Raw genomic sequence first — 230,686 nt, 5'->3', positions numbered from 1 at the left:
TCCAGCAGTGCGCGCTGCAGCGTCCGCTTGGACAGGTCCAGTCCCAACGGTTGCAGCCGGTCGAGCGCATCACGGGCCAGCGGCGGCAGTGCCGCGTATCCGACCTGGCCGATGCGGTCGCCGCCGAGCAGGATTTCGCACAGCCGCCGCACATCGCGCCGCCCCGGCACCCGGTCCTTCTCGAGGCAGGTGACGGCCGCGTCCTGGAAGTCGTACGGCGTCGGACGGGCCCGATTGCGCAAGCCCGCCAGCAGGATCGAGGTCTCGAAGATGGCGATGGCGTCGGCGGTGCTGGCCAGGTAGCCATTGCGCCGGGCCAGCCGGACGATATCCACCGACCATTCCAGCAGTTCGGCCTCATCGAGTGGGTCCAGCACCGGCGGCCGGGACAGGAAGCCCGAAAGGTGGTCCGTCACTTCGGCTTCCGGTTCCGCTGGCAGCAGCGGCGGCTTCCTGGAGCGCTTCTTCGTTCCCTGCTGGCCCTCCAGCTGGAACGACTGCAATCTGCCGCGCCGCAATCCCTTCGCCCAGGTGGCCGCCGCGATCGACACCGCGCCGCCGGCCAGCCCGAACTGCACCTCGATGGCGGAATGGCTGGACGGGATGAGCCCGTAGTGCCACTTGGTGGCCGAGCGCGACGAGATCTCGAACGCCGCGTCCGACTCCAGCCCGAACTGTTCGACCGGGCTGGCCGCATGGGCCGCGCCGCACACATACAACACCTGTGCCGGATCGATGTCGTTAGCGGCCAGGTGTTCCCGCATGCGGGTCCACATGTACCGCTCGCGGTGCTCGTCCTCGATGGTGCTGCCGCGCCGTAGCCGCCGGAACAGGCTGCCGATCATCACCATGACCTGGCGGTAGGTGTCGTAATCGGCGTCCACGAGGGGCTGCTCCACGTACTGGTCCCACCATTCCGACCAGTGCCGGACCTTGCCGTGGTGCAGTAGGTGTTCTTCGAGTTCGGCGAAACGCGGTCGCAGATCACCGATTTCGATGCCCACCGCAGCGCCGTGTAGGCCCTCGTCCTCGGGCGGCTCGTCGTCGGCAGGTGTTTCCGACTCCGCCCTTTTGGGAGCCCACTGGAAGACGTGATCGGTGGACCGATCCACCAGTACCAGTTCGACACCAGGCGTTTCGAGCGCATAGGCGATGGCCTGGTACTCGGCCGACGATTCGGTGATCGGCGCGACCACCGACAGCGGTGCCCATTCCGCCGGGAAACCCTCGATATCGGTGGCGAAGGCCTGCAAGGCGACCGGCAACCGGCAGTTGCGCAGTTCGTCCAGCAGCGGCCGCAAGTCTTCGCACAGTTCCAGGTAGATGACGCTCGGCTGCTTTTCGCGCAGCCGCCGCACCATGGCCAGACCAGAGGCGGGTGAGTGGTGACAGACCGGGAAGATCTCCAACCGCTCCGACAGCGCCCGGTCGACATCGTCGACCATGCCCGTCAGGATGTCGCCCGCCGCCCCAGGCATCCCGGCGAACGCGACGGCCGCGTCCGCCAACTGATCCCGCAGCGCGGCAAAGGTATTCGGCGTGGACCGGGTATCGGAGACGATCACGACAGCCTCGCGATCGCCGCCCGGCCGCCCTCCAGGAATTCACCCCAGGCGGCATTGCCCTTCTTGTCCTTGGTACGCGGCTCGACCACGCCGTGCAGGTACTTGTTGAGAATGGCCAGGTCCTCGGGCGTGCGCCGGGCCAGGGACCCGACCAGCGAACCGGCGAGGGTCTCGGCGCGCAATTCCTTCGCACCGAAGAACTGGCTGTGCAGGATGGCGTCCTCGAGCACACCGATCTGCTCGGCGGTGGACAGCGCCGATTCCAGCTTGCCGTCGTCGCTGGTGGCGGCGGCCGCGGCGGCGCGCAGATCGGCGAAGCTCTCCAGCAGGATGTCCAGCAGCGTGGGTGGCAGTTCCAGTTCAAGGGAATGGCGGCGCAGCAGTTCCGCGGTGCGGAAACGCACGATCTCCGCCTCGCTCTTCTTGTTGGACACCACCGGAATGCGCACGAAGTTGAAGCGCCGCTTGAGCGCCGAGGACAGGTCGTTCACACCCCGGTCGCGGCTGTTGGCGGTGGCGATGATGGAGAAGCCCGGCTGCGCGAACACCACATTGTCGTCGTCGAGCTCGGGGATGGAGACGTACTTCTCCGACAGGATGGAGATCAGCGCGTCCTGCACGTCGCTGGTGGAGCGGGTGAGCTCCTCGAAGCGGCCGATCACGCCCTGCTCCATGGCGGTCATGATCGGGGACGGGATCATCGACTCCCTCGACTGCCCCTTGGCGATGACCATGGAGATGTTCCACGAGTACTTGATGTGGTCCTCGGTGGTGCCGGCGGTGCCCTGCACCACCAGTGTGGAATTGCGGCTGATGGCCGCGGCCAGCAGCTCGGCCAGCCAGCTCTTGCCGGTACCCGGATCACCGATGAGCAGCAGACCCCGGTCCGAGGCCAGGGTGACAATGCTGCGCTCGACGAAACTGCGGTCACCGAACCACTTCTGCTCCACCTGGCGGTCCAGTCCGTCGGCGCGTTCGGAGCCGAGAATGAACAGCCGCACCATCTTCGGGCTCAGCCGCCACGCGAACGGCTTGGGGCCGTCGTCGACGGACTCCAGCCAATCCAGTTCCTCGGCGTACTTGACCTCGGCGGGGGCGCGCAAAACGTCGTTCATGATGGCTGGTCTCCTAGTCGAGAAAGTTCTTGAGTTCGTGCACGAGCTTCTGGATGCGTCCGGAAATAACCGGGGTGCCAAGGTTTTTGAACCGTTCACGGAACCACGGGTTGACGCTCTGGTGGCCGGAGCTGTTCACCGAGCCGACCGGGATGAGCTTCACCCCGGAGCGGTGCACCGCCTCCATGGCCTCGAACAACGGCTGGGAGCGGTCGAACTCGTAGAAGTCCGAAATCCACACCAGCACGGTGTTCTTCGGGTCGGTGATCTTGGGCTGGGCCATGGCCATGGCGACCGGGCCGTCGTTGCCGCCACCGAGATTGGTCCGCAACAGCACCTCGAACGGGTCGTGCACCCACGGGGTGAGATCCAGGGCGCGGGTGTCGTAGGCGATGAGATGCACATCCACCTTGGGCAGGCCCGCGAAGATCGACGCCAGAATGGTGCAGTTCACCATGGAGTCGACCATGGAACCGGACTGGTCCACCACCACGATCATGCGGGCGGGGACGGTGCGCTTGGCGGTCTGGCGGTAGTAGAGCCGGTCGACGTAGAGACGCTCGTCCTGGGGGTTCCAGTTGGGCAGGTTCTTCCAGATGGTCCGGTCCACGTCCAGGTTGCGCAGGATGCGCTTGGGCGGGACCGAGCGGTCGACGGTGCCGACGCTGGTCTGCTGCACCTGGGTGCGCAGGACTGCGGCGACCTCGTCGATGTAGCGGCGGATGAGGCTTTTGGCATTGGCCAGGGCCACGCCGGACAGATTGTGCTTGTCGCGCAACAGCTGTTCGATGAGCGACATGCTCGGGGTGAGCTGGGCGGCCAGGTGCGGATCGGCCAGCACTTCGCGCAGCCGCATGCGGGACACCAGTTCGCCTTCCAGACCGGTGAGTACGCCTTGCACGGCGCCGGCCTGCTCCTCACCCAGGCAGCGGCGCAGCCAAGTGGCATCGGACTGCCAGCCCGCCAGCTGGGCGGCGCTGACCTGGCCGGAGCCGGTGGCGAAAACGTTCAGCAGCAGCTTGGAAACCAGTGCGGCGGTGTGGACATCGGCCGCGCCGATGGGCCGGGGCGAATCGACCGCGGCCTCGTTCTCGGCTCCGGAATCCACGGTCTCGGCTGTGGAGTCGACGGTCTCGGAGAAGTCGAGGCTTTCGAACTGCGCCTTCATCTCCGGATAGCGTTGCACCACATTGTCGATGGAAATGCCCGGATCGAGCACGGCCAGCGGCAACCCCAGATCGTCGACGATGCCCGCGCTCGCCTGTTCCAGTGTCGGTTGCTGATCCCCGGTGAAGACACCGGCCAGGAGACGCCAGTACAGGATCTGGCGTCGCGTCTCGTGATTCGGCCCACCCGTCACCCGACCGCCACCCCCATGGAATCGCTTCGCGATGCTGTAGTCATTTGCGCAGCAACCGTCCCGCGCGTTCACGCAACACCGCCACGGCATCGCCCGACTTGGCCTGTGCCTTGGCGACTTTCGGATCGGTCGGGCCGAGCGCCCAGTCACCGTTGTGGAAGGCGGTGAGTGCGCTCTTGACCTTGCGCCGGACGGCCAGCGGTCGCACCGACCAGCCGCCGGCATCCCAGCGCAGCAGTCCGATCATAGTGTTGGAGGCGCTCACCCCGGCCGGAGTGAGTGGACCGGCGGATGGCAGCGCGTCCAGTTCCACCCGAATTCGCTGCTCGCCCAATTCCATTGCACCGTCGCGGAACCGGTACCCCTCGAGCAGAACCGGCTCGGCGATGTGCACCGGATCGCTATCCAGCGGCGCGAGGGCCGGGGCCTGCGCCTGCGGCAGCTGCACGGTGGCGGTGACGAACGGATCGGCGGCCTCCCCGGCCTTCGCCTGATCGTCATCCCACAGCAGGTCACCGGTCGCCGTCAGCGGCATGTCGGTGAGCTCCAGCGCGCGTTGCTCGGCCAGCGCGGTGAGCAACTGCCGATGCGCGCCCAGCAATTGCCAAACCGCCGGTCCCACAATGGTGTCCACCTTGGCCGCGGCCACCGATACCCGCACCCGACGGGTCGGTGCGCCCGCGACCTCCAGCACGCCGTGCACCTGGGCCTGTACCGCGGTCCCATGCTCGTGTAGGTCCACTCCCAGCGGCAGCAGCCGACCCGAAACCGACTCGGTCACAGCGAATTCCGCGCCGCGCCAGGACAGCAGCAGGGCGCGCGTCCACAGATCGGCCCAGCGTCGCGCGGGCACCCGGTCCATGGTGGCGATCGGCGCGGAGGCGCCCAGTTCGGCGGTGAAGCCGTCCAGCAGCATCGCCAGCCGTCGCAGCGCGGGGTCCGCCAGGAGCGACTCCACGGTTTGATCGGCGGCCGCCACCAGGTCGTGGTCCACGCCGCGCCATCCGGCGATGGCCAGTTCGCCCAGCCAGGCGCGGGAACCCGCCGCGAGCGGGCTTGGGGCGGCGGCATTCGGCGTGGCCGTCCACTCAGATCGATTGCGGCCCAGTGCCGTATCGGCCTGCTCGACCAGTGCGTCGTGCACCGCGCCCAGCAGGGCGGCACGGGCGGCGGCTAGCGCCGACAGCTCATCCGTGCCGATCGCCCCCGTGCTCACCTTCGACACCGCCGTCGCCACCGCCTCGGCCAGTGGCGAACCCGCCACGGCTCCGGCCAGCGCCGCCAGTGCCGCGCTCTGCGGTTCGGAAACCCGGGCGAGGCCGTTGACCAGCGCGGTATCGAAGTGGCCCACCGCGTCCAGGGCCGCCGCGACGCCGTCGGGCGTAACCGCCAGCGCGGCCAGTTGTACAGCCTGCATCAGCGACCCACCCCCGCCGGGAACCAGTGCAGTTCCGGGATCGGCGTCGCGCTACCCGGCAGTTCCAGGTAGGTCAGATGCCGCAGGAACCGGCTGAACACCACGGCGGCCGGAGCCGGGTCGCGAGTTCCATTGAGGCAGTTAGCGAGTGGGGTGCCCTCGGGGACCTCGACACGCAGGAACCGCGCCACCCGGTCCTGCCCGTACTGGAGCACCGCTTCTGCGATGAGTGCGTCCAGATGCTTGCAGACCCACCCCTGGCTCAACCCGCCGCACGGCCGGTTGTTATTGGTGCTACAGCTCAGCCCATGCGTCCCCGCGGTCACCGACGCCACATACACGCGTGAAATATCGGAGCCACTCGACACCACGCCCTGGAGGCGTCCGTCGGCCAGCTCCACGAACGGCACCTTGTTCAGTTTACGCGGTGCGACGGCGGGTAAAACCCGCACGACAGAAGCGCTTTCCCATGCCGGTTCATCCGGCGTGGCACTCGGATTCGAGGCCATCGTTCTCCCTCCCGGTCGATCACGATGCGCCCAAGATATGTGACGGCACCGACAAAGTGCCGTCCCAGCCTCGAATCGGCTGGTGAAGAACACTTCCGCGCCAGCAGCTATCTACTGCTCTTGCAGGCGCATTCGCATCTGGTGCAGCTACTCGGCGCTGCGCGCACGTTGCGCCCGCGCGCCTTTCGTGCGTGAGGTGTTTCCGAGCACCGAGCACCGAGCACCGAGCACCGAGCACCGAGCACCGAGCACCGAGCACCGAGCACCGAGCACCGAGGATCGAGCACCGAGGATCGAGGATCGAGGATCGAGGATCGAGGATCGAGGATCGAGGATCGAGGATCGAGGATCGAGGATCGTCAGACCTCGGTCGCGCATCGCCGCTCACATGACGTAAGGTTGTGGCACTATTCAGTAGTTTGGTCCTCCCGAGACATCTTGTAGCCGCATATCGCGCTGTCGGAAGACGACGCGGTCTGGCGCAGGCCATCCCGTGATGTTGGTCGCTGTGCGGATCGGAATAGCGCACATAGGGCCCTTGATTGGGGAGGACTATGTCCGCACCGCCCGGGGCGCGCACCCGAATGTGACTGTGGATAAGAAAGTCTCGAATCTGCAGGATGCTGCGATCGTGGTCGGCACCGCAGCCAAACGGGTGCACGTCGCCGAGAGGCCCTGGCCGTGGGCGATCGTCGATGAGGCATATCAGATGCGGTCGGACATGCTGCTGCGCGTCGCACCGCGCTTCGACCAGGCGTTGATGGTCGGGGATCCGGGCCACCTCGAAGTCGCCGCTGGCACTGGATGGGCGCTGCACGAACTCCCCGCCCGGCACACGATGCGCACCGATAGCCAAGCCGTAGAGGCGATCACCGAGATCGCGGTCCGCCTCCTGGAACGGGGCGCGGACCTGGCACGCCGAGCTGGTCGGGGCGCGGCTCATATCTGCCCAAAATTCGGCGAGTTCTACGGGACCCGGAGATGTGTCATGGGGAAACGGTTGTTGGTGACCGGCTCTCGGTCTTGGGAGGACCGGCAGGTCATCCAGGATGCACTGGCCGAGGTTTGGTCGCAATCGTTGGTGGCCGCCAGCGGGTGATCAGCAGCTTCGTGCCCAGATTGCCGGCCCGGATGGCCAGTCGGTTCGGCACCAGGGCGGCTGTAGCGTCCCTGGCGACGTCCACGAACCTGGACGTGGGTTCGGTGACCAGGGTCGCACGCCCCGACAGCCAGCTGATGAGGGCGACCCGGCACCGCCGGGCCTTGGAATAGGCGGCTAGATCAGGTGCATAGGCGGCGAGGGTGACGGCGTCCTCGATCGTCATCCCGGCACCTTGCCCGAGCGTGGGATGCATCCCGTGCGCGGCGTCGCCGATGAGCGCCACCCGACCACGTGCCAGCGACTTGGGGACGCGGATCTCGAGTAGCTCGTTCTCGAGAACCCGCTTCGGGTCCGCTGCCGCCACCATGGCCGGCACGGGTTCGGGCCAGTCCTTGAAATGGTCGAGACCGTCGACACCGGAGTGAGTGCCCGCGAAGGCGTAGATCCGGTTGCCCGCCATCGGCAGGATGCCGAACTCGGCCCTATACCCCAACACCAGGCCCACCCACTCCGGCGGCGGAGCGTCGACGATCCATCGCCAGCCGGTGATCCCCGTGTGCCGGACCGCGCCCGCCTCCGGCCAGACTTGGCAGCGGGTGAGACTGTGGATTCCGTCGGCCGCGACCACGAGGTCGAATTGCGTAGTGCCCTCTGTGGTTTCGATGTCTCCGGACGCGTCGACGCGGATAACCCTGGAACCGGGACGCAGGCACTCCGACGGGAGCGCGTCGACCAGGACAGCGATGAGATCGGCGCGATGGACCACCACGAGATCGTCGCCACCGATTACGTCATTCACGCGGCCGCACACCAGTTCGCGCCCGCGCCGGCTACGGAGCCCGCCGATGTGGTCCGCCATGGCCTCAGCCCGGATGGGTTCGCCCACCCCGATCAGATCGAGGGCGGCTAGCACGTTCGAGGTCAGCATGATCCCGGCTTCGACCTCGGTGAACTCGGCGGCTCGCTCGTAGACCGTCACCTCCCAGCCCGCCGCTCGCAACGCGATCGCCGCGGTGAGCCCGCCGATTCCGCCGCCGACTATCCCTGCGCGCCTAGAATTTTCAACCAATTTCCCCACCTACGACGATGACATGACCGTGGATGCCGGCACCCACCATATTCGACGCTAGCTCGAGAGTCGGGGGTCGAGGAGCTGGATAGACGGGTCATCTGTGACGCCGCTTGCAGACGAACTTCAACACCGCCTGTCATCTGAGGATGTTGGTGCAGACGAATTCTGACACCACGGCGGCTCGATGGTGACAGGTTGCGGCGCAACGTTCTGTGTGCTTGGTCCAAGGCCCAGAACCTGCTTCGGACGCAAGGTGGACGGAGTGCGACCTGTTTCGTGGCGGAAAACTCGGTAGAACTGGGCGTAGCTGCCGAAGCCGGCTGCGAGGGCGGCCGTCAATGCTGTGGTGCGTTCGCCGTTGCCGTAGCCGAGCAGGAATCGATGCAGCCGTTGCTGGATGCGATAGCGGCTGAGCGAGATGCCGATCTGGGCTTTGAACAGGCGGCTCAGGTGCGTGGCACTGAGGCCCGCACTGCGGGCCAGCTCGGCCAGATCGCCCGCATTAGGGTCGGTCTGCAATACCCGGACAACCGTGCGGATGCCGGGATGGACATCCTCGCTGTCGACGACATCGTTGCTGTCGAGAAACGCCCGCCAGGCCACCATCAGCAAGTAGGCCAAACCGGTGTTGGCCAGGGCGCGATCGCGAGGCTCGGCCGCGCGCACCTCACTGAACAAGGTTTGCAGGCGACGGGTATATGCCGTGCTGAGGTGGCGTGAGTACGGCTCGACCGGATCGTCTTGCACCAGTGGTTGTATGTGTGGTGCGGTCGCGATGCGGGCGACCAGTTGAGGTCTGAAGACCGCCCACCACAGCTCGTGGTCGGCCGATTGATCGACCAGAATGTGTTCCTGGCCCGGGAACAGCCAGGTCAGCGTGCCTGGGGTGAGTGCGTAGCGACGCTCACCCAGCAGGTAGGTGGCAGTGCCGCGTACGACCAGGTTAACCTCCAACTCGGCGTGGCGATGGGCACGAACACGAACATCGCCGGCGACGTGACGCACCGCTCGACCGTCTAGGCCGACCGGCAACTTCAGATCCTCGATCACGCAAAAAATGATAAATCCTTGCCGAGCCGCGAGAAGACCAGCGTGGCTGTAGTCGCCGACACTGTGATGACGCCGATTTCGCCGACAACGAGAGAACACCAGTGAACGCCTCGAACAACGCATCTTCACCGGTCACAGCAGAGCACACCCGTCGATTCCGTGATGACGGATTCTTCGTCCTTGAGAACGCCGTTGGTCCGCACGATCTGCAAGCTCTTCGCGATGAATGCCAACGCTTGGTCGATGAACGCGACGCAGAAATGGATCGGTTCGGCGTCGACAGGCTGGACCTCGATCATCGTGGTCGCCGCTACTTCGTCCACGCCTACGACCGCAGCGCCGCCATCCGACAGTTTCTGGTCTGCGACCTCATGGTCCAGATCGCGCAAGCGACACTGGGCGAGACCGCGTACCTGTTCAACGAGCAATACGTTATCAAGGCTGCCGAGCGGGGCATGAAGTTCGGTTGGCACCAGGACTCTGGCTTCATCGACTACCGCCACACTCCCTATCTCACATGTTGGATCCCCCTCGATGACGTCACCGAAGCCAACGGCACCGTATATCTGCTGCCCTACTCCCGGGCAGGAACACATGACGTCGTTCCACACGTGCAGGACATGGAAACTGGGGACAGGATCGGTTACTTCGGCGATGACCGAGGTGACCCTGTGATCGCGCCGGCAGGCAGCATCGTCTGCTTCTCTAGTACCGTCCTGCATCGCAGCGGCCCCAACACAGCCGATCGGATGCGCCGCGTATACCTGGCCCAATACTCGCCCGAGCCGATCCTCACCGCCGACGGGACCGGACCGCGACACTTGGCCCAACCCCTTCCGATCGGATCGACAGCCGCCGCACCACCTGACCGGCGGCTCGCCCTTCGCGACGATCCCACGTCCGACTGCTGATTTCTACAATCGGAAGCATCCCAACCGGCACTCGTCGACGACGATGAATCCGTATCTGTCGGTCAGTTCCTCGATGTTGGTTCTGCGGGCGAGTGTGGGGAGTAAGGCTACATCGATGACGCCGGTGGTTTTGGACCTGCCGCCGCCGATCTGCCCGCATTTCACGCCGAGGTGTTCGGAGATCCGGGCGCGCCATTGATCGGCGGGTGCTTTGCGGTCGACAATGATCAGAGTCGAGGTGGACTTGGCCTGGATGGCTGCGCAGGCGATGCCGGTCTTGCCGGTCCCAGGTGGTGCGACGATGATCGAGGCGTCAGCGGTGACGATGGCACGCAGCGCGTGTTGTTGTTCCGGGCGAAGTTCGGCTGAGCAGTTGAACGTCTGGGCTGTGCCGTCGATGCGGGTGTCGTCGATATGCAGGGTGCTGCTGGCGGATTCGATCAGTATGGTCAGCAGTGGCAGCAGTCCACGAGGCAGGATCAGGTCTCCGTCGAGTGTTTCGTCGTAGCTTCGCAGGAATCGTGGTGTGTCCCAGGTGCTTCGGCGTGCCCGCTGGCGGGCGAAGAACTCCGGGTTCGCGATGGAGGCCGCGTGCTTGACCGCGGAGATCATCGCCGGACCCAAATCGGTGGCCGTCAACTGGATGCGGGCACCGAACGACGCTCGCACGACCGCTGCTGGTCTGGGCATGGTCTTCGACGAGGTCGGCAGGTGCAGGCGGCGCACGTCGTAGCCGAGTTCGGGTTGCGGCAGCGAGTTGGCCAGCGCACCGACTTGTTTCGGGGACAGTCGCGGGATGCTGGACAGGTATGCGCACTGGTCCTCGAACGGTTCGAGGGTTGCGGGGTCCAGGAACACGGTTGTGCCATGCTGGCGGCGGGCTCCGGCCAGTGGCGCGGCAATGAGGTTGCCAACTCCGCGTCCAGTATGGGTGTCCTGAGACGGGAACAGCCGGTCGTAGCTGGAAAGGCTCATGCGGCCGCGCAACCCGATTGCCTCGGCGAGCAAGGCTGTGGCGATGTGTCGGGCCGACGCCGCGGGTGTGGCTTGGGCGAAGAAGATCCACACGTGGGCGCCTCGGCCGGACTGGGATATTTCGAGCGCGGCCGGAATGTCTCTGGCGCGCGCGGCTTTTCAGGTACGCCAATGCGTCCAGCATGGCGGTGTCTTTGTCGCCTCAGGAGTCGCCTGCATGTCGACAGGCGTCTCCGCGGCGGTCTGGTCGGGCGTCGCGGCACGTGCCTGTTCCTCGGTCAGCCGGAGCAGATGCCGCAGCCGGGCGTTCCATGCACGCAAGGAATCCAGTTCCTCGGGGAATCTCTCCACAGGCATACAGTGTGCACGGCGACACGGCTTCGATGGCGCGTGTAACCAGATGGCAGGAGCCGGCTCGGACCAGTGACGATTTTCTGCCGCGTCGCGACCGGTTCAGCTCACGCCGGCTGTAGCACTTACATGTGTTCTGGAGACAGGAGTTGGAGGCGCAGCAGCACAGTGTGTCCCGTGGGCTTCGCGCGCCGTCGCCACTTCCTGGGCAGTTGCGAATATGACGGGTCCGGGGGTCGCTGATGCGCCACATCGTGTTCGGGAGGGTGCCGGATCGCCGACTGATGACGGCATGACCATGACTATCCTCGCCGGGATGCTGAACACATATGGATGGGGATGTCGATGACACTTGCGGGCCGCTGGGGCATCGTGGCGATGGATCTGTGGGATCGCGAGGCCATCGATCTTGTCGAGCCTGGATTCCTGGAGTTCCACTCCGACGGGACGGGTGAGTTCGGATTCATCGCGGTGCGGGGGTGGATGGATTGCCGCATCGGGACCCGTGACGGTCGTGAGTGCGTGGAGTTCAGTTGGGAAGGTAACGACGAGGGGGATCCGGTCAGTGGTCGCGGCTGGGCGGTCCTGGCCGAACCCGACATGCTGCGCGGGCACCTGTTCTTCCATCTCGGTGATGACTCCGGTTTCGCCGCACGGCGATTCGAGGCGCAGTCGTGAGTGAGTACCAGTACTACGAGTTCGTTGCCGTCGATCGGCCGTTGGACGACCGCCAGCAGGCGGAGGTGCGAGCCCTGTCCACCCGGGCGCGGATCACCGCGACGAGTTTCGTCAACGAATACCACTGGGGGAGTTTCCGGGGTAGTACACGTCGGATGGTCGAACGCTACTATGACGCCCACTTGTACCTGGCCAACTGGGGGACTCGCCAGGTGATGTTCCGGCTGCCGCGCACACTGCTCGATCTCGAGGTAGCAGAACAGTACTGCGTGGGCGACGGTGTCACCGCCGAAACATCCGGCAGGAACATCATTCTCAGCTTCTCGAGCGAGGACGAGTCCGGCGACTGGGCCGATGACGTGGAGACTTCGTTGTCGGCCATTGTCGGGGTACGCGCCGACCTTGCCGCCGGAGACCTCCGCCCCTTGTATTTGGCTTGGTTGGCCGGGTACGGGACGTGGGAACGTGACGAATGGGCATTCGACCGCGATCACGACGATGAACTCGAGCCGCCGGTGCCGCCGGGACTACACACACTCACCGCTCCCCAGCAGGCGATGGCCGACTTTCTGCGCCTCGACCGCGACCTGCTGTGCGTCGCGGCGTCGGCGAGCCCCGATCTCGATGCGGTGGCCGATGATCCGCGTGCGCTCGCCGCATGGATCGCCGACCTTGGTGTGGCCGAGAAGAATCGGCTGCTGTTGCGCGTCGCCCGTGACGATGCGGCGGGTGTCCACCTGGAACTTCTGCGGCGGTTCCGTGACTCCGCGGCGACTGCACCCGGCGAGGTGCCGCAGCGTACTGTCGCTGATCTGCTCGACGGAGCGGCCCGGCATCGGAGCGAGCGGGAACGCCGCGCAGCTGCCGTCCGGGCCGAACAGCACGCTCGGCTCGAGGCACAGCGGGCACGCCAACGCGAACAGCGACTCGACGAACTCGCCCGCGACCAGGACGGTGCCTGGCAACGAATGGAAGCAATGGTCGCGACCAAGAAACCCGGCCAGTACGACGCGGCGATCGAACTGCTCACCGACTTGCGCGCCATCGCCGAACGGGAAGGCCGAACAGATGCCTTCGCACGACAAGCGAGAGCATTGCGCGAACGACACACCAGCAAGCCGGCCTTCATCAGACGTCTGTCCACCGTCGGCATCGGGGTGGGTCCGGGCTGACACGCGCGGTGGGGTCGAATATCGAGGCGCTCGAACTCAAACGCGGTCGCCCGCCCCATCCGATGGAGCACAGCCGAGGTCGACGCCGCAACGACAGTCCTTGTCAGCACCTATTGCCTATGCGACCTGGATCATCGACCATCGGCAGTCCGACAACGATCGACATACTTCGACTCCGCGAGGTTCGAGTGTTGGACAGACGGCCATCGCGGCAACGAGCCTTCCTGCGAATGCGGTCCCTCGGATTCGTGCTCGAAACCGGAACCTTCTCGAGAATTCAGCAGCGGTACTTGGCCATCGCCGCGCCTCTTCGCGCCGATGATGCGACAAAGCCCCGTCCGGTGCCGGTGCGTCCTGCGATGCTGCGCCCGGGATCGGCAAGGAGGGTGGTCCGGGGATCGGTTGTGACCTGGTGTTTTTCTTTGCCGTCATCAGATTGTGTCGTTTCTGGTGTCGCCTGCCAGGGTCCCCCTAGCAGCCGTCATTACCGAGGGCAGTGCCATCGCGAGTTCCCCCCGTCGGGCAGCCCGCCACCACCGCTGTCCGGAGTCGATGGCACGCCGGATGTTGCGCACAGTGGGTACCTGTGTGAGCAGGTGTAGCTGATATCGCCACGGCATCTGTAGCCCGTGCCGAGCCGCCATCGCATAGGCGAACTGCACGGCGCTGCGGTCGAGATACCGGTCGGCGTGTTCGAACCAGACCATGCTGGTACGGGCGGCGGCCTGTATCGGGCGCAGTGCAGCGCGCCGCTGCGCATCGTAGTTCTCCAGCGCGTTGTCGACGCCGTCGTCCTCGTACAGGTTCTGTGCGAGCACGACGGCGTCGACGATTGCCAACCGGGTGCCCGAACCGATGGTGAAGTGCGTCGTGTGCGCTGCATCGCCGAGCAGCACCACGTTGTCGTGATACCAGGTCTTGTTGGTTACCTCAGGAAAGCGGCTCCACCTTGCGAACTCGCCTCGTGACTTGCTGATCAACGAGTGACCGTCGAGAAGGCGCGTGAATATGTTCTCCAGAACACGCAAGTTCTCCAGGTTGTCTAGGGAATCGAATCCCAGTCCATGCCAAGTCAGCGGTTGGCACTCAACGATGCAGGTGCTGATTTTTTCGGCAACCGACGGGTAGGCGTGGAACCAGATCCAACCGGCCGAGGTGTGTTCGAAGGCGAAGGTAAATCGGGTGAAGACCTTGTCCGTACCGAGCCAGATATATCGATTCTCGCCGAGTGTGACGGACGTGCCGAAATGATGATTGCCCAGCTGCCGTACCCGGCTGTTCGCGCCGTCGGAGGCGACGATGAGATCGGTGTCGTCGAAGCCGGACAGATCGTGGACCTCTCGCCCGTGCTGGACATCGACGCCCAGGTCGCTCGCCCGTCGGGAAAGTACGTCGAGCAATGCCGCGCGCCCCATGCTGAAACCGTAGCCCCCGAAATGTGCGGTCTGGTCGTCGCGCACATGGATTGCCTGTTCACGCCATAGGACCGACCCGGCACGCACCGCCTGGGCGCTGTCGGGGTCATTTCGATACAGAATGTCGAGCAGGTCGTCCCAATACACGACGCCCCAGCCATAGGTGGACCCGGGGGGATCGCGGTCGATCACCGTGATGTCATGGCCCGGGTCGCGCCGTTTCATCGAAATAGCGAAGTACAACCCGGCCGGCCCGCCACCGATACACACAATCTTCATCTGGTCACCAGCTCCAGCCCGGTTGGTCGAACCTGGCTTCGCATGATCGGTACTCGATGCAACCGAGCCCGGCACGCTGTGCGTGTCCGGGCTCGGTCACCGGCGCTAGAAGCTGCCCCAGCCACCCCAGCCGGGTGGGTTCCACCAATTCCACCAGCCGGGATTCCATCCCCAGCCGCCGCCGTGACCCCAGCCGCCGCCGTGACCCCAGCCGCCGCCGTGACCCCAGCCGCCGCCGTGACCCCAGCCGCCGCCGTGACCCCAGCCGCCGCCGTGACCCCAGCCGCCGCCGTGACCCCCACCAGGTTTGTCGACGAGTTGGGTTGCAGACATGGGCGTCGTTGCGTGCGCGGTAGGGGCTTGCGCCGCGGCTGCGACAACCGGAATCGCAGCAACTGCGGCTATACCGGCGGCGGCCGCCAACCGGGCGAACTTCGTGCGTGAATTCTTTCTCTCGATCATGATAGGGCTCCAGATACTGTCCCGACCTGCTCGAATTCTACGCGGTTCCGCCGAACTCTGGAAGTCGCCGCGATGACCCATCTATAATCCCGCCACATTCCCCACCGTTGCCTCGATGAGGGCTTGGACCGATAGCGAAGACCCCCGCCCGGGGTGAGGAGACCGGGCGGGTCGGGTGTCCCCAACGAACGCCGTTGGGTTCTTCTTCGCTCGTCGAGGGCGAGCCCTACCGGCAACGGCAGAAGCCGCGCCGCGGCAAACCGGCCCATCCCAGCGGCTCGGATTGACCAACCACCCGATTGTCGGCCACCATCAGCACACGGCCCGCGACCGGACGCAACCCGGTCCCATGCTGGCAGGCGACACCCGGTGGATGACCAGCCGGGGCACGCGGTGCCACCCCTCGTGGCCGACATCGAGCAGCCAGGGGTCATCGACGGGTACGCGGCCACGTTCTGGGAATGGTTGCCCGGTGCAGGCGGAAGCTGGACTACTGCGGACCTAGTTCATGATTGTGGCTGGTCCGCGATTGCGCTTACGGCATTGCGCATCTGCGCGTCGGCGCGGTCTGCGGTGGTGGCGGGGTCGATCACCAACAGTCGAAGGCGCCGATCGTGCGGGCCGAAGACATACATCACCTGGGGTGGCTGGTCCGGAAGCGGGCCGGCGACCTCGATCCCATCGGGAGGGTCGATGCCACGTTGGGACAGGCTCAGCGAATTCCAATCGAAGGTGATCCGGGCGGTCGCGCCCAATCGCGTGGTGAGGGCGGTGATCAGGTCGTGCAGTTCGGTGGTGAGATTGTCGGTTCTGGGCCACCAGGCGCCGTCGACGCCGCCGGAGTGTTCGTCACGGTCGCGCAGCAGCAGCCGCGGTGTGCGGGTCGGCCGGTCGAATGGTTGCCCACCACCGGCAGTGGCCTGGAATCGGCCCAGGCCGCGGTCGGCGGCGGCACCGCCCCTGTCCTGCGGCGGGTTCTGTGTCATATCAGACCTCCAGCGGGGCGGGTGCGGTCAAGGCCCAGGACACAGAGTGTGGTGGGCAGATGCCGGTATCCGTCCAGGCGAACCGAACGCCCGCCGATCATCGTGCGCCTCGGCGCCGGCTGCCAGGCGTCAACGTTGTACATGACTCGGTCGACGCTGCCTGCCCGCCGGGCCAGCATCGCCTCCAGATCGGCCAGTTCGGCGACCAAGTCGGTCGCGCGGGGCCACCAGGCGCCGTCCACCGCCCCGCGGCGGGGTGCTTGCGGTGTCGGTAACCGACGTGATGCCGGTGGGGCGCCGCTACGGAGGGCGAAGCGTGAAGAGCGGTCCAGCTCGTGTTGTAGCGTCATCACGACGCTCCTGACCGGGACCGCATGGCGGCCCTTGTGCATTCGCCGGTGACGACGAGACCACGGATGGTCTCGTACGAAAAGCCCCCGACACCCTCATCCTACCCGCCGGGTACACACCGGCCCGCTGTGCGCGCATGCACAGTGACCTGCGGCATTGCATGAGACCGCCCCAGGTGATGAATGTCTTCTGCCCGCACGATCGGCGCAGTCGAGTCTCGACACCGGGGAAGACCCGGTGTTGACTGGAGAAGGTACGCACTCCCAGGCCTTACGCCGCGGCCGCCTCGCCCGCCGCGAACTGAAACAATCCCGCCGCGAGACCACCAGACATGACGACATCCGGCCTGTCGCACCTACCTGGTTCCGGCTCTTCGCTGGTGTTGCGACTGGAGAAATGGATGCCGAATGTAGCGATTCGGCGGACTCGCGCGCAGCCGAGCCTGCGGCAGGTGAACACGACATCTGGATCAGTTCGGCCGTTGGCGCGCCTTTGGCGGACTGTTTGAAATGCTTGTCAGCCGCAAGGATCTGCCCGTAGGTCTGTCCGTTGACTCGCATGGGCACCCATCTGCTCCATTTCGTGAACGGGATCTTCTTCTTGACCTGAACGTAGTAGGCGTTCTCGTCGGCGTGCGCCCGCGCGAATACCGTCTCTCCACCCCAAGGGGCCGGGAACATTCTTCCCCGCTCCGGCTCCTGTGGCCCTCGGCCCCTTGTGAACTGGCTGTACTCGTGGCTCGCGGATCCGAGTCCGGCACGAGTGAAAATCCATGGGTTCTTTACGTCTATGAGCTGCGACGGAAATGCACTCCAACAACTTTCTTGTCGGGGCCGAGGATCGGCAGGCTGCGGACTTGGTCGGATGTGAAGGTACCCAGCACTGGCCACCACCCCTCCACCTCGACCTGGTGTTTGTGTATTGCGGCCGTGGCAACCGCGACGCACGGTGCTCCGTGCGGAGCACGTCCCATCAGGGGTTCATTCTGGATGTCGCACCCGATCTCCACCGTGGAAAAGAGCGGGAAGACTAGCGGCTACCCACACCCGATACGGCCCTGTCCGCGCGCCGAAGGCGCGCGGACAGGGTCTAAATCCTTTCGGTGGATCGGGGCTCAGGGTGCCGTGATGGTGTTGGTGTCCAGGGTGACCGCGCCGTTGAGGGCCAGGACGTCCCCGTTTGCGGTGGTGCCGGTTGTCACCGTGACCGAGGTGAAAGCAAGTATGTTCCCGGCGAAGTTGGTGTTCGCGCCCAGTGTGGCCGAGCTACCGACTTGCCAGAACACGTTGCTTGCGGTGGCACCGTTGATGAGGTTCACCACACTGTTCGCCCCGGTGATCAGTGTCGTCCCGGCCTGGAAGATGAACACCGCGTTCGGGTTGCCTTGCCCGTCCAGGGTGACGGTGCCGTTGAGGCCGATCCCGCCAACTGCCTTGTACACCCCGGAGGTCAGGGTTTGTCCCGCCAGATCGGCGACCACGAAAGCGGTGGGCGTCCGGCCCACCGCGTCGATGTAGGCAGCCTGCAAATCGGTGTGTGCCTGCGCCGCGACCGCGTCCCCGGCATGGATCGCTCCGTTGGTCACCGTTCCCGGCGGGAATCCTGTCACTGCGGTGCCAGGGCTGACACCCAGGTCACCGGAGATGGCCGTGGCTCCGGTATTGGTGACTGTCGCGGCACCCAGCACCGCGAACGACGAGGCCGTGCCTAAATTGACCGGCGCCAGACCCGAAACGTAGGTGTAGGCGACACCGTTGCTGGTTCCGCCGGGGGTGGTGACGGTGACCAGTACCGTCCCAGCTGCATGAGCTGGGGTGAGGACGGTGATCTGGGTGTCGGAGTTGACGGTGAACAGGGTTGCCGGTGTCCCACCGAAACTCACTGCGGTGGCTCCGGTCAGGCCGGTCCCAGTGAGCACAACCACTGCCCCACCGGTCACCGGTCCCACGTTCGGCACCACTGTGAGCAGGATGGGCACCGCGATGTAGGTGAACGCGACACCGTTACTCGTTCCGCCGGGGGTGGTGACGGTGACCAGTACCGTCCCAGCTGCATGGGCTGGGGTGAGGACGGTGATCTGGGTGTCGGAGTTGACGGTGAACAGGGTCGCCGGTGTCCCACCGAAACTCACTGCGGTGGCTCCGGTCAGGCCTGTCCCGGTGAGCACAACCACTGTCCCACCGCTTGGCGGCCCTGAGCTCGGAGCGATGCCAGTGAGGGTGGGCACCGCGATGTAGGTGAACGCGACACCGTTACTCGTTCCGCCGGGGGTGGTGACGGTGACCAGTACCGTCCCAGCTGCATGGGCTGGGGTGAGGACGGTGATCTGGGTGTCGGAGTTGACGGTGAACAGGGTCGCCGGTGTCCCACCGAAACTCACTGCGGTGGCTCCGGTCAGGCCTGTCCCGGTGAGCACAACCACTGTCCCACCGCTTGGCGGCCCTGAGCTCGGAGCGATGCCAGTGAGGGTGGGCGCCGCGATGTAGGTGAACGCGACACCGTTACTGGTGCCACCCGCAGTGGTGACCGTGACCGACACCGTCCCAGCTGAATGGGCAGGCGTCACCGCCGTGATCTGCGTCGACGAGTTGACCGTGAACGAGGTTGCTGGTGTCCCACCGAAACTCACTGCGGTGGCTCCGGTCAAGTTCGTCCCGGTGAGTACGACCGTCGTCCCACCGGCCGCCGGCCCCGAAGCCGGACTGATGCTGGTCAAGGTAGGAACAATCGCACCATAGGTGTAGGGCAGCGGGTTGCTCGTGCCGTCCAGCAGTGCCTGTACGGTGACGTTCACCGTGCCGGTTCCAGGCGGGACGATGGCCGTGATCTGGGTATTGGAGTCGATGGTGAATGTCGTTGCCGTCGTACCGAACCGGACAGCCAAGGGACCGACATTGGCGAACCCGGAGCCGGTGATGACTACAGAGTTGAAACCCGCTGGAGGGCCGAAAGAGGGTGTCAGCGAGGTGATAACAGGTGCCATTTTTTTGCCTTCTGATCAGTGAACGTGAGAAGGGTTCTCCCGCAGCGGCACAGGCCTGGCTGTTTGTTACGCCGCCTATACCCAGTAATCCTCCAGCGGCGGCACTTTGGCAATGAATCCCTGATCCGTTTCCATATAGTCGTTGTCCGTTTTCGGGTTCGGCCGATAGCTATTGGGACGCTGGACACCGGGCGTGACCTTGTCGCCCGGTTTCGATAGGCGCCGCAGTCCAGTTCGGGTGCCTGGGACTTGTTCGCGAATTCCGGTGCCGGTTGTTCGCGAATTCCGGCGTCAGTTGTTCGCGAATTACGGTGTCGTTGTTCGCAAATTCTGGTGTCGGATGATCGCGGATTTAGGCATCGGTTGGGCTAGGTGCTTTCCGATCCCGGTCGCGAAAATTGACATCACCTGAGCGAGGACCTGCCACCACAACGGTGTCGAAATTTGCGATCACAAAAATCCCGAAGTGATGTCGAGATTCACGACAAACTGCTGCCCAGATTCGAGATCAGAACCAGGTCCGGTAAGAACCGTGTCATCTGGTACATGAAGCGCAAACTGCCTGGTAGCGGTGGTGGCGGGTGTAGCTTGCCGCGTGATTAGAGGGCTTGACAAGGATGAGCTGATCGATCGCTGGACGCTTGTCGGTGAGGAGTACGCGCTCATGCCGATTACCGGATGTTGCTCCGGGAGGCACGGTGTCGGCTCTCGCCGACCATCGGGGTGAGGCCGAGGTCGGCGAGCGCGGCGGCCCCGCGGGAGGCATGCTCGCCGCCTGCGAGCACCCTGGTCCGCGCCGACTGGTAGCGGCAGCCGGCGGTGTCGAACGCAGCGACCGTGGCGAGCAGTCGCTGTTGATCGCCTGCGAGCAGTGCTTCGGCTCGATCCACGATGGCGCCGGCGAGGGGGTTGCCGGCCACGATTGTCCGGGCTTCGGCAAGGCGGTCGCCGGCGTCCGAGCCTCCGGCGATCACACCGGCTTCGGCGCGTAGCGCCACGTACCAGTGGAGCCAGGTCCAGGTGACCCATCGCCACACCTCGCCGGGCTCCGGCGCCATCCGCTGCAGCGCCTGTCCCGCCTGCCCATGGTGGAGCATGGTCAGCGCGTCGAAGACCGCGCCGTAGCCATGAGTACGCCACGGGGAGGTGTCGATTCTGTCCAGGACGGCCCTCCATTCGCTGCGAGCGACGTGGCGGTCGCGGAGGTTGTGGATCATCGCCACCCCGGCGACCGCAGGACCGAGGGTGGTGCGGGCGGGGCTGCCGGCCCGTTGCCACGCGTCGAGGAACCGGACGCTGTGGGTGAGTACCTCGTCGACGTTGCCCGCCAGTGCGTCGGTCACCAGCAGCCAGCTGGTGGCACGGTGCCCGACCTCGGCCAGTAACGGATGGTTCGCCAGTTGCCTGGCCCAGCGGCGGGCGCTCGGCAGGTCCCCCGTGCCGAGGCCGGCCTCGGTGGCTTCGCCGAGCGCTTCGATCAGCTCGTGGGTGTCGGCCGGGGTGTCGGGTGTGGTCGCCAGCAGTGCCATCCGGCGTTGCGCTGTGGCCGCGGCGGCGAACGTGTCACCGGCCCAGCTGTGGGCGCCGGCGAGCGTGTCGAGTGCGGCGGACTCGGCCAGCGGGTCGCCCGTGCGGTGAGCGAGTTCGACCGCCCGTTCGGCACACGCGATTGTCTCCGGTACGGCGTTGCCGGATGCGTGCTGGGCGGTGAGGGCATCGGTGAGCGCCCGTCCGGCGTCGGCCAGCGCCACGGCGGCCAGGGCGGCCGGGTCGTCTCCGGCCAGTTGCCGGGCCTCGGTGACGAGTTCGACCGCCTCCGCGGGTGGCAGGGGTCGCGCGAACTTGCTCGAGAACCGGTAGGCGTTGGCGGCGGCGGTGGCCAGGTCGCGGGCGGCCCCTGCGGTGTCGCCGGACCGGTCGGCGGCCACTGCGGCCGCGCGGTGGAGGCGGTACATGTCGTCGCCCCGCATCCGGCATCCGGCCGTGGCAGCGGCGTGCCGCAGCATCGTGGCGGTGGCGGCCGGGTCGTCCGTGAGCGCAGCCGCCTGCTCGTAGCGCATCTGGGACTCACCGATCAGGTTTCGGGTGAAGCACATGTCCGCCAGGTTCCGGGCGAGATGGTAGGCCTCCGCACTCTGCTCCGGCCGGTCGGCCGCCCACGCCATCGCGGCACGCAAGTCGTCGGCAACCGCGGCGAATCGTGCCCGCCAGTCCGCTCGCACCACCGCCAGGTCGGCAGCCTCCGCCAGGCACCAACGCAAGTGCCGGGCCTGGACGTCGTCCAGCTCACCGGCCTGGGCGAGCCGCTCCGCCCCGTATTGACGGATGGTTTCCAGCGCCCGGTATTCCGTCCCGCTCGGACGCGCCGTCACCACTAGCAGGCTCTGCTCGGCCAGCCGGGCCAATCCATCGGCGACAACGCCTTTCTCGAACGCGGCCACCTGTGCGGCCGCCTCGATGGTGAACGACCTCATGAACACCGACACCCGGCGCAGCAGCACCCGATCGTCCGGCTCCAGCAGATCGTGGCTCCAGTCCAGCGCAGCCCGCACCGAACGGTGCCGATCCTCGGCGCGCGAGCCGCCGGCGAGCATCCGGAGCTGGTCGGACAGGCCGGCGGTGAGGCCGTCCAGCCCGAGTGTGGTCCAGCGGGCGGCGGCCAGCTCGATCGCCAGCGCCACTCCATCCAGCCGATCGCAGAACGCGGCGACTTGGTCACGCAGTGCATGATTCGGCGGCCATCCGCCGGCCGCTGCGCGATCCATGAACAACGCGACCGCCTCCGATGCGCCATCACCGGTCAACGACATCGGTGGGACGGTGTACACCCGTTCGAACGGCACCATCAGCCGGGCTCGGCTGGTCGCCAGCACCGTCACGCCAGGGCATGCCGCGAGCAGCCGTTCGATGAAAGGCGCCACCCCATCCCGCACGTGCTCGCAGTTGTCCAGCACCAGCAAGGCACGCCGGTCGGCCAGCGCAGCCAGCACCGCCTCGTCCATGCCACGGCCGGGCAGCTCGCCGAGGCCGAGTGCGAGGGCGACCGTGCCGGCGACCATGCATCTGTCCGGACTGGTGATCGGCACCAGGTCGACGAACCACACCCCGTCTGGGTGCTTGACTGCAATCTCCACGGCGACGGCCAATGAGAGCCGGGTCTTGCCCACTCCGCCCGGGCCGACCGCGGTCACCTGCCGATGCTTCTCGAGCATCTCGGTCAGTTCCGCTCGCTCCCGCGTACGGCCGATGAACGAGGTCAGCGGAGTCGGCAGGACCGGCACCGGGTGCGACCGATCGGCGTGACCCGAATTCGACGCGCGCTGGGCAAGTGCCCGCCGATCCGGAACCTCCAGCTTGCGCAGCAGCGAGGAGACGTGACTTTCCACCGTGCGCACTGAGATGAACAGCCGCGTACCGATCTCGGCGTTGCTCAGATGCTCCCCCACCAGCGCCAGCACCTCGGCTTCCCGCGCCGAGATCTCCACTGTCGCCGCCATGGTGCCCATTCTGCCGTATTCGCCTCGTAATCCAACTCCGCGGTCTGTTCCGTAGCGGGCCGTAGGCGATCCGTGCCCACGATCAGTGGACGCTTCCGTGGTCGGCACGGATGTGAGTCGGGCCGCCGGAGGAGAAGCTGTAAACATCCGGTTCGTCCCAGAAAACGGACGCCGGGGCCGACATTATCCACGACCTCTGGAGTGATTATGAAAAGCTCTCCCGCTTTCGAGTCAGTCATCCTCGAAATGCCCGATCCCGCAGCCGGCGAGGCCTTCTACGCCGCCGCATTCGGGCTCGGCGACAAGGTGCGCATGCGCGCCTCGGCGGCGCCGACGACCGGATTCCGTGGCTTCATCCTGTCGCTCGTCGTATCGCAGCCGAGCGCCGTCGACAGCCTCATCGGCACAGCTGTCGACGCAGGCGCGACGACGTTGAAGCAGGCCAAGAAGAGCTTTTGGGGATACGGCGGCGTCGTCCAGGCTCCGGACGGGGCGATCTGGAAGATCGCGACATCGAACAAGAAGGACACCGGCCCCGCCACCCGTGAGGTCGACGATTTCGTGGTGCTCCTCGGAGTCGGCAACGTCAAGACGACCAAGCAGTTCTACCTCGACCACGGCCTGACCGTGGCGAAGAGCTTCGGCAGCAAGTACGTCGAGTTCGACGCCGCGTCGTCATCGGTCAAGCTCGCGCTCTATAGCCGCCGTGCCGCCGCCAAGGACGCTGGCGTCCCAGCCGAGGGCACCGGATCGCATCGGATCACCTTCGGCGGCGGTATCGAACCCTGCGCCGACCCGGACGGGTTCGTGTGGGAAAACGTCCCCAGCCTGAGCCGGTCGGTCTGACGCCTCGACCGCTACCGCCGACCTCCGGTCCGTCCCAGCAGACGCACACACCGGGCCGATTCGGCCAACAACTTCAGGAGTAACCATGACCAGCTCTTCCATCCACGGAATCAAAACCGTGCTGCACCCGGTGACCGACCTGGCGGCAGCCAAGGCGGTGTACGCCGCCCTGCTCGGCGTCCCGCCCCGGACCGACTCGCCGTACTACGTCGGATTCGAGGCCGAGGGCCAGCACATCGGACTGGTGCCCGACGGTGGGCCACAGAAGATGACCGCACCGGTGGCCTACTGGCACGTGCCGGACATCGAGGCCAAGCTGGCCGAGTTGGTCGCCGCGGGAGCCGCCGTGAAAGAACTCGCGCACGACGTCGGCGGCGGACGCCTGGTAGCCACCGTCACCGACACCGACGGCAACATCCTCGGGCTAATTCAGGACCGATGAGACGGCGAGCGACCGCGCTACCGTGACAGCCCATCGGCAGCTACCCGTCTCCATCGAACTCGCGCAAAGGAACCGGCTGATGAATTCACAGAAGTCCACCCGCACCACCACGAAGAACAACACCGCAGTGGCATTTACCGACGAAGAACGTGCCGCGATGAAAGAGCACGCCCGAGAACTGAAAACCGCCGCGCACCGCGGCTCGCGCACGACCAAGGCCGACGGGGAGAAAGACGTGCTCGCGAAGATCGCCGAAATGGCGGAATCCGACCGCGCCCTGGCCGAACGAATCCACGCCGTCATCACAGCCAACGCACCGGAACTCGCACCGAAACTCTGGTACGGCATGCCCGCCTACGCCAAGGACGGCAAGGTTGTGTGCTTCTTCCGTAGCGCGGAGAAGTTCAAGTCGCGGCACGCCACACTCGGTTTCGAAGACAAGGCAAACCTCGACGACGGCACCATGTGGCCGACCTCCTTCGCGCTGACAGGGTTGACCCCCGCCGACGAAACCAGAATCGGCGAACTCGTGCGGAAAGCGGCAAGCTGACGATGTGCGCGCTACAGCGCCCCCGGTGGCAGGCCCACGATGGAAGCCGCCCCAGTGATCTGCCGACAGGCGTCCAGTAGCGGGGTGGCAACTCTGCAGAGTGCCGCGTTCTCGATCTCGGACCAGCAGGTGCAGTACAAATTCCGGAGCCACACCCCTCATGGCCCCATCGGGGGTGTTGGGGCGGATGAGCACGATGCGGTTGTAGGGGTTGGTGTCGTTACTTCCGCGATCGTGGTAGCCCCATCGGCGCCACCGCTCCAGTGCGGCTGTCGCGTTGCGCGAGGCGTTGCGGGGCCAACGCCGATTACGCGTTGACGCCCAGCGAACACTGATGGCCGAGTGGCTCGACCGTTTGGCGGATCGGGCAGACACCTAGTTCATCGGCGGCTCCTCGTACCGTCTTCCCTTGCGCACCAACGGGTCTGCTCGCGTTTTCAGCCACAAGGCGCGGGCCGATACAACGGTGATCGGCGCGAATGCGGCGTATCCCGACCGACTCGGGGTTGCCGGCCGAGACGGTGGGCAAGCTGGCCCGCAGGGTGCGGCCGGGGGCTGCCTGCTCGATACTCAACAACGCGGTCCGGGTAATCGAGGGCTGAACGCGGTGCGCGTACGCATCAGGTAGTTCAGATGCCGGAGAGCGCAATTCGGCCACGGGGACGTTGAGCGGCGGCGATGATGAGAAGGATGGGAACCGGTGGCGGGAGGAGACGGTAAGCCCTATGCGTGATGTCGCGTTGTTGATGATCGATATGCAGAACGGTTACATCGCCGACGACGGTGTCCGCGACGCTCTGGGATGGCCGCCGATCTGGCGGCTCGACGAGGTCGTCGCCGAATGCGCACAGTTGCTCGACGCCGCGCGGGTGGCGGGCATACCGGTGCTGTACTCACGGCAGGTGACCAGTCCGGCCGGGATACTCGCGGCCAACCCGCGAGCGGCCCGCCATCAACGATTGCGTCGATCTCGCCTGCCGGTCCTCTCGCCGGACAAACAACGATGGCGTACCGAGCTGATGGACGCCGTCGCACCGCGCCCGGGCGACATCGTCTTGGAAAAGACCCGGCATAGTTTCTTCGCCTACACCGAGCTCGACCCGATCGTGAGAAGACTTGGCGCACAGCGGCTCGTTGTGGCGGGGCTGCAAACCAATGTCTGCGTCGAGGCGACTGTCCGAGCCGGGCTGGAACGCAACTACGAGGTCGGGGTCGCCGAGGACGCCGTCTCCACCGACGGCCCCGACCTGCATTATGGTGCGCTCAACTCGATGCGTGTCGTGTATGTCGAAGTCGCGCCATGGCGAGAGCTGATCGCTGACAACGCATCTTGGGATCGTGCTTACACCACACCGAACTATGGCCGCAATCCGGACTACTGGAGCGAGCCCCTGAACAACCCAGGTTGAGCATTCGTTATCTCGCCGCAGGCGAATGACATTGTAGGCCGTAGGTTTTCCAGCGCCCGGTGGCTTCGTCCGTCATCGGTGACGGCGATTGCGGGAGGCGGTGTTCGCGAATTCTGCCCCGTCGGGTTCGGCGGTGGCTGCGCCCACAGTGGTGATGTCAGGAGGGCCGATCGACGGTGGGCACTGTCGTTTTCACGGGTGTGCCGCGGCGGATGTCGGCGCCGAGTTCGTGGGCGCGTTCGTCGAGCAGACACCCGAGTTGTGGTTGCGGGAGGGAAGCCCCCGCAGCGGAGGATCGGTCAGGTGTGAGAAGTCCAGGTGCACACTGCTGAACGGAAACTGGGGAGCCGGGTGGCTGATGCCCGTACCTGCTCAAACCAGGGCGGCACGGCCTCGTGCGTACGCGATGACGCTCTCTGCGTAGGCCGACTCGTCCCGCTCCGCGAGGCCTGCTCGGAATTGCATGAATGCGTCATCCAGTTGCGGTCCTGGTCCGCGGTCGGCGAGCAGGACGACAATCGCCTCCCAGGTCCCGATCTGCGGGTCCGGGTCGGCCAACAGTTCGTCCAGGTACTGGTCCGGTTCCAGCAACCGCAGCGCCCGACGTGCGTAGGCGTGCACGCGCCGGGGCAGCTCGGCGCGGATGGCGTCGACGTCTGCCTGCAGTGCGTTCCGGCCCGGTTGTGTCGGATCGACATGCAGGCACCACAACTCGGTCAGGTCATTCGGCATGCCGTGATCGTTGATGAGGCCGGGGCCGGTCGCCTGCTCGAGCGGCGTGAGCGGGAGACCCAGCTGTGCGTTGCGCCAGTTACGGAATTCCCACCAGGCGGTCGGTGTAGCGCTCAGACCGAGGCCGAATCTGAGTACCTGCTGCCCGCCGGTCCAGGTGCGCAGTGTCCGGGCGCGCCGGACCGACGCCACACCACCCGGCACGACTCGCACCCACATAGCTTCCGAGCCGTGAAAGCCATACGGCTGCAGCAGCTTCCCTGCCTCACGCATCAGTCGGCGCAGCGCCGAGTCCGGTCCGACCATGTCAGCAGACTAGCGGCATCCACCGACACGAGCGGATCTGCAAGCGTCCCAATATATTTCGCCCATGGGCCTGGCGGTGACAGCCGTTCAACCGTTGAAGGAGTAGGGGCCGAAGCGGCCCCACGCCACGAAGCCGGCCAGCACGAGATAGACCAGGTCGACCATCATGAGCCCGACCTCATGACGCCGGATGCGTGTGATCGCCGCACCGACCATGATCAGCACCAGACCGAGGGCAGCGAACGGCACCAGAACCGGCGCGATGTCGAACGCGGCGGGCAGGATCAGGCCCATCGCACCCAGGACCTCGAGGGCTCCGATGGCCTTCACACTGCCGGCGCTGAAGTCGTGGAGCCACCCCGCACTGGCCCCGACGGAGGCTATCTTCTCCTTCGGCAGAACCACTTTGCCGCCGCCGCCGAACAGGTAGGCAGTGGCGAGTAGTCCTGCGACAATCCACAGAGCGATGTTCATGAGGTTTCTCCGTACTGTCCGAGGTAGTCGTGCGAACACCAGACACCGACGAGGCGATTCTCGTGACAACGCAGCGGTGTGACGTGCGTCATGGGCTAGTGCGCCATCGGTATTCATCGGTATTCATCGGTATTCATCGGAGGGTGAGTGGAATCTCGGATTCGACGCGGGTCAGCTTCTCCGGGTTGCGGACGTAGTAGAGACCGGTGATGCGGGCGTCCTCGACACGGATCGCCATCACGCCGTCGATCTCGCCGTCCAGGCGTAGGACGAGTGCCGGGTTGCCGTTGACCACGGTGGGTTCACAGGTGAGTGCGGCATCGACCTTGCCGGTGCCGCGGAGGATGAAGCGGAGCACCTTCTCGGAGCACCCGGCGCTCGGCTGTGATATGCCGAGCTGCCGACGGTCCGTTGCTCAGAGGACCGCGGATGAACGCATGCGTGCGACGGTGCCCCGCAATCAGGGCGCGCACGACATGGGAGTCCAGGTCCGCGCACAGTCGACCGACGTGGCCCAGGCTGCCCGTTCAGCGGGTGGCCAGCGCCTCGCCGCGCTCGGCCTCGAGCAGCTGCCGGCGCTTGGCACCTCCCGAGACGCGGTGCAAGCTGTACGAACCCGGCCGGCGTGCCTCGGAGGCCAGGTGCTTGACGATGCTCTTGCACACGAACTCCTTGTGGCGATCGGGTAGGCGAACTCGGCGGCTCCTGGCACGTGCGGGTCGGCGGCGCCACTGCCCACCGCGTAAACCAGATAGTCGTAGCCGACCGTGCCGCCGGTCGCCAAGGTCACGCTGCGCTCGGCCGCGTCGATGCGTGTCACGGTGTCGACCACCAGCCGGATGTCTTCGCCCAGGACTTCTCTGTAGTCGACGACCGCGTCGTCGGACCCGCCCACCAGTTGGTGCAGGCGGATCCGCTCGACGAAGCTCGGGCGCGGGTTGATCAGAGTCACCCTCACGTCGTCGCGCTGCGTCAGACGATTGGCGGCCATGACGCCGGCGTATCCGCCGCCGATCACGACCACATCGGTGTTCTCGGTCATGGTGTCCTTCGTTTCCCAGGGGGTTTGGGCACAAGACACCGCGTGATCGATAGTTGTGACAGCGCGTGAGGCAGATCACTTCACAGGCGTGGGCTCGGCACGCAGAGTCCGCACGGTCGGAGCTGATGCTCCGGGGACTCGCGGCGCGGCATGGATGTGGATCAGCGCACGATCCTGTCATCCGGTGATGATCGGCACCAGATACGTTCGCGCGAATGCCCCGAGGGCATCGTCGGAATCGAGCGTGACCGTTCCGTGCGGCTGCAGGATGAACGAGTGAACGACGCGGCAGACGATCTCGGCGCGGGTGTCCAGGTCGGAGGAATCGGTCAGGAGCCCGTTTCGAACAGCGCTTCGAAGTGCGGTGGCCGTCGCTGCCACCGACATCGTGAACATGGGGCCGCCATCGGTGGTGAGTTGGGGTAGGACGCGGTCGGGTTCCAGGGCCAGCATCCGGTTGACGAGCGGATGCGTGCGCCACCGGGTGATCACCGTGACGAAGATGTCGGCGACGAGGTCCTCAGCAGTGTTGTTGCGCGCCGATATCGAGCCGAGTTCGGCGAGCAACGACTCGACTTCGCGGGTCATGACCGCCCGCACCACATCGTCGCGGGAGCCGATCCGCCGATAGACGGTGACTCGGTCGACGTCGGCTTGTCGAGCAATGTCCTCGATCGTCGTCTTTTTGACGCCCACCTTTTCGAACTGGATCAGCGCGGCATCCAGGATGCGGGCCTCCACCGAATCATCGATCTCGGGCTTGTTTGTCGAGGTCGCGGCTGTGGGTGTCACGCGACGACAGTACCAAGAAATGGACTTCCTGCAACAGATCGTGCCGACCTGTTGCTGTTACATTGCAATGGCAAATGTTGCGATGTACAGTCGCCGCATGGCTGAGACCGCCGGTGCGGCTGAACTGATCACCCGTGCGGAGGCCGGTGCGGCGGTACGTCGGTGCTACACGGAAGGACCCGCTGACCCATGGCCATCGATATCGACCACACGCACATCGCGATTGTCGGGGCCGGGTTCGCCGGAATAGGTCTGGCGATCAAGCTTCGCGAAGCAGGGTTCGACGATCTCGTGATTCTGGAACGTGCCGACGACCTCGGCGGCACCTGGCAGGCGAACACCTATCCCGGCTGCGCGTGCGATGTTCCATCGCACCTGTACAGCTACTCCTTCGCCCCGAATCCGGACTGGTCGCGCACCTACGGCCGGCAAGAAGAGATTCTGGAGTACATCCGTTCGGTGGCGGTGACGCACGATGTGGTGCGCCACATCCGTTACAACGCCGAGATGCTCGATGCCAGGTGGGACGATGCGGAATCACGCTGGCGCGTCAGCACTGTGACCGGAGATTTCACCGCGGACTTCGTGATCTCCGCGACCGGGGTTTTCAGTGCGGCGAAGTATCCGTCGTTGCGCGGGTTGGAGACGTTCCAGGGCAAGGCATTTCATTCGTTGTATTGGGATCATGGGCACGATCTGACGGGGGAGCGGGTCGCGGTGATCGGCACGGGTGCCTCGGCGGTGCAATTCGTGCCGGAGATCCAGCCCGAGGTCGGTGCGCTCACCCTTTTCCAGCGATCGGCGCCGTGGATCGTGCCGCGAATGGACCGCGGGACAATCGGACTGGAGCGAGAGCTGCTGCGCCGGATGCCGCTGGCGGGCAAGGTAATTCGGGGTGGCTGCTATGCGTTGATCGAAGGCTTCGGGCTGATCGGGTTCGTGGACAAACGGTTCCGTCATCCGTATGAGCTGCTCGGCAAGTGGCAGCTTCGCCGTCAGGTCCGCGATCCGCGTCTGCGCAAGGTGCTGACTCCGGATTACATGATCGGCTGCAAACGCGCGATCTTCTCCGATACGTATCTGCCTGCTCTCGATCGAGACAATGTCGAGGTCGTCACCGACGGCATCGCTGAAGTGCGCGCGCACTCGATCGTGACACGCGGCGGCGTCGAGATTCCGGTCGACACCATTATCTACGGCACCGGATTCGAGCCCGTCTCCGAGGCTTTCGGGCGATTCACCGGGCGCGGTGGCGTCACCATCGCCGAGCTGTACGAGAAGCGTCCGCAAAGCTATCTCGGCAGTGCTCTGTCGGGGTTTCCGAACTTCTTCTTCACTCTGGGGCCCTTCGGGGCGGCCGGAAACCAATCGGCGATCTACATGATCGAGTCGCAGATCGCTTACATCGTGGACGCGTTGAAGACGATGCGAGCCGAGGGCGCACGCCGCGTCGAGGTACGGCCCGAAGCGCAGGAGGTGTTTCTCGACGAGATGCGGGAACGAAGCCGTTCGACGGTGTGGCTCACCGGTGGATGTCATAGCTACTACCAGACCCCGGACGGCCAGAATGCCGGCCTGTACCCGAACTGGAGTTTCGAATACCGCCGCCGCACAAGCCGATTCGATGCCAGTTCCTATGAGGTGAGTGCATGATGGACGTAGGACAGCTCAACCCGCTCCGCTGGATCGGCAGTTCGCCGTATGAGGTGCGTGGCAAGACGGTGCTGATCACGGGCGCCGGCCAGGGAATCGGCCTGGAACTGGCAAAGAACCTCTACGCCCGCGGGGCTTCGGTCGCATTGATCGACATCGATGAAGGCGCCGTCCGCAGCGCGGCGCATGCACTCGGAGATCGCGCCTGCGCGGTCGTTGCCGACGTCGCGGATCGTGAGTCGATGGACAAGGCGATCGCAGAGGCGGTGGCCAGGTTCTGCCGCCTCGACGTCGTAGTCGCGAACGCGGGCGTGGTCCCGCGTCCGGCGACGTTGCGAACTATGGACGGCAGCGATTTCGACCGCGTCGTCGGCATCAATCTCACCGGTGTGTTCAATACGGTTCATCCGGCTCTCGACCACGTCGTCGCCGTGAAAGGTCATGTGGTCGTGGTCTCGTCGGCGGCCGCATTCGCACCCGGTATGGGTGGTGCGCCGTACATGATCAGCAAGGCGGGCGTCGAGCAAATCGGGCGTGCGCTGCGGGTCGAATTGGCCGCGGTGGGTGCTACGGCCGGCGTCGCCTACTTCGGCGTTGTGGAGACGGCCATGACACGCGACACCCTCGACCAGGACGAGCTGGGCCGCGCACTCGGTGACATGCTGCCCTGGCCGCTCGATGTGCGAATCACCGCCGCTGAGGCCGCCGAGACGATGGCCGACGGCATCGCTCGGCGCGCCGCGCGGACCATCACCCCCAGTGGCTGGGAGTTGTACGCCCTATTGCGTGGAGCGGTAAACGTGGTGCTGGACAACCGGCTCGCCCGCGATACCGGAGTGCGGGCGCTGGTCCGCGAGATCGAGCAGCGCCACGGTCGGGCTTCGTCATGATCACCGTTCGAGGATCGGTGCGGTCCCGGATATCTCGTCAGCTGGCGGGTATGACGGTTCGCCCTGGTCCCCGAGTCGCGGTCCGCATACCTCCGCGTGGCATCAGCCGCCGCGTCCGGGACAGCCCAGTCTTTGCGCGGAGCCAGGAAGTAAGGAAGTAGATATGTATCTCACGCAAGGCCTGCATCGAGCTGTCCGCCAGCACCCGGACGATGTCATGCTCATCTGTGGCGAGCGGACCACAACGTTCCAGCAGGTCCACGATCGGGTGGCGCGATTGGCCGGTGCACTCCGCAGTCTCGATGTGGCAGCCGGGGATCGAGTGGCGATCCTGGGACTGAACTCCGACCGGTACGGCGAATACCTGCTCGCGGTGCCGTGGTCGAACGCCGTGCTGAATCCGGTCAACATCCGCTGGAGCCCCGCCGAGATCATCTACTCGTTGGCGGACTCGCAGTCTTCGGTCCTGTTCATCGACGATGCGTTCGCGCCGATGCTGCCGGCTCTGATCGCGGGTTACCCGGATCTGAAGACGGTGATCCATTACGGCGACGGACCGACACCTGAGGGCGCCCTGTCCTACGAGGAACTCGTGGCAGCGACCGACCCTGTCGAGGACGCCCGCCGCGGCGGTGACGAACTGGCTGGGTTGTTCTACACCGGCGGAACCACAGGCTTCCCCAAGGGAGTGATGCTCAGTCACGCGAATCTGATCAATTCGACACTCGGCGCCCTCGCGACCGGATATCTGCCGCACCCGGGCGCGCGGTTCCTGCACGCCGCCCCGATGTTCCATCTCGCCGATCTGGCGGGCTGGACGGCTCAGGTGGTACTCGGTGGCTCGCACATCATCATTCCGATGTTCGAGCCGGTCGCGGTGCTGAAGGCCATCTCCGACCACCGGGCGACCGACACACTGCTGGTTCCGGTGATGATCCAGCTCGTTGTGGACCACCCTGCGTGCGCCGACTACGACTTGACCAGCATGGAGCATGTCCTCTATGGCGCCTCCCCGGTCTCCGAGGCGGTGCTCGAACGTGCGTTGAAGGCCTTCCCGGGCGCCGGTTTCACCCAGTGCTACGGCATGACCGAGCTGGCTCCGGTGGCGACCCTGCTGGGACCGGAGGACCACGCGAAGGGCCTGCTGCGTTCGGCCGGGCGCGCGGCACCGCACGTCGAGGTCCGCATCGTCGATGACCTCGGCAACGAGGTACCGCGCGGCACGGTCGGCGAGATCGTCGCCAGCGGCGCGAACGTGATGCTCGGCTACTGGAACCGTCCCGACGACACCGCAGCGGCGATTCGCGACGGCTGGATGCATACCGGCGACGGCGGATACATGGACGAGAACGGCTACGTCTTCGTCGTCGACCGGATCAAGGACATGATCGTCAGCGGCGGCGAGAACGTGTATTCCGCCGAGGTGGAGAACGCGATCGCGACACACCCCGCGGTCGCGTCCTGCGCGGTGGTCGGTGTGCCCGACCCGCAATGGGGTGAGCGCGTCCACGCAGTCGTCGTTTGCCAACCCGGCATCGAGGTCACCTTCGACGAGATCCGTGACCACACAAAGAACCTCATCGCGGGCTACAAAGCCCCACGCAGTCTCGAGATCGTCACCGAGTTGCCGATCTCCGGTGCGGGCAAGATCCTCAAGCGCGAACTGCGCAAGAAGTATTGGGGCGAGGATGCCCGCCAAGTGAACTGACCTCCGACCACGACGTCGACCGGGCCGCCTCGGCGAGACAGCAGCCCGATCGGCGCCCGCTCATCCCGGATCGGAAGCGGCGAGTGACCGAGATCGTTGAGGTCGCGGGCTCGACCGCCCGGCCGCCGATGAGATCGACCATTAGAGTCGGGAGTGATCATCATATGAGCGAGAATCAGGGCCTTACGCCACTGCGCTACGACCAGACGGGCCTACGAGGAAGGCTCGCCTGGGTCCTCGTCGAGGAGCCCACCGATGAGATCGATTGGCCCGCCGACCTACCGGCCGGGATCGATACCGTTGTGATCGTTGACGATGAACAAAATCCGCATCACACATTGCGGGTGCACCCGCCGGACGACCCGATGCGGATAGCTTTGGTCGTGTTCGACCAGTTGGCGCTCTGCGAGGATTGGAGGCAGGTGGACCCGCGACGGATCGAGCTCAACCGCAGGCACAGCCGGGAGATGGGTTTACTGTTCGATCGGTTCCTCGACGCCCATCCGGATGTCGAATCCGAAGTCGTCGGAGCACAGATGACCGCGGCCCAGGAGGCCGCATGGACTGCCTACAGCGCTGAGCCGCTTGCTCGACATCAGGCCGAGCGATCTGCCCTTGCGGCTGAGATCGAAGCCGAGCAGCGACAGCACGACGGCCGGTAGACGGGGTCGCCGGCCGGACGGCCCTGAGACGAGAGTGCAGGCGGTGGTGACGGTCTCGTCGAACCGGCGCTATAGCGATTCCGGCGGGCGTTCGGCAGGCGCGCCAACGGGGAGGACATGTCCACGTCGTCCGCGCGGGCGCTCACTGTAGGCCCCCGTCCACGTCGATGACTTGTCCGGTGATCCATCCTGCGTCGTCGGAGGCGAGGAATGCGACGACTGTGGCGATGTCGCGGGGCTGTCCGACCCGGCCGAGCGCGGTGACGGAGACCAGCGCCGCTCGCTCCGGCGGGGTGAGGTTGCCGGCCAACTGTGCGGTGTCGACGATTCCGGGCGCGATGGCGTTGACCGTGATCCGGCGTTGACCGAATTCGGCTGCTTGACAGCGGGCTGCGGCCTCGATGGCGGCCTTGGTGGCGGCGTAGACCGAGCTGGTTGCGGCGATGCGCCTGGCCAGCCCGGAGGAGATATAGACGATGCGGCCGCCGTCGTTCAGATATTTCGACGCCGCGACAGTGGTGAGTAGGCCACCCCGGACATTGATGTCGAGGTGCTCGGCAAGGTAGTCCTCATCGATGTCTTCGGTGCGCCGTCGGCGGTAGACCCCCGCGTTGTTGACCAGAATGTCCAGCTTGCCTCCGAGTGACACCGCGCTGTCGACGAGATGTCGGCGCTGCTCGGCTTCCCGCAGATCGGCTTGGACGAGATGCGCATGGCCGCCGTTGTCTTCGATCGACGCCGCGACCACTTCGGCCTCGGCCCTGTACTGTTCGTTCTGGTAGTTGAGGATTACGGTCGCGCCGTGGGAGGCCAGTTCCACCGCGGTAGCCGCCCCGATACCACGCGAGGCGCCGGTCACGACCGCTGTCTTGTCATCGAGTTTCATCGTCGGCCTCCGGGACGATATTGCTGTTGAACCGGAACATATTGGTCGGGTCGTAGCGCCGCTTCAGCGACCGAAGTTTCGGATAGCCCGCGCCGTACGCTTCGGGTATCCGATGGTCTTCGTCGTAGTCGAGGTAATTGACGTAGGCGCCTTCGGTCGCGTGCGGCGCAACGGCTTCGCCGAACGCTCGGGTCCACGCCACTCGTTCGGAATCCTCGGCCGGATTTTTCCAGCCGTTGATCACGAGGAAAGAAAATTGGGCATGGCGTCCACGAAATGCTGTGGCATCGTGCGGTATTCGGCCGACAGCACCGCCGAGATGCTCCACGAATACCTGTGTGAAGGGCGCACTGATGCTTCGGCAATGCGCCAGGATCGCATAGGCGGCGTCGTCGCTGAACTCGGACAAATAATGAGCACGCAGATGGTATCGGGCGCCGAACGGAGTACTGGCGTCGTGCACCATCTGAAGCTCGTCGATTCCTTTCTCCCGCACCGAGTCCTGCGTCGGCTGCCCGAGAGACTCCAAGGGAGCCAGAGCTGCTGCTGCTGTGGCCGCTGGGCCGTTGAAGCACAGGCCGATTCCGACGCTGTGTGTTCCGTCCGGATTGCCGTTGTAGTAGAAGTGTGTGACCAGTTCGTCACCGGCGTCGGCGGTGATCCGCCGATACGCGTCGAACACGTCGCGGGCCTTGGCCGCGGGATAGAGCTTGACTCCGGCGACAACCCGGCTCACCGGGTGCAGGCGCAGCGTCAGCGAAGTGATGGCTCCGAAATTCGACCCTGCCCCACGCATGGCCCAGAAGAGGTCGGGATCGCTGCGCGCGTCGACGGTTCGCAGCTGCCCGTCGGCGGTGACCACGTCCAACGCCTGGATGTTGTCGCAGGCCGTTCCGAAACTACGCATCAGCCAACCGAGTCCGCCGTGCAGCGCGAACCCGGCGACTCCGACGGTCGCCACGGAGGCGCCGGTGGTGGCCAGTCCGTGGCGCGCAGCCGCTGCCACCAGGCTGCCCCAGCGCACTCCTGCTTGGACTCGGGCGAGGCGTCGGACGGGATCTATCTCGATTCCGTCCAACGCCAGGGTGGACGCGACCAACGCGCCATCGGGCATGGACCTGGCGGCGATGTCGTGGCCTGCTCCGCTGACGGCGAGCGGAATATCTTCGCTCGCAGCGTGTTCGATGACGCGTTGGACGTCCGATACGTCGGCGCACCTTGCGATCAGGGCGGGGCGGCGATCCAGCCCTTTCCATATCTGCCGAGCCCGGTCGTAGCCGGGGTGCGCGGGCTCGATGATTTCCCCGCCGAAGGAGGCGGGAAGTTGTTCCGGACGGACTGTCATGGCAACTCCGAAGGCGCGGGGGAGCGGTGGTGCACCACGGCCACCCAGCTGTCGGGTCGATCGCGGCGCCAGAGAGTCGAACAGTGCAGTGAGCCTTGTCGGTAGGTCACCAGCAGCGTGGCATCGGCCGGTCTCAGCACGGAAAAGCCGGCCGGTCGATCAGGGGTGCAGGTCGGCTCGACAGCCTTCTGCCAGTTGTCTCGGGAATGGCAGCCGTCCTCGGTGACCAGAATTCCGTCGGACGCGACGAACGGATGCAGGGCGCGGATGTCATCGCCGGCGAGCGCGTCCAGTAGCTGTCGCTCCCGATCGACGACCGTGTGGTCCGGAGCCTCGGCGACGAGATCCGAAGTGACCCGGCGCATGAACGCCGTCGCTCGCCGCGGAGTGGCCAGGGAATTCCACATCGCTTTCGGAGCGTCGAAGTTGTCCAGGAACGCGTCGGCGAGGTCTTGGCTCTGCCCGGCCGCTCGGAGCAGGGCGACGACATGATCCGGCGGAGGGCCGAGCGCGGATGCCGTCCACTCGGTGACGTCCGCGGCCAGATTCCACAATGTCGATTCCCATGTGCGGCAGAACCGCTCGTCGAATACCGGATCGGCGAGGATGGTTTGCCCGAGTTCCCACGCGGCGGCTGAGGCGAGGTTGCCTCCTTGGCCGGTGACCGGGTCGTTGAGCACCGCTGCGTCGCCGACGGCGACGGCATAGGTGTTCGGGCCCAACCGAGCCCACGGCCTGCGTACGGTGGGGGTGATCGAACCTTGCAGCAGGTCCAGTGGGCGGGTGAGGGCGAACCGACGAACATCGATGCGGCCGAGGATCTCCGAGTCTATGTCCCGCAGCAGTTCCAGCACGACTCGCGCGCATGCGTCCGGGTCGTCGTAGTACCGGTCGCGCAACCGGGACGCCCACGGTCCGTCCGGGACGGCCTCGAACGTTATGCCCGCTACTCGTCCGGTCACGGAATGGACCGGAGTCTGGAAGATCTCGCCCGCGTCGGGGACGATCTCGAGGTGCATTCCCATCGGCTCGGTGTGCGCCACCCCGTGGAACAACCCGGCGAGCAGAATCCGGGCCGGGCGCTCGGCGGAGCGGGACTCGACGCGGGGGAACAGGGCATCGATGCCAACGCCACCCGCGGCCACCACTATCAGGTCGTGGTCGTCCCGGTACCGGGCGACGGCGGCGCCCACATCCGGTATCGCGACGACAGCGCCGCCACGGTCACGGTAGTCGGCCACCAACCGCGGCAGGTAGATCCGGAAGTCGACGAAGCTGGCCTCGTGGGTCAGGTTCCCGCAGAACGCGATCGGGGGATCGGTGCGTACCCGGACATGCGCGCAGCTCATGCCGAAGTCGGTGAAGTCCCAGTGATCGATGCCGAGCGCACGCTCGCGGGCCCTGGTGCGGCCGAACCGGCATACGTTGTTGGGGATCCGGCCGGCACGGATCTGCTCAGGAGTCTTGTCGGTGTACAGCGTGGTTCGGATACCCTGCTGCTGCAGAAACAGCGCCAGATGCAGTGCCGATATCCCGGTGCCGACTATGCCGATGGTACGCGTGGCCACTCCTTTTCCCGGTGGGCGATGACGAGGCGGGAGTACGCGTCCGCCAAGGTCTGGGTGATCGGACGATCGTCGAGGTATTCGGTGTCCAGGAAATGCCCGACGGGCTGCACCCCGACCGCGGTTCCGGTGAGGAACACTTCGTCCGCTGCGGAGACGTCGTCCAGCGCCAGACGGGTCACCCGCGTCGGGATGCCGGCGTGCCCGGCCAGTTCGAGGACGGTCTGCCGCGTGATGCCGTCCAGGAAAGTGTCTGCCACCGGCGTAGCCAGCTCGCCGGCGCGGACGACGAAAATGTTGGCGCCGGTCGCCTCGGCGATCCTGCCATGATGGTCGAGCAGCACCGCGTCGTCGAAACCGTGCTGCTTCGCCTCGGCCAGCGCTAGCGATCCGACGAGGTAACTGGCGGAGGTTTTCGCCCCGACCGGCGCCATGTTCGGGGCAGGCCTGGCCCATCGGGACAGGCCCAGTCGCAGCGGTCGCCTTGGTGCCTGCGGTTGCCGCGGCCAGCGCAGCACCGCGATGGCGAGATGAACGGTGGTTCCGGTCGGATCGATGCCGATCACCTCGTCCCCTCGCCAGGCGACCGGCCGGATATAGGCGTCGGAGTAACCAGCGGCGGTCACGGTCTCGTCGATCGCGGCGGCGATCTGTGCCGCGCTCCACGGCAGGGACATTCCGATCATGGCGGACGAAGCGCACAACCGATCCACGTGTGCCGCTGTCGCGAACGGCTTGCCGTCATATGCCCGGATACCTTCGAACACGCAGAGCGCGTTGTGCAGGCCGAGGCTCAGCACCGGCAGATTCGCCTGGTCGGGTGGCACGTGCCTGCCGTCCAACCACACCGCGCCGACCCGTCCGGCGGTGCCGAGCCCACTCACGCGATCACCGCTGGGCATGCGATCCTCCGTGGCAGCATGACGTTTCTGCCGCCGTCCCTGCGATCGGCTGCCGTCGCCAGCGCGGCCAGGGCCTTGTCGATCGACGCACGCGCGGCGGCCTGCAGCGCGCCGAAATCTCCGGGGCGGGTGTCGTCGACCGGTGCGATGTGGTTGCTGACGACATGGAATCGGTTCGCGCCCAGGTTGAGCTTCGCCAGTTGGGCACCGCGGCCGAGGTTGAACCGGTGGATGTCCCGGGCCAGCCCCCACCGGTAGATCCGGTACAGCGCAACGGCATACAGGTTATGGGACCGGGCCACCGCGGCGTGGTCTATGCCTTGCACCAGGACTTCCAACGCATTCGACTCCGGATAGTGCATCCCCAGCACGGCCTGCACCAGTGTGCCATCGGAATGTCGGCGGTGCAGGAACACGCACACCCGTTCCCGCAGTGCGGATATCGCGACGTCGCGCAGGATGGAGAGGGAGAAATGATTTCGGGAGTGCCCGTACTTCGCAAGATTCAGCTGGTGCAGTCGGTCGAAGGCCACCAGGGTTTCGTCATCGACCCGGGCTCCGGTCGCCACCTCCCATCCGAAATGCTCGTCGGCGCGGCGGACCAGTCGGCTCAGCTCCCGCAACCGGGATCCCCCGAGCAACCCCCGCAGGTCACGATCGAGGCCGTCGCGCACGACGAACTCGGCCTCCACGAACCAGGGCAACTCCACGAAGCCGCGAAAAGCGGGCACGTCGGCGCCATCGCGACGCACCACCGGATGCAGCAGCCACTGTGCTCCGCCTACCGCGCCTTCGTGACGGTGCGCGTCCAGTTCGGCCGAGGTCGGAGCAGCTGAGTGCGGTCGATAGAAGTAGTCGTCGGTGACGAGCGCCCGGTCTCGGGCTGTCGGGGATTCCACGCCGAGCGCGTCGACCACTGCACGCCAGTGCATGATCTTTCCCAGCGGCACGATGGGTACCTGGGTCTCGTAGAGTCGACAGAATGCCTGCCGCCAGAAGTACGTCTCGCTGAGCACGGCACTACCCGGTCGATTGCGTCGGTGTTTCGTGGTGGAAGATCGCTTGCCAGCCGCCGTGGCCGAGCCGCCATACACTGCTGCAGTAGACGACTTCCGGCAACGGCGTGCCGTTGAAGTCGCCCCATTGCCGCAGCCGGTATGTCAGCGCGGTGACCTTCGGCCCCGCGGGCACCACTCGTATCTCATCGGCCTCGAAACCGGCGTTCTGGGCGAGTGCGTCGATGCCGTCGATGAGTTCACGTTGGCTCACCAAGCCCATCGTGGCATCGAATCCGTAACCATCCGGGTGCATCAGCTCAGCCATGACGGCCTTGTCCCTGCCGAACACCGCGGCCAGGACCCTGCGCTCGCGCTCTTCGAATAGCGCCTGATCGCTAGACATGGTTTGCGGGTGCGGTCCGCAGCGCGCATTCCGCGATGCGGTCGGACAGCAGGTGCATCATCTTCCAGCCTTTCGTCAGCACCTCTCCTACCTCCGCCGGTGTCCAGTCCCGGCGCTGCGCCAGGGCCCGGTACCCCATCTCGAGATGCTCCGCGTCCGCGCTGTCGTGCAGCTGGAAATACCGGCTCGCCGAGAACGACGACAGCCCTGCGGCATGGAACACCAATCCGCTGCCCTCGAGCACAAGATGCGACAGGACCGTGCGCTCCATGGTGGACGAGGATGCCATGCGATCCACGAACCAGGACGAGGCGGCGGCGATCACCGGATCCCACTGCGCCGGTCTGTTGTCGCGGATCTCGGCCAACAGCACGTTGTGCCCGAGCTCCTCGGCGAGATGCTCGTCGGCAAGCGGACGCGCGGAACTGTCGTTCTCCCCGACGACCCGCGCGGCGATCACTCGCTGAAATGCGTCCGACCATCCCTGAAGGTGGTCCAACAGCCCGCTGCGTACCTCGGGCGGTTGCGAATCGATGTCACCGATCAGCCGGACCAGGGCGTTGTTCCGATACTCGTGCAGGTGCCGGTCGTTTTCCGCGCGGATAGCCGCGACGTCGGGACGGTCGTCGACGAAGGCGACGCGCGGGGTGTCCGGATTCTCGTACAGGCCGTCGCCCTCGAACTGGATCGACAAAGCCCAGAAGCCCGACGGCGCGGCGCCCACGAATCCATGCTTCGAGCCCGGCGGAACCACGACGATGTCACCGGAGCGGATGTCTCGGGTGATGTCGCCGATGGCCCGTCCGGTGCCTTCCGCGACGATGATCATGCTTTTCGTCGGATGCTCGTGCACCGACAGTTCTTCGCCAGGCAACAGCCGCACCCAGCTCAGCGAGAGCCGAGCCAACTCGGGCACGAAATCCTTGAGCGTCGGATTCTGATGAAAGTCTTTGAGGAGGCCTATGTTGTGGACCGCCTCATCCACTACCACCGAGGTGATTTCGGTCAACGAGTCGCGCTCTATCACTTGCATGACATTCCTCAGTTCTGGTACTGCCGTACCGCAGCGGAGTGCGGCACGGCACATCGTAAACCGGCTCGCTGCTTTTGTCCGGGTTAGCTCGTTGACCTGCTGATATCGCAGTAGCTGTGGCGCTAGGCCCAGTGCAGCGAGCGCCATCCGATGCAGCGCGATCGGGCGGTCGAGGTGGGGCGGCGTTGTGCGGTGTCGAGGACCGAACCGGTGTGCCTGTCGTGCCGCGTGCGGATCTGTCGGTGCCGCTGCCACCGGATGCTCAGGTCGTCGCGGCCGGTTCGCTGATGGTGGTGGCGAGCTGATGGGTTCGGCGTGTCCGGTGAATGGGCGATCCACGGTGACGGGCCGTTGCGGTGGACTGCGGGCACGTCGGTGTGGGTTGCGTGCCGACTGCGGGTCGGCCCGATTCGCGCGCAAGCGGGATCTGTAACCGAACGACCAGTTCGGCAACCGACGATGATCGACCGCCACTCGGAGCTGACCAAAACCTGCGACAGTAGCACTGCCGGACCGATTCTGCGCGAACGCCGCTTACAACCGCAGGCTCCGCCGTACCCTGATTCTTCAGGAGGAAGAGCAGGGTGACCAGCCGACACCGACCATCGCCGCCCGCCAACGACCAGGTCATCTTCCACGCTTCGGCATACCTGCCTGGCGAAAAACGCACCCCCGAAACGCATCTGGGCCAACACCGACGCCGACTCCGTCGACGTCCACCCCTGCATGCCGAGTGACGGCAGTCCGGTGCGGATATCTCGTAGTGGGGTACTCGCTTATCTTCAGTTACCCACATTGCGGTAAGTCATGAGATCCCAAATTCGTTCTTGTACTTGAGGTTTCAACATTCGTTGCTACACTAAACATCGTGCGCAGTTTCGTTCTAGCTAACCAGCGGCAATATTCATCCGGGTTCATCCCACGGCCGTGGGTCCCGGGTCGGTCAGGCCGCCGGTGCGGGCGCACTATCCGTTGTCAGCAGTTCCAGGGAGTTTGCTATGGGGAACAATCCGCATGTTCTGGTAGTAGGTGGCGGCCCAGCCGGTTCGACCACCGCAGCCCTGCTCGCTCGATCGGGGATCCGGGTGACCCTCCTGGAACGAGAGAAGTTCCCGCGGTATCACATCGGGGAGTCGCTGCTGGCGTCGTGCTTGTCGACACTGCGCCTGTCCGGTGCCTACGACCAGGTTGCCGCTCACGGTTTTCAGGTGAAACGGGGCGGGTTCTTTCAGTGGCAGGACGATACTTGGCTGTTGGACTGGTCCAAACTCGTGGACGCGGAAGCTTGGTCGTGGCAGGTCGACCGAGCCGCGTTCGACAACATTCTGCTCCGCAACGCGTCCGAACAGGGTGCCGAGGTGATCGAGCAGGCCACTGTCAAGAATGTGCTGTTCGACGGCGATCGCCCGACAGCCGTCGAATGGACCGGGCCCGTTGACGATCGAATCCGGACCACCGAGTTCGATTTCCTCGTCGACGCGTCGGGAAGGGACGGCCTGTTGTCCAAACGGCATTTCGGTATGCGCCACCAGCACCCGGCATTCCGGAACATCGCGATCTGGTCGTATTGGAAAGGCGCCCACCTGCATCCGGATAGTCCGGAAGGCGCGATCAACGTCGCGTCGACCGCCGAAGGCGGCTGGTTCTGGCACATTCCACTGTCCGACGGCCGCTTCAGTGTCGGCTATGTGATTTCCGCACGCCAGGCCGCCGAGAAACTACGTGAGCACGATTCACAGACGTACTACCTCGATGCCATCCGCGACAGTAAGGCGATGAGTGCGCTGCTCGATGGAGCGCAGCAGGTCGCCGAGGTCCGGGCCGAGCAGGACTACTCCTACACCTCGGATCGGTTCTGCGGTCCTGGCTATGCCATCGTCGGTGACTCGGCGTGCTTCCTCGATCCGTTGTTGTCCACCGGCGTGCATTTGGCGACGTACTCAGGATTGGTCGCATCGGCGGCGATTGCGACCACCTTACGGGGCGAGATGAGCGAGACCGACGCACTGGCCTTTTACGAGTACACCTATCGACGGGCGTACACGCGATTCCTGTCCTTGGTTTCGCGAATGTACGAACAGTATGTCGGCTCCACCGAATACTTTTCGCACGCCAGCAGCCTCACCGCGGTGCACAGTGGCGACACCCCGCAGGAGTCGTTCACCAGGATTATGGCGGGGCTGACCGATGTGGACGAGTCCTCGGGAGAGCAAGAACGCGCCGGGACCGACACCATCCTCTCCGAGGCCGAGCGTCTCCACCCGGAGTCGGACGGGGTGAATATCAAATACATGGGTGGCCTGGATATGTCCCCGGTGTGGGACCACTGGCGCGACCCGTTGTCGGACACGGTGATGGGCGATGTGCGAATTACGACCGAACCGATACTCGGCCTGACCAATCGACCCCGCACCGCCGCGGAGATAGAGGCGGTGGCTCGCCCGGTCATTCCACCGACGGGTGCCGAAGTCACCACACATTAGCCCGACATTAGCCCCGGCTTTTCGCACGGATTTCCTCGTGAGAACAATTGCACGGAGCTGGCGGCTGTGACGATCACACGATCCGTCCCCGAACCACCGGGCGATTCCCCGGCCGGTGGTTCGGGCTTCCGGACGAACATAGACGAGATCAGGCGATTCGGCCATCCGCTCACCAGGATGCTGGCCGGCGACGGGTTCACAATGCCGACACTCGAGGCGATACTCGGCACCGAGCTCCAGGTGCGGGTGCTTCGCCAAGACGCGGTCGAGGCCGGGCGGCTATCCATCACCATGCTGCGGGCCGCCTGATCTATTTCTTTCGTGTCACATGCCAGCCTGCTCGACGGAGGGGAGCTGCGATGCCATCGCTCCTGGAAATCACCACTCACCTGTTCCTACAACTGGCGGTCATTCTGCTGACATATCGATTGTTCTGGCCGCTGCTGCGGCGATTGGGGCAGGTTCAGGTGGTGGCCGTCATGGTCGCCGGATTCCTGCTCGGGCCATCGGTGTTCGGCTGGGCGTGGCCGCACGCCCAGCAGTGGCTGTTCCCGCTCGAGCTGGAGGTGGGCGGTGAGCCCATCATGCATCCGAACCTGACAGCGATCTATGTGGTCGGGCAGCTGGGGCTGATCCTGTACATGTTCCTGGTCGGTTCGTCGTTCAAGCTGGATATTCTCGGCTCGCATCTGCGGCAGGCCGGTGCGACCTCGGCGGTCGGTGTCGTGGTGCCGATGGTGCTCGGCGCATGTGTCGGCTGGTGGATGGTAGGCCAGGGCCGGTACTTCACCGATAAGATGACGAATTGGCAAGGGGCGCTGTTCCTTGCGGCCGCGGTGGCGGTGACCGCGTTCCCGATTCTGGCGTGGATCGTCTACGACTCCGGGCTGCTGAAGACGCGGTTGGGCACCATGTCGCTGGCGTGCGCGGCCGTCGACGACGCGTGCGCGTGGATTCTGCTGGCCGTTGTCGTGGCCACCGCGAAGGACAGCATGGGCGGTGCGTTCCTCGCTGCCGGTGGCGGATCGGCCTACGTGCTGTTCATGACGCTGATCGGACGGCGGCTGCTGGCCAGGCTCACCACCTGGCGGCCACACAGCGGTGACAACGAACGCACGGGCGGACTCGCGGTCGGGCCGCTGGTCGTTGTGCTGGTGGTCGTGCTGCTGGCCGCGAGTTTCACCGATTTCGTCGGTATCCACTCGGTGCTGGGTGCGTTCATCGCGGGTCTGTGCATGCCGCGCGGTGCGTTGCTGGAGCAGATCCGGGAACGTTTGGATCCGTTGGTCGCCTACCTCCTGCTGCCCGCGTACTTCATCTACACCGGTCTCAACACCCAACTGAGCCTCGTCTTCGATCCCGCCGTGCTCGCGGTGACCGCGCTCGTGCTGCTGGTGTCGTTCGCGAGCAAGTTCGGCGCCGTCGGCCTGGTCGCCCGGTCGCAGGGTATGGGCTGGCGGGAAGCGGGTGCGATGGGCGCGCTCGCCAACGCGCGCGGGCTGATGGAGTTGGTGCTGTTGAACATTGGTTTGTCCGCCGGATTGATCACCGCCGAGCTGTACACGATCCTCGCGATCATGACACTGGTGACCACCTTTGTGGCCACGCCGCTGCAGCGAATGTTCGAACGCAGCGCATGGAAGAACGGGATGGTGTTCGGGCCGAACGGGGAGGAGCCCAAGGAAACAGGCACGCTGTTCCGGCCCGGCGGCGGACCCCACCGCAGCGGCGACCCGACGCAGTCCGCCACGGCCTGAACCGGTGGATTCGGACCCGAATGCGTCCGCCTCCAGCGGAAAGGTCGTGGCCGAGACAGCCCGGTCGACGATCGCGGTGAACGACCGCCCGGCCAGTGTGGCCGCTACCGCTATCGCCAGCACTAGTCAACGTCGTCGCATTGTTGCTAGCGTGGGGCCCAGCCGCCAGGTTCTGGACGACAGGCCATGGGAGGCTGCAGTTTTCAAACCCGGTCAACGACGAGGGAGCTGATGAATCAAGATGCCGCCATGGTGTTTTCATGGTTCTGGCCCCTCACAACGCTGATCGCCATGGCGGTCTCGGTCTGCGGTGCACCACGCGAAACAGCAACGGGCGCGCACCGACGCGCCGGAACACGAGCGTGGGGCCTACGAGGAACCTCTTGAGCCGTTCGAGGGAGCGCTGCCGTCGATGCCGAGGCGATCATGCTTCGCGGCGCCGGTGAACGTGGGGCGATGCCTTGGGTTCTCGGACCGCAGTGTGTTGTATTCGTTTGCTGTCAACCAGTTCGAGGATGCCAAGCGTTTTGCGCCATTCGGAGCACGTGAATTGTTCGATCCGGCACCCGGCACGCCAATGGCCTCACTCGACGCACGTGATCGAGGCGCATGTTTGCGCCCACTGAAAACGCTCATCGAATCCATCGTCTGGAGTCATGTCTTTGACCACACCACAGTTCCCAATGTCCTTGCCGCACACCACCGCGACCGGAATTCGCCCCGTGCCGCACGGATCATCCATCGAGACCGATGACCCCCGAGTCTTGCTGTATACGCCGGAGTTCGTCGCTGACCCGCATCACGCCTACCGCGAGATGCGGCGCAGGTACGGCTCGCTGGTTCCGATCGAGTTGGCACCGGGTGTGCCGGCCACGCTGGTGATCAGCCACGCGACCGCGGTGCGAATCCTCAACGACCCCACCCACTTTCCGGCTGATCCACGAATCTGGCAGAAGACCGTTCCTGAGGACTGTCCCGTTCGGCCGATGATGGCGTGGTTTCCGGCCGCGCGGTACAACGACGGACGTGTGCATGCTCGCTATCGGCAGGCATCCGTCGCGAGCATCGACGGGATCGATGTGCATGCCCTGCATCCCACCGTCGAGGCAATCGCCGTCCCGCTGATCAATACTTTCTGCGAGGCCGGTTCCGCCGACTTGGTCACCCAGTACGCGTTTCCGCTCGTCCTCGAAGTCCTCAACCGGATGGTCGGCTGCCCCGCCGAACTCGGGCAGCGGGTCGCGAACGGAATGGCCGCGCGCTTCGATACGGTCAAGAGCGCCCAGGGCATGCAGATGCTCAAAGAGGCTCTGATGGAGCTGATTCGGCTCAAGCGCGCCCAGCCCGGCGACGACGCCACCTCGCGACTGGCGCATCACCCGGTCGAGCTCGACGACATGGAAATATTCGCCCAACTGATGAGCTTTTACGGTGCCGGCTTCGAAGCACAGCGCAATCTGATCACGAATGCACTGCTGCTGATGATCACCGACGACCGGTTCCGGTTCGGCGATGTACTCGGTAGGAACCTGTCGACCGTCTCCGCGCTCGACGAGGTTTTGTTCAACGACCCGCCCATGGCGAACTTCTGCACGACATACCCGCGGCAGCCGATAATGATCGACGGTATCTGGTTGCCCGCGGACCAGCCGGTCCTCATCAGTCTTGCCGCCTGCAACAACGACCCCCAGATCCGCGGGAACGACGGCCCCGTCGGGAGCAGCCTCGGCAATCGCTCGCATCTGGCGTGGAGCTCTGGGCCGCACTCCTGCCCGGCCAAATCCGTCGCGTACCTGACTGTGCAGTACGCCATCGATCAACTGCTCGATGCCCTCCCCGAGATACAGCTTGCCGTGCCTGCGGACCAGGTGGTCTGGCGGCCGGGTCCTTTCCACCGGGCTATGGCGGCATTGCCGGTCGTCTTCCCCGAGACCCCACCGTTGATCATCGCGTAGGGAGGCTGCCGGTGGGTGCGCACATTGTGCACTGCTGTTCGGCCGGTCATAGATGTGTCGTGCATCACGGCAGTTTCGGGAACTGTCGCGAGCGCATCCGCGACCTGTTGTCGGCGGTGAATTCACGCTGCCCACAACGAAATCGGGAGTAGAGACAACAATGATGTTCCGTAAAGGTGCCGCGGTCGCGGCGATGGTTATCTCGGCTTTGAGTATCTCGGCGGGAACCGCGGCGGCGGATCCCGTCCAAGACACTCCGGATGTCCATTTCCAGGCGAATGTCGTCGACCGTTCGGTTGTCCTCACCATGGATGCCGGCGCTTTGACCGTCAGCGACAACCATCTGCGGTTTCTCGACCGGAACGGAGCGTCCGTCGCGACACTGCCGCTGACCTACGTCCGCAGCGGTAACGCGATGCCGATCGCAGCACAACTCGACGGCGACACCGTCACTCTCACCCCGAGCACCGACCCCGCAGACGCGAGTCCCGTCAGCGGATCGACAGCCCAAGAGATCGACGCGCTGTCCCACCCGAACTACAACGCGGCCCTCGGCAACTTCAGCATGTCGATGATGGCGGCCGCGACCGTTGGCAGCTTGCTCGGCAGCGCGATCGGAGGCGGCATCGGCTGCGTAGCCGGGGGCGTCGTCGGCGGAGCCACCGGCGGGGTGGTGTCGATCGGCCTGCTCGCGATTCCCGCCGCGATCGGAGGCTGCCTCGTCACCGGTGCGGCACTGGCCGCCATCGGCGCTGTCGCAGGCACCGTCATTGTCGGCATCCCTGCACTGATCGCCGCAGGTACGCAATTCTGGAACGACACCCACTGAGCACCAGATAGGCCTCGAGGTCGTGGCCGGCGACCCGAGCTACCGAATATGCACGGTTCAGGGTTTGTGGTGGCATATCGTCGTCGGCGAGCATCTGTTGCGTTCGTTTTCTCACCGCGAAGGAGAGGTCTCGGCGATGAACAGTTCTTGGATCGCGCGTACCGCATCGGCGTGCGCCGCCGCGGCCATTGCGGCGACTGTGGTGGCTGTGGCGGCTGCGCCAGCATTCGGGCACGTCACCGTCTCAGGGCTGAATGCCTCTCGCGGAGGGTCGGCCGTCCTGGTGTTCCGGGTACCGAACGAATCGGCGACCGGAAGTCCCACTGTCGAAGTTGCGGTGCAGATTTCTGGTGTTACTGCCGCGGACACGGAGGCGGTGCCGGGCTGGAAAGCGGTGGTACGGAAAGACTCCGGACGAAATGTCACCGATATCACCTGGACGGCGAATTCCGGCGGCGGAATCGGGCCGAGCCAGTTCGGGCAGTTCTCCGTGCTCGCCAACGGGCTGCCCGATATCGAGAAGCTGACGATGCCCGCGGTGCAGACTTACGCTGACGGTCAGGTTGTGCGCTGGGACCAGGAGCCGGCCGGCGATGAATCCGAGCCGGAGCGCCCTGCTCCGTCTTTGGTCTTGGCGGCAAAACAATCCGGTGGAGTCAACAATCACGGCGACATCCAACCGGCGGCGTCGAATTCCGGCTCGTCGAGCGATACCACCGCTCGCTGGCTCGGCGCCATCGGCATTGTGTTGGGCGGGCTGGGCCTGATCGCCGCACTCGGCCTGCGGGCAGTTCGTCGCAAGTCGTAACCGCGTGGCGCTTCGGGCGTCTAGGGAGCCCGCCATCCGGTGACGAATCCGTGGTCGTGACCGAAACCCGGCGGGACGGTGTCGACGTGTGAGTGTCATGATGGACGGCGCTATGAACAGTGTGCCCGTGCCCCGAAACGCGCGGACGGCACGTGCACTCTTGTTCGCGGGGATCGGAGTGTCCCTTTCGGCGCTGGGCCACGCGGCGACGGCGGGGCACAGCGTGCCGTTGTCGGCGCTGGTTCTGGCGTTCGCCGCCACCGGTTCGGTGGCGTGGGCGCTGGCCGACCGTCAGCGCGGCTTCTCGGCCATCGGCGGTGGGCTGGCGGTGATGCAAGCCGTCCTCCACCTCTGGTTCGGTGTCGCGTCGATATCGAGTGAACACGATTCCTCGCATGGGGCTGCGGCCGAATCGCCTGTCGTGCACGGCGGACCGGGCACGATGGTTGCCGCGCATGCCGCGGCTGCGATGGTGTGCGCGGTGTGGTTGTGGCGCGGGGAGGTTGTCCTGTTCGCGCTTCTGGCGGCGCTGTACGCACGGACTTTGGCGCCTCTGCTTCTGGTTCTCGTCCATTCGTCGGTGGACAGCAATCCGCGAATCCCGGTGCAGATCGACCATCGGACAGCGATTCCTCGTGCAGGCGTGCTGCGTCATGTGATGGCGCGGCGTGGGCCGCCGGTGGCCGCAGTTCGGTTCTGAGAGTTCGCCACCGGAGGCAGACACGCCTGTGCTGCCGTGGCGCGGACGCTGCCTGCCCGATCGTCTGTCGGCGTCACCCAGCGACCCGTATGCCAGTGGCGGACGTAGCCGCTCTTCTTTTCGATGCTCGCGAGCGAGCCGATAAAGACAGCCGGCGGCTTTTCTTGTCCAGCGGTTGTCGGGCCCGCACTGCGCTGGTATGCGCACTGCGCACGTCCGACTGCCGGTCTATTCGACACCGCCGCGCTGTGGTGTCGCGAGCCGAGATTGTGCGAAATGTATTCTCTATCCCCTTTTCCTCGAATGCTTCGAAGCGCCGGGCGCTTTTCGGTATGTCGGATGTGTCGATGTGGAGGTCGCTCATGTCCGACGAACAATTGACCGCGCTGGCATTGTCGGCCGGTGCAGGTGACCGAAATGCGTTGGAAGACTTCATTCGATCGACCCAGCGTGATGTGTGGCGTTTCGTCGCTCACCTCACCGATGTCCAGTCCGCCGACGACCTGACCCAGGAGACGTTCCTGCGGGCCATGGGTAGTCTGCCGCGTTTCGCCGGGAGATCGACGGCGCGCACTTGGCTGTTGTCGATCGCTCGTCGCGTTGTCGTCGACCGGTTCCGCAACGTGGCCGCACGTCCGAAGAGCGCGCACGTGCCCGATTGGTCGCAGACCCTCGACCAGCGTCCCGATCGGCGCGCACCGGACTTCTCCGAGGAGGTCGCACTGAATGACCTGCTGTGCGGCCTGCCGCAGGATCGACGGGAGGCGTTCGTCCTGACCCAGGTACTGGGCATGTCCTATGCGGAGGCGGCGCAGACAGTGGGTTGTCCGGTCGGCACGATCCGCTCGCGGGTGGCCCGCGCCCGCGAAACCCTTGTCGCGGTGGTGAAAGGGATCGAGGTATCGGGACGGGAGGGTGACTATTCCGGGGAACCGATCGAGGCGGCTGTGCGACTACTCCCCGGGACACCGCTCGGCGCGCGCGTGGCGACCCATAAGGAGGTGGGGTGATGGTGGGGCTGGATCTGCGGTTGACGGAGGTGTCGTGCCGGCACGGGCGCGTGGACGTGGTCAGCGAAGTCGACCTCGAGGTTACCTGCGGCCAGCGAGTCGCATTGACCGGCACGAACGGTTCCGGCAAGACAACTCTGCTGCGCGCGGTGATCGGTCTGCACACGGCCGTGCACGGCGAGATCGCCATCGGCGGCCGTGGTGGCCGCGCGACGGCGGACTATTCGTGGCGTCGTCGGGTATGCGCGTGGATTCCGCAGCGACCTGCGGCGGGCCGTTTTCCGCTGCTGGCCGGTGAGCTCTTGGCCAGCAGTGGCGACGCTCGGCACGCGCAAGCGATGGCGACGCGGTTGGGTGTCGGCGGGTTGCTGACGCGACCACTCGACACGCTCTCGGGAGGGCAGCTGCAGCGCATGCATCTCGCCCGTGCGGTCGGGTGTGTCGCGGCAGGCGCAGGGATCGTCCTGGCCGACGAACCCACGGCCGCACTCGATTTCGCGGGCCAGGAGGAAGCCGCCGAGGTGCTCGCGGAGTTGCCTGTCACCCTCATCGTGGTTACCCATGACCGGGCGCTGGCACGTCGCTGTGACCGCGTGTTGGAGATGGCCGCAGGCCGGTTGCGGGAGGTGTCGTGAACGGGCCTGCGCAAGTGGCCGATCTGCTCGGGATGGCGTCGGTGCAGCGCGCCGGGGTGGCGTTGCTGTTCGGCTCGGTCGGGCTGCCGGTGATCGGTGTCGCGATCGTGGGGCTGGACATCATTCCGGTCCGGTTCGCGATGATGCACGTCGCGCTGCTCGGTGCCGCGGTCGGGATGTTGACCGGTGTGGATCCGGCGCTGTGCGGGCTGATCGCGTGCGCGGTCGCGGGGGCTGCGATCAGCCCACTGGCACGGACACCGGAGACCTTGTCCGGCGCGATGGGTTTGCTGATGAGTTCGGCCGTTGCCGCAGCACTTCTGGTGTTGGCGGTGGCGGGAGTGAACGCCTCGGCGGCCTTTTCGCTGCTCTGGGGTTCCATTCTCGCGGTCCGTGTTCAGGACGTGGTTGTGTTGGCTGTGTTGGCGGTGGCGGTGCCCGCGCTGTTCTGGTGGCGGAGGCGGGATCTCGCGCTGCTGCTGCATGATCGCGAACTGGCGTTGGTCGCCGGTGTGGCGGTGCGGCGGCTCACCCTGGTCCTGCTCGTTTTGATCGCGGTAGCGGTGGCCGGAGCGATTCGGCTCACCGGTGCGCTTCTGGTCGATGCGCTCACGCTGCTGCCCGCCTTGACTGCTCGCCGACTGGGGAACTCGCTGACCCCGATCCTCTTCTGGGCCATCGGTATCGGCATTGCCGTGAATCTCGTCGGATTTCTGCTGGCGCTGGCCTTCGACCTTCCCCCCGGGCCGGTTCTGGTCCTCACCGCGGGGGCAGTCGCCTTCGCGGCTCATCTGATCCCTGAACGGAGAAACATCCCATGGCGCGCTTCCGACCATTGACCGCCGGTATCACGGTGACGACGAGCGTGGTCGTGGCAGCAAGTGTCCTGCTCGGCGGATGTTCGAGTTCCGCGAGCGAGCACACCCACGACCACGGACACGCCCATCCGAGGGTCGTGGCCACCACCACCTGGGAGGCCGCGTTCGCCAAAGCCGCAGGCGCCGAAGAGGTGAAAGTCATCGTGCCACCGTCGGTACATCATGCCCCCGACTACGATCCCAAGCCCTCCGACCTGACCGCCGTGGCAGAGGCGGACTTCGTGCTCTACGCGCCGTTCGAACCGTTCGCAGCCAAGATCGAGGAAGCCGCGGGATCGAAGGCCGAACTGATCGAAGTCGACCTCGACAATTCCGCGGAGAAAGTGAAAGCCCAGGTGCAGGCGCTCGGCCAGCGTTTCGGCACCAGTGCGGCGGCGCAGGCATGGACCGCGACGTTCAGCACCGAGTACGAGAAACTCAGCGGCGACGTCCGGTCGGCGTGGCCCGGTGGCACGCAGCCGACCGCTGTCGCCCAGGTCTTTTCGACCTGGGCTGCCGACCTGGCCGGTGCGCGGATTCTGGGCACGTACGGCCCCGAAGCGGTCACTCCCGGTCAGTTGGTCGAGCTCGCGGCGAAGAAACCGCAGTTCGTGCTCGACAACGCGCACATGTCCACCGGAACTGTCCTTCCGGACGCCGACGTCAAGCAGGTGCCGATCGTGAACTATCCCAGCCAGGATGAGGATCTTCTGTCCGTCTACCGGGACGCCGCGACCACGCTGAAGAAGGCGTTGTCCGGAGCCTGACCGCCAAGGATGGTAGCGGGGCAGTTGGGAAAACAGCTGCCCCGCGGCATCTTCAGCGCACGGACGCAGTCAGCTTTGCTTGCAGAACCGCTCGGTCTGGTTTACCGGCTGGTGTCAACGGTAGGGCGTCGAGCAGCAGGAGCGACTCGGGATGTTTGCCACGCTCCATGCCGTTGGCCGCCAAGTGAGCACACAGCCGCTCGAGGTCGGGCACGCTGCCCGGCCGTGGAACGACACAGGCGGCCAGACGTTCACCAAGCACCTCGTGCGGGACACCGATACACGTCACATCGCGGACATCGGGATGCGTGGCGAGCACGCGCTCCACCTCGGCGGGGCTGATGTTCGCGCCACCGCGGATGACGATCTCCTTGAGCCGCCCGACCACATGCAAGCGGCCTGCGGGGTCGAGAACGCCGAGATCGCCGGTGCGTACCCATCCGTCGCTGGTGCGGTAGCGCGCGTCCAGCTGTGGGTCCCCGACGTAGCACAGTGGCGTCATCGGACCACGGGCGACTATTTCTCCGGTTTGGCCCGGCGCCGCGATCTGTCCGGTGTCGACCCGATCGATTCGGATCTGCGCGACGTGCGGGTCCGGTCGCCCGACCAGAACTCCGGAAGTGGTTGTCTCCGTGTCGATATCGGCGATGTCGGTGTGGCAGTTCACGCCGTCGGCCGAACCGTAGAGGTTCACCACCGAGCATCCGAAAGCTCGCTGTGCCTCCTGGGCGGTGGTGGCGTCGAGTTGCGAACCACCCAGGATCAGCGCCGTCAGCGACGAGGTGTCCGTCTGCGCCGCGCCATGCTCCAGCATCATCCGAACCATGGTCGGGACTCCGAGCACGTGGGTCGGACGATGTCGTTCGATGGCTGCCAACGCTTCCAGCGGCGCGAAATGGTCGAGCAGAATCAGCGCGCCCCCATGCCTGGCCAGCGTGACGGCCGTGCCGTTGCTGCCGAATGCCGTGGCGAGGGGCACGAGGAACAGGCTGTATGGCGGGCGGCCGTTGGTCAAGAGCGAGGCCATGAAGTTGCCGCGGCCGCCGGCGAGCGCGTTGTGGGAGTAGGCGACCATTTTCGGCTCCGACTCCGACCCGGAGGAGACCAGAATGCGAGCCGCCGCGTCCGGATCGGGGCGAGCGGGCACGAAGTCCTGCCCTTCACCACGGAACAGTCCGGCGAACGACACACAGCGATCCGGTACCGGATCGGCGCCGACCGCGGCGACGAAACGCAACATCGGCAGCCGGCCGAGCAACTGCGCGAGATCGGCGGCATGGGTGTGTCCGCGGAACTCTGCGGCGGCCAGCACACCCACGGCCTGGGCGCGCCGCAGCAGCGACTCTGCCTCCCGCATGCCACGACCGGCTGGGAATGGCAATGCGACTGCGCCCAATGCCGCCACAGCGAGGTCCGTGATCACGGCCGCGCGACAGTTGGCGAGCTGAACGCCGACGACATCGCCGGCACCGATCCCTTGGGCAGCGAGCCCCGCGGCCAGCTGCCGTGCCATGGTGTCCAGTTGCGCATAGGACACCGCGCCTTCGCTGTCCGACAACGCCGTCCGGTGCGGGTCCTGACAGCGGCGTGCCCGGAACAGCGAATACAGGTCCAAGTCGGGGTAGCTGCCGTCGGCAGCCCAGGATCTGCGCAGCCTGCGGGGGACCAGATCGTGTAACGCGACGCTCATCGGAACCTCCACGGTGACGCCACCGCGACGGCGCCGTGCTCGTCGCGGGTCATGGCACCCGCGAAGCGGGGATCGGTGGGCAGGGCGGTGAGATCGGTTGTCACCGCGGTGGTGACGATGCCCCGATCACGAAGCATCGCGACGGCGTCGTCGGTGGACAGTGCACGAACCTGTGCGGCGTGCTCGGCAGCGGCTGCGGCATGGTCATCGACCGGTGTGAGTAGTCCGTCGGCGGTCGGCAATGGGTGACGGAACCCGGCGGGGCGGCGCGGAGCGCGACCATCGCGGGCCTGGTTCAGAGCTGGTGCGGTGAGCAGCTGCGCGGCGGCAAGTAGCGAGGATTCGACACGGACACCCCGGCCGCTGCGCTCGCGTGCCAGCAGTCCCGCGAGAATCGCCTCCGCGCCCAGCATGCCGCCGAGCACATCCAGCAGCGTCATCAGCGACGGTACCGGCGGTTCGTCGACCGGGCGGGCCGCCTCCCCGACCGCGGTCCTGGCCTGCACCATGAAGTCGGTGCCCATCGGCGCACCGGTGACCCGGCCCGCCCAGCCGCTGGTGTAGGCGTACACCAGGCCGGGATTGGCCGCCGACAGCGTATCTGCGTCGAGTCCGAGTTGCTCAGCCTTGCCCGGCGCCCAGTTGTGCAAGAACACGTCAGCGTCGGTGGCCAACTCGCACAGCCGTTTTCGGTCAGCGGGGGACTTGATGTCGATTTCCACCGCGTCCTTGCCCCGGTTGAGGGCCAGCCAGCGTGCGGAGATGTCCGAGCAGGTGGGCGGCATGCCTCGCAGTGGATCGCCACCCGGGGGCTCGATACGCACGACGGTCGCGCCGAGCAACCCTAATAGATGCGCGGCCAGCGGAGCCTGCACTCGACGCCCGGCTTCCAACACGGTGAATCCGGCGAGCGGGTGTTCGGTGCTACATCGTCCGCGTCTCGTCGCGGTCGCGGGATTCGCCGAACCCAGGGTCAACCCCCACGGCAGCGTGGATTCCGCGCCGTGGTGCAGTTCCTCGGCTCGCTCGGTGAGCGTATGCAACCGGCAGACGTCAGCGCCGGACTCGACCGCAGCTGCCTGCACCTGCGCCCACGTGCGGGTCATGGCGGTGTGGTGCAACTCGCCGGGAATCGGGGCACACGCGGTGGCGTAGCGGAACTGAAAGGGCCGCCAGCCTTTTCCCACTGCGTCCATCGGCGCTCGCATGACACGCCAGAAGTCTGCCCACACCGCGACGTCGAGCGCTTCGAGCTCGAATCGAATGCCGTCGGCTGTGGTGAACGGTGGGCCACCGGGCGCGAGCGGGCCGGCTTCGTCGTCGTCCGCGCATGCCGCGGCGAGATACTGCGAGATGCTCAACAGCGCCACGCGATCGAGCGAGACATCCGCCGAGGCAACTGAATTGCCCCGCGCACGGCCGATGAGTGCGGCCAGCACGCCCTGAGCGCCGAGCACACCGGCTGCGGTCGAGATGTAGTCGACGGCCAGTCCCCGTGGCGCCGCGTCACGGCGTCCATGCACGAACATCAGCCCCGCTGCCGCCTGCGTGGTCGCCTCGTCACACACCTCGCTGTCGGCGCCGCTCCAAGACAGGTGAGTCTCCACCGTCGCGCCGTCGGTGCCGGTGCGGTTTACCACGCCGAGATCGCCCTCGGAAGGTTCAGCGCCGAGCAGCCGCAGATGCTGCGTCGCAATCGAGACCGGTCCCGGTGGGCCGCCGGTGCGAAACCGCACCCCCTGTAATGGTTTCGTCGTCAGTTGATTGTCGGAGGTCCGTGTAGTGCCGAGTGTCATGGCTCCCCTTTTCGAACAGAGTGACCGCCGCGGGAACTCAGTGGCGATCGCCTCCGACCACTCCCACGGACAACAGCAGTCGGAGCGCGGGGACATCGAGTTCCCGGCAGACGAGGAGAAGCCATGGGCTCGTTCGCATCTCACACCCGCGTGCCGGCCGCTGCCGCGGCTTCCGTGTCGCTGCGGGAGCGGGTGGAATCCTTTGTGGCTGAACGAGTGATACCTGACGAAGCCCGCCTCGACGCAGGAGGCGCCGCCGCCGAGACCGCACGGTCCGGGTTGGCCGCGGCCGCGCGCACGGCGGGGCTGTGGGCATTGCCGCTGCCGGTCGAGCTGGGCGGTCGAGGACTGCCTTTCGCCGAGTATGTGTGTTTGGCCGAAGCGGAAGGTGCCAGTGATCACGGCCCAACGGCGCTCGGATCGGCGTCACTGTTGGATGTCCGGATGCTGCAGCGCCATGCCGGCGAGCGGATTCGGGAGACTTACCTCGAGCGGCTGGTCTCCGGAGAACTCCATGCCGCCTACGCGATGACCGAACCCGACACACCGGGCACCGACCCGACCCTGACGGCGACTCGAGCGACTTCTGCTCCGGACGGGACGTGGACGGTGTCCGGCCGCAAGTGGTTCGTCAGCGGAGCCATGGACGCCGACCTGATCACTGTCCTGGCCCGAACCGACGGAGCGGCGCCCGACCGAGAAGGGCTCTCGTTGCTGCTGGTGCCCACCGACACTCCCGGCTTCCGGCTCGTGCGTGAGCTGCCGGTTCTCGGTGTCGGCGGCCAGTGGGAGATCGCTATGGACGAGGTCAGGCTGCCACAAGACCATCTCATCGGCGAGCGCGGGCGAGCGTTGCCGATCGCGAGGCAGCGACTGCAGCTCGGCCGGACGCTGCGCTGCCTACGCTGGCTCGGGCAGGCGCAGCGCGCCTATGAACTGATGTGCGCGCGAGCCAGGACGCGGACCCGGTCATCGGGAACGCTGGCCGAGCGGCAACTGGTTCAGCAGCATGTTTTCGAGTCGCTGCTGGCCATCCGAACCACCCGGCCCCTTGTGCACAAGGCGGCCGCACTCATCGACGCAGGCCATGACGCTCGCGTGGAATCCGGTTTGGCCAAGGTGGCCGCGGCTCGGACACTGCAGCAGGTGGCCGATTCCGCTGTGCAGGTGTACGGGGCTGCTGGGCTGGGTCCGGACACCGCGCTGCCCGGGCTGCTGCGGATGGGGCGGATGGCGCGCCTGCTCGATGGTCCGGATGAACTGCACATCGAGTCGGTGGCCAGGTCGGTGTTGCGCTGAGATCGCCTCAGGAATCGAAAGGAGTCACCAGCCCGGTCTGTATGGCCAGGGCCAAGGCGAAGAAGAAATCGCCCCAGATCAGTTCGTGTGTGGTGGCCAGCCCGCGATCGTAGTCGTAGCAGCCGCCCATCAACCTGCCTGTTGGTTCGGGCTCGCCGGGGCCGCTCAGATACCTCGTCGCAAGAAGCCGGATAATCTTGGTGGCCCTACTCCGAAATGCCGAGGAGAAGCGCGGAATTTGTTGCGCTGCGGCAAGTTTGAGCAAAGCCACCGCCTCGATCGCCGCGGCTGAGGTGTCCGCGGGCGCGTCGGCGTTGTCCTCGGCAGGCGGCACCAATGGCTGATCGGCCCCTGTCAGTGCCGCTGCGTCGAGCAGGTACCCGGGATCCAGATACCAAGACGCGTCGGCCAGTGCGAGCAGGAGCCAAGCTCGTCCGCGGCTCCACCCTGGCCGCGGTTGTGCGCAGGGAACCCAAGCGTCATCGGCCCAGGCCCACGCCGGAGTGCCGGCTTCTGCCGTGCGCCACCGGGTGAGGTGGGTGTTCAGATGCCGCTGGGCGGCGGACGAACTTGCCGGTTCCCTGCCTGTGGCCAGCAAGGGCACGACGCCGGGAACTCCGTCCACGCGGGCAACGAGGCGCGGGCCACCGAACGCTGAACCCCATGGCAGCAATCCGAGTTCATGATCGAAGTCTGCCAGGCACGCCCGTGCGGCCGTCTCGCGAAGCGCTGCCGCGGCGGTGTCGTTACCCGGGCCGGACGCCAGTGCCGTTCCATACCAAAGGATCAGACCTCGTGTGGAGGTGTCCGTATTCACCCAGGAAGCCAGTCGTGCCGTTGTTTCCGTAGCAGCCGACCGATCTGCGCGCTCGCCGCTACGTAAAGCGCGCAGCCACAGCAAACCGGCCCAGAAGCCGCCGGTCCAGGATCCCCGCGAAGTGGTCACCCATTCGCCCGACGTGCTGTCGGCATACAGCGGAAATCGTGTACCGACCGCGGCATGGGTGCCTGCTGCGCGCTCCAGGACGGTATCGAGCGCAGCGTGCGCCCAATCCTTCACGCTGCTGGACCACCGTGGATTTCGCACGGTCGCACGGACCGGCTCGGCGTCGCTGGTGTCGAGCGATGACAAAGCCGGCTCGCGCCGTAGAAGCCGCGGATTCGGTGCATCGTTGTCATGTAGGCGACGTCATGCAGGCGACCGATCTCCGGAGGCCCGATCGCGGAGTGCCCACAGCGCCGCGACCGTGGCCGCGACGACGAATTCCGCCGCGACGACCAGCCAGCCGCTGCTGTATCCGATCGACGGTACCGTGGCGCCGAAAAGCGGTGGCCCTGCCGCGAATCCAGCGAAAAACCCCGCGGAAACCAGCGCCGAGTTTCGTCCGGCGCGACCGGGAGCGGAGCGCTGGATCACCAGCACCATGGACACGGCGTTGCCCGCCATCCCGAAGATTCCCACCGCGATCACCGCGACCCACACCAATCCGTCGACCAGTGGGGCGGCAGCCAGCAGAAGAGCGGCAACTGCGGACCCGGCCGCCAACCCCGCGGGCAGTACCACTGCCGCACTTGGGTTTCCAGCGATACGGGCCCAGCCGATGCGTCCCGCGATGCCCGCTACGCCGAGCACGGCGACAAGTGTTCCGGCGGCAGCGGCGCCGAGCCCGAGCCTTCGTTCTCCGAACAGCGCGAGGTAGGTGTTGATCGACGCCATGGCTGCGCCGAGGAACACTGAGTACAGTGCCAGCCAGCGCACCACGCTGTCGGTACCTCGTTGCTGCTGCCCATCGTCGACGCCCGAGCCCTGAGGGCTTTGTCGCGGTGGGTCGGCGGGCAGCGTGCGCCACACCCACAGTGCGATCAGCAGCGCGATGCCCGCGGCCACCCACACTGCCGGACGCCAGCCCGCCGAAGCCGCCAGCGCGGTCAGCGGCAATCCGGCCGCGATGGCGCCGAGTTGAACACCGGACTGCTTCGTGCCGGTTACCCCTGCCCGGTCGGTCGGAGCGATCACCGCCACGATCGCTTTGTTCGTAGCGGGATTGGCCAATGCCTGCGGAATGCCACCCAGCGCCACAGCCAACAGCAGAATCGCATATCCGGGTGCTGCGGCGATCAGCCCGAGGGCGACCGCGACAATCTGCAGTAACGCAATCAGGCATCGTCGTGGACCCAGCAGATCCACCGCCCGACCGGCCAGCGGCGACAGCAGCGCCGCTGTCCCGAATCCCATCGTTGTCGTCAATCCCAATCTCGTAGTCGACATCCCGAGATCCGGCACAATCCGCGGGCCGAGGGCACCGAGCACGAACAACTGCAGCATCGAGAAAGCCATGGCCGCTGTCAGCACCCCGGTCACCGATACTGTTGTCAGCCGGTCCATCCGAACCGTCGGGCGTGTCTGCACTGCCGTCCTCCCAACCACGCCGCCCCGCAGCGGCCCTGAGTTCACGTAGTCGCGTGGCAGGCCGCTTCAGTTCCGCCTCCGCACCCGCATGGCCCGGTAGATCGCTCGTCCTCGACGTCGCTGCGAGCGGGAACTATTCGCTCGCCCGATCCGACAAATGCGCGGGAGCTATTTTCCCATTGGAGAGCAAGACTTTCTGTTCGAAGGTTGGGTGGAGCCACGGTGTACGCGAATCGCTGGGACGTCGGCTTCGTTCGGGTGGTCGCGGCGGTGGTGTCGTTCGTGCTCGTCGTCGGGGCGGTCCTCGCGATGGGTGAGTTTCCATATCACGCGGCCGGCACCGCCTATCCCGGGCTCGCGGACGCGCTGGGCTATGTGCTGTTGCGGACGGTGGCAGCACTCACAGGTGCGGTGACGCTCGGCGCCCTCGTCTACGCGGTGTGCTGCACGCAGGTCACCGCACCCGGGCGGATGACGGTCGACGGGTACGCGGGCCTGCGACTCGCCGAGCGCGCGGGCCTGGTCTGGCTGGTATCGGCGCTGGCGTTGATACCGGTGACGGCGGCGAATGTGGGCGGGCTGACCGTTTCCGCTCTGGTCCGTACCGGTGCGCTCGGTGCGCTGATCGATGCGAGCGAGAAACCGGACGCGTGGATCGTCGTCGCGGCGCTGGCCGCCGTGGTGAGCCTCGGCGCGCGGCTGACGTTGTCTTGGACGGGGGCCGCCGTGCTGACCATGCTCGCGGCGGTGGCCGTGCTGCCGCCCGCGATGGTCGGCAATGCGGGCGAAGGGCCGAACCACGACTACGGCACCGGCGCGATGATCCTCTTCCAGGTCGCCGTCTCGGTACTGCCAGGGCTGACCTGGTGCGTGGCAGATCACGTGCGGCGCGATGGATCGCACGTGCTCGTCGCGGTCCGGCGTGCGGCCGTCATCGGGGCGCTGTGCCTGGTGACCGCAGTACTCAGCGGGTTGGTGCTCACGATGGTGCTATTGCCGTGGTCCGCTGTGTTCACCACCGGGTACGGCAGGGCCGGTCTGGGCGCGGCGGCGGCGCTCGCCTCGACCGGGTGCACGCTGTGGTCGGCGTACCGAACGCGCGTGCCGCAAGCGCGGTCGGCTTTCGTAATCGCCTGTGGTGGGGCATTTTCCGCGGTAGCGCTCAGCGCGCTGGTAGTGATGGCCGTGCAACCCGCGCCCGCGTTCGTCGACCGGTCGTGCACAGCGCAAGAGGTGCTTCTCGGCTTCGATCTGCCCGATCGGCCCACCTTGTGGCGACTGATGACGCTGTGGCGCTTCGATCTCGTGCTCGGCACGGCGGCGCTCGCCGGAATCGTGGTGTATATCCTCGGCGTGCTGCGGCTGCGTCGCCGCGGCGACCACTGGTCACGGTGGCGGACCGCATCCTGGGTGGGCGGCTGTCTGGCTCTGCTGATCGCCACCTCCTCGGGCATCGGCACCTACGGCTTCGCGATGTTCAGCATGCACATGATCACGCACATGGCGCTCAATATGTTCGTTCCGGTGCTGCTCGTACTCGGCGCCCCGGTGACGCTGCTGCTGCGAGCCGTCCCGGCGGCCGGGCGCGGCGCGATGCACGGGCCACGTGAATGGGTGCTCGCGCTGTTGCACGCCAAGCCGACCGCCGTGCTGGCCTACCCGGGCACCGCGATCGCGCTGTTCGTGATCTCGCTGTACGGACTGTATTTCAGCCCGCTGTTCGAGAACCTGATCCGCTACCACTGGGGGCATGTGCTGATGAACGTGCACTTCCTGATCGTCGGCTACCTGTTCTACTGGGGCATCATCGGCATCGATCCCGGCCCGCGCAGACTGCCGCACCTGGGGCGGCTGGGCATGTTGTTCGTGGTAATGCCGTTCCACGCGTTCTTCGGCGTCGCCGTGATGTCGATGAATACTGTTGTCGGCCTGCGTTTCTACCGCAATCTGCAGTTGGAGTGGCCGATCGACCTTCTGGCCGACCAGCGCGTCGGCGGTGGCATCGCCTGGGTTTCCGGTGAGATCCCGATCCTGCTCGTAGTGGGCGCTCTGCTCACGCAGTGGGTGGCCCAGGATCGGCGCACCGCGACGCGCACCGACCGCAAGGACGACGAGTACGGCGACTCCGATCTGGCCGCCTACAACGCTATGCTCGACCAGCTGGCCCGTACCCGGCGCTGAGCTGCTACGAGTCATGCTGCGTCACAGCGGCTTTCGTGTCGCGGCGCAGGTCGATGCGACCACGCGGGTCAGCAGTCCGAACGAACGCGGCGCAGGCGCAGACTGTTGGAGACCACGAAGAACGACGAGAACGCCATCGCAGCGCCCGCGATCAGGGGATTCAGTAGGCCGAGCGCCGCCACCGGGATAGCGACGACGTTGTAGCCGAACGCCCACACCAGGTTTCCCTTGATGGTGCGCAGCGTCGCGTGCGCCAGCTCGATCGCGTCGGTAGCCGCGCCGAGGTCCTCGCGCACCAGGATGACATCGGCGGCGGCGATCGCGACGTCGGTGCCCGCGCCGATCGCCATGCCCAGGTCGGCCGTGGCCAGCGCCGCGCCGTCGTTGATGCCGTCGCCGACCATGACGACCCGATGCCCCTGTTCCTGCATGCGCGCGATCAGCTCGACCTTGCCCTCGGGCAGCAGTCCGGCGACAACCTCGTCGATGCCGATCTCGTCGGCGACCGACTGTGCGGCATAAGCGTTGTCGCCGGTGAACATGAGCACGCGCAGGCCGAGCCGATGCAACCGCGCCACAGCGGCGGCCGCGGTGTCCTTCACAGTGTCGGCCACCGCGACGACCGCGACCGCGACCTCGTCCACTGAGACCAGCACGACCGTACGGCCCGCCCGTTCCTGACGGCGCACCGCACGCGCCAGCGCCTGCGGCACATCCACCCGCTGCTGCTGGAACAGCCGCAGCCTGCCCACCTGCACTCGTACGCCGTCCACGGTCCCGCGCGCGCCTAATCCCGTTAGCGCCTCGAAGGATTCGACCGGTGGCAGGGTGTCGAGCAGCTGCCGCGCGTGCCGCGTGATCGCCGCCGCGACCGCGTGCTCGGAGGCCGATTCCACCGCACCGGCCAAGCGCAGCACCTCCGCGCCGCTCCGTGTGCCCTCGACGGTCACCGTGACAACACTCATCGCCCCGTTGGTGACCGTGCCGGTCTTGTCCAGTACCACAGTGTCGATGTCCCGGGTGGCCTCCAGCGCTTGGTGACCCTTGATGAAGATGCCCAGCTGTGCACCGCGTCCCGATGCCACCAGCAGTGCGGTCGGGATGGCCAGGCCCAGCGCGCACGGACAGGCAACGACCAGCACCGCCAGTGCCGCCGCGGCCGCACGGGCGCCCCCGTTTTCGGCTATCCACCATGCGCTGAAGGTCATGCCCGCCACCAGGAACACGAACGGCACGAACACCGAAGACACCCGGTCGGCGACGCGCTGCATGCGCGCCTTGCCGGTCTGTGCCTGCTCGACGAGCCGGATCATGCCCGAGAGTCTGGTGTCCGCCCCCACCGCGGCGGCCTCGACGATCAGCCGTCCGGTCAGTGCGGTGGTGCCGCCGATCACCGCCATACCCGGCATGACGTCGACCGGAAGAGATTCCCCTGTCATGGCCGAGGCGTCGACGCTGGATTCGCCCGCTGTCACCAGTCCGTCGGTGGCGATGGTCTCCCCGGGCCGCACCATGAATCGCTGCCCCTCCACGAGTTCGCCGATGGGAACCCGCATCTCGCGGTCGTCGCGGGTCAGCACGGTGACCTCGCGGGCGCCGAGTGCGGCCAGTGCCCGCAACGCGCTGCCCGCCGACCGCTTCGCCTTCGCCTCGAAATATCGCCCCGCCAGCACAAACGCGGTGACACCCGCGGCGACTTCGAGATAGATGGCGTCACTGGCCCAGATCGCCGCCCAGACACCGTCCGGCGCGGGTCCGGTCCGGGTCGGGTGCAGGTACATCGTGTCCAGCGACCACAGTGTGGCGGTGAGCACGCCCACCGAGACGAGGGTGTCCATGCTCGCCGCACCGGCCCTGGCGCCCGCGAGCGCGCGGCGGTGGAACGGCGCCGCGGACCACAGCACCACCGGAAGAGCCAGCACGGTGAGAATCAACTGCCAGCCGGGAATCCTCGTGGACGGCAGGCTGGCGAACATCACCGAAAGGTCGGACAGCGGGAAGAACACCATCAGCGCGACGACCAAGCGCCGCAACAGATCTCTGACCTCGACGTCATCGGAGGTGGAGCTGGGCGCCCCTGCGTGGTCGGTGCTGGGCGACGCTCCGTAGCCCGCCGCGTCCACCTCCGCGCACAGTTGCTCGGCGGTGACACCCTCGGCCGCGTCGATCGTTGCCACGCCGGTCGCGTAGTTCACCGACGCGGTGACGCCGTCGACCTTGTTGAGCCTGCGCTCCACCCGGGTCGCGCACGCGGCACAGCTCATTCCGGTGACCGCGAGCGAGATCCGGGCGGGCGCTTCGGTTGTCGAGGCGAGCTCGATGGTCATGCGAGTCCGTTCACTATGCCGCGGGATCCTGGGTGGAGTGGAGATGGCTGGTGCGCTTGCCCAACTGGGCGCTCGCGGGCAGGACGAGTTCGGTGGGCGCGCGGTCGCCGACCGGCGGAGATGTCTCAGGTCGTCGGGTGCGGTGGACCACGGCGACCAACGCGAGCGCGACGACCAACACACCGTGCGACGCGACGCGCGACAGCGGCACCACGCCGGAATGCAGATCGGCGACCACGAACGCGCTCAGCGCGGCGACGAGCGCCGATAGCACGGGCAGCACGCCCGCGGCAGCATGCGGCCGGACCGCGCAGTAGAGCAGTCCGATCCCGACGGCCAGATTCCACGCTGTGCTCTCGTTGACCAGGTGGCGAGTCGCCTCGGTGCCGTGCTGGCTCATCCCGAAGTCGAGGCTGGCGAGCTGAGCCGGCGCCAGCCCGACCTGGAGGACGCCGAGCAACCCGAGCAGCAGACGCGTCAGCCCGGCACGCGAGCTGGGCACGAGCGCGCGCAACGACGACGCGACCGTGCGCCGCGGGCGTTGCAGCTCGGCGGCGGCGAAGATCGCGTCGGTGCGGTCGGGCGCATTCGATCGGCTGCCACGCACCAGTTTCGAGATCTCCGCGGCCGCGACGTACCAGGAGCAACACTCCGGGCACCGCGCCAGGTGTTCGTCCACCCGAGCTGTGGGAACGGTTTCGCGCTCGCCGTCGATCCGGGCCGACAGCGCCGTCCGGCACACTTTGCACTCCACGTGCAGATTGTCGTCCATTCCGACACCGAAGTTCCCGAGGGCGTCAGGCATTCGATCTCGACGTCATCGCGGTTGCCGACCAAGCCTTCTATGAGCCGGCCGCATGACCGAACTACGAGGCGACCGAACAAGGAGGATCGGTGACTCCACGTGGACTGACTGAGCGGGACGTAATGCACCATCAGCCGACCAGGCCTAGCATCGCGAATGGGAACGGCGAAGAGGTCGCCACCACCCTCTCCCCGCTCAGTGCCGAAGCGTCCGCCATCCATGACCGGCACCGAACTCGCAGTCGACGGCGGCTACACCGCTGGTGCCCCCTCCCGCCGCGTAAGTCGGCGACAACCTGAGAGAAAGGGGAGCTGGATGAACGGCACGGCACGGCCCGCGGAGCGCGTCGGATTGCTTGACGAACCGTCGTGGGAGGGGCGAATCCTGCTCGGGGACTGGGTGCGGGGACGAGGCGGGGTGGCGCCCGTCATCGAACCGGCGACCGGCTCCACGCTCGGCCGCGTCGGCCATGCGACGGCCGAGGACGTCCGGGCGGCTGCCCAGATCGCCGTGCGCGCTCAGCGCGACTGGGCTGAGCGGCCGTACCATGAGCGCGCAGCGATCTTGCGCCGTGCCGGGGATCTGTGGCATCGGCATGCCGAAGAGATCTCGCCATGGCTGATCCGGGAATCCGGGTCGGTGCCGGCCAAGGCCGAGTTCGAGATCGCGCTGGCGGCGCAGGAGTGCTACGAGGCCGCCGCGCTGGCCGCCGCCCCGCACGGCGAGGTGTTGCGCAGCCGGCAGCCGCGGCTGAGCTTCTCCCGACGGATTCCCGTGGGAGTTGTCGGGGTGATCGCCCCCTACAACTTCCCCGTCGTGCTTTCCAGTCGCGTGGTGGCGCCCGCACTCGCGTTGGGTAACGCCGTCATCCTCAAGCCCGATCCGCGGACCTCGGTGTCCGGAGGTGTGACGATCGGTCGGATCTTCACCGAGGCCGGTTTGCCGCCCGGTCTGCTCAGCGTGTTGCCAGGCGGTACCGGCGCGGGCGCCGCGCTGGTCGCCGATCCGGACGTCGCGGTCATCGCCTTCACCGGCTCGACCCGGGGTGGTCGCGAGGTAGCCGTGGCGGCGGCGCGCCAGCTCAAACGCACCCACTTGGAACTCGGCGGGAACTCCGCGTTGATAGTGCTCGACGACGCGGACGTCGAGGTCGCCGCCGCGGCGGGCGCGTTCGGTTCCTGGTTCCATGCCGGGCAGATCTGCATGGCGACCAGTCGCCATCTGGTGCACGCCTCGATCGGTGACGAGTATGTGGCGAAGTTGGCAGCCCGCGCGGAGAAACTCACCGTCGGCGACCCTGCCGCCGGGCCGGTCGACCTCGGGCCGCTCATCGACGCGACGCACTGCGACACCGTGCACCGTATCGTCACCGACACCGTGGCCGCAGGTGCCAGGCTCGTCACCGGAGGCGTCCACGACGGCTTGTTCTACCGACCGACCGTGCTGGCCGACGTGCCACCCGATTCCCCAGCGGCGACCTCGGAAATCTTCGGCCCGGTCGCCCCGGTGCTCACCTTCTCCACACTGGACGAAGCTGTGGAGCTGGCCGGTGACACCGGCTACGGGCTCTCGCTCGGCGTGATCACCCGCGATGTCATGCGTGGACTCGCGCTGAGCGACCGGATCCCCGCTGGTCTGGTGCACATCAACGATCAGACGGTCAATGACGAGGCCGTGGCTCCGTTCGGCGGCGTCGGCGACTCGGGCACAGGCTCTCGTCACGGCGGCGCCCAGGCCAATCTCGACGCCTTCACCGAAGTGCGATGGACGACCATGCGTGCGGATCCGCCGCCCTATCCGTCCTGAACCCGAATAGACGATCTCTCAGGCCACGGTCGCGGTTTCGTGTTCCATCACTTCGATCGCTGCTCGTTCACCTGAGCGAATGGCGCCATCGACCCAACCACACATGGCGGCCGAGCTCTCGGTTCCGGCCCAGTGAATTCGGCCGCAGGGTTTGCGCAGGGCATGACCGAACTCGGTCAGCACACCGGTTGGTGCGTGACTGAGCATCCCGCCACCGGAGTAGCGCTCGACACTCCAGTTCTGCTCGATGTAGTCGACGGGGGATCCGGCCTTGTCGCCGAACCGCTCGACGAGTTCACCGAGTATCGCCTTCCTCCGCTCGGCCTCATCGAGCTGTCCGATCTCCCGCGCGATCGGCCCCTCGGTGATGACACACAGAACCCCGGGGCGCGCGGTGTTCGTGCAGGCATCGATGGTGACGGTCGCAGGAGATCCCGGCTTGGCGGACTGTCCCGACAATCCGTCGCGACGCCAGAACGGCTCGTCGTACACGACGGAAATCTTGAAGATCGAGCCGCTCGGCATCCGCTGATGCAGGAACGACCGATCGACCGGCAGCATCGGGTCGTACCGGATCTGGCTGGCGATCGCCAGGGGAACCGCCACGATCACCCGGCGTGCGTGGACGGTCATCCCGTCGGAGCGTACCGTCACCCCGTTGGCGTCCTGATCGATGTGCCGGACCGGCTGCGACAGGCGGATCGAGTCGCCGATCTGGGCCGCCATCGGCCGGTAGATGGCCCCCATGCCCCCGACTGGTCGAGCATCCTGGGCCGCGTCCTTGACTCCCAGAACGAAGCCCGGCCCGCCCCCCGACGCCATCTGATACAGCACGAAGAGTAACGAGACCTCCGAGGCAGCCGAGGTGTAACAGCCCGCGATGGCGGTGTCGAGGAGTTCATAGGCGGGCTTGGACAGGACGTTGCTGTCCAGCCAATCCGCCAGGGTGATCTTGTCCCACTCGTCGGCGTCTTTCGCCGCCCACGGAGCTTCGATCGGAACCGACTTGCACATCTGTCCCAGCTCGACGAATACCGCACCGAGGTTCATCGCCGCCCAGGGGCTCATGGTCCACGGAATCGTGCCCGTGTAGCGGTGCTGCTTGCCGTCGACCACCATCATGGCCTCGCCGTCGGTGTACTGCTTGTAACTCGGTACCCCGAACTCGTCCATCAATGCGTAGATCCGGTCCTGCCCCGGCCCTATCCAGGCGCCACCACGATCGATCCAGGTCCCGTCGTCGCGCACTTCGGTGAATGTGCGCCCGCCGAGCCGGTCGCGGGCTTCCAGCAGCGCCACCGATCGGCCCGCCTGTTTCAGCCGCAGGGCGGCAGTCAATCCCGCGAATCCCCCACCCACCACACAGTAATCGACGTCTGTCATGGAGTGCCGCCCTCGTGTTGAAGTTCTGCGCGAGGCCAGGGCGGCCGGGCGCACTGCTGACCGCACCCTCGAGGCAACAGGTGCGAATCGCCTTCGATCAGGCCTACTCACCGAATATTCAGCAATTCTATAGCAAACTTCGGGGTCGGGTCTGCGGATCATGGGGAGCCATCGGTTCGGTGAAAGGCCGAGTCAGCGTGGGCGTTCGGACCAGAATCCGCAGTTGTGCCTGGCGCTGAAGTCTTGGGACATGGTGCTGCCGCTTGCCCGCGTGATCAGTACCGGCCCTTCGGGGCTCGTTCCCGGCCAGGCCGACCATTGGGGTGAGTCGGGGCCGTTCGGGTCCCCGGTGTGGGCGAAGGTGCTCCACCATCGCTGCATTTGTCGGGAAAAGGCGTCGGATGGTCCGATCCATAGGATCGGCACGCTCATCATGCTGCTGAACAGGTAGGGCAGTTCAGCGGCGTGGAAGGCGCCGGGCAGCACGGGGTTGGCTTCGCCGAGTGGTGCTTCGTCGAATTCGTACTGCCACACGGGATGTCCGGTGTCGCGGGCGGCGCGGCTGATGAACCGCTGGGGGCATGCGAACAAACCGTCGGTGATGACCGCGGATTGGGCGGCCGCGGGTGAGGGGTATCGGTCGAGCGGGTATCGGTCGAGTACTTGGTCGGCGTAGGTGGCGAAATATTGGCGGACATAGCGTTCGTAGCTTGCGGCATCCGGGATGTGACCGAGGGCGTAGTCGGATCCGGCGACGAACAGTGCGCCTTCGTTGCTGTTGCTTCCGACGATGAGGGGCTTTCTTCGACCGGCTCCTCGGGCGAGTGCGGTGTCGAGGGTCTGGGCGACGACAACGCCGTCGATGCTGGGTGCCCACATCTGTGGTAATCCGTCGAACTGGGCAACCGGTGACTCCAAAAGTTTCCCGGCGGGCAGTGCGCGCAGGCATGCCAATTGCGTCCCGGGATCCCCGCATCCGACGCTTCCGGCGTAGTGCTGTGAGCGTGCGAAGGCGTTGTCGCGGTTGCTGGGCGCGAAGGGGGATTGTGCGCAGGATCCGCTTTCGATGATGGCTTTGTCGAAAAGACCATCGGAGGCGGGTGCGGCGAAGTGTGCGCAGACGCTTGCGGCGCCGGCCGAATTACCGAAGATCGTGACGTTGGACGGATCGCCACCGAACGCGCGGGCGTTGTCGTGCACCCAGCGTAAGGCGGCTTGCTGATCCTGAATGCCGACCGTTCCGGTGGCGCCACCGGACTCGGCGGCCAGTCCGGGTAGGGACATGAATCCGAATGGTCCGAGACGGTAGTTGGGGATGGCCACGATGACATTGCCTCCGGCGACCATCCGCGCGGGCGCGTCGTATTGGCTGTTGGAGCCGTTGGTGAAGCCGCCGCCGTAGAAGAACACCATGACCGGCAGGTTTCTGTCGCGCGGCCCGCCGGGCACGTATAGGTCGATGGACAGGCAGTCTTCGCTGGTGGCGCCGATCGGTGGGATGCCGGGCAGGAATCCGGTCTGTGGACACTGCGGTCCGTGACCGAGGGCCTGCCGGACGCCGGGCCACGGTGGTACGGGCTGTGGTGGGCGGAATCGCGCTTCACCGCCGGTGCCTGCGGCAAACGGGATTCCCAGGTATTTGGTGATTCCGTCGGCGGCGAAGCCGGAGATCTCGCCGCCGGTCACGACCACGTCGGGTGGGGTTGCCGCGACCCCGGGCGCCGGAGCACTCGCGAACGAGAGACTGGTTGCTACTGCCACGTAGATAGCGGATCGCATGATCGAACGAATCATTGCTGCCCAATGCCTTCGATGTTGTCGCTGCGGTCGGCGGCGAAAGGTTTCCGGCGTCGGGACGCCGCGGTAGCGGGCGCTGATCGGATGGGGTGCCGCTCAGTGGCCACCACACACGCACGTCAACACCGTGGACTATCGGCTCAAACGTATGGGTCGACGCACCGGTATCGACCCGTCTGAACCCAATAGGCAGTGGTACTGCGACCCGCCCTCATCGGCCCGCGGTCACCAGCAGCCCCATGCTCGAAGTACGGCCTGACCGACAGCGCATCGACCAGCCAGACCAGCAGCATCGCATCTCGGACAGACGTTACAGCGGTCTCCGGCGCGTGGACGTGCACGGCGCGGAATGCGAGGATGGCGTGGCGAAGACGGCCTTTCATCCGCCGACGTTCGTTCAAGAGCAACTCGGGGGCACGTGTCGTGCGAGGCCGGCCGTGCAGAGAGATTCGAACCGGCGCCATGCCGCCGCGGGCAGGGTGGGGTCGGTGCGGTCGATGACTGAACCGAGTAGTCCGACCAGACCCCAGGACAGGAAGGTTATGGTGTCGGCCAACTCGTCGGCGGGCATGTCCAGTCGGCGGTCCATGTGCTCGTGCAGGATGCCTGCGACGGTCTTCTGATAGCTCCGCAACACGACAGCGGTGCTCTTCGGGCCGATCAAGGGCTGGTAGACATCGGGATAGGCGGCGGCCAAGCCGATCATGACCCGCACAGGCGCCCAGGGGGTGTCGCGGTCGGTGCGCGCCTGAGCGATCTCGCGGCGCAGGAATTCGGTGCAGCTGACGATCAGCAGGTCGTCCTTGTCGCGGTAGTGGGCGTAGAAGGTGGAGCGACCGACGTCGGCGCGGTCGATGATGTCGCTGACGGTCACACGCTCGTACCCGCGCTCCATCATCAGCTCGATCAGGGCCCGGTGCAGCGCGTCCCGGGTCCGGCGCACCCTGCGGTCGGTGGTCGTGGCCATAGTGGTCTCTCGTCGCATGGACAGTTTCGGCGGATCCGTCCGGAAACGAACGGATCCCGCCTATCTGATTCTGGTCGCCGCCACGCACGCGGCAGACGATGAGCGCATGTCCCGTACTGAACAAGTGCTCACCCCCATGTTCGTCGACGACGCAGGCACCGGCATCGTTATCGCCGGCCTGCGGCGCTACAACCTGTTCACCGCCGCGTTCTTCCTCGGACGCCACGCCAGGCTCATCGCCGAACTCGCACACGTCAGTGGCGCAGGCACGGGTCATGACGTGCTTGACATCGGTTGTGGCCCAGGAAAACTCGTTCGTGCACTCGGTGCCCTCGTCGGCCGGGAGGGCACCGCGGTCGGCGTCGACCCCGCATCTTCGGCCGTCGACTACAACCGGCGGCGCGACCACTTCCCGAATCACCGGTACGAGCAGGCCACGGCGCAGGCCCTGACGGTCCCCGACACCTCGTTCGACGTCGTCACCTGCACCTTCGTCATGCACCACATACCCGAACAGCACCGCTCCACCGCCATCGAGGAGATGTGGAGGGTGCTGCGCCCGGGTGGACGCCTACTGCTCGCAGACGCCGACCCGTCCGACCGGATGCGGTCGGCGCTGACCCGAATCAGGCGACTCACTCGCCGCGGCGAGGAACCGGTCGATCCATTCGCCGACGTCGATATCCGCCGCTACGCCGAGACTGTGCGCGCGGTCGGGTTCGACGAGCCGGAGTTCGTGCGGAGCAAGTACTCGACGGGAATTCTCCTCGCGGTGAAGCCCGCGGACTCGGCCGTCTGAACGACCGGTCATCTCGGAAGGACGTCCCGGTCGCAATTCGGAACATGCTGCTCGCGGGATATCACGACGAACCTGGTGATCCGACCGGTATCCGGTGTTTCACGCACCGAGCGCGCGGGCCAGGTGCGGCCAGGAATCGTGCAGGTCGGTTTCGAACTGCCCCCAGGTGTGCGAGCCTTCCGGGCGGTTGACATGGATTGCGGGCAGCCCGAGTTCGGTGAGCCTGCTTGCGAAGGCGCCGGTGCACGAGCTTGCGATCGCTTCGATCGGCGGGAAGGGTAGTCCGCCTTGGTCGATCGCGCCCGGAGTGCCGGAGGCGGCTGAGAGGTAGATGGTTTTCCCGGCGAGTGCGGTCGCGTTGGCGAACGCGTCGTGCGCCTGCCAGATCGCTGCGCCCGGCTCGCCCCACATGTTCGCAGGGTTGGCTCCGCCGCGGATCACCTGGGCGCTGACCATGGCCATACCGACAGGGTCCGACGCCCAGGGGCATCCGCTGTAGGCAGCTACGGCGTTGTATACGTCGGGCGCCTGGATGGCGAGGTCGACCGCGGAGGCCGCGCTCATCGATACTCCTGCGATGGCGTTGCGTCGGGTGGTGCCGAGGTGCGTATCGAGGACCGCCGGGAGTTCCTGCGTGAGATAGGTTTGCCAACGATTGCGGCCGACGGCCGGGTCGTCGGCGAGCCAGTCGGTGTAGAGGCTGTAGGCGCCTCCGATCGGCATCACCACGTTGACATGTTTGTCGGCGAAGAACTCCCGGACGTCCGTGTCGTCCCACCAGGAGATCCCGTCCACCCCGCCACCGATTCCGGTGAGCAGATACAGCGTGGGCGCCCGGCCACCGCCCGCGGCCCGAATCACCCTGTTGGGCACCACACGGTCCATCGAGGGCGAGTAGACATCCATCCGTGATACGGAGCCGCCCAACGGCGCTTCCTCGACCACATGCGGCCCCGCCGGGGTGGCCGCGGCAGGCCGAACGGACAGGACGAACACCGCCACCGAAACCATCAGTGCGCTGCCGAACACGGCCAAATACCTTGAAGCGCTCACGATTCCGTTGTACCCCGCGAAGATCACCTGCACGCTGTATTCCGAAAAAACCTGCGGCGGTAGGCGATCCGGAATTCCTCGCCACCCCCACCCCGGCTGCCGCCGAGCGACTCAGCGACCGGCGCTGACACCACCTGGCCAATCAGCGCACAACGCCACCGCCTCGGCCGGAACGTTCTCCGCGGACAGCGGGGAATTACCAAGTCGCCCTCGTCGTCCAAGCGGACCGGCCCGTCGTCGGCGGCGAGGGTCTGCTCCCTCTCGCCCAGTGCTGTGTGCAGCTCGTCCTCCGCCGGGTTGCGTGCCGGGGCTGTCTGTCTTACGGTACATTTGTTGAATGAACGTTTAGTCAATCGAGGTGAGATGGCTACAAGACGCGAGCAGGCCGAGCGGCGGCGGGAGGATTTGATGGACACCGCGTTGGCGGTATTCGCCGACAAAGGGGTGGATGGGGCCTCGATCAAGGACATCGCGGTCCGAGCGGGAGTCACGCCGGGGCTTGTGTACCACTACTTCGAGTCGAAGACCGATCTGATCACCACAGTGCTGCGGGAGCGCGGTTTCGTCCCGCGGTTGCGAGAGCTGCTCGCGGGAACCGCCGATCAGCCCGCCGCCGAGGTGCTCCGGCGGGTTGTCGCGGGATTCCAGCAGGTTCTGTCGGAGAACGCGCAGCTGGTGGATCTGTTCTTCACGGCGAGCCGTGCGCATGACGAAATCCGCACCGCCATGAACGATTTCGTCCAGGAGGGACAGTCGATGCTGACCGACTACCTTCGATCCAGAGTCGAAGCGGGGGAGCTGCGGCCGCACGACTGCGGCGCGGCGGCGAATGCGTTGTTCGCGGCGGTGGCGGTCGGCGCGCGGAGCACATCGGCGACCGATGTCGACGAGCTCGTCGACATCGTCTTGTTCGGTGTTGTCGCACAGGGGGCCGAGATCAATGGGTGAGGACACGACCACGTGCTGTGTGGTGGGCGGTGGGCCCGCGGGAATAATGCTGGGACTGCTACTCGCAAGGCGGGGCGTGCGGATCACCGTGCTGGAGAAGCACGCCGACTTCCTGCGCGACTTTCGGGGCGACACCATCCATCCGTCGACGCAAGAGCTGATCAATGAGCTGGGTTGGCTTGAGGAATTCCACCGCCTCCCGCATTCCAGGATGGACCAGGTCACCGCGTCGGTAGGCCACGACGTGGTCAGCATCGCGGATTTCCGCCGACTGCAGGTGAGCAGCCCGTACATCGCTTTCATGCCGCAGTGGGAATTTCTCGATTTTCTCGCCGCGAAAGCCACGTCCTACGAGACGTTCCGGCTCGTTCGCCGCGCCGAGGTCACCGATCTGATCATCGAGAACGATCGAGTGTGCGGAGTGCGCGCCGACACCCACGAAGGCCCGCTCATAATCAGAGCCGATCTGGTGGTCGGTGCGGACGGCAGGCACTCCGCCGTGCGGCGGTCGAGTGGGCTGCGGCTCGCGACGAGTTCCCCACCCATGGACGTGCTGTGGTTCCGGCTTTCCCGCACACCGAGTGACCGTGTGGAGTTCTTCCAGAGCGGCAAGGGGGCGATGGTTGCCATCGACCGCGGAGACTACTGGCAGATCGCGTACACCATTCCGGCCGGAGCGTACGCCGCGCTACGTGAACGCGGAATCGCCGAACTACACCGCAGGATCGTCGCGCTGGCACCCGCCCTACGCGACCGGATGCACGAGCTGCGGGACTGGAACGACGTACACGAACTCTCCGTTCGCGTCGACAGATTGACGACCTGGTACCGCGACGGCCTGCTGTGTATCGGCGACGCCGCGCATGCCATGTCACCCGCAGGTGGTGTCGGCATCAACCTCGCCATCCAAGACGCCGTCGCGGCCGCGAATCTCCTCGGCCCACCACTGTCGGCAGGCGGTGTGACGACCCGCCACCTTCGCGCGGTCCAGGCGCGCCGCGAACTACCGGTCAAACTGACCCAGGCATTCCAGGTGGCGATTCTTCGCGACCTCTACCCGAAACGCCTCGATGACGATACGCCGCCGCGCACGCCGTGGATCTTCCGCGCATTCAACGCACTGCCGCCCCTGCGCTACGCCATGGGCCGATTCATCGGACTGGGCATCCGCCCGGAGCACATCGACGCCGCAGACAGGTGAGGGCGCCGAAAGGGCGAGTGCTGCACTCGCCCTTCGCGCTGTCAGACAACTCCGTCGGTGCGGACCACGGCCTGCGTGAATTCGGCGGCACCGCCGCCTCGTCGCCCGAACCGAAGCGCTCCGGCCGCCCACAGCGCGACGCCGATGTACAGCACCTGCTCCGGGATCCGCGCCCACAGGGGTGTCGCGGGTGCGCCGTTGAACGGGACGTCGGACACGGCGACGTAGATGTTGGCGGGCAGCATCACGAGGAACAGCGCGACAAGCCCGAGCCCGGCCGGTCGGCGGGTGTTCGCGACGAACAGGCCGACCGCGCCGAGCAGTTCCAGCGCTCCGGTCAGGTAGATCAGGCTGGGAAACGGCACGAACGGCGGCACAAGGGCTCCCGGGCCTGCTGCGGCAACGTCGATTACGCCGAAAGCGAGCGGCGTCGCCCCGTCCGGATTGACCGACTGCCCGCGCAGCGCCTGCCAGGTCAGCGCTGGGACAGATGGTGTGGAAGTTGATCGCAGATCCGTGGCAGACAGAATGGTTGGGTGCGGGTTCTTGTTCTCGGCGGATCTCGGTTCCTGGGTCGTGCTGTCGTCGCGGCAGCTGTTGCCCAAGGGATCGACATCACCTGTTTCCGAAGAGGATCGACGGGTGAAGCGCTACTAGGTGCCCGGCTGATCCGAGGTGATCGGACACGTCCGGACGACGTTGCTCGTCTCGCCGAGGCCGGTCCCTGGGACGCCGTCATAGACACCTCGGCCTACATTCCTCGTGAGACGCTCGGCATTGCTCAGATGCTCGAACGCGTGGTCGGCCAGTACGTGCTGGTCTCGACCGTCTCCGCTTATCGTGGTTGGCCCGTCGAGCCGATCACCGAGGAGTCGCGGGTATTCGATTGCGCGTCGGATGCCGAGCATGGGTCGGCCAGCTATGGCGCGCTGAAGGCCGGGTGTGAGGCTGCAGTACTCGAAGCGATCGGGCCGGATCGGACCGTCATTCTGCGCCCGGGCGTCATCCTCGGGCCACACGATTACCTCGGGCGACTCCCGTGGTGGCTACGTCGCATTGCAAGAGGGGGCCGTGTGCTGGCGCCCGGTAATCCCGATCGGCGTATCCAGCCGATCGACGTGCGCGACGCTGCCGATTTCGCCATTCACGCGGCAGGCCTTCCGGCCAACATTTACAACCTCACGTCGCCTGGCGCCGAAACAATGGGTGATCTACTCGATGCCTGCCGGCTCGTCACCGGCGCACATGCCGAACTCGACTGGGCCACCGACGAGATATGGTTAGCGGCACAAGGGCTCACACCGTGGACTGATCTGCCATTGTGGCGCATTGACCGCGGCGTCTGGCAAGTCGACTCGACTCGCGCGAGAGACACCGGACTAGTTGCTCGCCCGATCGCGATGACAGTCGCCGATACCTGGGAATGGTTGAGCAGCGACGCATCGGATACCGAATCTGATGGCGAGAACGGCATCTCGGCTGAGCGAGAGCAGGAGTTGCTGTCGCTCTGGGACAAGAAGCGTTAGGACCCGGCGGGCAGCGCCGGGCGCGGGATCGCGCGTGGCAAGCTGGTAGCGGTGAAATCTTCGACCGCTTCCCCAAGGGACCGCGCCTCATGCGCGCCATGGAATCGCTCGGCACCGATAAGGCGGCTCAGCGAGTGCGCTCGCTGAGCCAGTCGGTCCGTACGCCGTGCGGCGTCAACTGCCAGGACAGGTGTGATCGCGTTTTGGGCTCCGGCGAGGTCCCCGAGCAATACTCGGGCGGTGGCGAGATCGGTTCGCGCTGCCAGCACGCCAAAGCGTTTCTCTTCAGACCCCCGAACAAACAGGTCCAGGGCCGCCATGCTTTCGGCTTCTGCTCGGTTACCGTCGCCGAGTGCGATGTATGCCGATGCGGCGCACACCGAGTAGCGCAATCGGTCGAACTGCATCTCACCGCCCACTTCGTCGAACAGCGGATCGTTGCCTGCGCGGTCTAGTTCGTCGCCCGCGGCGTTCAAATGTTGCCCGACCTCATCTCGTGCGCCGATCGTTGCCAGTGCGCGAGCATTCAACGAGTGCAGTTGAGCCCGGACGGTGCTCGCAGTCGCGAGTAGGAGCCCGTCACTGGCGTAATTGACGGCCTTGCGGGACCGGCCGGACCAATACGCGACCGTGGCCAGTAAGGCATGGGCCCAGCCTTGTAGTGATGGGTGGTCGATGTACCGCCCGTACGTCAACGCCGAGCGCGCTTGTTCCTCGGCGGAGTCCGCGAAACCCAGATCGAGGCTGGCGGCGGCGATTAGTCCGCAGATTTGGCCTGCAATGAGATACAGCTCCGCCATCTGGCGCGGCTTTTTCGTGCGATCGAGCTGTTCGTAGACACGATTTCGCATCGCAACGAGGTCGGGCAGCATGGCGAGGGTCGGTGTCGTGTTGAAGCGCCGAGCGGCTTGCTCGACCTCACCCTGGAGATGTTCCAGCGCTGAAGGGTCGATGGCGGTCGCTGCAGTGTCGAAAGCGTGGTCGGCGGACTCGCGTCCAGCAGTCACAATCAGTTCCTCCGCAGTAGGTTTGGCAGGGGGCGTGGTGCGGCGTGGTGGACCGAGTAGCGATTTGGCCGGTTCCTGAAACCAATGCTCGAGTACCCGCCGTGACGCCTGTCTGGGCTTCTCGGCGCCGCTGACCCACCGGTGAAGCGTGGATGGGCTCACCGCTGTGTCCTCGCCGAGCTCGGCGGCAACGCGATTGAACTCGCGCTCGAAGGCCGTCGGCCCAAGGTCCCTGGATCGCATGATCTGTTCCAGGCGTGTGCGTGCAGGTTGCTCAGTCATTGCCATACCTCCTAGACCTCGACCCTCAGATTAGGACGCTCTCGGTGCGGCGCGCCATGGGCGAGACATTCCGGGAAGAAAACGGGGCCAACCGGGATGGTTCCGGGATGGCACCGGGCTTGTGTCTGCGGTCACAGTTTGTACAGCACCCGGCGCCGCCTCGATGCCGATGCCTCTGAGCGGCACACCGATAACAGTGAGCTGCCTATCGGTGGCGCAAGCTCCTCGGCGTCGGGTGCACCTCACACGACGAGTAGGGAGATGCGGGGATGGGGTTGGACGACACACGGGTTTCGCCGCTGGCGCAGGCTGATACGCCGACGACGCGGTGCCGCTTCTATCGGCAGAGTTGTGGGCTACCGGCCATTGTTCAGCCGGAGCTGGGCGGGCGCATCATCGTGCCTGCGGGCAGTGTCGGCGCGATCACCATGCCGATGCGGCTCGGCGGTGCGGTGAAGAGCCGTATGCAGAGTCAGGGGGTGCGGTTGGGGCCGATTGTCTCGCATCCGCGTTCGAAACGGTGGACGTTCATCGTGGTGCCGGACGTACCCGACGAGACGACGTTGTTCGCCGAGTTGTTTCGGCTCAATGTCTCCGTCTCCCGCGTGGGCGCGCAGATCGCGTTGCCGTCGCCGGTCGCCCGCAGCGCCGGATTCCGGGTCTGGGTAACGCCACCTCGCGACGAGTTCCGCCCGTCGGGAATGGCGGTGGTCGAAGCGATTCGCAACTGCGACGGACCGGCATCCCGGAGAGCGGCAGTGCATGCCTGAGGCAGCGCCTGGGCCGTCGATTCGGTTGTCGGCCTGTGTGGGTGCGGTTTTCGACGCTGACGTCCTCGTCTTCGTTGGGTGCTCACGCTGCGTCGGTGTGGCTCCCGTAGCCGATGGCGTAATCGGCGAGCACACCGGACTGGCGGGCAACGGCTGCTCCTACACCGGCGCCCGTGTCATCGATGACCTGTTCAATCCGGGGCTGGCGACCGACGAGATCGGATGCGGTGATCGGTGATGGATGCCGATCCGGTGCTGGCATCTCTCGATGACTCACGGCGAGCGCAGGACGACCGACAGCGCCATGACAATCCGCATTGGCCGGTGCGGAGCCGACACGATGCCGTGGCCGCGATACACCAGCATCGGGAGTGCGCCGACAAGCGCGGCGAACAGATCGCATGCGCGACATTCGTGGCCGCTGTCATCGTGACGCGCAACGACTTCGAGTTCTTTCGAGATCGTGGCCGGTGAAAGATCGTGAACACCAATGTATCTCCGCTACCAGATGATGCTGACGTGCACCTGAGTGTGTCTTTGCACGGCGTGCGATTCGACTACATCGCGTGTGTCACTGCCGCGATCGTGTTCGTGCAGGAATGGCGTTACAAGCACTTCGAGGATGCCGTGGAAATTCTTCTGGGTGGCGCAAGCGGGTTGCCACGTCTTCCGAACGAACGCCTTTATCTGGATCTCTGAATTGTGAGGTAGCGAAAATGTGAACTACGGCCGTAAGCGTTACGCATTCCGAACGTTATTGCAGGCCAACCTATTTAAGGTTCAGCTCGCCAGCTGAGACCACCATTACCCCCGGGGGAGGCAACGCATGGAAAAGGTATTGGTTACGGGCGGTGCAGGCTTCATCGGAAGCCATTTCGTCAAGCGGCTGCTGAGATCGGATGACACGGCTGAGGTGACGGTTCTCGATGCTCTCACCTACGCCGGTCACCAAGCGAATCTGGGCGCAGCGATGCTGTCTCCTCGGCTGAGCCTGGTGGAAGGCAATATTCTGGACGTGAGGCTGGTCGATGACCTCGTGCAGGCGCACACCGCGATCGTGCATCTGGCGGCCGAGTCGCACGTCGACCGGTCCTTCTTCGAGGCGGGCAATTTTCTGAGCACGAATGTGCTGGGCACGCATATCTTGCTCGACGCTGCCATGCGGTGGGGCATCAGCAAGATCGTGCACGTGTCCACCGATGAGGTGTACGGCCCGCTGGAAGAGGGGGCGGCATCCGAGGACTGGCCGCTGGCCCCGACCGTCCCCTACGCCGCGTCGAAAGCCGCATCGGATTTGGTCGCACGGTCGTATCACCGCACCTATGGCGTCCCCGTCTGCATCACTCGCTCGAGCAACAACTACGGCCCGAATCAGCATCCGGAGAAGATCATTCCGGCGTTCATCACCTCGCTGCTCAAGGGCGAGCAGGTAACCCTGCACGGCGACGGCGGCCATATCCGCAACTGGCTCCATGTGGAGGACAACTGCGCTGGACTGGAGCTGGTGCTGCGACACGGGGAACCCGGTGAGATCTACAACCTGGGTGGTGGCACCGACCTGACGAACTCCCAACTCACCGGCCACGTCCTCGCCGAGCTCGGCGCTGGCTGGGATCAGGTGCGGTATGTGGCCGACCGTCGCTCGAACGACCGCAGGTACGCGATGACCTGGGACAAGGTCGCGCAGTTGGGTTACCGACCGGAGCAGGTATTCGCCGACGGGCTGGCCGACACAGTGCGCTGGTACCGCGACAATCCCGACCGGTGGGCGCCATTGCTCCGTAACCCGGCTGCGCCCGTGCCGTCGATCCGTCTCGACACGCTGTCAGGTGAGTGAGATGCCCACCGAAGGCTTGCACCGGTTGCTCGTCACCGGCGTCGGTGGTCAACCGGGATTCGACCTGGCCCGTACGCTGATCGCCCGCGGTTTCGATGTCATCGGAACTGATGCAAACCCACTCGCCACCGGGTTGCGGCTGCCGGGCATCATCGCCCGCCAATCACGACCGGCTCTCGGTCCCGAATTCGCGGCCGACCTGCTGGAGTTGTGCCGGAACCTACGGCCTGACGCGATGCTGTCTGCGGTTGAATCGGAGTTGCCGCAACTGCTTTCGCTTCAACCAGAGCTGGAGAAGATGGGAGTTCGGACATGGTTTCCGCCGCACCGTACCGTCCGAGCCTGCCTGGACAAGGCGGAGTTCCACCGGATCTTGACCGCGTCCGGCATCCCGACCCCGCGCACGTGGTTGCCGCACCAGGTTGACGACATTCCCGACGGGTGCGCGCTGGTCGTCAAGCCACGCAACGGGCAAGGCTCGCAGAACATCGTCTTCTGTGAAACTCCAGCGCAGGCTCGAGTGTTGTGCGAAGTGGTTCCCGATCCCATCATTCAGGCCCGAGCCGACGGCCGTGAGTTCACCGCCGATTGCCTGGTGGACCGAGACGGACATGCGTCTGTGATCCTTCGCTATCGCCTACTCACCAAAGGCGGCCTCTCGATGGTCAGCGTCACCTTCCACGATCCCCAGGTAGCCGACCAAGTCGCCGCAGTACTGGCAGCGGTCGGCGCGAGCGGACTGTCCTGTGTGCAGGGCTTCCTGCGTGAGGCCATAGGCCCGGAGCGGATCGTCGTAACCGAGATGAACGCCCGCGCGGCGGGCGCATTTCTACTTGCCGAGGCGGCGGGCGCCGACCTCGTGGGACAAACCCTTGCCGGGCTGTGCGGCCACCTCGTCGACCACTCTCGCTTGCGATACAGGCCAGGTATTCAGCTGACCAAGTACGTCGAAACCCTCACTGCGGAAGGACCTTCCGATGCACACCTTTGAGCCCGCGAGCAGAAACGCCACACCATTCCTGCACGGACCCGAGTATGAAGCGATGACTGAGGCGCTGAGGGCTGGGCAGTATGTCCACAACACCGCCACCGAGCAATTCGAGACTGAGCTCGCCGAGTTCCTCGGTGTTCCGGACGTGGTCGCGGTATCCCGCTGCACCGCGGCGCTGCACCTGGCTCTGCTCGTGGCCGGGGTCGGCCCCGGAGATGAGGTGGTGGTGCCATCGCAGACATTCTGCGCGACCATCCATGCGATTGTGATGGCCGGAGCGCGGCCACGGTTCGCCGACATCGACCCGGACACGCTGTGCGTGACCGCGGCGACAGTGGCCGAGGCGATCACGCCACGTACCCGGGCCGTGCTGCCGGTGCTCTACGGCGGCCGTGCGATCGACTTGAACGGCGTCCACGACACGGTGATCGAGGACGCCGCACACGCCTTCGGATCCCACCAGGCAGCCACACGAGTCGGCGCCACAGGGGCGCTGACGTGTTTCTCGTTCGGCCCCATCAAGAATCTGACGTGCATCGAAGGTGGCGCGTTGATTCCCCGCACCCGCGAGGAAGCCGACACAGCCCGCGCCTTGCGGCTGCTCGGTGTCACCCAGTCCCAGGCCGCGCGAATCCGATCAAGCGCGTGCCAGGTCGACGGCCCGGGATGGCCCTACCACCTGTCAGCGGTCCACGCTGCGGTCGGCCGGGTGCAACTCGCCCGATTCGGCGCCGTCGCCACGATGCGCAAGCAGCTGTGGCGCGCATATGCTCGAGAGCTGGCCCCACTCGGCACGGTCAGCTTGGTCGACGTCGATGTCGAGCTCAGCGTCCCGTTCAATTGCGTGATCCGCGTGCCCGAACGTGACCGAGTGTTCGCGGCCATGCGGAACCAGGGCATCGGAGTCGGAGTGCACTACCCGCCCAACCACCTGCAACCGGCGTTCGCGCGCTGGCGACGACGACTGCCCGTCACTGAGGCAACCGCTCAGGAAATCCTGAGCCTGCCATTTCATCCGGGCATGTCCAAGCAGGACGTGAAGCGCGTGGTGTCGACGTTGCAGGTCGCAGTCGAGGAAGCTGCGGCCTAGCGCGCTGCCGACCGCACAACCTGCGCGAGCCGTTCGGCCGCGTCCGGACGACCACGCAACCGGGCCTGCTCGGCAATGCTGGCGCGGTGCTCGGAGTTGGCCAGCAGAGGCTCAACCGCCCCGCGAAGAGTCTGTGCTGATACCTCCCCGAGCAGAGCGACTGCGGCGCCCGCCTCGGCGAGGACCAGCGCGTTGTGGGCCTGTTCGTTGCCCGCAGACGACGCCAACGGGATCAACACCGCAGCTTTGCCCAGCGCGGTGAGCTCGGCCAGGGTTCCCGCCCCGCTACGCGAGATGACCACATCCGTCAACGCGAGCACGTCCGCCAACTCAGGCCCGATGAACTCGGTGACCAGATAGCGGGCGGCTTGGTCGGGGGCGAGGGTCGCGGCGTGATGCCGCAGATGATCGATCGATGAGGAGCCGCACTGGTGAATCACGTTGGCGCGGGCCAGTAACCACGGTAGTAGATCACGCACGACGGTGTTGATCTGTACCGATCCCTGCGCACCACCGGTGACGTATACGGTTGGCAGATCACGGTTGAACCCGCGCACGCCGAGTGCGTCGATCGCCTTATCCGCGTGGCCGTGCAGGATCTCCGGGCGCACAGGATTACCCGTGACGACCGCGCGCGCAGCGCGAGGCAGTAATGCCACGCTCGAGTCGGAGGAGACCGCAACCTTGGCCGCTACTCGGGCCAGAACACGATTGGCCAGACCCAAACGGACGGTCTGCTCATGGACGACTAACGGAACCCGCCGCACCCGCGCCCCTACACCCACTGGCACCGATACGTAGCCGCCCGTTGTGAGCACGACATTCGGTCGGAAACGGCTCACCAATCGCACCGCCTGGGCGACACCGACCGGCACCCGCCCCATGTCCGTGATATTGGCGCGGTTGATCATCTTCAGCAAATGGCGGTCACGGCGTAGCTTGCCGGTCGCGACCGCGGCGAACTCGATACCTTCCGCCCGCGCCACCCCTTCTTCCAGGCCACCCGCCTGCCCGACCCACAGCACCTCCAATGCCGCACTGTCAGCGAACTGGGCGCGCAGGGCGCGGACAGTGGTCAAAGCGGGAAAGACATGGCCGCCCGTGCCTCCCCCAGCGACAATCAAACGGAATACCACCCGCTTCTGACCGAACGGGACTGCTTCTGTCATATCGGGCAGCCTAGCGTCGAGTCCCGCCAGTCCGCACAGGGCGCGGATCCGCGCCGTTCGGTAGGTCAGACCCACCGAACGGCGGCTCCAATATGTCGTCGAGTTCCTTGGCCGCGGCGAACACTCGCCCTTCGCGCTGTCAGGCAACTCCGTCGGTGCGGACCACGGCCCGTGTGGACGGTTCGGCGGTACCGCCGCCTCGTCGCCCGAACCGAAGCGCTCCGGCCGCCCCCAGCGCGACGCCGATGTACAGCACCTGCTCCGGGATCCGCGCCCACAGTGGTGTCGCGGGTGCGCCGTTGAACGGGACGTCGGACACGGCGACGTAGATGTTGGCGGGCAGCATCACGAGGAACAGTGCGATAAGCCCGAGCCCGGCCGGTCGGCGGGTGTTCGTGAGGAACAGGCCGGCCGCGCCGAGCAGTTCCAGCGCGCCGGTCAGGTAGATCATCAGGCTGGGAAACGGTACGAACGGCGGCACCATCGGAATGAAGTCCGTATGGGTCGGCGCGGGAGAGTCCGCGAACGCCTCAGGAAGGAAATGCGTTGTGCCGGTCATGATCAGCATCACGCCGAGGGCGTAGGCGGCGCAGGTCGACCACGCGCCGAATCGGCGGGCGCCGAGCGCCGCCGCCGCGCGCAGGACGAGCAGGGTGGTGAGCAGAACGATCAGGGTTTCCATCATGCCTCCAGGGAGATGGGCCGGTCGGACACCGGCAGCGGTGTGCGGGTCAGTCGGATGAGCAGGTAGAGCAGGACGCCGATCGGCGCGAACAGGATCGTGAGCACCAGCAGCGGGCTGATCAGCAGCGGCGGAAGACCACGGGCGCGGCTGTCGAGGAAGATCCAGCGCCCGAGAAACAGGTCGAGCGCGACGAAATGCGCCCACGCGGCCGCAGCGCCTGTCCCCTCGCCGAGAACCGACTGCAGCCCGGCCAGATGCGGGTCGATCAACGTGCCAGCGAACGCGCCGAACTTCGGCACGATCAGCGCCGTGTAGATCACCAGTGGCGGCACACAGATGAGCGGTGATGCGACAACGGCACTCGTCTGTCGCCACCTCGGCGCCAGGACCATCAGCGCCCAGAACGGTGCCGCGAACCAGAAGGTGATGTCGAAGAGCAGGTTCGTCATCGGGCCGCACCTAGGGAGACATGCTGCAAGTCAGCACGTTTCGGACGTACCGCCAGGGCTCCCGAGATTGTTGTGGCAATGCCGATCGCGCCGAAAGCGAGCAGCGTCGCCGGGTCCGGATGGACCACCGACTGCCCGCGCAGCGCCTGCCAGGTCAGCACGGCGAGCAGGGCGCCGTAGGTCGCCGAGGCAATCACCACGAGCGTTCGCCTGGTCTCCATCGACCGCAGTACCGGAATCCGCCGCGCTCCCAACTCCAAGACGATCAGCACCAGGGGCATCGCTTGTAACGCGTGCATTCCGATGAAGTGCGGAATGCGCAGATCACCTCCGACGGTGCTCCAACCGAGGATCGGCAAGCCGGGTCCGCCATCGGCCGGACCGACGGTGTGCGCCCCGCTGATCGAGCCGCCCGTCGCGCGCTGCGCAGGCGTTTCCCGCACCATCAGAATCCCGAGTGCCGCGCCGGCCAGCGACAGCAGGGTGCCGTATCGGATCGCTGCATCGCGGGCGAGATCCGCCGTCGGGTTGGCGAAAAGCACCACGGACACGACCAGCGTGGCGAGCCAGACTCCCACGATCGATGAGCCCATGGTCTCCCACAGCGCGGCGTTCAACGGTGTCGTGAAATTGAAGTGGCTGGTGGTCCCGCGCACGATCTGGGTGACGATGACGACCAGCTCCAGCGCGAGCCCGAGCGCCGCGACCGTTCCGGCCCACCACGCGACCCGGCGCCAGCGGGTGAGCTGGGCGATCAGCCACGACCACGTGACGGCGTAGATCAGCACAGACAGTGCGAATTTCACGGATTTGGCCCAGATCGGCAGTCCGGTGAGGGTGCGGTCGTCGATGGCCATGGCCGCGATCGATGCGACGGTGAGGATCGCCATCGCGACGGCGAGCAGCATCAGCGGGCGATGCCAATGCAATGCGGGGTGAGGCAGAGTCATACTGTTCAACTTTCCGGAACTATAGCTATCGATAGTTGTACTATCGACTCTAATTATGGATAGCTGTACTTCCCACTGTCAATACGTGGACCGAGACCGAGGAGTCCGATGCGGATCGCCGAACTCAGCCGCGCCAGCGGTGTCCCTGCCGCGACGATCAAGTACTACGTGCGCGAGGGCCTGCTGCCTTCCGGCGTGCGAACCCACCGCAACCAGGCTGAATACAGCGACGACCACGTCAGCCGCCTGCGGCTGATCCGGGCGCTGGTGGATATCGGCGGTGTGTCCGTCGGAGCGGCCAAGGAGCTGCTCGCCGTGCTCGACAGCGGCAGCCTGTCCGCGCGGGACTCGCTCGGCCATGTGCAGTACGCGCTGGGTGGGCGCAGATCGCCGGTTGGCGACGAGCAACGCGAGGCCGCCGCGGGGGACGTCGCGGCACTGCTCGACCGCCGTGGCTGGCACATCGACGACGAGAGCCCCGCCCGGGGCACCCTCGTCGACGTCTGCGCCGCGCTACGGCTGCTCGGCCACGCCGACGTGGTCGCCGCGATCGATGACTACGCCACCGCCAGCGAAGCCATCGCCGCCACCGACCTCGACCTGGTCCACGATGAACCCGACCTGGAGCGGATGACCGAAACCGCCATCGTCGGAACCATCCTCGGCGACACCCTTCTCTCGGCCCTGCGCCGCCTGGCCCAGGAACACCTCTCCGCCACGCTCCTGCCGCCGCGGGGCCGCGAGGTTTAGCCGGGCCCACCCGCGGCATGACCGAGGTAGGAGGCCATCTCGATCACAAAGGAGTTGCTCATGCCCGATCAGTTGAACGATGTGCGGGTCCTGATCATCACGTCGAATACGGGGGTGGAGCGGGACGAACTGCTCGTCCCGCGCGACGAACTCCGCCAACGGGGCGCGCAGGTCACGCATGCCGCGCCGAAGCGGGAACAAGTGCAGACGTTCCACCATGATGTGAACAAAGATGTTGCCGTGCAACCTGATTCGTCGCTCGACGAGGTCTCGGGGAAAGATTTCGACGTGCTGGTGGTGCCTGGCGGCACGGTGAACGCCGACAAACTGCGGGTTACCCAGCGGGCCGTCGAACTGGCCGGAGAGTTCGCGAACGCGGGCAAGCCGATCGCCGCGATCTGCCACGGCCCCTGGCTGCTCGTCGACGCCGGTTTGCTGCCCGGAAAGACACTGACCTCGTACTTCTCGCTACGTACCGACATCACCAATGCCGGGGGGACGTGGGTCGACGAACCGAGCGTGCAGTCACCGGAGGACGGGTGGACGCTGATCACGTCGCGTAACCCGGGCGATCTCGCCGACTTCGTCGGTGCCATCACCCAGGAACTGGTCCCCACCTCCTGATGCGGCGGCGTCAGGGTGCGGCGGCCGGGTCGAAGCTGCGAGGGCGCCGCCGGAACGCGAAAGGCCCCCTCCAAGGATTCGTGGGAGGAGGCCTTCTCGTGGTGGTCAGAGCCAGAGTTCAGGAGGCTCGTCGAAGTCGAGACCTGCCTGCCGGGCCTTGAGTACCATCTTCTTGTCCCATTCCCGATGTACCCGGAGCGCCTGGCGTAGTTCACCGATCTGCCCGGCCATCTGCTGGCTTTGTGCGATGGCGGTATCGGACAAGGTCTTCGCCGCGTCGGCCTTCGTTTTCGTCGTGTTCGCGTCGATCGACTTGCGATTCGCCAGCGTGGTGACTACCGCCGACAGCACCGAGCTGCCGGCGACGAGCACGAGAATCGAGAACACCGGCGAGGCCATGACATTCATAGCGCCCCCTCTCGCTGAAGTTCACCGAGTCGCCCGACGTCGTGCCAGACCTGCTGGCGCTTCCACCGGAACGCGACACCGAGACCGATGATCCGAGCCACCGATGACGACGCACAGCAGCACTTCGAAGGGGTTGCGGCGCATCGCTCCCCGGTGGCGGTTCATGGCTCACTGATTCAGGAGATCTGCCGCCCGGTCACCGAGCTGGTCGACGAGTCCCTGATTGCGGATCATGAACACCGCCACCGTGGTGGCTCCGGCGGCTCCAGCGGTCAGCCAGCCCGCCAGAGATTCCGGCAGCAGGTTGCCCAGACCGAGCAGCGCGGTAGCCAGGGCGGCCCCAGTGCCGAGCGCGGCGGCGGTGGTTTTGTTGTATGCGCCGAGATTGCGCAGGAACTTGCCCATTTTCTTCTCCTTCTCTCAACCCCGCGGGTCGTGCGGGGGTGTGCCGAATGCCGTCGCACGAAGACCGCTGCCACGGTCTGGCGCGGGGTCCGGTATATGCGGCGTAGTCGAAATCTTGGAATGTGCCCGACACCATCGACAGGTTCTGATCGATGCGGATCCGATGCATTTGCTCGGCTGGATGCACACCGTTGACGGCGGTGTCGCGATTCGGCGTCGAGGGAGTGCGAGAATCGGAAGAGATGATGTTGTTGCCATCGGCGACGGGCATGAAATCGAATTCCATCGAATACTCCGTCGGGCCGCCAGGTTTTGTCGACCGCGATATCTGTCGCCTCGAGCGCATGATCGAGATGCCAGGCGGAGGGTGAATTCCTGGGGATCACGATCCGTGGTCGTGATGGTCACGAGCCTGCTCCTTCGAAAGCGGGCCAAGACCCCAGCCTGACCGTGGGAACAGCGAGGTAGGCCTGTGATGTGCGGCTGAACCGCCGCCCTGAGCAGGGATCGAGCAGTCTGCTCAGGGCGGCGTTCGACGTCATCCGGTTCGCCGGGCGTCAGCCGCCCGGACGACCGGTCAGATGCCGGGTCCGGCGACGTAGGTGAAGGCACCGGCCGCGGTGACGCTGCCTCCGGCGGTGGTGACCACGATGTCGACGGCACCGGCGGCTCCCGGCGGGGTGACCGCGACGAGCTGCACATCGGAGTTGACGCTGAACGACGCAAGGACACCACCGAACGTGACCGAATCAGTGGTCGTCAGGGCAGTGCCCGGGATGATCACCGAAGTGCCGCCGGCAGTCGGACCGGAAGCGGGGACCGGGATGCCGATAGTGGGCAACGCGATGTAGGTGTAGAAGACCCCACTACTGGTGCCACCCGGAGTGGTGACGGTGACCTGCACCGCCCCGATCCCGGCTGGGGCGACTGCGGTGATCTGCGTATCGGAGTTGACGGTGAACGACGTCGCCGGTGTAGCCCCGAAGGTAATCGCGGTGGCCCCGGTGAGCCCGGTGCCGGTGAGAGTGACCGTCGTACCTCCGGCCACCGGACCTGCGATCGGACTGAGGGAGATCACCGCAGGGAGCGCGACGTAGGTGTACAACTGGCCGTTACTGACGCCGCTTGCCGTCGTGACGGTGACCAGTACCGCGCCGGTCCCGGCGGGGGCGACCGCGGTGATCTGGGTGTCGGAGTTGACGGTGAACGACGCCGCCGGTGTAGCCCCGAAGGTGACCGCGGTGGCTCCGGTGAAGCCGGTGCCGGTGAGAGTGACACTGGTCCCGCCCGCGATGGGCCCCAGAGCAGGACTCAGGGCGGTCAGGGAAGGTACCGCGACGTAGGTGTAGGCGACCCCGTTGCTGGTGCCACCCGCGGTGGTGACAGTGACCGTTACCGTTCCGGTTCCGGCTGGGGCGACCGCGGTGATTTGTGTGGCGGAGTTGACGGTGAAGGAGGTTGCCGGTGTGGCTCCGAAGGTGACCGCGGTGGCTCCGGTGAAGCTGGTGCCGGTGAGGGTGACCGTCGTACCTCCGGTTACCGGACCTGCGATCGGGTTGAGCGAGGTCAGGGTAGGTACCGCAACGTAGGTGTAGGCGACCCCACCAGTCGTGCCACCCGGAGCGGTGACGGTGACCAGCACCGTGCCGGTCCCGGCAGGAGCGACCGCCGTGATCTGTGTCGCGGAGTTGACGGTGAACGAGGTCGCCGGTGTGGCTCCGAAGGTGACCGCGGTGGCTCCGGTGAAGCCGGTGCCGGTGAGGGTGACCGTCGTACCTCCGGTTACCGGACCTGCGATCGGACTGAGCGAGATCAGGGAAGGTACCGCGACGTAGGTGTAGGCGACCCCGTTGCTGGTGCCACCCGCGGTGGTGACGGTGACCGTTACCGTTCCGGTTCCGGCTGGGGCGACCGCGGTGATTTGTGTGGCGGAGTTGACGGTGAAGGAGGTTGCCGGTGTGGCTCCGAAGGTGACCGCGGTGGCTCCGGTGAAGCTGGTGCCGGTGAGGGTGACCGTCGTACCTCCGGTTACCGGACCTGCGATCGGGTTGAGCGAGGTCAGGGTAGGTACCGCAACGTAGGTGTAGGCGACCCCACCAGTCGTGCCACCCGGAGCGGTGACGGTGACCAGCACCGTGCCGGTCCCGGCAGGAGCGACCGCGGTGATCTGTGTCGCGGAGTTGACGGTGAACGAGGTCGCCGGTGTGGCTCCGAAGGTGACCGCGGTGGCTCCGGTGAAGCCGGTGCCGGTGAGGGTGACCGTCGTACCTCCGGTTACCGGACCTGCGATCGGACTGAGCGAGATCAGGGAAGGTACCGCGACGTAGGTGTAGGCGACCCCGTTGCTGGTGCCACCCGCGGTGGTGACGGTGACCTGTACCGTTCCGGTTCCGGCTGGGGCGACCGCGGTGATCTGTGTCGCGGAGTTGACGGTGAACGAGGTCGCCGGTGTGGCTCCGAAGGTGACCGCGGTGGCTCCGGTGAGGTTGGTGCCGGTGAGGACGACCGTGGTCCCTCCAGCCGCCGGACCTGCGATCGGGCTGAGCGAGATCAGGGAAGGCACGGCAACGTAGGTGTAGAAGACCCCGTTGCTGGTACCACTCGGACCGGTGACCTTGACCAGCACGGAACCGGTGCCTGCTGGGGCGACCGCGGTGATCTGTGTGGCGGAGTTGACGGTGAACGAGGTCGCCGGCGTGGCACCGAAGGAGACCACGGTGGCACCCGTTAGGCCCGTGCCGGTCAGGATCACCGTGGTTCCACCAGCCACTGGACCAGCAGTCGGACTGATGGAGGTCAGCGAAGGTACCGGGACATAGATGTAGGGGAGACCGTTGCTGATGCCACCGGAGGTGGTGACGGTGACTTGCACCGTACCGGTCCCGGGTGGGGCGATGGCGGTGATCTGCGTGGGGGAGTTCACGGTGAACGAGGTCGCCACGGTGCCGAATTTCACCGTGGTGACGACACCGGTGAATCCGGTGCCGGTGATGGTGACCGTGTTGCCGCCCGATGTGGGCCCTTGACTGGGGTTGAGCGAGGTCAGGGTGGACACCACGACATAGGTGTAGAAGACCCCGTTACTCGTACCACCCGGACCGGTGACCTTGACTTGCACGGAACCGGTGCCTGCTGGGGCGACAGCGGTGATCTGTGTGTCGGAGTTGACGGTGAACGAGGTCGCCGGCGTGGCACCGAAGGAGACCACGGTGGCACCCGTGAGGCCCGTGCCGGTCAGGATCACCGTGGTTCCACCGGTGGTTGGCCCTTCAGCGGGATTCACGCTGCCCAGGGAAGGTACCGGGGCATAGGTGTAGGGAAGACCGTTGCTGGTGCCACTACCCGACGTGGCGACAGTGACCTGCACCGTACCTGTTCCTGGAGGGGCGATGGCCGTGATCTGCGTGGGGGAGTCGACGGTGAAGGAGGTTGCCACGGTGCCGAACTTCACGGTGGTGACAATCGGGACGAACCCGGTGCCGGTGATTGTGACGGTGGTATTCCCCGAGGCGGGCCCTGAGGTCGGCGAGAGAGAAGTGATGGTTGGCATGATGGTCCTTCCAGAGTGGGTCAGATCCCCCGTCTGGCCGCGAGTCAGGCGGCCGGGGCAGATTGTGGTGCTAATGGGGTGCTGGCCCCGGGCAGGGAACAAGTAACCTGCCCGGGGCCAGCGTGTCGGCGCCCTCCGGTGGCCGGGCGTCAGCCGCCCGGACGTCCGGTCAGATGCCAGGTCCGGCGATGTAGGTGAACGCACCGACCGCGGTGGCGCTGCCCCCGCTGGTGGTGACCACGATGTCGACCGCACCCGCGACTCCAGGCGGGGTGACCGCGACGACCTCCGTGTCGGAGATGACGTCGAACGGTGCCACGACACCGTCGAACGTGACCGACTCGGTGGTCGTCAGATCGGTGCCGGGCAGGGTCACTGCAGTGCCGCCGGAAGTCGGACCGGAGGTGGGAGTCGGGGTGCCCAGGGTCGGTGCGTCGACGTAGGTGTACGACAGACCGTTGCTGGTGCCACCCGCGGTGGTGATGCTGACCCCGACCGACCCCTCGGCCGCGCCTGCCGGCACGACGACGGTCAGGGTGCCGTCGCTGACCACGGTCGGCGTCGCCGTGTTGGCGCCGAAGCTGACCGAGGTGGCGGTGGACAAGCCGACTCCGGTGATGGTGACCGTGTTGCCGCCTGCGGTGACTCCCGACACCGGGGACAAGGCGGACTTGAACGGTGCGCCGATGTAGAAGAACGACAGCGGGTTGCTGGTCCCGCCCGCGGTGGTCACGGTTACCGCGACTGTGCCCGTCCCGGACGGAGAGACAACCGTGACCGATGTGGGTGTGTTGCCCGTGATGTTGGCCAGCTTGGAGCCGAAGCGCACGGCGGTGGCGCCGCCGAGGTTCGTTCCGGTGATGGTGACGGTGGTCCCGCCTCCGGTCGACCCTTGGTTGGGAGAGATGGGCATGATGCTGCCTTCCTTGTCGATGTGCTGTGGGCATGACCAACGTCGTGTGGGCATGACCGACCGGCGCCGGGCGGCGGCGTACGCCGCCGAGCGTGACGGTGTTGTTTCGATGGCGTCCGCGGCCGATACGTCTGCTGGTGGCAGCCGGGCCCGTCAGCCAGTGCGGCTGACGACGCTGCTCTGACGGGACGCAGTTTCCGGGATGTTGCTGGCAGTGCCGGGCTGCATGCTCACACGATCCGAACTCGACGTGGATGCCGCCCTCGCGGCAGTGTTTGCCGATGACGTTGCCAGCAGTTGATAATTCGACTCACCGTTGCCGGTGACGGACTTGCATTCAGAGAAAGAGGTCGCCGGGTTTGATGCTCCCGCCTCCTGTACGATTTTCGAATCGCCCGTATTCCCCCCTTGCAGAAATTGATCGGAAATAATTCCACTACAAAGATACGTCGCCGGAAATATTAGCGCAATAGCTGTTTCCGGATCATGGCCCGAGTCGAGGTGGATGCGGCACCAGTTCGGGTGTTTTTTTCACGAATTCCGACGGCATTTTATCGCGAATTCTGACGGCATCGACGAGTCGTTTTTGTTCTGAATTCGGGACGTCTATTTTCAGTCACATGCGGTCCGGCCCATCCGAATGGACAGGAAAAGGCATCGGCGGCGCGCAGCCTTCGGCAATTGCGGTTCGGCAGGTGGTGTCGTCGTCGAGTATGAGCTCGGTCGGCTCAGCGGGGTAGGTCGGTCGGTGCGTACGTCTTGGTGTGGGCACGGCGATAGCTGTGCGTGCCGGTCTCGATGATGTTGCCGCCGAAGGTGAGCCGGTCGATGATGGCGGCGCGGAGCCTGGCGTCGGTGAAGGTTTTGGACCAGCCGGAGAAGCCGCGGTGGGAGACGATCGCGACCGCCTTCCTCTCCTCGCGTTCGGTCAATACCTGGAACAGCAATTCGGCGCCGCGTCTGTCCAGTTCGGTGTAGCCGAGTTCGTCGATGCACAGCAGGTCGACGCCGCTGTAGCGGGCGATCGTCTTGGTGAGCCGTTGGCCGTCCACGGCTTCGACAAGCTTGTTGACCAGCTTGGCAGCCAGGGTATATCTGACCCGGAATCCGGCTTTCGCTGCCTCGGTGCCCAAGGCGATGAGCAGATGGGATTTCCCAGTGCCGGAGTCACCGATCAAGCACAGCGGCAGCCCTTCCCTGACCCAGTCGCATCTGGCGAGGGTGTGGACCATGGTGGGGTCGACAGTGGGGTTGGCATCGAAATCGAAGTCACGCAACGTTTTGGCGCGGGGGAAGCCGGCAGCTTTGATGAGCCGTTCGGAGCGGCGACGGGCTGTCATCTGTTCCATTTGCAGCTGTGGTCTGCGTTCGCGGACATAGGCACTGACTCGCTGATACGACACGTCCATCATGCCGTGCTCCTCGAGCAGTCGCCGGTAGATCCGGGTCGCCGTGTGACGTTGCCTCCGAGGTGCATCCAGATCGGCGCGCAGAACCTCGTCGATGAACGGCTTGTAGGGCTCCAGCTTCTGTGGTCGCGGCGAATACTCCTTACGCGGCTCGGGCCACACCGACTCCGTCGCCTTGGCTACCGTGCGCCACCCGACCCCGTGCTTGCGCTCGATGGCGCGCTTGGACAATCCTGCGCGAAGATCCTGGCGGATCGCCGCATACAGTTCGACTTTCGACATGTCAGACATCGGCACGCTCCCCTCCGCCCCGCTCCCGTATTCACACTATAAACCGACAGTGCTGCCCCCTTCCGTTACATCGACTTCGCAACACGCCCGTCGACATTCGTGAGCAACCGCCGTCACGGTTGATGAACAAGGGACGACCCCGAAGTCGACCCCGACGCCGACCCACGCAGTGGCAGATCGTCTTCGGCCAGCGGTCGGTCGAGCAGGTCGATGTGTTGCTGGCCGCGGAAGCGGCGGTGGCCGGGCGAGCCACCACCTTCGGCGGACGCCATCGTCGAGTGAGTTTGCCAGCCGTGCACCACAGTAGAAACGACCGGAGGCGCTGGCGTCGAACGGTGCGAAATGGTGGACCACCGACCGCGTCACGTCCGTGGGTGACGAATGTCCGCGGCGGCATGGCGGATACGGCGGTATGACCGAGTACCCGATCGCGGAGGTGGACTGTCGACGGGGCGCCGAAGCTCTGAGGTGCCAACGCCTGACCGGGCCACGCCGATAGTTGGCAAGGTGCCAACACTCTGTAGAGATGCGGCAATGAACGCTTATGCTTCGGTGTGGCCCGGAGGCGGCCGTGGCAGACAACGAGGTGCCGGCACCTCCGGCGGGAAGGGGCGGTTGGGGATATGAGCGAGGTCGAGACTCCTCCGTTCAAGGACCTCGTCAACGGGGCATTGGAATTCACCATCCCGATCGCGCACAAGATGGGTGTGCAGGCAGTGGAGGTGCGGCGCGGATTCGCGGCTACCTCGGTGCCTGCCGAGGGCAACGGCAACCACTTCGGCGTGATGTACGCGGGCGTGCTGTTCACGGTCGCCGAAATCCTCGGTGGTGCGATCGCCGTCGCCACCTTCGACAACGCGGCGTTCTACCCGCTGGTGAAAGACCTGCACGTCTTCTTCCGCAAGCCGGCGAAGACCGACGTGCGGGCAGAGGCGACGCTGTCGGAGGCGGACATCGCGCGCATCACCGAGGAGGCAGCGGCGAACGGCAAGTCCGAGTTCACATTGCGGGCGGTGGTCACCGACGCCGATGGTGTCGTGGTCGCCGAAACCGAAGGGCTTTACCAGTTGCGAGCACACGGCAAGTAGTCCGGCCGCAGCCTGCCGTGCTACCGGCAGCCCGCACCGGAGGCAGGTGCCGGGCGCGCCGAGTCAGGCGTCCAGTGCGGCCACCAGCGCTACGACCGCTGCTGTCGTCAGCAAGTGGCGCACAGTGCGGCGAGGGTTTATGGGGCCTTACCGGGGCGGCGCGGCATGTCGCGTCGAAGGCCGCGGTGGCTGCTACCGCGCGACGGCGAACTCCCACGCCGTTCTCCCGCCACCTCCATAACGCGGGGTGACCTGCGCGTTGGACGGGTGTGGCCGGTCGATCGTTGCCCTGTCCAGGAGCTCGTCGTGGGAGCCGAGTCGGTCACGCCGAGCAGGGAGTCGGCGCTGTGCTCGCCGGTCCGTAGCTGACCTCCCGCGCCGTCATACGTCGGCCACGGTCGTGCCGGATGGTCACAACTGGGCCGTCGGACCTGGCCCGATGCGATCCGTTTCACGATTTCGCAGTGATCTCGAACACATAACGTACCTGTAACAGCAAAGCCGTATCGCCGATTTTGCCGTGTCCGACCGGGCGGAATGGCGAGACTCTAGACGATCCCTTTACCCAATTCGGACGTTATTTGAACGTGATCTGCCGCGATTTTTCCGCTACCTTCGATCTCGGCTCGATAACACCCGAGCTCGAACTCGAACCGATGAACGCCGGAAACCCTGTCCCGCGGTTCGACAAACCACAACCTTCCTGGGGACAGGGACGCGGCGGACGCTCCGTCGAGTCGGTGGGCGCAGGTGGGAAATCACATGTCGAAAAACCGCAAGTTCAGCACTCGTGTCCTTGGCTTCACCGCGGCGCTCGGCGCCCTCGTCGCTGTACCGTTCGGCCTGTCCACCGCCACCGCGTCGGCCCACAACTGGGATGCTGTCGCACAGTGCGAGAGCAGTGGCAACTGGAGCACCGAGACCGGTAACGGTTTCTCCGGCGGTCTGCAGTTCACCCAGAGTACCTGGGAGGCCAACGGTGGCAGCGGCAGCCCGTCCAACGCTAGCCGCTCCGAGCAGATCCGCGTCGCGGAGAACGTGCTCGCCACCCAGGGGCCGGGCGCCTGGCCCGTGTGCGGCGCTTACCTCTGATGTGTCACCGGCGCCTGCCTGGCAATGCGGTAGGCGCCGGGTTATTCCGCAGCGATAATGTCGATTGCCGCATTTTGTCGATCTTGAATCGACATCTTTTCGGCTCGAAATTCCGTTCTGCGAACTGAATTCGAGCGCGACCCGCGACCATCCGGCATTGTCCCCCGGTCCTTCGGGAATAGATTCACATAGATCTCCCCGTACCCTCGACGCGCACGCCGACCGGTAGAACCGCTACCGGCTCCGCGGTGTGACCCAGCCTGGTGATCGCCATCGTCGCCGTAATCGGGTTGGGTGAATTCACACCGACCGGCTCGACACGTTCGCCTTGGTGTTCGTGATCATTGCCGTCGGCTCGGGCATCGCGTAATCAGCGTTGATCGCGCGCTGCACCGAGCCCGTCGAGGACCCGGCCGCCACCGCCGTCGGCCGCGCCGTGTGGGGCGATGTACCGGGCGTTGTGACGATCATATTGTTCGGCTTGCCGACGCGGCGAACGTACGAGGATGTGCACTCGGCCGCCGTTCGTCTTGGCGGCGACGTGATCGAGCTGAGTTGATTCTCATCGGCGAGAGTTGATACAGATTCGCACGTCCGACCATGTTGTGACGCCCACGGAGTCTCACGCGGGGTAGGTGTGGGTCTCGGTGGCTTTCACCGCGGCCCACAGTCGGGTGCCCGGCTGGAGCCGGAGCTCGGCGACAGTAGCTGGAGTGACGTCGGCGAGGACCGGTGGGGTGCCGTCGAGGCGTACGCGGATGCTGTGGGCGTGCTGTTCGATGCCGCCGATGGTGACCGGCCAGACGTTGCGTTGGCTGCCCGCAGGGGGCTCGGGATGCAGGCTGACCGCGTTTGGCGGGAACGCGACGTGCACCGCGCCCCGGCCGGGTTCGGCAACGGTGAGCGCGCCGCCTTCGGCGAGGTCGACGGTGATGCCGTGGGCCGTGCCGCGATAGAGGTTGAGTCCGACCAGGTGTGCGACGTAGTCGGAGCGCGGGCGGCGGGCGACCTCGGCCGGCGGTCCTTCCTGGACGACCGCGCCGTGCTCGACGATGACGAGACGGTCGGCCAGTACCATCGCGTCGAGCGCATCGTGCGTGACCAGCACAGTATGACCTGGATAGTCGGCCAGATGGTGTGCGAGATCCGAGCGAACGCGCGGGCGTGTGCTCGCATCCAGTGCGGCAAGCGGTTCGTCGAGCAGCAGCAGCGACGGGTCGGTCGCGAGCGCTCTGGCGAGCGCGACTCGCTGCGCCTGGCCACCGGACAGGGCGCGCGGCTTGTCGGCGACGTGATCGGCGAGGTCGACTCGGCCGAGCCAGTGCGCGGCGCGGTTGCGGGCGGCGGCGCGGCGGTGCCCGCGGGCACGTAGGCCGAAAGCGACATTGTCCAGTGCGCTCAGGTGCGCGAACAGCAGATAGTCCTGGAAGACGACACCGACCCGACGACGTTCGGCGGGCACGAACAGCTTCGGCGGCGCGTCCCAAGTGTCGTCGTCGAGCTGGATCGCGCCGTCGGTGAGTGGCGTCAGCCCGGCCAGCGCGCGCAGCGCCGTGGTCTTGCCCGCGCCGTTGGGGCCGAGCAGGGCGACCACCTCACCCGGCGCGACGGTCAGCGGAACGTCGAGCCGGAACTGCCCGCGGGTGACCCGTAGGTGAGCGTCCAGCGTCATACCGCGCCTCGGATCCAGCGCTCGCGCAGCGCGACCAGTACCGCCACCGAGACCGCGAGCAGTACCAGGCTCAGCACTATCGCGTCGTCCGGATCGTGCTCCAGAGCCACGTAGACCGCCAACGGCATGGTGGTCGTCTTCCCGGGAAAGTTGCCTGCGAAGGTGATGGTCGCGCCGAACTCGCCCAGCGCCCGCGCCCAGCACAACACGCCGCCCGCGACGACACCGGGCAGCACCGACGGCAACGTGACCCGCCGGAAGGTCAGCCAGCGCGACGCGCCGAGGGTCGCGGCCGCCTCCTCGAATCGCGGGTCCGCCGCCCGCAGCGCGCCCTCCACCGAGATCACCAGAAACGGCATCGCCACGAACGCTTCCGCGATCACCACCCCGGCGGTGGTGAAGGGCAGTGCGAAGCCGAACCATTCGTACAGATAGCGGCCGACCAGCCCGCGCCTGCCGAGCACGAGTAGCAGGGCGACACCGCCGACCACCGGCGGCAACACCAGCGGCACGGTCACCAGCGCCCTGATCAACCCGCGCCCCGGCACCTCGCCGCGCGCGAGCAGCCAGGCCAGCGGAACGCCGAGCGCCAGGCAGATCACCGTCGCCAGGCTCGCGCACAGCAGCGAAAGCCGCAGCGCCTGGCCGACCTCGGCGTTGAACAGCCGGTCCGGCAGCGTCCGCCACGGCGCCCGCAGCAGCAGCCCCAGCAGCGGAACGAGCAGGAATGCCAGCGCGCACAGCGCGGGCAGCACCAGAACGAGCGGTCGTCGTCCCGATGGTGTCCGTCGCCGTGCCGACCTGGTCACGGCGTGTCGAACCCCGCCTTCGCGAAGACTGCCCGCGCCTGGTCGGACCGTACGAACTCGACGAACGCGGCAGCTGCCGTAGCGTTCGGCGCGTGCGCCAGAGGCGCGACCGGGTAGTCGTTGATCGCCTTGTCCGCCTCAGGGAAGTCGATGCCATCGACCTGGCCGCCGCTCGCACGTACGTCGGTGCGATAGACAAGCGCCGCGTCGACCTCACCGAGCTTCACCTTGGTCAGGACCGCTTTCACGTCGGCCTCGCTGGTGTCGGGCCGGGGGTTGATGCCTGCCACTTCGAATACCGTTTTGGCGGCCGACCCGCAGGGCACCTGTTCAGCGCAGAGTGCGATCCTGGGCTCGGCCTTGCCGAAGTCGGCCAGGCCGGTGATATGGGCCGGGTTGCCCTTCGGCACCGCGATCTCCAGCCGGTTGCGCACGAAGGTGACAGGTGCGCCGGCGACCTCGCCCTCGTCCACGACCTGCCGCATGTTCTTCGGTGCGGCCGAGGCGAAGACGTCGGCGGGCGCGCCCTGGTTGATCTGCTCGGCCAACGCGGAGCTGGCGCCGAAGCTGTAGACCACCCGCACCCCGGGATGCGCTGCCTCGAACTGCTTGCCGAGTTCGGTGAACGTCTCGGTCAGCGAGGCCGCGGCGAACACCGTGACTGTACCGCCGACGGCGTCCGCATCGGCGGGCTCGGACGTGTCGTCCGCGCCGCAGCCCGCCACTGCGACCGCCGTGATCCCGGCGGCGATCAGCACGTGCAACGATCGGGTCATCGGTCTCGACTTTCCGGTATCTCGACAACGACGTGCGTCGACTTGACCGAGGCCACCGCGACACTGCCGACCTCGAGTCCAAGCTCATCGGCCGACTCCCTGCTCAGCAGCGATACCAGCCGAAACGGCCCGGCCTGCATCTCGACCTGCGCCATCACGGTGTCCTTGACCACCCGCGTGACGATGCCGCGCAGGCGATTGCGGGCCGAAGCGGCGACGGTGACGCCCGGCTCCGGCGTCTCGGCGTTGGCCCGCAGGAATTCGGCCAGTTCCCGGCCGCCGACGCCCTTGCGCCCGTTGTCGAGCTGGATGGCGGTCAGTTTGCCCTGATCGATCCAGCGCCGCACGGTGTCGTCGCTGACTCCGAGCAACGCCGCCGCCTCGCTGATCCGCAAATTCGACACGAGAGGCAGTCTATTTCCGTATCTGCGGAAATCAATGGGCCGCGTGAGTCGGATGGTGCCGCATGCGCGGCGGCGGTGCGGGGCGAACGGATCGCCCGGTCCCGCTCGGACGGACAACAATTTTTCTACTGAAATCTCTCGGCGCGGTGCAGTGACACCGGTCCGGCGCGGGCCATAGGTTCAGTGCGTGACTCCGGATATGGCTCGGGTCACATCCTCGACCGAATGTGGCGCGAGTAACATTCTCGGCCGGTGAACGATTCGCCACCCGGACCGCAACTTCGAATGGGAAGTGAACTGGATGGTGGCAATGAGGCACAGCGTTCGGCAGGCGATCTGCGGCACCGCGGTAATCGCGGGGATGACCATGGCAACGGCGTTCAACGCTGGGGCCGTTCGGGCGCGCGAGCCGATCGAGCCGACGCAGCAGGCGCTCGCGGACTACATCAGCGCGGACCTGACCGAGGCCGCGGACGGCAGGCAGCCGCGTGCGATCGTGGACTCCGGCAGCTCGGGATGGGCCACCAGCGTGGCATCCGATGCCTACGGGGAAGGGCCGGAGATGTCGGCGTATCTGGCCGCGTTCGCCTACGGGCTGACCCACCCCGACGCCGCGCCGCCCAATGCGAATCGCTGGGACTGCGCGCCGACCGTCGAACATCCGCGGCCGGTGGTGCTGCTGCACGGCACATGGCTGAATGCCTACGACACCTTCTCCTACCTGTCGCCGCGCCTGGCGCGGTCCGGATTCTGCGTGTTCGCTTTCAACTTCGGGCGCTCCGGTATGGCGCAAGGCGGTGGGCTCGGCCCGGTCCTGCCGGGCCGCTACGGGGTCGGCCGGATGGAAGATTCGGCGCGTCAACTGCGCGAATTCATCGATCGGGTACTGGCCGTGACCGGCGCGGACGCAGTCGATATCATCGCCCACTCCCAGGGCGGCACGGTCGCCGACCAGTATCTGAAGTTCGAAGGCGGCGAGGGCCGGGTGCGCAAGCTGATCACCTATGGAGCCACGCACCACGGGACTTCGCTGAGTGGCATCGCGACACTGGGCCGGATCATCACCAACTTCGGCGTCGACATCCTCGGGTTCTATGAGCCCCTCGTGGGGTTCGCGAGCATCCAGCAGGCGGTGGGCTCGCCGTTCTACCCCAGGCTGAACGAGCGGGGCGACACGGTGCCTGGTGTGGACTACACGGCGGTCGGCTCCCGGTATGACCAGGTCGCCAACCCCTACGACTGGACCTTTCTGGTCGCGGGCCCCGGTGCGAACGTGGACAACATCACCCTCCAGGAGGGATGCGAACAGGATCTGTCCGACCACCTGACGATGATGTACTCCCCGAGGGCGGTGTCCATCGCGTTGCGCGCGCTCGATCCGACCGCGCACCCGGTGCTGGAATGCACCTTCAATCCCTGGCTGATCGGCGGCAACGGAAGCTTCTGAGCGGTGCTGTCACACGCTGCGCAGCCCACTGTCCTGACCGATCGCGGCGACAAACCGCTTGCGGCGACTCCCGGATCACGTGGCCGAATGCGCGCGACACGGCCGCTTCCAGATTTGTGTGTCCCACAAACATGTCCGGTTTGCTCTACCGTGAGCACGGTCGGTGCCGAGAGGGGTCGTGGATGCGTAACGGGATGCTGAGTGTGGCGCAGTTGCGAGACCGGGTCGATGAGGGGGAGATCGACACGGTACTCGTCGCGATGACCGACATGCAGGGGCGACTGCAGGGGAAGCGTTGCGCGGCACGATTCTTCCTGGACGAGGTGGTCGAGCACGCGACCGAGACGTGCAATTACCTGCTTGCGGTGGACGTGGAGATGAGGACGGTCGACGGATACGCGATGTCGTCCTGGGAGACCGGGTACGGGGATTTCGTGCTGCGGCCGGATCTGCGCACGCTGCGGGCGGTGCCGTGGTGGCCTGGCACGGCGCTGGTGCTGTGCGACGTCGAGCACGTGGTGCCGGAGGGACGGGCGGTCGCGGCCTCGCCGCGGCAGGTGCTGCGCAAGCAACTGGACCGGCTGGCCGAGCGTGGCCTGCGCGCGTTCGTCGGGACCGAACTGGAATTCCTGGTGTTCGATGACACCTACGAAGCGGCATGGAACGCCGGATATCGCGGGCTGACTCCCGCCAACCAGTACAACGTGGACTACTCGATGCTCGGGACCGCGCGGATCGAGCCGTTGCTGCGCCGCATCCGAAAGGAGATGGGCGGTGCCGGGATGTACGTCGAGTCGGCCAAGGGCGAATGCGGTCCTGGCCAGCACGAGATCGCGTTCCGGTACGACGAAGCCCTGGTGACCTGCGACAACCACAGCATCTACAAGACCGGCGCGAAGGAGATCGCGGCCCAGGAGGGGCGCAGCCTCACGTTCATGGCGAAATACGATGAACGAGAAGGAAATTCGTGCCACATCCACCTGAGCTTGCGCGGCGAGTCCGGGAAGCCGGTGTTCGCGGGCGACGGGGCGGACGGATCGTCGGCGCTGATGCGGCACTTCATCGCAGGCCAGCTGGACTGTCTGCGGGAGTTCACCTATCTGCTCGCCCCGAATATCAACTCCTACAAGCGATTCGTCGCGGGCAGCTTCGCGCCGACAGCCATCACGTGGGGGCGGGACAACCGGACCTGCGCCATTCGTGTGGTCGGCGAGGAGCACTCGCTGCGGTTCGAGAACCGCGTGCCCGGAGGAGACGTGAACCCGTATCTCGCCGTGGCGGCGCTGATCGCCGCGGGACTGCACGGAATTGACCGGCAGCTTCCGTTGGAGCCGGAATTCCACGGCAACGCCTACCAGTCGAAGCGACCCCGGGTGCCGCGGACACTGCGCGAGGCGGCCCAGCTGTTCGGGGACAGCGCGGTGGCTCGTGCGGCGTTCGGTGACGATGTAGTGGAGCACTACCGCAACGCGGCGCGGGTCGAGTTGGACGCCTATGACGCCGCGGTCACCGATTGGGAGCGTATCCGTGGTTTCGAACGACTCTGAGGTCGCACGTCCCGTGATCGGCCTGCCGACCTATGTGGAGCAAACACGCTTCAATGCCTGGGACCTGCCCAGCGCGGTCTTGCCGCACACCTATGTCGCCATGGTGGTCGCGGCGGGCGGTATCCCGGTGTTGCTGCCGCCCGCCGGTGCGCCCCGCCCCGAGTTGGTGCGGCTGCTCGACGGGCTGGTGCTGACCGGCGGCGCCGACATCGATCCCGCCCGCTACGACGGCCCTTCGGGCGGATCCCCCGGCTCCACCAGGCCGGATCGTGACGAATCGGAATTCGGTCTGTTCGAGCTGGGGCGGGCAGCCGGCCTGCCGATCCTCGCGGTCTGCCGCGGGCTCCAGCTGATGAACGTGGCATTGGGCGGCAGCCTGATCTCGCATCTCCCCGATGTCGTCGGTCACGACGAGCATTCCGGCACCGAGGGCGGGTTCAGCGTCACCCGTGTGCTGACGACCGCGGGCAGCAGGGTCGCGGAATTCGCCGGTCCGGAGGTGAAGGTCCACTGCCATCATCATCAGGCCATCGACCGGCTCGCCGACGGTCTGCTCGCCACAGCGCACGCCACCGACGGCACGATCGAGGCGGTGGAGGCGACCGACGGTTCTTTCCTGCTGGGCGTGCAATGGCATCCGGAGGTCGATGCCACCGACCGACGGTTGATCCGGGCACTGGTCGAGGCGGCGGACACCTATCGAAGGGAGCGGAACTCGTGACGACGGCGCAGGTGGTCAATCCGGCGACCGAACAGGTGGTGACCACCGTCGAGCTCGTCGGGGAAGCGGAGACCGACGCCGCCATCGCCGACGCCGAGCGTGCCTCGGCCGCATGGCGTGACATCGCGCCCGGCGACCGGGCCCGGCTGCTGCGCTGTTTCGCCGAGGCAGTCGACACCGACCTGGAGCGGCTCGCGCGACTCGAGGTCGCCAATGCCGGGCACACCATTGGCAACGCGCGCTGGGAGGCGGGCAATGTCCGTGACGTGTTGCACTACGCGGCCGGTATGCCGGAACGGTTGCTGGGCAACCAGATTCCGGTCGCGGGCGGCGTCGACATCACCTTCCACGAACCGCTCGGCGTGGTCGGCGTGATCGTTCCGTGGAACTTCCCCATGCCGATCGCGGCCTGGGGATTCGCGCCCGCGCTCGCGGCGGGCAACACGGTGGTGCTCAAACCCGCCGAACTCACGCCGCTGACCGCGATCCGGCTCGGGGAACTCGCGCTCCAGGCGGGGCTGCCCGAGGGCGTGTTCCAGGTCCTGCCCGGCAAGGGATCGGTAGTGGGCAACCGCTTCGTCACCCACCCGGCCGTCCGCAAGGTGGTGTTCACCGGCTCCACCGAGGTGGGCACGCAGATCATGGCGGGCTGCGCGCGGCAGGTGAAGCGGGTGACGCTGGAACTCGGTGGAAAGAGCGCGAACATCGTGTTCGCCGACGCCGACCTGGAACGGGCGGCGGCGACGGCGCCATACGGCGTGTTCGACAACGCCGGGCAGGACTGCTGCGCGCGTTCTCGAATTCTGGTGCAGCGCAGCGTATTCGACCGTTTCCTCGAGCTGCTGGAACCGGCGGTGCAAGGGGTGCGGGTCGGCGATCCTTCCGACGAGTCCACCGAGATGGGGCCGCTGATCTCGGCCGCGCACCGCGAGCGCGTCGCTGGATTCGTGGAGCGGTCGACGAAGGTGGCGTTCACCGGAAGCAGGCCGGAGGGGCCTGGATTCTGGTACCCCCCGACGGTGGTGCTGCCCAGCGCGCCCGCTGACCGGGTGCTCACCGAGGAGGTGTTCGGCCCGGTGGTCGCGGTGCTGCCGTTCGAGGACGAGGCCGACGCCGTCCGGATCGCCAACGATACGGAGTACGGCCTGTCCGGCTCGATCTGGACCAGTGACGTCGGCCGGGCGTTGCGCGTCTCGCGCGGCGTCGAGGCGGGCAACCTGTCGGTGAATTCGCATTCGTCCGTGCGGTATTGGACGCCGTTCGGCGGTTTCAAGCGGTCGGGGTTGGGCCGTGAGCTCGGGCCGGATGCCGCGCTGGCGTTCACCGAGACCAAGAACGTCTTCCTCGCCACGCAGTGACTCACCACCCGACAGGAGATACTTTGCAGCGCTTACAGGATCGCGTCGCCGTCGTCACCGGCGGTGGGAGCGGTATCGGTCTGGCCACGGTCCGTCGTTTCGCCGCGGAGGGTGCGAAGGTCGTCGTCGCGGACGTCGACGCCGCCACTGGCGAGGCCGCCGCCGCGGCAGTCGGCGGGCGTTACGTCGAGGTGGACGTCACCGACGAATCCCAGGTCGAGGCGCTGTTCCAGACCGCGGTCGACAGCTACGGCGGACTGGACATCGCGTTCAACAACGCGGGAATCTCACCGCCGGAGGACGATTCGATCCTGACCACCGGCATCGACGCCTGGCGTCGCGTGCAGGAGGTTAACCTGACCTCGGTATACCTGTGCAGCAAGTACGCCATCCAGCACATGCTGGAGCGCGGCAAGGGCTCGGTGATCAACACCGCGTCGTTCGTCGCGGTGATGGGCGCGGCGACCTCGCAGATCTCCTACACAGCCTCCAAGGGCGGCGTGCTGTCGATGAGCCGGGAACTGGGAGTGCAGTTCGCCCGCGACGGCATTCGAGTGAACGCTCTGTGCCCGGGTCCGGTGAATACGCCGCTACTGCGGGAATTGTTCGCCAAGGACCCCGAGCGGGCCGCGCGTCGCCTGGTACATGTGCCGCTCGGGCGCTTCGCCGAACCGGAGGAGATCGCCGCCGCGGTGGCCTTCCTCGCCAGTGACGATTCCTCATTCATCACAGCTTCGCAGTTCATGGTGGACGGCGGCATCGCCGGTGCGTATGTGACCCCGCTGTAGTGCGGAAACGGCGGTTCCGCATGCGGACCGGCGTCTGAACCGGCGCGGTCGAACTGCCTACTTCGCCGCTCCCAGTCGCGCGCCCCCGTCGACGCGCACCACGATCCCGGTGGTGAACGAGTTATCGACCAGGAACTCGATCGCATGTGCCACGTCGTCGGCCGTGCCGACCCGACCGGCCGGCGTGGACAAGGCGATGGAGTCGAATACTTCGGCACGGGCGCCGTCGGGCAGGAAGCTCCACCAGTCGGTGTCTATCACGCCCGGAGACACCGCGTTCACCCGCAGCGGCGCCAATTCGACGGCCAGTACCGGAACCATGGCTTCCACACCGGCGTTCACCGCGGCCAGCGCCGCCGTCGTCGGCATCGAGCCGCCCGCCGACGCCGCCGACACCAGCGCGATCGAGCCACCCGCGGCGAGATGCGGCAGTGCGGCCTGTATCGCGGCCGTGTGAGCGAGCAGTTTGCCGTCGACGTGCTGCCGCACAAGATCCAGTCCGAGCTCGCGGAACGGGGTGGTGCCGGACGGTCCGGTCACGGTCACCACCAGATGGTCGATCGGCCCGACCTCGTCGAAGAATCGGGCCAGGTCCGTCTCGTCCCGCGCGTCGACCGTCTGTCCGGTGACGTCCGGACCGAGTTCGGCGAGTGCGGCGGCGAGTCGCCCGGCGCCGCGTCCGGCGATGATCACTTCGCGCCCGTGGGATGCGAGCCTGCGCGCGGTGGCGAGGCCGATGCCCGACGTACCGCCCACGATGACAACTCGGTTGCGCACAACCTTCTCCTCTTATTTTCGAACCATTGTGCCTCGAAATATAAACGAGGCACTGTGTCTTGTAAAGTGCGGGCATGACCGGAATCCGAGGCCGCCCGCGCAGCGAGGACGCCAGGCGGGCGATCCTGCGTGCCGCGTTGGAGCTGTGCGAGCGCGATGGCTACCAGGAGTTGACCATCAAGGCGATCGCCGACGCGGCGGGTGCGGGCAGGCAGACGGTGTACCGCTGGTGGCCGGACAAAGCGTCGGTGCTTATGGAGGCGCTCGTCGGGCTGGCCGACGAGCATCCCGCGCTCCTGGTGGAAGACGACTCCGCGGACGTCCTCGCCGACATCGAACGTCTCCTCGCGACAACCTACGAACTCGCGCGCAAGGTGACCGGACAGGCGTTGGTCGGCCTGATGGCCGACGCGCAGCGCGACCCGGCGATCTCGAAGCGGTTGCAGGACACCGTGATCGGTCCGCGCCGCGCCACGCTGCGCGCACTGTTGCAACAGGGGGTCGACGCGGGCGAGCTGGCCGAGGCGGTGCCGCTGGATCTGGTGGTCGACTTCGCGTTCGGGGCCATGTGGTATCGGCTACTGAGCCGGCATGCCCCCGTTGGCGCCGCGTTGGCGCGCGAGGTTACTGCTGGCATTACTGCGTTGCTTGCGGGTAGCTGATTGGGAGGTCTCGCTCCTGCGGGTGGTGTGGGTGCGGGTGCGTTGACGCCGCGACGTTGTCCCTCGGCCGACTGGTCGGTGTCGCGGTTGTATTCCGGATTTCAGTCCATTGTGACTGGTGTCACATTCTTGACGTGCTGGCAGGTCAGAGTATTCTCACGTCGCCCTTTTCGGGCCGCCGCTGTTTGCCAATTTTGGAATCTGGGTATTGCCTGTGTTCGTGCCACGCCTTCGGTTGGACGCCGAAGGAGGAACGAATCGAGGTCCGTGACGGGCTGGAGAGGACGTGCACGTGACCGACCAAACATCCGAGAGTTTCCCTTTGCGGCGCTCAGTTGCGGCCTCCGCGATGGGAAATGCCACCGAATGGTTCGACTACGGCGTCTACGCCGCGACCGCGGGCTACCTCACCGACGCCTTCTTCCCCGGCGAACTGGGCACGCTCGGCACCATGCTCGGCTTCGCCGTCTCGTTCGTGCTTCGCCCGCTCGGCGGCATGGTGTGGGGGCCGCTCGGCGACCGGATCGGCCGAAAAGCAGTGCTGGCCACCACAATCCTGCTTATGGCCGCCGCTACCGGTGTCATCGGCCTACTGCCGACGCACGCCACCGTCGGTGTGCTCGCGCCGATCCTGCTCATCGCTCTTCGTGTGGTGCAAGGCTTTTCGACCGGTGGTGAATACGGCGGCGCCGCAACATATCTGGCCGAGTGTGCGACCGACAGCAAACGCGGATTCCTCGGCAGCTTCCTGGAGTTCGGCACGCTCGGCGGGTTCGTCGGCGGCAATGCGACGGTGCTGGCCTGTCAGCTCGCGATCGGCTCGGATGCCATGCACGATTGGGGCTGGCGCATTCCGTTCCTGCTCGCCATTCCGCTCGGCCTGACCGGCTGGTATCTGCGGTCCAAGCTCGCCGAGAGTCCGGTGTTCGACGAGGTCGCTGAGCACAAGCATCCGCCGGGCGGTCTGCGTGCGGTGCTGACCACCTACCGGCGCGAGACGCTCACGCTGGCCGGGTTGGTCGTCGCCCTCAACGTGGTGAACTACACGCTGCTCACCTACCAGCCGACCTACTTGCAGAACACGATCGGCATGGGCGAGTCGGCCACCACCGCGATGATGCTGGTCGGGCAGTTGGTGATGATGCTGGTGCTGCCGTTCTTCGGCAAGCTGTCCGACCATGTCGGCCGCCGCCCGATGTGGCTGTTCTCGCTGCTCGGCCTCGCGGTGATGGCGGTGCCGATGTACTGGCTGATGGGTCAGGGGACCGCGTGGGCCGTCACGGGCTTCATCGTGCTCGGCCTCCTGTACGTGCCGCAGCTTTCGACCATCAGCTCCACGTTCCCGGCCATCTTCCCGACCCACGTCCGCTACGCGGGCTTCGCGCTGGGCTACAACGTCTCCACCGCGGCCTTCGGCGGCACCGCCCCGCTGATCAACGAGGCCGCGATCGAATCGACCGGCTGGTCCCTATTCCCCGCCGCCTACATGGTCGGCGCGTCCCTGATCGGCCTGGTCGCCTGGACCTTCCTCCGCGAAACGGCCGGAACCTCGTTGCGCGGCACCGAAGTTCCCGACGCGGGTGAACCCGCCGCCCCGAGCGTCCAAAAAGACGCCCCGCCTGCCCAGCCTGCGTACTGAATCGGGCGACCGCGCGCCGGTGCGATCATCGGGCTCCGCCGGTCAGGTGGCTATCGAGGGGCACCGAGCTGATTGTGCACGCTGCGAGGGTGGCCGGATTGCGTGTTTCATCATCTCTACACCGAAGGCCCGGTCCATCAGGACCGGGCCTTCGGTGTATTCCACTACCCCAGCGATCATGGGCGGGTTGACGTCTTTGGGGGGTACAGTTAGATAAAGATGTCGGACTCCTGTACCGCGACGCCGACGCCTTCCGGGACAACAGATCCACGTATCGCATTTCCGAGCCGCTGATTCGGTTCTACCACGCAATCATGCGTCCGGTCTGGGACCAGCTCGAACGCCCCGGAGGTGCCAACCGTGTGTGGCGCGCCAGTCGCCTCGGGTTCGTCAGCAACGTGCTCGGGCCACATTTCGAGCAGATCTGCCGGGATTGGGCGCTGCACCATTCCGATCCTGGTTTGTTCGCCGAACTTCCGGCCAAGGTCGGTCATGGGACGGTTCACGACGCCAGCACTCGGACAAATCACGAGATCGACGTCGCCGTCATCGGGGTATCGGACGGCGGCAAGCCACCGCTCCTGGCGATCGGTGAGGCAAAGTGGAACGACATTGGGGCAAAGTCATCTGGATCGCCTTCGGCATATCCGGGATGTCATCGCCCGCAATGGTCGATACGACACCAGCCGAACCCGGCTACTGTGCTTCAGCGGCACTGGTTTCAACGACAATGCACGAAGGGCGGCGGAGTCGGACGAGGTCGCACTCATCGGCCTGTCGACGCTGTATGAATGACCTGGCGTTTCTCGCTGCTGTCGATCAGCCTGCCGCTGTTGTGCAGGGGCCCGCTGGCCAGGTCGCCCACACGCGCCTGGGTCAGGCCCTGCGCAGCCGGGTGAACGAAGGGCCGACCCTTACCGGCCGGATGTCGATATGCCAGACGTCTCCGGTGACATACGGCTCGACCTTCAGCCATTCGTCGAGTTCGCTGCGTGAGTCGAATTCGAGGATCAGCATCGACCCGATCATTGTGCCGTCATCGTCGAGAATGGCGGTGCCGAAGAGCATCTTGCCCTCGGCTGCCAGCTTGTCCCCGAGGGCGATGTGCTTGTCGCGGGCAGCCGTGCGCCGCTCGAGTGAACCGGTGTCCGTACCGTCATAGCCGAGAAGCATGAACTGCACGGCGGGATCTCCTAGTGTTCGTCGTGTTCCTCTGGCCAGCTGTCCTCGATGATCAGACGGTCGTCCCGTAGTGCGGCCGCGTACTGTTCGGCGACTATGTCGGTCGGGTAGGTGGGCCAGTAGGAGACCGCGCCGGTGGGCTTGTCGATGACGCAGACCGAGCCGCCGACGACCAGCAGGGGGACGTTCGGGTCGGCGAACCGGGATGGAGGGAAGACGGCGGCGGCGACGAAGCAGGTGTCGAATTCGGTGATCTGGTAGGTGATTCCGCGTTCGGCGTCGTCGTCGTTCGAGAGGTAGCGTTTGGCGATCCGGCGCGCCTCGCTCTGGTCCACCGGAGTGGTCGCCTCGGTCGGGTAGGCGTGGATGTCCATGTGTCGACGGCAGCCACGAGATGATGGCCGCCTACTCCTTCCAGGTCCTCTAGATAACACTGTGGCGGCCCGCCACAGGCGGGTTTCGTCAGTCGAACCGCATGGTGGAAAGCATCAGGCGGGCGACCGCCTCCGGGTCGGGGTCGGTAACCAGCGCCGAGTTGTCCAGTGCCCCTTCGCGGTACAGCGAGGCGAAGCCGTGCACCAGCGACCAAGCGGCGAGTTGGGTCGCCTGCTGATGCTGTCGGTTCCGCTCCGGCTGCATCGCGGAGACACCGGAGCGTAACGCAGCGCCAGAACGTACCCGTGCCGCCTGAAGTTTCGGGTCGTCGGCATGCAGCAGGTTGTGCCGGTACATGACGTCGAAATGCCCGGGGTGTTCGCGGGCGAATCGAATGTAGGCCACCGCGACGTCCCGGAAATCTCCGGCCGCCTGCTCGAGCTGGTCGGTCAGCAGTTCGAAGCCCTCGGTGGCCAGCGCGGTGAGCAGGCCCGCTCGGTCGCCGAAGTGATGCGCGGGCGCCGCGTGCGAGACCCCGGCGTGCCGCGCCAGGTTGCGCAGGGAGACGGCGTCGACACCGTCGGACGCGATCTGTTCGGCGGCCGCGGCCAGGATCGTGGACCGCAAGTCGCCGTGGTGGTAGCCGTTCTTCGCCATACCTCGATGGTGACCGACAATCTAGACATTGACAAGTTTCCATCGTCCGCCTAATCTTTCCACTGTCAAGATTTGCTGTTCGACAGGAGACCCCGATGGCACCGCTGGTTGTACTCGCCGTCGTCACCGCGCTGGCTCGGCTTATCGGCTGGCTGGCCGGTGTCGGATGGCTCGATTCGTGGCCGCACGCGACCGCGCTCGGGCTGGCCGCGATGTTCGTCCTCACCTCGAGCGCACACTTCCTCCAGCCGCGCCGCGACGCCCTGATCGCCATGGTGCCGCCGCGGCTTCCGAGCCCGCCTGCGCTGGTGACGCTGACCGGCATCCTCGAACTGGCCGGTGCGGTCGGCCTGGTGATCCCCGCGACCGCCGACCTGGCCGCGATCTGTCTGATCGCGCTGCTGGTGATGATGTTCCCGGCCAACGTCCGCGCCGCACGGGCCGAGCTGGGGATCAAGACCATGCCGCTGCCGCTGCGGGCGCTGGTCCAGGTCGTGTTCCTGGCGTCATGCGCTGTCGTCATCGTCGGCTGAGCACGAGGAAGCCCGCCCCGCACCGGAAATCGGTGCCGGGCGGGCTTGGTGTGCGAATTGTGCCGCACATCGGGCAGGCGCGGTTGGCTACAGCACCGCCTGGGTCTGGGTCACCTTCGCGACCAGCTTGTCGGCGTCGTCGCGGATCACCGTCTCGACCACGATGAACGAACGCCCGGCGTGCAGCGGGACGGAGGAGGCGTTGGCGTATCCGGAGCGGACGGCACGTAGGAAGTTCGTCTTCGACTCCACCGTGGTGGTGCCCTGCTTGCCTTCGGGCAGGTTCAGGAACGCACACACCGCACCGGTCGCGTCGGCGAGCGACATCAGCACCCCGCCGTGCAACACGCCGCCGAGGGTGCACAGCGATTCATTCCAGGCGAGGCGGCTGCGCACCAACGCGGGTCCGTGCTCGATGACCTCGACACCTAGCCGCTCGGTGAACGGCATGGTCTGGTGGAACAGCGTGGTGCCCGTCATATCGATCATGGACACGATCCTGCCGAGGCCCGCGTGCCGAGTCGACTACCTCGGAGGTAATGGTCACCGATCCGGCGAGGTGCGGCCCTGTGCGCGATGCGCCCACACCACCGCAATCACCAGCGTGGCGGTCAACCCGCCGAGCGTCATAACGGTGCTTGGCGAACCGTGGTCCACGACGACACCGCCCGCGAGCGCGCCGAGCGAGATCGTCGCCTGGAACGAGGCGGTGAACAGCACCGCCGCCGCCTCCGGCGCGTCAGGCGCTGCCTTCGCGAACCACGCCTGGGACGACACCGGCACCGCGCCGTACCCGACGCCCCACACGACCAGCAGAGCCAGTGCGCCGAACCCCCACCGGCCCGACACGGGCAGCAGTAGCGTGGCGCCGGCGATCAGCGCTGCGGCCGCGGCGAGGGTGGCGCGGGGCCTGCGCATGATCCAGGCGCCACCGAGGAAGTTGCCGAGAATGCCCGCGGCGCCGTAGCTCAGCAGCACGATGGTGACCACGCCGGGGCCGACCAGGGTGACCTGTTCGAGGAACGGCGTCACGTAGGTGTACGCGCCGAAATGGGCCAGCACGATGAGAAACGTTGCCAGCAGTGCGAATCGGATATCGCCGCGGCGTAGCAGCGCACCCAGCAGTGCGGGCCGCGTGACCTGGCGGGCGGGCAGCGCGGGCAGGAACGCGACCAGCATGGCCGACACGACGGCCGTCAGGACGCCGACCACGAGGAAAGCCGTTCGCCAACCGGCGATTCCACCCAGCAGCGTGCCCGAGGGAACGCCGAGCACGGAGCCGAGCGGCACCGAGGAGAAGATCACGGCGTTGGCCTTGGCGACCGAGTCGGCGGGCACGAGGCGTTCGGCCAATCCGGCCGCGATGGACCAGAAGCCGCCAACGGTGACCCCGACCAGCACCCGCGAGACCAGCACCACCCAGTATTCCGGCGCGGCCGCCACCAGCGCGTTGGCGAGCACGAGCAGAAACATGAACAGACACAGCATGAGTCGCCTGTCGATACGCGCGGTGGCGACGGTGACGAGCGGCGCCGCGACGGCGGCGATCAGTCCCGGCGTGGTCATCATCAGCCCGGCCATGCCGTCGGAGATGGTGAAGTCGGCGCCGATCGAGGTGAGCAGCCCGATCGGCAGGATCTCGGTGGTGACGATCGAGAAGATCGCGAGCATGACCGAGGCGACCGCGAGCCAGCCGGTCAGCGTGGTGCGGCGGGGAGTCGGTGCGGTGGTGTGAACTGTGGACACGAGATCGAGTCCAGCAGTCACGCGGTGCCCGAGCTGGCGGGTTCACGCCAGCACCATCGGTCGTGGTCGACGTCACTCAGCCGCGGGCGGACCGCATCGGGGCCAGGAATTGCGCGTTGGTCTCGGTCTTGCGAAGGCCCTCCAGCAGCAGGTCGAGTGCTTGCTGCCCGTCCAGGGGAGCCAGGGTCGCGCGCAGCTGATGCGTCGCGGTCAGTTCGTCTGGGGTGAGCAGCAGCTCATCTTTGCGGGTGCTGGACTTTGCGATGTCGACGGCGGGGAAGACGCGCCTGTTCGCTGCGGCGCGGTCCAGTTTGAGTTCGGCGTTGCCGGTGCCCTTGTACTCTTCGAAGATCACCGTGTCGCCCAGCGAGCCGGTCTCCACCAGGGCGGTGGCGATGATGGTGAGCGACCCGCCGTGCTCGATATTGCGGGCGGCGCCGAGGAAGCGCTTGGGCGGGGCGAGCGCGGCGGCATCCACGCCACCGGACAGAATGCGGCCCGATGCTGGGGCGGCCACGTTGTAGGCGCGGGCGAGGCGGGTCAGCGAGTCGAGCAGGACGACGACGTCGCGTCCCATCTCGACGAGCCGCTTTGCGCGCTCGATGGCCAGTTCGGCCACGGCGATGTGCTCGCGCGGCGGCTGGTCGAAGGTGGCGGCGGCGACGTCGGCGGGCACCGCCCTGGTCAGGTCGGTGACCTCCTCGGGGCGCTCGCCGACCAGCACGAGCAGCAGCTCGCATTCCGGGTGATTCTTCGCGATGCCGTGCGCAATCGCTTGCAGCACAGCGGTTTTTCCCGCCTTGGGCGGGGCGACGACGAGCGCACGCTGCCCCTTGCCGATGGGCATAACCAGGTCGGTGACGCGCGTGGTCATGGCGTGCTGTTCGGTTTCGAGACGGAGGCGTTCGTCGGGATAGACCGGGACCAGATCGGCGAACTCCGGACGGCCGCGCAGTCTTTCCGGCCGCTGCCCGTTGACGGTCCGCACCGTGTGCAGTGCGGCCGGCTTGTCGGATCGGGAATCGGATTGCGCTGTGCCGGTGACGAAGTCGCCGCGACGCAGTGCGTTCTCCCGGATGAGCCGGGTCGGGACGGTGATGTCGTGCGGACCAGGTAGGTAGCCGTCGACGCGCAGTGCGCCACGGTTGCCCGTGATGTCCAGGATGCCGGTCACGGTCTGTGCCGCGTCCTGCCGATCGGGCGATTTCTTCTCAATCATATTGGGGCTCATGGTATTTCCATTTCAGGTGGAGTGGTTCATGGATGCGGCGAATGCCGTGACGTGCAGTGGAACCGCGGCGACGATCCCCGGATTCGCGGAACGATGCACGCGTCCGGTTCGGAACGGGCCTCGGAATTCTTGTGGGAGGAACACCTACGTCCACAAGAGCTAGACATTGCTGAGGCTACCGGGGTGTCCGTCGACGCGCAAGGTGAGCGAGCGTGTCTCGGCAACGCTTCGGTATCGTTCGGCACCGACGGTAAACGAAACTCCCCGCTCGCGCGTATCAGCTGATGACACCCGGTGAACAGGAGAAACGTGATGACCGACCTCCCGCCGTTCTATCGGCAGGTGCAAGCGCACTACGACCTGTCCGACGAGTTCTACGCGCTGTTCCTCGACCCCTCGATGACCTACAGCTGTGCCTACTTCGAGCGCCAGGACATGACGCTCGAACAGGCGCAGCGCGCCAAGATCGATCTGGCGCTCGGCAAGCTCGATCTGCAGCCCGGCATGACCCTGCTCGATATCGGATGCGGTTGGGGCGCAACGATGGTGCGTGCCGCAGCGATATACGGAGTCAAGGTCATCGGGCTCACGCTCAGCCGCAACCAGTACGACTATGTGCAGGCCACGATCGACCGGGAGCACATCCCCGGCGCCGAGGTCCGGCTGCAGGGTTGGGAAGAGTACTACCGCGACGTCGACCGGATCGTCAGCATCGGCGCGTTCGAACACTTCCGGCGCGAGCGCTATGAGGCGTTCTTCGAGTGTTGCCACCGAATGCTGCCGGAAGGCGGGCGGATGCTCCTGCATACCATCATCGGCCACACGCTCAACGACCTACGGCGCATGAATATTCCCGTCACCCGGGACAACGCCCTGTTCCACATCTTCATCAAGCGGGAGATCTTCCCGGGCGGACAGCTGCCGCAGCCCGCGGAGGTGACCCGGCTCGCCGGGCGCGCCGGGTTGGGCACGGAGAAGATCCAGGAGTTGCAGCCACACTACGCGCGCACGCTCGACTGCTGGGCCGCCGCGTTACGCGACCACCGCGACGAGGCGATCGCGCTCGCGTCCGAGGAAGTCTACGAGCGCTACATGAAGTACCTGACCGGCTGCGCGGCATACTTCCGCAGCGGGCACATCGACGTCATGCAGTTCACTTTGGTGAAGTGAGCCGCCGAGGGCGGGCCGTTGAACTCATCCGCGCCACCACCGCGTCGGGCAGGTGGGGCAGCATCAGATCGAATGCGGCCGACCCCAGCGTCTGTCGAACGTAAGTCGATACGCGGACGAGGCGATTCCGCGCGGTCAGCCGCCGAAGGATCCGGTGCTCGGCGGCGGGGGCAGTAGCCGCCACGGACCGCAGTTCTCGGTCTTGAACGCGACATCGGTCGGCTTGATCTCCACCCGCACCGGGCTGAGGCGGGTGAAGTTGTTCGCGATGATGTTCTTCATGTCGGTGTTGTCGCCCTCGACCTTCCACAGCCTGCGCCAGTCGCAGCCGTAAGCCGGATCGGCCGTGCCAGGTGCCTCCCAGGTACCGGGGAAAATGTCGACCCCGACCAAGTAGAGGCCGTTGTGCGGCATGGTATTCGCGGGTTCGGCCGCCGCGGTTCCGGCTCCGAGCATGGTCGCCGCGGCGGCCATGGCCCCCGCGGTCAGGAGCATGCTTGCACGCATGACGATGTTCTCCTCGACTGTGTTCTACTGCCGCTTCGCGGCTGACGAGGGAGATCCCCGAATCTCCGCGGCAAGGTCTACCAGATCTGCCCGATGGATGTGATCGAAACCGGAATTCCGGTCGGCGGCAGTACTGAATCGCGGGCGGTGTTGTCATCCGGTCGAATCGCCGCGATATCCCTGGCATGAGATGTGCTTGGCCTGCCTCCCGCCCCCGGCGGACGCGTTCTGCCCCGTGTGGCCTGCGTTGTGCGCGACTGTGCACCGACGACGGGCTCGCTACCGTGCTGACCAGCGAGCGCGCGCTGCTGCACTGGCGGGCCGTGCGATCGTTGGACGATCCGGGGCTCGCCGAACATGCGGTACAGGAAACACTGCTGCGCGCGTGGCGTTCCTGTGGGAGGTTCGACGAGGCCAAGGGCGCGGTCCGGACCTGGCTGCTGGCCATTCAGCGCAACGTCGTCATCGACATGGCTCGCGCGCGGGCCGCACGACCCAGGGATGCCGACTGGGACGAGGTCGACGAACAGGCCAATTCCCGGTACGCGCACCCGGATTTCACCGACGGGCTGGTCGACGGCCTTCTGGTGGCGCAACTGCTGGCCCTGCTGCCCACCGCCCAGCGGGAGGCGGTGACCGAGGTGATCCTGCGGGACCGGGCCTATCAGGAGGTCGCCGACGACTTCGGCGTGCCAGTGGGCACGGTGAAGACGCGCGTGCACTACGGCCTTCGGTCGCTGCGCCAGTCTGCCGCATAGCGTCTGAGCAGCCCGAACATGCCATCCCGCAGAGTAACGGTTCGATAACGGACCTTGCTTGCTGATACCCGCGTTGCAAGAGTGACTACTGGGTTTGGTGTTACTAGTGGGAAGGGAGGGGTGCCCCATCCCGGGGCACCGACCGCACATGAAGCCAAGCATCATCAAGGCCGGTAGCTGTACCGCCGTCACGGCCGCGGTGACAATGACGCTCTTCGGACTGCTCCCGACAACTGCGCAAGCCGCACCGGCAGCGCCGGATATAACGAACAAACTCGCAGGCAAGACCGTGTTTCTCGATCCCGGCCACCAAGGACCGAAGCACTCGGAGGACCTGGCAAGACAGGTCAGCGATGGTCGCGGCGGCACCAAGGACTGCCAGACCACCGGTATGACCACGGTGAACGGAATTCCCGAGCACACCATCAACTGGAACGTCGCGCAGTTGGTCAAGGCGTCGTTGGAGAGTCTCGGTGCGCGCGTGGTGCTGAGCCGCCAGGACGACACGGGTTGGGGTGGCTGCATCGATGAGCGAGCGCGTGCCGCGAACGAGTCCGGCGCCGCCGTCGCCGTGAGTATTCACGCCGACAGCGCCCCCGCGGAGTATCGCGGCTTTCACCTGATCATTCCAAGGCTGCCGATACCGGACGGGACGGTGAATCAGATCCAAGCCGGAGCAGGATATGCCGCATCGAAGTCGGTCCGCGACGCCTACCTGCACGCCGGGTTCCCCTCGGCGAACTATGCCGGTGTGGCGGATGGGCTACAGACCCGCAAGGACATCGCCGGACCCGCGCTGACCGCCGTTCCCGCCGTTTTCGTCGAGATGGGCAACGGCGCGAACCCTGAGGACGCCGCCCTACTGGAGAGCCAGGAAGGGCAGCTGAAGCACGCCATCGCGATCACTACCGGCTTGGTCGGTTATGTGCTCGGTGCTCCGCAGACGGGCTCGTCGTCGGATCGGCCCGCGGTAATTCCGGGTGCTGCGGGGTCGGGTGTTCCGTCGGATCGGCCCGCGGTGGTGCTGAGCGCGCCGCAGGATCAGACGGCTGCGCGCGCACCGCAAGGTGTCCCGGGCGCGCTACCCGGTCAGGCGGTTCCGAGTGAGCCGCAGGCTCGGATCGTCCCGGATGTGCCGCCGAGTCAGGCGGTTCCGGGTGAACCGCAAGCGCGAATCATCCCGCTGCCTGGGCAGATCGTTCCTGGTGCGCCGCAGTCTCAGGCCGTTCCTGGTGCGCCGCAGTCTCAGGCCGTTCCTGGTGCGCCGCAGTGGACCGGCCCTCAAGGGAGCGTCGGCGGGAAGGTCGTGGAGCTGCTGATGCCGCTGGCGAGGTCGCTCGGCATCGACGCCACCGCCATCACCCCGGAGCTGGTCAATCTGGCCGACACCCTGTTGGGCATGCTGAACGGCCCCTCGAAATAGTCCGCACACCGAACCCATCGGACGCCATCCTCGCCACGTGGAGGGTGGCGTCCGGTATTGCGGGTGGGACCCGCGCAGTAGGGTGAGCGGAGTGGCTGACCGGATTCCTGTTGTGCTCGTCGCGGGGTTTCTCGGCTCCGGGAAGACAACCTTGCTCAACCACTTGCTGCGCGACAACCGGGGAACCCGGATCGGGGTGGTGGTCAACGACTTCGGGGCGATCAACATCGACTCGATGCTGGTCGCCGGGCAGGTAGACGCCATGGTCTCGCTCGGCAACGGCTGCGTATGCTGCGCGGTCGACGTCACCGAACTGGACGAGCTGTTCACCCGGCTCGCGCAGCCACGCGCCAAGATCGACGTGATCGTGGTGGAAGCCAGCGGCCTCGCCGAGCCGCGCAGCCTTATCCGGATGGTGGTCGGCAGCGACAACCCGCGGATCCGCTATGGCGGATTGGTCGAAGTGGTGGACGCCGAGCAGTTTCCGCACAGTAGCGCACGTCATCCCGAGCTGATCACACATCTGCGGCTGGCCGATCTGGTGGTGGTGAACAAGGCCGACCGGGTACCGGACGAGCAGCTGGCCCGGCTGCGGAACCGCATCGCGGAGCTCGTCGGCCCGGTGCCGGTGTACGCGACCACGCGCGGCCGGATCGATCCAGGACTGCTGTTCGACGAACCGCTGCGCGAGGCGCCGCGGGTGGCCGAGCAATTGAGCTTCGACGAACTGCTCGCCGAGCACAATCACGACGCGGACCACGACGACCACCACCATCTGCACGACGAATACACCAGCGTCTCGTTCACCAGCACGCGAGAGCTGGACCCGCGCAGGCTGATCGGTTTTCTGGAGGACCCGCCGCCGGGGCTGTTCCGGGCAAAGGGCTTCGCGGCGTTCGGCGTCGCGGACGAACGCAGGAAGTTCGTCCTGCACATGGTCGGCCGCCACATCGTCTTCGAGCCGGGCAACTGGTCGCGCGGCGAATCGCGCGGTACGCAGCTGGTGCTCATCGGAGCGGGCCTGCACACCGACACCGCCCTGGCACGCCTGCGCGACACCGTGCATGCCGCCGCCGATCCGCTCGATCCGCAGGCCATGCTCGGCGTCTGGCGCTACGCGCCGCACTAGCAGGCGTTCACCCATTCCGACAAGCCGTCGGCGAACAGTTGGCGCTTCCAGATCGGCACCTCGTGTTTGATCCGATCCACCAATTCCGCGCACGCAGCGAAGGCCTCGGCGCGGTGTGCGGCCGCGACCGCGACGACGATCGCGAGATCGCCGATGGCCAGCTCGCCGACGCGGTGCACCGCCGCGACGGGCAGGCCGCGAGAGGCGGCCAGTTCCGCGCACACTGTGCGCAGGAACCGCTCCGCCTGCGGGTGCGCGGAGTATTCCAGGGCCGAAACCGCCTGTCCGCCATCGTGGTCGCGGACCTTGCCGGTGAACAGCACGACCGCGCCGTAGTGCGGTCCGGTCACCGCCGCATCGACCTCGGCGGGGTCGAGCGGCCGGTCGCTGATCCGGGCGAGCCGGACGGTCGCCTCAGCTGTTGTCATGAGTGCCGCCTCCGGCCACTTGTGCGAGTAGATGAATCAGCAGCGGTTCCAGCACCGCGATGCCGTCTTCGACGCCGCCGGGCGATCCGGGCAGGTTCACGATGACCGAGCGGCCCGCGAGCCCGGCCACGCCCCGGCTCAGCGCGGCGAGCGGGAACTCGGCGGTGCCGCGCTGCCGGATCGCCTCTGCCACGCCGGGCAGTTCGCGGTCGAGTACCGCGAGGGTGGCTTCCGGGGTGGCGTCGGTGGGGGAGGCGCCGGTTCCCCCGGTGGTGATCACCAGCGCGGGCGCGAAGCGCAGCGCGTCGGCCAAGCCGAGCTCGATCTCGGCATCGGCATAAACCAGCGGCCCGCGCACCGAGAAGCCCAGGCCGGCAAGCCATTCCACGAGGACAGGGCCGGTGGTGTCGACGCGGATGCCCGCCGCGACGCCCGTGGAGGCGACGAGGATCACCGCCGAGCGGGATTCCTCGTCCAGTTCCCGATCGATCTGCTGATCCGTGTCGGAAAGCGCACCAGCCGAGGACTTTTCGTCATCGAGCAGCTGATGTGTTGTCTTGCTCGGCGCCTCGGCGGCGGGACGCTCCCAATGTCCGTGCTTGCCGCCCTCTTTGGTGAGCAACCGTACCGCGTCGAGCGTCGCCGCCGGGTCGACCGCCTTCACCATGTCGTGCAGGGTGAGCCCGGCGACCGCGACGGCGGTCAGCGCCTCCATCTCGACGCCCGTGGGGCCCTTGGTCTTCGCGGTGGCCTCGATCGTTATCGCGGCCTCGGTGAAACCGAACTCGACCCGCACCGAGGACAGCGCCAGCTGGTGGCACAGCGGAATCAGTTCCGAGGTCTTCTTCGCGCCCGCGATGCCCGCGATGCGCGCGGTGGACAGCACATCCGCCTTCGGCAGGTCGTCGGCCCGCACCAGCGCGACCACCTCGGCGGTGGTCCGCAGTTCGCCCGCCGCGACGGCGATCCGGGTGGTGTCGGTCTTCGCGCTCACATCGACCATGCGGGCGCGACCCTCCCGGTCGACATGGGACAGCTCACTCATAGTGACCACACTCGCACAATCGCGCCCGCGGGCAACGCGGAGACCTCGGCAGGTATATCGACCAGCACTTCGGCCCACGCCATGCTCGCCACCAGGTGCGAGCCGGGCCCGGACACCACCTCGACCGCGATCGGATGTCGGAGTGGCCAGGGTGGTTCCCCGGACGGTCGGATCAGCTTGCCGCGCAGGAACTGCCGCTTGCCCTCCGGCGAGCGAGGCACGGCGGTGCGCAGCGGTAGCTCGTAGGTCGCGACTTCGGGCAGGCCCGCGAGGTGGCGCAGGATCGGGCGCGCGAACACCTCGAACGACACCATCGTGCTGACCGGGTTGCCCGGGAAACTGAGCACCGGCACGCCGCCGACGACGGTCAGCCCCTGGGGTCCGCCCGGCTGCATCGCGACCGAGCCGAACTGCCCGCCCAGCGGCTCGAGCACCTCCTTCACCACCTCGAAGTCGCCCTTGGATACCCCACCGGAGGTGAACACCACATCGGCCGCGCTGGTCGCGGCGGACAGCAGCGCGCGAAAGCGCGCAGGATCGTCGGTGCTGTGCGAGACCGAGACGACGGTGACGCCGTTCGCCGCGAGCGCCGCGGCCAGGGCGGTGCCGTTGGAGTTGTAGATCTGCCCGGGGCGCAGGATGGTTCCCGCGGCGACCAGTTCGTCACCGGTGGTGATGACCGCTGCGCGTACCGCGGCGAACACCGCCAGCGTCGGGAGGCCGACCGCGGCCAGCGCCGCGATGTGCCGCGGCGCCAGCGCGGTCCTTGCAGTGGCCAGCAGGTCTCCGGCCCGCACGTCGGTGCCCGGTTCGCGCACGAATTCGCCTGCGCTGCGGCCGCGTTCGACGGTCACCGTGTCGTCGTCGGCGTGCGTGTCCTCCACCGGAATCACGCAGTCCGCGCCCGGCGGGAGCGGGGCACCGGTCATCACCTTGACGGCCGCGCCGGGCGGCAGCGGCGTCCGGCCGGGAGCGCCCGCCGCGACCACGCCCGCGAGCGGCAGCGTCACCGGCGCGATTACTACCGACTCGGCGCGCACCGCGTATCCGTCCATCGCCGAGTTGCGGAACACCGGAAGATCGATCGGCGACCGGACGTCGTCGGCCAGCTGCCTGCCCAACGCCGCCTGCACCGGGACAGACTCGACCGCGCGCGCGGCCAGCGGTCGCAGCAGCTGTTCGATGCTGTCGCGGTAGTCGTCGACGGGCCGGGTCCAGACGCTGGCGGGCCGAGGGTTCATGCGAGTCAGCCTAACGCCGTATGCCAGGGGCTTTCCGCCTCCGCCGACGTGCACCGGCCTGGTGATCCGGGTCTGCCTGCTGGTGCGAAGCGCACACTCGCCGCCCCGCTACCGTGAGCGATTTCGGTACCTTGCGCCGTCGGCGATTCCCGGCAGGCCGTCATAATGGACATGTGACTCTGGTCGAGGTCGGGATTCCCGTCGTGCGTTCGGGGCGTCCCTCGCTCGACGGCCGCCCCGACACGCCCTACTTGCTGGATCGGTTCGGCCGCGTCGCCCGCGATCTGCGCGTCTCCATCACCGAGAAGTGCTCGCTGCGCTGTACGTACTGCATGCCGGAGGAGGGGCTGCCGGAGATTCCCCGAAATGAGTTGCTCACCGTGGACGAGATTGTGCGGCTGGTCGGCCTCGCGGTCCGCGAGCTGGGGGTGCGGGAGGTCCGCTTCACCGGAGGTGAGCCGCTCATGCGCCGCGACCTGGAGCAGATTATCGCCGGATGCCACGAACAGGTTCCGCACATCCCGCTGGCCATGACCACCAACGGCGTCGGGCTGGAGCACCGTGCCCGCGCGCTCGCCGCCGCCGGGCTACACCGGGTGAACGTGTCGCTGGACACCGTCGACCGGGTCGGCTTCGCGCGGCTGACCCGGCGAGACCGCCTCGACTCCACGTTGGCGGGTATCCGCGCCGCACGGCAGGCCGGACTGGTGCCGGTCAAGGTGAACGCCGTGCTGATGCGCGAAACCCTGTCGGGCGCGTCGGATCTGCTGCAGTGGTGCCTGGACGAGAATTGCGAGCTGCGGTTCATCGAGGAGATGCCGCTGGACGCCGACCACGAGTGGGCTCGTGCCAACATGGTCACCGCCGCTGAGCTGCTCGACATGCTCGGCGGCCGGTTCGAACTCACCGCGGTGGGCCGGGCCGATCCGTCGGCGCCCGCGGAGAAGTGGTTGGTCGACGGCGGCCCCGCGACCGTCGGGATCATCGCGACGGTCACCCGCAAGTTCTGCGACACCTGCGACCGCACCCGGCTCACCGCGGACGGCATGCTGCGCTCCTGCCTGTTCAGCGATCAGGAGTTCGACCTGCGCCAGGCACTGCGTTCCGGCGCCGACGACGACGAGCTCGCAACCCTGTGGCGTGGTGCGATGTGGAACAAATGGGCAGGCCACGGCATCGACGCCGAAGGGTTCGTCCCCCCGGAACGGACGATGGGAGCCATCGGTGGTTGAGATCCGATACTTCGCCGCCATCGCCGACGCCGTCGGCAAGGACCACGAGACCCTCGAATTCCCGGCCGGCGCCACGATCGCCGATCTACGCGCCACCTTGTCCGCCTCCTACGGCCCCGACCTGGACAAGATGCTGTCGGTCTGCGCTTATCTGATCGGCGACGAACTCACCCGCGACCCCGGTGTCGCGCTGAGCCCCCAGGTGGACGTGCTTCCGCCCTTCGCGGGCGGATAGTTACGCGGCGACCAGCTGTCTGCGTGCTGCTCCCCGGACGAGCGCTGGAGCTAGTTCTTCCCGGCATGTCCACGGACCGGCCCCGCGGCTATGAACGCCACCAGGTGTCCAGCGGTGTGACCGGGACTGTGCGCTTGTGCCGTGTGTTCAGGAAGATCGCTTCGACCTTGGCCGCGACTTCCGGCGTCACGTCTTCGCCCTCGAGGTAGTCGTCGATTTCGCTGTAGCGCAGACCGAGCGCTTCCTCGTCGGGCAGTGCAGGCCGGTCGTCCTCGAGATCGGCGGTGGGGACCTTGGACCAGATACTGGCGGGTGCGCCCAGTTCCTGCAGCAGCGCCGCACCCTGACGCTTGGTGAGGCCGGTGAGCGGCGTCAGGTCGACGCCGCCGTCGCCGTACTTGGTGAAGAAGCCGGTGACCGCCTCTGCCGCGTGGTCGGTGCCGACGACCAGGAGGTTCTCCTGGCCGGCCAGCGCGTACTGGATCACCATGCGCTCACGGGCTTTGATGTTGCCCCGCACGAAATCACGCAGCTTGGCCGCCGGAAGTGCCGCCGCCGCCTCGGCGGCCACCGCGTTCGCGCTGGGGCGGACGTTCACCGCGACGGACCGATCCGGCTGGATGAATTCCAGCGCGATCCGGGCGTCGGCCTCGTCGGCCTGCACGCCGTAGGGAAGCCGGACGGCAAGGAAGGTCGCGTCCACACTGTCGGCGCGCAGCTCCTCGACCGCGAGCTGGCAGAGCCGTCCGGTGAGCGCGCTGTCCTGCCCGCCGCTGATGCCGAGGACAAAACCACGTGCGGGAGTGGCGTTCAGATAATCCTTGAGAAAATCGACGCGGCGCCGCACCTCGGTCTTCGGTTCGATGCTCGGCTGGACGCCCAATTCGGTGATGATCTGTTCGCGCAGGTTCCGCATGGCGCTCGAGTCTACTGGCGATTCACCCGGTGACGACGCGCCGAACGAACGTCTCCCAGTTGTCGCCGATCTGTTCGCGGGTGTAGCCCTGGACATGCATCTGGTGCATGACGAGCGCCGCGCCGAGCGCGGCCAGCAGCGAGTCGACGATCAGCGGAATCTCACCCTGCGCGTCGGCCTGGCGCAGCAGCATGGCCACGTGGGCGCGCAGTAGTCCGTAGGGCGCGCCGGAATAGCGGTCCCCGGCCTCGCCGATCTCTGCCGCACGGTGCAGCTCGCCTTCCACCTCGAGATGCAGGAGCCGCTCCCGCCCGAAGGCGACCAGCCGTTCGACCGGTGCCGCGCCGGGGCCGAGTGGCGGCGGCCCGAACATGAACGCTTCCTGGTTCTTCCGCTCTGAGTGGTCCAGCAGCGCGTGCATCAGGCCTGACCTGCTGCCGAACCGGCGGAACACCGTGCCCTTGCCGACCCCGGCGCGCTTGGCCAGCGCGTCCATGGTGAGACTGTCTACGCCCTGCTCGCGCACCAGCTCTTGTGCCGCGTCCAGCAGGAGCTGCCGGTTGCGCGCCGCGTCCGCGCGCTCGGTTGGCCCCGCAGGGCCGGGCAGTGGAGCGCCGACGCCGAGCAGTCGGCGCTCGCCGGGTGCCGGCCTGTCGGATGTGGGGTAGTTCACAGCGCTCACGCATACTCCGCGGGAAGTAATCGGACCATGGTCCGGTTGATGTGTGTTGAACGTTCGGACACCACATTCAGTACACCAGGAGTCGTCATGAGTGAGCGAAGCGATCGAATCATCAACACAGTGGCCTTTGGCCCCGGCGAAGCCGGGAGCCAGACCCGCATCCTCGCCCTCGTCGGTAGCCTTCGTGCCGCCTCGATCAACCGGCAGCTCGCCGAGGCCTCCGCGCAGACCGCCCCCGAGGGCGTCGAGGTCACCATTTATGAAGGTCTCGGTGACATCCCGTTCTATAACGAAGACATCGATGTCCCCGGTTCGGTTCCTGCCGCCGCCCAGGCGCTGCGCGAGGCGGTCGCCGCGGCCGACGGCCTGCTCGTGGTGACTCCGGAATACAACGGCACGTTGTCGGCGGTGCTGAAGAATGCCATCGACTGGGCCTCGCGCCCTTATGGTGCGGGCGCCATCAAGGACAGGCCTTCCGCTGTTGTCAGCGCGTCGATCAGCCCGAACGCCGCCCAATGGGCGCACGGCGACGCGGTCAAGGCGCTCGGCGTCGCAGGTGCTCGCGTGGTGGAGTCCGCGCACCTGCACTTCGGTGTCGTCGGCGAGCGGTTCGGTGCCGCGCATCCGCGCGAGGACGCCGAGGCGCTGACCGAGTTGGCGGCCACGGTGCGCGAACTGGTCGAGGCGGCGCGCGGCGAACTGGCGTCCGTGTAAGCTCCACGTCCGGTCTCGAGCGAGGGCCACCGCTACCGGAGTAGCGGTGGCCCTCTCCGTGCACCAGGAAGTTTGCTGAAAGTAAGCTATGTGGCCAAATTGTGATCTGTGTCACTGTTGTGTCGAGTTGTGAATCGAGCGTCCTGGGACTTCTCCCGTTGGAATTCCATCGGTGTGACTCGCTACATGTCGTGTTGGATGAATCTGTCGGCCACTAGGTGTAGTGTCTTCGGTACTGGAAGACGGCAAGAGACCTCGCTCGGAACGAGTCGGCCACACGTGGCTGATCAGGGGATTCGAGACCCGATCCAGGAGTTTGCGCAGCATAGGTCGGATCGTGCATCACTAGCGACTGCTTGCAGGTCGCTCAAACGATCGGCATACGGATCACAGGCTGTGGATCACAAGGAGAGAGGGACATCAATGACCGTCACCGTGTACACCAAGCCCGCTTGCGTCCAGTGCAACGCCACCTACAAGGCCCTCGACAAGGCCGGGGTGGACTATGAGGTCGTCGACATCTCCGTGAGCGACGAGGCGCGCGACTACGTCATGGCCCTCGGGTACCTACAGGCGCCGGTCGTGGTGGCCGGTGACGAGCACTGGTCCGGCTTCCGGCCCGACCGCATCAAGTCACTCGCGACCGTGGCGGCCTGACCGCTTCCGTTTCGTCCGAGGGCGAATGCCGGACGGTCCACTGCCCGGTACTCCGGAGAGGAGGAAGTCGACCATGTCCGAAGGGGCGGCGTTGGTCTACTTCTCCAGCGCCTCGGAGAACACACATCGTTTCGTCGAGAAGCTGGGTTTCCCGGCGACTCGCATACCACTGCACACCGCCGATTCGCTGCGCGTAGACGAACCGTACGTGCTGATCGTCCCCACCTACGGGGGCGGTCGGCACGTACTGGGGGGCCACCGTTCCGACAAGGATTTCGTGCCGCGGCAGGTCGCCAAGTTCCTCAACGATCCGCACAACCGCGCGCTGCTGCGCGGTGTCATCGCGGCGGGCAACACGAACTTCGGCGATACCTATTGCTTTGCGGGCGAGGTGATCTCGCGCAAGTGCGGGGTGCCGTACCTGTATCGCTTCGAACTCATGGGAACCGCTGAGGACGTCGAACGCGTCCGCGAGGGATTGGGATTGTTTTGGCAACAGCAACGACAGCGCCGGCCGGAAAAACAGCTCGCTTAGAGCAGCCCCCGGTCCGCGGCGGCGAAGCGGGCGAGGTGCTGGACTACCACGCCCTCAACGCGATGCTGAACCTGTACGGCCCGAACGGCGAGATCCAGTTCGACAAGGACCGCGAAGCCGCTCACCAGTATTTTTTGCAGCACGTCAATCAGAACACCGTCTTCTTCCACAATCTGGACGAGAAGCTGGACTACTTGATCGACGAGAACTACTACGAGGCAGAAGTTCTCGAACAGTACAGCCGCGGGTTCATCAAGAAGCTGTTCAAGCAGGCGTACGCCAAGAAGTTCCGGTTCCCGACCTTCCTGGGCGCGTTCAAGTACTACACCTCGTACACGCTGAAGACCTTCGACGGCAAGCGCTACCTGGAGCGGTTCGAGGATCGGGTGTGCATGGTCGCGCTCACCCTCGCCGCCGGTGACGAGACGCTGGCGAGCAAGCTGGTCGACGAGATCATCGAAGGCCGTTTCCAGCCCGCTACCCCGACCTTCCTCAACTCGGGCAAGAAGCAGCGCGGCGAGCCGGTGTCATGCTTCCTTTTGCGCATCGAGGACAACATGGAGTCCATCGGCCGCTCGATCAACTCCGCACTGCAGCTGTCCAAGCGCGGCGGGGGTGTGGCGTTGCTGCTGAGCAACATTCGCGAGCACGGCGCGCCGATCAAGAAGATCGAGAATCAGAGCTCGGGCGTCATCCCGATCATGAAGCTGCTGGAGGACTCGTTCTCCTACGCCAACCAGCTCGGCGCGCGGCAGGGTGCGGGCGCGGTGTACCTGCACGCACACCACCCGGACATCTACCGGTTCCTGGACACCAAGCGGGAGAACGCGGACGAGAAGATCCGCATCAAGACCCTCTCGCTCGGCGTGGTGATACCGGACATCACCTTCGAGCTGGCAAAGAAGAACGAGGACATGTACCTGTTCTCGCCCTACGATGTGGAGCGGATCTACGGCAAGCCGTTCGCCGACATCGACGTCACCGAGAAGTACCACGAGATGGTCGACGACAAGCGCATCCGCAAGTCGAAGATCAAGGCGCGCGAGTTCTTCCAGACCATCGCCGAGCTGCAGTTCGAATCCGGCTACCCGTACATCATGTTCGAGGACACCGTGAACCGGTCCAACCCGATCGCGGGGAAGATCACGCACTCGAACCTGTGCTCGGAAATCCTCCAGGTGTCCACGCCGTCGGAGTTCAACGACGACCTGTCCTACGCGAAGGTGGGCAAGGACATCTCGTGCAACCTCGGCTCGCTGAACATCGCCAAGACGATGGACTCACCCGACTTCGCGCAGACCATCGAGATGGCCATCCGGGCGCTGACCGCGGTGTCGGACCAGACCCACATCTACTCGGTGCCGTCGATCGAGCAGGGCAACAACTCCTCGCACGCCATCGGCCTCGGGCAGATGAACCTGCACGGCTACCTCGCGCGCGAGCGGGTGCGCTACGGCTCCGAAGAAGGCATCGACTTCACCGACATCTACTTCTACACCGTTGTCTACCACGCGATCCGGGCCTCGAACCTGATCGCGAAGGAGCGCGGCACCTACTTCGGCGGGTTCCCCGAATCGAAGTACGCCAGCGGTGAGTACTTCGACAAGTACACCGAACAGGTGTGGGAGCCGAAGACCGAACGGGTCCGTCAGCTCTTCGCCGACGCGGGCGTGCACATCCCGACCCAGGACGACTGGCGTGCGCTGAAGGCCTCGGTCATGGAGCACGGCATCTACAACCAGAACCTGCAGGCGGTGCCGCCGACCGGCTCGATCTCCTACATCAACCACTCCACCAGCTCCATCCACCCGGTGGCGTCGAAGATCGAGATCCGCAAGGAAGGCAAGATCGGCCGCGTCTACTACCCGGCGCCCTACATGGACAACGACAACCTCGAGTACTACGAGGACGCCTACGACATCGGCTACGAGAAGATCATCGACACCTACGCCGCGGCCACCAAGCACGTCGACCAAGGCCTGTCGCTGACGCTGTTCTTCAAAGACACCGCTACCACCCGCGATTTGAACCGCGCCCAAATCTACGCCTGGCGTAAGGGCATCAAGACCCTCTACTACATCCGCCTGCGCCAAATGGCTTTGGAGGGAACCGAAGTCGAGGGCTGCGTGTCCTGCATGCTGTAATTTTTGGCAGCGCCTGCGGCGCCGCGAACGGTCGCTCGTAAGACTCGCTCCGGGGGTGGCGGGGATCAAAGTGACCGGTCCGGTCTGCCCGTCGAGCGCGGCCAGCTCGAAGGCCGGAACGTCGGCGATGAGCTGCGCCGTGAGCCGGTCGCACCGAGAGGGCGCAAAGGACGCCTGCTCCACCGGGTCGTCGGCGGTGGGCAGTTCCAGCAGCGAGAGTGCGAGGTAGATCGGGTAGTCGTAACGGTTGTCCGGCTTCGTAACCAGGGCCACGGCCCGTGCAATCCCGGTAGCACAGCGCGGGCCTCGCGGAGCCACAATCTCAACTCAGCCGTGCACATGGAGCCTGCCGCTTGGTTTCGGGACTGCATGGACTTGGTTCGGGACGGTGTGGATCAGGGCAAGCTGCCTCGCGAGAGCCGGTCGTCGCGCAGGGCCGCGCACAGCGAAGCGACGTCCTCGACATCGCTGTAGTAGTGGAACGACAGCCGTACGATGTCGCCGCGGGGGCTGACCGCGATCCCGCGTTCGGCCAGTCGGCGGCCGAGCCCCGCGGGATCGGGGTCGACCAGTCCGATGTGGGCGCCCCGCTGTGTGGGCGGCAGGGTGCGCACCCGCTCGCCCTGCTCGGTCAGCTGCTCGTGAGCCAGCTCGCCCAGCTGACTCACGTGGTCACGGACAGCGGACAGGTTCAGCTCGCCGATCAGGCGCAGCCCGGCGTTGGCGGCGTAGCAGGCGGGCACCGCCGGAGTGCCGGTCTCGAACCGCACGGCAGACGCTGGGAAATCCAGCCGATGGGGGTCGAAGCCGAACGGATCGACCCGGCCGAACCAGCCTGTGAGGCGTGGTGTGTGGTCGGCACGCTCGGGTGAGCGGGCGTAGAGAAAGGCGAGGCCGGGCAGGCCCAACAGATACTTCGCGGTGCCGGCGACGAGGAAGTCGCAGCCCAGGCGCGTGACGTCGACCGGTTCCACGCCCACCGCCTGATATGCGTCGACGAAGACCTCGGCCCCGGCTGCCTGCGCGGCCTGCACCACATCGGCGACCGGCAGCCGAGCCGAGTCCTGGTAGCCGATCAGCGGCACCGACACCAGCCTGGTCTTGCGGTCGATCAGCGAGGTATAGCTGTCTACGGAGTGCGCGGCATGCACGACCTCGGCGCCGCACGGGCGCTGGGCAAGCCAGACGTGGGCAATGGAGGGGAACTCCGCCGTGGTGGTGACGATACGTGGGCGAGCCTGCCAGTTCCGAGTGGAAGCGACCTGGTAGGCGCCGACCGAAGCGTTGGGCACCACGGCCACCTGGTCGGGCCGCGCCCCGATCAGCGCGGCGAACCGATCGCGGGCCTCGCTGACTTGGTGTTCGAACACCTCCCACGGCGCACCGCCGACGGCCATCTCGTCCAGCATCCGCGCCAGCGCCTGGTCGAGTTCCACCGAACGGGCTCCCAGGCTGCAGCTGGCCAGGTGCACAGTCCGCCGAAGCATCGGGAAGCGCGCGCGGAACATCTTTGGGGTGACCACGGAAAGGACGTTCATACGGAACTGGTCGGCAAGGGATCGGCCTGCGGTTCAGCCATGGGCCCGGTGTCGGTCAGGTGGGTGCGAACGTCCCACAGTTCGGGGAAGAACTTGTGCGCTATCAGCTTGGTCAGCATCTCCACCGGGGTACCCTGCGTGCCGGTGACTTGGTGGCCGATGACACGAGTGGTGACCTTGTAGTGCCGCACTCGCCACAGCGAGACCCGCTCGTCCCATTCGATCAATGCTTCGGCCAGCCGGTAGATCTCCCCCTTCCGGTCGGCGCGGTATGTTTCGGCCAGGTCGATCCCGCGCTTCTCGACGAGCGCCGTGAAGGCTTGGCCGAGAGCACGACTGTCCCGCCGCACCGACAGCCAGCCTGGCGAGTCAGCCCCCGAACCGTGACCGAGCACGGTGCGAATGGTCTGGAAGTCCCACGGTGACAGGTAGCGCATCATCTCCAGCTGACCGGTCACCAGTTCGACTGCCAGCGAAGCTCGAGTCAGCAGCGCGGTAGCCCTGTCCAGCTCACCCTCCTGGATGCCCGCGGTCGCCTCGCGCAGTTCGGAGCAGGCCAGCTTCAGCCACAACTCGGTCGACTGGTGGACGATCTGGAACAGCAACTCGTCGCGGTGCAGCACCTCCTCTGGGCGCCGCTGGAGCGAGAGCAGGGCGTCGGTTCTCATGTAACGGGCGTAATCGTTGTCGCCCTCGCCGCTCAGCACCTGCTGCGAGTAGTCCCTCACCGCGCGCCTCCTCCGGCATGCGAACTGCACCACGGCAACGCCAGCCGATTCTGCGCTGATTCGAACCAGGCACCAGTAGAGTTCATGGCGAACTCGGCGTCATCGCTACAGAACAGACTGGACGCCCGTTCTTCCGGGTGAGGATACTCACGTGTTCGGGTTCTTCTCGCCTATGAGAAGTTCCGGTTTGTTTGCGCCGAATGGAGCCGAGTGTCCGCACGGCTGATGTGTGGTCGTCTTGACAAGTGGCAGGTTGGAGCGGACGCGTAAACGTCTGTGCCGGTATCGCTTTCGTTGTCGGGTTGCCGACAACGCCGGGGCTGCTTCGCATTCGAAGAGTTCGATGCCGGAAGTGTCGAAGGCGGCTTCTAAGTCGAGGATGGCGTAGTCGAGGTCGGGGAGGTTACCGAGGTTTTCGACGATCTGCTCGGGGGAGCAGACGGCCGAGGTGCCCCGGTACGGCTCGTCGACTCGGGCCTCGTCGGCGCCGATGAACGGGTCAGGCGCGCGGTCAGGGCCGCAAGGCGTTCTTCGACTTCGGCTTCGGTCGAGCCGATCTCGACGTCGAAGTGGGCGTGGCGTTCATGAGCGTAGCCGGCAGGCATTGCTGGTCGGTGTCGCGCGACTTGTTGATCACCACGTAGACGATGGCATCCATCTCGGCGATAGCCCGCCGGAAGCGGCGATGGGTCAGCGTCGGAAAGTTCAAGGGGGCCAACGGTATTCGTGCGAACTCTGCCACTTCCGCATTCCCGCGCTGCGTCGCGCGGGAGAGGTCGGTGACCTCCGGGCGTGGGGATCCGATCCGAAGAGCGCCCGTACCACGATCGATCTCGGCAACATGATCTCGATGAGGCCGCGGCTGCCAGGTAATGCGTCGTTGCATCCGGCGGGACATCGTCGGCCCAACCCGGCGCCGCTGCCGTCAGGGAAGTCGAGGGTTCAGGATGTCCAGAGGCGCCGACAAGGTAGTGGGCGCATCGTGTGCTCGACGTCGTCGTCGACAAAAACTCTCATGCCACGATTTCGCGCGGACTCCATGAATAGTTCGGCGGCCAACCGTTCGGCTCTATAATCCAACGGCGGGTATCCATGGAATTCGACCCGTATGTGGCGTTGTTTATTAATCGGATTCATGTGGAGTTATCTCACTGATTAGGGCATGCGTGGCATGCTGAGCAGTGTGCGTCTCGGAAGGACTGTCGCCTTCGCCGTCCGTCATGACGTTCTCCTCCGCTCCACGACTCGTACACGGGTGGTTGTGCAACTACCAACCTGCGCCTGTTGGTGCCGAGAAACATCCGCCATGGGACGTAGCATCGAGAATTTCTTGTCGGCCTGTCACAGAACGTGTGCACGAAGCGCACGCCGGGCTCGGACAAGTGCCCTTGGTGCCCGTCACGCAGACTGCGGTCCGCTGCGGCCGCGGGACAAGGCGCGACGACTCACGATCGAGGGAGTTCGCAGGTCCCGTGCGGTTTCGCAGTCGTCGCCCGAAGTGCGGGGCTCAGACTTTGCCCGCGACCTCGATGGCCACTTGTACGCGTGAACTCAACCCGAGCTTGGCCAGAATGCTGGACACGTGTGACTGCACGGTACGCCGGGACAGGAACATTCGGTCGGCGATATCCGAGTTCGACAGCCCCTGCGCCACGGAGTGAGCGACCTTCTGCTCGGTCGGAGTCAGCGCCGCCCACCCGGTCTTCGGCCGCCCGCGCGGACCACGCCTGCCGCGCCGGATCCCGTGCCTGCGCAGCCGTGCCTCAGCTCGAGCAATATCCCACTCGGCGTCGAGGTCCCCGTATAGATCAATGGCGGCGTCCAAGGCCGACCGAGCCTCGGCAGTTCGTTCGAAGGTGGCGAGGACCACAGCGAGGTTCTCCTGAGCCTGGCCTTCGTACAACGGCCGGCCCGCGATCCGGAAGCACTCCGCGGCTTGCGCGAGCAGTTCCGGACGGCGGTCGGACAAGCCTCGGCACAGCAGTGCGGTGCCTCGCCTGCTCGGCGCTGCCTGGCGCGTCACGAGCAGCTCGGCAGCTGCGGTAACCGCCGCCGCGATGTCGTTCGCGCCGCACGTCGCCGCTAATCGCGCCACATCGGGGTAGACGATGTACAGCGTGGAGGCGGTCAATCCCGCCGCGACTCGGCCACACATCCCCCACAAGATTTCCAACGCTTGGCCCGGTCGCCCTTGCGACTCGTGGACCAGCGCCTGAACCCATGGCCGGAATTGCAGGAAGCCGCGGCTACCCAACCGATCGTCCAGGTCCGGGACCGTATCGGGATCGCCGACGAACGTTCCCCGGTGCACCGCGATCAGCGCGGCTTGACTATGCGCGACATTCGCGTAACCGAAAATATCGGGCGCGTCCAGGCAAGCGTGAATCTCGGCCAACCCATCCTCCCAGCGCCCCTCGAGATAGTTCAGTCGAGCACGGGCGAGCAGACTCGAGGCGAGATACACACCGCCGTGGGGTATGGCCACATTCAGTGTCTCGTTCGCCTCGGCGGATCGATCGAGCTCGATCAGACAGTGGACGCGCAAGACATAGGGGTCGAACTGGTCTGAGCGGTCTCGTCCCCGAATCCCCGTCTCGTAGGCGCCCACGACCTGGTCGGCTAGTTCCAACGCGCGGTCGAGATACCCCTCGGTGTAGCGAAGCGCGCCGAGGGTGAGATAGCCGAATCCGCTGGCCACCATGTCATCACAGACCTCACCGACCGACACCGCGGACGTCGCCGCCTCCTCGGCTGCGGCGAAGTCCTCGAGAAAGAAGTAAGTGAGAGCGCGAAAGCCTTGATGGCGCCCCTGCTCCTGCTGAGAAAGACCTGGTCGGGCCAGAGTATCCTCGGCGACGGCTACCGCCTCCCTGAGATGGCCCTGACCGAAGCATGCCTGAGCCAGCAACCACCGCAACCCGTCCTCGCTGTGGCAGTCCGCAGAGCGCAGGGCCGCCAGAGCGTTTTGGGCGGCGGTTTCCGCCTCCGCTGCCTGGCCGCTCCACAACAGCGCTTGGACGTGCCGCATCCGCACGATGTCCTGGTCGCCGGAATCGACGTTCGAGGTGGCCGCCGCCCGTTCGAGCAGGCTGACGGCCAGCTCCGGAGCGCGAATGATCAACAGGCCGGCCGCCCCGATCAACCACTTCAGACTGCGGTTGTCCAGTGGCCCCGAACCGGCGGTCAGACAGTTGGCGACCCGCTCTACCGGGGCGTCCATCGAGATCAACACCTGCGCGGCCCGCAACTGCAGGCTGCGGCGGGTGGATTCCGGCACTTGGTCCGCGAACACCTGCCAAACCAGGTCGTGCCGGAAGGCTAGTTCGCCGCTCGAGCGAGTCAGGATCCCTGCTTCCATAGCCTCGCTGAGGGCGTTCCAGATATCGATGACAGGGCCGCCCAATACTTCGGCGAGTTCCACCGCTTCGACCTGCGGGCCGAGCGCTGCCGCCACCGCCAGCACGCGTCTGGCAGCTTCGGACAGAAAGTCCAGCCGCTGTACGATCGCCTCGGACAGCGACGCAGGAAGCCGAGTCTGTCGAGATTCGCCGGGGGCGCCGCCGTCCACGGAGGTCGCGATGCCGTTCACGATCGTGATTCTGGCCGCCTGGACCAGCCCGGCCACGAGTTCGGTCACGTACAACGGGTTGCCACCCGCGCCCGTCATCACCGCCGTCAGCTCAGGTCCGGGCTTGGCCCCGAGCTGATTCTGCATCAGGGCATCCACCTCGTTGTCGGCAAAGGGGCGAAGGTACAGCCGCTCCGCGCCACGGTCATCGAGATCGCTCAGCAATCGGGACAGGCTCGCCGCGCGTGGCAGCGGTCGCGCCGCGAGCACCATCAAGAGGGGAAGCTCCGAGATGATCTCCGCGATGCTCCGCACCACAAGCAGACTCGACGTATCGGCCCACTGGAGATCGTCCAGGATCAACGCCAACGGCCCATTGGCGCACAGCCCTTCGACCAGCGCCAGGATGGCCTCGACGACTACGAACTCGTGGCTGATCGCCCCCTCGTCACGCACGCCCTCGCCGCGCAGCAGAGTGCGAACGCGCTCCATCAGCGGGTGTTGCGTTCCTCGATCGGTCAACAGGCAAGAATGCACCGCCGCGAAAGGAATGTGCTGTTCCAGCTCTCTGGCGGTACCGCGAAACACCTGCAAACCGTGCGATTCGGCCAGCTGACCGGTGTGCTCGAGCAGGGTTGTCTTGCCGATACCCGGCTCGCCATCGACCCACACCATTCCGCCTTGGCCCGCCGCGGCACGCTCGATGAGGACCGAGATCTGCCCCAGCTCGCTCACCCGACCGACGAATTGGGCAGTTGCTTGCCGCACCCCGCAAGTCTAGACGGCGCGAAACAGGGTCAGAATCCCTACCGACAGCGAGCTCCGGTACGGCCCCTGTGTCCCGCTGGTGTGCGGCAGGTCCACGATCCGGCTCCAGTCGCACTCGTCCCAGGGCTGCGGCGAGGACCGCAGGGCGTGTTGGGGCCGACCGCATGGCGGAGCGGCTGTCAGGGCGGGTGCGCCACGTCACGACCTATCGCCGTGACGGCGACGATCGACCCCGGCTATCGTTGATGGTGAGCGACGTCGCGGAAGCCATGTATTCTGCACGGGGACGTTTCTGGTCCGTTCAGTGTTTCTTGAATGACGCGGCGTCCGAAGTCCGCGGCAACGACGAGAAGGAGGTGGGGTTGCGATGCGCAGCGAACCTCCCAGTCGAACGCCGCGCGGCGCCGCCCCTTCGTATTTCTAGATAGTCGCGACGGCAGGGGCCGCGCCCGCGGTGTGAATTTCGCGCCCTCTATTCACTCACGCATGTGCTGAGGTCCTCCCATGTCGCAGACCGACATCATCGAAGTACGTCCGACGCTGTCCGAATCCCTGCAGGACGTCGTCGAAAGCCACCGTGTGGACGCCGCGCTCGACTGGCTCGACAACCATCCGCCGCACGTCATCGCCGACCAGCTCGCCCGCATGGACGCGGTGCGGGCCGGGATGGCGTTCCGGCTGCTCGACAAAGACCTGGCGCTGGCCGTCTTCGAGGAACTAGAGCCGGTGGACCAGCAGCAGATTTTGCAGAGTCTGCGCGACCAGAACTTCCGCGACCTGGTCGAGGGCATGGCACCCGACGACCGGGCCCGCATGTTGCGCGAAGCGCCCGCCAAGGTTGCCAAGAAGGCGCTGGCCGGGCTGAGCCCGCGCGAGCGACGGATGACCGCGAGCCTGCTCGGCTACCCGGAAGGCTCCGCGGGGCAGTACATGACGCCCGAGGTGGTGGCGCTGCCGCGCGACCTGACCGTCGCCGAGGCGCTCGGCATGGTGCGGGCCAAGGGCGGCAACGCCGAGACGGTGTACACGCTGCCCGTCGTCGACTCGGGCAGGCGCCTGACCGGCATCGTCGAGTTGCGGGAGCTGGTGCTCAGCGAGCCGGACACGATGGTGTCGGAACTGGTCGTCACCGAACCGGCCTTCGCGCGCGCCACCGACTCCGCGGAGAAGGCCGCCCGGTTGATGCGCGAGACCAACGACATCAACCTGCCGGTCGTCGACAGCGAGGACCGGCTGGTCGGGCTGCTCACCATCGACGACGCGGTCGAGGTGATCGAGGCCGCCGACAGCGAGGACGTGGCCCGGCAGGCGGGCTCCGCGCCATGGGAGGGACACTATATGGCGGCCGGGGTGTTCCAGCTGGCCCGCTATCGCGCGCTGTGGCTGCTGCTGTTGCTGTTCGCGGCGACCCTCACGGTGAGCGTGACCGACTTCTTCGAAGGCACCCTGCAGCAGGCCGCGCACCTCGCGTTGTTCATCCCGCTGCTGATCGGGGCGGGCGGCAACGCGGGCGCGCAGGCCGCCACCGCCTGCGTGCGTGCGCTGGCCGTCGGCGAGGTCAGGGTGTCGGACCTGTTCAAGGTGATCTGGCGGGAATGCCGGGTCGGGCTGGTGCTCGGATCGCTGCTGGCCGCCGCGGGCCTGGTGATCGGCGCCCTGTTCGTCGGCCCGCGCATCGCTCTGGTCGTCGGCATCACGCTGGTCCTGATCTGTGGCTGGGCCGCCACCATCGGCGGCACCATGCCGCTGCTTGCGAAGAAGCTGCGGATCGATCCCGCGGTCGTCTCCGCGCCGATGGTCACCACTCTGGTGGACGCCACCGGCCTGATCATCTACTTCACCACAGCCAAGCTGGTGCTCGGGATCTGAGGGCGCGCAGCATGTGGGTGTTCGCGCCGCCTGATCGCAGGACACCGGAATAGCGCGACGGAATCCGGGGCCGCGGTGGCGACGCGGGTTCCGTGATGAGGATGCGCCGCAAACGATCGGTTCAGCCGTGGTTGTTCGAATTACCGATACCGGCACGAAGGCCGAATCGCTCAGCGAATCGGGACATTTGGTCGAGAGCCCGGTCGGGATCGGCGCCGACGACGACTCGTGTCACACCCTGCGCGGCCAGACCCTCGACATGTTCGAGCGGCATGTCGATCGATCCCCAGCGCGTGCACTGCAGCGCTGACGGGTCGCGCCCCGCCTCGATGGCTGCGGCCCTCGCGATATCCATCTGCTCTGCGCGCTCGTCGGGGCCCATGACGCCGCCGGGGAAGTAGCCGTCGCCGCGCAGGCCCGCCCGGCGCGCGGCCGCGCGGCTGGATCCGCCGACATGGATCGGCAAATCAAGCACGCCATAGGGTTTCGGGAAGCTGACCAGATTGTCGAACGCGAAGAACTCGCCATGGTAGCTGACACCGTCGGCACCACCGGACCACAGCAAGCGCATTGCGTCGATCGCTTCGTCGGCACGACGTCCTCGGGTTCCGTAGTCCACTCCCATGGCCTCGGCCTCACCCGGCAAAGTGCCGAGCCCGACAGTCAACAGGCGCATCCGTCCGCGTGACAACAGATCAATGGTCGCGAGGCGTTTGGCAAGGATGACCGGGTGGCGATACGGCAGCAGCAGGACACCGGTACCAAGCAGGATCCGCTGTGTGGCCGCTGCGATGAAGGTCAAGCAGTCGAGCGGGTCCGGATACGGCAACTCGGCGGGAATTTCATGGTTCCCCACCTTCGCGCCGGGATACACCGCGATGTGCTCGGGCACATAGATGGCCTCGAAACCACAATCCTCGGCATGCCTGGCAAAGGTGACGATCCGGTCGGGATCGGCACCGTAATAGGGCGTGCTGTAACTGATCGCGAACTTCATGGGCGCTCCTCGCGCGAAACGGGTCTCGGGGACCCGCCACCGGGCCATGCGAGATCAATCGGTGAACGGGTGATTACGTGAATTCGCAGGCGGGCGGACGTCGCGTGGTCATCGCGTCGGTGAGCTGAATGTGGAGTTGATCCCGTACAGCGCTCAAACGCGCGAGAGCGTCGTCCACTTCGTCGAGCTTGCGCCGCAGCACGGCGACCGAGTCCGGGCACACGTCGCCGGAATCGTTTCCGTCCCGCAGGCAGGTGACGAAGGGGCGGATATCGGCGAGATCGAACCCGGTCTCGAGCAGTGCCCGAATCTTGCGGACGACATGTAGTTCTGTCTCGTCGTAAACCCGGTACCCATTCGTGGAGCGCCGCGCCTGTACCAGCCCGTGCTGCTCGTAGTACCGCAACGTGCGAGTGCTCGTTCCGACCCGCTCCGCCAGTTCACCGATCAGCATCCAACCTCCTCCAAGCGACCGTCACCGCAACGCTAAACGTTGTCGCCGGTGTCAAGGCAAGCGTTGCGCGCCGGTAGCGCAGTCCGCACAACGCAAAACGGCGGCGGATAAATCCGCCGCCGCCCCACTTGTCGGTGTAGCTCAGAACTCCCAGTCCGCGTCTTCGGTGTTGACGGCCTTGCCGATCACGTAGCTCGAGCCCGAGCCGGAGAAGAAATCGTGGTTCTCGTCGGCGTTGGGGGACAGCGCCGAGAGGATGGCCGGGTTCACCTCGGTTTCGTCCTTCGGGAACAGGCCCTCGTAGCCGAGGTTCATCAACGCCTTGTTGGCGTTGTAGCGCAGGAACTTCTTGACGTCCTCGGTGAGGCCCACCTCGTCGTAGAGGTCCTGGGTGTATTCGACCTCGTTGTCGTAGAGCTCGAACAGCAGCTCGAAGGTGTAGTTCTTCAGCTCTTCGCGCTCGGCTGGAGAGACCAGCTCCAGGCCCTTCTGGTACTTGTAGCCGATGTAATAACCATGGACCGCTTCGTCTCGGATGATCAGCCGGATCATGTCGGCGGTGTTGGTGAGCTTGGCCCGCGACGACCAGTGCATCGGCAGGTAGAAGCCCGAGTAGAACAGGAAGCTCTCCAGCAACGTGGAGGCGACCTTGCGCTTGAGCGGATCGTCGCCGTTGTAGTACTGCAGCACGATCTCGGCCTTGCGCTGCAGGTTGCGGTTCTCCTCCGACCAGCGGAACGCCTCGTCGATCTCGCGGGTTGAGCACAGCGTGGAGAAGATCGAGCTGTAGCTCTTGGCGTGCACCGATTCCATGAAGGCGATGTTGGTGAGCACTGCCTCCTCGTGCGGGGTGAGTGCGTCCGGAATCAGGCTCACCGCGCCGACCGTACCCTGAATGGTGTCCAGCAGGGTGAGGCCGGTGAAGACCCGCATGGTCAGTTGCTTCTCGTCAGCGGTCAGGGTGTTCCACGAGGGGATGTCGTTGGAGACCGGGACCTTTTCCGGCAGCCAGAAGTTGCCGGTCAGCCGGTCCCAGACCTCGGCATCCTTTTCGTCGGGCACCCGATTCCAGTTGATGGCCGACACCCGATCGATCAGTTTCATCCTGCCTCCACGCCTTTCCCGAGCATGCTTCTGTTAGGAAATGCTTACCCTTGGAACACTACTCCTTGTGGGTGACGAGTCTGCACAGCACAACACCTTGTGTCGCTGCGATATGCGTCCGTGTGCGGAACAACCGAAGTCGCCGCCGATCCCGTCGGGTGCGAGTCCTGCACCGATTCGGCCACGTGAGCGGCTACGTTGGGCCGACAGGTGTACCACGCGTTACGGAAGGAGTGTGCGCAATGACCAGTCACGGCCCGATCAGCACCCGTCCGGTGCTCAGCGACATGACGATCTTCGCGGGCGTGCTCATCCTCGTCGCCGGTGTTCTGCACCTGTTGACGGCCATCGCGGCGATCGCGGGGCGTGACATCTTCGTGGTGACGGAGGACCAGGTGTTCCTGGTCGACGTCACCGCGTGGGGATGGGTCCACCTCGTGATCGCTGTGCTCTTCGTCGGTGCGGGCGTCGGCATCGTGACCGGCAAGACCTGGGGCTACCTCGCGGGCATCGTGATGGCGGCGATCAGCATTCTGGACAACTTCGTGTTCGCGTCGATCTATCCGTTCTGGGCACTGGTGATGATCGCCATCGACGTACTGGTGATCTGGGCGCTGGCCCGGCAGCTCGCAATCGAATAGTCGGGCGTCCGAACGAGTTTCGGCCTCCGGTCCGCCGAGGACGGGCAGGGGCCGAATTTCTACCTTGGCGGCGGACCGCCGGGTGCGCCACCACCGGGTCCGCCTGCGCCGCCGGGCGGTCGACCGCCGGGCTGCGGGCCTGACCCGTTGCCCGACTGGGTGTTCTGCGATTTCGCGGCGACGCCGACGGTGAGCGAGACCGTCATCCCCGTGGCGGGTGCGCCCACGGTCTGTCCTTCCGTCCGTCGGCCACTGCCACCGCTGACAGTAGGAACGGGTGCTCGTGGCAGGCTGGGCTTTCGCTGGGAGTCCGCTGTGAGCCGGAAGTGGCTGTTCACCGCCTGCTGGCGCGGCGATACCCGATGGTCGCCGGGATAGCGAAGAGGATGATCGCGCCGAGGGACCAGGCGACGGTGAGGGTCAGGAGATGGGCGACGGGTCCGCCCTGGGCGAGGGCGCGCATGGTGTCGACGGCGACCGACAGCGGTTGGTTGCGCACCACCGGCTGGATCCAGTGCGGGTAGGAAATCAGCGGGACGAAGCCGGTGCTGAAGAACATCAGCAGGGAGGTGAGGATCGCGATCCCTTCCACCAGCGTCGCTTTCGCCGTGAACACGGCGATCGCGGTGACGATGGTGGCGAACGCCAAACCGAAAAGGATCGGGATGAACAGGAAGACGGTCGTCGCGATGACGCCCTGGTCGAAGCGGAACCCGAGCAGGTAACCGACCAGGACGATGGCGAGGGTGCCTGCGAAGATCCGGCAGCCCTCGGCGAGGATTCGCGACGCAAGGCCGGAGGCGCGGTGTACCGGCAGGACCCAGAAGCGGGCGAGCAGACCCGCGTCGCGCTCCCGGCCGAGCAGAACGCCGCTGGCGACCGCACCGGACAGCGCGCCGACGATGGTGACCATCGGCACCGAGCCGTAGAGCGCGCTTTCGCCGGTGAACTTCTTGATCTGGTTACCGACCACGGTATTCAGCATGATCAGCAGCAGGCACGGGATGATCAGCGTCTCCAGCAACGTGACCGGATTGCGGACCCAGCGCAGCAGCAGACGCTGCGTTTGGATCAGCGTGTGCCGCACCAGTGCCGACACCGACACCTCCGAGCCGGTGCGGGTCTCCTCGGTGCGATCGGCAACCAACGCCATCACGCCCTCCTCGAGTTCAACCGGATGGCCAGCGGGATGCAGAGAAGCAGAGTGCCGATCGCCCATGCCACCGGCGGCCCCATCAGCGACCAGGTCACCTGCCCCGCGTTCGGCATGGTGTCACCTGCGAGCGCCCGCAACGCGATGACGTACTGCGAGACCGGCTGGTTGCGCACGAACGGCTGCACCCAGTCCGGAAACTGTTGCGCAGGAGCGAGCCCTGTCGACAGCATGCCCAGGATCAACGGCGGTAACACCAATGCCTGCGTGGTTGCCTCCGGGCTGCGCGATGCCATCCCGATCACGTCCCCGCCCAAGGTCAGCACGATTCCGATGACCAAGGAGAACAGCACGTAGCCGATCGTGTGCGCGGTGTCGAGGTAGAAGCGGAAGCCGATGACGTGCCCACAGATCAGCGCGGTGGTGAGCGCTATGCCCAGACGGAAGACGTTGCCGGACATCCGCGCCGCGACCGGGACGAGAGGGCCGACCGGCATGGAGCCGAACCGCCGGTTGAGCCCGGCGACCGAATCGGTGGCGGCGCGGAAGGCCGCCGAAATGGCTGTGAACGCGGCGGCCTGCATAATCAAGATCGGCATCATGAACTGCGCATAGCTGCTGAACCCGGTGCCCGAGAAAGTCATCACGGTCTTCAGCGGGATGTAGAAGCTGGCGGTGAACGCCACCGGCGCCAGCACCGAGGCGAGCACCTCGCCGGTCTGCACTGATGGCACGATCAGCCGCGTGGTGAGCACCCACCACTGCTGCGTGCGCATCGGCGCGGCGCGGGTCTGGGTGAGCCAGGTCGCGGCCGTCACGACACGACCTCCGATCCCTCGATGCTCTCCACCGTCGCCAGATGCCCGGTCAGCTCGAGGAAAACATCGTCGAGCGAGGGTCTGCGCAGCGCGATGTCGACCAGTTCGACTCCGGCGCTGTCGAGTCGGCGCAGCGCTTCGGCGAGCGTTTTGGCGCCGTCCGGTGCCGGAATGGCAATCCGATCGGCATCGGCGGTCAGCGCGGCCCGATTCTCCTGCGGCAGCAGCGAACCCAGCGCAGCCGCGATGGCGGGCAGATCCTTCAGATCCAGCGGCACCACCTCGCAGTAACTACCGCCGGTCCGCGACTTCAGCTCGTCGGCGGTGCCATGCGCGATCACCACACCGTGGTCGATGACGATGATCCGGTCGCTGAGCGCGTCGGCCTCCTCCAGGTACTGGCTGGTGAGCAGGGTGGTGATGCCTGCCTTCTTGAAGCCGGCCACCAGGTCCCAGACCCCCTGCCTGCTGCGTGGATCCAGCCCGGTGGTTGGTTCGTCCAGGAACACCACGTCCGGCCGGACGACGAGACCGCACGCGATGTCGATGCGCCTGCGCATGCCGCCGGAGTAGGTGCCGACCCGGCGGCCCGCCGCGCCTTCCAGGTCGAACTCGCCGATCAGTTCGTCGGCGCGGGCGCGGGCGGCCCGCTTGCGCAGGCCCATCAGCCTGCCGAACATCACGAGGTTCTCGTAACCGCTGAGCATGTCGTCCAGCGCCGCGTACTGGCCGGTCAGCATGATGCTGCGGCGCACCGCCGCCGGGTCGGCGACCACATCGTGCCCGGCGACCAGCGCGCGACCGCGATCCGGCGCGATCAGCGTGGACAGGATGTTCACCGTGGTCGTCTTGCCTGCGCCGTTCGGCCCGAGAATACCGAGCACCTCACCAGGTTCTGCCACGAAATCGACGCCGCGGAGTGCCTTGACGGCGCCGAAAGACTTCTCGATTCCGTCGACGACGACCCCATGATCGAAGCTCATCCTCGGCCTCCCATATGTTCGTCGAGCACGCGCGCGATGATCGGCAGCACCTGCGGCGCCGTCAGCTCATCGTGGGTGACATCGATGTCGTGGTTGATGATCTCGCCGGTCACATACGGCCGCCAGCCGTCGGGGCCGAAGATGTCGGAGGTGTCGACGGTCGCGCTGAAGTACACGATGTCGCCGTCGAACACCGGGCGTCGATAGCCGGTTCTGGTCCGGGCCGACGCGTTGAACGACCCGGCCATCCGCTCCAGGGTGGTCGCGTCGATCAGCGATACGCCGCCGAGCCGCTCGCGGATCAGATCGGCAGCCTCCTGGGCGGTCGCCTCGGCGGGCACGTCGTGGATGCCGAAGACCGAGCCGAACGCGTTGACGAAGCCGCCGGGGGTGAGCCGTTCGATGCTGTCGCCGTCGATGTCGGTCGTGTCGGCGTCCAGCAGCGCGACGACGCCGACGGTGGCGCCGTCCGCCTTCAGCTTGCTCGCCATCGCGTGGGCGATGAGTCCGCCGAACGACCAGCCGAGCAGGTGGTAGGGCCCCTCGGGTTGCAGGGCGCGAATCTCGCGCACGTAGCGGTCGGCGAAATCCTCGATCGATCGAGCGGGTTCGTGGCCGCTGAGGTCCGGAGCCTGCAGACCGTAGATCGGCCTGCCGGGCGCCAGCGCGTCCGCGAATCCCAGATAGGTCCATGACATTCCGGCCGACGGGTGGACGCAGAACAGCGCGGGCTCGGTGCCGCCGAGCCGGATCGGGAGCACCATGTCCAGGCCGAGCCCGCCAGGCACGGGCGGCACCGGGGTCGTGGCCGCGGCCTCCTCGTCGGCGGCGGTGCGCGCCGCCGGGGTCCGCGCGAAATGGGTTGCCGCGCCGAGCGTCTCGACCCACAGGTCGGCCAGCTCGGCCACCTCGTCCTGCGTGAGCAAAGTCGAGGGGAAGCCGAAACTCGCGCGCATCCGGTCGCCGATCACCACGGCGTTCACGTCGATCGCCGACTGCAAGGGCACGTCGGCATGCTCGGGGGCATGCAGATCGCCGAGTTCGTCGGTCGGCAGCCAGCCGAGACCCTCCAGCCCGGCCGGGATGTCGCCGGTCGAGTACCTACCGAGGTAGTTGAAGCCGACGCGGCCGGGTAGTGGGGCCGGAAGATGTTGCGCCGCTTCGTGATTAAGATAGCGCAGCAGGCCGAACCCGATGCCCTTGTCCGGCACGGCGAGCAGCTGGTGCTTGACCGCGCGGATCGCCGCGCCCATTGCGGGTCCACCGGCGAGCGCGTCGTCGACGTCGATGTCCGTCAGGTCGAGCCGCACCGGATAGATGCTGGTGAACCAGCCGATGGTGCGGGACAGGTCGGCGCCGGGCACCACCTCCGCCTGCCTGCCATGGCCTTCCAGTCGCACCAGCACCGTCGGTTCGGCGCTGTCGCGCCAGCGCGCCAGCGCCAGTGCCAGGGTTGCCAGCAACGCGTCGTTGACGCTGCCCTGGAACAGGCCGGGCAGTGTCGTGAGCAGCGTGGCGGTGACCTCCGCGGACACCTCCCGCTCGACCATGCGCAGCGTGTCGGTCCGGTCGACCGCGGGATCCAGCTCGCGGGCGCCGATCAGCGGATCGGGTCCGGCGAGCACGTCCTGCCAGTACGCCAGCTCGGACACCCTGCGGTCGGAGCGCGCCTCCTCGGCCAGCGCGTTCGACCAGCGCCGCATCGAGGTTCCGGTCTCGGAGAGAACCGGGAGGTTGCCGACCGACACCTGCGCCCACGCGGCGACCAGATCCGGCACCAGGATGCGCCAGGACACGCCGTCGATCACCAGATGGTGGGCCAGCACGATCAACCGTCCCGCCCCGGTCCGGGTACCAGCGGCACCCACCGGGTCGAGCCAAATGAATTGCAGCACGGTGCCGTTCGACGGGTCGAGCCGATTCGCCGCGGCGTCCAGTTCGGTCGCCGCGTATTCGCGCAGCTCGATCGGGTCGGTCACGTCGAATTCGACGCGGTGCACGAGCGCATCCACGTCGACCGAGCCGGGCGGGCCGATCAGCAGGCGCGAGCCGTCGTCGGCGTCGGTGACCAGCCGGGCCCGCAACATGTCGTGCCGATCCACCGCCGCGGTGAGGACCGCGACGATCTGAGACCGTTCGATCCCGACCGGCAGTTCCAGCACCGCGGTCTGGCTGAAGCGGTCGTAGTTGCCGCCGCGCTCCAGCATGTAGTGCGCGATCGGCGGCAGTGGTAGCTCGCCGACGCCGCCGCCGGGCAGTTCATCGAGTGTCACCGCCGTGCCCGCGGCGTCGACGGCTGCCGCCAGCGCCGCCACCGTGCGGTGCTCGAACACCTGCAGCGGAGTACAGGCGATGCCATGCTGCTTCGCTCGCGACACCAGCTGGATCGCCAGGATGCTGTCGCCGCCGAGCCCGAAGAACGAATCGTCGGTGCCCACCTTCTGCACGCCGAGCAACTCACCGAAGATTTCGGCAAGCACCTGTTCGGTCGGCGTGTCCGGCGCACGGTACGCGGTGCGGTCCCCGGTGAATTCCGGTGTGGGCAGCGCCTTCCGGTCGAGCTTGCCGACCGCGGTGAGCGGGATCTCGTCCAGCACGACGAACGCTGAGGGCACCATGTAGCCGGGCATGATGTCCGCGGCGAACGCGCGTACCCGTGCGAGGTCGAGGTCGACGCCAGGCGTGGGGACCAGGTAGGCGGCCAGTGCGATCGCCCCGGTGGGGCCGGGCACACCGAGCGTGATCGCGAAGTCGACGCCCTCGGCGCGGCCGAGCACCGCATCGATCTCACCGAGTTCGATGCGCTGGCCGCGCACCTTGACCTGGAAGTCGGTGCGGCCCAGGTACTCCAGTTCCAGCCCCGACCCGGCGCGGATCCACCGCACCAGATCGCCGGTGCGGTATATCCGTTCGCCCGCCGCGCCGAACGGGTTGGCGTGGAAGCGGGCGGCGGTGAGACTCGGCCGCGCGTGGTAGCCGCGGGCGAGCGCGGGACCGGCGAGATACAGCTCGCCCGCCACCCCCACCGGGACCGGGCGCAGCCGGTCGTCGAGCACCATGGCGGCCGCGCCGTGCACCGGAGTGCCGATGGAGGCCGGCGTGCCGACCGCGAGCTCGGAGCCCGTCGCCCAGATGGTGAACTCGGTCGGGCCGTACAGGTTGACCATGGTTCGGTCCGCGGCCCAGCGTTCGACCAACTCGGCGCCGACGGCCTCACCGGCCACCGAGAGCACCCGCACGCTCGTCACCTCGGCGGGATCGAGGGTGGCCAGCGCCGAGGGGGTGATCACCAGGTGCGTCACCTGTTCGGCGTCGATCAGCTCGGCGAGCGCGCTGCCGCCGAACACCTCCGGCGGCGACACCACCGCCGCGCCGCCGGAACCGAACGCCATGATCGCCTCGAACAGCGACGCGTCGAAGCTCGGGGATGCCACCTGCAGCACCCGGGAGCGCTCGTCCAGGCCGAGCGATGCGTGCTGCGCCGCGACCATATCGGTGATGCCTCGGTGGGAGACCGAAACGCCCTTGGGGGTTCCGGTGGAGCCCGAGGTGTAGATCAGCCATGCCGGATTGTCCAGTCGGATGGGTCCGAGTAGTTCGCTCTCGCGCGGCGTGCGGTTGCTCGCGGCACCCCAGCGTTCGACAAGGGCAAAGTCGTCGAGCACCAGCCACTCCGTGCTGTCGGGCAGCATCGGCCGGAACTCGGCGAGAGTGAGGCCGACCGTGGCGCCGGAATCGGTGAGCATGTGGTCGATGCGGTCGACCGGGTGCTTCGGGTCGACCGGAAGAAACGCCGCGCCGGCCTTCGCAGCTGCCCACAGGCCGGTGAGCAACTCCGCCGAGCGCGGAAGACCAAGTGCCACGACGGTTTCCGGGCCGGCGCCTGCGTCGATCAGCACCCGCGCCAGGCGATTTGCGTATGCGTCGATCTCCCGGTAGGTGGTGGTCTGCCCGCCGACCACCAGCGCCGGGCGATCCGGATACCGTTGGGCGGTCTCGGCGAGCAGTTGCGGAAGTGTTGTCGTCCCTTCGGTTTCGGGACCGCGCACCGGAATCAGCGTCGCGCGTTCGGCGTCGTCGAGGATGTCGATGTCGGCAATGCACACCTCGGGCCGCGCGAGGACGTCCGCGAGCACCCGCCGCAACCGGAACGTGAACGAGGCCACCGACGCCTCGTCGAACAGGTCGGTCGCGTAGGTGAGCACGGCGTCCATCCCGGACGGCCCGGCCTCGGTAACATGCTCCCGCAGATCGAGGGTCAGATCGAACTGCGAGGCATTGCGGTCGAAATCCTCCACCTCGAAACGCAATCCGGGCAGCTCCAGCACCGGTTCGACGAAATTCTGCAAGCTCAGCGTCACCTGGAACAGCGGATGGTGCGCCGTCGAGCGGTTGGGGTCGAGCACCTGAACCAGCCGCTCGAACGGGACGTCGGCGTTGGCGAAGGCGTCCAGATCCGCGGACCGGACGGTGTCGAGAAGCGCCGCGAATCCCAGGCCGGGCTCTACTGGGGTACGCAGCGCCAAGGTGTTGACGAACATGCCGACGAGCTCGTCCACCGCCTCCTCGCCGCGGCCCGCGACAGGCGTGCCGATCAACACGTCGTCGGTGCCACCGAGCCGGGCGAGCAGCACCGCCAGAGCGGCGTGCACGACCATGAACGGGCTGACATTCCGTGCGGCGGCGAATTCCACGAGCGCGCTGTGTGTTTCGGCGTCGACGGTGAAGCCGAAGTCCGCGCTGTGCATGGTCTGCACCGCCGGGCGTGGGCGGTCGGTGGGAAGTTCGATCACATCGGGCGCACCCGTCAGGGTGTCTCGCCAGAACTTAATCTGTTGTGCCGCAGCCGATTCCGGGTCCGACTCGTCGCCGAGTATTTCCCGGTGCCAGAGCGCGAAGTCGGCATACTGCACCGTGAGCGGGACGCGCGTGTCGGGCGCACCGGTCGCGCGTTCCGAATACGCGGCGACCAGATCGGCGGCCAGCGGCGCCATCGACGCGCCGTCTGCGCTGATGTGATGCACCACCAGCACGACGACGTGCACCGGCGTCGGCTGTGGTCTGTGGTCCACCCAGTAACCGGAGGAGACCGGCGCGATCCCCGCGGCGGGGCCGGACGAGACGGGTGCGGCTCCGGTAAAGGGAGTCGACGACACCGGCCCGGCACCGGTGAGCGCCTCCGCCGCGCTGTGGACCCGGAACAGGCCCACCTGCAGCGGCGGTTGGGTGGTGATGTCGAACCCGTTGCCGGCCAGCGCGGTGATCCGCTCGCGCAGCTCGGCGCCGTCCTCGGTGTCGAGCACCGGCATGGCGGGCGCGGCCACATCGACGCCGACCACCACTTGGCGCGGCCCCTCCGTGTCGGCGGGATACAGGGTACGCAGACTCTCGTGCCGGTCGACCACGTCGGCGAGCGCGGCGCGCATGGCGTCGACGTCCAGCTCGCCGGTGAGCCGCAACGCCACTGCGATGTTGTAGGCGGGCGAGGACGGATCCATGCGGTTGAGCACCCACATGCGCTGCTGCGCGGGGGACAGCGGAACGCGGTCCGGCCGGATCCGCGGCGCGAGCGCGAACCGGCCCGGCACGTCGCCGGTGGCGGGAACCACCCGGGTGGACAGCTGGGCGACGGTCGGTGCGTCGAACAGATCGCGCAGCGCGATCCGCGACCCGAGCCCCGCGTTCACCCGCGCGACCACCTTGGTCGCGCTCAACGAGTTGCCGCCCAGCTCGAAGAACGACTGGTCGACGCTGACCCGCTCACTGCCGAGCACCTCGCAGTACACGGCGGCCACCGCCTCCTCGACCGGCGTGCGCGGCGCGAGATAGGGCCGGTTCGTGTCCGAGAAGTTCGGTACCGGAAGGGCTTTGCGGTCCAGCTTGCCGACCGGGGTGAGCGGAATCGAGTCGAGCACGACGAGGTAGCCGGGCACCATGTAACCGGGCAGCTCTGCGGCAGCCTGCGCACGCAGCCGCTCGACATCCAGCCGCACACCCTCGGCGGGCAGCACGTAGGACACCAGCACGGTGCTCCCGGCCGGGCCCGCGCGGCCGATGGTCACCGCGTACTCGACCTCGTCGTCCCGCGACAGCACCGCGTCGATCTCGCCGAGCTCGATGCGCAGCCCACGGATCTTGACCTGGAAGTCGCTGCGGCCCAGGTACTCCAGCTCGAGATCGCCGTCGCGCCCGACCACCCAGCGCACCATGTCACCGGTGCGATACATGCGCCCGCCGGGTTCGCCGAACGCGTCGGCGACGAAGCGGCTCGCCGTCATCTCGAACCGGTTGAAGTAGCCGCGCGCGAGCGCGGGACCGGCCAGGTACAGCTCGCCGGCCACGCCGACCGGCACCGGACGCAGCCAGGTGTCGAGCACCATGATGGCCGCGCCGCGGATCGGTCCGCCGATCGTGATCGGCTCGCCCGCGACGAGCTCGCCGGGGCCGGTCGCCCAGATGCTGAACTCGGTGGGGCCGTACAGGTTCACCATGCGCCTGCCCACCGACCACCGCTCGATCAGCTCCGGCGTGGCGGCCTCACCCGCGACCGACAGCACACGCAGATGGTCGAGTTCGGTGGGATCCATGGTGGTCAGCGCGGACGGCGTGATCACCGCGTGCGTGACCCGTTCGGTGCGCAGCAGGCGTTCGAGCTCCGCGCCGCCGTAGACGTCCGCCGGCGACACGACCAGCCTGCCGCCCGCGCCGTGCGCGGTCAGCAGCTCGAATACCGACGCGTCGAAGCTGGGTGAGGCTACCTGCAGTGCGCTGGCAGTGTGGTCGAGACCGAGTGTTTCCCGTTGCGCGGTAACGAGATTCGCGACGCCGCGGTGGCTGAGCAGCACGGCCTTCGGCTTGCCGGTGGAGCCGGAGGTGTAGATCAGGTAGGCGGTCTGGTCGATGTCGATGGGCCCGCCCCGCTCCTCGTCGGTGACCGGCGCATCGGAGACGGTCATTGCCCGGCGCATCGTGTTGAGGTCGTCGAGCAGCAGCCAGTCGATGGTGCCCGGCAGCGTCTCGCCGGTCGCGGTCACCGTCACGCCGATCGGCGCCTTCGAGTCGGTGAGCATGTGCTCGATCCGCTCCACCGGGTAGTTCGGGTCGAGCGGAGCGAACGCGGCGCCGGTCTTGGCCAGCGCCCACACCGCGACCACCGACTCCAGTGACCTGGTGAGCGCGAGCACGACGAACACCTCGCGCCCGACCCCGCGGCGCAACAGTACCCGCGCGAAACGGTTGGACCACGCGTCGAGTTCGCCGTAGGACATGGTCAGCTCACCCGCGGTGACCGCGATGGCGTCGCTGTCGATCCGCGCGCCCTCGGCGAGGATCTCGGGCAGCGTGCGCAGCGGCACCGACTGCGGGCCGAGAACTGGAAGCAGCGCGGCGCGCTCGGCGTCGCCGCAGTATTGCAGCTGGGAGACCAGCGCGCGGGGATTGTCGGCGAGCTGGGTGAGCAGCCGGACGAAGCGATCCAGCAGCGGCCGTGCCGCCTCGGGCGCGAGCTGGTCGGTCAGATACTTCACCGTGATCTGCAGTGTGTCCTGGCCGTCCGGGCCGTGCTGTGGAATCACCATGAGGTTCAACGGATACGGCGCCGCGTCGGTGACCGCGACGTCGAGCACCCGCATGCCCGCGATGTCCAGCGCCTGCGACAGCGCCTCACGATCGATCGGATAGGACTCGAAAACGGTGAGCGTGTCGAACAATTCGGCGAGACCGACCGCCTGGTGGATCGCGGCGAGGCCGACGTGCTGGTGGTCCATCAGCCGCGCCTGCTCGGACTGCACACGCGCGAGCAGGTCGACCACCTTCTCCGCCGGGTCGAGCCGGACCCGCACCGGCAGCGTGTTGATGAACAGGCCGACCATCTCCTCGACCCCGGCGAGCTCCGGCGGCCTGCCGGAGACGGTGCCGCCGAATACCACGTCGGTGCGGCCGGTGAGCATCGCGAGCAACATCGCCCATGCGGCCTGCACCAGGGTGTTCACCGTGGCGCCCGCTTCGCGGGCGGTGGTTTCCAGCCGGGCCACCGTCGCACGGGCCAGGTCGGTGGAGACCATGCCGGTTTCGGTCGATTCGATGCCCGCGAGCGTGGGCACCGCACGGGTCGGCGTGTCCACGCCGGCCAGCGAACTCGTCCACGCCGCGAGTGATTCCGCGTCGTCCCCGGACTGCAGCCAGGTCAGGAACTCGCGGTAGGAGTGCACGGGCGGCAGCGTGGACGCGTCGCCCTCGGTGACGTAAAGGGTGAGCAGTTCGCGCACGAGCAGCGGGGCCGACCAGCCGTCCAGCACCAAGTGGTGGTTGGTCAGCACGAATTGGTAGGCCTCGGGGCCGGTGTGGATGAGCGTGCAGCGCAGCAGCGGTGGGCGGGTGAGCTCGAACCGGGTGCGCGCGTCGACGGCGATCAGTCGCTCGAGTTCGCGACGGCGCTCGTCGTCGTCGGCGATCCTGGTGAGATCCACGTCCTGCCATTGGATCCCGGCGTCGGCGAGGACGAGCTGACGCGGACCGTCCTCGGTCTCCACGAAGGCGACACGCAGGTTCTCGTGCCGTGCCACCAAAGCCTGTGCGGCGCGGCGCAATCGGGCCGAATCGACCGCACCCGCCAGGGTGAGCCCGGATTGGACCGTGTAGTTGTCGGCGGTGTCGGAGTCGTAGAGCGCGTGGAAGAGCAGGCCGTACTGCAGCGGTGAAAGCGGCCAGACGTCGGCGAGGTTCGGGTAGTCGTGTTCCCAGGTGTCGACCTGCTCCTGGGTGACCGCCACCAGATCGAAGTCCGAGGGTGTCCGTCCGCCCGAACCCGCGGACTCCGCGTGCGCGGCGAGCGCGCCGAGGGCCTGTGTCCAGAGCGCGGCGAGTTCGGCGAGGTCGGCCTCGTCGAGGAGGCGGGAGGCGTAGGCCCAGGTCACGTCGAGGCCGGAGTCGGTGAGGACGGCGGTGATGTCCACCACGGCGGCCAACGGTGCGCGGTCGTCCTGGGTCGCTACGAAACGTCGCTGTTGCCACGGGGCGGTGTCGCCACCGGTGGTGGCGCGACCGAGGTAGTTGAAGCTGAGCTGCGGGGTCGGCGCGTCCGCGAGCGCCGCCGCGCCTTCGGGGTCGAGGTAGCGCAGCATCCCGAACCCGATGCCCTTGTCCGGCAGGGCGCGCAGCTGTTCCTTGGTGGTCTTGATCGCGGCGCCCGCCGCGGCGCCGCCCGCGAACGCGTCGGCGAGATCGATGCCGTCCAGGTTGACGGCGGCGGGATAGACGCTGGTGAACCAACCGACCGTGCGCGCGACGTCGGCGCCAGGCAGGATGTTCTCCGAGCGCCCGTGGCCCTCGAGGGTGAACAGTGTCGACGTCCGCCCGCGCCAGCGGGCCACCGCCATCGCGAGCCCGGCGAGCAGCACGTCGTCGGCGCCGCAGTGGAATCGGTCCGGTGCGGTGGTGAGCACGGTGTGCGCGATCTCCGGCGCGATGACGGTCGTCAAATGCGCCGCGGTGGCCACCACGTCGACATCGGGGTCCATCGGCGCCGAGCCGAGCGCGGGGTCGGGTGTGGCGAGTACCCGTTGCCACAGTGGCAGTTCCGCGACGCGACCGGCCGCGTGCGCGCGCTGGCCGTGCGCCCAGCGCCGGAACGAGGTGCCGACCGGTGCGAGCGCGCCGCCTCGCGCCGCGGTGGACAGATCCGGCAGCAGGATGCGCCAGGAGACGCCGTCGGTCACGAGATGATGCAGCACGAGCCACAGCAGCGGATCGCCGTCCGCGCGCTCGATCAGCACGAAGCGCGCGACCACGCCCGACTCGGGGTCGAGCAGGTCGGCAGCGCGCTGCAGCTCGCGTTCGCAGGTCCGTTCGGTATCCGCGCCCACGGTGACGACCTCCAGCAGGCCGTCGGCGTCCACCGCGCCCGGCTCGCCGACCACCCAGCTCCAGCCGTCGCCGGTGCGCCGCAGTACGGAGCGCAGCACGTCGTGCTGGTCGAGCAGCGCCTGAATCGCCGCGACCAGCTGGGCGCGCCCGGTCTGCCCGGGCAGTCCGATCAGCACCGCCTGGGCGAACCGTCGCCAGGTGTCGCCCTGCTCCAGCATGGCGTGCACGATCGGGGTGAGTTCCACCTCACCCACCCCGCCGCCGGGCAGCTCGTACACCACCCTGGTCGGCACGTCGGTGGCGACCGCGGCCAGCGCGGCGACGGTCTTGCGCTCGAACACGTCTCGCGCGCTGAACCCGATCCCGGCCGCCTTCGCCCGCGAGACCAGCTGGATGGAGACGATACTGTCGCCGCCGAGCGCGAAGAAGCTCTCGTCGACGCCCACCGACTCCAGCCTGAGCACCTCCGCGAACAGCGCGGCCAGTGCCTCCTCGCGCGGCGTGGACGGCGGCCTGCTCACGATCGTGCGCGCGCCGAAATCCGGTGCGGGCAGCGCTTTGCGGTCCACTTTGCCGAGCGGCGTCAGCGGAACACTGTCAAGCACCATCACCGCCGAAGGGACCATATAGGCTGGAAGCGATTCTCCCACAGTCGCTTTCAGCGCCTCGGGGTGGACCTCGACCCCCGGCTTCGGCACGACATAGGCCACCAGTGCGGTGGCACCCGAGCCGGTTTCGACGCCGAGCGTGAGCGCGAAATCGATGTCGGGCTGCCGTTGCAGCGCGGCGTCGATCTCGCCCAGCTCGATGCGGAAGCCGCGCACCTTCACTTGGAAGTCGCTGCGGCCCTGATACTCCAGTTCCGCGCGGCCGTCGCACTCGACCCAGCGCACCAGGTCGCCCGTGCGGTACATGCGCTCACCCGTCGCGTACGGGTTGGCGACGAACCGATCCGCGGTGAGGCCGTTGCGCTGGTGGTAGCCGCGGGCAACGCCGGGACCCGCGAGGTAGAGCTCGCCGGTGGTGCCAGGGGGCAGCGGACGCAGCCACGGATCCAGGACGATGGCCGACACCCCGCGCGTGAGGCCGCCGATGGTGACCGATGCGCCGGGTGTCAGCGGCGCGCTCAAGGTCACGGTCACGGTGGTCTCGGTCGGACCGTAACCGTTCAACAGGGTGCGGCCGGACCACTTGGTGACCAGTTCCGGTGGGCAGGCGTCGCCGCCGACGATCACGGTGCGCAGACCGGGCAGAGTGGCCGGCTCCAGCGACCCGACGACGGTCGGGGTGACGTTGAGGTGGGTCACGCCGTTGGCGCGCAGCACCTGCGCCATCTCCTCGCCCGCGTACGCCGACGGTGGAACGACGGCCAGGGTCGCGCCTGCCGCGAGTGTGACAAGGATTTCCTCGACCGAGATGTCGAAGCTGGGCGAAACGGCATGGGCGACAATGGAATCGGCATCCACACCGAACCCGGCGCCGGAGCTGGCGACCAAATCGGCCAGCCCGCGGTGCGCGACGAGCACGCCCTTGGGCAGCCCCGTCGAGCCGGAGGTGTAGATGATGTACGCGACCTGGTCGGGGTGCACCGCGGTCCACCGGTCCGCATCGGTGATCGCCGCCGCATCCTGTTCGGCCACCGCGTGCTCGGTGCTCTCGTCGTCGACGATCAGCCAGTTCACCCGGTCCGGCAAGGACTTTCGCGCCGTCGCGATCGTGACACCAGCGACGACCCCGCTGTCGCCGACCATGTGCTCGATCCGGTCGGCCGGATAGGTCGGGTCGATCGGCACGAACGCCGCGCCGGTCTTGGCCACCGCGAGGGTGGCGAGCACCGATCGGACCGAACGCGGAATCGAGATCGCCACGGTGCGCTCGGGTCCGGCGCCGGCTGCGATCAGCACCCTGGCCAGGCGATTGGTGTAGTCGTCGACCTCCCGATAGGTCAGCGCGGTCGTGCCATCGACGAGTGCGGTCGCCTGTGGATCGAGCGCAGCGCCGTCGGCCAAGATGGCGGGCAATGTCCGTGGCGCGACGCCCTCCGGCCCACGGGCGGGGGCATAGTCGGCGCGTTCGCCGTCGGAGAGCACCGGCACCGTCGCGACCGGCGCGTCCGGTCCGGCGGAGAGGAATCGGTGCAGGAACGACAGGAAGCGCCGATGCTGCGCCGCCAGTTCGGCGTCGGTGTAGAGATTGCCGTTGGCTTGCAAGTCGATGTGCGTGCTCTCGCCGCCGACACCCGGATACAGATTGACGAACAGGTCTTCGATCAACCCGGAGGTCAGCACGTGCAGCCGTCCGGTCACCGTGCCGAGCTGAATTCTGGTGTCGACCATCATCAGATTGACCGACGGGCCGAACGACGCGGACTCGTCCATCGGCCAGCCGAGGTCGCGGACGATGTCCTCTTGGCGGTACCGCTGCCGTCGCAGCGCCCCGGTCAGCTCGCCCTGGGCGGCCTTGATCACATCGCCGACCGTCGTAGTCGGCGCCAAGCGCAGTCGCAGCGGGACGACATTGGCGATCATGCCGCCGGAACGCCGCAGCGTCGCGGTGGTGCGCGCGGAAACCGGAAGACTCAGCACCACCTCCGGCGCGCCGGTCATCGAGGAAAGGTAAGCGCCGAAGGCAGCCACCACGGTCGGCGCGACGCCAGAGGACACCTCTTTCGCCACACTGTCCAGCAGTTCGGCGGTGTCGGCGGGCAGCGCGCCCGCGACCCGGCTCGGGTGTGCGTCCACGGCCGCGGTGCGGCCCGCGAGGCTCACCGGGTCGGCCATCCCGTCGAGGTGCTCGAGCCAGTACTCCCGGTCGGCGGTGAACCGATTGGAGCTGCGGTAGGCCAGGTCGGCGTCGACGATCTCGCGCAAATCCTCCGCTTTCGCCTGCGGTGGCTGTCGTCCCTCGACGGCGGCGTTGTAGAGCTCTCCGGTGCGCTGCACCACGGTCAGTGCGCCCATGCCGTCCAGCACGATGTGGTGGATGCGCGAGTACCAGAACCAGCGGTCCGAGCCGATACGCAGCATCGCGACCCGCAACAGCCGGTCGCTTGTCAGATCCAGTGGCGCCGCGTAGTCCGTGCGCATCCACGCCTGCGCGGCGGCCTCCGGGTCGGGCTCGGCGCGGAAGTCGATGATGTCCAGGCTGTCGTCGAGGGTGGTGTCGACGAACTGGAACGGATGACCGTCGACCTCGATCAGGCGCAGGTAGCCGGTGCCGAACTCGCGCCCTGCCCGGCGCGCCGAGCGCGCGAGCAGATCGAGGTCGATCGGTCCGGTCAGTTCGACGTACTGGGCGATCGAGATCGGTGTGTCGCCCGCGATGTGCTGGGCGAACCAGATGCCGCGCTGGGCCGCCGACAGAGCGAAGGCGCCGTCGGGGAGAACTGTGTCGGTTTCGGTCATCGAAAGGGAAGGCTGTTGCATGAGGTGTCCTACAATCCGACCGCTCCAGCTACTCGGGGTAAGGACCGCCCGTAGCAACCGCGGTAGTGGTAGTACCTGCCGCCGCACAGCTTGCGACAAGTCAATTCTGAACCGGTGTGGTCTGCGCCGAGGGGGTATTGCCAACACTGCGCGACCCGAACATTGCTGTCCGGGTCGCGGAGGGGGTTCGTGCCTGGTCAGGCCGAGGCACGGAGGGGGTATCGATCGGCGTCGGCGATCGGCGCGTCGGAGCTGGTCAGGTAGTGCTGGAGGGTGGAGCGCTCGTCCAGCACGAGCCAGTCGATCTCGTCGGTCAGCTCGGGCCGCATGGCCTTCGTGGTGATCCCCACGGTGGTGCCGAGGGAGAAGGAGCCGTAGTGGGTGACCGGGGCACCGATCTTGCCGGCAGCCCGCTCAGCCACGACGGACTCGATCGGCTGGTCGATAGCGATCGCGATGCGGGTTCCGGGGCCTGCGCCGATGCCGAGCAGCAGCCGGGCGAGGCGGTTCGACCAGCGATCAAGTTCGGCGTAGGTGAGTGTGCAGTCGGCGGTGGACACCACGACCGCGTTCGGGTCGGCCTCGGCGACAGGCTGCGGCGCGCGCAGCGGCAGCACGAAGAGGTTGTCGGCGAGCGAGTCGGTCAGCGTGTGCATGGCGTGTCCTCGGGTCGGAGAGAAGAGGTGAATTGCTTACCTCTGAATCTCGTCCTCGGGATGGACTTTCGACAGCACCCCCAGCGTTGGTCGGCGCACTCTCAGGGTGGGTAAAACCTCACCCAAGGGTGTGGCCGGCGCCGAAGCCGGTCAGTCGGTGACGAAGCCGTTGAGCGTGTTACGCAGGTCGGTGAGCAACGCGCGGGCCGCGGTGAGGCCGCTGCCGTGCCAGACCGTGTCCTCGACGGCGAACACCCGGTGATCGGTGGCGGCGCCGAGATCCTTCCACTCGTCCGTGCGCAGCACGGACTCACCGTGCTGCTTCCCCTCGGTGCCCGCGAGGATTACGTAGATCAGATCGCCCTCCACCTCGGTGGCGAACTTGCCGGCGGGCACGTCGAACGAGGCGTCGCGCTGGGCCGCGGGACGCTGCACCCCCGCATCGCCGAGGACCTGACCGGAGAAACTGTCGCCGCCCTGAATCCGGTTGGTATCGGCGGTGAATCGGATGACCGAGGCCTGGGTCTGGCCCGCGGCGATCGTGGTCCCGGTGTCACGCGCCTCGATGCGGTAGTCCCGCAGCGCGGTCTCCGCGGCATCAGTGCGCCCCAAACCCGCCGCGAGCGCCATGAATTCGGCCTGCCAGCTGTTGTCCGCGCCGACCAGCACGGTGGGGGCGATGGCGCGCAATGCGTTGAAATCGGCCGTGCCGGTGGGGATGTCACCCAGAATCAGGTCGGGGCGCAGATCGGCGATCCTGGCCGGATCGGGCTGCGCGGCCGATCCGACGCCGGGAATCTTCAGCACCCCGGTGCCCAGATAGGCCGGCTGCGGGCTCGGCCCGTCGATGGTGACCGCGCCGACCACCCGCTCCCACAGCCCGAGCGCGCAGACTGCGTCCAGTGCGGACGTGCTGAGCACGACGATGCGCTGCGGATCGGCAGGCACCTCCGAGACGCCCGCGGCGTGCGTGACGGTGCGGGTGCTGCCGCTCGCCGGGTCCGGTGCGCTCGGAAGCGCGCACGCCCGAGTGGTGTCACGCTCCAGCCCGACCACGCCTGCACCCGCGATATTGGTCGTGGTGCGCACGATGGACGCGTCGTCATCGCTTTTGCCGCCGCATCCCGCCGCTAGAACGGTCGCGCACACGGCCGCGACGGCGACCACCCGGCGGCCCGTCGTGGCGACGGGGCCGGAAAAGGCTGTGCGGTTTCGGAGTCGAACGAAGGCGCTCAGCGACATGCGGTGAGGGTACAGTGCTGGATTCGCCGCGCCGCAAAAGCATCCACACTGGCCCACTCCCGCTTCCGAGCGCAGCGAGACCGAGCATTGTCCGTTCGCGGCCCGGCTCGTGTCCGAGCGATCGCTGCGTCCGCGACGAAGTCGCCAGCAGCGGTCGCTCGGACACGAGCCATCAGGGGGCCGCGAACACGCAGCGCCGAAGGCGCTGCAAATTAGATACAGCCGCCGACGCTGAACCGGGCGCCGGTGGAGTCGGCGATCGAGGCCATCCGCCCGTACGGGGTGTCTTGGGCCGGGGACAGCACCGAACCGCCCAGATCGACGACCTGCTCGACGGTCTTGTCCACGTCGTCGGCGCCGAAGTAGACGGTCCACCCCCCGGGCGAGCCCTCGGGCAGGAACGCCGTGGCGTCCATGACGCCGCCGAGCATCGGGCTCTGCGCGTGGATCGTGGTGTAGCGGAACTCCGGAGCGTCGGAGATGGTGAAGGCGTCCGACCAGCCGAACACGTCCCGGTAGAACGCCAGCGCGGCGTCATAGGCGCGGGTGTGCAGTTCGAACCAGGACGGCGCGCCCGCGTGATCGCGCCACTGCCCGCCGGAGACGAGGCCGATCGTCTCGAACCCGCCGAATGTCCCGGCCTGCCAGATCCCGATGCCCGCGCCGCCGATGTCGCCGAGGACGGCCATGGTGCCCAGCTCACCGACTGCCATCGGAGGCACGACCACGCTCGCACCGGCGGCGGCGGCCGCGGCGGCGGCGGCCTTCGCGTCGGGGCTGGCGAGGTATACCGTCCACTGTTCCGGACTGTCGGTGTCGCCCTCCATCCGCGCCATGGCGCCCGCTACCGCGAGCCCGTCTTTGCGGAAGGTGACGTACCCGCCGAATTCCGCGCCCGCGCGCTCGGCGGTCCAGCCGAACAACTCGCGGTAGAACGCGATGCTGCGGTCGAGGTCGGAGGTGTAGAGATCGACCCAGCAGGGATCGCCGGTCTGGGTGCTGTGCGGATTGGTCATCGAAAGTCTCCTGCCGTGGGGTGAAACGTTTGTCACCCGTAGTGACGGTCGCCGCGCGGCGAACTCATCGGTACGAGGACACCGCACGACCGACTCGTCCGCGACGCATTCGCCAGCGGCAGCTACTCCGCATACGAGCCACGGACGTCGAGAACACCCAGGGCGAACAGCGAACAATCAATACCGTGTTCGCCTCTCGGCGTGACCGTATCGCCCCTGCCTTCGGGAGAAGCAAGATCGAGCGTTCCCTGTTCGTGGCCCGGTTTGTGTCGAGTGGCTGCCGCGTCGGCGACGAAGTCGCGCCAGTGGTGGTGACTGCGTATGCGAGCTGTGGACGGGGTCGCGATCACCCAGGGTGAAGAGCGCACAAATAAGTACCGCCTTTTCCACCGACGTAACAGGTCGGTCCAACCCCCGGTTCCGAGCGCAGCGAGATCGAGCATTGCCCGTTCGTGGCCCGGCTTGCGTCCGAGTGGCTGCCGCGTCGGCGACGAAGTCGCGCCAGTGGTGGTGACTGCGTATGCGAGCTGTGGACGGGGTCGCGATCACCCAGGGTGAAGAGCGCACAAATAAGTACCGCCTTTTCCACCGACGTAACAGGTCGGTCCAACCCCCGGTTCCGAGCGCAGCGAGATCGAGCATTGCCCGTTCGTGGCCCGGCTTGCGTCCGAGCGGCTGCCGCGTCCGCGACGAAGTCGCCAGCGGCAGCCGCTCGGACGCAAGCCATGAGGGGCCGCGAACACGCAGCGCCGCAGGCGCTGCAAATTGAACACAGCCAAACAAATACGACAGAGAGTAGGACCCGTTCGGTCCGCTGTCGCGGCACGGTTTACGATTCGAAGAGCGCAAGCGAACTGTCGTCTGTTCCGGCACCGGGATGGATGCGAGCAGCGGAGCCTGCGGAGCGACCTAAAGGCACCTTTCAGGAGGATCAGTGACTGCCGTAGAGCCCCAGCCAGTCCCTCAGTTGGAAGCGACTCGGCCGTATCCGGCTCGGACCGGGCCGAAGGGCTCGTTCATCTACAAGATGGTCACCACCACGGACCCGAAGGTCCTGGGTGTCATGTACTTGACGACGTCGATGGCATTCTTCCTCATCGGCGGTCTCATGGCCCTGATGATGCGTGGTGAGCTCGCGCGTCCCGGCCTGCAGTTCCTCTCGCCAGAGCAGTTCAACCAGCTGTTCACCATGCACGGCACGATCATGCTGCTGTTCTACGCGACCGCGATCGTGTTCGGCTTCGCCAATATCGTCCTGCCGCTGCAGATCGGCGCCCCTGATGTCGCGTTCCCGCGCCTGAATGCCTTCAGCTATTGGCTGTACGCCTTCGGTGCCACCATGGCGACCGCGGGCTTCATCACCCCGGGCGGCGCGGCGGACTTCGGCTGGACGGCGTACGTGCCGCTGACCGACATCCTGCACTCGCCGGGCGTCGGCACCGACCTATGGATCCTCGGTCTGGCCGTTTCCGGTCTCGGCACCATCCTCGGTGGCGTCAACATGCTGACCACTGTCGTCTGCCTGCGCGCTCCGGGCATGACGATGTTCCGGATGCCGATCTTCACCTGGAATATCGCCGTCACCAGTGTGCTCGTGCTGCTCGCCTTCCCGCTGCTGACCGCCGCGCTGTTCGGCCTGGCCTACGACCGCCACCTCGGTGGCCACATCTACGACCCGGCGACCGGCGGCATTCTGCTCTACCAGCACCTGTTCTGGTTCTTCGGCCACCCCGAGGTGTACATCATCGCGCTGCCGTTCTTCGGCATCGTGTCGGAGATCTTCCCGGTCTTCTCGCGTAAGCCGATCTTCGGTTACACCACGCTGGTCTACGCGACCCTGGGTATCGCCGCCCTGTCCATCGCGGTGTGGGCGCACCACATGTACGCCACCGGCGCGGTGCTGCTGCCGTACTTCTCGTTCATGACCTTCCTCATCGCGGTCCCGACCGGCGTGAAGTTCTTCAACTGGATCGGCACCATGTGGCGTGGTCAGCTGACCTTCGAGTCGCCGATGCTGTTCTCGATCGGCTTCATCGTCACGTTCCTCTTCGGTGGCCTGTCGGGTGTCATCCTGGCCAGCCCGCCGCTGGACTTCCACGTCACCGACTCGTACTTCGTCGTGGCGCACTTCCACTACGTGCTGTTCGGCACCATTGTGTTCGCGACCTACGCGGGCATCTACTTCTGGTTCCCGAAGATGACCGGGCGCATGCTGGACGAGCGCTTGGCCAAGTGGCACTTCTGGACGACCTTCCTCGGCTTCCATGCGACCTTCCTGGTCCAGCACTGGCTCGGCGCCGAGGGCATGCCGCGCCGCTATGCCGACTACCTGCCGAGCGACGGCTTCACCGCGCTGAACACGATCTCGACGATCGGTGCGTTCATCCTGGGCGCGTCGATGCTGCCGTTCCTGTGGAACGTCTTCAAGAGCTACCGTTACGGTGAGGTGGTCACCGTGGACGACCCGTGGGGTTACGGCAATTCGCTGGAGTGGGCCACGACCTGCCCGCCGCCGCGGCACAACTTCTACGAGTTGCCGCGGATCCGCTCCGAGCGTCCCGCCTTCGAGCTGCACTACCCACACATGGTCGACCGCATGCGCGCCGAAGCCCACGTGGGTTGGGGTTCGGGCAAGCATGCCACCGAGCTCCACGAAGGTGCCGTGGCGACGAAGTAGGCGGCTGCCTCGCCTGCGCTCGGCCCGGCGCGGGGCTGCGGACGGACTTCGTCCGGTTGTGCTGGAGGTGCGGCTGCCTCGGCCGGCGTTCGGCCCGGCGCGGGGCTGCGGACGGACTTCGTCCGGTTGTGCTGGAGGTGCGGCTGCCTCGGCCGGCGTTCGGCCCGGCGCGGGGCTGCGGACGGACTTCGTCCGGTTGTGCTGGAGGTGCGGCTGCCTCGCCTGCGCTCGGCCCGGCGCGGGGCTGCGGACGGACTTCGTCCGGTTGTGCTGAAGGGGCGCCTGCGCCGTAGGATTCACCCTGGTGAGTGTGCACCTGCTGGTCACCAGCGGGTGCACACTCGTTTTGTGCAGAATGCAGTACGCACCGTGGCGTTACGACAACGAGGTCCCCGCAGCGGCGGCAAACACCGAACTTGGAGCGCATCAGTTGGCCGACACCACAGTCCTCGTCACCGTCACCGGGCCCGACCGGCCCGGTGTGACGTCCGTGTTGCTCGCGGCGATGTCGCGGCACCGGGTGAGCCTGCTGGACGTGGAGCAGGTCGTGATCCGGGGCAGGCTGACCCTGGGCGTCCTGGTCACCTGTCCGCACGATCCCGAGGCGTTGCAGGACGAACTCGAAGAGGCCATGAACACCGTCAGCATGCACGTCGACGTCGAGGTCGGCGCCGAGGTCGGCAGGCATCCGATGTCCACGCACGCGGTGGTGATCCTCGGTAGCCCGGTTACCGCGCGCGCCTTCAGCGCGGTGTCGCGGCAGTTGGCCACGCTCGGCGCCAATATCGACACTATCCGCGGTATCGCGGACTATCCGGTGACCGGCATGGAGCTGCTGGTCACCGCGACCGACCCGAGCACGGACACCGACTCGCGGCTGCGCACGGCGCTGGCGGAGGTCGCGGTGGCCGAGCAGGTCGACGTCGCGGTGGAGCGCGCCGGGCTGGCCCGCCGTGGGAAGCGGCTCATCGTGTTCGACGTCGACTCGACGCTGATCCAGGGCGAGGTCATCGAGATGCTCGCCGCGCACGCGGGCGTGGAGGAGGAGGTCGCCAAGGTCACCGAAGCCGCCATGCGCGGCGAGATCGAGTTCGCCGAGTCGCTGCGGCAGCGGGTCGCGACACTCGAGGGCCTCGACGCGTCGGTGATCGAGGCGGTGGCTGATCGGATCGAGCTGACGCCCGGCGCCCGTACCACCATCCGTACGCTGCGCAGGCTCGGGTTTCGCTGTGGTGTGGTGTCCGGTGGTTTCCGTCAGGTGATCGAGCCGCTGGCGCATGAGCTGGAGCTGGACTTCGTTCAGGCGAACACCCTGGAGATCCAGGACGGAAAGCTCACCGGACGCGTTGTCGGCGAGATCGTCGACCGGCCGGCCAAGGCCGCGGCGCTGCGCAAGTTCGCGGCCGAGGCCGGAGTTCCGATGGAGCAGACCGTCGCGGTCGGCGACGGCGCCAACGACATCGACATGCTCAACGCCGCCGGGCTCGGCGTGGCGTTCAACGCCAAGCCCGCGTTGCGCGAGGTCGCCGACGCCGCCCTTTCGCATCCGTACCTGGACGCGGTGCTGTTCATCCTCGGCGTCACCCGGGACGAGGTGGAGGCGGCTGACGCCAGGGACGGCCTGCTGCGCCGAGTACCTTTGGCCTGACGGCTTTTTCGGACGAGACGATCGGAGGGCTCGGTGCGGAAGTCCCTGCTCGTGCTGTTGCTCGGGTTGGCAGTGATGGGCTGTGGCAGCAACGACTCGTCGGCGGCGGATCCCGTTGTGCGCGTCACCGACGCCGACAACGGTCAGGAGCGCGGATTGCACGCCGGTCAGCGGCTCGTGGTCACCCTGCCGTCGAACCCGTCGACCGGGTATTCCTGGCGCATAGCGGAATTGGACGACGCACTGGTGAAGCTGGACGGTGTGGCGGACTTCGAACCGGATCCGACGGTGCCTGTGGCGCCCGGCTCGGGCGGCAGCACCGTGTGGACCTTCGTCGGTGCCGGGACGGGCGTCGCCCAGCTGACGATGGACTACGCACGGCCGTGGGAGCAAGGCATGGAGCCGACCGAGAGGTTTTCGTTGACGATCAAGGTGGAGTGATGACGAGCATGCCGGAATGTGGTGCCGAATTCCGCGGCAGCGGGGAGACCGCGAGGGCCGCGACGGTGCCGGACGCCGCAGGATTTCTGGTCAGGCATGCGGAGCTGGCCGAAGGCTATGGCCATGCGGGCGATCCGGACGATCCGGCCATGGTGCAGGCGATGCAGATGGTGCTGCACCTTCCCAAGATCGATCCACCACCCCGCAGCTCGCTGCTCGCGGCGGCGGCGGCCGCCGCGGTGGCGCTGTGCTTGGACGAGCGGGTATCGCCGGGCGGCGAATGGGAAGAGCGCTATCTGGCGTGGAAGCGTTCGCGGATCCGCAAGGTGGCCAGGCGGGCCCGCGGCGCCCAGTGGAGCGCGACCTGCGCGGTGGACGGCGTCACTGTCGAGATCGACGGCGCGCAGGCACGGGCGCTCGTGCCTGAACCGGTGAGCCAGGTCGATCCGCGGATCAAGCGCCTGCAGATCGGCGGCACCGATCTCGACCACGACGATCCCGGGCCGCCCGACCCGAAGCTGCCCGTGCTGTGGGTGAACACGGCGCTCGGCATGACCCTGGGCAAGGCCGCCGCGCAGGTCGGCCACGCGAGCATGCTGCTGGCCGGTGCGCTCACCGCCGAGCACGCGTGGCGTTGGTCCGAGCGTGGATTCCATTGCTCGGTGCGCGAAGCCGACGCCGAGCGGTGGATGACCCTCGTCGGCCGGGTGGCCGACGGCACCGCCGTCGCCGTGCGAGACGCGGGGTTCACCGAGGTGGCGCCTGGCTCGATGACCGTGATCGCGGTGCCTGCCCTGGCCTGGTGAACCGGTCGCGGCGACTGTTCGGCAATCGGTGCGGGCGAGTCGGACCGCGGCTGCGCTGCCTGTTCCAACCGACAGGACCGCGGCTGTGCCGCGCTGATCCGGCCGACCCGCCCCGGCATCCCTCCCTGCGCTGGCAAATGCCCCCACGGGTGGGCCAAGATGGAGCGCGTGCCGCAACCGGATCCCGATCTGCTCATCGATTTCACCGACGTGACCGTCCGCCGTTCGGGCCACACCCTCGTCGGGCCGGTCACCTGGCAGGTCGAGCTCGACGAACGCTGGGTCGTCCTCGGCCCCAACGGCGCGGGCAAGACCTCGCTGCTGCGGATGGCCGCCGCCGAGACCCACCCCACCTCGGGCATCGCCCATCTGCTCGGGGAGCGGATCGGGAAGGTGGACGTCAACGAGCTGCGCCCGCGCATCGGCCTGTCCTCGGCCGCGGTGGCCAGCCGGGTTCCACTCGACGAGAAGGTCAGCGACTTGGTGGTGTCCGCCGGGTACGCGGTGCTGGGCCGGTGGCGGGAGCGCTACGACGACGTCGACACCGACCGCGCCATCGACATGCTGGAAAGCCTGGGTGCCGAACATCTCTCGGACCGCACCTACGGGACGCTGTCGGAGGGCGAGCGGAAGCGGGTGCTCATCGCTCGCGCGCTGATGCCCGATCCCGAGCTGCTACTGCTGGACGAGCCCGCCGCCGGCCTGGACCTGGGCGGTCGGGAGGAGCTGGTGGAGCGGCTCGGCGATCTCGCGGCCGATCCGGACTCGCCCGCGATCGTGCTCGTCACCCACCACGTGGAGGAGATCCCGCCAGGATTCACCCACGGCCTGTTGCTCAACGAGGGTGAGGTGGTCGCGCAGGGTCTGCTCGGCGACGTGCTCACCGCGGCCAACCTGAGCGATGCGTTCCGCCAGTCGATCGCGTTGAGTCGGGTGGGCGGTCGATACTTCGCGCGGCGCGCGCGCCGCGCGGGTAAGCATCGCACCCGCTGACCAGAACGCGGTGATCGCGTTCACCAAGCGCGCGTTAGGGTGCAGAGGTGAGTGAGACAAAATCGGAGCCCGACTCTCAGCCGGGGATACCGACGCTCAAGGACGCGTCGACGGTGATGCTGGTGCGCGACGGTGTCGACGGCCCCGAGATCTTCCTGCAGCGCAGGGTCGGGGCCATGGCATTCGCCGCGGGGATGACCGTATTCCCCGGCGGCGGCGTAGACCCGTCCGACGCCACCGCGGACATCACCTGGGCCGGCCCCGAACCAGCCTGGTGGGCCGAGCGGTTCGCGACGACCGAGCTGAGGGCCAAGGCGCTGGTGTGCGCGGCGGTACGTGAGACGTTCGAGGAATGTGGCGTGCTGCTGGCCGGTCCGACTTCCGACAGCGTCGTCTCCGACACGGCCCGGTACCGGGCCGCCCGCGGAAAGCTGGAGCGCAGGGAGCTGTCGCTGGCGTCGTTCCTCGCCGAGGAGAAGCTCGTGCTGCGCGCGGATCTGCTGCGGCCGTGGGCGAATTGGATCACCCCGGTGATCGAGCCGCGCCGCTACGACACCCGGTTCTTCGTCGCGGTGCTGCCGGAGGGGCAGCGCGCCGACGGCGCCACCTCGGAGGCGGCGGAGGTGCAGTGGCGCACCCCGGAGGAGGCATTGGCGCGCTGGCGGGCAGGCACCGACATCCTTCTGCCGCCGACTTGGTCACAGCTGGTCGCGCTCGGCGAATTCGGGTCCACCGCCGACATTCTGGTCGCGTGGCCGACGATCGATCCGATCATGCCGGTGCTCGTCGACATCGACGGCAAGCAGATGCTGTCTTTCCCGGACAACCAGCGCTACTTCGCCGATCTCCCGGATGCCGGTCGGCTCAGGGGATCTGTGCGCGAATGAGCGGGCGCGCCGGCACCCGGTAGCGTGGCCTCCCATGGCCGAATTCGTGACCCTGGATCAGCCCGAGGGCGATGCCGCGCGCCGCGTGGCCGTCCTCCGGATCGTCCGCCCGCCGCTGAACCTGCTGAACATTCAGCTGGCGCGCGAGCTGGCCGAGGCGGCCGACGCGGTTGCCGCGGACGCGAGCGTCGCGGCCGTGGTCGTGTACGGCGACGAGCGGGTGTTCTCGGCGGGTGACGACGTGGCCGAGCTGTCCCGGCTGAGCGCGGACCAGGCGAGCGCCGTGGCGGGCGATCTGCAGCGCGTCCTCGGCTGCCTGGCCCGGCTCCCGCAGCCCACCGTCGCGGCGATCAGCGGCTACTGTCTCGGCGGCGGGCTGGAGCTGGCGCTCGGCGCCGATCGGCGTGTCATCGGTGACAATGTCAAGCTGGGTCTTCCGCAGATCAAGGCCGGCCTGATCCCGCTCGCCGGAATCCGGCGGCTCGCGCTGCTCATCGGGCCGGGCCCGGCCAAGGACCTGGTCTACACCGGCCGGTTCGTCGAGTCGGACGAGGCGAAGGCGCTCGGTCTGGTCGACGAGGTCGTCGCGCCGGACGACGTGTTCACCGCCGCGATGAGCTGGGCGCGGCAGTTCGTGGACGGACCGGCGTGCGCGCTGGCCGCCGCGAAAGCGGTCTTCGAAGCCGGACCACACGGCCTGGACCGCGCGCGGACGGAATGGTCGGATCTGTTCACGACCGAGGATCGCCTGATAGGAACAGGTTCCTATCTCGCGGACGGTCCCGGGTCTGCCGAATTCGTGGGGCGATAGCGGGCGTCAACTGCGGATTTGGGTAGGCTTGCCGACCATGACGGTACGTCCCGACGACCCCGCGCCGAACCCGCACGCCACCGAGGCGGAGGTCGCAGCAGCGCTGGAGGATACGAAGCTGGCCCAGGTGCTCTACCACGACTGGGAAGCCGAGACCTACGACGACAAATGGTCTATCTCGTACGACGAGCGCTGTATCGAATACGCCCGCGGCCGGTTCGACGCCGCGGTCGGCCCGGCGCCGCTGCCCTACGGCAAGGCGCTCGAACTCGGCTGCGGTACCGGCTTTTTCCTGCTGAACCTGATGCAGGCGGGCGTGGCGAAATCCGGTTCGGTCACCGACCTGTCGCCGGGCATGGTCAAGGTCGCGCTGCGCAACGCACAGAACCTCGGGCTGGACGTGGAGGGCCGGGTCGCCGACGCGGAGACCATTCCCTACGAGGACGACACCTTCGACCTGGTGGTCGGCCACGCGGTGCTGCACCACATCCCTGACGTCGAGCTGGCGCTGAAGGAGTGCCTGCGCGTGCTCAAGCCGGGCGGCCGTTTCGTATTCGCGGGTGAGCCGACCACGGCAGGCAACTTCTACGCACGCTGGCTGGGCCGGATCACCTGGAAGGCCACCACCACGGTCACCAAGCTACCGATCCTGAGCGACTGGCGGCGTCCGCAGGAGGAGCTGGACGAGTCCTCGCGCGCGGCGGCCTTGGAGGCGGTGGTCGATCTGCACACCTTCGATCCGCGTGACCTGGAGGCCATGGCGCGTTCGGCAGGCGCCGTCGACGTGGCCGCCACCACCGAGGAATTCACGGCCGCGTTGTGGGGCTGGCCGGTGCGCACGTTCGAGGCCGCGGTGCCCGCCGAGAAGCTCACCTGGCGCTACCGGGTGGCGATGTACCGCGCCTGGATCGGCCTGAGCTGGGTGGACGAGAAGGTCATGCGTCGCGTGGTGCCGCGCCAGTTCTTCTACAACGCCATGATCACCGGCGTGAAGTCCAGCGCTTCCGCCAAGTAGTGGGGTACGGCTTCCGCCGTGCGGACGTCGCCTTTCTCGGGAGCGCGGCGGGCGCCGCCGCGCTGGCCGAGGTGGACCGGCTGGAGCTGACCCGGGCGACGCACCTGCGCGACCTGGAGCGGGTGCGTCGCGACCAGGGCTCGTGGGCAGCGGCGCTCGTCGAGACAGTGCGATTGCGCCGCAGGGCGGCCGCCAAGCTGGCCGACGCCGTGGAGTGGCTGTTCACCGACGACGCGCTGCAGCAGGCGACTCCGACAATGGTGGCCCGGCAGCGGGCTGCCCGGTTGGCCGGTCGGGCGGTACACGACGTGACGTGCTCGATAGGCGCGGAACTTATCGAGCTGGCGCGTGTCTGCCCTTCGGTGATCGGGAGCGATCTGGACGACGTACGGCTGTCGATGGCCGCACACAATCTGTCCGGAAACCGAAACTTATTGCTGGCCAAGGCGGACGCGCTGGTCCCGGTCAGCAGGGACACGGTCGTGGTCGCCGACCCGGCCCGCCGCGCCGACGGGCGCCGCACCCACGATCCGGCGAAACTCCAGCCGCCCCTTCCGGATCTGCTCGCCGCGTACGCGGGCCGCGATCTGGTCGTGAAGTGCGCTCCCGGACTGGACTTCGACCGCATGGACTGGCCCGGGGAAATCGAGGTGGTCTCGCTCGACGGCGCCGTCCGTGAGGCATGCTTGTGGTCGCCGGGTCTCGCCGAGGCGGGCGTCACCCGCAGAGCGACCGTGCTCATCACCGGCGGAGCGGTCCGCACCTATACCGGCGCCGATCCGGACGACATCCCGGAGCGGGACCCGGGCGAGTGGATCATCGACCCGGACGGCGCGGTGGTCCGCGCGGGCCTGGTCCGCCACTACGCCGCGAAACATGGTCTCTGGCAACTCGATCCGCGGATCGCCTACCTGACCGGCGACCGCGTCCCCGACGGCGTGCGTGGCTTCCGCGTCATCGAACGTCTCGACTATCGGGAGAAGACGCTGCGCGCCGCCCTGCGCCGCCACGATTGTGGTCCGCTGGAAATCCTGGCCCGTGGCGTCGAGGTCGATCCGGATAGACTTCGCCGCACGCTGAAACCGGCAGGCTCCCAGCCTTACACGCTGGTGATCACCAGGATCGGCCGTTCCCCAGTGGTGTTCCTGTGCACGGCGGTTTCCGCGCCTACTCTGGTTTGAAGGCGAAGATCTCGCCGATGCGGGTGGCGACCACGATCTCACCCTTGGCGCCGACCGAGGTCCCGGTGGTGGTGCCCTGGGCGTTCGGAAGCACGTCGGAATCGACGGTGGCGCCGGTCTCGGTGTCGAACGTGATCAGGTTCAGGCCGTCGGCGATGGCCGCCGCGGTGTAGCCGATGTTGTCCGCCGTCTGTACCGGCGTGCCACGCAGCGCGAGATCCTTGCGTTCCCACACGGTTTCGACGGCGTCGCCCTTGTCGCGTAGCGCGATCAGGTAGCCGTCATCGCCGGAGGGGATGATCAGTCCGGCACTCGACACCGAGATGCCCCCGCGCGGCGCCCAGGCCAGCTGCCGGACCCACTTGGTGCGCCCGTCCGCGGTGTCGAGGGCGATCAGGCGGTTGCTGTTGTCGCCGACGTAGACGGTGCTGCCGTCGGCGGACAGGGCGGGGCTGGTCGCACTGCCGCGCTCCAACAGTCCGGCGCTCCACTCCTGCTGGATCTTGCCGTCCGCGTAGCGGAGGGCGACCAGCGCCGCGGTCGGCTCGCCCGGCTTCCACAGCGTCACATAGAAGCGGCCGCTCGAGGTGTCGATCGGGGAGATGTTCGCGACCGGGCACTGCGGCCCTCCGGTGGCGCAGTCGTCCAGCCCTTGGCCCGCGGCGGGCCAGGTGAGGTCGGGGTGCTCGAGGAAATCGGGCTCGCCGAGCAGTTGCGCTGTCGGCACGACGCGATCGCCGGTCTGCCGGGACAGCACGTCGACCTGACCGGATTGGGTGACGGTCAATAGATTTCCGTCCCCGGTGAATTGCGCCGACACCGGAGTTCCCGCCACCGGGGTGCGCCAGCGCGGCTGCCCGAGATAGTTGAACGCGTTTACGCCACTGTCATCGCCGACGTAGACGTTGGTCATGCCGTCGACCACGGACGGTGCGGAGATCGCGCTCGGGCCGAGCGCGTTGCAGAATCGCTTGCGCCCGGTGGCCATCTGGAACGAGAAGATCGCGCAGTTCGGTAGGCGCGTGGTGACGAACAGCTGACCGTCGGGACCCAGCGTGACCGCCTCGGCGAGCGGCCCGCCCACCGGACGCGTCCAGCTCAGCGCGATCTTCTTGGCGCCGCTGACCGGGCTGGTTGCACCGTTGCGGCCGTCGTGGAACGCGGCGGGCCAGCCCTTGCCCGGACCGACGGTGATGTCGTCGACGTCGGTGCCGCAGCCCGCCAAGGCCAGCGCACCGACCGCGGCCAGCACGGCCGCAGCACGTATCCGGGACGGTCGCCACATGGAAGTAGCCAGTACGCCGCCGCTTCGCACCTGCCGCACTCCTGTCGTCGATGGCTCGCACGACACTAACGGTGTCGAACCACGGTCCCGGTTCGGTCTTTTCGCCCGCGGGTTCGGGGGCGCCGTCGCCGGCGCACGAGTCACTGTACGGGAGCGCTGTGCAGGGGTGCACGAGTCCCGTCGTTGTCGTCGCGGGTGCTCGTCGCCGTCCTCGCCCCGGGCGATAGGCTCTAACCGTCGCCGCCGAGGTGGGCGACACCCCGTAGGACCACGACAGGAGAACCGTTCGTGACGAGCATGTGGGGCGCACCGTTGCGTTCGCGCTGGCGCGGATCGCGCCGTCGGGATCCGCGGCAGGCGCGCTTTCTGACGACGGCTTCGCTGCGCTGGGTGCTCGCGAACCGGGCGTACACGCCCTGGTATCTGGTGCGTTATTACCGGTTGTTCAAGTTCCGCCTGGCGAACCCGCACATCGTGCTGCGCGGCATGGTGTTCCTCGGTCGTCGCGTCGAAATCCACGCGACGCCCGAATTGAGCCGGATGGAGATCGGCCGCTGGGTGCACATCGGCGACGGCAACGCGATCCGCTGCCACGAAGGATCGCTGCGCATCGGCGACAAGGTGGTGTTCGGCAAGGACAACGTCGTCAACACCTACCTCGACATCGAGATCGGCGAATCGACCCTGGTCGCGGACTGGTGCTACATCTGCGACTTCGACCACAAGATGGACGACATCACGATGCCGATCAAGGATCAGGGCATCGTGAAGAGCCCGGTCCGCATCGGCCCTGACACCTGGATCGCCGCCAAGGTCACCGTGCTGCGCGAGACCCGCGTTGGCCGCGGCTGCGTGCTCGGCGCGCACGCCGTGGTCAAGGGCGAGATCCCGGACTACAGCATCGCCGTCGGCGCGCCGGCCAAGGTGGTCAAGAATCGCAAGGAGGTCTGGGAGGCGGGCGCCGAGGAGCGCGCGAAATACTTTGCGGCCCTGGAGGATATCGCGCGCAAGAAGAACGGTGCCACCCAGACGGCCTAGCCGCCCCCGCGGGTCCGCCGATCTGTCGGGGCAAGCGAGTAGGTTCCCCGGCATGAACAGGTACGCCGCACTGCTGCGCGGGATCATGCCGAGCAATCCGAACATGAGCAACGCGAAATTGCGGGCGGTGTTCGATGGGCTCGGGTTCGAGGGGGTCGCGTCGGTGCTCACCAGCGGCAACATCGTGTTCCGCAGCCAAGGCACCGATGTTCCCGCGCTGGAGGACCATATCCAGCAGGCGTTGAACCGGGAACTCGGAATCGGCGGCGGCACGATCATCCGCAGCTACGAAGAACTTCGCGCGCTGCTGGACACCGACCCCTTCCCAGGACTCACACACGGGCGCGGGACATATCTGATCGCGACGTTTCTCAAGGGCACCGTCGAGGCGCCGGGAACGCTGCCCACTCAACCCGATCCGCTCACCCGGATCATCGGCTACGACGAGGCGGCTCGCGCCTTTCTCGCGGTCATCGACAACAGCGTGCCCGGCAAGACGCCGGACTTCATGGCCTGGCTGGACAAGACCTACGGCAAGGACATCACGACCCGCACCTGGCTCACCGTCGAGCGCATCGTGAAGAAGCTCACGGCATGAGCGGTCAAGCCCGGAGGCGGCAGCGAAGCGTAACCACGGAGGGCTCCGCTCATGCGAGAGGGGATGTGGCATGAGCGGTCAAGCCCGGAGGCGGCAGCGAAGCGTAACCACGGAGGGCTCCGCTCATGCGAGAGGGGATGTGGCATGAGCGGTCAAGCCCGGAGGCGGCAGCGAAGCGTAACCACGGAGGGCTCCGCTCATGCGAGAGGAGATACGGCCTGAGCCGCGCACGATCGCGGCCGTGCACTACTTCGGATCGCGTTCCGGCAGCGGGCGGTCGATGATGGCCGGGCGGCCCAGCGGATTGCGCACCCGGCGTTTGGCCGATTGGTACACCTGGGCGGTTTCCGCTGCCACCATGTCCCACGCGAAATCCGCGGTGAGCCGTTCGCGGGCGGCGTGCGCTCGCTGCTGCGCCGCGGCGGGGTCGTCGAGGGTGGCGCGGACCGCCTCGACCAGGCCGTCGACGTCGGCGGGCGCGAAGGACGCGCCGGTCACCCCGTCGATCACGGCCTCGCCGAGGCCGCCCGCCGTCGAGGTGATCAGCGGAGTGCCCGCCGCCGCCGCCTCCAGGGCGACGATGCCGAAGGGCTCGTACCGGCTGGGCAGTACGATCGCGTCGGCGCCGTGCAGCCAGCCGAGCAACTCCTTGTGGTGGAGCTGCCCGGCGAAGATCACCGCGCGGGCGACCCGATGTACGCGGGCGCGCTCGCGCAGCCACTCGAACTGGGTGCCGACACCGGCGATGGTCAGGGTCGTACCGGGGTGGGCGCGGCGGATGCGGGGCAGCGCCGCGATCGCGTCCTGCACGCCTTTCTCGTACTCCAGCCTGCCCACATACAGCACGCGGGGCGGACCGGTGCGCGGTGAACGTGGACGGAAGGTCCAGGCGCCCACGTCGATTCCATTGCGGATCACCGTCATCGGGATCCGTTCCGGCCCGTACAGCCGTTCCACCTCGTCCTGCATGGACGACGAGCAGGTGATCAGCGCGTCGGACTCGTTGGCGAGCCACCATTCGACCGAATGCACCTGCTTGTTGACCTTGCCCGCGACCCAGCCGCTGTGCCGTCCGGCTTCGGTGGCGTGCATGGTCGACACCAGCGGCACGTCGTAGTACTCGGCCAGCGCTATACCAGGGTGGGCGACCAGCCAGTCGTGCGCGTGCACCACGTCGGGGATCCAGCCGTCACCGATGCCAGGCTTCCCGAGGGCGACGCCCGCGCGCACCATGGCATGGCCCATGGCCAGCGTCCAGGCGAGCATGTCCTCGCCGAAGTCGAACACCGGCGGGTCCTCCGCGACCGCGACGACCAGCACCCCATCGGCGATGAAGGAGTGCGTGGGGTGGGTCGAGGAGTCGGTGCCTGAAGGACGTCGGGACAAGACGACCACCTCGTGGCCCGCCGCGGCCAGTTCGGTGGCGAGGTGATGCACGTGCATGCCGAGTCCACCGACTACGACCGGTGGGTACTCCCACGACACCATCAAAATCTTCATGTATGTCCTTCTGCGGCGGAGCCTTGCTGCGCGGTGGCGGGGCCCGATCCCGGCGCGACGGCGGGCGCTGTTTCGGTGGTGCCGGGTACGGCCCCCGCGGAGCCGAGTCGCCGCGCGTCCACACCGGGGAAGAGTCCGTCGGCCGCCCCCCATCCTGCCGCCAACTGTCGTGCTTTGGCGACTTGGCCCGCTCCGACGGCCGCGGCGATTTCCCGCACGGCGTGTGCGTGCTGGTGCGCGCGGTCGCGGGCGTAGCCCGCGGCGGAGTCCTTGCTGACCATGAATGCCCAATCGCTGGACACGGTCAGGATCGCTTCGCGTAGCAACTGGTCGGCCACGTGATCGCGCAGGCCGGGCGCGCCGCCCTGGGCCGCGCGCATCTTGTCGATCGTGTCCAGCGTCAGCCGCACGATGTCGTCGTCGAGCTCGACCAGGTCGCGCACCTGGTCGCCGGCCCACACCCGCCAGTCCTTGCCCGAGCCCCAGGACGAGTCGGCCAGCGGCACCGGTTCGCCCAGGTAGCCGCGGTCGCGCGCGTCGGCCAACGTGCCGACGGTGACGCCCGCTTCCGGCAGCGCGCGCAGCACTCGGGCCAGCCACTGCGGACCCTCGTGCCACCAGTGTCCGAACAGTTCGGTGTCGAACGCGGCGACGACCAACGCGGGGCGCCCGATCCGGGCGGACTCGGCGATCAACCGCTCGCGCACGGTCCGCACGAAGTCGTCCACGTCGCGGTCGACCGCCGCGTCGGCCAGCTCCGGGTCGTAGGGGGCCTTGTCCGGTCCGGCGACCGTCTTGCCGGTGACCCGGGCGGGCTTGAGACCTGTCGCGTGGTCGTAGTGATGGAAGTCACGGTAGGCGCCGTGGCCGGGGTAACCGGACTTCGGTGACCAGACCCGGTAGCTCACCTGCAGGTCGCGTCCGAACGCGACCACGTCGGACTCGCGCACCGGCCGCCCGAGGCTGGTGTCGCCGCGCAGTGCGGGCCCATCGACCATGAAATGCGTCACACCGGCATCGGCGTATCCGACCTCCATACCCGGTGTGTACCCGCATTCGGGGGCCCAGATCCCGGTGGGCGTGTGGCCCCAGCGGTGCCGCGCGTCCGCCAGTCCTTCGGTGAGCTGGAACTGCCTCAGCCGCGGATCGAGCAGCGGTTGGAACGGGTGGGCGAGTGGCCCGCCGAGCAACTCGATAGTTTCGGCGTCGACCAGTTCGCGCCAGACCGGCGCTGCGCCGTGTCGCCAGCGCTGCTCGAATTCGGCCAGTGCCGCGGCAGCCAGGCGGTGTTCGTGCCTGCCGAGCGCGACGTTGCCCGCCATGGCGGCCTCGTCCGCGCGCAGCTGCCAGTTGCCCAGCCAGTGGTGCATGCCTGCCAGGCAGTGCGGGTCGTCCAGCTGGGCCGCGAGCACCGGCGTGATGCCGAGGCTGAGTAGATGCGAACGCCCCTCGGCCGCAAGGGTTCTCAGCACCTCGACGACCGGAAGATAGGACGCCGCCCAGGACTGGTAGAGCCATTCCTCGCCGACCGGCCAGCGGCCGTGATGGGCCAGCCAGGGCAGGTGGGAGTGCAGGACCAAGGTGAATTGGCCCGGTACCGGGCTCGCGGAGTGCCCGCCGGGCACGGTACTGCGGTCGGTCAAGGCTTCACCGCGATGGCGACCAGGTCGAGGCTCGCGTCGATGTCCTCGGCGATCAGCACGAAATCCTCGACGGTGACGCCCGCGACGTCCGCGGTCAGTTCCGCGGGCCATGGCTCGCCGGCCAGCGCCCGTTCGATCTGCGCGTCGATGAACGATCCACCGTGTTTGGCGTCCAGCATCTTCAGGCTCGGCCCGTGGTGCACGCCGATCATCTGCGCGACCTCGAATCCGGTATCGACCAGCAGCTCGGTCAGCTCGTCGGCGTTCAGCTCCCTGGTGTGGAACGGATTGAGCGGGGTATCGCGGCCGGGGGAGAAGGTGATCCGGTTGGGCGTGCTGATCAGCAACTCGCCGCCGGGGCGAAGCACGCGCAGGCACTCCCGCAGGAACTGCGACTGGTCCCAGAGATGTTCGATCACTTGGAAGTTCACCACGACGTCGACCGAGGCGTCCTCCAGCGGCAGGGCTGCGAGGTTGCCGTGCAGCATTTCGACGCGCGGGTAGCGCGCGCGCACGTGCTCGACGGCGCTGGTGTCGTAGTCGAGGCCGACCACCTTGGTGGCCACGTCGGCGATCATGTCGGCGCCGTAGCCCTCGCCGGAACCGGCTTCCAGGACGGTCTTACCCGCGCAGCGATCCAGCAGGCGGGTGTAGGCGATCTCGTGCCTGCGGAACCAGTAGTTCTCTTCGGCGATGCCGGGGACGGTGCGCTCGCCGGTCAGCGGCAGCGGTTCGGCGGTGCCGATAGTCGACTCGGGTTCTGCGGTAATGCCCGTCGGGTCGCCCACTGCGGCAGGGATCACAGCCTCGCTCATCACTCCGACGTTACTGGCTCTTTGGGGGAAACTCGCACCCGGCGGCCTCGATGTGCGGCTGCCTCGCCTGCGCTCGGCCCGGCGCGGGGCGACGGGCGGACTTCGTCCGGCGGTGCCATATGTGCGGCTGCCTCGCCTGCGCTCGGCTCGGCGCGGGGCGACGGGCGGACTTCGTCCGGCGGTGCCATATGTGCGGCTGCCTCGCCTGCGCTCGGCTCGGCGCGGGGCTACCTACGGGCGGACTTCGTCCGGCGGTGCCGTAGGCGTTTCGCGATGATCGCGTCAGGCCTCCGATCCGGCGCACCATATCGTCCGATATGGGGTGTGAGAGAGAAGCCATTGAGTTACCCGTGGGTAACTTAACGTAGGGTAATGTCACGGCCTGAGCCACTCAGACGGACGTACGGCCATGCTCGTGCGACCACCACATACGTGTACCTAGAACAGGAGGTCGACGAAGACCGATGCCGAACATCGTCGTACTCATCAAGCAGGTTCCCGACACCTGGTCCGAGCGCAAGCTGACCGATGGTGACTTCACCCTCGACCGCGAAGCCGCCGACGCCGTGCTCGACGAGATCAACGAGCGCGCCGTCGAAGAGGCGCTGCTGCTCAAGGAGGCCCAGGGCGGCGAGGTCACCGTGCTGGCCGCAGGCCCCGCCCGCGCCACCGAGGCCATCCGCAAGGCGCTGTCCATGGGCGCCGACAAGGCCATCCACATCAACGACCCTGCGATCCACGGCTCGGACGCCGTGCAGACCGCCTGGGTGCTGGCCAGCGCGCTCGGCCAGGTCGAGGGCGTCGAGCTGGTCATCGCGGGCAACGAGGCGACCGACGGCCGCGCGGGCGCCGTGCCCGCGATCATCGCCGAGTACCTCGGCCTGCCGCAGCTGACGCACCTGCGCAAGCTGACCGTCGACGGCGACAAGATCACCGGCGAGCGCGAGACCGACGACGGCGTCTTCAAGCTGGAGGCCACCCTCCCCGCCATCGTGAGTGTCACCGAGAAGATCAACGAGCCACGCTTCCCGTCCTTCAAGGGCATCATGGCCGCGAAGAAGAAGGAAGTGCAGACCTTCACGCTGGCCGACCTCGGCGTCGACCCGTCGACCGTGGGTGTCGCGAACGCAGGCACCGCCGTCACCGCCGCCACCCCGAAGCCCCCGCGCACCGCGGGCGAGAAGGTGGCAGACGAGGGCGACGGCGGCACCAAGGTCGCCCAGTACCTGATCGGCCAGAAGATCATCTGATCTCGGCAGTGCTAGTGCGGGACACCGCACCCGGTCGGGCGGGGCGAGCCGCTTCGGGATCGTCGCTCGTTTCGCCCTCCAGATCTGAGACTTCTTAGGAGAGAACACAAATGGCAGAAGTACTTGTGCTCGTCGAGCACGCCGACGGTGCGATCAAGAAGGTCAGCACCGAACTGCTCACCGCCGCCCGCGCCCTCGGCGAGCCGGCCGCCGTCGTGCTCGGCGCGGCCGGCACCGGCGAGAAGCTGGCCGACGCGCTGACCGCCGCGGGCGCCGAGAAGATCTACATCGCCGAGTCCGACGATGTGGAGAACTTCCTGGTGACCCCGAAGGTCGACGTGCTGGCCGGGCTGACCGAGTCGGCCTCCCCGGCCGCGGTCATCGTCGCCGCCACCGCCGAGGGCAAGGAGGTGTCTGGTCGCCTCGCCGCTCGCATCGGCTCCGGTCTGCTGATCGACGTCATCGACGTGAAGTCGGACGGCAGCGCGGTCCACTCCGTCTTCGGTGGTGCGTTCACCGTCGAAGCCAAGGCCACCGGCGACGTGCCGGTGTTTTCGGTCCGCCCCGGCGCCGTCGAGGCATCGGCGCAGGCGGGCGCGGGGGAGAAGGTGACAGTCGAGGTGCCCGCACAGGAAGAGGGCGTCGTCAAGGTGATCTCGCGCGAGCCGGTCGTCGCCGGTGACCGTCCGGAACTCACCGAGGCCGCCATCGTGGTTTCCGGTGGCCGTGGCGTCGGGTCCGCCGACAACTTCGCCGTCGTCGAGGCGCTGGCCGACTCGCTCGGCGCGGCCGTCGGCGCCTCGCGTGCCGCGGTCGACTCCGGCTACTACCCCGGCCAGTTCCAGGTCGGCCAGACCGGTAAGACCGTCTCGCCGCAGCTGTACATCGCCCTCGGTATCTCCGGCGCGATCCAGCATCGCGCGGGCATGCAGACCTCGAAGACTATCGTCGCGGTCAACAAGGACGAAGAGGCCCCGATCTTCGAGATCGCGGACTACGGCATCGTGGGCGACCTGTTCAAGGTTGCCCCGCAGCTGACCGAAGCGGTCAAGGCGCACAAGGGCTGATTCCGCTCGGCGCACCCGAACGGCCCCGGACTTCGGTCCGGGGCCGTTCGCGTTCGGGCTCGTGCGCCTGCGGTTTGCACCGATCTTCGGGCTATTCGATGCACGACGGCCGATTCGTCAACCGACGGTCTCAGGTGCGATGCATCGAGCTGAGCAGGGTGGTCAGGATCGGTGAGCGCCGGGCATCGGCGCGCAGCACCGCCGACACCGGGATGCGCAGCTTGGGTTCGGCCAGCCGCAGCACCACCAGCCCCTCGGTCGTGCTCTCCGCGTAGAGGACCGTCCACGCGTCGGGCCGATTGATCAGCTCGAGCGTTGCGGTGTGGTCCGGCGGGATCGGTGGTCCGAAGGTGGGTCCGGTGGGCAGCTCGGCGAACGCGTTGCGAATCACGGTGTGCAGCAGCACTTGTTCCTGCTCCGGCGGCAACAGCAGTGGATACGAGCTCAGATCCGCCAGCGTCACCACCTCTTCGGTGGCCAGCGGGTGGGCGCTGGAGGTGGCGATCACCAGGTCCTCGACCCAGAGTTGTTCCACCACGAGACCCGGCTGGTCGACGCGGCCGCGGATCAGCGCGAGATCGCAGTCTCCGTCGGTGACCGCGGTGATGCGCTGGCGGAACGGTTTGATCACGAACTCGATCTCCGCCTCCGGATGCGTGGCGCGCGCGCCCGCGATCGCCGACAGCGAGCGGGTGGCGAAGGACATGTTCGCGGCCAGCCGGATGCGTGGCCCCACCGTGCGCACGGCGGCTCGGATCGCCGACTCCAGGCTCAGCATTTGCTTCGCGAGGGGAATTAGCCGTGCGGTGGCGTCGGTGGGCACGACCGACCGGGTCGAGCGCTCGAACAGTTGTACGCCGAGATCGCGTTCCAGCCGGGAGATCTGGTGACTGATCGCGGACTGTGAGATGAAACACCGCGCGGCAGCGCCGCTGAAGCTGAGCTCCTCGCACACTGCCACGAAGTAGGTGAGCTGCCGAAGTTCCACAGCACCTCCTATTAATTAGGAATCGAGATAAGAGTCATCTGAAGTATGCGCCCTAACACATGAAATATCTGCCCTTTGGATGACGGTTCGTAATGAGAGAAGGAGGCTGTCATGGAGTACGTGGACGCGGGGATCGAAACCGCGGGTGTTGTCATTGTCGGATCGGGGTTCGGTGGGCTTGCCGCCGCTAAACAGCTCGCCAAGTCGGGGGTGGACTATGTGCTGATCTCCAGCACGCCCGAGCATCTGTTCCAACCGCTGTTGTACCAGGTAGCGACCGGTGTGCTGGCATCGGAAGAGATCGCGCCGCCGATCGCGGGCATCCTGCGCCGCCACCGCGAGGCCGATGTGCGCCTCGGCACGGTGGTCGCCATCGATCCAGACAAGGCCATCGTCACCTACGAGAACGAGGGCGGGCGGCACCGGATCCGGTACGGCTCGTTGATCGCGGCCACCGGAGCCAGCCAGTCCTATTTCGGCCGCGACGATTTCGCCGAGAAGACCTTCTCGCTCAAGACCATCGATGACGCGCGGCGGCTGCGCGCGCAGATCGAACGGGTCTTCGCCGAGGCCGCGAACGCCGACGAGCAGACAAGCCGCAAGCTGCTGAGCTTCGTCGTGGTCGGCGCGGGCGCAACCGGCGTCGAGGTAGCGGGCCAACTGGAGGAACTGGCGAAACGGCATTACCACCAGCAGGTTTCGGTCACCCTCGTGGAAGGTGCGGGCGAGGTGCTCCCACCGTTCGGCGGAGGGCTGTCGGAATACGCGAAAAAGTCGTTGACCCGCAGCGGCGTCGACGTGCTGCTCGGCACCTTCGTCACCGACATCGAGCAGGGCAAAGTCACCGTCAAAGGCCCCGACGGCGTCGAGCAGGGCATCGCGGCCGAGACCGTCGTCTGGTCGGCGGGTGTGCAGGCGGGTGGGTTCGCGAAGATCTTGGCCGAGGCCACCGGCGTCGAGACCGACCGGGCCGGACGGCTGCTGATCAACCAAGACCTCACCGTCGGCGGTTACGCCGACATCTACGCCATCGGCGACATGACCTCGCTCAACGGCTACCCCGGCCAGTCGCCAGTGGCCATGCAGGAGGGCAGGCACGCTGCCGACATCATCCGTCGCAAGAAGCAGCCCGGCACCGGGTTCAAGTACTGGGACAAGGGCAGCATGGCGGTGATCAGCCGGTTCAGCGCGGTGACGAAACTCAACGAGCGCATCACCTTCCGCGGTCTGATCGCCTGGTTCATATGGCTCGCGGTGCACCTGTTCTACCTGGTCGGCTTCCGCAACCGCTTCGCCGCGGTCGCCTCCTGGTTGGTCGCGTTCGTCGGCACCGGGCGCCCCGGCTTCGCCGAGGAGCAGACGACCCCGACAAAGGAACGAGCTCCGGAGCAGCGTGCGGCTTGATTGCTGTGTTTTTGGCCGCGCGGGCGCGGCGGGTTCGCGGCCCCCTTTTGGCTCGCGTCCGAGCGACCGACGCTGGTGACTTCGTCGCGGACGCGGCGGTCGCTCGGACGCGAGCCGGGCCGCGAACGGGGAATGCTCGGTCTCGCTTCGCTCGGAAGTGGGGGTGGGGCCGGTGTGGTTGCGTTGGGAGGCAAACGCGGATGCGCGGCGGCACAGACGCTTTCGAATGGACGAACGCGTTGGAACCGTTCGGTGAACGCTTGGTGTGACCGCCGTCTCGTTCACCGAACCGGCATCGCCGCGACACTTCGAGGTTGCTCCTTCGCAGTGTCGAGCTGGCTTCATCACCGATATGACTATTTCGTCCGTGTTGACAGCCCCGGCTCGACCGACGGACTCCGGCGAGGAACGGTCGCGCTATTCGCTGGTGGTCGCGTCCGACGCCGAGCACCGCGTGGCCGCGCAGCGCCTGCGCTACGGTGTGTTCGCCAACGAGCCGGGCTTCCGGATCCCGGACACCGGCACCGGACTCGACGCCGACCGGTTCGACGAGCACTGCGATCATCTGCTCGTTCGTGACGACGCCTGCGGCGAGTTCGTCGGCTGTTACCGGATGCTGCCGCCGGACAAGGTGGCGGCCGCGGGCGGGTACTACACGGCGACGGAATTCGATCTCGCCCAGCTGAATCCGGAGGGCATGCGGATCGTGGAGATGGGCCGCGCGTGTGTGGTGCCCGACCACCGCAACGGTTCGGTGCTGACGCTCATGTGGGCGGGCATCATGCACTACATCCAGCTCACCGGCTACGACTGGGTGATGGGCTGCGTGTCGGTGCCGATGCAGGCCACCCCGGTCGAACCGTCCGGCGTGAACGTGCGCGGGGTGCGCGACATGCTGCTCGGCAGACACGCTTCCGACCAGGAGCGACGGGTGCGCCCATATCGCCCTGTGATCGTCGACGGCAAGACCCTGGACGAACTGGAACCGCCGTCGCGCCCGAAGCTGCCTCCGCTGCTGCGTGGCTACCTACGTCTCGGCGCCGAGATCTGCGGTGAACCCGCGCACGATCCCGATTTCGCGGTCGCCGACTTCGTCGCACTGCTCGGCCTGGACACCATCAACACCCGCTACCTCAACCGGTTACGCGCCGCCGCCGCCACCTTCGACGGGGGACGGTGAAAACCGTGGTCTTCGACGCGCCGCCCGCGCAGGCCGCCGCACACGCGTGGATGCCGTCGAGCCCCTGTGGGCCCGGCTGCCTCGAGCCGATCGATCAGGTCGGTATCGGCCGGGTGGCCGTGAGGCTGGTCGGAGTCGCCGGACTGCTGGTCAGCTTCCCGGTCGCGCACGTCGTGACTCCGCGCGGCAAGCGCGAGCTGCTGCAGCGCGGATACGCGCGCATGCTGCTCGGCTGCCTCGGCATGCGCTTGCGGATCGTCGACAACCGGGCGGCCGTGGACGAGAGCGGTGCCGCGCTTCCGCGGGAACGCTTCGGTGTGCCCGGCCGCGGTGTCTTGGTCGTCACCGGACACATCGGCTGGACCGACATTGTCGCGCTGGCGTCGGTGCAGCCGCTCGGGTTCGTGGCGCGCGCGGACATGGTGGACTGGCCGCTGCTCGGTGGGCTCGCGAAGCTGATGCGAGTGGTCCCGATCGAGCGTGAACGCCTGCGGGCGCTGCCCGATGTGGTGGTCTCGATCGGTGCGCGGCTGGCCGCCGGTGAACGGATCGGCGTGTTCCCCGAGGGCACCACGTGGTGCGGCCGCGCCTACGGAACCATGCGGCCCGCGCTGTTCCAGGCGGCGGTTGACACCGGCACAGCGGTGCAACCGGTGCGGTTGCGGTATCTGGACCGGCACGGCGCGCAGTGCACGGTGCCCGGGTTCGTCGGCGTCGACACCTTCGCCTCGTCCGCGCGCCGGGTGTTGCGTTCGCGCGGGATGATCGCCGAGGTGGTGCTCGAGCCGACGCAACAGCCGGGCACGGATCGGCGCGACCTCGCCCGCCGCTGCGAGGCCGCCGTGCGCGGCACCGAGCGGTCGCGGCACGACATGCTGGACGCCACGGTGTGGATCGAGGCGGCGAACACCCGAGTACAGGACCCGTCGGTCGCGGCGGATGCGCTGGAAGTGCGCAGGCCGCGTCTTCGCCCCACGCTGCGCGGTCGTCGGACCTCCGCCGTCGCTCGATAGTCGGTCGGTCGATCCAGCGGATGTGGCTTGGCGACCGGCGCGCTGCGCGGCGGTAGCGACTCGCCATCGAATCCGAGTTCTCCGGCAGCCGGTGGGCGGCCTTCTCGGTCTCATACCATTCCGGCAGACATCTATTCACCAGGACGGCGCCGAGTCTGCGTGAATGGGCCGACTACTGTCGGCCCCGTCCGTCGGCCGGTCAGGAGAGCGTGCGGCCGCCTGTGACGCGGAGGAGGTCGAGTTTTCCAGCGTCGTTGCTTCCGGCCGCTGCGGTGTAGGTGACCATGCGCAGGTCCGCGCCCGGGACGATGAGGACGTCGCAGTCGAGCACGATGTCGCCGATCTCGGGATGCCGGATTGTTTTGCGGTCGGTGGTGTGCTGAACCGCCGTGCCTGTGGCCCAGCACCGGGCGAAGGCGTCGGATACTTCTCGGAGGTCTCGCACGAGACAATCGAGTTGGGCGTCCGCGGGGTAGCGGGAGGCAGCGTCTTTGAGATCGGCGACGATCGACGCCGCGAAGGCGTCCGGTGCGCGCTCGGAGTGGACGGGCCGCATCGCGGCATGAGCGGCGCCTTTTCCGAACAGGGCGCGGGCCAGATTCCGCTCGGTGGCCGGGACCACGGCGGGGTCGCCGTGCAGGGCACTCCACATGGCGTTCCACCACACCAGGGTCCAGTCTGCGGTGAACACTCCGATCGGGACGTCTCCCAGGCGCGCGGCCAGCCGTTGGATACTCGGGGGCACGTGGGTGGTGATCGTTCCGTCCTGTGGTGGCAGGAGCCCGGCGCTTCGGTAGAGCTGGTCGCGTTCGGCCCGGGAGAGCTGCAGGGCCCTGGCGAGGGCGCTGACGACTTGCGCCGAGGGGTTCTTCGCGCGTTCCTGCTCCAAGCGCAGAACGTAGTCGACCGAGAGCCCGGCCAGCTGGGCGAGCTCCTCGCGGCGCAGTCCCGGGGCGCGGCGGCCCGGCGTCACGGTGATGCCGGCGTCTGCCGGGGAGAGGCGGTCACGCCAGGTATGCAGGAGTGCGCCGAAGCCGGAGTGGGAGGCAGCCATGGCCCTATTGTCGCCGTCCGGCAGCGGACGAGCCTGGGTACTGCTGGTCCTAGTGACGGGCACGGCACTGGTTGACGGTGGCGAGAGCGACGAACGTGGGTGGTGCGCAGGCCGAGCCGCATCGCCCCACCAGCCCGAAGGAGTCCACCATGCCGCACACCATCGTCATGACAGGCGCGAGCCGCGGGATCGGCCGTATCGCCGCCGAGCGCATCGTGAGCGAGTCACCGGACGTACATCTCCTCGTCGTCGCCCGCGGGTCCTCCGGTGCACGGCTGTCCGCAGCGCTCGGGGAGGGTCGGTACGCGGTCTCGCACGTCGAGGCGGACCTCGGCTCGCTCGCGAGCGTCCGGTCGGCCGCCATGGCGATCCGGGACCGGCTCAGCCGCGGTGACCTGCCGCCGCTGCGCGGCTTCGTGGGCAACGCCGGCATGCAATACACCAACGCGCTCACCGAGGGACCCGACGGGTTCGAGTCCACCTTCACCGTCAACGTGCTCGCCAACCACCTGTTCATCCGCCTGCTCGAGGACCGCTTCGTCGCTCCTGCCCGGATCGTGATCACCGTCAGCGACACCCATTTCGGCGACTTCCAGCACAACATGGGCATGGTGCCCGGACCGGCCTGGCGCTCCCCGGACGCCCTCGCCCACACCGGCGCCTTCCCCGAGCCCGAAACCACGGCCGGCGGACGCACCGCGTACTCCACAAGCAAGCTGGCCGCCATCTACCTCGTGCACGAATACGCGCGCCGCCTGCCGGCCGGAATCGACGCCGTCGCCTACAATCCGGGGTTCGTCCCCGGCACCGACCTCGCTCGCAACGCCGACCCGGTCTCCCGGTTCGCGATGCGGCGCATCCTTCCGGCGCTGACCCTCACACCATTCGCGACCAGCCGCGGCGCCGCGGGACGATACCTCGCCGACGTCGTCCTCGGCGCGACCAAGGCGCCGACCGGCTCCTACGTCGACCGGGGCCGTGTGGCCCGGTCATCCGAGGAGTCCTACGACCCGCGGCGCGAACGCGAACTCTGGGACGCCGCCGAACGATTCACCGCGGCGACCGTCGACCAGTCACGGACCTCTTCGATCCCGCTTTCGCCGAACTCCAGGCCACGCTGATCAAGGTGGGCCGGAGTTCGGGGATCGGGTGCCGGTGCGCAGAGTCGGTTGATCCCGACAGTCGCTCAGAACGCGCTTCCGGAGAACGGCAGGGGGAACAACCCGTTCCACCCGTTGCCGCCCCGATTCCAGTTGCCGTGGTCGTGGCGTCCGCGATTCCAGTCGTCGTCGCGTCCGCGGTTCCAGTTGTCGTTGCGTCCGCGGTTCCAGTTGCCGTGGTCGTTGCGTCCGCGGTTCCAGTCGTCGTTGCGTCCGCGGTTCCAGTTGTCGTGCCCATGCCGATTGTGGCCAGGGCGATCATGGACCAGGTCGATCTGATCGGCGGGCTCGAGCACCACCGCGTCGGCGAGCGCGGGCACCGCGATGGCGGCAATCGGCATCAGGGCAAGCGCGGAGGTGACGGCAACGCGTGCGACCGCGCGCCGGGTACGTCCGTGCTGGTGCGTGTCTGGGCTCATCGGGAACTTCCTCACTCGATAACGTCGTCCGGTCGGTGACCGGCCGGTAGTCCGGCCCGATATCTGTTCCACTCACGCGCCGGAGGGCTTCAATACGTCCGCCAGCGTACCGTTATATAACGGTACATTCAATAGGTAACCAAGGCTGGTCGCCGCTCCTGCCGTGGTGGGTGGCCATTTCCGCGCGGCGGATCGGGCCGCACGCTGCGGCTGCGAGCTCGTGAGCAGGGGGGAATAACCCGCTACCCGCGACAGCTATCCTTTACTGGTCATGAAGTCGGCTTATTCGGGTCCGGTCAACGGTGCTGCGCCCCAGACGGTCTACCTCGATCATGCGGCGACCACACCGATGCTGCCTGCCGCCATCGAGGCGATGACGGCTGCCATGAGCATGGCGGGCAACGCGTCCTCGCTGCACGGATCGGGGCGCGCCGCTCGACGGTTGCTGGAGGAGGCGCGCGAGTCGATCGCCGCCGACCTGGGCGCCCGTCCGTCGGAGGTCGTGTTCACCTCTGGCGGCACCGAGAGCGACAACCTGGCGGTGAAGGGTATTTTCTGGGCGCGTCGCGACGCCGAGCCGCGCAGGAACCGGATCATCGCCGGCTCGGTCGAGCATCACGCGGTGCTCGATGCGGTGGAGTGGCTGCAGCAGCACGAGGGCGCCGAGGTGACCTGGCTGCCGGTGGACGCCGAGGGCGTGGTCGCGCCGGGCGCACTGCGCGCTGCGCTGGCCGAGAACCCGGGTGACGTCGCGCTGGTCACCATCATGTGGGCGAACAACGAGGTCGGCACCATTCAGCTGATCGATGAACTCGCCGCTGTGGCACAGGAATTCGGCGTGCCGATGCACAGCGACGCGGTGCAGGCCGCGGCGCAGCTGCCGATCGATTTCGGTTTCAGCGGTCTTTCCGCGGCGAGCTTCGCCGGACACAAGGTCGGGGGTCCGCACGGTGTCGGCGTGCTGCTGCTGGGCAGGCAGGTGCCGTGTGTGCCGCTGCTGCACGGTGGCGGGCACGAGCGCGACCTGCGGTCCGGTACCGCGGACACGGCGGCCGCCGTCGGACTCGCCACCGCGCTGCGCCAGACCGCGATCGAATTGCCCACGCGCACAGTCGAATTGACCGCGCTGCGAGAAGCGCTGATCGAGGGTGTCCGCGCGACGGTGCCGGACCCGGTGCTCAACGGACCGGTCGGCGACCGGCGCCTGCCCGGCAACGCGCACTTCACGTTCCCTGGCTGTGAAGGTGATTCGCTGCTGATGCTGCTGGACGCGGCGGGCATCGAGTGCTCGACCGGTTCCGCGTGCACCGCGGGGGTCGCCACGCCGAGCCATGTGCTCATCGCCATGGGTGTCGAACCGTGGCAGGCGCGCGGATCACTGCGATTCTCGTTGGGGCACACCTCGAACCGCGCCGACGTCGACGCGTTACTGGAAGTGCTGCCGCAGGTGGTGGAGCGGGCCAGGGCCGCGGGCCTGGCCGGTGCGAAGGGAGGTGCTTGATGCGGGTACTCGCCGCGATGAGCGGTGGTGTGGATTCGGCCGTGGCGGCGGCACGTGCCGTCGACGCCGGTCACGAGGTGGTCGGCGTACATCTGGCGCTGTCCGCGACACCGGGCACGCTGCGTACCGGGTCGCGCGGCTGCTGCTCGAAGGAGGACGCCGGTGACGCCAGGCGTGCCGCCGACGTGCTCGGAATCCCCTTCTATGTCTGGGATTTCGCCGATCGCTTCAAGGAAGACGTGATCGACGATTTCGTCGCCGCGTACGCGGCGGGCGAGACGCCCAACCCGTGCCTGCGCTGCAACGAGAAGATCAAGTTCTCCGCGCTGGCCGATCGCGCGGTCGCGCTCGGCTTCGACGCGGTGGTCACCGGTCACTACGCGCGGCTCGCGGACGGCGTGCTGCGCCGCGCCGTCGACGCGGACAAGGACCAGTCCTACGTGCTCGCGGTGCTGACCGCGCAGCAGCTTTCGCGTGCGATGTTCCCGGTGGGGGACACCCCCAAGCCGCGCATTCGCGAAGAGGCCGCCGAGCGCGGGCTCGCTGTCGCGAACAAGCCGGACAGCCACGACATCTGCTTCATTCCCTCCGGCGACACCCGCGCCTTCCTCGGCGCGAAGATCGGCATCCGGCCCGGGGCGATCGTCGACTCCGACGGTCAGGAGTTGGCGAGGCACGACGGCGTGCACGGGTTCACCATCGGCCAGCGCAAGGGCCTCGGGTTGCCGGGCCCTGCCGCCGACGGCAAGCCTCGGTATGTGACCGCCATCGATCCCGACTCCGGCACGGTCCGCGTCGGTTCGGCCGAGGACCTGCGGGTATGGGCGGTCGAGGCGGATCGCGCGATCTGGACTTCGGATACCGCGCCGGATGGGCCGATCGAATGCGTCGCGCAGGTCCGCGCACACGGCGGCACCGCACCCGCGGTCGCCGAAGCGGTGGGCGACGGGCTGGTAGTGCGACTGCGCGAGCCGTTGACCGGCGTCGCGCGCGGCCAGGCCGTGGTGCTCTACCGTCCGGATCCGCAGGGCGACGAGGTGATCGGCAGCGGAACCATCGCAGGTACCGCCCACGAGGCCGTCATGAGCGATACGGGGTCGGAAGCGGCGCGGTGAGGCGGGCCGGGCGGCCGGTGCGGGGATGAGGAACGGAATCACCGGTGCGCCCGCGTGCTCGACGCTGGGGTCCGGCAACGGAGGATCGAACGGACGGGAGTGATGGTGTTCGAGACCGGTACGGATGGCATGGCACACGACGGCGAGACGGACGTGGTGACCGAGCCCGCGCGCATCCGGGGCGGAATCGCGACCGGGGTCGGCTCCTGGCCCGGTGTCGATCCGCGCGAGGCCGCCGCGACGATCGTCGGCGAACTCGGCGACCTGCCACACCTGGTGGAGCTGCCGAATCGCGGCGCGGGCGCGGACCTGATCGGCCGCGCCTCCGCACTCCTGGTCGACCTGCGTTTCGACACCACGACCAGGGGCTACCGGCTCGCGCCCCGCCCGGGAGCGGTCTCGCGACGGGCCGACGATCTGCTGCGCTCGGACCTGGACGCGCTCGAAGAAGCGTGGGAGAGCGCCGGTCTGTCCGGCAGCGGCCGGCTGATCAAGGTGCAGGCGGCGGGGCCGCTGACCTTGGCCGCGCAGGTGGAGTTGCCCGGAGGGCATCGCCTGCTCACCGATTCCGGTGCGGTACGTGACCTTTCGGAATCCCTGGTCGAGGGGCTGGCCCAGCATGTCGCCGAGGTGCGCAAACGGCTCGGTGCGGAGGTTGTTCTGCAACTGGACGAACCGTCGTTGACTGCGGTGCTGGACGGCTCGCTGCGCGGTGTGAGCGTACTGAACACCGTGCGCTCTCTGCCCGAGCCCGAGGCGCTCGCCGTCCTGGACTCGGTGATCACCGGCCAGTCGGCGCCGGTGCTGGTGCACAGCTGCGCCGAGCTGCCCGCGTTGGCTCTGCTGCGTCGCAGCGCCGCTGCCGCGGTCGGCTTCGACCTGGCCACGATCGGCGCCCGCGAGCTCGACGAGATCGGTGAAATCCTGGAAGCGGGAAAGCAACTGGTGCTCGGCGTGGTCCCGACTGTCGCACCGACGACCTCGGTCACCTGGCGCGACGTCGCCGAGCCTGGCGTCCGGCTGGTCGACCGGCTCGGCTTCGGCCGCAGGACGCTGGCGGAACGGGTCGCGGTCAGTCCCGCCTGTGGTTTGGCGAGTGCTGGGCTGGAGTGGAGCCGCAGGGCCCTGCGGCTGGTCGATGAGGTCGCGCGGGCGTATGCCGAAGAACCGGAAGAGCTTTCGTTCTCTTGACCTCCGGCGGCCGTACGAACAACACGCCGCGCCCGCGGACGGTGCCGTCCGCTACCACGTTGTGAGGGATCCGGGCTCGGTCGCCGGCCGGCTCGTCGCCGTGCTCCGCGGGGAAAAGGACCGGCCGGAATCCATGCTGTCGAGTGCGGCGACGTGCGCGAACGCCGCGATGTGCTGTCGGTGGCCTCCGCTAATGTGCGATACGTGAGTGACAGCGACAGCGCGGCGGCCCCGGCGACGGCAGAGCAGCGGGTGAAGTGGCAGCAGCTCGCGGACGAGGTGCGCGAGCACCAGTTCCGCTACTACGTGCGGGATGCGCCGATCATCTCCGACGGCGAGTTCGACGCGTTGTTGCTGCGATTGCGGGCCATCGAGGAGGAGCACCCCGACCTGCTCACTCCGGATTCGCCGACCCAACTCGTCGGCGGCGGGTTCGCGACCGATTTCACCGCGGTCGATCACCTCGAGCGGATGCTGTCGCTGGACAACGTTTTCGACGTCGACGAGCTGCGCGCCTGGGCGAGCCGGGTGGCGGCGGAGACCGGGCCGGACCTGCACTATCTGTGCGAGGTGAAGATCGACGGTGTCGCGCTGAACCTCGTCTACCAGAACGGGCGCCTGGTCCGCGGCGCCACCCGCGGCGACGGACGCACCGGCGAGGACGTCACGCTCAACGCCCGCACCATCGACGACATCCCCGGCGTGCTGGCGCCCAGCGACGAGTTCCCGATCCCGGACCTGCTCGAGGTCCGCGGCGAGGTGTACTTCCGGCTGGAGGACTTCGAGACCCTCAACGCAGCCATAGTGGCCGAGGGCAAGCCGCCATACGCCAATCCGCGCAACACCGCGGCCGGTTCGCTGCGGCAGAAGGATCCGTCGGTCACCGCGCGGCGCAGGCTACGAATGATCTGTCACGGCTTCGGCCGCATCGAGGGCTATTCCCCCACTTCGCAATACGAGGCGTACCGCGCGCTCGCGGCTTGGGGTCTGCCGGTGTCCGAGCACACCAGGCGGGTGCAGGGCATCGACGCGGTGATCGAGCGGGTCGCCTACTGGGGCGAGCACCGGCACGACATCGAGCACGAGATCGACGGCCAGGTGATCAAGGTCGATGAGACGGCGTTGCAGCGCCGCCTCGGCTCCACCTCGCGCGCGCCGCGCTGGGCGATCGCCTATAAGTACCCGCCCGAGGAGGCGACAACCAAGCTGCTGAAGATCGAGGTGAACGTCGGCCGCACCGGCCGGGTCACCCCGTTCGCGGTGATGGAGCCGGTGTCCATCGCGGGATCCACCGTCGCCATGGCGACCCTGCACAACGCCGCCGAGGTGAAGCGCAAGGGCGTGCTGATCGGTGATACGGTCACCATCCGCAAGGCGGGCGATGTGATTCCCGAGGTGCTCGGCCCGGTGGTGGACGCGCGCCCCGACGACGCGCGCGAGTTCGTCATGCCGACGCACTGCCCCGAGTGCGGCACCGAACTGCGGCCGGAGAAAGAGGGCGACGCCGACATCCGCTGCCCGAACCAGCGGTTCTGTCCGGCGCAGTTGCGCGAGCGCGTGTTCCACGTGGCCGGGCGCGGCGCCTTCGACATCGAGTCGCTCGGTTACGAGGGTGCGATCGATCTGCTGAAGTCCGGCGCGATCGCCGACGAGGGCGACCTGTTCGATCTCGACGCGGCGGCGCTGCTGACCACCTCGCTGTACGCCAACAAGAACGGCAGCCTCTCCGCCAACGGAAAGCGGCTGCTGGACAACCTGGAAGCCGCGAAGGACCGGCCGCTGTGGCGAGTGCTGGTCGGGCTGTCCATCCGCCACGTCGGCCCTAGCGCGGCGCGTGCGCTCGCCGCCGAGTTCGGCAGTCTGGACCGCATCCAGGAGGCGTCGGTCGAGGAGCTGGCCGCCGCCGACGGCGTGGGCCCGACCATTGCGGCCGCTGTGGCGGGATGGTTCAGCATCGACTGGCACCGCGCGGTGGTGGCGAAGTGGCGGGCCGCCGGTGTGCGGATGGAGTACGAGGGCGAGGAGTTCGTCGAGCGCAATCTCGAGGGCCTGTCCATCGTGGTAACGGGCTCGCTGCAGGGATTCACCCGCGACGGTGCCAAAGAGGCGATCCTTGCGCGCGGCGGCAAGGCATCGAGCTCGGTGTCGAAGAAGACCGCGTATGTGGTGATCGGTGATTCGCCGGGGTCCAAGGCCGAGAAGGCGGAGGAACTCGGAGTGCGAATCCTGGACGAAGACGATTTCCGGCTGTTGCTGGAAGAGGGCCCCAGCGCGGTGGCGCTGGAAACCGACGCCGAGGACGCCGACGCCGAGGAGTGACCACATCCTGCCGAACAGGTCGACAGGGCCTCAGCTGACCGTCACGGTCGCGCTCAACTGTCCTGGGATATCGAACCGTCCGCAGCGGCCGTCGCTCAGGTCGAGTTTCTGGGTCACCAGTTTGCCGCGGGAGTTCTTGAACGTCGCCTCGGCGGTCACGTCCGCGGTCGGCGTCGAGCACACCTTCGATACCGGCGCCGACGGGTCGTAGCCGACCGTCCCTCCGCCCTGGCACGTGTTCGTGCTGTTGGCGAGAAACACCCGCGCGGTGCCGTCCGGACACGGCGCGTCGGCGACCGCCTCGGGCGCCACCGCCAACGACCCGAGCGCGAGCACGGCGACAATGGAGCTTCGGACTACAAGACGACGAACCGGCAGTTTCATCGTTACCTATCCCATCGAGCTGCTACAGCAAATCCGGCCGCGAACCCGCACGGCGTCCAGAATGCTAACCCGCTATCACCACAGTTGTCCCGGTGGTCGGTGCGGGCTACTCGGCGAACAGCAGGTCGTCCACCGCGAGTGTGGTGCCCGCGTAATGCACCGGGATGTGGTCGCCGGGCTGGTATTCCTTGCGCGTCCGGTACCCGGCAGGTGTCGGTTTCGGTGTGCTCGTAGATCACAGTTCGGGTGACCACCCGCGGTCATGCGCTCAGGGTACCGTGCCGCCGAGCACCGAACCATTGTTCGCAGACCTGTTCTGCCAGGTAGCGGTCATGATCAAGTGCCGGCGTCCAGGAACGTTCGTGCGTTGGCGAGTCGGTGTGAGTGGTCGAGTGCGCGCAGCGCGGGCGACGTCTGATCGCAAGGCGGATTCCGGGTACTACGGGCTGGTGTCGCCGAGCTGTGGTGGAGACGGAAGTATGGCGGGCATGCTGCGCAGTTTTCGTGTGACCAATCACAGATCGCTGGCCGAGGGGCAGGAGCTGCGGCTGACCAAGGGAAGCGGGCCGGTGGCCGTGCCGGTGACCGCGATCCACGGCGGTGCCGCGTCGGGCAAGACGAACCTGATCGATGCGCTCTCGCAGATGCGCGATGCGGTGTTGCACTCGGTTACCGGGTGGGATCCGTACGCCGGGCCGGTGCGAGCGCCTCATCTCGGATTCCCCGATCGGCCTTCGGAGTTCGTGGCGGCGTTCGTCGCCGAGGGGGTGCCGTACACCTACGGGTTCCGGCTGGACAACGCCGACGTGGCGGCCGAATGGCTGCACACGCATCCGCGCTCGCGTAAGCGAATCGTGTTCGAGCGCGCCGGGGAGCAGATCAAGATCGGACCGATGTTCGAGGCCGCGCGGTACGGGATCGCCGCGCTGGTGCCGCTGGTCCGTCCGAACGCCTTGCTGCTCGGCCTCGCCGGGCAGATGTACTCCGACGCGCTAGTGCCCGCGTACCGCTGGTTCCAGTCGATGCTCGAAGTACAGCGCGGGCCCGCCGACCCGGATGCCATCGCACATCGGCTGGGCAGCCACGTCTCGCGCTCACCGGAGAACGCGGCCCGCCTGCTGACGCTGCTGCGCACCGCCGAACTGGGCATCACCGACGTGCTCATCGCCGAGAACGACCCGATGTACGCCGACTACCTGCGCGATCTGGACGCCGACATCGCGGGGATCGGGAAGCAGATCGACCTGTGCGCCACCTCGCCCGGTTACGCCGACCAACTCTTGCAGGGCAACGGCCTGACCGCCGTCCTGCTGGAGCGGGAGCTGACCAACCTGAAAGCCGCCCGCGACGCTCTGTACGCGCGGATGGTCGCCCGGCGCGGCGTCGGCCTCGGCCTGGTGCACGACGGCATCGCCAACCCGTTCGACATCCGCGACGAATCCTCCGCGACGCTGTCGCTACTGCGTGCGCTGCCGACCATGCTCGACGCGCTGGACGCGGGCCGCGTGCTTGCCGTGGACGACATCGGCGCGCGTCTGCCGGTGGAGGAGGCCGATCGGCTGATCCAGCTTTTCCAGAACCCGGAAACCAATTTTCGTGGCGCCCAACTGATCTTCACCACCGACAACCGCGCCCTGATCGACCAGGGCAACGGGCGGTCGCAGCGCACCCGCACCGTGGTCTGGCAGATCCGCCGCACCAGCCAGGGGACCAGCGAGCTCGCGGCGGTGTAGCGCGCCCCTAGCATGGTGGACATGCTGGAGTTCGCCTCGCTGGTGATCTTGACCGCCGTGCTGGTGTCGCTGATCGTGTTCGCTATCCGTGGCCGCCATGGCTTCCGGCCTGCGAACCCGGAGAACGGGACGCTGCACGTCACCGGCGTGAGCCCACGCCCCGACGCACCGGGTGAGCAGTACGTGACGATCACCGGCAACCTCACCGGTCCTTCGGTGCCCGGCACTGTCGTCTACGGCCGCTTCGCCTGTGATACGAATTCCTGGCCGGAGATCGGCGATCTCTTGACCGTGGTGTACCCGCCGGGCAAACCCGACCGCTGGCAGATCTCGCACCCGGGTTGACGAGTCCGCTCGGGCGCAATTGTCTCGGTCGAATGGCCGTGCCGCCGTGAGTAAGCGTTCCGGTGCGCGGATCGACCGGCCGGTTGTGTGATGTAGCCCGTGTTACGGCCAGTGGCATCATGCCAGGTATGGAAGTGATGGACACCGGTGTAGTCGTGCGGACAGCGCGGCCGGACGAGTACGACGCGGTCGGTGAGTTGACCGCGGACGTCTATGTCGGTGCGGGCTATGTGCAGGCGGGCAGTTGGTACGCGGGCGAGTTGGCCGACACCGCCCGCCGCGCGGCGTCGGCCGAGATCCTCGTCGCCACCCACGCCGAACGGATTGTCGGCTCGCTCACCGTCGCACGTCCCGGTACCCCCTATGCGGAGATCGCGCAGCAAGGTGAGCTGGAGTTCCGCATGCTCGCCGTCGCGAAGTCGGCGCGCGGTCTCGGCGCCGGAACGGCGTTGGTGCGCACCGTGATCGACCTGGCCCGCGCGGAGGGCTTCGCCGCCGTCGCCCTCACTACCGCGTCCGCCATGGTCGATGCCCGCCGGATCTACGACCGCTTCGGCTTCCTTCCCATCCCGGCCCGGGACTGGCGCACCAGCGTCGGTGAACTCCTGAACGTCCTCCGGCTACCGCTCTGAGTTCTGCTGGTGAGCATCCGGAGCGCGGCGGCGCGGTAAGTGGCGACGAGGCCGTACGCAGCGTGATCTGCTAGGTGCTAGCCGAGGACGGTCGCGACGATTCCCGCGAGATAGCCGAGCCGGGCCACTTCGGAGGGCCGGAAGTCGGGGCCGCCCGGGCGGCCGAGCAGGAGCACCTTGCCGGTGTTGCCGAGCGGAGCGGCGGCGAGTTTGGTGTCCATATCGCGCCAGATCTCCGGGACCCAGTCACCTTCGGGGTCGAGGACGGTGGGCTTCTCCAGCGGCATCCACGGCGTCGAAGCCGCCTGAGTGTGCGGCGCACTCGGGCTTCCGACCACTCGGTACCCGCCCTGCGGCCCGATATCGATGATCGTGCTCCAGCCGACCCGCAGCACGCGGGGAACGCCGTCGACCAGCACCTGCATCCGGTCGTCGTGGGCGCTGGCCACCTGGTCGATGAGTTCGAGTTCGCGGTGGGTGTCCAGCACGCCGGAGTAGGGGCGGATGGAGTCCACGTGCACGTCGCCGATGGATTCGGCGGCGGTGATGAGGGTGTCGGGCAGTGCGCCCGATGGCACCTCGACGACCAGATCGTCGACGGCGTAGCCGGCTTCGCGTTCCACCACATCCAGCGAGAGGATGTCGGCGCCGACGGAGCCGAGAGCGAGTGCGAGCGCACCGAGGCTTCCCGGTCGATCCGGAAGTTGCACGCGGAGCAGATACGACACGCGCGTTCCTTTCCTTCGGCGGCCGAGGTTCTGAACGGATACCCGGGTGACGCAATACTTACACCCCTGTGGGCGGGTTATCGAGTCGAAGCATGGCCGGTGACGCACGCCACTCCGCAAATTCGTGCGGAAACGGCGTGTTGGATTAGTTTCGGGAGGCCGTGTCGTAGTAGCGGGGCGGGTGCGAGGAGTTCGCTCGGAATCGATCGAGCCGCACGGCAGACGAAGCACGGGTGCCGGGTGGAGGCGTCGCAACAGGTGGCTAGGCTAGTGCACGTCGACGCCGTCCGCAGCAGGCGGAACCGGTGTGAACTGTTGAAACCGAAGCCGAAAGGGGTCCCGCGGTGCCCGCCATCTCCCGCGACGAGGTCGCACACCTCGCCCGGCTGTCCCGGCTCGCGCTGTCCGATGTCGAACTGGATCAGTTCGCAGGCCAGCTGGATTCGATCCTGAGCCACGTGCGGACCATCTCCGAGGTCGCCGCCGCCGATGTCCCAGCCACCGCGTCGCCGGATCCCGCGACCAACGTGACCCGGCCCGACGAAGTCACGCCCTGCCTGACCCCGGACCAAGCGCTGTCCGGCGCGCCCGCGGTCGACGAGCAGCGGTTCATGGTTCCGCAGATCCTGGGGGAGGGCGAATGAGCGCAGCATCGCGTAGCGATTCGACTGGGGGCGGTGGTCGGGCGACGAGTGGGTCCGACCTGACCACGCTGTCGGCGGCCGAGCTGGCCGGCAAGATCCACGGTGGCGAGCTGTCCTCGGTGGAGGTCACCAAGGCGCACCTGGACCGGATCGCCGAGGTCGACGGTGAGTACCACGCCTTCCTGCACGTCGCGGGGGAGCGAGCGCTGGCGACCGCGGCCGCGGTGGACTCCGCGATCGGTTCCGGCGCGAAGCCCGCCTCGCCGCTGGCCGGAGTTCCTTTGGCGCTCAAGGACGTATTCACCACCACGGACATGCCGACCACCTGCGCGTCGAAGATCCTCGAGGGGTGGGTGTCACCGTACGACGCGACGGTCACCACGCGGTTGCGTGACGCGGGCATCCCCATCCTCGGCAAGACCAACATGGACGAGTTCGCCATGGGCTCCTCCACCGAGAACTCGGCCTACGGCCCGACCCGCAACCCCTGGGACACCACCAGGATCCCGGGCGGCTCGGGCGGCGGCTCCGCGGCTGCGCTTGCCTCGCATCAGGCGCCGCTGGCCATCGGCACCGACACCGGCGGTTCGATTCGCCAGCCCGCCGCCGTCACCGCGACCGTCGGCACCAAGCCGACCTACGGGACGGTGTCCCGCTTCGGGTTGGTCGCCTGTGCGTCGTCGTTGGACCAGGGCGGTCCGTGCGGGCGTACCGTGCTGGACACCGCGCTGCTGCACGAGGTGATCGCGGGATACGACCCGCGCGACTCCACCTCACGCGATGTGCCGGTGCCGCCGGTGGTGGCCGCCGCGCGCGCGGGTGCGCAGGGCGATCTGCGCGGCGTGCGAATCGGTGTGGTGAAGGAGTTGCACTCCGACAGCTACCAGCCGGGCGTGCTCGCCTCCTTCGACGCCGCTGTCGCGGTGCTCGAGGAGCTCGGCGCCGAGGTGATCGAAGTGTCATGTCCGCACTTCGAATACGCGCTGTCGTCCTACTACCTGGTGATGCCGTCGGAGGTGTCGTCGAACCTCGCGCGGTTCGACGCGATGCGATACGGCCTGCGCGTCGCCGATGATGGGCAGCACAGCGCCGAGCAGGTCATGGCGGCCACGCGAGCGGCAGGGTTCGGCCCGGAAGTGAAGCGGCGCATCATGATCGGCACCTACGCACTCTCGGCGGGCTACTACGACGCCTACTACGGCCAGGCACTCAAGGTGCGCACGCTCATCGCACGCGACTTCGACAACGCCTACCAGCGGGTCGACGTGCTCGTCTCGCCGACCAGCCCGTTCACCCCGTGGAAGCTGGGCGAAAAGGTCGACGACCCGCTCGCCATGTACCTCTCCGACCTGTGCACCCTCCCCACTAACTTGGCCGGTCACCCGGCCATGTCGGTCCCGTCCGGCCTGAGCGAGGACGACGGCATGCCGGTCGGCCTCCAGATCATGGCCCCCGCCCTCGCCGACGACCGCCTCTACCGGGTAGGTGCCGCCTACGAGGCCGCCCGCGGCCCCCTCTGAGGAAGTTTTCATCGGTAGGCGCGGGCGGGCGCGGTCAGCACCTTCGAGACAGAGTCGGCGCCGGGCCGTCGAGCACGCTGCAGGCTGCGTGACGCACAAGCGTGCGCGGCGGCACCGCAGCCGCGCCTTCCATAGGCGGTGACACCCGATACCATCCGGTCGGCGAGTCCGACATCGGCAGCCACACCCGGCTGCCGATGTCCGGCAACCTCACCTTGTGCCGCTCCGGTGTCGACAGACCAAATCACCACGGGCGCGACATGAAACAGCATTCCATGGGCGTCCCTAGTGAAAATCGGCGACCAGCGTGCGTGCGTGTTCGATGGCGTCTACCAGCGTTTTCGGTCCGCTCGCGTCGCCGACGACATGGTATGGAACCCCGGCACGAGTGAGCCGGTCGGCGATCTCGAGATCCGGTGTGCGGGTCGTCGCCCAGATGATCCTGTCGACGTGGGGCTGGGTCGTCAGTGTTCCGTCGGCACTCCGATACCGCAGTGCGCCGGGCTCCCACGCAACGGGCACGACAGACGTGACGCAGTCGACTCCAGCCGCACTCAAGCGCCGTTGGATGCCGAGGCGACCGACCCACGGAACGAACGCGCCGATCTCCGGTCGAGTGCACAACAGCACCGTCCGCGCGTGGTCGGGGGCCAGTAGTTCGGTGAGTGCGTATACGGCAGTGTCGTGATAATCGTCGACAACAACGAGGACACCCCTCCGGTCACCGGTCGGCAATGGCGAGTCCCGCGGCTGCTGGATACCGTCGACGAGTTCCCGGATTCCCACGTCAGACACCGATTCCGCGTCGGCGAACAGCGTCGGCCGTGGCATCCGCGCTCCGGTCGCGAGAATCACTGCGTCCGGTGCTTCGGCGAGCACGGCATCCGCGTCCGCTGGCCTCGGCAGCTCCCGGAATCCGACACCGGCCGCAATGGCGCGCCGGTGCAGTTCGTTGACAAGCAGACCCAGTTCAGCGCGTCCAGGCAGCGTGGATTCGGCCGCGATCTTGCCGCCCAGCCGTGGCCCATGCAGCAGGGTGACCTCGTGCCCGCGCTCGGCGATACCCGCCGCGGCCTCCAAGCCCGCGACGCCGCCGCCGACCACGGTGATCCGCCGACGGCGAGTCACACGTAGCGGACTGGGACGCCCCCACCCGGGGTTCACCACGCACTCGCCCGCCTGCCCCGCCTGCACCCGGCCCCAGCACAGATTGCAGTAGAGGCATCGTCGAACCTCACCCCCGGATCGGGCCTTGCGCGGCAGGTCCGGGTCGGCGATCAGAGCACGGCCCATCGCTACGAGATCACAGCAGCCCTCGCTCAGCGCGCGCTCGGCGTCGTCGGCCGTCCTGATCCGGCCGACCGCGATCACCGGCACCGCTGCCCCGATCCGGGCGCGCAGATCGGATGTCAACGGCAGGAAAGGGGTCGGCGGATAGTGCATATCGGGGATATGGTCGCCGAAGTTCGGTGCCACAGTGCCCTGGGTAAGCGAGACGTAGTCGACCGGTGTGGCGGAGCAGATGTCGGTGAGAACGGCTGCGGCCTGGGCCGGGCCGATCCCATCGGGAATCCCTTCGTCTCCGGTAATCCGCAGCCCGACAACGAAATCCGCACCACAAGCCGCCCGAACCCCGGCGACGATCTCCCGGACTATCCTGGTGCGGTTGTGCAACGACCCACCGTAGGAGTCGGTGCGCTCGTTCCAGTGCGGCGACAGGAACCGGCTCAGGAGATGGCCGTGTGCGGCATGCACCTCCACGCCGGAGAACCCTGCGCTCGCGAATACCGCTGCGGCCGAGACGAATGCGGACACGGTCTCATCGATCTCGACCGGTGTCATGGCGCGTGGCACCTCACCGCTGTAGAAGTCGGGCACCGGGGATGGGGCGATACGCTCCACAGCGCCGTCGGCGGCCACCCGGCTGGAGCCGGTGTGGTGCAGTTGCGCAACCAGGCGGCAGCCCGCGCCCTCGACGATCTCCGCCAGGTGGGCGAACGCGGCGCGATCGCTCGAACGGTAGGCGATCGGCATGGTCGGGTGCGGTCCGGACGCGGGATGCACCGTGGTGGCCTCGAGTACGATCATCCCCGCGCCGCCGCGGGCGAGTTGCGCGTAGCGTTCGATGAACCGCTCACCGAGGTCGTGGTTGCGGGCGAACCCGGCCTGAATCGCTGGGACGACAATTCTGTTCTCGAGCCGCATGGCACCGAGGGTGACCGGGCTGAACAGCCGTGGATAGCGCTGCCGCACACCGACTTCGATCGCCTTCGAAATCAACCCGGTCATACTCCGTCCCATTCCAGGGGCGGTGTGCGCGGACCGTGCAGGCATGACATGTGCGCGAGGTCGGTAGGCGCGGTCATCGCACCGCTGCGGACAGCGCGGAGTGCAGTACGGCACCGATGGCCGACATGTGTGGTTCGGCGCAATCGAACAAAGTGCTCGCTTCCGCATCGACATGGTCGATGATCACCTTGTCGGGCGGAGTGGCGCGGAGCGCGGCGGCATAGGGCGAGTCCGGATCGACAATCTGCTCGCCACGTTCGACGCCGCCAACTGATATCACGTTGAAGGTGGTTCGCACGCCGCCATCAGGACGATAGGCGAACATGGCCGCCAGATTGGCCCAGTAGACGTCGACTCGGCGGTGCAGTTCCGCGCGACTCACACCCGCCAGCTCTGGCAGCGAACTCAGGAAGTCGACCAAGACATCGGCACGCTGATCCTCGGGGGCGTCGACTATCCGCCGCATCGGCAAGTCCACCGGCCGGCCGAGCAGGCGTTCGATGATGAAGCCGTAGTCGATCAAGGCGCGCGTAGCCAGTGCGTCAGCGGTTGGCATCTCGCGCCAGCTCCGCGCGAAAGCCGGCATCAAATGCACCAGCACTGCGACGGTTTCCCCTGCCGCCTCCAGCTGCCGGGCGGTTTCGAACGCGGGCAGCCCGCCCATGCAATTACCCGCGAGATAGTAGGGGCCACGCGGCTGAACGCTCCGGATACCTCGAATAGCCTGTGTGGCAATATCTTCCACCCGAGTGGCGGGCTTCTGTTCATCGTCCAGGCCGGGCGTTTGACAGCCGTACACACCCCAGGCGGCGGGAATATGGGGTAGATAGCCATTCATGTACGCGACGCTGCCCTCGGTCGCAGGGAAAATGAACAGCTTCGGTGTGCCCTGCCGCAGCACCTTGATACTCGACCCCTCCAACTCCAGCAGTCGAGCTTCCGCATTCTTGTCGGCAAGCAGGCGACGCAGCGCAAGCCGCTTTGTTTCGGATAGGTGTTCCAAGCGTCGTGCCAGCTCGGTCATCACGGTTCGCCTTTCAGTTGGATGGTCTCACCGAGGCTCGCGGCATCGGCGTCGGACATGGCCTCGATGGCGGCCAGAGCCTCGAGCAGGGCCTGATCGGCGTCCTCGGTCAGCAGTCCCGCGACGGTGGCGACCGTCGCGTCCTGCATGAACCGGTACAGCGGTATGCCGACGCCGCGCGCCTGTTCGATGCGATGCAGGACGCGTGTCGCGGCAAGTGAGTGGCCGCCGAGGAGAAAGAAGTCGTCATCGCGGCCGATTGCCTCGACTCCGAGCACCTCCTGGTAAACGGCGGCGACGAGCATTTCATCGTGCGTAGCGGGCGGATCACCGATACTCGCCCGGGCGGGCGGCGGCAACTCGGCCCGGCGCAACCGGCCCCGGTCTATCTTTCCGTTGGCGGTGCGTGGCAGCTCGGTATGCGTGACGAACCGCTGTGGCACCAGCGCCGGGCGCAGAGTACGGGCGGCGAAACGGGCCAGCTCCGATTCCGGCACTGCCACATCGGGATCGGTGAGCACATGTGCCACCAACAACTCCGTCTCCGTCAGCATTACCACGGTCTCCCGCACGTCGGGATGCGCACGGATGACCTGCTCGATTTCCTCGGGCTCCACCCGGTGACCGCGAACCTTCATCTGATCATCGATGCGACCGAGCAGCTGCACCTCCCCCGTCATCCGCTGCCGGGCGAGATCGCCGGTCCGGTAAGCGATTACCGTGCCGTGGTCGGTTGTGATGGGTGCGAAACGCTCGGCGGTGAGTTCGGGCTGTCCCACGTATCCCAGGGCGAGACCGGCGCCGCCGATGCAGAGTTCGCCGGTTACTCCCGGCGGTACCGGCCTGCCGCGGGAATCCAGAATATGCACGGTGGTCTCGGCGATCGGGGCGCCGATCATGATCGGTCCGTCCGTATCGACCCGCCAGCGGGTCGACCAGATGGTGGTTTCGGTCGGGCCGTAGAGATTCCACACCTGTCCGCAGGCGGCGAGCATTCGATCGGCGAGGTCGCGGCTGAGCGGCTCGCCTCCGCACCAGGCGCGCAGGTGCGGTTGGCCGGCCCACCCGGCGTCCAACAGCATCCGCCACGATGACGGGGTCGCCTGCATCACCGTGGCGCCGCTGGCTGCGACCAGGTCGGCCAGCAGCCGCGGATCGCGGGCTTCTTCATCGGTGGCGACTACCAGCGTCGCGCCGGTGCCGAGCGGCAGCAGCAGTTCCAGCAACGATATGTCGAAGAACAGGGCGGTTACCGCGACCAGGACGTCCGTGGAGTCCAACCCCGGGGCCTCCCCCATCGACCGCAGGAGGTTGGCCAACGCGCGATCCGGGATCTCCACCCCTTTCGGCAGGTCGGTGGATCCGGATGTGTGCAGGATGTAGGCGGCCTGACTACCGTTGCCTGCCCGGGAGCGGCGCGAGGGGACGGATGTGGCAACGGCGGGGCGCAACCGTGGTAGATCGACGGGTGCGAGGGCGTCGGTTTCCGGTGCAGTCCACACAGCGGTGAGTCCGACGTTCGCGGCGATCCGGTGCATTCGCTCGGCGGGCAGGTCCGAGGGCAGCGGAACGAAACATGCTCCGGCACGGAGAGTGGCCAGCACTGCCGCGACCATCTCCAGTGAGCGCGGTAGCACAATGCCGACTCGCGCGCCGATAGGCACACATGCGCTGACCGCGGCCGCCATCCGGTCGACGATTGCGTCCAGTTCCCGATACGTGAGCATGGCACCGGCGCAGCGCACGGCTTCCCGGTCCGGGGTCCGAGCCACCTGCGTGGTGAACAATCCGTCGACATCATGCGATGCGGGTTCGAGACCGCGTGTGCCGTTGGCCGCGGCGATCACGGCCCGGTCGACGTCGGTCGACGCCGAGATCGTGTGTACCGGCTGGTCCGGATCGGCGGCGAGCCGACCCGCCAGTGCCTGCCAGCGGCGGGCGGACGATTCACCGGTGGTGGTATCGAAGATATCGGTGTTGAACCGTATTACGAGTTCAGCCCAGCCGGAGTCATCGGGCGTCACGTGAGCTTCCAGGTCGAACTGGGTGATGCCGTCGTCGAAGCTGATCGGTTCGGCGCTGATGCCAGGAAGGTCCAGCCGCATCGGTATGTCTTGGAGTGCGAAGAAACTCTGGAACAGCGCATTGCGGCTGGTGTCACGGACCGGGGCCAAGCGCTCCACCAACCGTTCATACGGAAAGTCCTGGTGATCCCAGCCCGCAGCGCTCATGCGCCCCACCGCGGCTACCAATTCTCGAAAGGTCGGCTCATCGGACAGGTCGACCGGCAGCACCACTGTGCTGACGAAACAACCTGCGGTGTGGTGGAATCGGGCCGAAGGCCGGTTCGCATGCGGCGTGCCGATCACGGCATGCTCCTGGCCGGTGTGCTTGATCAGGAAGGTCGCGTGCACGGCGAACAGTGCGGCGAAAAGCGTGGTGTGCTCGACGCGGGCGAGGCCGGTGAGCGCGCGTATCGTCGGCTCGTCCAGCACGGCCGTTGCCAGACCACCACGATAGGTGCGTACCGGCGGGCGCGGGCGGTCCAGCGGCAGCTCACCGTCCGCCACGCCCTCGAGCAGTCTGGCCCAATGCTCCACCGCGGCCGAGCGGCGCGGGTTCTCGCCTTGGGCGCGATCGTAGGCGACGAATTCGGCGTAGTCGGCTTCGGCGGGCGGGACGGGCTGCCCATGGTAGGCGAGAGACACCTCCTGCATGACCCGCGCGCACGTCCAGCCATCGGCGACCAAGTGGTGCACCGAAACCCCCCACAACCAGTCGTCATCCCCGGTCCGTATGACTACCGAGCGCAGCAGCGGCGGCCGGGAGAGATCGAACGGCCTGATCAGCTCGGCGCGCAGCAACCGGCGCGCTTGCTCCGGTCCGCAACCGAGCGCGGTACGCACCGAGCATTCCGGCCGAACGTCCGCACTGATCAACTGCACAGCACGGCCGCCGATTTCGGCGAAGCCGGCGCGCAGCCCGGGGTGCGCGTCCACCACCGCGGCGAATGCCTTGTGCAACACGTCCGGATCCAGTGCCCCGCGCAGCCGGTGAACGTAGCTGAACGTGTAGCCGAGTCCACTGGGATCGAGCTGTTGCAGGAACCACAGTCGTTGCTGCACGCTCGACAGCGGCAGTGCCCGCCGCCCGGCCAGCAGTTCAACCAGTTCGTCACGCCGCTCCCGCAGCCGCCCGGTCACCTCACCGGTCAGCGCCTCGGCCGGGCCGCGCAGACTCAATCGTCCGTTGTCACAGGATATTTCGCCACCAAGACCGATGACCTCGGCGAGCACGGCATCGAGAGGGATTCGCTCGGCACCGGTGACCGGATTGTTCACAGTGTTATCTCCGTATAGGGATTCGTGGGCTCGGCCGAGGCGCCGTCGCGGAAGGCGTGCAACACCAATTCGGTCAATTCGGAGAGACAGCTCGCCTCCAATATCGCGGAGACCGGAACCTCGGCGCCCAGATCGCGCAGTACGGCGTTACGCAGTTGCATAGCGGTCAGCGATGTCGCCCCGGACGTCGTGATCGGAGCATCGACGCGAAGCTCGCCGGGACGAGCCCGCAACAGCGAGCAGAGCTGGTCGGCGAGGTAGCCATACACGAGGGCGATGCCACGATTCGTGTCCGCGGCATCCAGCTCGGAACGTAGATCGGTGGTGTCTGTGTCTGATTCGCCGGCACCCGGATCCTCGGTCAGCCAATAACGACGGCGCTGCCACGGGTAGGCGGGCAGTCCGATCTGCCGGCCGTACGGGATCGGCATACGGGTGAGGTCGAGATCCGCCCCGGCGGTGTACAGCGCGGCGAGCGCCGACAGCAGGCTTTCGCGATCCGGACGGTCACGGTGCAGCACACCGACAGCGGTCACGTCCCGGTCCCTCGGATCCCGCGTCGCGGTTTCCTCGATGGCGCCGGTGAGCACCGGGTGTGGCCCCAGTTCTACGAAACACACCGGGCCGCGATCGATCTCGGCGGCCACCACCGCGCTGAAGCGAACAGTCGCGCGCAGATTACGCACCCAGTAGTCGGCGTCGAGATCCTCGCCGGTGTGCGCTCGGCCCGTCACTGTCGACAGAAATGGAATGTGTCCCGCTCGCGGTAGCAGACCGCGCAATCCGGATCGCACGCCGGGCAGGCTCGGCTCCACCTGCCGACTGTGCGCGGCGGCGTTCACCTGTAGCGACCGGACCAACACCCCCTGGACTTCCAGGCGGGCGGCAAGCGCCGCCATGGGCTCGGGTGGACCGGCGAGCACGCACGTGTGCGGACCGTTCACAGCGGCGATCTCCACACCGTCGGTTGCGGCGGCCGCGGCCTGCGCCTCGTCCAGATCGACGAGCATCATAGACCCCGCGCCGGACAAGTCGGCAAGGGCAGCGCTGCGACGGCAGATCACTCGCACCGCGTCGGGAAGCGTCAGCGCACCGCACACATACGCTGCGGCTACCTCGCCCATGCTGTGTCCGATTACGTCATCGGGTACTACGCCCCAGTCACGCAGGAGCGCCGACAACGCGACCGACACCGTGAACAGGGCGGGCTGTACCGTATCCATGGCCTCGGTATCGAGCGGTCGCTCGCCGCGTAACCACGGTCCCAGATCCGGTCCGCCCTCCGCCAGCAACAATTCGGCACAGGTGTATGCAGCGCGACGGAACGCGGGCTCATGGGCATAGAGCCGCACACCCATACTCGCGTATTGACCGCCCTGGCCCGGGAATACGAAGACGATCTTGGGTCGGGGATGGGCGGCGCGACGTTGCCACAGGCGTGGCGTTGGAGTTCCCTCGGCGAAGGCGTCGAGTGCTTCGGTCGCCTGTGCACCGTCGTCGGCCACGACAGCGAGCCGATAGTCGTGGTGGTCACGGTGCCGCAGAGCGGTGTGGCAGATGTCGGCGAACGTCTCGGCGTCGGCGTCTCGTAACCGGCTCGCGAGTCGCCGCGCCGATTCCGGCAGTGCCCGCGGATCGCGCGCCGAGACAGTGAGCAGGCTGGTCGCAGTCAAGGGGGGTTCGGGCTGCGCGCCGACCACAACGGACGGGCCCCCTCCGGCCTCTCGCAACGCGGCGGCGGTCGCCGCGAGCACGGCCGCAGCAGGCCGGTCCCGCTGCAGGGAGGCCAGCACCGACAGCTCCGGAACACATGCCTGAACATCGCGCACCGTGATCGGGTGCGGGTTGACGTCCAGGAGGACCGGGTTGCCCAGAGCACGGGCGACGGCGGTGACCGTATCGGCGAAGGAGACCGGTTCGCGCAGGTTGCGACACCAATAGTCGGCGGTCAGCACGCTGGCATCGAGTTGGTCGCCGGTGACCGTCGACCACATCGGGATGCCGGCCGGACCTGGTGTGATCCGGGACAGCTCCGAACGCAGGCGTGGCAGCACCGGATCCATGGCGGGGGCGTGCGAGGCGTAATCCACATCGATGCCGCGCACCGAGATCCCAGCCGCGGCAAGCGCGGCAGTGCACGCTGCGACCACATCGGGCGTTCCCGAGATCACGCATCGATCCGGAGCGGGCACTACCGCGACGGATGCGCCTGCCTCGGTGATCGTGCTGCGAACCTCGGGCTCGCCGCTCTCCACCACCGCCATGGCACCCGGCCCGGCAAGTTCCCCGACCAGCCGCGTTCGGGTGCAGACGATCAGCGCGGCGTCCTCGACACTCAGCGCGCCACTGACGTGGGCTGCCGCGATCTCGCCCATACTCTGTCCGATCACCGCGGCGGGTTGCAGTCCGGCGGACATCCACAGGTTCGTCAGAGCCACCTGCATGGTGAATACTCCGGCCTGAACCCAGGTCGTGTCCGGTAGCGGTGCCGGACGACACAGAGCGTGCGCGATCGACCCACCCAGGTACGGTGCGAATGCCGCATCACAGCGCCGCACCGCGACGGCAAAGGCCGGACGCGCCATCAGTTCAGCCGCCATCGCCGGCCATTGCGATCCTTGCCCGCCGAAGACCAGCACCACCGGTGGGTCGGCGGCACCGTGCGGCACCAGGAGTGGACTGTTGTCGGATTTCCATTCACCCAGCACCACATGGCAATTCGTGCCACCGAAGCCGAACCCGCTCACCCCCGCGTACGCGGCACCGGACTCCCGCCGCGGCCACGCCCGGGCGCTGGTCGGCACCGCCAGGCGCCACGTCTCGAAGTCGATGTGCGGATTCGGCCGTTCGAAATGCAGGTTGGGCGGGATGGTCCGGTGATACAGCGCCAAGGCGGTCTTGATGAAGCCGGCCACACCGGCCGCGGCTTCCAGGTGTCCGATATTGGTCTTCACCGCGCCGAGTAGCAGCGGTCCTCCGCGGTCGGCGCCGTATACCGCGCCGAGTGCGCTCGCCTCGATCGGATCACCGAGTTCGGTTCCCGTGCCATGGGTTTCGACGAAATCCACGTCGCCAGGCGCGATTCCGGCGTCGGCACACGCGGCGCGCAACACCGCCTCCTGGGCTGCCGGATTGGGTGCGGTGAGGCCATTGCTGAAACCGTCGTTGTTGACTGCCCCGCCGAGGATGGTGCAGTAGATCCGGTGGCCTTCCGCCAACGCCCGCGACAGCGGTGCCAGCACCACCAGACCAGCGCCTTCGCCGCGGACATAACCGTTGGCGCGGCTGTCGAATGCCTTACACCGGCCGTCGGGTGACATCGCACCGAACCGCGACATCGCCACCGTGCTCGGCGGGGTGAGCATGAGGCTCACCCCGCCGGCCACTGCCATGTCGCAGTCACCGGACGACAGCGCCCGGATCGCCTGATGGATCGCCACCAGCGAGGACGAGCACGCGGTATTGACGGTGATGCTCGGTCCGGTGAGACCGAGCAGGTAGGAGATGCGCGCGGAGATGATGCTCGTGTCCATGCCCGTCGCCGAATAGGACGTCATGAGCGCAGGGTCAGCGGCCAGCAATGCGGCATAGTCGGTCCACATCGCCCCGGTGTACACCCCGACCGCCTGCCCACGCAGCCCGCCGGGGCGCACTCCGGCGTCGTCGAGCGCTTCCCACGCAAGCTCCAACGTCAGCCGCTGTTGCGGGTCGATCTGTGCGGCCTCACCAGGTGAGATACCGAAGAACAGTGGATCGAATTCTGCTATCTCGTCGAGAAATCCGCCATGACGCGTGGCGACCTTACCGGGTTCGTCGCGATCCGGGTGGAACCACCGCATAGCATCCCACCGTTGCACCGGTGTCGCGCCGACGGCGTCACGGCCCGTGCACAGCAACTCCCAGAACTCGTCGACCGTGGCCGCACCGGGCAGACGAGCGGCAAGTCCGATCACCGCAATCGGCTCCCGCTGGGGTCGGGGCGCTGTCGAACGGGCACGGTCCACAGCCTCCGACCGTGCCGGCCCAGCGAGGTAACGGGCAAGTTCGCCCACCGTGGGATAGCGCCACGCCGCCGTGGCAGGCACCGCGCGACCGACACGTTGTCCGGCCCGCGTCAGAATGGCGGTGATGGCAAGGGAGTCAAGGCCGTACGATGTGAACCGTTCGTCCGCACGGACCCGCGATCGGCCGAGTCGACCGGCCTCGGCGACCTGTTCGAGCAGCCAGTTCTCCCATTCGCCGATCATGGATTGACCGTCCATCTCGTGACCGCCGGATATGGTCGCCAACGCCCTGGCCTCTCCCGCAGGAACAGATTCCGATTCGTCTTGCCAGACTTGCGCCAGCCGAAATACGGGCACTGCTGCGTATTCCACACTCCATCAACACATTCGCCTGCAGATAGCCCGACTACGTGCGCACCCAGTATCCGGACATCCGCCCCGACGCGCCACTCGAACTCAGAACTCTGCGCTGAAACAAAAGTCTCCGCCCAAAACGTAAAGTAACTGGTCTGGTCACGCCACGGTCGGGGCTGCGGTTTTTCAGGGAGTGTGGTCGCTCAGTCGGGGTGAGGGTTCAATGCGGTAGGGGGTTTGGCTCCTATGCAGGCCAGGTGAATTCGTGGTCCGTTGTGTAGTCCTTGCGGCGCTGGTCCAGAGCGATCGCGACCATGTGGTGTGCGCCAGGGCCGATGATTTTGCGAAGCGGGGGATTCGGCATCTTGGCGAGCGCGACCAAGGCTGCGGCGCCGACTTCCGGGGGTGCTTCGATCCATGCGGGGTTTGCGTCCGGCGATCCGGAAGGATCTGTATGCGTGGACGTTGGCTTGTCGGGTGTAGTCGGCGTGCCAGCGGGCACGGTGGTCGGCTCGGCGGAGGACGCCGTCGGGTAGCTCGCCATTCCCAGGATGGCAGTTCGCAGGTCCTCGTATGCCGGGATTCCGGTGGCGAAACGCATGCTCGACTTGGCCCAGTCGGTGTCGAAGCCGCCCATCTGGGCGAGGGTGACGGAGATGCCGAAGGGACGTAGTTCGTCGGCGAGGGAGGCGCTGAAACCTTCCAGTGCCCATTTACTCGCGTTGTACATGCTGAACAGGGGGAGGCTGCCGACGGCGCCGACCGTCGAGATCTGCACGATGTGCCCGGAACCCTGTGCGCGCAGATGTGGTGCAGCTGCTTGGGAAACCCAGAGGGCACCATAGAAATTGGTGTCCATCTGGTCCCGGATCTGGGCTTCGGTGAGTTCCTCGACGGCGCCGACCAGTCCGTAGCCCGCGTTGTTCACGATCACGTCGATCGTGCCCATCAGTGCGAAAGCCTTGTCCACGGTGGCGATCGCGCTCTCGCGTTCGCGAATATCCAATGGCAGCACGGTCAGTCGGTCGTTGGCGAGTTCCGTCATGCCTTTCGGGTCCCTTGCGGTCGCAACGACGCGGTCGCCCTCGGCGAGCACGGCCGACGTGAACGCGCGGCCGAGTCCGCGGTTGGCACCGGTGATGAACCAGGTTCTGGTCACAAGAGGTCCTTTCGTCGCGAGACGATTCGTCTCGTTGACGAGAATGTCAAACCGATGTCGCCCTGTCAAGACGATACGTATCGTCTAATATTCTGGTATGATCTCGGCATGGCCGACATTCCTGCCGTGGCGCGGCGCAGCGAACGGGCGCGCGCGGCGATCCTCGCTGCCGCCACCGAACTGATCCGCGAGCTCTCCTACGCGAAACTGACTATCGAGGCGATCGCTGGCCGCGCCGGTGTCGGCAAGCAGACGATCTACCGCTGGTGGCCGTCCAAGGGGGCGGTTGTGTTCGACGCGATGCTCGAATCCGATTCCGGCCCGTCGGGTCTCGCGCTGCCGAACACCGGCGATGTCGCCGCCGACCTGCGCGAATTGCTGCGTGGATCGGCCGCCACCCTGATCGACCCTGGCTTCGAATCCTTCCTCCGTGCCATGTACATCGAGATCCAGCAGGATCCCGAGTTGGCCGCCGCCTATCGCGAACGCCTACTGCTTCCGCAGCGCGCGGCTGTCAGCGACCGTCTCGCCGCTGCCGTCGGCTCGGGCGAACTCCGCGCCGATGTGGACCTCGAACTCGCCATCGACCTGCTGCTCGGCCCGATCCAGATGCGGTGGTCGCTCGGTCTCGGCGGACTCACCGAGGCATACGCCGACGCGGTTCTCGATGCCGCGCTGACATATTTGCGTGCGTGCTGATCAGGTGGCCCGTAGCGATTCGGCTTGCTTCTGGATTCCGTCGGTCATGCCCTCGAACCCGCGGCGCAGGTTCTTGCCGAGGAGCGCGACGACGACGGGGTGTAGCCAGCCCGCGAGCTCGAAGTGCGACTCGTAGCGTGTGCGGTTGTCGGCGAGCGGTGTGACGGTGTGCGAGCGCAGGCTGTGCAGCGCGCCCGGCGGGACCGGCTTCATCGAGTAGCTGAGCTCGCGGCCCGGTGTGTGCGAACGGATCCATTCGCGCTGCTTACGAGGGGAGCCCGAGATGTGGACGAGCATGTCGATCGGCTCGCCTGGCACCAGTGAACTGCGGCACTCCGAGACGAAGGGATTCCACTCCCCGTATCGTGGGAAGTCGGTGATCACCTGCCACGCAAGTTCGGCGGGGGCATCGATGTCGACGGCGAGGTCGATGACAAAGGCCATAGAGAAATTAGAACATGTTCTATGGAGAGTCGTCCGGTGGAGGTGAGACGAGCGGGTCAGCACGTCCCCATGGCGGTGCCCTGATCGGTGCCGTAGCGGTGGCCGTGGCCAGGGGGAGCGTTCATGGCGGCGAGCAGATCCGCGCTGGTCTGTACGAAAGCGACCACCGGAAGCCACTGGGGGACAGGAGCATCCATCCGAACGCCACTCAGGTCGGGCGCGCGCCACAGCTGGGCGGGCGACCAGTGGATCACCGGGTCGGAGCTGTTGGCCAGTACGGTCGCGCCGCCGCGGTGCGCGCTGTTCGCCGGAGGTCCGGCCCACAGGGCAGCGCACGTTCGGTGGTCCTGCTCGGCGTCGTCGGCGAAGACCGCATTGCCGCCCAGTGCGCCGAGGCTTTGGCCGTACAGGTACAGCTTCGGCTTGTTCGTCAGCCCGCGCAGGTGTTTCTCCACGGCGGTGAACAGGGTGCGCGCGGCGGTCACCGCGTCGTCGCGGCCGAACACGAATGTCACCCAGCTCGGCAGGTAGGAATACTGCAGCCCGACCAGCGCGACGTCACCGTCGAAGCGCTGATCGAAACCGGCGACGGCGTTGGCGTCGATCCACCCCGATCCGGTCGGCACCGCGACGACCAGGTTCGAGCGATCGAATCCGCCGGAGCGCTCCAACTCCCGGATCGCCAGCGCGACCCGGCTGTCCAGGTCCGGCGCCGACGCCACCCCGATGTACACCCGCACCGCATGCGCGGGCGCACCGCTGACGAACTTGCGCCCCTCGGCGCCCAGCGACGACCAGCTCACCGCCGACCCGGCACTTCCCGAGCCGGCATAGGAAACCGGCTGCACCAGAGCGGGATCCAGTTCGGCGTTCGCGTTCGCGTACGCGGCCTCACGCCAGCCGACCGCCGCGGGAACGCCGACAATAGACAGCAGCGTCGCGGCCACGAGGGCCGATGACACCCCGCGCGCCCAGCCCAGTTTGCCGAGCGCCCAGGCGATCGAGCGAGTGATACCGGTGAACAGTCCGATGATCAACGCCGCACCGAGTGCGCAACGCACCCAATAGTCCGCTCCTATCTGCGGCGTCCCCATCGCCGCGCGCAGACGGTTCTGCCAGTGCCCTGCGTTCGCCGCCGCGCCCACCACCAGCGCCGACATGGCGATCATCAGGGGCAGCCCGGCCCACGAGTGACGCTGATTGATATCGCAACCCAGGCGGCGCAGCATGAACCCGACGATCCCCGCGATGCCGAAGGTGGCGGCGGCGACGAGTCCGGTCACTACGGCCTGGGCGCTCGGCGTCCGGGGAAGCAGACCGGGGGTCAACGACGCCAACGTCCCGATCCCGAGTCCGAGCGTCGTGCCGATGCGTGGCGGTCCGGCCGGCCGCACGGCATATCCCAGCGCGACTGTAGCTCGACGACGAATGGCTCTGTGGCACGTGAACTTCGCAGTCACAACGCTTCCCACGAATCAGCGGGCCCGGACGTCGGCGTGCCGGTCAGCGCTGAACCCCAGCACCCACGCGCTATTCGACAACACACCCGTGGAATCCCGCCGCCGGTTCCGCACGACGAGCACGGCGCCGAGCCCCACTACGCCGGCGCCGAGCCCCCCCAGCAACTTCCGGCTCACCGCCGGTTCGGAATTCTCCGCACCGAGCAGGGATTCGACCACCGGTGCGCCGTAGTCCTGACGGCGCGAGTTCAGATCGACGGCGGTGTTCGCGATCGTCGCCATGGCATCGCAGCGTGCGCGCGAGAACGATTCGACGCGGGTGGCGCAGGCCTCGTGCATGTGCCGGTCCAGCGTCGCGTCGAGTGCCTGACGCGCCCACGGTCCGAGCGGCTGGCCGCGCCGGTCGGCGTAGCGCAGCAGGTCGTAGCCGAGGTCGTGGGCTTTGCACGCGGTGTCGAACTCGGGGGGCAAGGTCACCGGCGAGGAACAGTCGCCCTGCGGATTGACCACAAGTCCGTCCATGGTGCTCGGTCGGTAACCGAACGAGGCAAAGAAGTCCGGCGGAATGGCGGTGAGCGAGCCGGGACCGCCCGCGGTCAGATCGGTGACGGCGGTGACGGCCTGCGCACTTTCGATCGGCGCCGACGCCGCGGCGGCATGCGGGGCGGGCGCGAGGAACACGGTGGCCGCCATGGTGGTCAGCGCCGTCGCGGTCAATGCCACATAGCGACGCGTGTGTGCGGTAGAAGAGGTTGTGGCGAAAGAGGTTCGGGCGCCTGCGGCCGATGCGGACCGAGTCGTGGGTCCTGCGCTGGTCGGTGTGCTCATGGCGTCGACGTTAGGCAATCGGTTTGCGCGGTCGCCTCACACCCGGGCACCGTTTCGCGCACCATGCTGCCGGGGGAGCCGCCGCGCCGTCTCGAACCGGGGTACGGGGTCCGAAATCACCCGGGGGTATGAGGGCGCGCAGCGCTGGATGTTTCTAGTGTCGTAGGCATGAAGCGGAAGAGTCGTGCCTGGCTGGGGCAGCTGGACGCGCGGACATGGTTCGACCTGTGCACGGTCCTGGTCGCTCTGGTCTGCTACTCGGTGGCCTGGCCGACGTTGCACCTGACCCACGCGGTGCCCGCCGCGGTGCAGCCGTTCATTGCGGCGCTGGCCGCCTTGCCGGTGCTGCTCGTGCGGATAAACCCGGCGCTGGGCTGGGCCATTTCGGCGGGCTCGGCGCTGGTGATCGCGCTGGCGATCCCGCATCAGCCGAACAATGAGCTGCCATTCGAGGTCGTGCATGTGCTGAGCCTGCTCGTGCTGCTGTTCGCGGTGGCGCTGCGGGCGCAGGGGCAGATCGTCGCGGTCGCCTGGGCTGCGACGGCCTTGCTGTTCGCGACCACCATGCCCGGTGAAGGCGACGCGTTCGCGAACGCCGCCTGGGGTTGGCCGATCGCCTTGGCTGCGCTGGTGCTGTTCGGACTGCTCATCCGATGGCTGGCGCTGTCGCGACAGCAGTTGGTTCACCAGGAGGAGGAGAACGAACTAGAGCGCGCCCGCCGCGCGATCCTCGAGGAAAAGGCCCGCATCGCCCGCGACCTGCACGACGTGGTGGCCCATCACATGTCCCTCGTGGTGGTGCAGGCACAGACCGCGCCCTACCGGGTGGAGGGCGTGACGCCGGCCGCGCGCGCCGAGTTCGAGTCGATCGGTGCCACGGCGCGCGAGGCGCTCAACGAGATCCGTGGCATGCTCGGCGTCCTGCGTAGCGACGGGCAACTGCCCGAACACGCGCCGCAGCCGAAGGCCGCCGATGTGATCGGACTGTTCGAGGGCGCCCAGCGCGCGGGCGTTCGCATCGTATGGACGGTCGACGGCCCGCTGGACACCGTGCCCGAGACCATCGGACTCGCCCTGTACCGGATCGCCCAGGAGTCGTTGTCCAACGCCTCCCGCCACGCTTCCGACGCTCCGGTCCAGGTGCACATCGCGTGCGGCGCGGAACTGCTGCTCACCGTCACCAACGGCCCGGGAGTCACGGTAGCCCGCACGATCGGCAACGGTGGCCACGGCATCGCGGGAATGCAGGCACGGGCCTTGGCCGTCGGGGGCGACGTCTCGGCCGGCCCCAGCGCCGGCGGCGGCTTCGAAGTGCGCGCCAGCCTACCGCTCGCCGCACCGGGTAACACCGACGTCGAGATCACCGCAGCATTCGACGCCGCGATGAACCGGTGAGGGTCGAGGCCCTGACGGCCTCCAGCGGTCGCTCGGACGCGAGCCAAAGGGGGCCGCGAACACGCCGCGCCGAAGGCGCGGCCAAAATTACACAGTGGCAATTACCGTATTGATCGCCGACGACCAGGCGATGGTTCGACAGGGGTTCGGAGCGCTACTCGCGGCTCAGCCGGACATCAGCGTGGTTGGCGACGCGGCGGATGGGAAGGTCGCGGTGGCCGAGGCCAAGCGACTGCGCCCGGACGTCGTGCTGATGGATGTGCGGATGCCGGAGATGAATGGGCTCGACGCGGCCCGCGCCATCCTGTCCGCCGGTTTCGATCCTCCGGTGCGGGTGCTGATGCTCACCACCTTCGACATCGACGACTACGTCTACGAGGCGCTCAGCCTCGGCGCCAGCGGGTTTCTGCTGAAGGACGCGCCCGCCGAGGAACTGGTGCGCGCTGTGCGTGTCGTCGCCGACGGTCAGGCGTTGCTCGCGCCGACTGTCACCCGCAGGCTCATCGCCGACGTCACCCGCCGTCGTAGTGTGGCCCGCGCGAAGCCGACGCCCGCGCTCACCTCGCTGACCCCGCGTGAGCGGGAGGTGCTCGAGCTGATCGCCAAGGGCATGTCGAACACCGAGATCGCCGAAAGTCTCTTCGTGGCCGAGCAGACCGTGAAAACCCATGTGTCCAAGGTGTTCTCGAAGCTGAACCTGCGCGACCGCGCGCAGGCGGTGGTGCTGGCCTACGAGTCCGGCCTGGTCACTCCGGGCTGAGCTGAGCTCACTGGGGCGTGCAGAACCCGCCGTGCAGGTTGGTGGCATGACGGCCGATCAGCTGCGCCAACCGGCTCAGGATCGCGGTGGCGTCCTCGAAACTTCCCGAATCGGCCTGCGCCGCGAGGGCGACCGCGATCATCCCGGAGCGGACCGGTACCAGTCCGAACTGGCGGACGGTGTAGATGCCGGTCTCATCGTCCGGCCCCCAGCCGCCTTTGTATGCCGTGCCCTGCAGCACGCCGAGCCCCCACGCCTGCTCGGGTGTGATCGACGACATCAGCTCGGTCACCTTGGATGTTTCGGGCAGGCACGGCAGCCGTGACGCGAACCGGACCTGGTTGACCAGCGACCACTCGGTGCCGCCGAAGGACTGGTAGTCCAGCGTGGTCCGCGGTCCAGCAACGCCGGTGGTGGCGTCGCCCGCCTCGTCCAGTATGTCCTGCACCGCCTTGGCGGCCTCCAGGCCGTCTCCGAGGGACTCCCACAGCATCTCGGCGGCATAGTTGTCCGACACCGTGATGGCGGCTTGGGCCTCTTCGAAGATGCCTTCCTGCGGGTTGTGCCGCAGCGCCGCGATCGCGAGCGGGACCTTGATGGTCGACCACGCGATGCCGCTGACCCAGTCGCCGAAGACGGTCGTTCGGCCGCCGCCGACCGGCATGATCGCCATGCCGACCTGTCCGGCCAGTTGGGGCTGCAGCTGGGTGAAGTCGGCGGCCAGCGAGTCGGGTATGGACACCGACAGGCCTGGCCGCCACGTTCCTGCGGTGTTGACGACCACGGTGGGTGCCTCGGCGGCGGACTTGTCTCCGGGAAGCAAGGAGCATGAGGTGAGTGTGATCAAGACCACCAACGCGGCCGTGCCCAGCACCGAGCGACGTGCGAAACCGGTTCCCGTCGACCTCACCACCGAGTCCTCCCCACCACCAGTGACGCGTGCTCGCTGTTCGTCGGCGGTGCAATAGCTCATCGTGCCCGTCCGGTCGGTGACCAGACAGGAGACATCATTGCCGCACAACGGGGACGGTGTCGCGACGAGGATGTCTCGTACACAGTTTTGCGGATCTTCGCAGAGAATTCGAAACGCCGTGGCCACGGCGTCACCCGGTAGGCTCCAGGATCTGTAGGGAGCGCCCGGACGCCCGCGTCCGGCCGCCGCGGTCACCTGAAGGGGGCGTGTTGCTCGACAGCGGTGCGGTGTTCGCCGGGTTCACCATCGAGAAGCTGCTCGGACAGGGTGGCATGGGATCGGTGTACCTGGCCCGCCACCCCAGGTTGCCCCGGCAGACGGCACTCAAGCTGCTCAACCGGGAGCTGTTCACCGACATCGAGGTCAGGGCGCGGTTCGAGCGAGAGGCGGATCTGGCTGCGCAGTTGGATCATCCGAATATCGTTGCGGTCTACGACCGCGGTACCGAGGACGAGCAGCTGTGGATCTCCATGCAGTACGTGGACGGCGCCGACGCCGCGACGGTGAACCCGCAGAGCCTGCCGCCGGAGCGGGCCGTGCAGATCGTCGAGGGTGTCGCGGCGGCACTGGATTACGCGCACGGGATGGGTGTGTTGCACCGGGACGTGAAGCCCGCGAACATCATGCTGGCCCGCGCGGTGGGCGGGCACGGCGAACGCGTCTTCCTCACCGACTTCGGAATCGCCCGGCTGCGTGAGGATTCCACGCATCTGACCCAGACCGGCATGTTCACCGCGACGCTCGCCTATGCCTCGCCGGAGCAGATGACCGGCGCGCATTTGGATCACCGCTCCGACCAGTACTCGCTTGCGTGCGCGCTGTACTGGTTGCTGACCGGCGTCGGCCCGTTCGATTCCCCCGCACCGGCCGAGATCATCCGCGGCCATCTCCAGGTGCCTCCGCCCTCGGTCGCGGCCAGACGCGCGGGTCTTTCACCCGCACTCGACGCGGTGATCTCGAAGGCGATGGCGAAGCGTCCCGACGAGCGGTACCCGTCCTGCGTCGAATTCGTCACGGCCGCACGGCAGGCGCTGACCGCGCCCGCGCTGCCTGTGTCGCCGTACCCATCGCAGCCCGCACCGACGGTGGTCGCGCAGCCGTCGCAGGTGAATCCGGCGTATCCAGGACCGGTGTCGAGTCCGCCGACCTACGTCGCCGCGGCGTCCGGCCCCGCCTACCCCGTGCCGCCGCAGTACGCACCGAATCCCACTGGCGGACAACAGTTCCCGGCATCCGAGGGATATTCCGTACCGCCGCCGAATTACAATGCGGCACAGCCCATTCCATCGAGCGCTTCGCCGCAGATGGGCTATCCGCCGCACCGGCCGCCCGGCTATCGGCCCGAACGACGCTCGAACACCGGCTTGATCGTGGTCATCGTCCTGATCGTCGTGGTCCTGCTCGTCGCAGCCGGGATCGCCATCGCCGAGTTCGGGTCGTCGAATCCCTCGTCCCCCTTCGACATCGCCACCAAGGCACCGCAGGGACCTGCTGATCCCGGCACGCTCGCCAAGGCGTTCCCGAAGCTGTTGCCGCAGGGCGTCGACGTCAGACACAACATCGGTTCCGGCCCTGGGTACCGCGACAAGACGTGCTTCCTCGACACCGCCGACAACGGCGGCAAGGTGTCCAGCGACTCCGACGTGCCAGACTTCCTGAAATGGGCGACGGCGTGGAACTGCTGGGGCACGCCGATCAACGAGCCCGACTACGTCGTCATCGCGTTCGAGTCGCCACAGGACGCGCAGGCAGCGGTGCGTGATCTGCCGTCGAACACCGCGGGAACGGAACCGAACAACGGGAATTCGTACTCGACCTACCGGTGGCAGCGGAGATCCAGCGGGCTCCCGGACGGCTACCTCGTCATCGATTTCCGCGCCGACCCGGCCCGGTCGAGTTACCTGCTGTATGCCAAGGTGACGCTCACCGACAGCATGCCCAGCTCCGGATTCGGTCTGACCACCCCGAAATTCAAGGCGTGGTTCACCGGCCTGCCGCTGTAGGCCACGGCGCTCAATCGACCGCTACCGCGCCATAGCCTCCAACGCGCGGTGGCGGCGACGATACTGCGCGTCGAGTACCGCGCGCAGCACCGGCTGCTCGGCGGCCAGCTCGAGATACGCCTCCACCGCATCCTGGCCTTGGGCCAGCGCCTGGTCCAGCTTGGCGTCGAGATGGATGTTCCACCGATAGCGCAGCGCGAGCAGCAGTCCCTCTTCGCCACCGAACAGTCGCTCCAGATCCGGTATCCCGGCGAACAGGTCGGGACCGGCCGGATCGGCCGCCGCTCGGCGGAGGACGGTATGCATGATGTCGGTGCGAGCGTGCTGATCTTCCCAGGTCATGGCCATCGCCTTCCTTCGGTGGACTACAGCTCACGCTACGGACGCGATGGTCGGGTGTCGTCGTGCCGGGGACCCGAATACTTCTCCGACCACGGTAGGAGGAGCGGCCCGCTCGCGGGACGATGTACGGGCCGGACAGGGCGGCTAGCCTTACAGAATGGGTGTGACCGGCGTCTCCGATCAGGCTGTCGGTACGTGGCCGGGGCGCGTGCGGGCCGCACTGCTGCGTAGCAGGCAGCGGTGTGCCGAATTCGGACGCGATCCGGTGGCCGCGTTCCGGCGCAACGTCGAGCAGTTGCCGTTCGACTACCCGCCGTCGATCATCATCAGCGTCGACCTCGCCGTGCTCGTCGTCGCGGTCGCGGCCGCGGTGCAGCGACACGACTACTTCCCGACCGTGCTCCCGATCGTCGCGGTACTGCTGACCTACGCCTTCGGTCCGTTGTACGCGTTCCTCGGCGTGATGCCGCGGCCGCTGCTGCTCGGACTACTGGCGATGTCGGCCGAGGCGTTGTTCCTCGCCCAGCCGGTCGCCGGCGACTTCGCGCCGTTCGTGCTGGTAGCGGCCGCGGGGGAGGTGGCGGCGATCGCGCCGAAACGGGTCAGCGTCCCGGTCACGCTCGCGATGATGCTGCAGCTGGTGGCGTTCGACTTGATCGGTCACATGCCGGAGGGGCTGCCGACGTATCTGGTCGGCGTCGCGTTCGGCTGGATGGCCGGGCTGATGCTGCAATATCAGCGCCGCTTCCTCTATCAGGAGCGCGGCTACCAGAAGATCCGCGCGGCGCAGGCCGCCGACGAGGAGCGCCGCCGGATCGCTCGCGAGGTGCACGATGTGATCGCGCACTCGCTGAGCGTCACCCTCTTGCATCTCACCGCGGCGCGACACGCGCTGCAGACCGACCGCGACGTCGACGAGGCGGTGGAGGCGCTGACCGATGCCGAGCGGCTCGGCAGGCAGGCCATGGCCGATATCCGCCGCACCGTCGGGCTGCTCGACGCGCGGCCGGGGAAGATGGTCCCGGAGCCGGGCGTGGAGGACATCGAGGATCTGGTCGGCGATTTCGTGCGGGCCGGGCTGGATGTGCGCTACGAGTGCGACGGCGACCTCGGCGTCGTGTCGCCCGCGGTCGGACTCGCGCTGTACCGGATCGGGCAGGAGTCGTTGGCGAACGTTGTCAAACACGGTCACGGCGCATCCGCGGCGGTGCGACTCGCGGTGGACGCGACCGAGGTGACACTGACGGTGGAGAACAGGCTGCCTGCCGGGCTGCCCGCGCAGCGAGGAGCGGGCATGGGGGTGACCGGTATGCGGCAGCGTGCCGAACTGCTCGGCGGCCGCATGACGGTCGGCCCGTTCGACGAGGGCTGGGCGGTGCGCGCCGGTATCCCATTGGCGCCCGGCCGGAGCGGATCGTCCTGCCCGTTGCTGCCCGGCATCGTGCATGGCGACTCGACGACAGCACGGGAGGGTTCGTGACCGCGACATCGCCCGCGACCGGCGCGGATGCCGTCGCCGTGCTCGTAGTGGACGACCAGGAGCTCGTGCGCGGCGGGCTGCGGCGCATCCTGCGCCGCCGCGACGGATTCGTGCTGACCGAATGCGCCGACGGTGACGAGGTGCCCGCCGCCGTCTCGGAGTCCCGCCCCGATGTGGTGCTGATGGATCTCCGCATGAAACGGGTCGGCGGCATCGACGCCACCCGGGCGCTGCGGACCCACGACGCCGCTCCGCCGGTGCTGGTGCTCACCACCTTCGACGACGACCAGCTGCTGTCCGGTGCGCTGCGGGCGGGCGCGGCGGGATTCATCCTCAAGGACTCACCCGCCGAGGACCTCATCCGCGCGGTGCGGACGGTCGCGGGCGGCGGCGCCTGGTTGGATCCGTCGGTCACCGGTCGTGTGCTGTCGGCCTACCGAACGGTGCGCCCGCTGCGCACCAGGTCCGACGCTCGTCTCTCCGAGCTGACCGCCCGCGAGTACGAAGTGCTCGAGCTGATCGGGCGCGGCAGGGTGAATGCCGAGATCGCCCGCGAACTCGGCATCTCGGAAGTTACCGTGAAAAGCCATGTCGGACATATATTCGGCAAGCTCGAGCTGCGGGATCGAGCTGCGGCGATCGTGTTCGCGTTTGACCACGGGGTGGTGACACCCGGAGAATCCACTCTGTGACGGGCAGGCTCCGGTCGCGAATCGCGTGATTCTGGTGTGTGGTCCCCGCCTGAGATGTGGAGGATGACGAGTGCAGGAAGCTGGGCCGAGAACCGGGACGCGGTTCGGGTCGTACGAACTGCGGTCGTTGCTGGGCAAAGGGGGTATGAGCGAGGTCTACGAGGCCTATGACACGGTGAAAGACCGGGTGGTCGCGGTCAAACTGCTGTCGGAAGAGCTCGCCAGTGATCCGATGTACCAGGTGCGTTTCCGGCGTGAGTCGCAGGCTGCCGCGCGGCTCGCCGAGCCGCACGTCATCCCGATCCACGACTGGGGCGTGGTCGACGGTGTGCTGTTCATCGACATGCGGCTGGTCCACGGCGTCGACCTCCGCACCATCCTGCGCGGCCAGGGGCCGCTGAGCCCCGCCCGCGCCGTCGGCATCATCGAACAGATCGCCTCCGCGCTGGACGCCGCGCACGCGGGCAACCTGGTGCACCGCGACGTGAAACCGGCGAACATCCTGGTCACAGATTCGGACTTCGCCTACCTCGCCGATTTCGGCATCGCGCATACCGAGGGCGACAGCGCGGTAACCCTGGTCGGCATGGCCATCGGCTCCTACATCTATATGGCCCCGGAACGTTTCGACGCCGGGCCGGTGACCGGGCGCGCGGACATCTACTCGCTGGCCTGTGTACTGCACGAATGCCTGACCGGAGCAACGCCGTTTCCGGCGGCCAGCATGAATGTGCTGATCAAATCGCATCTTTCCGATCCCCCGCCGCGACCGAGCGCGCAGGGCAGCGGCATTCCGGCCGCGTTGGACGCGGTGATCAACCGCGGCATGGCCAAAGACCCGGCCGACCGCTTTCCGACCGCGACCGCGCTGGCCAGGGCCGCCCGTGCCGCCCTCGGCGCGGCGGCACCGGCCGCACCGACGCTGGTGGTGCGCGCACCCGCCTCGGCTCAGCGTCCCGGGGATCCGACCGTGCGTGGTGCGGTACCGCCGGAGTCGACGGGGGAGCTGTCGCTTTCGGCGGTAATCCATCCGAGCGCGCCGACGGTGGTGCGGCCAACGGAAACCCAGTTCACGCCGCTTCCCTCGCCGGACGGGCCACCGTCGACGCCGCTCAGGGCACCCGCGCCGTACACGCCCGCGGTAGGACTGCCCCCGATGCGGCCCTTCCCGGACGCGCACCTGTACCCGGAGACCCAGGCGTACGCGGAGTCGGCGGGACACGCGCCGCTCCGGGCGTATTCCGGGCCACCGACGCAGGGATATCCGGAGGTCGCGCCGCGGGCCTACTCGGAGGCGTCGTCGCAGGTGTACTCCGAGACCTCGCCGGAGGCGTATTCGGAGTCCGGTTCGCGGGGGTATTCGGAGTCCCCGTCGGAGGCGTATTCGGAGTCCGGTTCGCGGGCGGATTCCGAGATCTCGCCGGAGGCGTATTCGGAGCTTGGTTCGCAGGCGTATTCCGAACGCTCGGTGCGGGAGTATTCCGAGACTCCGCCGCAGGCGTACTCGCAGACATCGACGTATCCCGCGTTCTCCGAGACACCACCGCATCCCGGGGTGGAGAACTATCCGGAGACCAGGCAGTATGCGGATCGGGTACTCGTACCGAGCTCGCCCGGCCCGCAGGGCCCGGCCGCGCAGGACTATTCGCCACCGACCGAGTATCTGACCCCGGCGACGCATCCGGTGCGGGACGGTCATGCCGCGCGCACCGACTTCCCGCCGCAGGGCGACTATCCGGTGCGTAGCGACTACCCGCCCCATCGCGACGATCCGGGGCACGGCTACGACGAGGACGACGAGGACCCTTACTATCCGTCGCGCAGGGGCCGCTCCGTCGCGCTGCCCATCATGGTCGCCGTGCTCGCCATCGCCGTGCTCGCCATCGGCGGCGCGATCGGCTGGCAGGTGTTCGGCTCCGGCGGCTCCGCGGCGACCTCCGCCGACCGCGAATCCGAGGCGCCCGTGGCGCCGACGGCGAGCACGGGTGGCCGATCCCCGGTCGGCTCGTCCACCGCTCCGTCCGTTACGTCCACCTCGGCCAGGCCGACACCGGTCACGCTGCCCGCGGGCGCCAGTCCGTGCGGCCAGGGCCAGCCGGTCCCCGGTGCGTTCACCCAATCGGCCACGGGCACCGCCGTGACCAGCTGTGCGTTCGCCGAAGAAGTGCGAAGGGCCTATGCCGAGCTCGGCCCGGCGCAGAGCGCCGCGCGCGACGCGTCACGCGCAGTGGTGGCGACCAGCCCGGTCACCGGCCAGAGCTACACGATGAATTGCCAGGCCAGAGGCCAGATCGTCACGTGCAGTGGCGGTGAGAACGCGGTGGTCTACGTCTACTGACCCAGAAACCGCAGCGAACTCACAATGAGTTCGAGGTGTACTGCTGCGCGATCCTGGACGCGTTCAGCAATATGATCGTCGGCCGCACATTCTCCATCCCCACCTACAACGGACCGGCAGGCACGGTGAGCGCGCGCCCGGACTTGATCAACAGGTACGCGGCCTACCTTCGCGAACTGGTCGACCTGTCGAGCATCCGACATTTTTCCCGACTATGACTCCTACCCATCACCCTTCGTCGCTGTCTGCCGTTACGCGACAAGCCGGGTTTCATCACCGAGTTCTCGGTGACCGCACCACAGCGCGGCCAGTTCCGGTGCAGGCGTTGCGGTGCGCGCTGCCCAGCAATGGGTGCACGACCACAGAGTCGCACTGGAATCGCGGATGGCCTGATCCGAAACACGAAAGCGATCACGCAGCCGCCGATCGCGTTTCGTTGGCGGCGGATTCCGGTGTCTGAGATCGAAAACCAGTGATGTGGTGGCGGATCGGTCAGCAATGGCTCGAGCCCGGTCGGCGCTTGGGGAACGTTCGAGACTCGAGTCGATCATTGACGAGTGGATGACGATTTGTATTGCAACAGAACAAATCCCATAACCAAGGGAGCACTCCCGGAGGGCCAGGAGGTCGGATTATCCGTTCTTGCACAGGAAAATTCAGCGAGTAGTGGAGCGACCACTCCAGGTTCGTGGTGGTGTCCGCGATACTGCGAACCCCGTCGGCGCTCCTACAACCACCGGCGCCCGCACCAAGTGCTCGACATGGCGACACCCTCGATGTGGTTCCGCCCCAACGGCCCGACACGCCTCGACCCTATTGAGCCCTCAGCGGATCCGGTGGCCGAATCGCTGACCATCGGCGTGATCGAGCCACCACGGAATTATGTGATCTCCACGGCAGCAGTCGAATTCGAGGAACGCGTGCCCGCCAGCGGCAGCATCCAGATCCGATCCGGACGCCAAACCGTCGCGCTCCACCGCAGCATGGTCGGGCGCACCGTCACCGTCTGGGTCGATCTGCGCAGCATTCACATCAGCCTCGACGGTGAGGTGATCCGAACCCTCGGATCCCGCCTGCTGACCGAGGACCTCCAGCACCTGGCCATGCGCGGATCCCGCCCCGGCGGACCCGAACCCGCACACCTGGCCCTACGCCGCACCGCCGGCACCGGCATCGCCCCGATCCGCCCCGGCGAGGCCATCGAGATCGAACGCACCATCGGCCGCGACGGCCTCGTCTCGATCGCCAACACCACACACCTCATCGGCGTCGCCCGGGCAGGCGAACGCGTGATCCTGCGACTCGATGGTCACCTCACGCACGCCATCGCCGACAACGCACTGATCGGTACCTGGCCCTGTCCCGTCCCCGCCGATCGGATCAGCCGACTCCCTGGGGCTCGCACCCCCTCCACGCCACTGCCGCCCCCACCGCTGCCCGCCGGATCGCTTCGCGCGCAACGCAAGGTCCACGCCCACGGCAACATCATGGTTGCCAAGCAGAACATCAAGCTGGGGCACCGCTACCGCGGTCAGATCGTCACCGTCGTTATCGAGGACACCCACTACCGCATCCTTCTCGGCGACGAGGAGATCGCCGTCCGGCCCAGACGAAATCTCCAACCCATCACCCACTTTCGAGTCACCGGCGCAGGCGTTAAATCCGACGATTCGTCAAGAAAGTCCTGATAACGGATGGTCAAGCATCTCCTGATTCCTCACACCGACAAGCGCTCGGCGCGCAACGAGTCGCACTGCGTCGTTTGCCCCGGCTGATACACGATCCGGTCGACCGGATCGATCCCGCATACTCCGAGAGCGGACATCAAGTGGGCCAAGACTGAAAAGTGGTGTGGTATTCGCCGAGGTCGGCTTCTGATGATGGATACAACAAGATCGGCTCGGTGAGAAGGCTCGGCTCTGGGTTGCGAGAACCCGATACCGCTGGCAGGCTGCTGCCCAGTAGGCGACGTGGGCGGATCTGTCGCGGCTTGCTTGGCGAAAAGAGATAAACGTTCGAATGGAGTACATCTCGGTAGCGGTCGAGCCACCTGTCCCTGCCGAAGTGCGCGGGCGACCAGCTGCTCGCCAAGGACTTTTCGCGGTCGAATGCCAATCGGCGGCCGATAATCTACCGATACACTGCGCGCCCGCGGTGGCCCCGGCGAGACATTGTGCGGTGAGCCGGCGATCGCCGGCCGACTCGTCGCCTCGTAACCGACTCCGGATCGAACGATATCCGTAGCTCGATGGCCCCGGATCGCCGCTCGCGCCATCGGGCTTCCTCGACAACCCTGAAATACGCGGACCTGGATGTGAAACGTGGACACAAGCACTGACGATTCGTCCGAACTCGGGTTGGAGTACCTGAAAAAGGTCACTCTCGAGCTCATGGCGACTCGCAACGATCTGAAGAATCTGCGGGAACGGATCGACGAGCCGATTGCGATCGTCGGTATGAGTTGTCGGTATCCGGGTGGCGTCGAGTCGCCGGAGGGTTTGTGGGATCTGGTCGCGTCCGGTTCGGATGCCGTGAGCGAGTTCCCGGTGGATCGGGGTTGGGATGTGAAGGGGTTGTTCGATCCCGATCCGGACCGGTTCGGGAAGGTCTACACGCGGGAGAGCGGATTTCTGCAAGGTGTCGGCGATTTCGACGCGGGGTTCTTCGGGATCGGTCCGCGTGAGGCGTCGGCGATGGATCCGCAGCAGCGGCTGGTGTTGGAGGCGTCGTGGGAGGCGTTGGAGGACGCGGGTATCGACCCGACATCGTTGCGGGGCAGCAACACTGGCGTGATCACCGGGGTGATGTTCACAGACTACTTGCAGACGGCCAAGGCGGCGGGTCCGGTCGCCGAGGGCTACATGGGCGCCGGTGCGGCGGGCAGTGTGGTGTCGGGGCGGGTGGCGTACACGTTGGGTTTGGAGGGCCCGGCGGTGACGGTGGATACGGCGTGTTCGTCGTCGCTGGTGGCGATCCATCTGGGCTGTCAGGCACTGCGGCGCGGGGAGGCGTCGATGGTGTTGGCGGGCGGTGTGACAGTGATGTCGACGCCGTCTTTGTTCGTGGAGTTTTCGCGGCAGCGGGTCCTTTCGCGTGATGGGCGGTGCAAGGCGTTCTCTGCCGGTGCGGATGGGATCGGGTGGTCGGAGGGCGTGGGTTTGTTGGTGTTGGAGCGGTTGTCGGACGCGCGGCAGTCGGGGCACGACATTCTTGCCGTGATCCGGGGTTCGGCGGTGAATCAAGACGGGGCTTCGAATGGATTGACCGCGCCGAATGGTCCGTCGCAGGAGCGGGTGATCGCGGCGGCGTTGGCGGCTGCCGGGCTGGATCCGGCCGATGTCGATGCGGTGGAGGCGCATGGGACGGGGACGCCGTTGGGTGATCCGATCGAGGCGAGGGCCCTCATCTCCGCATACGGGAAGCATCGCGGCGAGCCGTTGCGGATCGGATCGTTGAAGTCGAATATCGGGCACGCGGCCGCGGCTGCGGGTGTGGGTGGGGTGATCAAGATCGTGCAAGCTATGCGGCACGAAACCCTACCGCGGACGTTGCATGTGGATGCGCCGTCGCCGCATGTGAATTGGTCGGCGGGGTCGGTGCGGGTGTTGACCGAGGCAGAGCCCTGGCTCGCGGGTGAGCGGGTGCGGCGGGCGGGGGTGTCCTCGTTCGGCATCAGCGGCACCAACGCGCACCTGATCCTGGAGGAGGCGCCTACGCGCGCGATCGCACGGGACGACGGCACCTCGACCGAGGGTGCCGCAGCGGAGGGCGTGCTGGCGTGGCTGGTGTCGGCGAAATCCGAGGCAGGCTTGCGGGCCCAGGCGGATCGACTGCGGACGTGGCTGGTCGACCATCCGGACGCCGACGCTCGCAGCGTCGCGTGGTCGTTGGTCGATGCGCGTGCGCAGTTGGACTGGCGCGCCGGGGTTGTCGGCCGCGACCGGGAGCAGCTGATGGCGGGGTTGGCGGATCTGGCGTCAGGGTCGGCGGCACCCACGGTGGTGACCGGTGCGTTGGTAAGAGGTCGGACGGCGTTCGTGTTCACGGGTGGGGGTGCGCAGCGGGTGGGTATGGGCGCTGGTATGTACCAGGCGTTTCCGGTGTTCGCGGCGGCGTTGGACGAGGTGTGCGCCGAGTTCGATCGGCATCTGGGTGGGGCCGACCCGTCGCCCGACCACCACCCCTCGAGGAGCTCCACGCGGTCGTTGATGGAGGTGATGTTCGCCGATCCCGAGGGGGTGTTGGATCGGGTGGACTGGTTGCAGGCTGCGATGTTCGCGTTCGAGGTGGCGACGTTCCGGCTTGTCGAGTCGTTCGGGATTACCCCGGATGTGTTGATCGGGCATTCGATCGGTGAGCTGGTCGCGGCGTATGTGGCCGGGGTGTGGTCGCTGTCGGATGCGTGCGCGTTGGTGGCGGCGCGGGGGCGGTTGATGGCGGCGTTGCCGGCGGGTGGGGCGATGCTGGCGGTAGCGGTGTCGGAGGCCGAGGCGGCGGAGGCGATGGTCGGGCACGGCGGTCGGGTGTCGATCGCAGCGGTGAACGGTCCGGACTCGGTGGTGATTTCCGGCGACGCCGACGCCGTGGACGCGGTGGAGCGGACGTTGGCGGGGCAGGGCCGCAAGACGACGCGACTGCGGGCCAGCAACGCGGGCCACTCGGCGAGGCTGGACCCCATGCTGCCGGAATTCGAGGCTGCGGCCGCCGCGGTGACA

General features: G+C 67.1%; 194 protein-coding genes and 3 pseudogenes (2 of these 197 only partly in view). 99 read left to right on the top strand and 98 right to left on the bottom strand.

What is annotated here, in order from left to right:
- The 5 genes in view from OHB12_RS16670 to OHB12_RS16650 are tightly spaced (at most 40 nt apart) and all read right to left on the bottom strand, a layout consistent with a single transcriptional unit that may run on beyond the window.
- A protein-coding gene (locus OHB12_RS16670) for a DUF5682 family protein (RefSeq protein ID WP_327120571.1) crosses the window boundary here: on the bottom strand, positions 1-1,565 show its 5' portion. Its footprint begins 1,216 nt before the window's first position; 1,565 of the gene's 2,781 nt are visible here — the first part of the coding sequence; it begins with the start codon at positions 1,563-1,565; the stop codon falls past the left edge of the window.
- A complete protein-coding gene (locus OHB12_RS16665; protein ID WP_327120569.1) occupies positions 1,562-2,680 on the bottom strand; it encodes an ATP-binding protein in 1,119 nt (372 codons plus the stop codon). The genes OHB12_RS16670 and OHB12_RS16665 overlap by 4 nt, the downstream gene beginning before the upstream one ends.
- A 13-nt stretch (positions 2,681-2,693) precedes the next feature.
- Positions 2,694-4,040, bottom strand: a complete 1,347-nt coding sequence (locus OHB12_RS16660; protein WP_327120567.1) for a vWA domain-containing protein — start codon at positions 4,038-4,040, stop codon at positions 2,694-2,696.
- Between the two features lie 40 nt (positions 4,041-4,080).
- Complete coding sequence (locus OHB12_RS16655; protein ID WP_327120565.1) at positions 4,081-5,457, bottom strand: hypothetical protein; 1,377 nt, start codon at positions 5,455-5,457, stop codon at positions 4,081-4,083.
- On the bottom strand, positions 5,457-5,909 hold the full coding sequence (locus OHB12_RS16650) for a hypothetical protein (protein WP_327120563.1): 453 nt from the start codon (positions 5,907-5,909) through the stop codon (positions 5,457-5,459). The genes OHB12_RS16655 and OHB12_RS16650 overlap by 1 nt, the downstream gene beginning before the upstream one ends.
- A gap of 649 nt (positions 5,910-6,558) precedes the next feature.
- On the opposite strand from OHB12_RS16650, the gene OHB12_RS16645 reads away from it, so the two are divergent.
- Positions 6,559-7,065, top strand: a complete 507-nt coding sequence (locus OHB12_RS16645) for a hypothetical protein (protein WP_327120561.1) — start codon at positions 6,559-6,561, stop codon at positions 7,063-7,065.
- Here the strand turns inward: OHB12_RS16645 and OHB12_RS16640 are convergent.
- The gene (locus tag OHB12_RS16640) at positions 7,007-8,137 is read right to left on the bottom strand and encodes an FAD-dependent monooxygenase (RefSeq protein WP_327120559.1); all 1,131 of its coding nucleotides are present in this window, start codon (positions 8,135-8,137) and stop codon (positions 7,007-7,009) included. The two genes, OHB12_RS16645 and OHB12_RS16640, sit on opposite strands and share 59 nt — an antisense overlap.
- A 126-nt stretch (positions 8,138-8,263) precedes the next feature.
- A complete protein-coding gene (locus OHB12_RS16635) occupies positions 8,264-9,313 on the bottom strand; it encodes an AraC family transcriptional regulator (RefSeq protein WP_327121173.1) in 1,050 nt (349 codons plus the stop codon).
- Here OHB12_RS16635 and OHB12_RS36325 point away from each other — a divergent pair.
- Entirely contained in the window at positions 9,292-10,101 is an 810-nt protein-coding gene (locus OHB12_RS36325; RefSeq protein WP_442800051.1) for a phytanoyl-CoA dioxygenase family protein, read from the top strand. The two genes, OHB12_RS16635 and OHB12_RS36325, sit on opposite strands and share 22 nt — an antisense overlap.
- 3 nt (positions 10,102-10,104) lie before the next feature.
- Here OHB12_RS36325 and OHB12_RS16625 read toward each other — a convergent pair whose 3' ends face one another.
- On the bottom strand, positions 10,105-11,196 hold the full coding sequence (locus OHB12_RS16625; RefSeq protein ID WP_442800102.1) for a TOTE conflict system archaeo-eukaryotic primase domain-containing protein: 1,092 nt from the start codon (positions 11,194-11,196) through the stop codon (positions 10,105-10,107).
- 39 nt (positions 11,197-11,235) lie between these two features.
- Positions 11,236-11,433 carry a hypothetical protein gene (locus OHB12_RS16620; protein ID WP_327120553.1) on the bottom strand — a complete coding sequence of 66 codons (198 nt, stop codon included), beginning with the start codon at positions 11,431-11,433 and terminating at the stop codon, positions 11,236-11,238.
- Between the two features lie 333 nt (positions 11,434-11,766).
- Here OHB12_RS16620 and OHB12_RS16615 point away from each other — a divergent pair, with 333 nt between their 5' ends.
- Complete coding sequence (locus OHB12_RS16615) at positions 11,767-12,105, top strand: hypothetical protein (protein WP_327120551.1); 339 nt, start codon at positions 11,767-11,769, stop codon at positions 12,103-12,105.
- Positions 12,102-13,277: a hypothetical protein gene (locus OHB12_RS16610; protein ID WP_327120549.1), complete on the top strand. Its 1,176-nt coding sequence runs from the start codon at positions 12,102-12,104 to the stop codon at positions 13,275-13,277. The genes OHB12_RS16615 and OHB12_RS16610 overlap by 4 nt, the downstream gene beginning before the upstream one ends.
- Positions 13,278-13,708: 431 nt before the next feature.
- Here OHB12_RS16610 and OHB12_RS16605 read toward each other — a convergent pair whose 3' ends face one another.
- The 6 genes from OHB12_RS16605 to OHB12_RS16580 form a co-directional block, all read right to left on the bottom strand.
- Positions 13,709-14,917, bottom strand: a complete 1,209-nt coding sequence (locus OHB12_RS16605) for an FAD-dependent monooxygenase (protein ID WP_327120547.1) — start codon at positions 14,915-14,917, stop codon at positions 13,709-13,711.
- Between the two features lie 159 nt (positions 14,918-15,076).
- Positions 15,077-15,304, bottom strand: coding sequence for a hypothetical protein (locus OHB12_RS16600; protein ID WP_327120545.1), 228 nt, complete (start codon positions 15,302-15,304; stop codon positions 15,077-15,079).
- Between the two features lie 635 nt (positions 15,305-15,939).
- The gene (locus tag OHB12_RS16595; protein WP_327120543.1) at positions 15,940-16,419 is read right to left on the bottom strand and encodes a DUF5994 family protein; all 480 of its coding nucleotides are present in this window, start codon (positions 16,417-16,419) and stop codon (positions 15,940-15,942) included.
- Positions 16,416-16,769 (bottom strand): DUF5994 family protein, encoded by a 354-nt coding sequence (locus tag OHB12_RS16590; RefSeq protein ID WP_327120541.1) that lies wholly within the window; start codon positions 16,767-16,769, stop codon positions 16,416-16,418. Before OHB12_RS16590 ends, OHB12_RS16595 begins: the two co-directional genes overlap by 4 nt.
- Positions 16,770-17,884: 1,115 nt before the next feature.
- Positions 17,885-19,753: an IPT/TIG domain-containing protein gene (locus OHB12_RS16585; RefSeq protein ID WP_327120539.1), complete on the bottom strand. Its 1,869-nt coding sequence runs from the start codon at positions 19,751-19,753 to the stop codon at positions 17,885-17,887.
- Between the two features lie 671 nt (positions 19,754-20,424).
- Entirely contained in the window at positions 20,425-23,250 is a 2,826-nt protein-coding gene (locus OHB12_RS16580) for an ATP-binding protein (protein WP_327120537.1), read from the bottom strand.
- A 246-nt stretch (positions 23,251-23,496) separates the two neighbouring features.
- Between OHB12_RS16580 and OHB12_RS16575 the strand changes: the two genes are divergently transcribed.
- From OHB12_RS16575 to OHB12_RS16555, 5 genes are all read left to right on the top strand, one after another.
- The gene (locus OHB12_RS16575; RefSeq protein WP_327120535.1) at positions 23,497-24,096 is read left to right on the top strand and encodes a glyoxalase; all 600 of its coding nucleotides are present in this window, start codon (positions 23,497-23,499) and stop codon (positions 24,094-24,096) included.
- 85 nt (positions 24,097-24,181) lie between these two features.
- A complete protein-coding gene (locus OHB12_RS16570) occupies positions 24,182-24,538 on the top strand; it encodes a VOC family protein (protein ID WP_327120533.1) in 357 nt (118 codons plus the stop codon).
- Positions 24,539-24,617: 79 nt separating this feature from the next.
- A complete protein-coding gene (locus OHB12_RS16565) occupies positions 24,618-25,088 on the top strand; it encodes an iron chaperone (protein ID WP_327120531.1) in 471 nt (156 codons plus the stop codon).
- Between the two features lie 479 nt (positions 25,089-25,567).
- Positions 25,568-25,690 carry a hypothetical protein gene (locus tag OHB12_RS16560; RefSeq protein WP_327120529.1) on the top strand — a complete coding sequence of 41 codons (123 nt, stop codon included), beginning with the start codon at positions 25,568-25,570 and terminating at the stop codon, positions 25,688-25,690.
- A 123-nt stretch (positions 25,691-25,813) separates the two neighbouring features.
- On the top strand, positions 25,814-26,497 hold the full coding sequence (locus OHB12_RS16555) for a cysteine hydrolase family protein (protein ID WP_327120527.1): 684 nt from the start codon (positions 25,814-25,816) through the stop codon (positions 26,495-26,497).
- Between the two features lie 372 nt (positions 26,498-26,869).
- On the opposite strand, the gene OHB12_RS16550 is transcribed toward OHB12_RS16555, so the two are convergent.
- The 5 genes and pseudogenes from OHB12_RS16550 to OHB12_RS16530 form a co-directional block, all read right to left on the bottom strand.
- Positions 26,870-27,535, bottom strand: a complete 666-nt coding sequence (locus tag OHB12_RS16550) for a hypothetical protein (protein ID WP_327120525.1) — start codon at positions 27,533-27,535, stop codon at positions 26,870-26,872.
- Between the two features lie 87 nt (positions 27,536-27,622).
- A complete protein-coding gene (locus tag OHB12_RS16545) occupies positions 27,623-28,009 on the bottom strand; it encodes a DoxX family protein (RefSeq protein WP_327120523.1) in 387 nt (128 codons plus the stop codon).
- A 133-nt stretch (positions 28,010-28,142) separates the two neighbouring features.
- Positions 28,143-28,367, bottom strand: a complete 225-nt coding sequence (locus tag OHB12_RS16540; protein ID WP_327120521.1) for a hypothetical protein — start codon at positions 28,365-28,367, stop codon at positions 28,143-28,145.
- Between the two features lie 288 nt (positions 28,368-28,655).
- Positions 28,656-29,051 (bottom strand): annotated as a pseudogene (locus OHB12_RS16535) (FAD-dependent oxidoreductase); the annotation flags it as partial.
- A 177-nt stretch (positions 29,052-29,228) separates the two neighbouring features.
- Positions 29,229-29,843, bottom strand: coding sequence for a TetR/AcrR family transcriptional regulator (locus OHB12_RS16530; RefSeq protein WP_327120517.1), 615 nt, complete (start codon positions 29,841-29,843; stop codon positions 29,229-29,231).
- A 189-nt stretch (positions 29,844-30,032) separates the two neighbouring features.
- On the opposite strand from OHB12_RS16530, the gene OHB12_RS16525 reads away from it, so the two are divergent.
- From OHB12_RS16525 to OHB12_RS16510, 4 genes are all read left to right on the top strand, one after another.
- A complete protein-coding gene (locus tag OHB12_RS16525; RefSeq protein ID WP_327120514.1) occupies positions 30,033-31,496 on the top strand; it encodes a flavin-containing monooxygenase in 1,464 nt (487 codons plus the stop codon).
- Complete coding sequence (locus OHB12_RS16520) at positions 31,493-32,386, top strand: short-chain dehydrogenase/reductase (RefSeq protein ID WP_327120512.1); 894 nt, start codon at positions 31,493-31,495, stop codon at positions 32,384-32,386. The genes OHB12_RS16525 and OHB12_RS16520 overlap by 4 nt, the downstream gene beginning before the upstream one ends.
- 163 nt (positions 32,387-32,549) lie before the next feature.
- Positions 32,550-34,094, top strand: coding sequence for an acyl-CoA synthetase (locus OHB12_RS16515; protein WP_327120510.1), 1,545 nt, complete (start codon positions 32,550-32,552; stop codon positions 34,092-34,094).
- 164 nt (positions 34,095-34,258) lie between these two features.
- Positions 34,259-34,756 (top strand): DUF7161 family protein, encoded by a 498-nt coding sequence (locus OHB12_RS16510; RefSeq protein ID WP_327120508.1) that lies wholly within the window; start codon positions 34,259-34,261, stop codon positions 34,754-34,756.
- 142 nt (positions 34,757-34,898) lie between these two features.
- On the opposite strand, the gene OHB12_RS16505 is transcribed toward OHB12_RS16510, so the two are convergent.
- From OHB12_RS16505 to OHB12_RS16475, 7 genes are read right to left on the bottom strand one after another with little or no spacing between them, the layout of a single operon-like run.
- Entirely contained in the window at positions 34,899-35,642 is a 744-nt protein-coding gene (locus OHB12_RS16505) for an SDR family NAD(P)-dependent oxidoreductase (RefSeq protein ID WP_327120506.1), read from the bottom strand.
- Complete coding sequence (locus OHB12_RS16500) at positions 35,629-36,987, bottom strand: FAD-binding oxidoreductase (protein ID WP_327120504.1); 1,359 nt, start codon at positions 36,985-36,987, stop codon at positions 35,629-35,631. Before OHB12_RS16500 ends, OHB12_RS16505 begins: the two co-directional genes overlap by 14 nt.
- Entirely contained in the window at positions 36,984-38,555 is a 1,572-nt protein-coding gene (locus OHB12_RS16495; RefSeq protein ID WP_327120502.1) for a styrene monooxygenase/indole monooxygenase family protein, read from the bottom strand. The genes OHB12_RS16500 and OHB12_RS16495 overlap by 4 nt, the downstream gene beginning before the upstream one ends.
- Positions 38,531-39,454, bottom strand: coding sequence for an aminotransferase class IV (locus OHB12_RS16490; RefSeq protein WP_327120500.1), 924 nt, complete (start codon positions 39,452-39,454; stop codon positions 38,531-38,533). The genes OHB12_RS16495 and OHB12_RS16490 overlap by 25 nt, the downstream gene beginning before the upstream one ends.
- Positions 39,433-40,470 (bottom strand): GNAT family N-acetyltransferase, encoded by a 1,038-nt coding sequence (locus OHB12_RS16485; protein WP_327120497.1) that lies wholly within the window; start codon positions 40,468-40,470, stop codon positions 39,433-39,435. Before OHB12_RS16485 ends, OHB12_RS16490 begins: the two co-directional genes overlap by 22 nt.
- A 4-nt stretch (positions 40,471-40,474) precedes the next feature.
- Entirely contained in the window at positions 40,475-40,855 is a 381-nt protein-coding gene (locus OHB12_RS16480) for a nuclear transport factor 2 family protein (RefSeq protein WP_327120495.1), read from the bottom strand.
- Entirely contained in the window at positions 40,848-41,888 is a 1,041-nt protein-coding gene (locus OHB12_RS16475) for a cupin domain-containing protein (RefSeq protein WP_327120493.1), read from the bottom strand. The genes OHB12_RS16480 and OHB12_RS16475 overlap by 8 nt, the downstream gene beginning before the upstream one ends.
- Positions 41,889-42,886: 998 nt before the next feature.
- Between OHB12_RS16475 and qhpG the strand changes: the two genes are divergently transcribed.
- From qhpG to OHB12_RS16420, 11 genes are all read left to right on the top strand, one after another.
- Positions 42,887-44,371 carry a flavin-dependent monooxygenase QhpG gene (gene qhpG / locus OHB12_RS16470; protein ID WP_327120491.1) on the top strand — a complete coding sequence of 495 codons (1,485 nt, stop codon included), beginning with the start codon at positions 42,887-42,889 and terminating at the stop codon, positions 44,369-44,371.
- Between the two features lie 66 nt (positions 44,372-44,437).
- A complete protein-coding gene (locus tag OHB12_RS16465; protein WP_327120489.1) occupies positions 44,438-44,680 on the top strand; it encodes a hypothetical protein in 243 nt (80 codons plus the stop codon).
- A 50-nt stretch (positions 44,681-44,730) separates the two neighbouring features.
- On the top strand, positions 44,731-46,128 hold the full coding sequence (locus OHB12_RS16460) for a cation:proton antiporter (protein ID WP_327120487.1): 1,398 nt from the start codon (positions 44,731-44,733) through the stop codon (positions 46,126-46,128).
- A gap of 683 nt (positions 46,129-46,811) precedes the next feature.
- On the top strand, positions 46,812-48,083 hold the full coding sequence (locus OHB12_RS16455; RefSeq protein ID WP_327120485.1) for a cytochrome P450: 1,272 nt from the start codon (positions 46,812-46,814) through the stop codon (positions 48,081-48,083).
- Positions 48,084-48,243: 160 nt separating this feature from the next.
- Positions 48,244-48,912: a hypothetical protein gene (locus OHB12_RS16450; RefSeq protein ID WP_327120483.1), complete on the top strand. Its 669-nt coding sequence runs from the start codon at positions 48,244-48,246 to the stop codon at positions 48,910-48,912.
- Between the two features lie 136 nt (positions 48,913-49,048).
- Entirely contained in the window at positions 49,049-49,720 is a 672-nt protein-coding gene (locus OHB12_RS16445) for a YcnI family copper-binding membrane protein (RefSeq protein ID WP_327120481.1), read from the top strand.
- An 88-nt stretch (positions 49,721-49,808) separates the two neighbouring features.
- Positions 49,809-50,420: a hypothetical protein gene (locus OHB12_RS16440; protein WP_327120479.1), complete on the top strand. Its 612-nt coding sequence runs from the start codon at positions 49,809-49,811 to the stop codon at positions 50,418-50,420.
- Between the two features lie 362 nt (positions 50,421-50,782).
- Positions 50,783-51,430, top strand: coding sequence for an RNA polymerase sigma factor SigC (gene sigC / locus OHB12_RS16435; RefSeq protein WP_327120477.1), 648 nt, complete (start codon positions 50,783-50,785; stop codon positions 51,428-51,430).
- Positions 51,430-52,065, top strand: coding sequence for an ABC transporter ATP-binding protein (locus OHB12_RS16430; protein WP_327120475.1), 636 nt, complete (start codon positions 51,430-51,432; stop codon positions 52,063-52,065). The genes sigC and OHB12_RS16430 overlap by 1 nt, the downstream gene beginning before the upstream one ends.
- Positions 52,062-52,904, top strand: coding sequence for a metal ABC transporter permease (locus OHB12_RS16425; protein WP_327120473.1), 843 nt, complete (start codon positions 52,062-52,064; stop codon positions 52,902-52,904). The genes OHB12_RS16430 and OHB12_RS16425 overlap by 4 nt, the downstream gene beginning before the upstream one ends.
- A 32-nt stretch (positions 52,905-52,936) precedes the next feature.
- On the top strand, positions 52,937-53,689 hold the full coding sequence (locus tag OHB12_RS16420; protein ID WP_327120471.1) for a metal ABC transporter solute-binding protein, Zn/Mn family: 753 nt from the start codon (positions 52,937-52,939) through the stop codon (positions 53,687-53,689).
- 52 nt (positions 53,690-53,741) lie between these two features.
- Here the strand turns inward: OHB12_RS16420 and OHB12_RS16415 are convergent, their stop codons facing one another.
- Together OHB12_RS16415 and OHB12_RS16410 are read right to left on the bottom strand one after the other, a co-directional pair.
- Complete coding sequence (locus OHB12_RS16415) at positions 53,742-55,379, bottom strand: class I adenylate-forming enzyme family protein (RefSeq protein WP_327120469.1); 1,638 nt, start codon at positions 55,377-55,379, stop codon at positions 53,742-53,744.
- Entirely contained in the window at positions 55,376-57,175 is a 1,800-nt protein-coding gene (locus OHB12_RS16410) for a CoA transferase (RefSeq protein ID WP_327120467.1), read from the bottom strand. The genes OHB12_RS16415 and OHB12_RS16410 overlap by 4 nt, the downstream gene beginning before the upstream one ends.
- A 123-nt stretch (positions 57,176-57,298) precedes the next feature.
- On the opposite strand from OHB12_RS16410, the gene OHB12_RS16405 reads away from it, so the two are divergent.
- Complete coding sequence (locus tag OHB12_RS16405) at positions 57,299-58,474, top strand: acyl-CoA dehydrogenase family protein (RefSeq protein ID WP_327120465.1); 1,176 nt, start codon at positions 57,299-57,301, stop codon at positions 58,472-58,474.
- Positions 58,475-58,481: 7 nt separating this feature from the next.
- Here the strand turns inward: OHB12_RS16405 and OHB12_RS16400 are convergent, their stop codons facing one another.
- Together OHB12_RS16400 and OHB12_RS16395 are read right to left on the bottom strand one after the other, a co-directional pair.
- Positions 58,482-59,606, bottom strand: a complete 1,125-nt coding sequence (locus OHB12_RS16400; protein ID WP_327120463.1) for a hypothetical protein — start codon at positions 59,604-59,606, stop codon at positions 58,482-58,484.
- A gap of 57 nt (positions 59,607-59,663) precedes the next feature.
- A complete protein-coding gene (locus tag OHB12_RS16395) occupies positions 59,664-60,884 on the bottom strand; it encodes an MFS transporter (protein WP_327120461.1) in 1,221 nt (406 codons plus the stop codon).
- Between the two features lie 222 nt (positions 60,885-61,106).
- Here OHB12_RS16395 and OHB12_RS16390 point away from each other — a divergent pair, with 222 nt between their 5' ends.
- Positions 61,107-63,065: a cytochrome c oxidase assembly protein gene (locus OHB12_RS16390; RefSeq protein ID WP_327120459.1), complete on the top strand. Its 1,959-nt coding sequence runs from the start codon at positions 61,107-61,109 to the stop codon at positions 63,063-63,065.
- A 68-nt stretch (positions 63,066-63,133) separates the two neighbouring features.
- On the opposite strand, the gene OHB12_RS16385 is transcribed toward OHB12_RS16390, so the two are convergent.
- Complete coding sequence (locus tag OHB12_RS16385) at positions 63,134-65,392, bottom strand: heavy metal translocating P-type ATPase (RefSeq protein ID WP_327120457.1); 2,259 nt, start codon at positions 65,390-65,392, stop codon at positions 63,134-63,136.
- A gap of 13 nt (positions 65,393-65,405) precedes the next feature.
- On the bottom strand, positions 65,406-66,197 hold the full coding sequence (locus tag OHB12_RS16380; RefSeq protein WP_327120455.1) for a zf-HC2 domain-containing protein: 792 nt from the start codon (positions 66,195-66,197) through the stop codon (positions 65,406-65,408).
- Positions 66,198-66,512: 315 nt separating this feature from the next.
- Here OHB12_RS16380 and OHB12_RS16375 point away from each other — a divergent pair, with 315 nt between their 5' ends.
- Complete coding sequence (locus tag OHB12_RS16375) at positions 66,513-68,003, top strand: benzaldehyde dehydrogenase (protein WP_327120453.1); 1,491 nt, start codon at positions 66,513-66,515, stop codon at positions 68,001-68,003.
- An 18-nt stretch (positions 68,004-68,021) separates the two neighbouring features.
- Here OHB12_RS16375 and OHB12_RS16370 read toward each other — a convergent pair whose 3' ends face one another.
- Together OHB12_RS16370 and OHB12_RS16365 are read right to left on the bottom strand one after the other, a co-directional pair.
- Positions 68,022-69,386 carry a flavin monoamine oxidase family protein gene (locus tag OHB12_RS16370; protein WP_327121171.1) on the bottom strand — a complete coding sequence of 455 codons (1,365 nt, stop codon included), beginning with the start codon at positions 69,384-69,386 and terminating at the stop codon, positions 68,022-68,024.
- 192 nt (positions 69,387-69,578) lie between these two features.
- Positions 69,579-71,165: a carboxylesterase/lipase family protein gene (locus tag OHB12_RS16365; RefSeq protein ID WP_327120451.1), complete on the bottom strand. Its 1,587-nt coding sequence runs from the start codon at positions 71,163-71,165 to the stop codon at positions 69,579-69,581.
- A gap of 94 nt (positions 71,166-71,259) precedes the next feature.
- Between OHB12_RS16365 and OHB12_RS16360 the strand changes: the two genes are divergently transcribed.
- A complete protein-coding gene (locus OHB12_RS16360) occupies positions 71,260-71,442 on the top strand; it encodes a helix-turn-helix domain-containing protein (RefSeq protein WP_327121169.1) in 183 nt (60 codons plus the stop codon).
- A gap of 138 nt (positions 71,443-71,580) precedes the next feature.
- Here OHB12_RS16360 and OHB12_RS16355 read toward each other — a convergent pair whose 3' ends face one another.
- Positions 71,581-72,150, bottom strand: coding sequence for a TetR/AcrR family transcriptional regulator (locus tag OHB12_RS16355; protein WP_327120449.1), 570 nt, complete (start codon positions 72,148-72,150; stop codon positions 71,581-71,583).
- Positions 72,151-72,256: 106 nt separating this feature from the next.
- Between OHB12_RS16355 and OHB12_RS16350 the strand changes: the two genes are divergently transcribed.
- Positions 72,257-72,949, top strand: a complete 693-nt coding sequence (locus tag OHB12_RS16350) for a class I SAM-dependent methyltransferase (protein ID WP_327120447.1) — start codon at positions 72,257-72,259, stop codon at positions 72,947-72,949.
- A 99-nt stretch (positions 72,950-73,048) separates the two neighbouring features.
- Here the strand turns inward: OHB12_RS16350 and OHB12_RS16345 are convergent, their stop codons facing one another.
- Positions 73,049-73,960, bottom strand: coding sequence for an alpha/beta hydrolase (locus OHB12_RS16345; protein ID WP_442800101.1), 912 nt, complete (start codon positions 73,958-73,960; stop codon positions 73,049-73,051).
- A gap of 405 nt (positions 73,961-74,365) precedes the next feature.
- Between OHB12_RS16345 and OHB12_RS16340 the strand changes: the two genes are divergently transcribed.
- Entirely contained in the window at positions 74,366-74,950 is a 585-nt protein-coding gene (locus OHB12_RS16340; protein ID WP_327120443.1) for a TetR/AcrR family transcriptional regulator, read from the top strand.
- The gene (locus tag OHB12_RS16335) at positions 74,943-76,151 is read left to right on the top strand and encodes an FAD-dependent oxidoreductase (RefSeq protein WP_327120441.1); all 1,209 of its coding nucleotides are present in this window, start codon (positions 74,943-74,945) and stop codon (positions 76,149-76,151) included. The genes OHB12_RS16340 and OHB12_RS16335 overlap by 8 nt, the downstream gene beginning before the upstream one ends.
- Positions 76,152-76,192: 41 nt before the next feature.
- Here OHB12_RS16335 and OHB12_RS16330 read toward each other — a convergent pair whose 3' ends face one another.
- Positions 76,193-76,528, bottom strand: coding sequence for a DoxX family protein (locus tag OHB12_RS16330; RefSeq protein WP_327120439.1), 336 nt, complete (start codon positions 76,526-76,528; stop codon positions 76,193-76,195).
- 159 nt (positions 76,529-76,687) lie between these two features.
- Between OHB12_RS16330 and OHB12_RS16325 the strand changes: the two genes are divergently transcribed.
- On the top strand, positions 76,688-77,677 hold the full coding sequence (locus OHB12_RS16325; protein ID WP_327120437.1) for an NAD-dependent epimerase/dehydratase family protein: 990 nt from the start codon (positions 76,688-76,690) through the stop codon (positions 77,675-77,677).
- Here OHB12_RS16325 and OHB12_RS16320 read toward each other — a convergent pair.
- Entirely contained in the window at positions 77,674-78,549 is an 876-nt protein-coding gene (locus OHB12_RS16320; RefSeq protein WP_327120435.1) for a hypothetical protein, read from the bottom strand. The two genes, OHB12_RS16325 and OHB12_RS16320, sit on opposite strands and share 4 nt — an antisense overlap.
- Positions 78,550-79,235: 686 nt before the next feature.
- On the opposite strand from OHB12_RS16320, the gene OHB12_RS16315 reads away from it, so the two are divergent.
- From OHB12_RS16315 to OHB12_RS16290, 6 genes are all read left to right on the top strand, one after another.
- Entirely contained in the window at positions 79,236-79,736 is a 501-nt protein-coding gene (locus OHB12_RS16315; protein WP_327120433.1) for a DNA-directed RNA polymerase subunit beta, read from the top strand.
- Positions 79,729-79,974 carry a hypothetical protein gene (locus OHB12_RS16310; protein ID WP_327112768.1) on the top strand — a complete coding sequence of 82 codons (246 nt, stop codon included), beginning with the start codon at positions 79,729-79,731 and terminating at the stop codon, positions 79,972-79,974. Before OHB12_RS16315 ends, OHB12_RS16310 begins: the two co-directional genes overlap by 8 nt.
- Positions 79,975-80,255: 281 nt before the next feature.
- Positions 80,256-80,435 (top strand): hypothetical protein, encoded by a 180-nt coding sequence (locus OHB12_RS16305; protein WP_327120431.1) that lies wholly within the window; start codon positions 80,256-80,258, stop codon positions 80,433-80,435.
- A 127-nt stretch (positions 80,436-80,562) separates the two neighbouring features.
- Positions 80,563-81,573, top strand: a complete 1,011-nt coding sequence (rfbB, locus tag OHB12_RS16300) for a dTDP-glucose 4,6-dehydratase (RefSeq protein WP_327120429.1) — start codon at positions 80,563-80,565, stop codon at positions 81,571-81,573.
- A 1-nt stretch (position 81,574) separates the two neighbouring features.
- Positions 81,575-82,564: an ATP-grasp domain-containing protein gene (locus OHB12_RS16295; RefSeq protein WP_327120427.1), complete on the top strand. Its 990-nt coding sequence runs from the start codon at positions 81,575-81,577 to the stop codon at positions 82,562-82,564.
- Between the two features lie 52 nt (positions 82,565-82,616).
- A complete protein-coding gene (locus OHB12_RS16290) occupies positions 82,617-83,654 on the top strand; it encodes a DegT/DnrJ/EryC1/StrS family aminotransferase (protein ID WP_327120425.1) in 1,038 nt (345 codons plus the stop codon).
- Here OHB12_RS16290 and OHB12_RS16285 read toward each other — a convergent pair.
- The 4 genes from OHB12_RS16285 to OHB12_RS16270 all read right to left on the bottom strand — a co-directional run bounded on the left by OHB12_RS16285 (position 83,651) and on the right by OHB12_RS16270 (position 86,907).
- The gene (locus tag OHB12_RS16285) at positions 83,651-84,823 is read right to left on the bottom strand and encodes a UDP-N-acetylglucosamine--N-acetylmuramyl-(pentapeptide) pyrophosphoryl-undecaprenol N-acetylglucosamine transferase (RefSeq protein ID WP_327120423.1); all 1,173 of its coding nucleotides are present in this window, start codon (positions 84,821-84,823) and stop codon (positions 83,651-83,653) included. The genes OHB12_RS16290 and OHB12_RS16285 overlap by 4 nt on opposite strands.
- A gap of 139 nt (positions 84,824-84,962) precedes the next feature.
- Entirely contained in the window at positions 84,963-85,508 is a 546-nt protein-coding gene (locus OHB12_RS16280; RefSeq protein ID WP_327120421.1) for a DoxX family protein, read from the bottom strand.
- Positions 85,505-85,957, bottom strand: coding sequence for an ABA4-like family protein (locus OHB12_RS16275; protein ID WP_327120419.1), 453 nt, complete (start codon positions 85,955-85,957; stop codon positions 85,505-85,507). Before OHB12_RS16275 ends, OHB12_RS16280 begins: the two co-directional genes overlap by 4 nt.
- Positions 85,954-86,907 carry a hypothetical protein gene (locus OHB12_RS16270; RefSeq protein WP_327120417.1) on the bottom strand — a complete coding sequence of 318 codons (954 nt, stop codon included), beginning with the start codon at positions 86,905-86,907 and terminating at the stop codon, positions 85,954-85,956. The genes OHB12_RS16275 and OHB12_RS16270 overlap by 4 nt, the downstream gene beginning before the upstream one ends.
- 108 nt (positions 86,908-87,015) lie before the next feature.
- Here OHB12_RS16270 and OHB12_RS16265 point away from each other — a divergent pair, with 108 nt between their 5' ends.
- The gene (locus OHB12_RS16265) at positions 87,016-87,657 is read left to right on the top strand and encodes a MerR family transcriptional regulator (RefSeq protein ID WP_327120415.1); all 642 of its coding nucleotides are present in this window, start codon (positions 87,016-87,018) and stop codon (positions 87,655-87,657) included.
- A 60-nt stretch (positions 87,658-87,717) separates the two neighbouring features.
- The gene (locus OHB12_RS16260; RefSeq protein WP_327120413.1) at positions 87,718-88,281 is read left to right on the top strand and encodes a type 1 glutamine amidotransferase domain-containing protein; all 564 of its coding nucleotides are present in this window, start codon (positions 87,718-87,720) and stop codon (positions 88,279-88,281) included.
- A gap of 105 nt (positions 88,282-88,386) precedes the next feature.
- On the opposite strand, the gene OHB12_RS16255 is transcribed toward OHB12_RS16260, so the two are convergent.
- The 4 genes from OHB12_RS16255 to OHB12_RS16240 form a co-directional block, all read right to left on the bottom strand.
- Positions 88,387-88,689, bottom strand: coding sequence for a hypothetical protein (locus OHB12_RS16255; protein ID WP_327120411.1), 303 nt, complete (start codon positions 88,687-88,689; stop codon positions 88,387-88,389).
- 168 nt (positions 88,690-88,857) lie between these two features.
- Positions 88,858-89,094, bottom strand: coding sequence for a hypothetical protein (locus OHB12_RS16250; RefSeq protein ID WP_327120409.1), 237 nt, complete (start codon positions 89,092-89,094; stop codon positions 88,858-88,860).
- 577 nt (positions 89,095-89,671) lie between these two features.
- Positions 89,672-92,644, bottom strand: a complete 2,973-nt coding sequence (locus OHB12_RS16245; RefSeq protein WP_327120407.1) for a beta strand repeat-containing protein — start codon at positions 92,642-92,644, stop codon at positions 89,672-89,674.
- A gap of 169 nt (positions 92,645-92,813) precedes the next feature.
- Positions 92,814-93,557 (bottom strand): IPT/TIG domain-containing protein, encoded by a 744-nt coding sequence (locus OHB12_RS16240; protein WP_327120405.1) that lies wholly within the window; start codon positions 93,555-93,557, stop codon positions 92,814-92,816.
- A 52-nt stretch (positions 93,558-93,609) separates the two neighbouring features.
- Here OHB12_RS16240 and OHB12_RS16235 point away from each other — a divergent pair, with 52 nt between their 5' ends.
- A complete protein-coding gene (locus OHB12_RS16235) occupies positions 93,610-93,741 on the top strand; it encodes a hypothetical protein (protein ID WP_327120403.1) in 132 nt (43 codons plus the stop codon).
- A gap of 544 nt (positions 93,742-94,285) precedes the next feature.
- On the opposite strand, the gene istB is transcribed toward OHB12_RS16235, so the two are convergent.
- Positions 94,286-95,257, bottom strand: coding sequence for an IS21-like element helper ATPase IstB (istB, locus tag OHB12_RS16230; RefSeq protein WP_327120401.1), 972 nt, complete (start codon positions 95,255-95,257; stop codon positions 94,286-94,288).
- A gap of 623 nt (positions 95,258-95,880) precedes the next feature.
- Between istB and OHB12_RS16225 the strand changes: the two genes are divergently transcribed.
- Both OHB12_RS16225 and OHB12_RS16220 read left to right on the top strand, forming a co-directional pair.
- The gene (locus OHB12_RS16225; RefSeq protein ID WP_327120399.1) at positions 95,881-96,345 is read left to right on the top strand and encodes a PaaI family thioesterase; all 465 of its coding nucleotides are present in this window, start codon (positions 95,881-95,883) and stop codon (positions 96,343-96,345) included.
- A 762-nt stretch (positions 96,346-97,107) separates the two neighbouring features.
- A pseudogene (locus tag OHB12_RS16220) lies at positions 97,108-97,434 on the top strand (transglycosylase family protein); the annotation flags it as partial.
- 625 nt (positions 97,435-98,059) lie between these two features.
- Here the strand turns inward: OHB12_RS16220 and OHB12_RS16215 are convergent.
- The 4 genes from OHB12_RS16215 to OHB12_RS16200 are packed head-to-tail and all read right to left on the bottom strand — an operon-like array spanning position 98,060 to position 101,098.
- Positions 98,060-99,109 (bottom strand): ABC transporter ATP-binding protein, encoded by a 1,050-nt coding sequence (locus tag OHB12_RS16215; protein ID WP_327120397.1) that lies wholly within the window; start codon positions 99,107-99,109, stop codon positions 98,060-98,062.
- A complete protein-coding gene (gene modB / locus OHB12_RS16210; protein WP_327120395.1) occupies positions 99,106-99,918 on the bottom strand; it encodes a molybdate ABC transporter permease subunit in 813 nt (270 codons plus the stop codon). The genes OHB12_RS16215 and modB overlap by 4 nt, the downstream gene beginning before the upstream one ends.
- Positions 99,915-100,694 (bottom strand): molybdate ABC transporter substrate-binding protein, encoded by a 780-nt coding sequence (gene modA / locus OHB12_RS16205; RefSeq protein WP_327120393.1) that lies wholly within the window; start codon positions 100,692-100,694, stop codon positions 99,915-99,917. The genes modB and modA overlap by 4 nt, the downstream gene beginning before the upstream one ends.
- Complete coding sequence (locus tag OHB12_RS16200; protein ID WP_327120391.1) at positions 100,691-101,098, bottom strand: TOBE domain-containing protein; 408 nt, start codon at positions 101,096-101,098, stop codon at positions 100,691-100,693. The genes modA and OHB12_RS16200 overlap by 4 nt, the downstream gene beginning before the upstream one ends.
- A 310-nt stretch (positions 101,099-101,408) precedes the next feature.
- Between OHB12_RS16200 and OHB12_RS16195 the strand changes: the two genes are divergently transcribed.
- From OHB12_RS16195 to OHB12_RS16175, 5 genes are all read left to right on the top strand, one after another.
- Positions 101,409-102,545, top strand: coding sequence for an esterase/lipase family protein (locus tag OHB12_RS16195; RefSeq protein WP_327120389.1), 1,137 nt, complete (start codon positions 101,409-101,411; stop codon positions 102,543-102,545).
- 182 nt (positions 102,546-102,727) lie between these two features.
- Positions 102,728-104,092 (top strand): glutamine synthetase family protein, encoded by a 1,365-nt coding sequence (locus OHB12_RS16190; RefSeq protein ID WP_327120388.1) that lies wholly within the window; start codon positions 102,728-102,730, stop codon positions 104,090-104,092.
- Positions 104,073-104,813, top strand: coding sequence for a gamma-glutamyl-gamma-aminobutyrate hydrolase family protein (locus OHB12_RS16185; protein WP_327120387.1), 741 nt, complete (start codon positions 104,073-104,075; stop codon positions 104,811-104,813). The genes OHB12_RS16190 and OHB12_RS16185 overlap by 20 nt, the downstream gene beginning before the upstream one ends.
- Positions 104,810-106,171, top strand: coding sequence for an aldehyde dehydrogenase family protein (locus tag OHB12_RS16180; protein ID WP_327120386.1), 1,362 nt, complete (start codon positions 104,810-104,812; stop codon positions 106,169-106,171). The genes OHB12_RS16185 and OHB12_RS16180 overlap by 4 nt, the downstream gene beginning before the upstream one ends.
- On the top strand, positions 106,168-106,959 hold the full coding sequence (locus tag OHB12_RS16175) for a 3-oxoacyl-ACP reductase (RefSeq protein WP_442800050.1): 792 nt from the start codon (positions 106,168-106,170) through the stop codon (positions 106,957-106,959). The genes OHB12_RS16180 and OHB12_RS16175 overlap by 4 nt, the downstream gene beginning before the upstream one ends.
- Before the next feature lie 57 nt (positions 106,960-107,016).
- Here OHB12_RS16175 and OHB12_RS16170 read toward each other — a convergent pair whose 3' ends face one another.
- Positions 107,017-107,736, bottom strand: a complete 720-nt coding sequence (locus OHB12_RS16170) for an SDR family oxidoreductase (RefSeq protein WP_327120384.1) — start codon at positions 107,734-107,736, stop codon at positions 107,017-107,019.
- Between the two features lie 74 nt (positions 107,737-107,810).
- On the opposite strand from OHB12_RS16170, the gene OHB12_RS16165 reads away from it, so the two are divergent.
- Together OHB12_RS16165 and OHB12_RS16160 are read left to right on the top strand one after the other, a co-directional pair.
- Positions 107,811-108,398: a TetR/AcrR family transcriptional regulator gene (locus tag OHB12_RS16165; protein WP_327120383.1), complete on the top strand. Its 588-nt coding sequence runs from the start codon at positions 107,811-107,813 to the stop codon at positions 108,396-108,398.
- A gap of 349 nt (positions 108,399-108,747) precedes the next feature.
- A complete protein-coding gene (locus OHB12_RS16160; protein WP_327121167.1) occupies positions 108,748-110,037 on the top strand; it encodes an MFS transporter in 1,290 nt (429 codons plus the stop codon).
- Between the two features lie 876 nt (positions 110,038-110,913).
- On the opposite strand, the gene OHB12_RS16155 is transcribed toward OHB12_RS16160, so the two are convergent.
- The 3 genes from OHB12_RS16155 to OHB12_RS16145 form a co-directional block, all read right to left on the bottom strand.
- Positions 110,914-111,210, bottom strand: a complete 297-nt coding sequence (locus OHB12_RS16155) for a YciI family protein (RefSeq protein WP_327121165.1) — start codon at positions 111,208-111,210, stop codon at positions 110,914-110,916.
- 20 nt (positions 111,211-111,230) lie between these two features.
- On the bottom strand, positions 111,231-111,593 hold the full coding sequence (locus OHB12_RS16150) for a hypothetical protein (RefSeq protein WP_327120382.1): 363 nt from the start codon (positions 111,591-111,593) through the stop codon (positions 111,231-111,233).
- 88 nt (positions 111,594-111,681) lie between these two features.
- Entirely contained in the window at positions 111,682-112,251 is a 570-nt protein-coding gene (locus OHB12_RS16145) for a TetR/AcrR family transcriptional regulator (protein ID WP_327120381.1), read from the bottom strand.
- Between the two features lie 95 nt (positions 112,252-112,346).
- On the opposite strand from OHB12_RS16145, the gene OHB12_RS16140 reads away from it, so the two are divergent.
- On the top strand, positions 112,347-112,784 hold the full coding sequence (locus OHB12_RS16140; RefSeq protein ID WP_327120379.1) for a DoxX family protein: 438 nt from the start codon (positions 112,347-112,349) through the stop codon (positions 112,782-112,784).
- Between the two features lie 87 nt (positions 112,785-112,871).
- Here the strand turns inward: OHB12_RS16140 and OHB12_RS16135 are convergent, their stop codons facing one another.
- The 3 genes and pseudogenes from OHB12_RS16135 to OHB12_RS16125 form a co-directional block, all read right to left on the bottom strand.
- Positions 112,872-113,273 carry a PaaI family thioesterase gene (locus OHB12_RS16135; RefSeq protein WP_327120377.1) on the bottom strand — a complete coding sequence of 134 codons (402 nt, stop codon included), beginning with the start codon at positions 113,271-113,273 and terminating at the stop codon, positions 112,872-112,874.
- A gap of 54 nt (positions 113,274-113,327) precedes the next feature.
- Complete coding sequence (locus OHB12_RS16130; protein WP_327120375.1) at positions 113,328-114,530, bottom strand: MFS transporter; 1,203 nt, start codon at positions 114,528-114,530, stop codon at positions 113,328-113,330.
- A gap of 76 nt (positions 114,531-114,606) precedes the next feature.
- A pseudogene (locus OHB12_RS16125) lies at positions 114,607-115,770 on the bottom strand (transcription termination factor Rho, short form); the annotation flags it as partial.
- A gap of 303 nt (positions 115,771-116,073) precedes the next feature.
- On the opposite strand from OHB12_RS16125, the gene OHB12_RS16120 reads away from it, so the two are divergent.
- Positions 116,074-116,931, top strand: a complete 858-nt coding sequence (locus OHB12_RS16120; protein WP_327120373.1) for a cyclopropane mycolic acid synthase family methyltransferase — start codon at positions 116,074-116,076, stop codon at positions 116,929-116,931.
- Between the two features lie 135 nt (positions 116,932-117,066).
- Here the strand turns inward: OHB12_RS16120 and OHB12_RS16115 are convergent, their stop codons facing one another.
- The gene (locus tag OHB12_RS16115; protein ID WP_327120371.1) at positions 117,067-117,438 is read right to left on the bottom strand and encodes a hypothetical protein; all 372 of its coding nucleotides are present in this window, start codon (positions 117,436-117,438) and stop codon (positions 117,067-117,069) included.
- A 284-nt stretch (positions 117,439-117,722) separates the two neighbouring features.
- Between OHB12_RS16115 and OHB12_RS16110 the strand changes: the two genes are divergently transcribed.
- The 3 genes from OHB12_RS16110 to OHB12_RS16100 all read left to right on the top strand — a co-directional run bounded on the left by OHB12_RS16110 (position 117,723) and on the right by OHB12_RS16100 (position 120,748).
- Positions 117,723-118,196, top strand: coding sequence for a sigma-70 family RNA polymerase sigma factor (locus OHB12_RS16110; RefSeq protein ID WP_327120369.1), 474 nt, complete (start codon positions 117,723-117,725; stop codon positions 118,194-118,196).
- 148 nt (positions 118,197-118,344) lie between these two features.
- Entirely contained in the window at positions 118,345-119,619 is a 1,275-nt protein-coding gene (locus OHB12_RS16105) for an N-acetylmuramoyl-L-alanine amidase (RefSeq protein ID WP_327120367.1), read from the top strand.
- Positions 119,620-119,710: 91 nt separating this feature from the next.
- Positions 119,711-120,748 (top strand): CobW family GTP-binding protein, encoded by a 1,038-nt coding sequence (locus OHB12_RS16100; RefSeq protein WP_327120365.1) that lies wholly within the window; start codon positions 119,711-119,713, stop codon positions 120,746-120,748.
- On the opposite strand, the gene OHB12_RS16095 is transcribed toward OHB12_RS16100, so the two are convergent.
- The 3 genes from OHB12_RS16095 to OHB12_RS16085 are packed head-to-tail and all read right to left on the bottom strand — an operon-like array spanning position 120,745 to position 123,462.
- Positions 120,745-121,176, bottom strand: a complete 432-nt coding sequence (locus OHB12_RS16095) for a molybdenum cofactor biosynthesis protein MoaE (RefSeq protein WP_327120363.1) — start codon at positions 121,174-121,176, stop codon at positions 120,745-120,747. The two genes, OHB12_RS16100 and OHB12_RS16095, sit on opposite strands and share 4 nt — an antisense overlap.
- Entirely contained in the window at positions 121,163-122,221 is a 1,059-nt protein-coding gene (gene moaCB / locus OHB12_RS16090; protein WP_327120361.1) for a bifunctional molybdenum cofactor biosynthesis protein MoaC/MoaB, read from the bottom strand. The genes OHB12_RS16095 and moaCB overlap by 14 nt, the downstream gene beginning before the upstream one ends.
- Positions 122,218-123,462, bottom strand: a complete 1,245-nt coding sequence (locus OHB12_RS16085) for a molybdopterin molybdotransferase MoeA (protein ID WP_327120359.1) — start codon at positions 123,460-123,462, stop codon at positions 122,218-122,220. The genes moaCB and OHB12_RS16085 overlap by 4 nt, the downstream gene beginning before the upstream one ends.
- A 173-nt stretch (positions 123,463-123,635) precedes the next feature.
- Between OHB12_RS16085 and moaA the strand changes: the two genes are divergently transcribed.
- Together moaA and OHB12_RS16075 are read left to right on the top strand one after the other, a co-directional pair.
- A complete protein-coding gene (gene moaA, locus OHB12_RS16080; protein WP_327120357.1) occupies positions 123,636-124,694 on the top strand; it encodes a GTP 3',8-cyclase MoaA in 1,059 nt (352 codons plus the stop codon).
- Positions 124,687-124,929, top strand: a complete 243-nt coding sequence (locus tag OHB12_RS16075; RefSeq protein ID WP_327120355.1) for a MoaD/ThiS family protein — start codon at positions 124,687-124,689, stop codon at positions 124,927-124,929. Before moaA ends, OHB12_RS16075 begins: the two co-directional genes overlap by 8 nt.
- Before the next feature lie 88 nt (positions 124,930-125,017).
- Here OHB12_RS16075 and nadE read toward each other — a convergent pair whose 3' ends face one another.
- Entirely contained in the window at positions 125,018-125,845 is an 828-nt protein-coding gene (gene nadE / locus OHB12_RS16070; RefSeq protein ID WP_327120353.1) for an ammonia-dependent NAD(+) synthetase, read from the bottom strand.
- Between the two features lie 22 nt (positions 125,846-125,867).
- A complete protein-coding gene (locus tag OHB12_RS16065) occupies positions 125,868-126,473 on the bottom strand; it encodes a TetR/AcrR family transcriptional regulator (RefSeq protein ID WP_327121161.1) in 606 nt (201 codons plus the stop codon).
- 141 nt (positions 126,474-126,614) lie between these two features.
- Between OHB12_RS16065 and OHB12_RS16060 the strand changes: the two genes are divergently transcribed.
- The 4 genes from OHB12_RS16060 to nrdE all read left to right on the top strand — a co-directional run bounded on the left by OHB12_RS16060 (position 126,615) and on the right by nrdE (position 130,577).
- Positions 126,615-127,241, top strand: a complete 627-nt coding sequence (locus tag OHB12_RS16060) for an NAD(P)H-dependent oxidoreductase (protein WP_327120351.1) — start codon at positions 126,615-126,617, stop codon at positions 127,239-127,241.
- Between the two features lie 423 nt (positions 127,242-127,664).
- Positions 127,665-127,898: a glutaredoxin-like protein NrdH gene (gene nrdH / locus OHB12_RS16055; RefSeq protein WP_327120349.1), complete on the top strand. Its 234-nt coding sequence runs from the start codon at positions 127,665-127,667 to the stop codon at positions 127,896-127,898.
- A gap of 73 nt (positions 127,899-127,971) precedes the next feature.
- Complete coding sequence (gene nrdI / locus OHB12_RS16050; protein ID WP_327120347.1) at positions 127,972-128,433, top strand: class Ib ribonucleoside-diphosphate reductase assembly flavoprotein NrdI; 462 nt, start codon at positions 127,972-127,974, stop codon at positions 128,431-128,433.
- Positions 128,434-128,495: 62 nt separating this feature from the next.
- Entirely contained in the window at positions 128,496-130,577 is a 2,082-nt protein-coding gene (gene nrdE / locus OHB12_RS16045) for a class 1b ribonucleoside-diphosphate reductase subunit alpha (protein ID WP_327121159.1), read from the top strand.
- A gap of 395 nt (positions 130,578-130,972) precedes the next feature.
- Here the strand turns inward: nrdE and OHB12_RS16040 are convergent, their stop codons facing one another.
- The 4 genes from OHB12_RS16040 to OHB12_RS16025 form a co-directional block, all read right to left on the bottom strand.
- Positions 130,973-132,115, bottom strand: coding sequence for an aminotransferase class V-fold PLP-dependent enzyme (locus tag OHB12_RS16040; RefSeq protein ID WP_327120345.1), 1,143 nt, complete (start codon positions 132,113-132,115; stop codon positions 130,973-130,975).
- The gene (locus OHB12_RS16035; RefSeq protein WP_327120343.1) at positions 132,112-132,843 is read right to left on the bottom strand and encodes a tryptophan 2,3-dioxygenase family protein; all 732 of its coding nucleotides are present in this window, start codon (positions 132,841-132,843) and stop codon (positions 132,112-132,114) included. Before OHB12_RS16035 ends, OHB12_RS16040 begins: the two co-directional genes overlap by 4 nt.
- Before the next feature lie 511 nt (positions 132,844-133,354).
- Positions 133,355-133,585, bottom strand: coding sequence for a hypothetical protein (locus OHB12_RS16030; protein WP_327120340.1), 231 nt, complete (start codon positions 133,583-133,585; stop codon positions 133,355-133,357).
- A gap of 765 nt (positions 133,586-134,350) precedes the next feature.
- Positions 134,351-137,179: a helix-turn-helix transcriptional regulator gene (locus OHB12_RS16025; RefSeq protein WP_327120338.1), complete on the bottom strand. Its 2,829-nt coding sequence runs from the start codon at positions 137,177-137,179 to the stop codon at positions 134,351-134,353.
- A gap of 504 nt (positions 137,180-137,683) precedes the next feature.
- Between OHB12_RS16025 and mgtE the strand changes: the two genes are divergently transcribed.
- Positions 137,684-139,048 carry a magnesium transporter gene (mgtE, locus tag OHB12_RS16020; protein WP_327120336.1) on the top strand — a complete coding sequence of 455 codons (1,365 nt, stop codon included), beginning with the start codon at positions 137,684-137,686 and terminating at the stop codon, positions 139,046-139,048.
- A gap of 121 nt (positions 139,049-139,169) precedes the next feature.
- On the opposite strand, the gene OHB12_RS16015 is transcribed toward mgtE, so the two are convergent.
- The 3 genes from OHB12_RS16015 to nrdF all read right to left on the bottom strand — a co-directional run bounded on the left by OHB12_RS16015 (position 139,170) and on the right by nrdF (position 141,603).
- Positions 139,170-140,045, bottom strand: coding sequence for a TIGR03619 family F420-dependent LLM class oxidoreductase (locus tag OHB12_RS16015; RefSeq protein WP_327120334.1), 876 nt, complete (start codon positions 140,043-140,045; stop codon positions 139,170-139,172).
- 73 nt (positions 140,046-140,118) lie between these two features.
- Entirely contained in the window at positions 140,119-140,499 is a 381-nt protein-coding gene (locus OHB12_RS16010) for a MerR family transcriptional regulator (protein ID WP_327120332.1), read from the bottom strand.
- A 141-nt stretch (positions 140,500-140,640) separates the two neighbouring features.
- Complete coding sequence (nrdF, locus tag OHB12_RS16005) at positions 140,641-141,603, bottom strand: class 1b ribonucleoside-diphosphate reductase subunit beta (protein WP_327120330.1); 963 nt, start codon at positions 141,601-141,603, stop codon at positions 140,641-140,643.
- Positions 141,604-141,845: 242 nt separating this feature from the next.
- On the opposite strand from nrdF, the gene OHB12_RS16000 reads away from it, so the two are divergent.
- Positions 141,846-142,244, top strand: a complete 399-nt coding sequence (locus OHB12_RS16000) for a DUF7144 family membrane protein (protein WP_327120328.1) — start codon at positions 141,846-141,848, stop codon at positions 142,242-142,244.
- Between the two features lie 334 nt (positions 142,245-142,578).
- Here OHB12_RS16000 and OHB12_RS15995 read toward each other — a convergent pair whose 3' ends face one another.
- The 7 genes from OHB12_RS15995 to OHB12_RS15965 all read right to left on the bottom strand — a co-directional run bounded on the left by OHB12_RS15995 (position 142,579) and on the right by OHB12_RS15965 (position 161,401).
- Positions 142,579-143,397: an ABC transporter permease gene (locus tag OHB12_RS15995; RefSeq protein ID WP_327120326.1), complete on the bottom strand. Its 819-nt coding sequence runs from the start codon at positions 143,395-143,397 to the stop codon at positions 142,579-142,581.
- Positions 143,397-144,215: an ABC transporter permease gene (locus tag OHB12_RS15990; RefSeq protein ID WP_327120324.1), complete on the bottom strand. Its 819-nt coding sequence runs from the start codon at positions 144,213-144,215 to the stop codon at positions 143,397-143,399. The genes OHB12_RS15995 and OHB12_RS15990 overlap by 1 nt, the downstream gene beginning before the upstream one ends.
- The gene (locus OHB12_RS15985; RefSeq protein ID WP_327120322.1) at positions 144,212-145,198 is read right to left on the bottom strand and encodes an ATP-binding cassette domain-containing protein; all 987 of its coding nucleotides are present in this window, start codon (positions 145,196-145,198) and stop codon (positions 144,212-144,214) included. Before OHB12_RS15985 ends, OHB12_RS15990 begins: the two co-directional genes overlap by 4 nt.
- A complete protein-coding gene (locus OHB12_RS15980; RefSeq protein WP_327120320.1) occupies positions 145,195-158,466 on the bottom strand; it encodes a non-ribosomal peptide synthetase in 13,272 nt (4,423 codons plus the stop codon). The genes OHB12_RS15985 and OHB12_RS15980 overlap by 4 nt, the downstream gene beginning before the upstream one ends.
- Before the next feature lie 218 nt (positions 158,467-158,684).
- A complete protein-coding gene (locus tag OHB12_RS15975; RefSeq protein WP_327120318.1) occupies positions 158,685-159,143 on the bottom strand; it encodes an AMP-binding protein in 459 nt (152 codons plus the stop codon).
- Positions 159,144-159,293: 150 nt separating this feature from the next.
- Positions 159,294-160,385, bottom strand: a complete 1,092-nt coding sequence (locus tag OHB12_RS15970; RefSeq protein ID WP_327120316.1) for an ABC transporter substrate-binding protein — start codon at positions 160,383-160,385, stop codon at positions 159,294-159,296.
- Positions 160,386-160,597: 212 nt separating this feature from the next.
- On the bottom strand, positions 160,598-161,401 hold the full coding sequence (locus tag OHB12_RS15965; protein ID WP_327120314.1) for a VOC family protein: 804 nt from the start codon (positions 161,399-161,401) through the stop codon (positions 160,598-160,600).
- A 934-nt stretch (positions 161,402-162,335) separates the two neighbouring features.
- On the opposite strand from OHB12_RS15965, the gene ctaD reads away from it, so the two are divergent.
- The 9 genes from ctaD to OHB12_RS15920 all read left to right on the top strand — a co-directional run bounded on the left by ctaD (position 162,336) and on the right by OHB12_RS15920 (position 171,860).
- Positions 162,336-164,078, top strand: coding sequence for an aa3-type cytochrome oxidase subunit I (gene ctaD, locus OHB12_RS15960; protein ID WP_327120312.1), 1,743 nt, complete (start codon positions 162,336-162,338; stop codon positions 164,076-164,078).
- Between the two features lie 430 nt (positions 164,079-164,508).
- A complete protein-coding gene (serB, locus tag OHB12_RS15955) occupies positions 164,509-165,726 on the top strand; it encodes a phosphoserine phosphatase SerB (RefSeq protein ID WP_442800100.1) in 1,218 nt (405 codons plus the stop codon).
- A 33-nt stretch (positions 165,727-165,759) separates the two neighbouring features.
- Positions 165,760-166,167 (top strand): protease inhibitor I42 family protein, encoded by a 408-nt coding sequence (locus tag OHB12_RS15950; RefSeq protein WP_327120310.1) that lies wholly within the window; start codon positions 165,760-165,762, stop codon positions 166,165-166,167.
- Positions 166,167-166,973, top strand: coding sequence for an aminoacyl-tRNA hydrolase (locus OHB12_RS15945; protein ID WP_327120308.1), 807 nt, complete (start codon positions 166,167-166,169; stop codon positions 166,971-166,973). Before OHB12_RS15950 ends, OHB12_RS15945 begins: the two co-directional genes overlap by 1 nt.
- Positions 166,974-167,132: 159 nt before the next feature.
- Complete coding sequence (locus tag OHB12_RS15940; protein ID WP_327120306.1) at positions 167,133-167,966, top strand: ABC transporter ATP-binding protein; 834 nt, start codon at positions 167,133-167,135, stop codon at positions 167,964-167,966.
- A 47-nt stretch (positions 167,967-168,013) separates the two neighbouring features.
- Complete coding sequence (locus OHB12_RS15935; protein WP_442800049.1) at positions 168,014-168,853, top strand: NUDIX hydrolase; 840 nt, start codon at positions 168,014-168,016, stop codon at positions 168,851-168,853.
- Between the two features lie 34 nt (positions 168,854-168,887).
- Positions 168,888-169,664 carry an enoyl-CoA hydratase-related protein gene (locus tag OHB12_RS15930; protein ID WP_327120304.1) on the top strand — a complete coding sequence of 259 codons (777 nt, stop codon included), beginning with the start codon at positions 168,888-168,890 and terminating at the stop codon, positions 169,662-169,664.
- A 37-nt stretch (positions 169,665-169,701) separates the two neighbouring features.
- On the top strand, positions 169,702-170,679 hold the full coding sequence (locus tag OHB12_RS15925) for a class I SAM-dependent methyltransferase (RefSeq protein WP_327120302.1): 978 nt from the start codon (positions 169,702-169,704) through the stop codon (positions 170,677-170,679).
- The gene (locus OHB12_RS15920) at positions 170,679-171,860 is read left to right on the top strand and encodes a class I SAM-dependent methyltransferase (protein ID WP_327120300.1); all 1,182 of its coding nucleotides are present in this window, start codon (positions 170,679-170,681) and stop codon (positions 171,858-171,860) included. The genes OHB12_RS15925 and OHB12_RS15920 overlap by 1 nt, the downstream gene beginning before the upstream one ends.
- Here OHB12_RS15920 and OHB12_RS15915 read toward each other — a convergent pair.
- Positions 171,847-173,145, bottom strand: coding sequence for an outer membrane protein assembly factor BamB family protein (locus OHB12_RS15915; RefSeq protein ID WP_327120298.1), 1,299 nt, complete (start codon positions 173,143-173,145; stop codon positions 171,847-171,849). The two genes, OHB12_RS15920 and OHB12_RS15915, sit on opposite strands and share 14 nt — an antisense overlap.
- Positions 173,146-173,433: 288 nt before the next feature.
- Here OHB12_RS15915 and OHB12_RS15910 point away from each other — a divergent pair, with 288 nt between their 5' ends.
- Positions 173,434-174,183 carry an acyltransferase gene (locus tag OHB12_RS15910; protein ID WP_327120296.1) on the top strand — a complete coding sequence of 250 codons (750 nt, stop codon included), beginning with the start codon at positions 173,434-173,436 and terminating at the stop codon, positions 174,181-174,183.
- Between the two features lie 52 nt (positions 174,184-174,235).
- Positions 174,236-174,781, top strand: a complete 546-nt coding sequence (locus tag OHB12_RS15905; RefSeq protein WP_327120294.1) for a DUF1697 domain-containing protein — start codon at positions 174,236-174,238, stop codon at positions 174,779-174,781.
- Between the two features lie 246 nt (positions 174,782-175,027).
- On the opposite strand, the gene OHB12_RS15900 is transcribed toward OHB12_RS15905, so the two are convergent.
- From OHB12_RS15900 to OHB12_RS15890, 3 genes are read right to left on the bottom strand one after another with little or no spacing between them, the layout of a single operon-like run.
- The gene (locus OHB12_RS15900) at positions 175,028-176,281 is read right to left on the bottom strand and encodes a glycosyltransferase family 4 protein (RefSeq protein ID WP_327120292.1); all 1,254 of its coding nucleotides are present in this window, start codon (positions 176,279-176,281) and stop codon (positions 175,028-175,030) included.
- A complete protein-coding gene (locus OHB12_RS15895) occupies positions 176,278-177,924 on the bottom strand; it encodes a glycoside hydrolase family 57 protein (protein ID WP_327120290.1) in 1,647 nt (548 codons plus the stop codon). The genes OHB12_RS15900 and OHB12_RS15895 overlap by 4 nt, the downstream gene beginning before the upstream one ends.
- On the bottom strand, positions 177,921-178,739 hold the full coding sequence (locus OHB12_RS15890; protein WP_327120288.1) for a class I SAM-dependent methyltransferase: 819 nt from the start codon (positions 178,737-178,739) through the stop codon (positions 177,921-177,923). Before OHB12_RS15890 ends, OHB12_RS15895 begins: the two co-directional genes overlap by 4 nt.
- 464 nt (positions 178,740-179,203) lie before the next feature.
- Here OHB12_RS15890 and OHB12_RS15885 point away from each other — a divergent pair, with 464 nt between their 5' ends.
- Together OHB12_RS15885 and OHB12_RS15880 are read left to right on the top strand one after the other, a co-directional pair.
- Positions 179,204-179,989 (top strand): electron transfer flavoprotein subunit beta/FixA family protein, encoded by a 786-nt coding sequence (locus OHB12_RS15885; protein ID WP_327120286.1) that lies wholly within the window; start codon positions 179,204-179,206, stop codon positions 179,987-179,989.
- Positions 179,990-180,099: 110 nt separating this feature from the next.
- Positions 180,100-181,056 (top strand): electron transfer flavoprotein subunit alpha/FixB family protein, encoded by a 957-nt coding sequence (locus OHB12_RS15880; protein ID WP_327120284.1) that lies wholly within the window; start codon positions 180,100-180,102, stop codon positions 181,054-181,056.
- Between the two features lie 130 nt (positions 181,057-181,186).
- Here the strand turns inward: OHB12_RS15880 and OHB12_RS15875 are convergent, their stop codons facing one another.
- A complete protein-coding gene (locus tag OHB12_RS15875; RefSeq protein WP_327120282.1) occupies positions 181,187-182,044 on the bottom strand; it encodes a LysR family transcriptional regulator in 858 nt (285 codons plus the stop codon).
- Between the two features lie 111 nt (positions 182,045-182,155).
- Between OHB12_RS15875 and OHB12_RS15870 the strand changes: the two genes are divergently transcribed.
- From OHB12_RS15870 to OHB12_RS15860, 3 genes are all read left to right on the top strand, one after another.
- Entirely contained in the window at positions 182,156-183,448 is a 1,293-nt protein-coding gene (locus OHB12_RS15870) for an NAD(P)/FAD-dependent oxidoreductase (RefSeq protein WP_327120280.1), read from the top strand.
- A 352-nt stretch (positions 183,449-183,800) separates the two neighbouring features.
- Entirely contained in the window at positions 183,801-184,628 is an 828-nt protein-coding gene (locus OHB12_RS15865; protein WP_327120278.1) for a GNAT family N-acetyltransferase, read from the top strand.
- Positions 184,625-185,641 (top strand): lysophospholipid acyltransferase family protein, encoded by a 1,017-nt coding sequence (locus tag OHB12_RS15860; RefSeq protein WP_327120276.1) that lies wholly within the window; start codon positions 184,625-184,627, stop codon positions 185,639-185,641. Before OHB12_RS15865 ends, OHB12_RS15860 begins: the two co-directional genes overlap by 4 nt.
- Positions 185,642-185,840: 199 nt before the next feature.
- Here the strand turns inward: OHB12_RS15860 and OHB12_RS15855 are convergent, their stop codons facing one another.
- Entirely contained in the window at positions 185,841-186,695 is an 855-nt protein-coding gene (locus tag OHB12_RS15855; RefSeq protein ID WP_327120274.1) for a helix-turn-helix transcriptional regulator, read from the bottom strand.
- Positions 186,696-186,844: 149 nt separating this feature from the next.
- On the opposite strand from OHB12_RS15855, the gene OHB12_RS15850 reads away from it, so the two are divergent.
- A complete protein-coding gene (locus tag OHB12_RS15850; protein WP_327120272.1) occupies positions 186,845-187,816 on the top strand; it encodes an SDR family NAD(P)-dependent oxidoreductase in 972 nt (323 codons plus the stop codon).
- A gap of 65 nt (positions 187,817-187,881) precedes the next feature.
- Here the strand turns inward: OHB12_RS15850 and OHB12_RS15845 are convergent, their stop codons facing one another.
- Positions 187,882-188,274, bottom strand: coding sequence for a hypothetical protein (locus OHB12_RS15845; RefSeq protein ID WP_327120270.1), 393 nt, complete (start codon positions 188,272-188,274; stop codon positions 187,882-187,884).
- A gap of 271 nt (positions 188,275-188,545) precedes the next feature.
- On the opposite strand from OHB12_RS15845, the gene OHB12_RS15840 reads away from it, so the two are divergent.
- The 4 genes from OHB12_RS15840 (at position 188,546) to ligA (ending at position 194,400) form a co-directional block, all read left to right on the top strand.
- Complete coding sequence (locus OHB12_RS15840; RefSeq protein ID WP_327120268.1) at positions 188,546-189,775, top strand: cysteine desulfurase family protein; 1,230 nt, start codon at positions 188,546-188,548, stop codon at positions 189,773-189,775.
- A complete protein-coding gene (gene mnmA, locus OHB12_RS15835; protein ID WP_327120266.1) occupies positions 189,775-190,890 on the top strand; it encodes a tRNA 2-thiouridine(34) synthase MnmA in 1,116 nt (371 codons plus the stop codon). The genes OHB12_RS15840 and mnmA overlap by 1 nt, the downstream gene beginning before the upstream one ends.
- 156 nt (positions 190,891-191,046) lie before the next feature.
- Positions 191,047-192,081: a methionine synthase gene (locus OHB12_RS15830; RefSeq protein ID WP_327121153.1), complete on the top strand. Its 1,035-nt coding sequence runs from the start codon at positions 191,047-191,049 to the stop codon at positions 192,079-192,081.
- A gap of 204 nt (positions 192,082-192,285) precedes the next feature.
- Complete coding sequence (gene ligA, locus OHB12_RS15825) at positions 192,286-194,400, top strand: NAD-dependent DNA ligase LigA (protein WP_327120264.1); 2,115 nt, start codon at positions 192,286-192,288, stop codon at positions 194,398-194,400.
- A gap of 30 nt (positions 194,401-194,430) precedes the next feature.
- Here the strand turns inward: ligA and OHB12_RS15820 are convergent, their stop codons facing one another.
- Complete coding sequence (locus tag OHB12_RS15820; RefSeq protein WP_327120262.1) at positions 194,431-194,784, bottom strand: hypothetical protein; 354 nt, start codon at positions 194,782-194,784, stop codon at positions 194,431-194,433.
- A 488-nt stretch (positions 194,785-195,272) separates the two neighbouring features.
- Between OHB12_RS15820 and OHB12_RS15815 the strand changes: the two genes are divergently transcribed.
- From OHB12_RS15815 to OHB12_RS15805, 3 genes are all read left to right on the top strand, one after another.
- Entirely contained in the window at positions 195,273-196,517 is a 1,245-nt protein-coding gene (locus OHB12_RS15815; RefSeq protein WP_327120260.1) for an AAA family ATPase, read from the top strand.
- Positions 196,518-196,538: 21 nt separating this feature from the next.
- Positions 196,539-196,862 carry a hypothetical protein gene (locus OHB12_RS15810; protein WP_327120258.1) on the top strand — a complete coding sequence of 108 codons (324 nt, stop codon included), beginning with the start codon at positions 196,539-196,541 and terminating at the stop codon, positions 196,860-196,862.
- A 119-nt stretch (positions 196,863-196,981) separates the two neighbouring features.
- Positions 196,982-197,494 (top strand): GNAT family N-acetyltransferase, encoded by a 513-nt coding sequence (locus tag OHB12_RS15805; RefSeq protein ID WP_327120256.1) that lies wholly within the window; start codon positions 196,982-196,984, stop codon positions 197,492-197,494.
- A 77-nt stretch (positions 197,495-197,571) separates the two neighbouring features.
- Here the strand turns inward: OHB12_RS15805 and OHB12_RS15800 are convergent, their stop codons facing one another.
- Positions 197,572-198,222, bottom strand: a complete 651-nt coding sequence (locus OHB12_RS15800; protein WP_327120255.1) for an amino acid-binding protein — start codon at positions 198,220-198,222, stop codon at positions 197,572-197,574.
- Positions 198,223-198,566: 344 nt separating this feature from the next.
- On the opposite strand from OHB12_RS15800, the gene gatC reads away from it, so the two are divergent.
- Positions 198,567-198,866 carry an Asp-tRNA(Asn)/Glu-tRNA(Gln) amidotransferase subunit GatC gene (gene gatC / locus OHB12_RS15795; protein WP_327120254.1) on the top strand — a complete coding sequence of 100 codons (300 nt, stop codon included), beginning with the start codon at positions 198,567-198,569 and terminating at the stop codon, positions 198,864-198,866.
- Entirely contained in the window at positions 198,863-200,386 is a 1,524-nt protein-coding gene (gene gatA, locus OHB12_RS15790; RefSeq protein WP_327120252.1) for an Asp-tRNA(Asn)/Glu-tRNA(Gln) amidotransferase subunit GatA, read from the top strand. The genes gatC and gatA overlap by 4 nt, the downstream gene beginning before the upstream one ends.
- A 285-nt stretch (positions 200,387-200,671) precedes the next feature.
- On the opposite strand, the gene OHB12_RS15785 is transcribed toward gatA, so the two are convergent.
- The 5 genes from OHB12_RS15785 to OHB12_RS15765 form a co-directional block, all read right to left on the bottom strand.
- On the bottom strand, positions 200,672-202,675 hold the full coding sequence (locus OHB12_RS15785) for an oxidoreductase (protein WP_327120250.1): 2,004 nt from the start codon (positions 202,673-202,675) through the stop codon (positions 200,672-200,674).
- Positions 202,676-202,748: 73 nt separating this feature from the next.
- Positions 202,749-203,699, bottom strand: a complete 951-nt coding sequence (locus OHB12_RS15780; protein WP_327120248.1) for a thioesterase domain-containing protein — start codon at positions 203,697-203,699, stop codon at positions 202,749-202,751.
- Positions 203,699-207,040, bottom strand: a complete 3,342-nt coding sequence (locus tag OHB12_RS15775) for a non-ribosomal peptide synthetase (RefSeq protein WP_327120246.1) — start codon at positions 207,038-207,040, stop codon at positions 203,699-203,701. The genes OHB12_RS15780 and OHB12_RS15775 overlap by 1 nt, the downstream gene beginning before the upstream one ends.
- Positions 207,037-211,302: an acyltransferase domain-containing protein gene (locus OHB12_RS15770; RefSeq protein WP_327120244.1), complete on the bottom strand. Its 4,266-nt coding sequence runs from the start codon at positions 211,300-211,302 to the stop codon at positions 207,037-207,039. The genes OHB12_RS15775 and OHB12_RS15770 overlap by 4 nt, the downstream gene beginning before the upstream one ends.
- A gap of 340 nt (positions 211,303-211,642) precedes the next feature.
- Positions 211,643-212,557, bottom strand: a complete 915-nt coding sequence (locus OHB12_RS15765; RefSeq protein WP_327120242.1) for an SDR family NAD(P)-dependent oxidoreductase — start codon at positions 212,555-212,557, stop codon at positions 211,643-211,645.
- 108 nt (positions 212,558-212,665) lie between these two features.
- Here OHB12_RS15765 and OHB12_RS15760 point away from each other — a divergent pair, with 108 nt between their 5' ends.
- Positions 212,666-213,256, top strand: coding sequence for a TetR/AcrR family transcriptional regulator (locus OHB12_RS15760; protein ID WP_327120240.1), 591 nt, complete (start codon positions 212,666-212,668; stop codon positions 213,254-213,256).
- Here OHB12_RS15760 and OHB12_RS15755 read toward each other — a convergent pair whose 3' ends face one another.
- The 3 genes from OHB12_RS15755 to OHB12_RS15745 all read right to left on the bottom strand — a co-directional run bounded on the left by OHB12_RS15755 (position 213,257) and on the right by OHB12_RS15745 (position 215,883).
- Positions 213,257-213,700: an SRPBCC domain-containing protein gene (locus tag OHB12_RS15755; RefSeq protein WP_327120238.1), complete on the bottom strand. Its 444-nt coding sequence runs from the start codon at positions 213,698-213,700 to the stop codon at positions 213,257-213,259.
- 56 nt (positions 213,701-213,756) lie between these two features.
- The gene (locus OHB12_RS15750; protein ID WP_327120236.1) at positions 213,757-215,094 is read right to left on the bottom strand and encodes an alpha/beta-hydrolase family protein; all 1,338 of its coding nucleotides are present in this window, start codon (positions 215,092-215,094) and stop codon (positions 213,757-213,759) included.
- Positions 215,095-215,175: 81 nt separating this feature from the next.
- Entirely contained in the window at positions 215,176-215,883 is a 708-nt protein-coding gene (locus tag OHB12_RS15745; protein ID WP_327120234.1) for a hypothetical protein, read from the bottom strand.
- Positions 215,884-216,156: 273 nt separating this feature from the next.
- On the opposite strand from OHB12_RS15745, the gene OHB12_RS15740 reads away from it, so the two are divergent.
- Both OHB12_RS15740 and OHB12_RS15735 read left to right on the top strand, forming a co-directional pair.
- Positions 216,157-217,383 carry a sensor histidine kinase gene (locus OHB12_RS15740; protein ID WP_327120232.1) on the top strand — a complete coding sequence of 409 codons (1,227 nt, stop codon included), beginning with the start codon at positions 216,157-216,159 and terminating at the stop codon, positions 217,381-217,383.
- 94 nt (positions 217,384-217,477) lie between these two features.
- Positions 217,478-218,143 (top strand): response regulator transcription factor, encoded by a 666-nt coding sequence (locus OHB12_RS15735; protein ID WP_327120230.1) that lies wholly within the window; start codon positions 217,478-217,480, stop codon positions 218,141-218,143.
- Between the two features lie 7 nt (positions 218,144-218,150).
- Here the strand turns inward: OHB12_RS15735 and OHB12_RS15730 are convergent, their stop codons facing one another.
- Positions 218,151-219,116: a hypothetical protein gene (locus tag OHB12_RS15730; RefSeq protein ID WP_327120228.1), complete on the bottom strand. Its 966-nt coding sequence runs from the start codon at positions 219,114-219,116 to the stop codon at positions 218,151-218,153.
- A 209-nt stretch (positions 219,117-219,325) separates the two neighbouring features.
- On the opposite strand from OHB12_RS15730, the gene OHB12_RS15725 reads away from it, so the two are divergent.
- A complete protein-coding gene (locus OHB12_RS15725) occupies positions 219,326-221,119 on the top strand; it encodes a serine/threonine protein kinase (RefSeq protein WP_327120226.1) in 1,794 nt (597 codons plus the stop codon).
- A gap of 21 nt (positions 221,120-221,140) precedes the next feature.
- On the opposite strand, the gene OHB12_RS15720 is transcribed toward OHB12_RS15725, so the two are convergent.
- On the bottom strand, positions 221,141-221,461 hold the full coding sequence (locus OHB12_RS15720) for a hypothetical protein (protein WP_327120224.1): 321 nt from the start codon (positions 221,459-221,461) through the stop codon (positions 221,141-221,143).
- 157 nt (positions 221,462-221,618) lie between these two features.
- Between OHB12_RS15720 and OHB12_RS15715 the strand changes: the two genes are divergently transcribed.
- From OHB12_RS15715 to OHB12_RS15690, 6 genes are all read left to right on the top strand, one after another.
- Positions 221,619-222,941 (top strand): sensor histidine kinase, encoded by a 1,323-nt coding sequence (locus OHB12_RS15715; protein ID WP_327120222.1) that lies wholly within the window; start codon positions 221,619-221,621, stop codon positions 222,939-222,941.
- Complete coding sequence (locus tag OHB12_RS15710; RefSeq protein WP_327120220.1) at positions 222,938-223,633, top strand: response regulator transcription factor; 696 nt, start codon at positions 222,938-222,940, stop codon at positions 223,631-223,633. Before OHB12_RS15715 ends, OHB12_RS15710 begins: the two co-directional genes overlap by 4 nt.
- 70 nt (positions 223,634-223,703) lie before the next feature.
- Entirely contained in the window at positions 223,704-225,971 is a 2,268-nt protein-coding gene (locus OHB12_RS15705) for a serine/threonine-protein kinase (protein WP_327120218.1), read from the top strand.
- A 35-nt stretch (positions 225,972-226,006) separates the two neighbouring features.
- Positions 226,007-226,189, top strand: coding sequence for a hypothetical protein (locus OHB12_RS15700; protein ID WP_327120216.1), 183 nt, complete (start codon positions 226,007-226,009; stop codon positions 226,187-226,189).
- A gap of 543 nt (positions 226,190-226,732) precedes the next feature.
- A complete protein-coding gene (locus tag OHB12_RS15695; protein WP_327120214.1) occupies positions 226,733-227,659 on the top strand; it encodes a hypothetical protein in 927 nt (308 codons plus the stop codon).
- 633 nt (positions 227,660-228,292) lie between these two features.
- On the top strand, positions 228,293-230,686 hold the start of the coding sequence (locus tag OHB12_RS15690; RefSeq protein WP_442800048.1) for an SDR family NAD(P)-dependent oxidoreductase. Its footprint extends 4,173 nt past the window's final position; the window shows 2,394 of its 6,567 coding nt (coding positions 1-2,394); the start codon lies at positions 228,293-228,295; its stop codon lies off the right edge, out of view.

The organism is Nocardia sp. NBC_01730, assembly GCF_035920445.1.
Classification (GTDB): Bacteria; Actinomycetota; Actinomycetes; order Mycobacteriales; family Mycobacteriaceae; genus Nocardia.
This window is presented reverse-complemented; position numbering and strand designations above follow the sequence as displayed.

Coding starts and splice junctions, on each gene's coding strand:
- OHB12_RS16665 (WP_327120569.1), bottom strand. CDS start 2,680: ATGAACGACGTTTTGCGCGCCCCCGCCGAGGTCAAGTACGCCGAGGAA.
- OHB12_RS16655 (WP_327120565.1), bottom strand. CDS start 5,457: ATGCAGGCTGTACAACTGGCCGCGCTGGCGGTTACGCCCGACGGCGTC.
- OHB12_RS16635 (WP_327121173.1), bottom strand. CDS start 9,313: ATGCGTTGTTCGAGGCGTTCACTGGTGTTCTCTCGTTGTCGGCGAAAT.
- OHB12_RS16620 (WP_327120553.1), bottom strand. CDS start 11,433: ATGCCTGTGGAGAGATTCCCCGAGGAACTGGATTCCTTGCGTGCATGG.
- OHB12_RS16615 (WP_327120551.1), top strand. CDS start 11,767: ATGTCGATGACACTTGCGGGCCGCTGGGGCATCGTGGCGATGGATCTG.
- OHB12_RS16605 (WP_327120547.1), bottom strand. CDS start 14,917: ATGAAACGGCGCGACCCGGGCCATGACATCACGGTGATCGACCGCGAT.
- OHB12_RS16600 (WP_327120545.1), bottom strand. CDS start 15,304: ATGTCTGCAACCCAACTCGTCGACAAACCTGGTGGGGGTCACGGCGGC.
- OHB12_RS16595 (WP_327120543.1), bottom strand. CDS start 16,419: ATGACACAGAACCCGCCGCAGGACAGGGGCGGTGCCGCCGCCGACCGC.
- OHB12_RS16590 (WP_327120541.1), bottom strand. CDS start 16,769: ATGACGCTACAACACGAGCTGGACCGCTCTTCACGCTTCGCCCTCCGT.
- OHB12_RS16585 (WP_327120539.1), bottom strand. CDS start 19,753: ATGGCACCTGTTATCACCTCGCTGACACCCTCTTTCGGCCCTCCAGCG.
- OHB12_RS16580 (WP_327120537.1), bottom strand. CDS start 23,250: ATGGCGGCGACAGTGGAGATCTCGGCGCGGGAAGCCGAGGTGCTGGCG.
- OHB12_RS16575 (WP_327120535.1), top strand. CDS start 23,497: ATGCCCGATCCCGCAGCCGGCGAGGCCTTCTACGCCGCCGCATTCGGG.
- OHB12_RS16570 (WP_327120533.1), top strand. CDS start 24,182: ATGACCAGCTCTTCCATCCACGGAATCAAAACCGTGCTGCACCCGGTG.
- OHB12_RS16565 (WP_327120531.1), top strand. CDS start 24,618: ATGAATTCACAGAAGTCCACCCGCACCACCACGAAGAACAACACCGCA.
- OHB12_RS16560 (WP_327120529.1), top strand. CDS start 25,568: ATGCGGCGTATCCCGACCGACTCGGGGTTGCCGGCCGAGACGGTGGGC.
- OHB12_RS16555 (WP_327120527.1), top strand. CDS start 25,814: ATGCGTGATGTCGCGTTGTTGATGATCGATATGCAGAACGGTTACATC.
- OHB12_RS16550 (WP_327120525.1), bottom strand. CDS start 27,535: ATGGTCGGACCGGACTCGGCGCTGCGCCGACTGATGCGTGAGGCAGGG.
- OHB12_RS16545 (WP_327120523.1), bottom strand. CDS start 28,009: ATGAACATCGCTCTGTGGATTGTCGCAGGACTACTCGCCACTGCCTAC.
- OHB12_RS16525 (WP_327120514.1), top strand. CDS start 30,033: ATGGCCATCGATATCGACCACACGCACATCGCGATTGTCGGGGCCGGG.
- OHB12_RS16520 (WP_327120512.1), top strand. CDS start 31,493: ATGATGGACGTAGGACAGCTCAACCCGCTCCGCTGGATCGGCAGTTCG.
- OHB12_RS16515 (WP_327120510.1), top strand. CDS start 32,550: ATGTATCTCACGCAAGGCCTGCATCGAGCTGTCCGCCAGCACCCGGAC.
- OHB12_RS16510 (WP_327120508.1), top strand. CDS start 34,259: ATGAGCGAGAATCAGGGCCTTACGCCACTGCGCTACGACCAGACGGGC.
- OHB12_RS16505 (WP_327120506.1), bottom strand. CDS start 35,642: ATGAAACTCGATGACAAGACAGCGGTCGTGACCGGCGCCTCGCGTGGT.
- OHB12_RS16500 (WP_327120504.1), bottom strand. CDS start 36,987: ATGACAGTCCGTCCGGAACAACTTCCCGCCTCCTTCGGCGGGGAAATC.
- OHB12_RS16490 (WP_327120500.1), bottom strand. CDS start 39,454: ATGCCCAGCGGTGATCGCGTGAGTGGGCTCGGCACCGCCGGACGGGTC.
- OHB12_RS16480 (WP_327120495.1), bottom strand. CDS start 40,855: ATGTCTAGCGATCAGGCGCTATTCGAAGAGCGCGAGCGCAGGGTCCTG.
- OHB12_RS16475 (WP_327120493.1), bottom strand. CDS start 41,888: ATGCAAGTGATAGAGCGCGACTCGTTGACCGAAATCACCTCGGTGGTA.
- qhpG (WP_327120491.1), top strand. CDS start 42,887: ATGGGGAACAATCCGCATGTTCTGGTAGTAGGTGGCGGCCCAGCCGGT.
- OHB12_RS16460 (WP_327120487.1), top strand. CDS start 44,731: ATGCCATCGCTCCTGGAAATCACCACTCACCTGTTCCTACAACTGGCG.
- OHB12_RS16455 (WP_327120485.1), top strand. CDS start 46,812: ATGTCCTTGCCGCACACCACCGCGACCGGAATTCGCCCCGTGCCGCAC.
- OHB12_RS16450 (WP_327120483.1), top strand. CDS start 48,244: ATGATGTTCCGTAAAGGTGCCGCGGTCGCGGCGATGGTTATCTCGGCT.
- OHB12_RS16445 (WP_327120481.1), top strand. CDS start 49,049: ATGAACAGTTCTTGGATCGCGCGTACCGCATCGGCGTGCGCCGCCGCG.
- sigC (WP_327120477.1), top strand. CDS start 50,783: ATGTCCGACGAACAATTGACCGCGCTGGCATTGTCGGCCGGTGCAGGT.
- OHB12_RS16430 (WP_327120475.1), top strand. CDS start 51,430: ATGGTGGGGCTGGATCTGCGGTTGACGGAGGTGTCGTGCCGGCACGGG.
- OHB12_RS16415 (WP_327120469.1), bottom strand. CDS start 55,379: ATGAGCGTCGCGTTACACGATCTGGTCCCCCGCAGGCTGCGCAGATCC.
- OHB12_RS16410 (WP_327120467.1), bottom strand. CDS start 57,175: ATGACACTCGGCACTACACGGACCTCCGACAATCAACTGACGACGAAA.
- OHB12_RS16405 (WP_327120465.1), top strand. CDS start 57,299: ATGGGCTCGTTCGCATCTCACACCCGCGTGCCGGCCGCTGCCGCGGCT.
- OHB12_RS16385 (WP_327120457.1), bottom strand. CDS start 65,392: ATGACCATCGAGCTCGCCTCGACAACCGAAGCGCCCGCCCGGATCTCG.
- OHB12_RS16380 (WP_327120455.1), bottom strand. CDS start 66,197: ATGCCTGACGCCCTCGGGAACTTCGGTGTCGGAATGGACGACAATCTG.
- OHB12_RS16375 (WP_327120453.1), top strand. CDS start 66,513: ATGAACGGCACGGCACGGCCCGCGGAGCGCGTCGGATTGCTTGACGAA.
- OHB12_RS16370 (WP_327121171.1), bottom strand. CDS start 69,386: ATGACAGACGTCGATTACTGTGTGGTGGGTGGGGGATTCGCGGGATTG.
- OHB12_RS16365 (WP_327120451.1), bottom strand. CDS start 71,165: ATGCGATCCGCTATCTACGTGGCAGTAGCAACCAGTCTCTCGTTCGCG.
- OHB12_RS16355 (WP_327120449.1), bottom strand. CDS start 72,150: ATGGCCACGACCACCGACCGCAGGGTGCGCCGGACCCGGGACGCGCTG.
- OHB12_RS16350 (WP_327120447.1), top strand. CDS start 72,257: ATGTCCCGTACTGAACAAGTGCTCACCCCCATGTTCGTCGACGACGCA.
- OHB12_RS16345 (WP_442800101.1), bottom strand. CDS start 73,960: ATGGTTTCGGTGGCGGTGTTCGTCCTGTCCGTTCGGCCTGCCGCGGCC.
- OHB12_RS16340 (WP_327120443.1), top strand. CDS start 74,366: ATGGCTACAAGACGCGAGCAGGCCGAGCGGCGGCGGGAGGATTTGATG.
- OHB12_RS16335 (WP_327120441.1), top strand. CDS start 74,943: ATGGGTGAGGACACGACCACGTGCTGTGTGGTGGGCGGTGGGCCCGCG.
- OHB12_RS16320 (WP_327120435.1), bottom strand. CDS start 78,549: ATGCTGCCCGACCTCGTTGCGATGCGAAATCGTGTCTACGAACAGCTC.
- OHB12_RS16315 (WP_327120433.1), top strand. CDS start 79,236: ATGGGGTTGGACGACACACGGGTTTCGCCGCTGGCGCAGGCTGATACG.
- OHB12_RS16310 (WP_327112768.1), top strand. CDS start 79,729: ATGCCTGAGGCAGCGCCTGGGCCGTCGATTCGGTTGTCGGCCTGTGTG.
- rfbB (WP_327120429.1), top strand. CDS start 80,563: ATGGAAAAGGTATTGGTTACGGGCGGTGCAGGCTTCATCGGAAGCCAT.
- OHB12_RS16295 (WP_327120427.1), top strand. CDS start 81,575: ATGCCCACCGAAGGCTTGCACCGGTTGCTCGTCACCGGCGTCGGTGGT.
- OHB12_RS16290 (WP_327120425.1), top strand. CDS start 82,617: ATGACTGAGGCGCTGAGGGCTGGGCAGTATGTCCACAACACCGCCACC.
- OHB12_RS16285 (WP_327120423.1), bottom strand. CDS start 84,823: ATGACAGAAGCAGTCCCGTTCGGTCAGAAGCGGGTGGTATTCCGTTTG.
- OHB12_RS16280 (WP_327120421.1), bottom strand. CDS start 85,508: ATGATGGAAACCCTGATCGTTCTGCTCACCACCCTGCTCGTCCTGCGC.
- OHB12_RS16275 (WP_327120419.1), bottom strand. CDS start 85,957: ATGACGAACCTGCTCTTCGACATCACCTTCTGGTTCGCGGCACCGTTC.
- OHB12_RS16270 (WP_327120417.1), bottom strand. CDS start 86,907: ATGACTCTGCCTCACCCCGCATTGCATTGGCATCGCCCGCTGATGCTG.
- OHB12_RS16265 (WP_327120415.1), top strand. CDS start 87,016: ATGCGGATCGCCGAACTCAGCCGCGCCAGCGGTGTCCCTGCCGCGACG.
- OHB12_RS16260 (WP_327120413.1), top strand. CDS start 87,718: ATGCCCGATCAGTTGAACGATGTGCGGGTCCTGATCATCACGTCGAAT.
- OHB12_RS16255 (WP_327120411.1), bottom strand. CDS start 88,689: ATGAATGTCATGGCCTCGCCGGTGTTCTCGATTCTCGTGCTCGTCGCC.
- OHB12_RS16250 (WP_327120409.1), bottom strand. CDS start 89,094: ATGGGCAAGTTCCTGCGCAATCTCGGCGCATACAACAAAACCACCGCC.
- OHB12_RS16245 (WP_327120407.1), bottom strand. CDS start 92,644: ATGCCAACCATCACTTCTCTCTCGCCGACCTCAGGGCCCGCCTCGGGG.
- OHB12_RS16240 (WP_327120405.1), bottom strand. CDS start 93,557: ATGCCCATCTCTCCCAACCAAGGGTCGACCGGAGGCGGGACCACCGTC.
- OHB12_RS16235 (WP_327120403.1), top strand. CDS start 93,610: ATGACCGACCGGCGCCGGGCGGCGGCGTACGCCGCCGAGCGTGACGGT.
- istB (WP_327120401.1), bottom strand. CDS start 95,257: ATGTCTGACATGTCGAAAGTCGAACTGTATGCGGCGATCCGCCAGGAT.
- OHB12_RS16225 (WP_327120399.1), top strand. CDS start 95,881: ATGAGCGAGGTCGAGACTCCTCCGTTCAAGGACCTCGTCAACGGGGCA.
- OHB12_RS16215 (WP_327120397.1), bottom strand. CDS start 99,109: ATGACGCTGGACGCTCACCTACGGGTCACCCGCGGGCAGTTCCGGCTC.
- modA (WP_327120393.1), bottom strand. CDS start 100,694: ATGACCCGATCGTTGCACGTGCTGATCGCCGCCGGGATCACGGCGGTC.
- OHB12_RS16195 (WP_327120389.1), top strand. CDS start 101,409: ATGAGGCACAGCGTTCGGCAGGCGATCTGCGGCACCGCGGTAATCGCG.
- OHB12_RS16190 (WP_327120388.1), top strand. CDS start 102,728: ATGCGTAACGGGATGCTGAGTGTGGCGCAGTTGCGAGACCGGGTCGAT.
- OHB12_RS16165 (WP_327120383.1), top strand. CDS start 107,811: ATGACCGGAATCCGAGGCCGCCCGCGCAGCGAGGACGCCAGGCGGGCG.
- OHB12_RS16160 (WP_327121167.1), top strand. CDS start 108,748: ATGGGAAATGCCACCGAATGGTTCGACTACGGCGTCTACGCCGCGACC.
- OHB12_RS16155 (WP_327121165.1), bottom strand. CDS start 111,210: ATGCTTCTCGGCTATGACGGTACGGACACCGGTTCACTCGAGCGGCGC.
- OHB12_RS16150 (WP_327120382.1), bottom strand. CDS start 111,593: ATGGACATCCACGCCTACCCGACCGAGGCGACCACTCCGGTGGACCAG.
- OHB12_RS16145 (WP_327120381.1), bottom strand. CDS start 112,251: ATGGCGAAGAACGGCTACCACCACGGCGACTTGCGGTCCACGATCCTG.
- OHB12_RS16140 (WP_327120379.1), top strand. CDS start 112,347: ATGGCACCGCTGGTTGTACTCGCCGTCGTCACCGCGCTGGCTCGGCTT.
- OHB12_RS16135 (WP_327120377.1), bottom strand. CDS start 113,273: ATGATCGATATGACGGGCACCACGCTGTTCCACCAGACCATGCCGTTC.
- OHB12_RS16120 (WP_327120373.1), top strand. CDS start 116,074: ATGACCGACCTCCCGCCGTTCTATCGGCAGGTGCAAGCGCACTACGAC.
- OHB12_RS16115 (WP_327120371.1), bottom strand. CDS start 117,438: ATGCGTGCAAGCATGCTCCTGACCGCGGGGGCCATGGCCGCCGCGGCG.
- OHB12_RS16105 (WP_327120367.1), top strand. CDS start 118,345: ATGAAGCCAAGCATCATCAAGGCCGGTAGCTGTACCGCCGTCACGGCC.
- OHB12_RS16095 (WP_327120363.1), bottom strand. CDS start 121,176: ATGACAACAGCTGAGGCGACCGTCCGGCTCGCCCGGATCAGCGACCGG.
- moaCB (WP_327120361.1), bottom strand. CDS start 122,221: ATGAGTGAGCTGTCCCATGTCGACCGGGAGGGTCGCGCCCGCATGGTC.
- OHB12_RS16085 (WP_327120359.1), bottom strand. CDS start 123,462: ATGAACCCTCGGCCCGCCAGCGTCTGGACCCGGCCCGTCGACGACTAC.
- nadE (WP_327120353.1), bottom strand. CDS start 125,845: ATGCGGAACCTGCGCGAACAGATCATCACCGAATTGGGCGTCCAGCCG.
- OHB12_RS16060 (WP_327120351.1), top strand. CDS start 126,615: ATGAGTGAGCGAAGCGATCGAATCATCAACACAGTGGCCTTTGGCCCC.
- nrdH (WP_327120349.1), top strand. CDS start 127,665: ATGACCGTCACCGTGTACACCAAGCCCGCTTGCGTCCAGTGCAACGCC.
- nrdI (WP_327120347.1), top strand. CDS start 127,972: ATGTCCGAAGGGGCGGCGTTGGTCTACTTCTCCAGCGCCTCGGAGAAC.
- nrdE (WP_327121159.1), top strand. CDS start 128,496: ATGCTGAACCTGTACGGCCCGAACGGCGAGATCCAGTTCGACAAGGAC.
- OHB12_RS16040 (WP_327120345.1), bottom strand. CDS start 132,115: ATGAACGTCCTTTCCGTGGTCACCCCAAAGATGTTCCGCGCGCGCTTC.
- mgtE (WP_327120336.1), top strand. CDS start 137,684: ATGTCGCAGACCGACATCATCGAAGTACGTCCGACGCTGTCCGAATCC.
- OHB12_RS16015 (WP_327120334.1), bottom strand. CDS start 140,045: ATGAAGTTCGCGATCAGTTACAGCACGCCCTATTACGGTGCCGATCCC.
- OHB12_RS16010 (WP_327120332.1), bottom strand. CDS start 140,499: ATGCTGATCGGTGAACTGGCGGAGCGGGTCGGAACGAGCACTCGCACG.
- nrdF (WP_327120330.1), bottom strand. CDS start 141,603: ATGAAACTGATCGATCGGGTGTCGGCCATCAACTGGAATCGGGTGCCC.
- OHB12_RS16000 (WP_327120328.1), top strand. CDS start 141,846: ATGACCAGTCACGGCCCGATCAGCACCCGTCCGGTGCTCAGCGACATG.
- OHB12_RS15995 (WP_327120326.1), bottom strand. CDS start 143,397: ATGGCGTTGGTTGCCGATCGCACCGAGGAGACCCGCACCGGCTCGGAG.
- OHB12_RS15985 (WP_327120322.1), bottom strand. CDS start 145,198: ATGAGCTTCGATCATGGGGTCGTCGTCGACGGAATCGAGAAGTCTTTC.
- OHB12_RS15980 (WP_327120320.1), bottom strand. CDS start 158,466: ATGACCGAAACCGACACAGTTCTCCCCGACGGCGCCTTCGCTCTGTCG.
- OHB12_RS15975 (WP_327120318.1), bottom strand. CDS start 159,143: ATGCACACGCTGACCGACTCGCTCGCCGACAACCTCTTCGTGCTGCCG.
- OHB12_RS15970 (WP_327120316.1), bottom strand. CDS start 160,385: ATGTCGCTGAGCGCCTTCGTTCGACTCCGAAACCGCACAGCCTTTTCC.
- OHB12_RS15965 (WP_327120314.1), bottom strand. CDS start 161,401: ATGACCAATCCGCACAGCACCCAGACCGGCGATCCCTGCTGGGTCGAT.
- OHB12_RS15945 (WP_327120308.1), top strand. CDS start 166,167: ATGACGAGCATGCCGGAATGTGGTGCCGAATTCCGCGGCAGCGGGGAG.
- OHB12_RS15940 (WP_327120306.1), top strand. CDS start 167,133: ATGGAGCGCGTGCCGCAACCGGATCCCGATCTGCTCATCGATTTCACC.
- OHB12_RS15930 (WP_327120304.1), top strand. CDS start 168,888: ATGGCCGAATTCGTGACCCTGGATCAGCCCGAGGGCGATGCCGCGCGC.
- OHB12_RS15925 (WP_327120302.1), top strand. CDS start 169,702: ATGACGGTACGTCCCGACGACCCCGCGCCGAACCCGCACGCCACCGAG.
- OHB12_RS15915 (WP_327120298.1), bottom strand. CDS start 173,145: ATGTGGCGACCGTCCCGGATACGTGCTGCGGCCGTGCTGGCCGCGGTC.
- OHB12_RS15905 (WP_327120294.1), top strand. CDS start 174,236: ATGAACAGGTACGCCGCACTGCTGCGCGGGATCATGCCGAGCAATCCG.
- OHB12_RS15900 (WP_327120292.1), bottom strand. CDS start 176,281: ATGAAGATTTTGATGGTGTCGTGGGAGTACCCACCGGTCGTAGTCGGT.
- OHB12_RS15890 (WP_327120288.1), bottom strand. CDS start 178,739: ATGAGCGAGGCTGTGATCCCTGCCGCAGTGGGCGACCCGACGGGCATT.
- OHB12_RS15885 (WP_327120286.1), top strand. CDS start 179,204: ATGCCGAACATCGTCGTACTCATCAAGCAGGTTCCCGACACCTGGTCC.
- OHB12_RS15880 (WP_327120284.1), top strand. CDS start 180,100: ATGGCAGAAGTACTTGTGCTCGTCGAGCACGCCGACGGTGCGATCAAG.
- OHB12_RS15870 (WP_327120280.1), top strand. CDS start 182,156: ATGGAGTACGTGGACGCGGGGATCGAAACCGCGGGTGTTGTCATTGTC.
- OHB12_RS15865 (WP_327120278.1), top strand. CDS start 183,801: ATGACTATTTCGTCCGTGTTGACAGCCCCGGCTCGACCGACGGACTCC.
- OHB12_RS15855 (WP_327120274.1), bottom strand. CDS start 186,695: ATGGCTGCCTCCCACTCCGGCTTCGGCGCACTCCTGCATACCTGGCGT.
- OHB12_RS15850 (WP_327120272.1), top strand. CDS start 186,845: ATGCCGCACACCATCGTCATGACAGGCGCGAGCCGCGGGATCGGCCGT.
- OHB12_RS15845 (WP_327120270.1), bottom strand. CDS start 188,274: ATGAGCCCAGACACGCACCAGCACGGACGTACCCGGCGCGCGGTCGCA.
- OHB12_RS15840 (WP_327120268.1), top strand. CDS start 188,546: ATGAAGTCGGCTTATTCGGGTCCGGTCAACGGTGCTGCGCCCCAGACG.
- mnmA (WP_327120266.1), top strand. CDS start 189,775: ATGCGGGTACTCGCCGCGATGAGCGGTGGTGTGGATTCGGCCGTGGCG.
- OHB12_RS15820 (WP_327120262.1), bottom strand. CDS start 194,784: ATGAAACTGCCGGTTCGTCGTCTTGTAGTCCGAAGCTCCATTGTCGCC.
- OHB12_RS15815 (WP_327120260.1), top strand. CDS start 195,273: ATGCTGCGCAGTTTTCGTGTGACCAATCACAGATCGCTGGCCGAGGGG.
- OHB12_RS15810 (WP_327120258.1), top strand. CDS start 196,539: ATGCTGGAGTTCGCCTCGCTGGTGATCTTGACCGCCGTGCTGGTGTCG.
- OHB12_RS15805 (WP_327120256.1), top strand. CDS start 196,982: ATGCCAGGTATGGAAGTGATGGACACCGGTGTAGTCGTGCGGACAGCG.
- gatA (WP_327120252.1), top strand. CDS start 198,863: ATGAGCGCAGCATCGCGTAGCGATTCGACTGGGGGCGGTGGTCGGGCG.
- OHB12_RS15785 (WP_327120250.1), bottom strand. CDS start 202,675: ATGACCGGGTTGATTTCGAAGGCGATCGAAGTCGGTGTGCGGCAGCGC.
- OHB12_RS15780 (WP_327120248.1), bottom strand. CDS start 203,699: ATGACCGAGCTGGCACGACGCTTGGAACACCTATCCGAAACAAAGCGG.
- OHB12_RS15770 (WP_327120244.1), bottom strand. CDS start 211,302: ATGGACGGTCAATCCATGATCGGCGAATGGGAGAACTGGCTGCTCGAA.
- OHB12_RS15760 (WP_327120240.1), top strand. CDS start 212,666: ATGGCCGACATTCCTGCCGTGGCGCGGCGCAGCGAACGGGCGCGCGCG.
- OHB12_RS15755 (WP_327120238.1), bottom strand. CDS start 213,700: ATGGCCTTTGTCATCGACCTCGCCGTCGACATCGATGCCCCCGCCGAA.
- OHB12_RS15740 (WP_327120232.1), top strand. CDS start 216,157: ATGAAGCGGAAGAGTCGTGCCTGGCTGGGGCAGCTGGACGCGCGGACA.
- OHB12_RS15730 (WP_327120228.1), bottom strand. CDS start 219,116: ATGAGCTATTGCACCGCCGACGAACAGCGAGCACGCGTCACTGGTGGT.
- OHB12_RS15720 (WP_327120224.1), bottom strand. CDS start 221,461: ATGACCTGGGAAGATCAGCACGCTCGCACCGACATCATGCATACCGTC.
- OHB12_RS15715 (WP_327120222.1), top strand. CDS start 221,619: ATGGGTGTGACCGGCGTCTCCGATCAGGCTGTCGGTACGTGGCCGGGG.
- OHB12_RS15695 (WP_327120214.1), top strand. CDS start 226,733: ATGGCGACACCCTCGATGTGGTTCCGCCCCAACGGCCCGACACGCCTC.